Genomic DNA, 227,795 nt, shown 5'->3' on the forward strand with positions numbered 1-227,795 from the left:
CCATCTGTTCCGGAGTAGCGGTGAGCAGGAGCAGGCCGGGAATCACCGCCGAGAGCTGTTCGACGCACCGGTAGCCGGGCCCGCTGCCCTCTTCACTCCAGTCGAGATGGTGCGCTTCGTCGACGATCAGCAGGTCGAACTGGCTGGCCAACGCCTGCTCCTGGCGTTGCGGGTTGGCGAACAGCCAGCCCTGGCTGGCTAGCACAAGCTGCGCGCTCTCAAAGGGGTTGTAGCTGCCGTGGGCTTGGCTTTGGGTTTCATCTAACAGCGTGACATTAAGCGAGAAGCGGCGCAGTAACTCGACCAGCCATTGATGCGTGAGGCTGTCGGGGACCAGAATCAGCGCGCGTTCAACGCGGCCATTGAGCAGCAGGCGGTGCAGAATCAGGCCGGCTTCGATGGTTTTACCCAGGCCCACTTCGTCCGCGAGCAGTACGCGGGGCGCATGGCGGTTGGCGACTTCATTGGCAATGTAGAGCTGGTGAGGTATCAGGTCGATACGCGGCCCGGAAAAGCCCAGCGCGCTGTGCTGCTCGATACGCTGATAGTGGTGCAGGGTACGAAAGCGCAAATCAAACCAGTCGTTGCGATCGACCTGGCCGGTCAGCAGACGGTCGCGGGCCTGGTCGAACTGCATGGTATCGGCGAGTTTAGCCTCGGGCAGCTCGCGCAGATTGCCTTCCTTGTCTTCACCGATATAGGTGATCAGGCCGTCGGACTCTTTGCTGTCATCGACAACGATCTGCCAGCCGTCAGCGGAGAGCACGCGGTCGCCGCTGCCGAACATAACGCGGGTGAGCGGGGCCTGGCGGGTATTGTAGGTACGGGTTTCCTGACTGGCACTGAACAAAATGGTAACGCTACGGGCGTCGCAGTTAAGCACGGTGCCGAGCCCAAGCTCAGCTTCACCGTCGCTAATCCAGCGTTGGCCGGGAGAAAAATCGCTCATGATGCCTCGGAGGAGTCTGCAAAACGGGTCGTCTGCCGCCGGAGGGGAGCACCGGCGGCAACAGGGCGGGGGATTCTAACGCAAAGCAGCGGGGGGATTAAGGTGTATCGGCATCAATCTTTTAACCAGCCATCCAGATGGGCGCGAGTAAGCTCGCCAACGTGGACATCCAGGGTGTTGCCCTGGCCGTCAAACAGCACGGTGGTGGGCAATCCCGGAGCTTGAAAAAGCGCCATCAGCTGCTGGCTGGGGTCACGCAGGGCATAGCGAAATTCAAGCTGCTGCTCATCCAAATAGCGCACCATGGGCAACAGGTCTTCACCTTGATTGGCGACCACCACGTTCACGCCATCGCGCTGGGCGGCCTCCTCAAGCAGCGGCATTTCGCGCAGGCAGGGGGGGCACCAAGTCGCCCACAGGTTGACGATGATCAGGTCAGCATCTTCGGTTAGCGACGGCAGATGCACTTGGTTACCCTCCACATCCTCCAGGGTGACCTCAGGTAGGGCGTCAACCGCAAAGTCATTGCCCAGGGGGGCCAGGGTGACTAGCACCAGCCACAGACTGGAGGCGGCGACTAGCATTGCCATTGCACCGCCCATCGCCAATAACCGCGCCCGCAGCGTCCAGGCCGTCCATACCAAGCCTGTCGCCATGCCCCAAAGGCCGTGGTAGCCGGGTTGCCAGACTTTGAGCGCTTCAAGTGGGGCGGCGCTATAGCTATTCAGGTTAAGCATAAGGTGGCCCACCCGGGCGCCGACTAACCAAACAATGATAAGCCCGGTAAACCAGCGCTGCTGGTCACGCCGGGGAAGGCCTAGCAGTAACCGTGCACAGAGTAGCAACAGCAGCGCGCAGCCGATGGCATAAAGACGCGGTAATGAAATCAGCAGTGGGCCGAGAGCGATGGCATTCATGATTTTCTCGTGAAGCAGGTACACTGGCAGACCATACCATGCGAGCTACAAATTACGGAGACGTTATGCCCCCACCCGCTTTTGATAGGCTGCGCGCGCTAGCGATCGGCTCCCAGGCGATTGGCTTAATGCTGATAATTACGTTGGAAACGGTGATGGATAACGCCGCCCGCCCCTGGCAGGGTTGGGTGTTGGCTGCGATGCTGGTTACCGCGTTAACGATTGCGCTGGTGCGGCTTTATCGCCACAAACGCCTTCAAAAGCAGCTTGCTGAACGCAGGCGATTTCTAGAGGAAGACGACGAGCGTTAGAAAGCGTTGCTTGTGTTTTTGGCGTTCCAGTTCCAGATTAATAGCAGCCTTAGTGATTGATCGCTGAGGCATACTAAAAAAATGCATCATCTCTTACGACACTGGGAGCGACAAATAATATGATCAATAAGCGCGCATTAGCCACAGCTGTGGCGGCCTCCACCCTGGCAATGACGGGATTCGCACAGGCAGAGGTCAAAGTTGGCTTCTTGGGCGGCTTTACCGGGGGAATCGAAAGTTTAACGCCATCGATTTTTGCAGGGGCGCAGCTAGCCGTTGAACAGGTCAATGAGCAGGGCGGTATTCTAGATGGCCAAACGTTGGAGATGCCGTCCGGCGATACCACCTGTTCGGATGCATCGGCCGCTTCAAACGCCGCTGACCGGATGGTGAACTCTGAAAATGTGACGGCGATTGTGGGTGCCCTATGTACGGGTGCAACTATTGCTGCAGCCAACAACGCGGCCATTCCCGGTGGCGTATTGATGGTATCGCCTGCCTCTACGGCGCCTGCCGTATCAGAACTGGACGATAACGATCTGGTGTTCCGCACCGTACCGTCAGACGCTTTCCAGGGGGAAATGCTCGCTAAGCTGCTGCTCGAAAAAGGCATTGATGAAGTCGCCGTTACCTACGTGAATAACGACTACGGACAAGGGCTTTCTGACGCCTTTAGCGCTGCATTTGAGTCGGGTGGTGGTGAGATTACTGAGAACCTTGCCCACGAAGATAACCGCGCGGATTATCGTTCTGAGTTAGGCTCGCTTTCAGTGAGCGGCGTTGAAACACTGGTAGTGTTGGCTTATGCCGATACGTCGGGTCAAACGGTACTGCGTCAAGCCTATGAAAGCGGCATGTTTACCCAGTACGTAGGCGCTGACGGAATGGTCGGCGATAGCCTGATTGAAGCCATCGGTGCGGACGTGCTGGACGGTATGATCGCCACGCGCCCCGGCAGTCCTGACCTGCCCGGCACCGATATTTTTATCGAAGCCGCCGAAGCTGCTGAGCTGGATCCCAGTGCCGTGTTCGCCGCCCAGGCTTACGATGCTGCTTTCCTGATCGCGTTGGCGATTGAGCAAAACGGTAGTGCTGACCGTGAAGGTCTTTCTGAAGCGCTGCGCAGCGTCGCCACTGCCCCCGGTGAGGTCATTCTGCCCGGCGAATGGGAGAAGGCGGTTGAGTTGATCGCCGCGGGTACCGACATCAACTACGAAGGCGCGTCTGGTTCACATGAGTTTGACGATAACGGTGATGTACCGGGCGTGGTGGTAGAAATGGCTGTAGAAGACGGCACCTTTACCAGTAAAGGTCAGGTTGATCTTTAATTTTTAGGCTTAGTATGAAAAGAATGCTCGGCTGGTTTCAGCCGGGCATTCTTATTGTTGGGTTATCGTAGTTGGCAATCTGCACGCCACCGTGCTGAGGGCAGGTTTCCGCGAGGGCGCTGTGAACCCATCCGTGGGCGCTACTTTTGTCATCCATGACAAAAGACCCTCGCTTCAATCTGCCCTCACACTCGGTATCGAGAGTTTTTGAAAGGCCGTCATTAGCCCTGTTTTTATATGGGTCAGCATTTGAGAGGATCAGCTATGGCTTTTGACTTTCTCAGGCAGCAGCCCTTTGGGCGCAAAACGCAGCACCATGGTAATTAGCAAGCCAATCACCAGTACCCGTGCCTGCAAGGCGCGGCTATCCATGTTGCTTGGGGCGTCCCAACCAAGCGTGCCCTCCCCAAACGCCACGGCTAGCTGCATCAAAAATAGCGCCAGCGGCTCAGACATAATCCAGATGATGTACACCGCCACCGCGCCGAAAATAGTGCCCAGGTTGTTGCCCGGCCCGCCAAGAATCACCATCACCAGCACCAAGAAGGTATGGTTGAGCGGCAAATAGCCCTGAGGGTCAAAGAGGCTATTAAAAGTGCCCAGTATGCCACCGCCCAAGCCCATCAGAATGCAGCCCAGTACGAAAATCTCCAGGCGACGCTTGTTGATATCTTTGCCCATGGCGGCAGCGGACACTTCGTTATCACGAATCGCCCGAATCATACGGCCCCATGGGGCGTTGTAAGCGCGATTAAGCAGAAAGAAGATCACCGCAATGATCACCGCTGTAAACGAAAGGTAGATGGCGCGGGAGAGCGTAAACCCCAGTTCAGCAGGCCCAGGCGTTGGCCAGGGTAACGGAGACACCGTGGCGGTGCCGCGGGTCAGCCAGTCGGAGTTCTTTAAAAACGCCTTGATGATCTCAGCAATGCCGAGGGTGGCAATGGCCAGATAATCGCTGCGTAAGCCCAGGCAGATATGGCCAATAAAGTAACCGACGCCACCGGCTAGCGCGCCACCCACAATCCAGCCGGTCCAGGGCGGTAAGCCTAGCCCGCCGACAAAGCCTGCCTGGCTCTCAATCGCATCAGTGACTTCACGTAGCTGGCTAATCACCGCGAGATAAAGCACAAGGCCTAACATGACTACGATAAACGTACGTAGGGGCTTGGGCATGCCCAGGCGATCCAGTTTGCTGACTGCGATAATCAGCAGAATGGCGGCAACACCATACAACAGCACACGGCCTAGTTCGCCGGGTAACGCGGTGCCCCAGAAGGCCTCGTTAACCGGAACGCTGAAGAGCATCGCACAGAAGCCGCCTAGGGCGACAAACCCCATCACCCCGGCATTGAACTGCCCGGCATAGCCCCACTGAATGGTTAATCCCAACGCGAGGATGGCATAACAAGCGGCTTCAACGAGCATTCGCGTGCTATACGCTGCGCCCATGAGGGCATAAACCGACAGAATGGCCGCCAGCAACACGCCAAACAGGATTAACTCACGCAGCGGAAACCGGCGAGCTGGCGTTGCGTCTTGGGGCGTGTAGGCAGGGTTGCGTGTTTTAGCTGAATGGCTCATTAGATCACCTTGCCCTTGAACAATCCGGTGGGGCGCCACACCAGAATGGCTATCAGAATGAAAAACGGCACTACAATCTTATACTCCGTGCCCACAAAGGCGAGATTTGACGGCAGCTCCAACCACGCGGGGAAGCTTTCCTGGAAGGGGCGAAGTAGAACGTTCCAGTTGAACACCGCCAGTGTCTCGGCAAAACCGACCACAAAGCCACCCGCAATGGCGCCGTAAGGGTGGCCAACACCACCGACAATGGCGGCGGCAAAAATAGGCAGCAGCAGGAAGAAGCTCAAGTCGGGCTTGAAGGTGACGTCCAGGGAAAGCAGCGTACCAGCAATGGCGGCTAGCGCTCCTGCAATCATCCAGGTCACCGCCACAATGGTATTGGTGTTAATGCCCGATGCCTGGGCCAGTTCAGGATTATCCGACATGGCGCGCATCGCCTTACCCAACCGCGAACGGTTAAGGAAAAGGTGGAGTGCGACGACAGCAACGATGGTAATCACAAACAGATAAATCTGCGGTTCGGTGATTACAATCGGCGCGCGGGCGCCCTCGAAGGGCAGCGCAAGGCGAAAGATCTCTTTACGGTCGTCCACATAGAGGCTCTGCCCACCGGTACCGGAAAACAGGCGGATCAGTCCCTGCAAAATCAACGTCACACCTAGCGAGCCAATCACCAGCACAATGGGCTTGACCCCATGAGCACGCAATGGCTTATAAAAGGTTTTGTCGATCCCCACGGCCAAGGCGGCGGTGAGCAGCATTGCCAGCGGCAGCATCAACACCGCGGTAGGCACGCCAAGGCTGGCGCCTGCCGCCGGGAACAGCGTGGTGAGCAGTAGCACCATAAAGGCACCAAAGGTCATCATGTCGGCATGGGCAAAGTGGGCAAAGCGCATGATGCTAAAAATTAGCGTTACCCCAATCGCGCCAATGGCGTAAATGGAGCCGCTCACGCTGCCCGAAATCACCACATTATTAATGAAAAAAGCCAGTTCGTTCACACGTTTCTCCCTGGGGCTAACCGCCCAAAAAGCTTTTGGCGACGTCTGGGTCGGCGAGTAACGCAGCCCCAGTATCGGTAAAGCGGTTTTGGCCAGCGGCCAGCACAAAGCCCTTATCGGCGATCGCTAGCGCCTGCTTGGCGTTCTGTTCCACCATCAAAATACCCACGCCAGCGGCGTTGATCTGTTTGACGCGGTCAAAGATTTCATTCATGTAGAGTGGCGATAGCCCCGCGGTGGGCTCATCGAGCAACAGCAGGCTTGGCTCGGCCATTAAGGCGCGCCCCATAGCGACCATCTGACGCTGCCCACCGGAGAGCTCACCGGCAGGCTGGCGGCGTTTTTCATAAAGCGGTGGGAAAAACTCATACACCTGAGCCAGCATGCGCTTAACGTTCTGCGGCTTTAAAAAGGCGCCCATCTCCAGGTTTTCCTGCACCGAAAGGCTCGGGAAAACGTTCTTCTCTTGGGGGACAAAACCCATGCCACGTTGCACCAACTGGTTAGGGGGCAAGTTCTGGATCGGCTGACCATTAAGCAGTATCTCGCCCTGACTGACATGCAGTAGACCAAAGATCGCTTTTAGCATGGTGGACTTGCCAGCGCCGTTGGGGCCAACGATGACACCGACCTCGTCGGCCTCCAGCGTCATGTTAACCCCGTTAAGAATGTTCATACCGCCATAGCCGCCGTGCACATCGCGCGCGTCGATTAATGGCCTGGTTGTTGATGACATAAGCAAAGTTTCTCAGCAAGGTCGCTGACGTAAAGCGACATCATTGTAGTCATTGGTGGGTAGCGAAAAGGTCACCCTTAAGCGGCATCGGTGCCAAAGTAGGCCTCAATCACCTCGGGGTTGTTCTGGATCTCGTTGATATGCCCTTCCACCATTACGCTGCCCTGGGCGAGCACGATCACCGGGTCGCAGAGCCGGGCGATCATCTCCATATCGTGTTCGATCACTAAAAAGGTGTAACCCATCTCGCGGTTGAGCCGCTCAATATTACCTATCAAGTCGCCCAGCAGGGTGCGGTTCACCCCGGCGGCGATCTCGTCAAGCAGCACTACCTTGGCATCCGTCATCATGGTGCGGCCAAGCTCTAAAAGCTTTTTCTGCCCGCCGGATAAATTGCCCGCCAACTCATTACGCACGTGATGTAGCCCGACGAAATCAATTACCTCTAGCGCTCGGCGACGTACCTCGGCTTCTTCCCGGCGTACCTTGCCAGGCTTTAGCCAAGCGCTGAAAAGGTCTTCACCGGCTTGCTTGGGCGGTACCATCATCAGGTTTTCCAGCGCGCTCATCTGGCTGAATTCGTGGGCGATCTGGAAGGTACGCAGTAAGCCTCTATGAAACCGTTGGTCGGCGCTGAGCGCGGTAATGTCTTCTCCATCAAGCAGAACGTGACCGCTGTCGGGGGCCAGGGAGCCGGCAATAAGATTGAACAGGGTTGATTTGCCTGCGCCATTGGGGCCGATCATGCCGGTAATTGACCCCTTTTCCACCTGAATGGAGCAGTCGTTAATCACCTGTAAGCCGCCGAACGCTTTGTTGACTCGCTGTACATCAATAAGAGGGTTCATGGTGTCTCCACGCGATGCAGGCGGCTAATAAGCCGCCTGCGCACTGTTATTAAGTTATTAGTCATGGTTTTTTAAGCCACCGCTGGCTGGCGGCAAATGCACCGACAATTAGCAGCGCGCCTAGGGTGGGGATGAAATAGCCCTTCACCTGAGGAATGGTGCGCAAAAACACAAAGGCCACGGCGGCTGGGGCCACAAAGCGCACCAAAAACCGCCAAAATTTAAACCATGCGACCGTAGAGCCCAGCTCTTTCATGACCTCGCTTTGGGTCAGCGCCCAGCCTGCAAACAGGGCAATCAACAGACCGCCAATCGGCATGAAGATATTGGTGAGTAGCTCAATTACGTCAAAGGCGCTACGCCCAAACAGGCTATGGAATATCGTCCCCTCGGCCCACACGTTAAAGCTGACGACAGTCAATAGACCCATTGCCCAGGCGGCAATCACCATAATCGTAACGGCCTGGGGGCGAGTCATATCAAAGCGCTCTACCAAAAATGCCGCGACAGGCTCGATCAGCGAAATGGAGGAGCTGATGGCGGCGCCCAATACCAGGATAAAGAACACGCCGCCTACCAGCGCGCCAAACGGCATCTCCGCGAAGGCAAGTGGTAGGGTGACAAACATCAGCCCAGGGCCTTGGCCTGTTTCCAACCCGGCACCAAACACCAGGGCAAAAATGGCCAGGCCAGCGACCATCGCCACAGCGGTATCAACAATGGCAACGGCAAAGGCGGTGCGGGTCAGTGATACGTCACTGGGCATGTAAGCACCGTAGGCCATGATCGCCCCCATGCCTAAACTCAGGGTAAAGAACGACTGACCCATGGCCTGCAGCCAGCCTTCAAGGCTCAGGTCGGCGATATTGAAAGTAAACAAAAAGCTGGCGGCGGCGCCCACATCGCCATTAATCACGCCGTAGGCCAGCACTACCAGCAGAATCACGAACAGCGCGGGCATCATAATGCGCAGGCCCGACTCGATGCCTTTATGGATTCCCATGCCGACAATCAGCGCAGAAAAGGCGATAAACAAGGTGTGGTAGAACGTCATCAGGCCGGGGGCTGCCAACAGGGCGTCGAAGCCATCGCTGATGGTTTGTGCGTCTGCACCGACCAGTGAACCGGTTAGCATCAGCCAAGTATAGTGAATCGCCCAGCCGGCGATGACCGAGTAAAAGCTTAAGATCAGGAACGCCGAGGCGGCACCCAGCCAGCCGATGGTTTCCCAGGCGCGTGAGGTGCCGTGAGTTTTGGTCAGGTGGCGCATACCCATGATCGGGCTGCGGCGGCTGGTGCGTCCGAGCATGATCTCGGCAATTAGAATGGGGATGCCAACCGCGAAGATCGTCAGCGCGTAGACCAAAATAAAGGCACCACCGCCATTTTCGCCGGTGAGGTAAGGGAATCGCCACAGATTGCCCAAGCCAACGGCGGAGCCAACCGCTGCGAGTAGAAAAGTACCTTTATGCGTCCAGACGTTTTGACCGCTCATGGGTAAGAGTGTCCGTGTTTGGGTGTCAGGATGGGGATAGATATCCAAACACTTGTATGGATATAGTGATGCCAGCGTGCCTTGGGCGTGCTGAATTTAGCGTTACTGTGCGATAGAACGCGTCGCCTTTCCAGCGCCGTAACGTTTAGGCTGCGTTTAGTGGGCTGCTGGGCAAGCTGCTGACAGTGTTAAACGAGTGTTCGGTGGTTGGCTAATCGACATAAAAAAACCCGCTTGCGCGGGTTTTTTTGGATACTCACTGCTTGAAGCGGGTTACTTCTTGCTGTAACGCTTACGCTCGGTCTCTTTCAGCAGCTTTTTACGCAGGCGGATATGCACTGGCGTGACTTCGACTAGCTCGTCGGAGTCGAGGAACTCGATTGCCTGCTCCAGAGAGAACTTAACCGGCGGCGTTAACACGATGTTCTCATCGTTACCGGTGGAGCGCATGTTATCGAGCTTCTTGCCTTTAGTGGGGTTAACCACCATGTCGTTTGCGCGGTTGTTGATACCGATCAGCATGCCTTCGTAAACTTCCGTGGCGTGATCGATAATCAGCTTGCCGCGCTCTTGCAGTGCATACAGGGCGTAGGCGAGGGCTTTACCGTCAACCATTGAGACCAATACGCCATTACGACGCTCAATAGAGGCTTCAGGCTTCAGCGGGCCGTAGTGATCAAAACGGCTAGTTAGGATGCCGGTACCGGAGGTCAGGGTTAAAAACTGACCACGGAAACCGATCAAACCACGTGCAGGGATAATGAAGTCCAGGCGAACCCGTCCTTTACCATCCGGTAGCATGTTGGTCATCTCACCTTTACGGTAGCCAAGCTCTTCCATGATCGAGCCTTGATGCTGCTCTTCACAGTCGATGATGACTTCTTCGTAAGGCTCCTGCTTCTCACCGTCAATCTCTTTGATGATAACTTCTGGGCGGCCTACCGCCAGCTCAAAGCCTTCACGACGCATGGTTTCGATCAACACCGAAAGGTGCAGTTCGCCACGGCCAGATACTTTGAACTTCTCAGGGGTTTCGCCCTCTTCAACGCGCAGCGCCACGTTGTGAATCAGCTCTTGTTCAAGGCGATCCTTGATATTACGGCTGGTCACAAACTTGCCGTCTTTACCGGCGAACGGTGAATCGTTGACCTGGAAGGTCATCGAGACGGTCGGCTCATCAACGGAGAGCGGTGGCAGTGCCTGAACGTTAGCGGGATCGCACAAGGTGTCAGAAATTGACAGATCATCGATGCCGGTCACACAGACGATATCGCCCGCGGTGGCTTCGTTGGTCTGTACACGATCAAGACCCATATGGGTCATGACCTGGCCGATTTTGCCCTTACGTACATTACCGTCAACGCCGATGATCGAAACCTGTTGGTTCGGTTTCACCGCGCCGCGCTTGATGCGGCCAAGGCCGATAACGCCCACGTAGCTGTTGTAATCCAGTGCGGAAATCTGCATCTGGAAGGGGCCGTCAAGCTCCACCTTGGGCGGCTCAACGATGTCGACGATCGCCTGGAACATGGGGTCCATGTTGTCGGCCAGCGCTTCAGGATCCATACCGGCAATGCCGTTCAAGGCAGAGCAGTAAATGATCGGGAAATCGAGCTGTTCGTCAGTCGCGCCTAGATTGTCGAACAGATCAAAAATCTGGTCGATCACCCAGTCAGGGCGCGCGCCGGGACGGTCAATTTTGTTGACCACCACAATCGGCTTGAGGCCTTGGGCGAATGCTTTCTGGGTCACAAAGCGAGTTTGCGGCATCGGGCCATCAACGGCGTCTACAAGAAGTAGGACCGAATCAACCATCGACATGACGCGCTCAACTTCACCACCGAAATCGGCGTGCCCAGGCGTATCCACAATGTTGATGTGGTAGCCGTTACCGTGGCTGTCTTGCCATTGAATGGCCGTATTCTTGGCCAAAATGGTAATGCCACGTTCTTTTTCCTGATCGTTCGAGTCCATGACGCGCTCTTGACCTTCTGCTTTACGGTCAAGGGTGCCGGACTGGCTCAGGAGTTTGTCGACCAGAGTGGTTTTACCATGGTCAACGTGGGCTATGATCGCGACGTTGCGCAGGTTATTAACCGCGCTGGAATTTTGCTGGTTTTGCATGCTGAGAGAGAACTCTTGTGAACACCCGTTTGTCCACGGGTCGGAAAATGCGGGTCGCAAGGGCTGGCAATTTGCCGACCATCTTGGCTCAGGGCTTGCGTCCAGCGGCTATTCTAGCATGTCGAAGGCTTCGCTGATATTACTGGAGCGCTTATCGACCTTAGTCGCCCTCAGGAAAGTTTTCGCAGCGAACCTCCATCCGCTAGAATAGCGCTTTTCCCATTGGGGCAGGAGCATGACCATCGGCAACCTGATGCGTTTGTTAAGCGATGGCGAGGTTCACTCTGGCGAGCAGCTGGGTGAAACGCTGGGTATTTCTCGTGCTGCGGTGTGGAAGCAGTTAAAAAAGCTAGAAGCGCTGGGCGTCGAATTGGTGGCCGTCAAAGGACGTGGCTATCGATTGGCGCAGCGGCTGGAGCCTTTGGAAGGCGCAAAAATTGTCGAGCGTTTACCTGCTCAGGCACGCCATTACCTTGCACGCCTGTTTGTTGAAGATCAGTTGCCTTCCAGCAATGAGTATTTGCGTCAGCGCTTTGAGCAGGGCGCGGGGCATGGCGAAGTGTGCCTGGTTGAGCTGCAAACGGCAGGGCGTGGGCGGCGCGGTCGTGTCTGGACGACGCCGTGGGGGCAGAGTTTAATGCTCTCGTTAGGCTGGCGCTTTGAATCTGGCATCGCGGTGCTTGAAGGCCTGAGTTTGGCCGTCGGGGTTGTAGTGGCTCAGGTGCTAGAGCAGCATGGCGTGGCGCCCAAGTTAAAATGGCCCAACGATATCTTGCTCTCCGAACAGGGCGATGATGCCTGCGACGAGCTTGGCAAGCTGGCCGGTATTCTGATTGAAATCACCGGGGACGCGGCAGGTCCCTGCGAGGTAGTGATCGGCATGGGCATGAATCTGTGGCTGCCTGCTGCTCAGCGAGCCGCGATCGAACAGCCGGTTGCGGCGCTTTTCGAGCGGTTGCCGGATATCTCGCGTAATCAGTTGGCCTCCGATGTCGTAGCTGGTCTATTGGCGATGCTGGCTGACTTTGAGCGTGTTGGCTTTAGCGCCTGGCAGGATGAGTGGAATCAACGTCATGCTTATGCAGGACTGCCTATTCGGGTGATCCAAGGGCAGCAGACCAGCGATGCCATCGCCGGGGAAGTAGATAAGAGTGGTAACCTTTGGGTTACCGAAAATGGTCACTCGCGACGCCTAGCCGGCGGTGAGATCAGCGTACGCAGGCGTTTATGATTCTGGACCTTGATATCGGCAACACGCTGTCAAAATGGCGGCTCAAGGATGCCGAGAGTAGCGAGATACGATCGCGCGGGGCGGTATGGACCCGTGAAGAGTGGCGACCAGGGGCTGACATCCCGGATCTTGATGTAGTGGAGGCGGTGCGTATTTCAAGCGTGGCCAGGGCGGCCGTGCTGGAAGAGACGGTTGCTTTACTGCGTCGCCGGGTGCGTCATGTGCATGTGGCACACTCAACCCATGAAGCGCTGGGGGTCGTCAACGGCTATGAGGAGCCAGGGCGTTTAGGCGTTGATCGGTGGATGGGGGCGCTGGCGGGCTATCAGTTAGCGGGCGGTTGCTGTGCGGTGGATTGTGGCAGTGCCATTACTATCGACTTTGTGTTGCCGGGCGGTAGCCATCTTGGTGGCTTTATTATCCCAGGGCTGCGCCTGATGAAGGAGAGCTTGAAGCTAGGCACCCGCAATGTGGCCATCGACCCAGAAAGCGAGGCGGATGAATTGCTAGAGCCAGGGCGGCGTACAGTTGATGCCGTCAATCATGGTATCTATATGGCGGCCGTCAGCGCGATTAATCGCATCTATAGTGAAGTCTGTGATCAGCAAGGCGTGGCGCTACCGATGCTATTAACCGGTGGCGATGCTCGGGTTGTCTCGCGGGGGGTGCAAGTGCCTCATGCGGTGTGGCCGGACATGGTTTATGGCGGTTTAGAGGCCTGTTTTCCAATGACCTTTGCTGAGCGTGCAGGCAAAATGTCAGGCGCGCCGCGAGTGCCGGAGCCTGTATCGCTAGAAAAGATTCGTGCGGGACTTGCATTCTCAATGCTGCTTTGACAGAATGCAGCGCGTTCGAAGGCGAGGCATGAGCGTCTCGCGATGTTGAAAGTGCTGATGTTCAGAGTGTTGATAAGCTAAGCTTTTCATAGCTATAACGATTATCAGGCTTGACACGTTTTTGAAGGCTGGCATAATATGCCGCCACGTTGGAGAGATTCCCGAGTGGCCAAAGGGAGCAGACTGTAAATCTGCCGCGAAAGCTTCGAAGGTTCGAATCCTTCTCTCTCCACCAGAATTAAGCCGCAGCGATTTAATCGGTGCAGCTGAATGAAAAGCCGGTAGCGGGCATTGTCTACGATTTATAGCTTGGTAAAAGGTAAGTAGCTATAAGGCGGCGCGTAGCGGATTGTCATTCAAGACAGGTTCTGCGGGCGTAGTTCAACGGTAGAACCTCAGCCTTCCAAGCTGATGGTGCGGGTTCGATTCCCGCCGCCCGCTCCAGTTGATGTGTTTAGCTCATGTAGCTCAGGGGTAGAGCACACCCTTGGTAAGGGTGAGGTCGACGGTTCAATTCCGTCCATGAGCTCCATATTGCAGATAAAGCGAGCGAAGCTCGCTTTTTTTGTCTCTGCGGTCAGGTGGCTTTGATGGCGTCTGAGCGTAAAGAAGGGGTTGTCATAAGTGGCTTTCTTCGCTACCATGGCGCCCGCTGTTGTATAGGCGATTGAAAAAGACGCTTATCGATAGATGTAGATAGTTGTTGTAAAAAATAGTTGTTGTAAAAAATCAGTACGACGATACAGGCCAGTAGCTCAATTGGCAGAGCAGCGGTCTCCAAAACCGCAGGTTGGGGGTTCGATTCCCTCCTGGCCTGCCAACCTTCCCCAGGTTGGTATGTCTTTTTCCAAAATTCTTTTATCGTTCGCCGCACCCTTGAGGAGTCTCGTTTTTATGAAGCCTGGTTCTGTAAAACATGGCGCCGAGGTGCAACAGACGCGCCATGACGGGCTCAAATGGGCGGCGGTCGTAGCGCTGCTTGTCGTTGCTGTCGTTGGTAATACCTATTTCGCCGATATTGGCCTGCTCTACCGTGTGCTAGGTGTAGTGGTGTTATGTGTGATTGCGGGTTTGATCGCGCTGACCACTACCAAAGGTCGTGATTTAGTAGAGCTTGCCAGAAGCGCCAAGAAAGAGATTCAGCGCGTTGTATGGCCGACCCGAGCCGAAACCATCCAAACCACTGCCATTGTGTTAGTGGCTGTTCTGGTGGTGGGGCTAATGCTGTGGTTGATCGACACTCTTCTTGGCTGGGCGATGTCCGGCGTCATTGGTTAGGAGTTTTCATGTCCAAACGTTGGTACGTCGTTCACGCTTATTCTGGGTTTGAAAAGCATGTCATGCGCTCACTTATTGAGCGTGTGAAAATGTATGGTATGGAAGATCGCTTTGGCGAGATTCTGGTGCCGACAGAAGAAGTTGTCGAGATGCGAGACGGCAAGCGTCGTAAGAGCGAGCGCAAATTTTACCCTGGCTATGTGCTGGTTGAGATGGAGATGGCCGACGAAACATGGCATCTCGTCAACGAGACGCCGCGGGTAATGGGCTTTATCGGCGGCACAAAAGAGAAGCCAGCACCGATTACATCACGCGAAGCAGACGCTATTTTGCTGCGTGTTAAAGATGGCACCGACAAGCCGCGGCCCAAAACGATGTTTGAGCCGGGCCAGTCGGTGCGTGTTGTTGACGGGCCGTTTGCTGATTTTAACGGCGTCGTCGAAGAAGTTAATTATGAAAAGAGTCGCCTGCATGTCAGCGTGCTGATCTTTGGGCGCTCTACACCTGTTGAGTTAGAATTCTCTCAGGTTGAGAAAGAATAAGTTCGCAGGTTGAGAAAGACTAAGCGTATTTGATTCGTGCGAAATAACTAAGTAGTTGTTTCGTTGGTACCGGGGAGCCTTCGGGCGTTACTACCCAATTGGAGCATAAACGATGGCCAAGAAAGTACAGGCTTATATCAAACTGCAGGTTGCTGCAGGTAAAGCCAATCCAAGCCCGCCGGTAGGCCCAGCACTGGGTCAGCACGGCGTGAACATCATGGAATTCTGTAAGGCGTTCAACGCCGCGACTCAAGAAATTGAGCCGGGCCTGCCGACGCCAGTCGTGATCACTGTCTACTCAGACCGTAGCTTCACGTTCGTCACCAAGACACCGCCTGCTGCCGTGCTGCTGAAGAAAGCTGCTGGTATCAAGTCCGGTTCTGGTGAGCCGAACAAGAAGAAAGTCGGCACCGTGACGCGTGAACAGCTCGAAGAGATCGCCAAAACGAAAGAGCCTGATTTAACGGCTGCGAATCTTGATGCCGCTGTGCGCACCATTGCTGGCAGTGCTCGCAGCATGGGCCTAAACGTGGAGGGTCTCTGATCATGGCTAAACTATCTAAGCGTGCGAAAATTATTCGCGAAAAAGTAGACGCCACCAAAGCCTACTCTATTGAAGAAGCGGTAGCGCTGCTCTCCGAGCTGTCTACGGTTAAATTCAAAGAGTCAGTTGATGTTGCTATCAACCTTGGCGTTGACCCGCGTAAATCTGACCAGGTTGTGCGTGGCGCTACCGTCATGCCTAACGGTACGGGTAAAGATGTACGCGTTGCGGTCTTTACCCAGGGCGCCAATGCCGATGCCGCTAAAGAAGCCGGTGCCGACATCGTGGGTATGGACGACTTGGCTGAGCAAGTGAAAAAAGGCGTGATGGATTTTGACGTCGTTATCGCTTCGCCAGATGCTATGCGTGTTGTTGGTCAGTTGGGCCAGATCCTAGGTCCGCGTGGCCTGATGCCAAACCCGAAAGTTGGCACCGTAACGCCTGATGTGGCGACAGCGGTTAAAAATGCCAAAGCGGGCCAAGTGCGTTTCCGTACTGACAAAAACGGCATTATCCACACTACCCTGGGTAAAGTGGATTTTGACGTGGCAGCGATTAACGGTAACCTGGAAGCCCTCGTTGCTGACCTTAAGCGCCTCAAGCCGAGCGCGTCTAAAGGCATTTACTTCAAAAAAATGACTCTGTCCACTACCATGGGCCCGGGTTTAACAATCGATCACTCTGCTTTCGCATAAGCGAGTAATCGTTGGTTTTTTTGTAGGAACCGAGCAAGAACTTTGCGGTCCCCCGTTTGGTTATTAACACTGGCCGGGGCATCGTCAAAGACCGCAGGTGCCGCGCTTAGTATGTACACTTAGCATTTTGTATATACAGGGGCGGCTTAATTGCCTCATAAGCGCCTGCGCAGATGGTGTGGCCGCCAGTTGGTTAAGCTTGAAAGCTTTCTGGTGAGCACCATCCCCAAGGCTTTCCGCATTGCAATTTTTTTTGCAATTAAGAGCGGAAAGAGATGGTAACCACCGGAACCTTCTTGGGTTCCGGCACGAAGGAGTGATCACTGTGCCACTAGCACTTGAAGGCAAGAAAGCGATTGTTGCCGAGGTCAGTGAAGCGGCCAAGGGCGCACTCTCCGTCGTAGTTGCTGATTCTCGCGGCGTTACGGTTGGTAAAATGACCGATCTGCGCAAGCAAGCGCGTGAGAATGGTGTAGAGCTGCGTGTTGTTCGTAATACGCTGGCTCGCCGCGCTCTCGAGGGCACTCAGTGGGAGTGCCTGAACGATAGCTTCGTTGGTCCTACGTTGTTGGCCTTCTCTACTGATCATCCGGGCGCTGCTGCTCGTCTGTTCAAAGAGTTTGCTAAAACGGACAAGAACTTCGAAGTAAAAGCGTTGGCCTACGAAGGTGAGCTGATTCCGGCTGCTGACATCGACCGTCTGGCAACCCTACCGACTTACGACGAAGCAATTGCCAAGTTGATGTCGGTAATGAAAGAAGCCTCCGCTGGCAAGCTGGTTCGTACTCTGGCCGCTCTGCGCGACCAGAAGCAAGAAGCCGAAGCTGCTTAAGCAGCGTTTCTTGCAGGCGGCGCAAACGGTATGACGGTATAAGCCATCATCAGCGCGCTGCCTGAACCGAGCAATGAATCCTGAGTCCTCGGCTGACCGAGACTCCCGCAAAGTTAGGAATGAAACAATGGCACTGTCTAAAGACGATATCATCAATGCTGTAGCCGACATGTCCGTAATGGAAGTTGTCGAGCTGATCGAAGCAATGGAAGAGAAATTCGGCGTTTCTGCAGCGGCTGCCGTAATGGCTGGCCCGGCTGCTGGCGGCGAAGTAGCTGAAGAACAGACTGAATTTGACGTCGTTCTGACCGCTGCTGGCGACAAGAAAGTTAACGTGATCAAAGCAGTACGTGAGATCACTGGCCTTGGCTTGAAAGAAGCTAAAGGTGCTGTTGACGGCGCTCCGGCGACCATCAAAGAAGGTCTGTCTAAGGACGACGCTGAAGCAGCTAAAGCTAAGCTGGAAGAAGCGGGCGCAACCGTCGAGCTCAAGTAATTATTGTGCGGACGGCTTTACGCGCTGCGTAAGCTTCCACGGCTGGCGGCGGGATATCCCGCTGCCGGCCTTTTTCTGTTGCAACTGGTGTTTCATTAATCGCAGTCGCAATAGAAACGTAGAAATAGTGTTATCGACTACAGTGTTATCGAACTAGATTTTCGACGGCGAGCTACCGATTTAGGAGCTTGCTGTCTGTGTCTGACGAAGCCCGCCGGGCAGCGATGACCACGCATCGGTCACCCATGGTGAACAAGCTGGGGAATACAGATGGCTTACTCATATACTGAGAAAAAACGCATCCGCAAGGATTTCGGCAAACTGCCCCAAGTGATGGATGTGCCTTACTTGCTGGCGATCCAGCTTGATTCCTATTACGACTTCCTCCAGCAAGATCGTTCGCCCGACGAGCGTCACGAAGTCGGCTTGCACGCGGCTTTTAAGTCCGTGTTTCCGATTGAGAGCTTCTCCGGTAATGCGGCGCTTGAGTATGTCAGCTACCGTTTCGGCACGCCGGCGTTCGATGTTAAGGAGTGCCAGCTGCGCGGCGTCACTTACTCCGCCCCGCTGCGCGTGAAGGTTCGCTTGATCATCTATGATCGCGACTCCTCAAACAAAGCAATCAAAGATATTAAAGAGCAGGAAGTCTACATGGGGGAAATCCCCCTGATGACCGAGAACGGTACCTTTGTTATCAACGGTACTGAGCGGGTTATCGTTTCCCAGCTCCACCGCTCACCCGGTGTGTTCTTCGATCATGACAAAGGTAAGAGTCACTCTTCCGGTAAGCTGCTCTATTCAGCCCGGGTGATTCCTTACCGTGGTTCTTGGTTAGACTTTGAGTTTGACCCCAAAGACAACGTCTTTGTACGTATTGACCGTCGCCGCAAACTGCCGGCGTCGGTGCTGATGCGTGCGTTAGGGATGAACACCGAAGAGATCCTGGCCGAGTTCTTTGAAACCAGCGTCTTTCACATTGAGAAATCCGGTTTCTATGTGGAGCTGGTTCCGTCGCGCCTGCGCGGCGAGACGGCTACTTTCGACATCAAAGATGACGAAGGTAATGTGATCGTTGAAGAGGGGCGTCGGATTACCCAGAAGCATATTCGCCAGCTTGAAAAAGCCGGTCTTGAGCGTCTGGATGTGCCGATGGAATACCTATTCGGTAAAACCCTGGCAAAAGATCAAATCGACTCTAAAACAGGCGAGCTGATCTGCCCGTGTAATACCGAGATCACACCAGAAGTGCTTGAGCGCATGGCCCAGGGCGGCATTACCCTGGTCGAAACGCTCTACACCAATGATCTCGACTGCGGTTCATTCATTTCCGACACCTTGAAGCTGGATGCTACTAATTCCGCGCTTGAAGCGTTAGTCGAAATTTACCGCATGATGCGTCCCGGCGAGCCGCCGACCAAAGAGTCTGCTGAGACGCTGTTTAACAACCTGTTCTTCTCTGAGGACCGCTACGACCTGTCGGGCGTTGGCCGCATGAAGTTCAACCGCCGTCTGCGCCGTGATACCGATACCGGCTCCGGCGTACTGGATCGTAAAGACATCCTTGATGTGCTGCGCGAGCTGATCAGTATTCGTAACGGCTTCGGTGACGTTGACGATATCGATCACCTGGGTAACCGCCGTATTCGCTGTGTGGGCGAAATGGCCGAGAACCAGTTCCGCGTTGGCTTGGTGCGTGTAGAGCGTGCCGTCAAAGAGCGTCTTTCCATGGCGGAAAGCGAAGGCCTGATGCCGCAAGACTTGATCAACGCCAAGCCCGTTGCGGCGGCGGTAAAAGAGTTCTTCGGTTCCAGCCAGCTTTCGCAGTTTATGGATCAGAACAACCCGCTTTCGGAAGTGACCCACAAGCGTCATGTGTCTGCACTCGGCCCCGGTGGTTTGACCCGTGAGCGCGCTGGCTTCGAAGTACGTGACGTTCACGCCACGCACTACGGGCGTCTATGCCCAATCGAAACGCCAGAAGGCCCGAACATCGGTCTGATTAACTCGCTGGCCACCTACAGCCACACTAACAGCTACGGTTTCCTTGAAACGCCGTACCGTAAAGTGGTTGATCGTCAGTTGACCGACGATATCGTTCACCTCTCGGCGATCGAAGAGGGCGACTTTGTTATCGCCCAGGCGTCAGCAGCGGTAGATGAGTCCAACAAACTAAGTGATGACCTGGTTCAGGTTCGTCACCGCGGTGAAACGACCTTTATGCGTCCTGAGCAAGTGACGCTAATGGACGTATCACCACGTCAGGTCGTCTCCGTCGCAGCGGCATTGATTCCGTTCCTGGAGCACGATGACGCCAACCGTGCCTTGATGGGTTCTAACATGCAGCGTCAGGCGGTGCCGACCCTGCGTGCTGATAAGCCGTTGGTAGGTACGGGCATGGAGCGCTTTGTTGCCCGTGACTCCGGCGTCTGTGCGGTGGCCAATCGCGGCGGCGTGATTGATTCCGTGGATGCGCGTCGTGTGGTGGTACGGGTTAATGAAGATGAAATTATCGGCGGTGAAGCCGGTGTTGATATCTACAACCTGACCAAGTACACCCGCTCGAACCAGAACACCTGTATGAACCAGCGCCCCATCGTGCGGCCTGGTGACAACGTGGCGCGTGGCGATATTCTCGCCGACGGCCCGTCTGTCGACATGGGTGACCTGGCCCTTGGCCAGAACATGCGCATCGCGTTTATGCCCTGGAACGGTTACAACTTCGAGGACTCGATCCTGCTTTCCGAGCGGGTCGTTCAAGAAGACCGTTTCACCACGATTCACATTCAGGAGCTGACCTGTGTGTCTCGCGACACCAAGTTGGGTTCTGAAGAAATTACCTCCGATATCCCCAATGTGGGCGAGTCTGCGCTCTCCAAGTTGGATGAAGCGGGCGTTGTCTACATCGGTGCCGAAGTCGGCCCGGGCGATATTCTGGTCGGTAAGGTGACACCGAAGGGTGAAACCCAGTTAACGCCAGAAGAGAAGCTGTTGCGTGCCATCTTTGGTGAGAAAGCGTCTGACGTTAAAGACACCTCACTGCGTGCCCCGACCGGCATGAAAGGTACGGTCATCGACGTTCAGGTGTTTACTCGTGACGGCGTTGATAAAGACTCTCGCGCACTATCCATTGAGCGTACGCAGCTCGATGAAGTGCGTAAGGATCTGCAAGAGACGTACCGGATTGCTGAAGACGCCACCTTTGAGCGCCTACAGCGCACCCTTGATGGCCAAGCTGTCAATGGCGGCCCGAACCTCAAGAAAGGTGACGTGCTAGACGAGGCGTACCTGGATGAGCTGCCGCGTCAGCAGTGGTTCAAACTGCGCATGCAGGATGAGTCCTACAATGAGCTGTTGGCTCAGGCCGACGAGCAGCTTGAAAACCGTCGTAAAGAGATGGATGAGCGCTTTGAAGATAAGAAGCGCAAGCTGACCCAGGGCGATGACCTTGCTCCGGGCGTGCTGAAAATCGTCAAAGTCTATATGGCGGTTAAGCGTCGCATCCAGCCAGGCGACAAGATGGCGGGTCGTCACGGTAATAAAGGTGTTATCTCGGCAATTATGCCGATCGAAGACATGCCGTTTGATGAGAAGGGCGAGCCGGTCGACGTGGTGCTGAACCCGCTGGGTGTACCGTCGCGTATGAACGTCGGTCAGATTCTTGAAACCCACTTGGGTATGGCGGCGCGTGGCTTGGGCGTCAAGATCGAAGCCATGCTGCGCGACGCACGCGGTCAGCAAGTCGCGGAGATTCGTGACTTCCTGGGGCAGATCTACAATACGCAAGGTACGCGTGTTGAAGATCTCGATTCCCTGACCGACGATGAGATTATCGCTCTGGCGAAGAACCTCAAAGGTGGTGTGCCGATGGCCACGCCGGTGTTTGACGGTGCCAAAGAGCACGAAATCAAACACCTGCTGAAGCTGGCGGACATCCCTGAATCGGGTCAGATGGCCCTGTTCGATGGCCGTACCGGTGACGCCTTTGATCGTCCGGTTACCGTCGGCTACATGTACATGTTGAAGCTTAACCACTTGGTAGACGACAAGATGCACGCGCGTTCTACCGGTTCTTACTCGCTGGTTACCCAGCAGCCCTTGGGTGGTAAGGCGCAATTCGGTGGTCAGCGCTTCGGTGAGATGGAAGTGTGGGCGTTGGAAGCTTACGGCGCCGCATACACGCTACAAGAGATGCTCACCGTCAAGTCGGACGACGTCGAAGGCCGCACCAAGATGTATAAAAACATCGTGGATGGCGACCACACCATGCAGGCAGGCATGCCGGAATCCTTCAACGTACTGGTGAAGGAAATCCGCTCGCTGGGCATCGATATCGAGTTAGAGAGCTAGGAGCCGTCCCATGAAAGATTTGGTGAAAGTACTCAAATCGCAGTCTCAGTCCGAAGAGTTTGACGCGATCAAGATTACCCTGGCGTCGCCGGACATGATTCGCTCCTGGTCGTTTGGCGAGGTGAAGAAGCCTGAGACCATCAACTACCGTACCTTTAAGCCGGAGCGGGACGGTCTGTTCTGCGCCAAGATTTTTGGTCCGGTAAAAGACTATGAGTGCTTGTGCGGCAAATATAAGCGCATGAAGCACCGCGGTATTATCTGCGAAAAATGTGGCGTTGAAGTAACCAAGGCCGCCGTGCGTCGTGAGCGCATGGGGCACATTGAGCTGGCTTCTCCGGTTGCTCACATTTGGTTTTTGAAGTCACTGCCGTCGCGTATTGGCATGTTCCTCGATATGACCCTGCGTGATATCGAGCGCGTGCTGTACTTCGAAAGCTTTGTCGTGATCGACCCCGGCATGACCACGCTGGAGCGTGGTCAGCTGCTCAACGATGAGCAGTACTTCGAAGCGCTGGAAGAGTTCGGCGATGATTTCGATGCCCGTATGGGTGCCGAAGCCGTTCAAGAGCTGCTCAAAGATATCGATCTGGAAGAAGAGATTAACCACCTGCGTGAAGAAATTCCGCAGACCAACTCTGAAACTAAGATCAAGAAGCTTTCTAAGCGTCTGAAACTGCTGGAAGCGTTCTATCACTCCGGCAATGCGCCGGCGTGGATGGTCATGGAAGTGCTGCCCGTGCTGCCGCCGGACCTACGTCCGTTGGTACCGCTGGATGGTGGCCGCTTCGCGACCTCTGATCTCAACGACCTTTACCGTCGTGTGATCAACCGTAACAACCGCCTGAAGCGTCTGCTTGACCTTAATGCGCCGGATATTATCGTGCGCAACGAGAAGCGCATGCTGCAGGAAGCGGTCGATGCACTGCTGGATAACGGTCGTCGCGGTCGTGCGATCACGGGCTCTAACAAGCGTCCGCTGAAATCGCTCGCCGATATGATCAAAGGTAAGCAGGGTCGTTTCCGTCAGAACCTGCTGGGTAAGCGTGTTGACTACTCAGGCCGTTCGGTAATCACCGTGGGTCCGACGCTGCGTCTGCACCAGTGTGGTTTGCCGAAGAAAATGGCGCTTGAGCTGTTTAAGCCGTTCATCTACTCCAAGTTGCAGTCGCTGGGCTACGCCTCAACGATCAAAGCCGCCAAGAAGATGGTCGAGCGCGAGCTGCCGGAAGTGTGGGACATCCTCGCCGATGTTATCCGCGAACACCCGGTACTGCTTAACCGCGCCCCCACGCTTCACCGTCTGGGGATCCAGGCGTTTGAACCGCTGTTGATCGAAGGTAAAGCGATCCAGCTGCACCCGCTGGTATGTGCCGCCTACAACGCCGACTTTGACGGTGACCAGATGGCGGTACACGTACCGCTGACCCTGGAAGCCCAGCTTGAAGCCCGTGCGCTGATGATGGCGACTAATAACGTGCTGTCGCCAGCCAACGGCGAGCCGATCATCGTACCGTCGCAAGACGTTGTTCTGGGTCTTTACTACATGACCCGCGAAAAGATCAACGCCAAAGGCGAAGGCATGGTGTTCTCTGACCTCAATGAGGTTGAGCGCGCCTTCGGTACGCAGTCTGTATCGCTGCATGCCCGGGTTAAAGTGCGCCTGGACGAGATCGACATTGAAGAGGAAACCGGCGAGCGAAGCTTCCATCGCCGTATTTATGACACCACGGTCGGCCGTGCGATGCTGTTCCGCATTCTGCCGGAAGGTGTGCCCTTTGCGCTGATCGATCAGCCGATGAAGAAGAAGGCGATCTCCAGCCTGATCAACGAAGTCTATCGTCGTGCCGGCCTTAAGCCGACCGTCATCTTCGCTGACCAGCTGATGTACACCGGCTTTCGCTTGGCGACTTGGTCCGGTGCCTCTATCGGTGTTAACGACTTCGTTATCCCCGAAGCGAAAACCGAAATTGTTGACGCGGCGGAAGCCGAAGTTAAAGAGATCGAAGACCAGTTCTCTTCTGGCCTGGTAACCGCCGGTGAGAAGTACAACAAGGTTATCGATATCTGGTCGAAGGCGAACGATAAAGTCGCTAAGGCGATGATGGTCGGCATCTCGAAAGAGACCGTTATCGATCGTGATGGCAACGAGGTTGAGCAAGATTCGTTCAACAGCGTCTTCATCATGGCCGACTCTGGTGCGCGTGGTTCGGCTGCACAGATTCGTCAGTTGGCCGGTATGCGTGGCCTGATGGCCAAGCCGGATGGCTCGATCATCGAAACGCCGATCGTTGCCAACTTCCGTGAAGGTCTGAACGTACTTCAGTACTTCATCTCGACCCACGGTGCACGTAAAGGTCTGGCGGATACGGCTCTGAAAACGGCCAACTCCGGTTACCTGACGCGTCGTTTGGTCGACGTGGCGCAGGATTTGGTTATCACTGAAGTGGACTGTGGTACTGAAAATGGCCTGACGCTGCATCCGATCATCGAGGGCGGCGACATTATTGTACCGCTTTCCCAGCGCGTACTAGGTCGCGTGGTGGCTCAGGATGTCATTCATCCGGGCAGTGGTGAAGTGCAGCTCGCTAAAGGTACCCTGCTTGACGAGAAGTGGTGTGCCGAGCTCGACACCATGGGCGTCGACGAAATTGTCGTACGCTCCACGATTACTTGTGAGACTGCACATGGCGTGTGTGCCTCCTGTTACGGCCGTGACTTGGCGCGTGGCCATCAGGTCAACATCGGTGAAGCCGTTGGCGTTATCGCCGCACAGTCCATCGGTGAGCCGGGTACCCAGCTGACCATGCGTACCTTCCACATCGGTGGCGCAGCATCGCGTTCGTCTGCTGTGGATAGCGTACAAGTGAAGCACGGCGGTAAGGTTCGTCTGCACAACATCAAGCACGTTGAGCGTGGCGACGGCAAGCTAGTGGTGGTCTCTCGTTCGAGCGCCTTGGCTGTTGCTGATGACCATGGTCGTGAGCGCGAGTACTACAAGCTGCCTTACGGTGCTGAACTTTCTGTACGCGACGGTGATGTTGTAGATGCTGGTTCAATCGTCGCCAAGTGGGATCCGCATACCCACCCGATCGTTGCCGAAGTAGAAGGTAAGGCGCAGTTCATTGATCTTGACGAAGGTGTCACTATGCACCGTAGCGTCGATGAGATGACCGGCTTGTCCTCTATTGAGGTGATCGAGTCTGCAGCGCGCCCCATGGCTGGTCGCGATAAGCGCCCGATGGTTATGCTGCAGGACAACGCTGGCGAGTATGTTTCTGTTTCCGGTTCCAATACCCCGGTGCAGTACTTGCTGCCAGGCAACTCGATTATTTCGGTCGACGATGGTGTCACTATCGGTGTGGGTGAAGTCGTTGCCCGTATCCCGGTAGAAGCCTCGGCGAACAAAGATATCACCGGTGGTCTGCCACGCGTTGCTGACTTGTTCGAGGCGCGTAAGCCGAAAGAGTCGTCGATCCTGGCGGAAATCAGCGGTGTCGTTAGCTTTGGTAAAGAGACCAAAGGCAAGCGTCGCCTGATGATTACACCAGAATCCGGCGATCCGTTTGAAGCCTTGATTCCGAAGTGGCGTCAAATTGCCGTCTTCGAAGGCGAAGCGGTTGAGAAGGGTGAAGTCATTTCTGATGGCCCGAGCAACCCTCATGACATCCTGCGTTTATTGGGTGTTGAAGAGCTCGCCAAGTACATTACGGCAGAAGTGCAAGACGTTTACCGTCTCCAGGGCGTCGGTATCAACGACAAGCACATTGAAGTGATTGTGCGTCAGATGCTGCGTAAGGTAGAGATTGCTGATTCAGGCGACTCTGATTTCATCACTGGCGACCAGGCAGAGCTGGTACGCGTGTTAGAGCAGAATATTCGTCTCGAAAAAGAGAAGAAATTCCCAGCCAAGTACCAACGCATGTTGCTGGGTATTACTAAGGCCAGCTTGGCTACCGAGTCGTTCATTTCTGCGGCCTCCTTCCAGGAGACTACCCGCGTACTGACCGAAGCAGCGGTAACTGGCAAGCGCGATTACCTGCGCGGCCTGAAAGAAAACGTGGTGGTTGGTCGTCTAATACCAGCAGGTACGGGCTTGACTCACCACGCAGAACGTCGTCGCAAGCGCGAAGGCGTTGAGCAACTGTTGAATCCCTCGGCGACCGAGGTAGAGCAGGAGCTAGGTGCCCAGTTAACCGCTCTCGATTCTGACGACGAGCTGTAAATTTGGTGCTTGAAACAAGCAGTAAAATTAGTAAGTAGCATAAGTTGCTGGCCTAAAACGTCACCTTGCTGGTAAAACCGCCAGCAAGGCTTGACGGCACCTAGGGTCAGCCTTTAGAATGCGCAGCCTTTAACAGTGGGGTGGGTGCGCCCGCATCCGCTGCACGTATTTGTTAAAAAGGCTACTTGTTGAAAGACAAGGCAACCATTGGAGTCAGCTAAACACCATGGCAACGATTAATCAGCTAGTGCGCAAGCCGCGCAAGCGCCCCGTCACTAAAAGTGACGTGCCCGCGCTGCAGGCCTGTCCGCAAAAGCGCGGCGTATGTACGCGCGTTTACACCACCACCCCGAAGAAGCCGAACTCGGCCCTGCGTAAGGTTTGCCGTGTGCGCCTTACCAACGGTTTCGAAGTTTCTTCTTACATCGGTGGTGAAGGTCACAACCTTCAAGAACACTCTGTCGTTTTGATTCGCGGCGGTCGTGTAAAGGATTTGCCAGGTGTGCGTTATCACACCGTTCGTGGCGCCCTTGACACCTCTGGCGTTCAAAATCGTCGTCAGGGTCGTTCTAAATACGGTACTAAGCGTCCTAAGTCCTAATAAGACTGGGGTGGCTGTACAGCATGACCGATTTTATTGGGTGTGCTGAGTAGCGATTATCACGAATTTGACGGTCTGATAAGAGTAAGGTCGGGCGGCGCTTTGTCTTGGTACAAGCTCATGAGTTCCGGGTTTACCTGAAAGATCCTTAATTGAGGGCTTATCATGCCTAGAAGAAGAGTAGTAGCTAAACGCGACATCCTTCCGGATCCTAAGTTCGGAAGTGAGCGTCTGGCGAAGTTCATGAACCACCTGATGGTCAGCGGCAAAAAGTCCATAGCTGAGCGTATCGTTTATGGTGCGTTGGACAAGGTTGCCGAGCGTAGTAAAGAAGATCCGCTGGAGATCTTCGACAAAGCGCTGGAAGCCATCCAGCCTATGGTCGAAGTGAAGTCGCGCCGCGTTGGTGGTGCGACCTATCAGGTGCCGGTTGAAGTACGTCCGTCTCGTCGCCAAGCGCTAGCAATGCGCTGGCTGGTAGACGCGGCGCGTCGTCGCGGTGAGAAAACCATGGTGCAGCGTCTAGCGGGCGAAATGCTGGATGCAGCGGAAGGTAAAGGTTCTGCCGTTAAGAAGCGCGAAGACGTGCATCGCATGGCAGAAGCCAACAAGGCCTTCTCGCACTACCGTTTCTAAAATCGGTGTTTCTAGAAACTGCGTTTCTAAGCACGGCGTTTTTAAGTACGGCTTTATGGTTTTTATATGCACGTTGTTCAGCATGGCGAAGTGTTTGCTGAGTCGCGTTGTTGCAATGCATTAGTTGCAATATCCAGCCGCTACCATTCAGTGGTAGCGGCGGACGCATAAGCCTCGCTTGCATACGCCGCTAAATTAACGAGCATCGCCAACAAACGGGAGTTTCACCGTGGCACGCAAGACTCCACTAAATCGCTATCGTAATATCGGTATCGTCGCTCACGTTGACGCGGGTAAGACTACGACGACTGAGCGGGTACTGTTCTATACCGGCCTTTCCCACAAAGTGGGCGAAGTGCACGACGGTGCTGCGACCATGGACTGGATGGAGCAGGAGCAGGAGCGTGGTATCACTATCACCTCAGCTGCAACTACCTGTTTCTGGCAGGGCATGAACAAGCAGTTCCCCGAGCACCGTATTAACATTATCGACACCCCAGGGCACGTTGACTTCACGATCGAAGTTGAGCGTTCTTTGCGCGTACTTGATGGTGCGGTTGTTGTACTGTGTGGTTCTTCCGGCGTTCAGCCGCAGACCGAAACTGTATGGCGCCAAGCCAATAAGTACGAAGTGCCGCGCATGGTCTTCGTCAACAAGATGGACCGTACCGGTGCTGATTTCTTCATGGTTGTCGACCAGTTGAAAGAGCGCCTGGGTGCTAATGCTGTGCCGATCCAGATTAACTGGGGCACGGAAGAAGACTTTAAAGGTGTTATCGACCTTATTCAGATGAAAGCCATCCTGTGGGATGAAGAAAGTCTGGGTATGACCTATGACCTCGTGGATATTCCTGCTGAGTTACAAGAAACAGCAGAAAAGTATCGCGAAGAGATGGTCGAGGCTGCTGCCGAAGGCTCTGATGAGCTGATGGAGAAATACCTTGAAGGCGGCGAGTTAACGATTGAAGAGATCAAGGCTGGTCTGCGTGCGCGCACCCTGGCTAACGATATCGTTCTGGTTACCTGTGGTTCTGCGTTTAAGAACAAGGGTGTTCAGGCTGTGCTGGATGGCGTTATCGAATTCATGCCTTCGCCGACAGAAGTTAAGGCGATCGAAGGTGAGTTGGATGATAAAAACGGCACCGTTGATACCCGTGAAGCGGACGACAGTGCACCGTTTGCGGCGTTGGCGTTTAAAATCGCCACCGACCCCTTCGTTGGTACGCTGACCTTTATTCGCGTCTACTCGGGCGTTCTGAAATCTGGCGACGGTGTTTATAACTCCGTTAAGCAGAAGAAAGAGCGCGTTGGCCGTATCGTTCAGATGCACGCCAACTCCCGTGAAGAGATCAAAGAAGTACTGGCGGGCGATATCGCCGCTTGTATCGGTCTCAAAGACGTCACCACCGGTGATACCCTGTGCGACATCGATAACAAAATTGTTCTCGAGCGTATGGAGTTCCCGGATCCGGTTATCTCGGTTGCTGTAGAGCCTAAGTCTAAGGCAGACCAAGAGAAGATGGGTGTCGCTCTGGGCAAGCTTGCTCAGGAAGATCCCTCCTTCCAGGTTAAAACCGACGAAGAAACCGGCCAGACGATTATTTCTGGTATGGGTGAGCTTCACCTGGATATCCTCGTTGACCGTATGCGTCGCGAGTTTAAGGTTGAAGCCAATATCGGTAAGCCGCAGGTTGCCTATCGCGAAACGATTCGCGGCAGCATTGAGCAAGAAGGCAAGTTCGTGCGTCAGTCTGGCGGTCGTGGTCAGTACGGTCACGTTTGGCTACGTATTGAACCGCTGACTAAAGAAGAGAAGGGTGAAGGCGAAGATGAAATCTTCTTCAAATTCACTTCTGAAATCGTGGGTGGTGCGGTTCCGAAGGAATACGTTCCCGCGGTTGAGAAGGGTGCTTACGAGCAGCTCAAAAACGGTGTCATCGCGGGTTACCCGATGATTGACGTTAAAGTGTCGCTGTTCGACGGCTCCTTCCACGACGTAGACTCCAACGAGACTGCGTTTAAGATTGCTTCTTCTATGGCAGTGAAAGAAGGTGCCAGGAAGGCCAAGGCCGTGCTGCTGGAGCCGGTGATGAAGGTCGAAATCGTGACCCCCGAAGAATTTATGGGTGACGTCATGGGCGACCTGAGCCGTCGTCGCGGCTTGGTGCAGGGCATGGATGACTCTTCTTCTGGTAAAGTCATTCGTGCAACGGTGCCACTGGGCGAGATGTTCGGTTATGCAACCGATCTGCGCTCACAAACCCAGGGCCGTGCGAGCTACTCTATGGAGTTCTCGAAGTACGACGAGGCGCCCTCCAGCGTCGTTGAAGCCGTCATCAATCAAAACGGTTAACCGTTAGCTAACGTAAAGAGGTTATAGCAGTGGCTAAGGAAAAATTTGAACGTTCCAAACCGCACGTCAACGTCGGCACCATTGGTCACGTCGACCACGGTAAAACGACTCTGACAGCGGCCCTAACTCGCGTGTCTGCTGAGGTTTTCGGTGGCGACTGGAGTGAATTCGCCGCTATCGATAATGCGCCGGAAGAGCGCGAGCGTGGTATCACGATCGCGACATCGCACGTGGAATATCAGTCTGAGGCGCGTCACTACGCGCACGTTGACTGCCCAGGTCACGCCGACTACGTCAAGAACATGATTACCGGTGCTGCGCAGATGGACGGCGCGATCCTGGTATGTTCTGCCGCAGACGGCCCGATGCCGCAAACTCGCGAGCACATCCTGCTCTCGCGTCAGGTTGGCGTACCGTACATCGTTGTGTTCCTGAACAAAGCGGACATGGTCGATGACGAAGAGCTGCTCGAGCTGGTAGAAATGGAAGTTCGCGAACTTCTAGACCAGTACGACTTCCCGGGCGACGACACGCCGATCATCACTGGTTCTGCGCTGATGGCGTTGAACGGTGAAGATGAGAATGGCATGGGTACTACTGCGGTAGCTAGCCTGATCAAAGCTCTGGATGAGTACATTCCTGAGCCGGAGCGCGCTATCGACCAGCCGTTCCTGATGCCGATCGAAGACGTGTTCTCTATCTCTGGCCGCGGTACTGTTGTTACTGGTCGTGTAGAGCGCGGCATCGTTAAAGCGGGCGAAGAAGTGGAAATCGTGGGTATCCGCGACACCACCAAAACGATCGTTACCGGTGTTGAAATGTTCCGTAAACTGCTCGACGAAGGTCGTGCTGGTGAGAACGTTGGCGCCCTGCTGCGTGGTACGAAGCGTGATGATGTCGAGCGTGGCCAGGTATTGGCTAAGCCGGGCACCATCAACCCGCACACTACCTTCGAAGCAGAAGTTTACGTACTGTCTAAAGAAGAGGGTGGTCGTCACACACCTTTCTTCAAGGGCTACCGTCCCCAGTTCTACTTCCGTACCACCGATGTAACCGGTACTTGTGAACTGCCGGAAGGCGTTGAAATGGTCATGCCGGGTGACAACGTACAAATGGTTGTTACCTTGATCGCTCCGATCGCAATGGACGAAGGTTTGCGCTTCGCTATTCGTGAAGGCGGCCGTACTGTCGGTGCTGGCGTTGTGGCCAAGATCGTCAAGTAAGCGACATGCTTGAGTGATGAAGGGGGCTCTGATGAGCCCCCTTTTCTGCGCACCAACAGCAAATGTTTGACATGGGCTTTTGGCGTGCCTATAATGCGCATCCTTTGAATGCGTGGGTAGACGGCTCGCGCCGTCGACATCCATTGGAGTTTAAGGCAAATGCAGAACCAAAAGATTCGCATTCGGTTGAAAGCATTCGACCATCGCCTGATCGACCAGTCCACAGCAGAGATTGTTGAAACTGCTAAACGTACTGGTGCTCAGGTTCGTGGTCCGATACCGCTGCCGACCAATCGCGAGCGTTACACCATCCTGATCTCGCCGCACGTCAACAAAGATGCGCGTGACCAGTATGAGATTCGTACGCACAAGCGTGTGCTCGACATTGTTGAGCCGACTGAGAAAACTGTTGATGCATTGATGAAACTCGATCTCGCCGCAGGCGTTGACGTGCAAATCAAGCTCAACTAATTACACTAGTCACTTTGCGGCCCAGCGCTCATCGCTCGTTTATACGAGTCTAGCATGAGCAGCAGCCGCCGCGCCGTGAGGCGCCATACAATGTGCTAGTGGAATGCTCTGGAAAGGGCAGCCATAGCGGGTGATAGCCCCGTACACTATAGGAGACTGAGTATGACTATCGGTTTAGTCGGTAAAAAGGCCGGGATGACCCGTGTCTTTACCGAAGACGGCGCGTCTGTGCCCGTAACCGTTATTGAAGTTGATCCTAATCGTGTTACACGCGTTAAATCTGTCGAGTCTGACGGTTACGCAGCGATTCAGGTCACATCTGGCTCTCGCAAAGCGAAGCACCTCACCAAAGCGCAAGCGGGTCAGTTTGCCAAGGCGGGTGTTGAAGCTGGTCGTGCACTGATGGAATTTCGTCTTGCAGAAGGCGAAACAATTCCTGAAGTGGGCGGCGAAATCACCGTATCCCTCTTCGAAGCTGGTCAAATGGTTGACGTGACTGGCACCTCTAAGGGTAAAGGCTTCCAGGGTGCTGTTAAGCGCTGGAATTTCCGTACCCAAGACATGACTCACGGTAACTCTCTGTCGCATCGCGCGCCGGGTTCTATCGGCATGTGTCAGACTCCGGGTCGCGTTTTCAAAGGCAAAAAGATGGCCGGTCAAATGGGTAACGCCCGTTGCACCGTGCAGAGCCTTGAGATCGTCCGTGTCGACGCCGAGCGTAACCTGCTGCTAATTAAAGGCGCCGTACCGGGTGCTCCCGGTAGTGACGTTATCGTTCGCAGCGCCGTGAAAGCAGGCTGAAGGGGATAATTACCAATGAATCTGAATCTTGCTGCAGGCGCGGGTACCGTTGAAGTAGCCGACGCCACTTTTGGCAAAGAATTCAACGAAGCGCTCGTTCACCAGGTTGTCACTGCCTATTTGGCGGCTGGTCGTCAGGGAACCCGCGCACAAAAGAGTCGTTCCGACGTTCGTGGCGGTGGTAAGAAGCCGTGGCGTCAGAAAGGCACCGGTCGTGCACGTGCCGGTACCATCCGCTCTCCGCTATGGCGTAGTGGTGGCGTAACCTTCGCGGCGCGTCCGCAAGACTATACCCAGAAGGTTAACCGCAAGATGTACCGTGCAGCGATGCGCTCCATCTTGTCTGAGCTGGTACGTCAAGAGCGTTTAGTCGCGATTGAAGAGTTCGTCGTCGATGCGCCTAAGACCAAGCAGGTAGCTGCCAAGCTGAAAGAGCTCAACCTTGAAAAAGTGTTGATCGTCACTGAAGAAATCGACGAGAAGCTCTATTTGGCCGCACGCAACCTTCCCCACGTTGACGTGGTGGATGTCGCGGCAGCTGACCCGGTAAGCCTGGTAGCCTTTGATAAGGTCCTGATTACCGTCTCCGCCCTGCGTAAATTCGAGGAGAAGCTGGCATGAACCAGGAACGCGTATTTAAGGTTCTGCTTGGGCCGCACGTGACCGAAAAGGCCGCAATGGCAGCCGAGCGCAACCAGTACGTTTTCAAGGTAGCATCTGATGCTACCAAGCCCGAGATCAAAAAGGCCGTTGAAGCACTCTTCGGCAAAAAGGTCGGTAGTGTTCAGGTTCTGAACATGAAGGGTAAAACAAAGCGTACTGCGAACGGCGTTGGCCTGCGTAAGGGTTACCGCAAAGCGTATGTGACCCTGGCTGCGGGTGAAACGCTCGAAGACTTCTCTGGCGCCGAATAAGGGCAGGAGTACGGATAATGGCAATCGTCAAGACCAAACCCACTTCCGCCGGTCGTCGCCACGTCGTCAAGATCGTTGGCGAGGAACTGTTTAAAGGCCGTGCTTATGCACCGCTTTTGGAAAAACAGTCCAAGTCCGGCGGCCGGAATAACTACGGTCGTATCACCACCCGCCACGTGGGCGGTGGTCATCGTCACCACTATCGGTTGATCGATTTCAAGCGCACCAAGGATGGCATTCCTGCCACCGTTGAGCGCCTGGAGCACGATCCCAACCGCAGTGCGCACATTGCACTGCTGAAGTATGCCGATGGTGAGCGTCGTTACATCATTGCACCGAAAGGTGTCAGCGCGGGTGACGTGCTGGAATCTGGTGTTAACGCGTCAATCAAAAAAGGCAATGCCTTGCCGCTGCGTAACGTTCCGCTGGGTTCTACGGTGCACTGCATCGAACTCAAGCCGGGCAAAGGTGCGCAGATTGCTCGCAGTGCCGGTACAAGCGCCCAGTTGGTTGCTCGTGAAGGTAACTATGCCACCTTGCGTCTTCGCTCTGGCGAAATGCGTAAAGTGTTGGCCGAGTGCCGCGCGACGTTGGGTGAAGTGAGCAACTCTGAGCACAGCCTGCGTCAACTTGGCAAGGCCGGTGCGAAGCGCTGGAGAGGCGTGCGTCCGACTGTTCGCGGTGTCGCGATGAACCCAGTCGATCACCCACACGGTGGTGGCGAAGGCCGCACCAGTGGTGGTCGTCACCCGGTATCCCCATGGGGTGTGCCGACTAAGGGTCACAAGACGCGTAAGAACAAGCGCACCGACAAGCTGATCATTCGTCGTCGTAATAAGACGCGTTGATCTAAATTGCCAAGACATTAAGAGGTAACGGCTGTGCCACGTTCACTAAAGAAAGGTCCCTTCATTGACCTTCATCTTTTGAAGAAGGTAGAGGCTGCAGTGGAGAAGAGCGATCGCAAACCAATTAAGACTTGGTCGCGTCGTTCTATGATCCTGCCCAATATGGTAGGCCTCACTATCGCGGTCCATAATGGTCGCCAACACGTCCCGGTGCACGTCTCCGAGGAAATGGTTGGCCACAAATTGGGCGAATTCGCTGCTACTCGCACTTATCGCGGGCATGCGGCGGATAAAAAAGCCAAACGGTAAGCCAGAGAGGATTGAGAGATGGAAGTCACAGCTAAGCTGCTTGGCGCTCGTTTATCCGCCCAGAAGGCCCGTTTGGTGGCTGACCAGGTGCGCGGTAAACCTGTCGCCGAGGCACTCGACCTGCTGACCTTCTCACCGAAGAAGGCTGCCAAGCTGGTTAAGAAGGTGCTGCAATCCGCGATTGCAAATGCGGAAGAAAATAACGGCATGGATATTGACGAGCTGCGTGTCTCGACCATCTGCGTCGATGAGGGCATGACGCTCAAGCGTATCAAGCCGCGTGCCAAGGGGCGTGCGGATCGTATCTTGAAGCGCACGTGCCACATCACCGTCAAGGTAGCCGAGAAGTAGGAGTCGACCGATGGGTCAGAAAGTCAATCCAACAGGCATTCGACTGGGCATCGTCAAAGACCATGCTTCTGTCTGGTATGCTGAGCGCGGCGCTTACGCCGATAAGCTCAATAACGATCTCGAAGTGCGTAGCTTCCTGGAAGAGCGTCTTAAAAGCGCCTCTGTTAGCCGCATCCACATCGAGCGTCCGGCGAACAATGCCCGCATCACCATTCACACTGCCCGTCCGGGTATCGTGATCGGTAAGAAAGGTGAAGATGTCGACCGTTTGCGTCGCGATCTCACCCAGATGATGGGTGTTCCCGTGCATGTGAACATCGAAGAAGTTCGCAAGCCGGAGCTGGATGCCAAGCTAGTCGCTGCTAACGTAGCGGGTCAGCTTGAGCGTCGCGTTATGTTCCGTCGTGCTATGAAGCGCGCGGTACAGAACGCAATGCGTCTTGGCGCTGGTGGCATCAAGATTCAGCTGTCAGGTCGTCTTGGTGGCGCTGAAATCGCACGTACCGAATGGTACCGCGAAGGTCGCGTTCCGCTGCACACGTTGCGTGCGGATATCGACTACGCCACTTACGAAGCTCACACCACCTATGGCGTTATCGGCGTCAAAGTGTGGATCTTCAAGGGTGAAATCCTCGGCGGTATCGAGGAAGTACGTGCCAAGGCCAAACAGCCTGCCGGCAACGCGCCCAAGAAGAAAGGTTCCAGGTAAGGGGAGAGCGAGTCGATGTTACAGCCCAAGCGTATGAAATTCCGCAAGATGATGAAAGGCCGCAACCGTGGCCTGGCGCATCGCGGAAGCAAGATCAGCTTCGGGGAATACGGCCTTAAAGCTACTGGTCGCGGCCGCATCACTGCGCGTCAGATCGAAGCAGGCCGTCGTGCGATCACACGTCACGTAAAGCGTGGCGGTAAGATTTGGATCCGCGTCTTCCCTGATAAGCCGATCTCCAAGAAGCCGCTCGAAGTTCGTATGGGTAAAGGTAAAGGTTCTGTTGAGTACTGGGTTGCCCAGATCCAACCGGGTCGGGTCCTGTATGAAATTGAAGGCGTGTCGGAAGAGCTCGCTCGTGAAGCGTTTGAGCTTGCCGCACAGAAAATGCCCTTATCCACCACCTTTGCGAAACGGACGGTGATGTGATGAAAGCCCAGGAAATTCGTGAAAAGTCCGCAGGAGAGCTCCAGGAGCAACTCCTCGAACTCCTCCGCGAGCAGTTTAACCTGCGCATGCAGAAGGCCACTGGCCAACTGAGCCAGACTCATCTGCTCAAGCAGGTCCGCCGGGATATCGCCCGCGTTAAGACTTTGCTCAACGAGAAGGCAGGTGATTGAGATGGCCGAAGAAAACACAAAGCGTACGCTCACCGGTAAAGTGGTGAGCGATAAGATGGACAAGTCCATCGTCGTCATGATCGAGCGGCGCGAGCGTCACCCGATCTACGGAAAATACGTTAAGCGCTCCACCAAGCTGCACGCCCATGATGAGGCGAACCAGGCTAAGGCAGGCGATACGGTCTCTATTCAAGAGTGCCGTCCGCTTTCCAAGAAAAAAGCTTGGACGCTGGTCGAGGTGGTTGAACACGCCAAGGGGTAATCCCAAGGCTTGTCAATCAGTGCAGTCAGATTAGGTTTGGAGAAAACCGATGATTCAGACTCAGACAATGCTGGATGTCGCCGACAACAGCGGAGCGCGCCGGGTGCAGTGCATCAAGGTGTTAGGCGGTTCACACCGTCGTTACGCTCGCGTTGGTGATATCATCAAGGTCACGGTTAAGGAAGCGATTCCGCGTGGCAAGGTCAAAAAAGGCCAGGTGCTAAAAGCGGTCGTGGTCCGGACCCGTAGTGGCGTCCGTCGTCCCGACGGTTCGCTCATCCGTTTCGATGGAAATGCGGCAGTTTTGTTGAATAACACCAACGAACAGCCCATCGGTACCCGTATTTTTGGGCCGGTGACTCGTGAACTTCGTAATGAAAAGTTCATGAAGATCATTTCCTTAGCGCCTGAAGTGCTGTAAGGAGCGAGGCGGATATGCAAAAGATCAAACGTGACGATGAAGTCATCGTCATCGCCGGGAAGGATAAAGGCAAACGTGGCACCGTTAAGCGGGTATTAGAAAACCGTTTCTTGGTGTCCGGTGTGAACATGATTAAACGTCACACCAAGCCAAATCCCATGGCGGGAAATCAGGGCGGTATCGTCGAGCGTGAGGCTCCGATTCACGCGTCCAACGTAGCCATCTTCAATTCGGAGACCGGTAAGGCGGATCGCGTCGGCTTCCAAGTGAAGGAAGACGGTACCAAGGTACGTATCTACAAGTCGACGCAGACGCAGATCGACGCCTAACGCGAGTCGGGTAGCAAAATGGCGAACTTGAAAGAACGTTATCAAAACGAGGTAGCAGCTCAACTCAAAGAAGAGTTCAGCTATGCCAACGTTATGCAGGTACCCCGGATCACGAAAGTGACTCTGAACATGGGTATCGGCGAAGCAGTCAACGATAAAAAGTTGATTGACAATGCCATCGGCGATCTAGAGAAACTCTCTGGTCAAAAACCGTTGGTGACCAAGGCACGTAAGTCCATCGCGGGCTTTAAGGTACGTGAAGGTTGGCCAATCGGTATTAAGGTGACCCTGCGCGCTGAGCGCATGTGGGACTTCTTGGACCGCTTGGTTTACATCGCGATTCCCCGCGTGCGTGACTTCCGTGGTCTTAACCCGAAGTCTTTTGACGGTCGCGGCAATTACTCCATGGGTGTGCGTGAGCAGATCATCTTCCCGGAGATCGAGTATGATAAGATCGATCGTATCCGGGGGTTGGACGTCACTATCACTACTACCGCCAAAACCGACGAGGAAGGTCGTGCGCTGCTAACGGCGCTGAACTTCCCCTTCAAGAAATAAGGGTTGGATCATGGCTAAGAAAAGTATGATAGAGCGTGAGCTTAAGCGTACGCAGCTGGTGGCAAAGTATGCCACCAAGCGCGCTGAGCTTAAGAAAATCATCTCGGATGTGAACACGTCTGAGGAAGACCGCTTCGAGGCGACGCTGAAGCTGCAGCAATTGCCGCGTGACTCAAGCCCGGTACGTCAGCGTAACCGCTGCCGTATCACCGGTCGTCCGCACGGTTTTTACAACAAGTTCGGCCTCGGCCGTAACAAGCTGCGTGAAGCCGCCATGCGTGGCGACGTTCCTGGTCTTAAAAAGTCCAGTTGGTAACGCCACGTAGTATCATCAGGAGCGCACATTAAATGAGCATGCAAGACACTCTGGCGGATATGTTTACCCGTATCCGCAATGCGCAGATGGCCACCAAGGAGACGGCTACCATGCCGTCCTCCAAGCTGAAAGTACAAGTGGCCCGAGTGCTAAAGGAAGAAGGCTACATTGCCGACTTTACGGTTGCCGAAGGTGTTAAGCCTGAGCTAACCATCACTCTCAAGTACTTTGAGGGTAAGCCGGTCATTGAGCATATTCAGCGGGTTTCCAAGCCGTCCCTGCGCCGTTACATGGGTAAGGACAACTTGCCTAAGGTCGCCGATGGTCTCGGTATCGCGATTGTCACCACGTCAACGGGTGTCATGACCGATCGTGCCGCGCGCCAAGCGGGTGTCGGTGGCGAAGTCATCTGCACCGTATTCTAGGAGGCTGGAATGTCCCGCATAGCGAAATATCCGGTTAAAGTGCCTGCCAGTGTTGAGATTAAAATCAATGCTGACCAGCTGACCGCCAAAGGCGGCCAAGGCACACTATCGATGACCATTCACCAAGATGTGGTGATTGGTCAAGAAGATGGTCAGCTGACCTTCGCCCCGAGTGAGTCTGCCAAGAGCTGGGCAATGGCCGGTACTACCCGCGCCTTAGTTCAGAACCTGGTAACGGGCGTATCCGAGGGTTTCACAAAAACTCTCGAAATTGTTGGCGTCGGTTATCGTGCCCAAGCTAAGGGCCAGACGCTCAATCTTTCACTGGGCTTCTCGCACCCGGTCGACTACGAACTGCCTGAAGGTGTCTCAGCGGAAACGCCGAAGAACACCGTGATCGTGCTGAAAAGCGCGAACAAGCAGCAGCTCGGTCAGTGCGCCGCGGAAATCCGCGCTTTCCGTCCGCCCGAGCCGTATAAAGGCAAGGGTGTACGGTACGCCGACGAGCAGGTGCGTCGCAAAGAAGCCAAGAAGAAGTAAGGCAGGGTTATGAACGCGAAGAAAGAATCTCGTCTCCGTCGTGCCCGCCGCGCTCGCGCCAAGATCCGCGAGCTGGGCGTGTATCGCCTGTGCGTCAACCGTACCCCGCGTCACATCTATGCGCAGATTATCTCGCCGGATGGTGGCAAAGTGCTAGCCAGTGCTTCTACGCTGGACAAAGCACTGCGCGAGGGTGCGACCGGTAACTCAGATGCTGCCTCTAAAGTAGGTGCTCTGATTGCCGAACGCGCTAAAGAAGCAGGCATCACCCAGGTGGCCTTCGACCGTGCTGGCTTTAAGTATCACGGCCGCGTCAAGGCGCTGGCCGACGCCGCACGTGAAGGCGGCCTGGAATTCTAAAGGGTTTTACGATGGCGAAGAACGAACAGCAAAGCGGTGATCTGCAAGAGAAGTTAGTGCAGGTCAACCGCGTCGCCAAGGTGGTCAAGGGTGGTCGTATTTTCGGCTTCACCGCACTGACCGTCGTTGGTGATGGTAAAGGTCGTGTCGGTTTCGGACGTGGCAAGGCGCGTGAAGTGCCTGTCGCAATCCAGAAAGCGATGGATCAAGCTCGTCGCAACATGGTCAAGGTGAACCTCGCTGGCCAAACGCTGCAGTACCCGGTAAAAGCCCGTCATGGTGCTTCCAAGGTGTACATGCAGCCGGCTTCCGAAGGTACCGGCATCATCGCCGGTGGCGCCATGCGCTCTGTACTAGAGCTTGCCGGTGTCCACGACGTACTGGCCAAGTGCTACGGTTCCACCAACCCGGTTAACGTGGTTCGAGCGACTGTTAAAGGTCTCTCTTCCATGCAAGCACCGGAAGACATTGCCGCTAAGCGCGGTCTGTCTGTCGAAGCGATCACGGGGTAAGGCACCATGGCAGCAACGATCAAGGTTACCCAGATCCGCAGCACCATCGGCATTATGCCCAAGCACAAGGCTACTATGAAAGGCTTGGGCCTGCGTCGCATCGGTCATACGGTTGAACTGGAAGACACCCCTGCCGTACGCGGCATGATCCACAAGGTAACTTACCTTGTGCGCGTTGAGGGAGAGTAATCCATGAAACTCAATAACCTAAGCCCGGCTCCGGGCTCCAAACACGCTGCAAAGCGTGTGGGTCGTGGCATCGGTTCCGGTCTTGGTAAGACCGGTGGCCGTGGTCACAAAGGTCAGAAATCACGTAGTGGTGGCAGTGTTAAGCCCGGTTTCGAAGGCGGTCAGATGCCTTTGCAGCGTCGTTTGCCGAAATTCGGCTTTACGTCTGCAAAGTCTCTGGTCTCTGAAGAAGTACGCCTGGCTGAGCTTGCTAAAGTTGCCGGTGGCGAAGTCACCATGGCATCTTTGAAAGAAGCCAACGTGCTGAAGGACTCTACGCTACACGCGAAGATCATCCTTTCTGGCGAATTGAAAACGGCGGTTACCGTTCGCGGAATCAAGGTCACCAAAGGTGCCCGTGAAGCGATCGAAGCCGCTGGCGGCAAGGTAGAGGACTAAATGGCCAAGTCAGGAAAAATGCCGGCGATGGGCAGCGGTCTGAGTGAACTGTGGGCGCGTTTGCGCTTCGTGCTCCTCGCCATCGTGGTGTACCGTATTGGTGCCCACATTCCCGTTCCCGGTATCAATCCTGACCAGCTTGCTGCCTTGTTTAGGGAGCAACAGGGTACCATCCTAGGCATGTTTAACATGTTCTCGGGTGGCGCCCTGGAGCGCATGAGTGTTCTCGCCCTGGGCATCATGCCCTATATTTCGGCGTCGATTATCATGCAGCTCATGACTGCGGTCTCCCCTCATCTTGAGCAGCTCAAGAAAGAGGGTGAGGCTGGCCGCCGCAAGATTAGCCAGTACACCCGCTACGGCACGGTGATACTGGCGTTTGTCCAGGCTACCGGTATGTCCGTCGGTCTGGCTAGCCAAGGCATCGCGTACAGTGCTGACTTTAGCTTCTACTTCACCGCCGTGATTACGTTTGTATCAGGCGCGGTGTTTATGATGTGGCTAGGTGAGCAGATTACCGAGAAGGGCATTGGCAACGGTATTTCGTTGCTGATCTTCGCCGGTATTGTCGCTGGACTACCCAGTGCCGTGGGCCAAGCCTTTGAGCTTGCCCGTAATGAAGGGGCCTGGAATGTTCTGCCGCTGTTAGCGCTGTCTGTGTTAGGTATTGCGACTGTCGCCTTCGTGGTTTTCATTGAGCGTGGCCAACGCCGCCTCAAGGTTAACTACCCTCGGCGACAAGTGGGTAATAAGATGTATGCAGGGCAAAGTAGCTACCTGCCTTTGAAGGTCAACATGGCTGGCGTTATTCCGGCGATTTTTGCCTCCAGTATTCTGCTCTTTCCGGCCTCTATTGGTCAGTGGGTAGGTGCCGGTGAAGGTATGGAGTGGTTGCAGCGTGCATCTCAGGCATTAGGCCCAGGTCAACCGCTTTACATCTTGCTTTTCGCGGCGGCAGTGGTATTCTTCTGCTTCTTTTACACAGCGCTGGTCTTCAACCCCAAGGATGTGGCTGACAATCTTAAAAAGTCAGGCGCTTTCCTGCCGGGCATTCGCCCCGGCGAGCAGACCGCTCGCTATATCGACAAGGTCATGACACGTCTGACCCTGTTCGGTGCCTTGTATATCACTGCGGTTTCCTTGATGCCCCAGTTCTTGATTGTGGCGTGGAACGTGCCGTTTTTCTTCGGCGGTACCTCGTTGTTAATCGTAGTCGTGGTCATCATGGACTTCATGGCCCAGGTGCAATCGCATCTCATGTCGCATCAGTATGACTCAGTGATGAAGAAGTCCAACCTGAAAGGCTACGGTAGCGGCGGTATCATGCGCTGAGGCGCCGCCCACCCCTATTAACTTAGTGAAGTGGCGTGCCGCGAGCCGGTTTTTGGAGAAAGATCGATGAAAGTTCGAGCTTCCGTAAAGAAAATGTGCCGTAACTGCAAGATTATTCGTCGCAATGGCGCTGTCCGCGTCATCTGCAGCGAACCACGGCACAAACAACGCCAGGGTTAATCTCCCTGGGTTGTATTAAGCGGTGCCAGCATACCCCTTGCCTTAGGGCGCTAAAAGGGGTATGCTGTCGCGCCTTTTGTAGATGAATAAACGAGCAAGCCGCTCAAATTTCGGAGTAAGCTGATGGCCCGTATTGCAGGCGTCAATATCCCGGACAACAAGCATGCGGCGATCTCGCTGACCTATATCTTCGGGATTGGCCGTACCCGTGCTGAGCACATCTGTGCAGCAGCCGGTATTGCCACTACTGCCAAGATCCAGGACCTGTCTTCTGAAGAAGTCGACACCCTGCGTTCTGAAGTTGGCAAGTACACCGTAGAAGGCGACCTTCGTCGTGATGTTACGCTTAACATTAAGCGTCTCATGGACTTAGGCTGCTACCGTGGTCTGCGTCATCGTCGTAGTCTTCCGCTGCGTGGTCAGCGGACTAAGACTAACGCGCGCACCCGTAAGGGCCCGCGTAAGCCGATCCGCAAATAACACGCACGTTCTGGCGTAAAGACAGGAATAGACATCAACATGGCTAACCCGCGTAGTAACCGTAAAAAGGTTAAAAAGCAGGTAGTGGATGCGATTGCGCATATCCATGCCTCTTTTAACAACACGATCGTGACGATCACAGACCGCCAGGGCAACGCTCTTTCTTGGGCGACTGCCGGTGGTTCGGGTTTTCGTGGTTCTCGCAAGAGCACCCCGTTCGCTGCTCAAGTGGCAAGCGAACGTGCAGCAACTGCTGCAGCCGAGTATGGTGTGAAGAACGTAGACGTACTGGTTAAAGGTCCAGGACCCGGTCGTGAATCCGCCGTGCGCGCACTGAATGCCGCCGGCTTCCGCGTGCAAAGCATCGTAGACGCGACGCCCATTCCCCATAATGGCTGCCGTCCGCCGAAGAAACGCCGCGTTTAAGGAGACAGATTCATGGCTCGTTATATTGGACCGAAGTGCAAACTGTCTCGTCGTGAAGGCACCGACCTCTTTTTGAAGAGCGGTGTTACTCCCTTCGAGAAAAAGTGTAAATCCGAGCAAATCCCGGGTGTACACGGCCAGCGTCGTCAACGTCTTTCAGACTACGGCTTGCAGCTTCGCGAGAAGCAAAAAGTACGTCGCATGTATGGCGTACTCGAAAAACAGTTCCGTAACTACTACAAAGAAGCCGCTCGCCTGAAAGGCGCGACTGGTGAAGTATTGTTGCAGTTGCTCGAATCCCGACTGGATAATGTCGTCTACCGCATGGGCTTCGGCTCGACTCGCTCTGAAGCGCGTCAGCTGGTCAGCCACAAGGCGATTTCCGTGAACGGCCGCACCGTTAACGTAGCTTCCTATCAAGTGAAGCCGGGTGACGTTGTTTCCATTCGCGAAAAGGCGAAAAACCAAGCACGTATTCAAAGCGCGTTGTCCATTGCGGCCAACCGTGGCGATATCGCTTGGATCGAAATCGACGCCAAGAAGATGGAAGGCACTTTCAAGGCTCTGCCTGAACGCGGTGACCTGTCTGCCGACATCAACGAAAACCTGATCGTCGAGCTGTACTCCAAGTAAGCAGTTTTCTGTTTCTTGTCTATCTGGTGCGGGTGTAACGCCCGCGCCAGGTCGTACCGAGTACCAAGTATCCGTTTGGCAGCCTGAAAGGTGTTCATATGCAGCGTTCAGTGACAGAGTTTCTACGTCCTCGCGACATCAAGGTCGAAGAAATCAGCGCACATCACGCCAAAATCGTGCTCGAACCGTTCGAGCGTGGCTTTGGTCACACCCTGGGGAATGCACTGCGTCGCATTCTGCTTTCGTCTATGCCCGGCTGTGCCGTGGTAGAGGCTGAAATTGCTGGCGTCGAGCATGAATACAGTGCGCTCGAAGGGGTGCAGGAAGATGTCATTGAAATCCTCCTGAACTTGAAAGATGTTGCGATCAAGATGCACAGCCGCGATGAGGCGGTGCTCACGCTGAACAAGCAGGGCCCAGCCGTCGTCACCGCTGGCGACATTGCGCTTGATCATAGCGTCGAAATCGTCAACCCGGACCACATCATTGCTCATGTCAATGAAGGTGCCGAGCTGAAAATTCAGCTTAAGGTAGCGCTGGGTCGTGGCTACGAACCGGCTGACGCGCGTGGCTCTGATGAAGAGACGCGTGCCATTGGCCGCCTGCAGCTGGATGCCACCTTCAGCCCTGTCCGCCGTGTTTCCTACTCGGTTGAGGCCGCTCGTGTTGAGCAGCGCACCGATCTCGATAAGCTAATTATCGATCTGGAAACCGACGGTACCCTGGATCCGGAAGAGGCTATCCGTCGCAGTGCGACCATCCTGCAAGAGCAGCTGGCCGCCTTCGTCGACCTGGAAGCTGATAAAGAACAGGAAGTCGAAGAGGAAGAGGATCATGTTGATCCAATTCTATTGCGCCCCGTAGACGATCTTGAGTTGACCGTTCGCAGCGCGAACTGCCTAAAAGCCGAGAATATTTATTACATCGGTGATCTTATCCAGCGCACAGAAGTTGAGCTGTTGAAGACACCGAATCTCGGTAAGAAATCTTTGAATGAAATCAAAGACGTATTGGCGGCTCGCGGCTTGTCCCTTGGCATGCGGTTGGAAAATTGGCCACCGGCAAGCCTGAAGGACGACAAAGCCTCCGCGTGAGCGTCGACTTGAGTCCCAGTTTGGTAAGGAATTACAACCATGCGTCATCGTAAGAGTGGTCGTCATCTGAATCGCACCAGCTCGCATCGTCAGGCCATGTTCAAGAACATGTCTGTCTCGCTGGTCGAGCATGAAGTCATTAAGACAACCCTGCCTAAAGCCAAGGAGCTGCGTCGCGTTATCGAGCCGCTGATCACCTTGTCTAAGCAGGATAGCGTTGCAAACCGTCGTTTGGCATTTGCCCGCACGCGCTCTAAAGAAGCCGTCGGCAAACTGTTCAACGAACTAGGTCCGCGTTATGCCGAGCGTCCGGGCGGTTACGTCCGTATTCTTAAGTGCGGTTTCCGCACCGGCGACAACGCGCCTATGGCGTTCGTTGAGCTAGTTGATCGTCCGGTTGTTGAAGAAGCTGCTGCAGAAGAGTAATCCTCTGCGCTAGGTTTCTTTAGTAGCAATCGAAAACCGACCCCTCAGTGGGTCGGTTTTTTTGTGCGCCCGGCACGGGCGCACTCCTGGAGGTGCAAGTCCTCCCGTAAGCTGGCCACAGCGAACGAAGCGAAGCGCAACTGCGGAAGGGTGACCAACCGTGGGAAGGAAGCGTGGAGCGTAAACCGCGAGCCGATGAACAAGAACCGGATAGGAGGCGCTGCCAAGCAGGGCGAGCGGGCAAGAAGCCGCGAAGCTCTTGTGGCCAAGGCGACGTAGCGTATATCCGGCGGTTGTGCGGTGAAGGAGTGTGTTCTTACCCGGGGAGATCTCGCCTTATGCCTGAAAGGGCAACGTGACCCCACGGAGCGAGAAGTCAGCAGAGGCCGTAGTAGCTCCTCGTTTTTTGGAGCAAAGGGCCGAACGAGAAGGAGCGTCAAACGTCTTGTCGATGAGATCAGTAACGCATCAGATGCCCGCGACTGCGGGGCGGGAGAAGGCATGCCAAGGTGAAGCCTTGTCGTCCTGCTCCAGCGATGAAACTGGCCTCCCGCGACAAGTGCCGGAGGACGCAGGGCAAGGTCTGCTTGAGCGGGCCTTCGCAAGAGAGAACATGCTACGTGCATGGAAGCGCGTGCGTGCCAACAAGGGAGCAGCAGGCATCGATGGTCTGGATATTGCTCAGACCGCCGAGCACCTAAGGTGGGCCTGGCCCGATATTCGACAGCAGCTTCTTGCAAGTCGATATTATCCTCAGCCTGTCCGCCGAGTGGCTATTCCGAAGCCAGATGGAAGCGAACGAGAACTGGGGATACCCACCGTGACTGACCGTCTTATCCAACAGGCACTGCTGCAAGTTCTACAACCGCTGATCGATCCCACTTTTAGCGAGCACAGCTACGGCTTCCGTCCGGGCCGCCGTGCCCATGATGCCGTACTAGCTGCTCAGAGCTTCGCCCAACAGGGTTACCACACCGTTGTCGATGTTGACTTGTCTCGATTCTTTGACCGAGTCAATCATGACATCCTGATAGACCGCCTGAGGAAACGCATCCAGGATAATCGTGTTATCCATCTGGTTCGTGCGTATTTGAATGCGGGAATAATGGAGGGAGGGGTGGTCATTTATCGGCATGAGGGGACACCGCAGGGTGGCCCATTATCGCCGCTACTGGCCAATATCCTGCTGGATGAGGTGGATCGCACACTGGAACGTCGCGGCCACCACTTTGCTCGCTATGCCGACGACTGCAACGTTTACGTGCGTAGTCAGAAAGCAGGGGAGCGAGTCATGGCTTTGCTACGTCGCTGTTACAGTAAGCTGCGCTTGACGATCAATGAGTCCAAAAGTGCGGTCACCAGCGTGTTTGGTCGCAAGTTCCTGGGCTACGCCCTATGGGAAGCTAAGGGTGGAGATGTCCGACGTGGTATATCAGCAAAAGCGTTGGGGGCATTTAAACAGCGGATTAGGCAACTGACACGCCGAAATGGCGGACGCAGTATCTCACAGGTCGTCGCCTATCTACGACGCTACCTTTTAGGCTGGCAAGGCTACTTTAAGCTGTCGCAAACACCTCGTATCTGGCGGTCGCTGGACGGGTGGATACGACGACGGTTAAGAGCTTTGCACCTTAAGCAATGGCGTCGGGGTAAGACGATTTATCGTGAGCTGATGCGTCTTGGCGCTACGCCGAGGGTAGCACAATCGGTGGCGGCGTTGAGTCGTCGCTGGTGGCACAACAGTCTGTCGGGAGTCCATCATGTATTAACGGTGGCCTACTTTGATCGGCTGGGCGTGCCCCGTCTCTCATAACCTCAACTTCTCGAACCGCCCGGTGCGGACCCGCATGCCGGGTGGTGTGGCAGGGGACCGGTCAGCCATGCTGACCGCCCCTATGCCGATATGGCTTATATTTATCTTCTTTTGATACGCATGTAACTTCTCTTTTTCTAAGCCTAACTCCGTATATACTCAACTTATTATTAAAAGTACCTAGCATGGCCGTGCAGAGCAGGGAAAGCCTTGCGTTGCACCTTGAGTATGGCATGGTAGTTAGGCCGTGGATCAGTCACAGTACGTTGATAACAAGCAAGGGGCAGGTATGTATGCGAGGATAAAACAGATCGCCGTTGGCGGCGCATCAACGGTATGGTCACTGAGTATGGTTTTGCTGCTTATGCTGGCAATGGTCTCCAGTGCTCACGCCGACAATCCACGCTATGCAGGCATTGTGGTGGATTTGGATAATGGCGAAGTCCTCTACGCTGAAAATATTGACGATCAGCGTTATCCTGCCTCGCTGACCAAAATGATGACCCTGTATTTGACCTTTGAAGCGCTGGAAGCGGGCACGCTGCGTTTAGACCAGCCCTTGCCGGTTTCCCGTTTTGCAGCAGCAAAGCCAGCCGTAAAGCTCTGGCTTGCTGCAGGTAGTTCTATTCCCGTCGATACGGCCATACGTGCGCTAGCGGTTCGCTCGGCCAATGATGTTGCCGCGGTGGTTGCCGAAGCACTGGGCGGTAGCGAAGCGCGTTTTGCACAGATGATGACCACCAAGGCGCGCGAGCTTGGCATGCACGCGACCACCTTCCGCAATGCCTCTGGCTTGCCTGATGACGGCCAAGTGACCACCGCACGGGATATGTTGACGCTCTCAGTACGCGTAATGCAGGATTTTCCGCAGTACTACCACTATTTCGGTCTTCAGGAATTTACCTATCGCGGTACACGGCATACCAGCCACAACCGTCTGGTGCGTGATTATCCTGGCGCTGATGGGCTGAAAACCGGATTTATTAGAGCGTCTGGTTTTAATGTGGCGACCACCGCAGTGCGCGGTAATCGGCGATTAGTAGCAGTGGTGATGGGCGGTTTTTCATCTCAGTCGCGTGATACCCATATGGCCAATTTGCTAGACCGCAGCTTCTTGCGAGCTTCGCTACGAGATCAACGTAGCTGGGTGGCCGACACCACCTTTTCACAAGAGTTTATGGCTTTTGCCCCTCCCGCCCAGCCGGTTTCTCCACCAACACCAGAGCCGCGTCAGCCGCTGTTGGCCGTCGTGGAAACGACCACGCTTTCGCCCTCCGCGAACACTGCCGCTTCAGCGCCCGTCGTGGATCTTGAAGAACAGTTGGCCGATATAACCAGCGTTCAACGCCCCACGCCTGAAAGCGAGATGCCGCAGGCCGACCCATTGCAGGCCTTTATTGAGCGCGAACGTCAGCTTGCTTCCGTTAATGAAATAGGCGGCGGTTGGGGAGTTCAGGTAGGCGCCTTTAGCCAGGAGGCCCAGGCACGTCAATTGGCGCAGCAGGCGGCACAGCGCATTGCACAAAGTTTAGGTGGTCGTGTGGCTATCGACACCGTAGAGGGTCAGAACCCGGTTTACCGCGCCCGCTTAATGGCGTTGGATGAACAGCGCGCCCGCCAGGCGTGTCGCGAACTGCACTCCCAGGGGATGGACTGTATGGTTGTTAACGCCAGCTTGTAAGCTGGTTAAGCTGGCGTTGGTTCAAGCGCTGGCCCAGGTACGAATCACCCCGCCACTCGTTATTAGGCGGGGTTTTTGCTTTTAAGCCATTGACGATTACCGGCTAACCACAACTAAGGAGATAGCGGTGACAACCTCACTGAAGGGCATACTCTGCATGTGTATGGGGGTTCTTTTTCTCGCCCTGGGAGACGCCGTTTCCAAGTGGTTAGGCGAGACACATTCGCCGCTGCAGATAATTTTTTTCCGTGCTTTAGTCTCGCTACCAATGATTGCGCTGCTTGCCCATTTTGCAGGCGGTTTACGCAAACTACGGACGAAACGCCCAGGCGTTCATTTTCTGCGTGGATTGATCTATACCGCCACCATGGTCTGTTTCGTCTGGGGGTTAACGCTGTTGCCCCTGGCGGAAGCGACGGCAATCGCCTTTGTGGCACCGCTATTTGTCACTCTCCTGTCGGTGCCCTTGCTAGGAGAGCGTATCGACCCACCGGTACTGATCGCCTCGTTAGTCGGGTTTGTGGGTGTGCTGATTGTGGTTCGCCCTAATGGTGATGCCTTCCAGCTAGGCGCGCTGGTGCTGGTCGCCGCGGCGCTCTTTTATGCGTTGATGATGATTACCGCACGTCGCTACGGCGCCCGTGAACACTTATGGGCAATGCTGTTTTATATGACTTTTGTGCCACTCGTGGTGACCGGTTTAACGTTGCCATGGGTATGGCAAACCCCCCAGCCCTGGCACTGGGTCGGTTTTTTCACTTCTGGAATCTTCGGTGTTGCGGCGACCGCCTTTATTACTCTGGCGTTTCGGTATGCGCCAGCCGCCATTGCCGCCCCGTTTGATTACACCGCGATGCTCTGGGCAGTGCTACTGGGATGGTGGTTCTGGGGCGAAATGCCGGATCTCTGGGTGTGGGTAGGCAGCGCCTTGATCATGGGCAGTGGCTTAGCGGTGGCGTATCACGACCGTAGAACGACCCTGAAACGCCGTCCCACCGCTTAAGCGAACTGATAAACATCTTGGCGAATGCGTAGTGCTCCCTTAAGTGACGGGGATTACTTGAAACGCACGTGCCGCCTGGCAAGGATCGGGTTGGCCGCAAATGGCCGAAATCACCGCTAAGCCGTTCGCTCCCGCCTGCTGCACACTGCCGGTATGTGATGCTTTTAGGCCGCCGATGGCCACACAGGGCAGAGGGCATGCCTTGACCAGCGTTGCCAAACCGTCCAAGCCGATAGGCTGGGCGTGATCCTGCTTACTAACTGTCGCAAACACGGGGCCCAGTCCTACATAGTCGAGTAGCTCGATGGGAGCGGCTTGTAGTTGGGCGAGCGTATTGATTGATAGGCCAATAATGGCTTGATCCCCCAGTGCTCTGCGGGCTTCCTGCACCGCCGCGTCGCTCTGGCCCACATGCAGGCCGTCTGCTTGGCTCTCCAGGGCCACCTGTAACCGGTCATTAATGATCAGTGGTACACCGGTTCCGGTTAGTAGCTCTTTTAGTCGTTTGGCCTGGGCCGTCATTTGTGCATCGCTGGCATGTTTATCGCGCAGTTGCACAACAGTGACGCCACCGTTTACCGCTGCCTCAACCGTCTGCTCCAAGCCATAATCGCTACACAGCGCAGCGTCAGTCACCAAATAAAGCGATAGATCAAGCGCCATGGATCGCCTCCCACTGCGTATGCGTCGTAAGGTCGTTGGGGGTAAGTTGGTAAAGCGCATCCAGCAGTGCTACTTGGAAACTGCCTGGCCCCTGCGCAGCGTTACCCGCACGCTCGCCAGCGATGGCAAAGCAGCCCAGCGCGGCGGCGGTCGCTGCCAATGGGGTTTCACGGTGGGTGGCGATAAACGCTGTAACTAGCGCGCTCAGCCCACAGCCTAAGGTGGTGACGCGAGGCATCAATGGATGACCACCGCTAATGCGATAATGCTGTGTGCCGTCTGTCACCCAGTCGGTCTTCCCAGTCATTGCCACAATGCAGCCATGCTGTTGTGCCAATGCTATCGCGGCCTCCTCCGCTTGCTCAGTGGCGGCAGTCGCGTCGACACCGCGGCCTTGGCTGGTTAGGCCATTAAGGGCAAGGATTTCCGACGCATTGCCACGAATCACGCTTGGTTGAGCGGTCAGCAGCTTCGCGCAGAGGGTTTGTCGATAAAGCGTGGCCCCCACCGCAACGGGGTCTAGCACCCAAGGAATGGCATGCTGGCTCGCGGTTACCGTGGCGGTCAGCATGGCATCAGCCCAGTGGGAGGAAATAGTGCCTATATTGATCGACAGCCCCGCGGAAATGGCGGTGAACTCAGCCACTTCTTCAGGGGCATGCAGCATCGCTGGCGACGCGCCGGTGGCTAACAGCACATTCGCGGTGCTGTTCATGGCAACGTAATTAGTCATGCAGTGCACCAACGGCGTCACTGCGCGCATCGTTTCAAGATAATCGCCAAGCGGGGGTAAGGGCATAGCGTCTTCCTGTCGTGGTTGCGTTAAGCGACAACGCATTAACAAAGGGATTATTGATAGCGGTTTATGCCACCATGTTAACGATTATCCAGTCCATGTGCTGACACAAGGTGGTTAAAGATTATAGCCTTATGGATAAGACCAATTTTGCAAAGGAGAGTTAGATGAGTTTTCAAGGTGAGCAGCACCCGGGTGTCGTCGCCACACCATCGCAAACCCAAGGGTTTCGTTTAAACCACACCATGCTGCGGGTGAAAGACCCTGAGCGCGCACTGGCGTTCTACTCAACCGTGTTTGGCATGCAAGTGATGCGGCGGTTGGATTTCGAAGAGATGCAGTTCTCGCTCTACTTTTTAGCCAACCTGGAACCGAGCGATAGCGTGCCTGAAGAGCCTGAGGCGCGTACCGCCTGGACCTTTAGCCAGAAAGGGCTATTAGAGTTGACCCACAACTGGGGCACCGAAAATAAGGACGACTTTGCTTACCACGATGGCAACGCTGAGCCACAAGGCTTTGGGCATATCTGCTTTAACGTACCGGATTTAGCAGCGGCCCAGGCGTGGTTTGACGAGCGCGACGTTACCTTCGTCAAGCGTGCCGATCAGGGCAAGATGAAAGATGTTATCTTCGTTAAAGACCCGGACGGCTACTGGATCGAAGTGATTCAGGCAGACCTGATGGTAGGAAAGAGCGACGCATGAGGCACGCCAATGGCTGAACTCCTGTTCCGGCTGCGTCACGTTACCGACGAAGAAGCTATGGAAGTGCGCGACCTGCTGGCCGCCCATGGCTTTGACACCTATGAAACCCAGGCGGGCTTTTTCCGCCTGGGGGTCGATGCTATTTGGCTGCGTAATCCACACCAACACGAGGCGGCCATCGCGGCGTTAAATGCCTACCAGGCGGAGCGTCTTGAGCGCGCCCAGCGCGAACACCAAGCGGCGGTTGAGCGGGGCGACGCGGAGACACTGTGGCGCCGCTTAGCGGCTCACCCGCTGCAGGTAGTGCTGGTGCTGTTAGCCGTGGGGCTGATTGCGGCCCTCACGCTGCTGCCGTTTCTGGGTTTATCACGAAGCTAAGCAATAAACTATTCACAAAACTATGCGGGCGGCAGATGGCCGCGTTTAAGGTACATCATCACGCCATCATCACCAGCAGTTAATGCCGGTGCCGCGCCGCTGGGGTAGCGGCACCAGGTGCCCGCTGTGTAGCTCTGCTCGCTATCGCTTAGGCCGCCTTCAAGAATCAAAAACTCCAGGCCGCCCAGCAGTGTGGGGTAGGTAATGGAGGTGCCCGCCGACCACCGTTCCAGGCTGGTGCGCTCCTGCTTGTAGGTGTGCAGCATCTTGTAGGCAATGCGCGGGCGACGATCCGGCTGCCAGGGAAGCCGATGCGCAGGCACCGCCAGCTGGAGCGTGTCGTTGGGGTCAAACTGGTGAAGTTTGACAAAAATCAGTGCGCCTTCCTCGCCAATCTGTGGCGTGTGGCCGGTACCGATGGGGTTTCGTAAGTAGCTGCCCGCCGCGTAGCGCCCATGCTCATCGGCGAACACACCTTCCAACACCAGGATCTCTTCGCCGCCGCCGTGGGTATGCCGCTCAAACTGCGTATTAGGCGCGTAGCGGACAAGACTGGTGGCACGGGCGACTTCATCACCAATTCGGTCAAACATCATGCGCTCGACCCCAGCACTCGGGGAATCGACCCACTGATACTCTTCCGGGGTAACACAGGCAAAGTGGCTAAAATCGGCGTTTAGACGCATGGGAAAGGGCTCTTCGCAGTGAAGGTAAAGTAACGGGGAGGGGTGCTAGTCTCCTTATCGACAGCAAAAAATGCAACTTTCGGTGTGTTTTACACGCCATTTAGATATAAAAATGCCGCCCGAAGGCGGCAATGCTTAATGCTGCTTAAGAAAATTGACAAACAGTCTCACCCAGGGGGTTCGGTAAGTGCAGAGATTATCTGGTGGGCAGTCTCTATGCGGGCTTGATTGGGGTAGTTGCGGTTTGCCAGCATGACAATACCGATCTGCTCGCCAGGCACAAAAGCGACATAGCTGCCAAAACCGTTGGTTGAGCCGGTCTTGTTGTAGAGCGCCTTCTGCCTAGGGGCTAGCGGCGGGGCTAAGCGGTTGGCGGGATTGGGCTCCAAGATCATTTCAAGCGAGTTGCCCGCCAACAGCTGGTCAAGGGTCACCGGGTAGGCGTAGCTTTCCCACCCCAGTCCTTGGGTCATATTGCCGACCTCAAAGTACCCCGTGCGCGTAGTGGCCAAGGCTTGTCTTAGTGGCTCATTAAGCTCAGCACCACTCATATTGGCTTCCACAAACGTCAGTACGTCAGCGGCTGTTGATTTCAAACCGTAGGCTTGGGCATCCAGCATGCCGGGGTTCACCCTAATCGGCTCATCCTCTTTTGAGTAACCGTAGGCGTAGTGTGCCTGCTGTGCTTCTGGCACCTGAAAGTAACTGTGCTCAAACCCTAGCGGAGCGAACAGTGCCTCTTCCATCAGCGTCTCATACGATTTGCCAAGGCTTTGAGCGGTTAAGTAACCCAACAAGCCTATGCTTGGATTAGAGTAGAGCCGATGACTGCCAGGCGTGGATTCAGGTTGCCACTGGCGATAGAAGTCGATCATCTGCTCTTCGCTTTGAACCGACTCGGGGAACTGCAGGGGAAGCTCGCCAGCCGTGTAGGTGCCCAGTTCCAGCAGCGTGATCTCATCAAAGGCGCTCCCTTCAAGAGCCGTTAGGTGTTGGCTAGCCGGGTCTGAAAGCGAGAGGGCACCGCTAGCCTGGGCGTAGCCTGTTAACGCCGCAGTGAAGATCTTACTGATGGAGCCCAGCTCGAACAGCGTCTCTTCGGTGACGGAAACCTCAGTTTCTTGATTGGCGAGGCCATAATGAAAGTAGTGCTGCTGGCCGTTGATGCTCAGCGCGACCGCCATCCCCGGGATGCGGTGCTCATCCATCAGTGGGGCGATAGTCTCGTTCACCAGCGCTTCAACTGCGTCGCTATCCGCTCTTTCAAGCGCCCAGGCAGCGCTGCCGAACAGGAGTGAACTCGTCATGAGAAAGGAGGTTGTTATCGCTAATAACTTACGCATACCAAGATCCTGTGGTAATGGGTGCGGCAAGAAAGTTGGGAATATGGCCAGCCGCAAAGAGCGTGACAGAGATGATTGGTGATATGGCTGCTCACATCTAACACGACGTGAGCAGCGTTTATAACCCATCTGCTTAGTGATTATGCTCACTGTGGTCATGGTCATGGTCATGGTCATGGTCATGGTCATCGTGGTCGCGCTGATGATCGTCGTGTCCGGGCTCTGCCAACGCCTCATGCAGTACGCGGGCATTGTGGCGCATCATGCCCAGGTAAGTGCTGGCTTCGCCTTCTGCGGTCAATGCATCGGCATAGAGCGTACCGGCGATCGGCAGGCCGGTCTCTTCGGCGAGCTGGGTGATGATCGACTGATTGGTCATGTTCTCATGGAACAGCGCCTGCACGTTCTCCTGCGCAATCACATCTACTAGCGCGGCCATGCTGGCGCCACTGGGGTCGGCTTCGGTCGAAAGTCCCACCGGAGAGAGAAAGTTCACCCCGTAAGCGCTGGAAAAGTAGCCAAAAGAGTCATGCCCGGTAATCACGCTGGTGGAAGCCGGAATCTCATCAATCAGCGCACGAATCTCAGCGTCCGCCGTCGCCATTTCCTGTAAATACTGCTCTGCATTGGCGCGGTAGGCATCGGCGTTATCGGCATCGGCGGTGATTAAGCCATCGCGGATATTGGCGATATACACTTCGGCTTGTTGCATATCCTGCCAAGCGTGCGGGTCTTCATTACCATGGTCGTGATCGGCGTGATCTTCGTGATCATCATGGCCGTGCTCGTCATGGGCAGCAAATGAGAGCAGTTCAATACCATCGGTTGCGGTAACCAAAGCACCTGAATAGTCGCTGGCGCTAATCAAACGCTCCATCCAGCCCTCAAACAGCAGGCCGTTGAACACCACCAAATCCGCGTTCGCAAGAGAGCGGGCGTCGCCGGGGCTGGGGGAGTAAACGTGGGCGTCGCCATCGGCAGCTACCAGCGAGGTCACCTCGACATGCTCGCCACCTACGTTTTCCACCATATCCGCCAGAATCGAGAAACTGGTGACCACCTGAACGCGTTCATCAGCGATAGCGGCAGGCAGCGCCAGCAGGGCGGAAACACCCACTAACCAGCGCGACGGCCGATAGGATAAATAGGCAAGCGACATGCAACACTCCTTACGATAAGTATAAATAGGGGCGATTAAGCCCCTTGCTCCAAGGCCAATGGCGTTGTTTTACGCCGCAGCTTGGCTGCCAAACTGTGATAGCGACCAAACAGGGCCGAAAACAGATACCCCGCCCCGGCCAGCAGAATAATGCTCGGGCCAGAAGGAATATCCAGATGGAAAGAGAGCAGCAGGCCGCCAGTACTCGACACCATGGCCAGTACAATCGCAATGCCAATCAATCCCTCAAGCCGCTTACTCCAAAAACGCGCGGAGGTAGCGGGCAGCATCATCAAGCCCACCGCCATCAGCGTGCCCAGGGTTTGAAAGCCAGCGGTTAAGTTCAGCACCAGTAGCCCCAAAAACACACTGTGCACCCAGCCGCTACGGCGGCTTTGGCCGCGTAAAAACAGCGGGTCTAAACACTCCACCACTAATGCGCGAAACACGATGGCCAGCGTCACCACAATCAGCGTGCTGATACCCGCAATCAGCAGTAGCGCGGTGGAGTTGATTGCCAGAATCGAGCCAAACAGCACATGAGTAAGATCAACACTGCTGCCGCCAATCGAAATCAGCATGACACCGGCGGCCAGCGAAATGATAAAAAAGCTCGCCATGGCGGCATCTTCGCGCTGGCCGCCCATTTTTGAGACTGCCCCCGCCAGCAGCGCGACCATTAAGCCAAACAGCACTCCACCAATACTCATAATCGGTAGTGAGAATCCCGCCAGCAGAAACCCCAGTGCAACACCCGGCAGAATGGCGTGGGCCATGGCGTCGCCAATCAGGCTCATGCCGCGCAGCACCAAAAACACTCCCAGCGGCGGGGCGGCGAGCGAAAGCGCCAAACCACCTACCACCGCACGGCGCATAAAGCCGTAATCGAAGGGGCTGATCAGCCACGCATTAAGCAGATCCAGCATGACGACCTCCCAGAGTAAACGGCACCACTTGCGCGGGTGTATGGTGATCAGTAAGCGCACTCGGCGCGACCCAACGGCCATGGCCGCCGTTCAGCATCAACACTTCATCGGCCAAGCGTTGCAGGTGATCCATATCGTGGAGCACCACAATAATCGTCGCGCCGTCGTCCGCCATCTGGCGCAGGATGCGGATCAAAATATCCACGGTCTCGCTATCCACGTTGGCAAACGGCTCATCAAGCAGCAGCAGTTCGGCTTCCTGCATCAGTGTGCGACCGATCAGTGCGCGCTGGCGCTGGCCACCGGAAAGCTCACCCAAGGGGCGGTGGGCCAGGTGCGAGATCCCCAGCCGCGCCATGATCTCGCGACCCTTGCGATAGTGCGCTGCACAGTAGCCGGTTAGCGCGCCGTGGCTGGGCCAACTGCCGGTCATCACCAGCTCTTCCACGCTCATTGGGAAGGTCAGGTCTAACGCCAACTGCTGGGGCAGCCACGCCCGGCGCTCTTTTGGCACCGTACAGACCACTTCACCGTTAATCGGTCGAAGTTCACCCATAATTGCCTGAATCAGCGTGCTTTTACCGGCCCCGTTAGCGCCGATCAGCGCCGTAATCGCGCCCGGTTGAAAGTCGCCCTCAAGGTGTTCAAGCACCGTGCGGCGCGCCTGGGCCAAATGCAGATTATGCAACTGACAGCGTGATAAAGAGCGCTGACTCATCCTAGCCACCCACCAGCCCAAACCACCAAACACCAAAGCACCAACAATGGCACGGTGACAAACAACAGCCGTTTAACAGCCGATAACGACATCAAGGAGAAGTGACAAGGACCTTCCTTGTTATGGCGGTGCGTATGCTCACTCATCAAGCGGCCTCGTGTAATTTCAAATAGGTTATAACATAACATTTGGCAAAGCCAAAAAATTGCTGAATATTTTACGCGTTAATGCCGCGCTGACAACGAAAAAGCGCTAGCCGAAAACCGCCGACAGCGCTTTTTAGAGTCATACATAAGTGGGGGAGATTGGCGCAGGCAGTGGCGTCAAAAAACCTAGTAGCGCCAGGTAGCACCAAGCTGTTGCGGCCCCACATTAAGTGCATATTCACCAGGAATAGTCATCGGACCCAGCGATAGAGTAGCGGGCTGAAAGCGATTAATCGCAGAGGTCGCCTGATTCGGCTGTGTCCAAATTTGCAGCTCGTTGACCAGCATGCCCGTTGCGAAGTTGATGGCGCCATCGCTTTCACGACCATCGGCAGCAATCACCGCCCCTGCCACACCATTGACCACCAATGAGCCCACACGAGCGCCCCAGCCGCGCCGCTCGCGTTCCGCCTGGGCAAGCTGTAAGCCCAACGCCTGCACACCGCTTAGCTCGCCGCTGGCTTTCAACCGCTCATATTCGGCCAACGCCGCCGGGTGCGGCTGGCGGTCGGTCAGCATGCCGCCCAACGCCAGTGCTGATTTCACCGCACCCACCCGGGCATCAAAGCGGTCATCCGGATCGCTCGCCTCGCTGGATTGGTAAGCGTTCACCGCCAGACTGGGGGCGTAAATGCCCGTCCAACCCCACTGCCAAATATTGGCGTGGCGTGTGCCGACCTCAAACACATCATCGTACTCACTCCACTGCCCCTCGGTTTGAGCCTGGACTTGTGCGTGGGCCTGTAAAGAGACAGGTAGGGCAATCTCCAGCGTCGTAACCAGTGCGGAGACATGCATAAGGAAGAGCCTATTAACGGGATCAATAGCGCTAAGCGTAGCACGGCGTTCACGACTGGCTAGCGTGGAATAACGCGAAGCGAAGTATGATGAAATTTAATGGTGTTACAAGACGAATAATAATTAGATAAAGCAGTAGCTAGAAGCGCACTATGGATGATTTTTGTCCATGTTAGCAGCCAGCTAGACAGTTTATAAACAATCGAGTGTATCAGTCTCTGATCAGACAAAATGTCTGCTTAGAAATTTTTGCTCGGTCAGTTTCCTACTGAATCGATGTAGTGTCAGATTTCATATGTCCTAATAAAATTGAGCAAAAAAAGCATTGATAAATTTAAGTAAAAGTCATATAAATCATAAATTTATATGGTTTATTCTAAAGTCTGTAAAACTAAAGTTTAGGTTATTTTTTTTGACAGTATCCATAAAAGAGACTCTTATACACTGTGATATATCAGAGGAGATAATCAATGCGACATCTTATTGCTAAAGCAGCTTTAGTTACTGCAATTATTGGTATGGCGCCGCTTAGCGCTATGGCGCAATGGCCGGAAAGGCCCGTCACTATAGTTGTGCCATCTGGTGCTGGTGGGGGAACCGACCAAACAGGACGCATGCTTGCTGAACGGCTTCAGGATCATTTTGGCCAGCCATTCAACGTGGTTAATCAAGGCCAGGGTGGCGGTGTAGTGGGCATTTCGTCTATCAAAAATGCCGATCCTGATGGCTATACATTGGGCGTTATATTCAACTTCGCTCATTATTCTCCGATGGGGCAAGCCGAAGTTAATGTTGAAGATTTTACACCGATCGCTCAGTACAACTTCGATCCGGCAGGGTTCCAGGTGCGTAGTGACAGCGAATGGGAAGATATCAATCAAGCTCTGGATGCTATCAAAGCTGCACCTAGTGACTATGTCATTGCTTGCGGTGGTGGCTGTGGTGGTTCCTGGCCTATGGCTGTGGCCACAATGATGGATGAATACGGAGTTGATGTGTCGCAGGTTCGGTTTATTTCTGGTCAAGGTGCTGCGGCCGCATTGCAGGATCTTGCTGCAGGCGGCGTTGACGTTGTTCCTTCCTCCTTACCGGAAGCTGGGCCGCTTATAGATTCCGGGCGAATCAAAGCGCTTGCTGTAATGGGTAATGAGCGGCTAGAAGCCTTCCCTGACGTTCCGGCGCTGCAGGAATCCACTGATATGAAGCTTGAACTTGGGGCTTGGCGTGGGTTAATCGCACCAGCGGGTCTTCCGGGTGGGATTGTCGCGGAGCTTGAAAGCGCTATGAATGAGATAACTCACGACGAGGACTGGCGCCAGCAAATGCAGGATCGCGGTTTTGGTATTCAGTGGCGAGACTCAGAAGCTTTTAACGAGTTTATGTTGGACCAACAGGACTCTGTTCGCGCCATCATCCAAACCTTAGGATTTGCCAACGGCGACTCCTAAATATATGGGGAGCGCAAGCTCCCCGTTCAGAGTGACTTTTCTGCTAACGGAGTTTTTGTCTTGTGCTTCGATGATCGCCTCAACGGGCTTGTATTCATTCTTCTCGGAGGCGTGGTCGTTTTCCTCGCCCAGCAATTGCCGACGCTTACGTTTATCGACTATGGGCCGGGGTTTTTCCCGACGTTGATCGGTTGCGTGATGATTATCGCCGGTAGCGTTATAGCACTCAAATCCTTGCTGCAGCGTGGCTCTACTATCGCGTGGGCCGCGCTGCCCAGCGCCCAGTCTTGGTCACAGGCTTTGGGATCGATTGGTGTTGTGGTTGGCACTATCGCGTTTTTCATCGCGACGCTTAATTCTCTCGGTTTCTTAATTGCCATGCCTATCTCGCTCTTTGTAATGCTGGCTTTTTTTGATCGGCATATCGTGCGTGACATCGTAATTGCCTTTATCGGTAGCATTCTGATGCATAGTTTTTTCTACCAACTGATGTCCGTGCAACTGCCCTGGGGTCTACTGACACCGTTCGCAGGAGTTCTTACATGGTGATCGATGCTTTCATGATGCTGATGACGCCGACGACTCTCGGCGTTATGGTGGCTTGTGCAATCTATGGCCTTATGGTTGGTGCCATTCCTGGGTTCTCAGCGGCAATGGCGGTGGCATTGATGGTTCCCGTTAGTTATTTTCTGGATCCTGTACCAGCATTGGCTGGTGTAATGACGCTGTGCGCTATGGCTATTTTCTCAGGCGACATCCCCGGCGCTTTGTTACGTATTCCTGGCACGCCCGCATCCGCAGCCTACGTTGATGAGTCATATAAAATGACTCGTAATGGTCACGCCGGGCTAGCTTTAGGCACTGGACTTATTTGTTCTTCTATCGGCGGTATCTTCGGTAGCATCGCGCTAATCCTTGCGGCGCCCTCATTGGGCGATCTAGCTCTGCAGTTCAGTTCGATTGAGTACTTTTGGCTTGCGTGCCTCGGATTAACCGCTGCTATTGGTGTATCCCAAGGCTCTGCAGCCAAGGGAATAATATCTCTATGTATCGGCTTACTTATCGCTTTTGTTGGGCTTGATCCTGTATCGGGGCAGTCGCGCTTTACTTTCGATACCAGCTACCTTTCGGGGGGATTAGGCTTTATCCCGGTTTTGATTGGCCTGTTCGCAATGTCAGAAGTTTTTCGTTTTGCGCTAGCACCAAGCGATAGCGATAGGCCGCCGATCGGTAAGCTTGATGGGCTTTTTCGGGGTGTGTTCGGGGAAATTCGGCGGCTCTGGTTTCAGATTTTGCAGGGCTGCGGTATTGGCACACTGGTTGGTGCAATACCCGGCGCAGGTGCCGATATTGCTTCTTATATCGCCTATGCGGCAACCAAAAAACAATCACGCCACCCCGAACGTTTCGGTACCGGTATCGTTGATGGGGTGGCTTCTGCCAGTGCTGCCAATAATGCTTCTGTCGGTGGCGCTATGGTGCCAGCTACCGTTTTCGGTATTCCTGGGGACAGTCTAACTGCAGTCATCATTGGCGTGCTTTATATGAAAGGCCTTAATCCCGGCCCAACTGTCTTCCTAACCCAGGGAACACTAATCACGGCAGTCTTTCTTGCGTTTTTACTCGCCAATTTATTAATCGTGCCCTTTGGAATTATGGCCATCCGTTTGTTCCGTCATATTCTGGCAGTACCACGTAGTGTATTGATGCCCCTGATTGTGGCGGCCTGCATTATTGGCTCTTTTGCGGTGGAAAACACCGTATATGCGGTAGTTACCATGCTTATTGCTGGGCTACTTGGCTTCTACATGGAAGAAAATGGCTTTCCGTTGGCACCTGCAATTTTAGGAGTGGTGTTGGCTCCCATCATCGAAGAGAATTTTTTGAACACGCTGGTTAAATCTAATGGCGACTTAATGATTTTTTTGAGTCGCCCTCTCGCGATCGGGTTGGCTGTAGTGACGCTGGCGATATGGGTCGTTCCGCCGCTGATACAATTGATACATCATATAAAGGCGAGGAGACATGAAGCATGAGTAAGGTTATGCAGAAGCCGTCTTTGCTCGCTTCACACGCAGAGGTAGCTTACAACGCTATCGAGGAAATGATTGTCACTCTAGAGCTTGCGCCGGGGGAAAGCCTCACCGAGCAAGCTTTATGTGTACGGTTGGAAATGGGGAGGACGCCGGTACGTGAGGCTCTGCTTCGCTTAAAGCATGATTATCTACTGGCTGTACTGCCGCGGCAGGGCATTCTTATCAAGCCTATCGACACGACTACTGCACTAGAGGCCCTAGATGTGCGGCATCATGTCGAGGGGCTACTGATTGAGCGCGCGGCTCGTCTTGCTAGCGAGAGCCAACGGGCCGAGTTTTTGAATATGGCCAGCCAAGCAGAGCACTCTTTAGCAATACGGGACAATATTTTGTTTTCACAGATTGACAAGCGTTTCAATGAACGAGTCTGTGAAGCTGCTAATCATGACGTTGCTGCAAGAGCCGTCATGCCCTTACATGCTGTCTCTCGGCGCATTGGCTTCTTTTTGGCACAAGTTGCTAATTATGAACCAGCCACAACGGTGCAACCGCATATTGAAATTATGCAATCTATTGCGGTTAACGATAGCGAGGGGGCGCTGGCTGCACTTTCAAAACTACACCATCTAACGAGACAGCAAACCCTTGCGATAGAACGTGACGGGTTACTGCATCAATAACACTGTTTAATTTTTCGCTACTTATATCCTTTCTAAGAGAGTCTCCATGTCAGCCTCCCCTGTTATTTTGATTGGTTATTATTCTCCGCGTCAGCGTCAGCAGCTTGAAACTCGTTTTTCAACTCACTCAATTGATAACCTGGCTTTACTACATGATCTTCCAGAAGCGGTTCGCCGCACCTGTCGAAGCGTTGCCTATCATGGTCACTCCCCCTTTGGGCTCGCTGAGATGAACCAGCTTCCCTCACTAGAACTCATTGCCAATTTTGGTGTGGGTTACGACGATATTGACATCAATGCTGCAGTGGAACGTGGTATCAAGGTTACCAACACGCCAAATGTACTCAACGACGATGTGGCCGATCTGTCCGTAGGTATGCTGTTGGCTCTTAAGCGGCAGCTGTTAGCCGGAGATCGCTGGGTTCGAGAAGGTGAGTGGGCCCGCCGTGGCACCTTCCCACTCAATGCCAGCGCCAGTGGGTTACGAGTCGGCGTGCTTGGCATGGGACGTATCGGCCGTGAAATAGCCGATAGAATGGCTGCTTTTAAATCGAAGGTGCACTATCAATCCCGTAGCCCTAAGGATACACCCTCATCTTGGCAATATCATAAGACACCCCTAGAACTGGCGGCCGCTGTAGATGTGTTATTTGTAACTGTTGTTGGTGGAACAAAGACTCATCACTTAGTGTCTGCAGACGTGCTAAACGCCTTACCAGATAATGCTGTCATCATTAACGTTTCCCGAGGCTCTGTTATTGATGAGAAGGCGTTGATCGAACAGCTTGAGTCGGGACGATTGGGAGGCGCTGGACTAGACGTATTCGACAATGAGCCTAATGTGAACCCTAAACTATTAGCGCTCAATAATGTCATCCTTCAGCCTCACCAGGGCTCTGGCACTGTACAAACTCGTGAGGCAATGGGCGATTTACAGTTCGCCAATCTTGAGGCATTTAACGAAAAACGTGATTTGCTCACGCTGGTCAACTAACCATTTTGAGCTGAAAATAAAGTCGTGTCAGGATGCCTCATCACTATTGGTTTGTTTGATTGCTGCTTAGCACCTCAGCATCTAATAAAAAAGCCACCGCGTTTGGGTTAATGCCAGTCAGTTAATGCTGACTGGCATTTTTCTTGGTGGGGTATTTCTGTGGTCGGCGCAGGCAGTTTACGTAAAAACCTAGTAGCGCCAGGTAGCACCAAGCTGCTGTGGCCCCACGTTGAGCGCATATTCACCAGGAATAGTCATCGGACCCAGCGATAGAGTAGCGGGCTGGAAGCGATTAATCGCCGAAGACGCTTGATTGGGCTGCGACCAAATTTGCAGCTCGTTAACCAGCATACCCGTTGCAAAGTTAATAGCGCCGTCGCTTTCCCGGCCATCGGCGGCAATCACCGCACCCGCCACGCCATTGACCACTAACGAGCTCACCCGGGCGCCCCAGCCACGCCGCTCGCGTTCGGCTTGGGCGAGCTGCAAGCCCAGCGCCTGCACACCGCTTAAATCGCCGCTGGCTTTCAAACGCTCATACTCGGCCAATGCCGCCGGGTGTGGCTGGCGATCCGTCAGCATACCGGCCACGGCCAGGGCGGATTTCACCACGCCCACCCGGGCATCAAAGCGGTCATCCGGGTCACTTGCTTCGCTGGATTGGTACGCATTCACCGCCAAGCTTGTGCCGTAAATGCCTGTCCAGCCCCACTGCCAAACGTTGGCGTGGCTGGCGCCGTTCTCAAATACCTCATCGTATTCACTCCACTGCCCATCTGTTTGTGCCTGGGCTTGTAGAGAGGCAGGCATAACGACCACCAGGGTGGTCACCAACGCGGCGAGAAGACGAAAAGCATGCATGAAGAGGTGCCTATATAGGGGAGCAGTAGCGCTAAGCGTAGCACGCAAATCAAATCAAATCAGACGAGGGTGGATTCAGGGTTGGCGAAGTATGACTAAGGTCAATGGCGCTTAAGCATAAAGAATGATTAGATGAGGTATTGGTAAAACGGTGGAGGGGAGGCGGTGATTTACTATCACTACTGGGGTAAAGCGCAAGCTAAAGGGCAGAGTGTAGAGTGTCATCTATTGCCGTATCACAACTTAGATGTTGCTGCGGTGGGCTGGTTGCTGCTTTCGCCGGATAGACCGCTGACACAACGTCTGGCAGTGCAACTGAGTCTTGAACCTGGAGTGCTACGTCAGCTATTGGTTTTTTGGTTGGGATTGCACGATATCGGTAAGTTCTCCCGAACTTTTCAGGGGCTTTTTCAACCCGTCTCAAGCTTGGCATTAGTCCCTCCCGCTGCGCAATATGCCTATACCGAGCGCCATGATCGCTTGGGTGATGTGGTTTGGGAGGCTAAATGGCTAGACTGGTTTGAAGATGGCACGTTGCAGTGGTCAGTAAGCTTGACGCGCGCTGAGCGCAAAGCGCTTCGCGCAGCTTTTTCTGTTCTCTCACCACCCTTTTTTGGCCATCACGGTCAGCCAGTAAGCGCAGGCAATATCGACATAGAGAGGTTTTTCTGTCGTGATGAACACGCTGATGATGTAGAAGCAACGCGGCAGTTTATTGCCGATTGGGCCAACGTCGTTCCGCCAGAGTGGCCAATCGAGCAGCTGTTTTCAGAAGAATGGGTTTATGCCCTGCAGACGCTAAGCTGGTCAATCGCAGGCTGGGCAACTTTAAGTGACTGGCTGGGCTCGAACCAGGATCACTTTCCCTATTGTCAGAAGAGAATACCGCTCGCCGATTATTGGCAAATTGCGTTACACAATGCTGAGAAAGCATTGGAAGAAACAGGGTTTAACAAGTTTTCCGAACCGTTGCCTTACGCAGGTATGGCCGACTGGTTTGACAAGCAATCCATCACGCCAACGCCCTTGCAGCATGCCGCCGAGACAGTAGCTCTCACGGATGGGCCGCAGCTGTTTATCTTGGAAGATGTTACCGGTTCAGGAAAAACCGAAGCCGCCTGTATTCTGACTCAGCGCCTATTAGAAGCAGGACACGGCGATGGGCTCTATTTTGCACTGCCCACGATGGCAACCTCTAACGCCATGTACTCACGGCTGGGCAATTTGCATCGCCGCTTTTATACCGCTGAATCCTCTCCCTCTTTTGTCCTCGCCCACGGTGCACGGGATTTAAACGACGATTTTATCGCCGCCGTTGCCGCGCCTCAGCCTAGGGATCTGGATTACACCGTTAGCGAACTTTCGGCCACTAGCCGCTGTAACCAATGGTTAGCGGATTCACGTAAAAAAGCGCTGCTGGCGGAAGTGGGGGTAGGCACCATTGACCAAGCCTTGATGGCGATTTTGCCGTTTCGCCACCAATCTCTGCGCTTGTACGGACTAGCGCGTAAGGTATTGGTGATTGATGAGGTGCACGCCTACGACAATTACATGCAAACACTGCTCAGCCAACTGCTGGCCTACCATGCTCGCCAGGGCGGTAGCGCGATTCTGCTAACGGCCACGCTCCCCCGCGCCATGCGCAGTGCCTTAATGGCTGCTTGGCAATCAGGGCTTGGGCAGCCAGCAACGAAACCACAAAAAGATGATTTTCCATTACTGACCCATGTGAGCGAAGGGCAACCGTTAGAGCTGCCGCTAGGATCGCGCAAAGAGGTGTCCAGGAGTGTTGAAGTCGCCTGGCTAACCGAAGAGGAGCAGGCGATCGAAGCGGTGATAGAAGCAGTGGAGGCCGGTGAGTGTATCGCTTGGGTGCGCAATACAGTAGATGACGCTATTCGCGCATTCGAAGCCATTGCTGCTCGCCACCCAGAGCCTGAGCGCTGCCTACTGTTTCACAGCCGCTTTGCAATGGTCGATAGGCAGCGCATTGAGTCCCAGGTCATCGAGCGGTTAGGTAAAGACTCAACGCCTGAAGTGCGTAAGGGGCAAGTATTGGTCAGCACGCAGGTATTTCAGGAGTCACTGGATTGCGATGTAGATGTCATGGTCAGTGACATCGCCCCCATCGATCTACTTATCCAGCGGGCAGGACGCTTACAACGCCACCAGCGTGGAGCACGCTGCCTGCCGCGCCTGCTGGTACTAGCGCCGCCCTGGGCGGAAGATCCCGATGAGCATTGGCTCAAGTGCACGCTGCCAGGCACCCAGGCGGTTTATCGCGATACATCGTTAAGCTGGTTAACCCAGCGGGTGCTGCGTCGTTTGAAAGCAATCCGTATGCCCGAAGAGGCGAGAGATCTTATTGAAGGTGTTTACGGCCCTGTATCTGACGATATTCCTGATGCTCTGCAGGCAGCGCGCTACGAGCAAAAAGGAATGCAGAGAACGGCGGGCTCGATGGCAAACTTCAACGCACTCAACCTGGAAGAGGGCTATGTAAAAAGCGATCAGTGGCAGGAAGAGCAAGAGATAGGCACAAGGCTGATGGACGAACCCACGGTCAATGTCGAGCTGCTTTCACTAACCGATGATAACGAGCTGGCGCTATGGGCGGGCGAGAGCCGCCATGCTGATATGCTTAGCCAGGTGAAGCTACGCCAAAGCCAGGCCGCTAAGTTGGCATCGTTGCCAAGCCGCTATGAAGGCCAGTGGCTTACCCTTCAAGAGCGCTATAAAGCACTGAAGTACACTCAGGCTTGGCTGCCCGGTGATGACCTTGAGTGCGATTACGATACTCAGTGGGGCGTAAGGTTAGGCAGTAAGGAGCAAACGCCATGAGGCATTCAATGTTCGCTGGCTTGAAAGTTCATGGCTTCTTCATAGCTGTACAGGCACTGCTCGGGAAACTCCTGGGGTTCCCGGTCAGTTTCAATCGCAGCGGCACGACGAGCATCGTCGTAAGCTTCGCTCATCAGTTCAGGCAGCGATGCCTTCAAGCTGGGGTTGTCCTTCAGCAGGCGACTCACTTTGCTTTGAGCATCCTGAATCGTCAACCGCCAGCTACGCGAACGCCGCTCCGGTTGGTGATCCCATTTCAGCAGGTGCATCAGCAAGCGGGCCAGTTGGCTAATCAAGGCACGTCGCTCGCTTTTCCCCATGCTCTCAATCTCCTCGGCAAGGTGCTCAAGATCCAGCTTGTCCAGTTTTCCAGCCCGCAGCAGCCCCGCCTGTTCAAGCGCCCAGGCATAGGCATCCTGTTCGTAATGAATCGCCATTGTTCTGATCCTCCCCACCTTCTGACTAACCCTAATTTTTTTCAGTGTAAACGAAGCGCCGACACCAGACGACACTATCGAGGTGTACATGAATTTACTTAAAGACTCCTGGCTGCCCTTACTGTTGAAAGATGGAAAGGTAGAGAACCGCCCTCCCTCAGCAGTGGTCGATTCTGATGTAATTAACCTCGCCCTGCCGCGAGCAGACTTTCAAGGAGCTGCCTACCAGTTCCTGATCGGCCTGCTACAAACGGCGTTGCCGCCGAAAACCCATGACGACTGGCTTGATCGATTACTTGAAAGACCCAGCGTTGAAGAGTTGGACAAGGCGTTTGCGCCTTTCAGTAGTGCTTTTGAACTGGACGGCGACGGCCCTCGTTTTATGCAAGACCTTGACCCGCTGGAGGATGTGAAAAACGCCACTGTCAGTGGGTTATTAATTGATGCCCCCGGCGCTAACGGCATCAAAAACAATACTGACTTTTTCGTAAAGCGCGGCCGCGTTGAGGTGATGTGTGATGCCTGTGCGGCCATAGCGCTTTACACCATGCAGATCAATGCGCCTGCGGGCGGTGCCGGTATCCGTGTGGGCCTTCGTGGTGGTGGCCCGCTGACCACACTGGTCATGCCTGAGTTAGCCACAGCCAGCTTGTGGGAACGGCTGTGGCTAAACGTCATTACGCAGAAAGAAGCCATCCAGAAAGGGCAGCAGTGGTCGACGCCGCATCCAGAAGAACCTTCACTATTTTTCTGGATGGCTGATACGCGGGTAAGCGATAAAAAAGGCACCGAGGTGCTACCGGAAGACACCCACCCCCTACACGCTTACTGGTCAATGCCGCGTCGCTTCCGGCTGCTATTTGAAGAAGCAAATGAATGCCCCTGCGATATTTGCGGACGAAAAAACCAGAGGGTAGTGCGCGAATTACGCGCTAAAAAGCAGGGGGCAAACTACGACGGCCCATGGTTACACCCGCTAACACCCTACCGACGTGATCCCAAAAAGCCCAATGAGCTGCCTCTTTCCAGCAAAGGCCAGCCGGGTGGGCTTGGCTATCGGCACTGGTCAGGCTTTGTACTGAATAATGAAGAAAGCAGTGGTGCAATCGCGGCAGCGGTGCTGAAAAGCTACATCCACAAACAAAAGCTAGTGACACAAGAGCGAGCTCGTGGCGAAGACATTCAGGCGTTACTGAGAGAGGCGCGCCTATGGGTGTTTGGCTATGACATGGACAACATGAAGCCGCGGGGATGGTACAGCATCGAAATGCCTCTGGTGGACATTCCACAAGGTCAGCAGGAAAGGCTCCGCGCCTGGGTTCACCAACTGACCGAGCTATCACGCAATATCGCCTGGATGGTTCGCACTCAAGTTAAAAACGCTTGGTTTTCGCGGCCATCGGATGCCAAGGGTGATATGAGTGCCATTGATAACCAATTTTACGATGTAACCCAGCCTGGGTTTTTTAAAGCGTTGTTAGCCCTTCAGCAGGTTCTGCAACAAGACTCGCCACCTCCGCATATTCCTCCTGACATTGCTGAGCGTTGGTACTTCGCCCTTAAGCGTGAAGCCATGCGTGTATTCGAAGACCTAGCCCTAAGCGGTGCCCAGGAAAGTATGGACCTTAAACGCGCTACCGCTGCCCATCGGCAGCTGCAAAGCTTTCTTGGTGGTAAGAGCAAAGGTAGCAAAGTGGTGAGTGACTTTATCCAACAGGGTGATTTTGACCCCTCCGCGAAGGCCAAGCGTAATGCGGCCTCTGCTGCAACAACGACAGGAGACGCCTGATGAGTAATGTGGAGACGCCGGAAACAATCGAAAAAGAAGATATTTTGTCCGAGGCGGAGAAAAAAGCGCTCGTCGCTTTGAAGTTGGATGAAGCCGCCGCCCTGCGCCGCTGGTGGCAGCGTTTGACGTTAACCCCACAGGCTTTGAAAGCATTCACCCCCCAGCCGCCACTGCCCCGAGGTGTCCGAGCAGTACTGCGCCGCTGTGATAGCGCGGAAGCAGCGATGTTAACTCAAGGTTTTCGTGAGCTTTGGGCGATGCTACCGGAGACGACGAAACAAACGGATTATCGCGATGAAAAATTACAAGTTTGGTCATGTATTGCGTTAATCGCTGCGGAGCTGCGCGAAGAAAAGAAGAGCGCATCGTTAGCCGCGCGCCTTGGTCAGCAAAAAGAGCAAACCGGTAAACCGTTAATGAGTGAGCTTCGGTTTCAGCAGCTGCTTTCCTGCCGTACGCCTGAAGAGTTTATCCAGCGCTTACGCCGCGCGCTGGCGCTTGCAGATAAGAGGGATGTCAGTGTTGTACTGCTGGCGAGTGTTATCTCACTCTGGTGGCGTGAACATCGTGGACGTTTATCTGCCAAGCCTACCCAGCGGCTTGGATTTGTACTGGCAAATGACTATTTCGCAGCAACATCTCGCTATAGCCACCGCGGCGACTGATTTTACGACTGACTATCACCCTTTCTAGTTTCATATGGAAATCACTAACGGAGTTATCCATGAGCCACTTTATTCAACTGCACCTGCTGACCTCTTATCCGCCCGCCAACCTGAACCGTGATGACCTGGGCCGCCCCAAAACTGCCTTGATGGGGGGTGCTAAGCGTCTACGTGTCTCGTCACAAAGCCTTAAGCGTACTTGGCGTACCTCTGCGCTCTTTGAAGAAGCGCTGGCTGGGCATGTGGGCACGCGTACTAAGCGTCTGGGCAAAGAAGCTTACGATCAGTTAGTAGAAAAAGGCGTTGATCAAAAAATGGCGGGGACTTGCGCAGAAAAAATAGCGGGCGTGTTTGGCAAGCTGCGTAAAGTAGAAAAAGGCGAAGCTAAAGAGTTTGAGATCGAGCAGCTAGTGCACGTTGGCTTGGAAGAACGCCAAGCGATCAGCGAGCTGGTGGAAACACTGGTGGCAGAGAAGCGCGAGCCAAACGATGACGAATTAAAGCTCTTACGCCACAAACCTGCTGCCGCCGATGTAGCGCTGTTTGGCCGTATGCTGGCCGCCGTTCCTGAATATAACGTCGATGCCGCCTGCCAAGTGGCCCACGCCATCACCGTGCATGCCGCTGAAGTAGAAGATGATTACTTTACCGCTGTCGATGACTTAAACAGCGGTGATAAAGACCGCGGCGCGGCCCATATTGGTGAATCTGGCTTTGGGGCTGGGTTGTTCTACCTCTATATCTGCATTGACCGCCAGCAGTTGGTTGAGAACCTGCAAGGCAACCGTGAACTAGCCGACCAGGCGATTGCTGCGCTAGTGGAAGCTGCGGCTAAAACGTCACCCAAAGGCAAGCAAAACAGTTTTGGCTCCCGCGCCCATGCGAGCTACGTGCTGGCTGAAAAAGGCAACCAGCAGCCGCGCTCACTCTCCACCGCTTATCTGCGTCCTATCGTGGGGCAAGATCAAGCACTCGATGCTATTAAGCGTATTGAAGAGCAAGCTAACGCGTTTGATAGTGCCTATGACGCAGGTGCGGACAGTCGCTTTGTCACCAGTGCTGAGACCGGCTATGAAGAACCGCAGCTAAAGGGCAATGTTAGAAAAGGCAGCCTTAAAGAACTGATCGCTTTCTTAAAAACCGACCAATAAGGAGGCGGCATGACCGACTATCTTATTTTTCGGCTCTATGCGCCGCTTGCCAGTTGGGGGGAAGCTGCCGTTGGTGAAACGCGCCCCACGGCAACTTATCCTGGCAAAGGCGCCGTGCTTGGTTTGCTCGGCGCAGCGCTGGGAATTCGCCGAGACGATGATGCAGGCCAAATGCAACTGCGGGAAAGCATTGCCATGGGCGTAAAACAGTACACACCCGGTATGCTGATGCGCGACTACCACACAGTGCAGATGCCTGCCGCGCAGTCAAAAGTGAGCTATCACACCCGCAAAGAAGAGCTAAGCGCGCCGCGCGATGCGCTGAAAACGATCCTCTCTAGCCGGGACTATCGCTGTGATGGTCTATGGACAGTAGCTGTGTGGCTAACGCCAGCGTCAACCCTCACGCTTTCTGAGCTTGAGCAAGCGCTAAAAACACCCCATTACCCACTTTATCTAGGGCGAAAATCCTGCCCGCCCGCTGCGCCGCTTGCACCCCAGCGCCGGCAGTGCAACACGCTTAAAGAAGCGCTTGATATAGCGTTCCCTAAGCTAGCGGTCAATTGCCAAGAAGACAGAAAGGCTCTGCGTTTTCCCGATGAAGCGCTCTACGCCTGGGAGGGAGAAGCCAGTACGTTAGACGGCAATGATCAGGCAGCAGAGTACAACGATGTGTGGGATTTGCCGTTGAATCGTCGGCGCTGGCAGTTTGGCCCCCGGTTAGAGTTTCGCCGGGCCATAGCAGCAGAGGAGGCGCGCTAATGTATCTCTCACGTGTACGTGTTGACCTGAACGGGCTGTCTCGCGACAAGCTGTTTGATGTGATGAACGCTGAAGCCTATACGGCTCACCAGCTTTTATGGCAGCTATTCCCTGACTACGAAGGGCCACGGCCCTTTGTCTTTAGGCAAGAGCTGGAAGAAGCCGAAGAGAGTAGAGGCCCCAAAGGACTACCGCTATTTTATGTTCTTTCAGATCGTGAACCTGTATCAGTGGCAGGCTTACTGACTGCAGAGAGCAAACCCTACGCGCCAGAACTCAAGGTGGGCGAGAGACTGGCATTTCGCCTACGCGCTAACCCCACAATGGCGATTTCCGTGCCTGGACAACGTGGCCAGCGTGCCGATGTGTTAATGGCAGCTAAAAAGCCATTCCCGCCGGGGCAGCGCACCAGCCAGGCCTGTGTTGATGCGATGAATGGCAAAGCCCGTGAGTGGCTCGAAAACCGCGCTGAAACATGGGGCTTTAGCTTGCCGGTTACGCCAGAGTTGGGTGCCTACCGCCAGCATGTGCTGAATAAAGGGAGCGGCAAGCCGGTTCAGTTCTCAACGGTGGATTACGAAGGCCTGCTGGAAGTTACCAATCCAGGAAAACTAGTCGAAACAATGGCCCACGGCATTGGGCGGGCCAAAGCATTTGGTGGTGGTTTGCTACTACTGCGCCGACCTTAGGAGACCAACATGGGCTTTATTCCGCTAAAGCCCATTCCCGAAAAAGACCGAATGTCGATGATTTTTATCGGGATGGGGCAGATAGATGTACGCGACGGTGCTTTTGTCGTCATAGATGAGGTGAATGGCGAGCGCATGCATATCCCGGTGGGTTCGGTGGCTTGCCTGTTGCTTGAACCGGGTACGCGGGTTTCACATGCCGCAATAAAGCTGGCGGCTACGGTAGGCACATTACTGATTTGGGTAGGGGATGCTGGCGTACGGCTCTATAGCGCTGGCCAACCGGGTGGTGCGCGGTCAGATAAATTGCTCTATCAGGCGCAGCTGGCGTTGGATGAAAAGCTGCGCCTTAAAGTAGTGCGAAAGATGTTTGAACTGCGCTTTGGTGAAGAGCCTCCTTCGCGTTGCAGCATCGAGCAACTGCGTGGTATGGAAGGCGCAAGGGTGCGCAAAACATATCAACTGTTAGCTAAACAGTATGGCGTTAAATGGAACGGACGCCGTTACGATCCCAAACAGTGGGAGGCTTCTGATGTTGCAAATCAGTGCTTGTCTGCTGCCACGGCTTGTCTCTATGGCATAACCGAAGCGGCTATTTTGGCGGCAGGCTACGCCCCCGCGATTGGCTATCTGCACACCGGCAAACCGTTGAGCTTTGTGTACGATATTGCCGACATCGTGAAGTTTGAAACGGTAGTGCCTGCGGCCTTTCGAGTGGCGGCGCGCAATCCGCCCATGCCGGAAAGAGAAGTGCGTATCTCTTGCCGCGATGCGTTCAAGCAATCCCGCATACTCCAGCGCTTAATCCCCATGATCGAAGATGTGCTTGCCGCTGGTGATATTCAGCCGCCGCCACCAGCACCTGATGCAGTACCGCCTGCGATTCCCGAACCCCCTTCGGTTGGCGATGCCGGGCATAGGAGCGGATAAATGGCAATGCTCGTGGTAATTACAGAAGCTGTACCACCGCGCCTACGCGGCAGGTTAGCAGTGTGGCTCTTGGAAATTAGAGCCGGTGTTTACGTTGGCGACGTTAGCAGGCGCATTCGCGAAATGATCTGGGAGCAGGTGGAAGCCCTGGCAGAAGATGGCAACGTGGCCATGGCCTGGGCCAGCAACCATGAATCCGGCTTTGAATTTCAAACCTATGGTGAAAACCGCCGAGAACCCGTCGACCATGACGGGTTACGTTTGGTGCGCTTTTCGCCACCACAAGTTAACTAGCTGATTTTATTTGATCTTTAATAATTTAAAGTGGTTAAAAAGTAAGCAAAATAGCTGGTAGAATTTTTATCTGCTATTTTCTTCTTGTAGATCAAATATCTACAACAAGTCCGATCCCCGCACGAGCGGGGATGAACCGACCAGCTTTTTTACACGCATCACGCCAAGCAGCCGATCCCCGCACGAGCGGGGATGAACCGGCCCTTATCGACGCTAGTTACACACTGCGCGCCCGATCCCCGCACGAGCGGGGATGAACCGTTTTCAGTAGTTTTACACAAATGATCAAGATGCCGATCCCCGCACGAGCGGGGATGAACCGGCATGTTAGGGCTTGGCGCCGGTGGCCAACAACCGATCCCCGCACGAGCGGGGATGAACCGCGTGCTGTTGCCCTACCAGCAGCGTTGGGTAACCGATCCCCGCACGAGCGGGGATGAACCGCCTACCAAGCGGCTGCCAGCCAGATCGAAGAGCCGATCCCCGCACGAGCGGGGATGAACCGTTAATAAGATCCACATAACGCGGATGACCATCCCGATCCCCGCACGAGCGGGGATGAACCGCTTCATCTAATCTTATTAAAAACTGTGATGATCCGATCCCCGCACGAGCGGGGATGAACCGGCGGCGCACTTCACGCCACACCGTGACCGACGCCGATCCCCGCACGAGCGGGGATGAACCGCCCTGCCAAAAGCCAATGAAAAACGCTTTGATCCGATCCCCGCACGAGCGGGGATGAACCGACCATTCATTATATCGCGTGAAATATCTTTTGCCGATCCCCGCACGAGCGGGGATGAACCGCACTGGTGACCCTGATAAGGCTGCTGAGGCGACCGATCCCCGCACGAGCGGGGATGAACCGTCGGGCAATTGTTAGCTTTCCTTATTTGCATTTGCACGCCGATCCCCGCACGAGCGGGGATGAACCGCTGATAGACGCAGCAACACAGCGTACAGGGTCCCGATCCCCGCACGAGCGGGGATGAACCGCAACATGCCTAAAACGGGAGACTATAACGTAACCGATCCCCGCACGAGCGGGGATGAACCGCAATTGGTATGCCTGCGCGTGATGCCATTCGTCCGATCCCCGCACGAGCGGGGATGAACCGTTGAAATGCCTGCTAATCCAGCGGGCCGTAAACCGATCCCCGCACGAGCGGGGATGAACCGCAATTTATGATTGAACAGGGTTTAGCGTTGGCCCGATCCCCGCACGAGCGGGGATGAACCGACATACCGACATCGGAAGAATGGCTGGACAGACCGATCCCCGCACGAGCGGGGATGAACCGCTAATATCGCGATCATTAGCTTTAATCCAACCCCGATCCCCGCACGAGCGGGGATGAACCGCATCCATGCTTGGTCATTACATGAGTCATCACCCGATCCCCGCACGAGCGGGGATGAACCGCCGCGCGTTCCTTCTGCCCCGGCGGGTAGTTCGCCGATCCCCGCACGAGCGGGGATGAACCGACCTCGACAACCTCGGCGCACTCTTCAACGTCCCGATCCCCGCACGAGCGGGGATGAACCGATGTCACGCTCACCATGAGCGAATGGGCCACCCCGATCCCCGCACGAGCGGGGATGAACCGCGCGTCAAGCTGCGGGGAACGATTCAGCGTTACCGATCCCCGCACGAGCGGGGATGAACCGCAACAGAACCTAATGAAGCGCTGCCCTAGCGTCCGATCCCCGCACGAGCGGGGATGAACCGATTTAGCAACGCGGTTACTTTGGATAGCAGCGCCGATCCCCGCACGAGCGGGGATGAACCGGCATCGCTTCAACTGCTCAGGCGGCCGCACTCCCGATCCCCGCACGAGCGGGGATGAACCGCGGCCTTGCTCGGCGGCGGCCACCAGCATGTTCCGATCCCCGCACGAGCGGGGATGAACCGACTGGGAAGCGGCGACCAGCCCGCACCCTTGCCCGATCCCCGCACGAGCGGGGATGAACCGCCTACGATGTCATTGGCCTAAACGCCGAGGAACCGATCCCCGCACGAGCGGGGATGAACCGGTCGAAGAGATCCAGCTACGCAAGCCAAACGCCCGATCCCCGCACGAGCGGGGATGAACCGTCATGCGGTTGGGGATACCTGCCGCCTCAGCGCCGATCCCCGCACGAGCGGGGATGAACCGTCAGTCCGGTAGTGTGTAGCGGTAAACTCCTCCCGATCCCCGCACGAGCGGGGATGAACCGTTACCGTTACAACGGTACGTTCTAGGGTTTCACCGATCCCCGCACGAGCGGGGATGAACCGATGATGGGGTGAAAGAGGCGCTAAAGCGTCTTCCGATCCCCGCACGAGCGGGGATGAACCGTTCTCGCGCATTAGCTCGGCTTGCATTTCGATCCGATCCCCGCACGAGCGGGGATGAACCGGCGCAAGCGTTGACGTAATGGTTGAGGCAGTGCCGATCCCCGCACGAGCGGGGATGAACCGGTGATGAAAGAAGTTATTGATGCAAATAGGCCCCGATCCCCGCACGAGCGGGGATGAACCGCCATGCGCAACATTATTGAAGGCTATCACGACCCGATCCCCGCACGAGCGGGGATGAACCGATGACCCCAGCCGAGCGTGCCGAGTTGGAAAGCCGATCCCCGCACGAGCGGGGATGAACCGTATGCTGGCGAGGACAAATGCGCACCACCACCCCGATCCCCGCACGAGCGGGGATGAACCGTATCAAAAAAGAACGGCGCGCATCGCCAGGACCCGATCCCCGCACGAGCGGGGATGAACCGCTGTGCGTATTGGGTAAATGTATCTTGTGTAACCCGATCCCCGCACGAGCGGGGATGAACCCGAGGTGTAGGCCATTAGGTAACATCCTCGGACCCGATCCCCGCACGAGCGGGGATGAACCGCCAAAGCAGATAAGCTAAGCGAAGATAAGGCCCCGATCCCCGCACGAGCGGGGATGAACCGAACTCGCAGTCGCCCCTATCCCACTCTACGCACCGATCCCCGCACGAGCGGGGATGAACCGTCACCGCGCCAGCCGTGTTCATTCAGCAACGTCCGATCCCCGCACGAGCGGGGATGAACCGGCGAGCAATACGCCATCGTAGACATCGGTATGCCGATCCCCGCACGAGCGGGGATGAACCGCTCAACCACACGGCCGACTATTACACGCCCTTCCGATCCCCGCACGAGCGGGGATGAACCGAGTCGGCCCGCCTACATGCAGAGCGCTTGGCTCCGATCCCCGCACGAGCGGGGATGAACCGCCAACGATGTTGCCGGGCACAGTGCCGTGTTCCCGATCCCCGCACGAGCGGGGATGAACCGATGCGCCCGACGTTTCTATCACAAATTCAGGGCCGATCCCCGCACGAGCGGGGATGAACCGAGGATCGACATGAAAACATTCGATGCAAATCCCCGATCCCCGCACGAGCGGGGATGAACCGTGGAAGCAGCGCCCAGCTGTTTTAAAGTATCGCCGATCCCCGCACGAGCGGGGATGAACCGTCTGCGGCTATATCATCTTGGCGCGCACGCAACCGATCCCCGCACGAGCGGGGATGAACCGCGATACCATTGGCGCTCAATCGGAAATGATCGCCGATCCCCGCACGAGCGGGGATGAACCGATGTATTAAACAGCAAGCTAAAAGAGCAAAAGCCGATCCCCGCACGAGCGGGGATGAACCGTCACCGTCCGCGACATCGTCACCACCATCGCCCCGATCCCCGCACGAGCGGGGATGAACCGGCGTGCTGGGTGACTATGGAATAGATATCAGCCCGATCCCCGCACGAGCGGGGATGAACCGCCATCATGGAAAAGGCACGCATCGAGGTGAAGCCGATCCCCGCACGAGCGGGGATGAACCGGTCGGGGCGGAAGTCGCACCAGTGCTGGTCAGCCGATCCCCGCACGAGCGGGGATGAACCGGGCGGCGTCTAACTGAGACTGAGCCCAAGCTACCGATCCCCGCACGAGCGGGGATGAACCGTACATGGCGTGGACTTCGCGATCTGTGAGCGCCCGATCCCCGCACGAGCGGGGATGAACCGGTGAGGCGTTTACCAGTGGCAGGCATCACGTACCGATCCCCGCACGAGCGGGGATGAACCGACAAGGAGCTGTTTCAAGACTTCTGGGAAGTCCCGATCCCCGCACGAGCGGGGATGAACCAGAATTGGCACTGCCTGTACGACGCGGAAGACCCCGATCCCCGCACGAGCGGGGATGAACCGCAAGGCCAGCAGCAGGCACCACAGCAGAACAACCGATCCCCGCACGAGCGGGGATGAACCGATCAACCAGCAGCTACGAAAAGCGACTGACCACCGATCCCCGCACGAGCGGGGATGAACCGACGCTTTCAACAATGGCGACATTAATGAGCAGCCGATCCCCGCACGAGCGGGGATGAACCGCGCGGGGATAATGCCCAGGTCGTCAATAAACGCCGATCCCCGCACGAGCGGGGATGAACCGTGCTTTCGGCTTCGCCTACAGCCTGAAAACCACAGCTCCCCGCACTCGCGAGGCTTAACATGATAGCTGCCGCCCAGGCAGCCTAAAGAGCCGCGAGCTAAAGCTACCTTCTACCAGTGCATCTATCAAGCTGGTAGAGATACTCCCGCTCTGAAGAATAACGAGGAACCACTAAAAAGCCATCACGTTGGATGGCCTCTGTTACTGAAATCAGGAACGCGCTAACGAGTTAATCTTCTTTCGGCGGTGTTTCCATGGCGCGTTTGTCGTCGGGGACTCTGACGATGTGGCCGACATCGAGTTTACTGTGGCTTTGGTGGCGGCCGCCTTTGGCGTCGATGATCGCGACAACTTCGCCAATGCTTACTGCGTCATCTTCGCGGTATGCTTCTACCTTGATGCGTACCATGGCGCCTTGGTAGCGGGCAGAAATAATGTCGCCTGGGTCGGGGGCGTTATGGTCGGGGTCGTTTTTAAAGTACTCCGCTACGCTGGCGCTACCTGGGTTATCCCATTCTACATGCTGATGCATCGTCGTCTTCCTTGTCACGTTGGATGTCGCTTTAGTGTAGTGCGTTCAGCTGCTTACTTCACCAGGGCTTTCTTCGACAGGCATTGCTTGTTCCGCCGACTTTTCCGCTGCCGCTACGTTATTGGGCTGACCCACATATTGAAACAGGAAGTTAAGCGCTGCCGGTAGGCTGGCGCGCCAAACCTGCCATGTGTGGCCGCCGGGGTAAAGGTCGAGCCGTACCTCGTTGGGTTGAATGCGCTCCATGGCTTGGCGGAGTAAGCGGGCGTGAAACTCTGCGTCGTATACGTCGCTGCGCCCGGCGCTGATATACAGTGGCACGGGGGGAAGGTCGCCTTCTTCATCGGTGCCGCGGGGGATGACGCGCAGGCGGTATTCTTCTAAATGGGCGGTGTAGTTGAGGGTTTCCCAAAGCTCGCGGTCAAATTGCCCTTGGTCATTTATAAAGGCTGGGTGGCGCCAGGCGGAGGAGTTGCGCGGTGGTAGGGGGACGTAGCTTGCGGGGCTTAGCGCCGCTACGGCAGCAAATAAATCAGGCCGTTCTAGGGCGAAGTTAAGCGCGCCGTAGCCACCGGCGGAAAGCCCCGCTACGCCACGTAGGTGGCGTTCTTGCCCAACGTGATAGGTAGCTTCCACGTGGGGCATTAGGTCATTAAAAAAAGCGCTACGGGCGGGTTCGTTGTGGCCATCTACCCACCAGCTGCGGCTACCGGGCATAATGAAAACTGCTGGGGGTATATGCCCTGCGCGAATTAACCTGTCGGCTACCTGTTGTAAATTGCCGCGGGAAACCCAGTCGCGGTCGGTACCAAAGGAGCCGTGTAGCATGTAAATGACGGGATAGGGTGCGGTCGCCTGGGTGTCATAATTATCAGGTAAATACACGCTATAGGGGTAGTCGTAACCGAGGGTGGGTGAGGAAAAATGATGATGCTCAACGTCGCTTGCCAAGCTTTGCCCGCTGAGTGTTAGCCACCCAATAAAAGTGGTGAGTAGGGTGCGACACCGGTAGGAGAGGAAAGGTGGCTTTGGGATGAACACGTTTTCTCCGGAATTAAAATAGTTTAATAAAGTCGGACAGCGCAACGGCACCGGTTGTTCATCGTAGCTATGTAGACTCGTTCTGCAGACTCGTCATGCAGAGCAGGCACGCAGAATAGTTACACAAAGTAGTAATGCAGAATAGCAGGTTAGGCGTATGTAGCGGCGGGAGGCCCAATGCGAAAAGTTGAAGAGATCTATTGGTTGCGCGCTTACGGCTGTATAGCCGTTTTTTTGTTTCATTTATTAGATCACGTCAATCAGCGCCTTGATAATGTCGCCACTGATTTAATGCGCCTGCCGCTGGTGCTGGGTACGCCAATCTTTTTGTTTATATCGGTCTTTGTGTTTGCTGTTCGCTACGATAAATCCGTGCCGGAGGGGTTTCTTACTCAGCGTGTAAAGTATGTGATGGTGCCGTACTTTGTGTATGGCTTTATTTATTCCACCGCTGAGTGGTTAAGCCAACAGGCGTCGGATGAGCCGGTGGGGTTCGTGGCTAATGCTATCGAGTATTACGTTTATGCGGGCTGGCATGGCTATTTTTTGATCATTGCGATGCAGTTTTACGTGGCTTATTGGCTGTTTACCCGCTGGCAGCTGTGGCGCTTGAATCCGGTGCCATGGCTGTGGGGTGCCTGCGTTATCAGCATGGCGTATTGGGGGCTGGCTTATTGGTTTGATGTTGATTTGCCCGGCTACCTGCTGTGGATCGCCCCGTTGGGGTGGATCTATGTGTTTTTCCTGGCGCTGGTGCTAGTGCGCTATTACCCGCTAGCCCCAGAGGGCGTCCTTACTGAGCGGCCCACCTGGATGCAGCAATTGGCGCACCCAGCGTGGTTGGTGCTGTTGGTGGCGCTAATTATAGCGGCGACGTTTGCGGGGTGGCTGGCGTTTTCATCCAAAGAGGTGTGGGTGATTCCGTTCTTCGTGCTGTTTACGCTTTGTGCCATGCGTTATTTGGCTGGGCGCCAGGCGCCGTTGTGGGTACGCCACATCAATGCGTATTCGTTTGGGATTTACTTGGCCCACCCCATGTTCTTTGTGCTTGCCGATCTGGTGATTGAGCCTTTTTCGTTGCCGATTGGCGTGTATGCGCTGGTACTCATCGTCGTGGGGCTCGTCGGGTCGGTGGCCCTTAATAAATTGGCGAATACCACCACGCTGGGAGCGATGCTGTTCGGCAAGCGCTTGAAGGTACGTTAATGGGAAAACGTTAGTGCATAAGTCGAAAGGCACGGCTTACCGCTTCGATGTGTAAGCGAGATCCGGGTCGTTAGGCAGTATGGCGGGCGTGTGTTCATCCGCTTGGCTAAGCAAGCGGCCGCTGTACGTTTTTAGGCGAGTGGGGCAGTCATGCAAGCGCTGTAAAAAATCGTCAATCGCGCTGCCGTCATCCAGCTCGGGATCAAATCCACCCAGGCGCTCAAGCCAGACCCGCCTGACGGCTATGTAGGGCGGTAACAGCAGCGTGCTTGCCAATAAGCGGCGCAGGATGCGTTTGGACAATGACGGCTGAGCAAGGCCAACAATTAAGGCATCAAGGCTGTAGGTGTTTAATTGCGGGTAGAGTGAGCCCCATAGGCTGGCAGGCAGTGGCTGTTTCTGCAGTGCAATAATTAACCACTCAGCTTGGCTGGCAAAGGCTGCTTTATTGAGGCGTGCGCCTAGTGGTAGCTTGGGGGTGATCAAACAATGAGTGTGGTAACGCTGCTCAATCGAGCTGAGACGCGCATGGGCTTGCGTGCTCGTTACCAAAATGGGCAGCAAGTGGTCGGCTACGCCAGAATCACGTATGGATTTTAAGTGGCGTGGCAACATGTTACCCGTCACCATGGCATCAACGATAAAGCAAACCGATCCCATTTGCCGACTCCGATTGTGAGCAAATCTATCAAATTGTAATTTATTGTAGTAGCTGGCTTATTTGCGTAGCAAGTAAAAAAACTTGCGAGCCAAAAAAGAGGGGTCATTATTATTAATGCACTTAATTGGCGCGTAAGACATTATTTTTGCTCTGTATTGGTGCGCCATGGCTTTCTTAAACAGCTTCCGAACCTGTATTTAGCCGCTTTGCGTCATCAAGAGGCATCCTGATCCACTTTTTAACAGTTATAAAACAATTGGTTGCTGTTTTTCTATGCCATATTGGTGCAGAGTTGGCATGCTCTCTGCATTATATTTGCAAGCGGCTAGCGGGCCGTAGGCATAAGTCCTACGACGTGCTAAAACGATAGCCGGTTTGAAATGCTCGCTGAGCGATTTGTTCACTAATGTCAGGCAAACGTTGAGCGAACAAGAATGACAAACGTGCGGTTTAGCGCGTATTTTGTCGAACAACACATTTATCGGTAGCTTACAGTCGTTAGCTTTAAGCCACGCTCATACCGGAGGACTCTATGTCAGCCAAGACTCTCGCGCTAATTGAAGAACATGATGTTAAGTGGGTAGATCTGCGTTTCACCGACACTCGCGGTAAAGAACAGCACGTTACTGTGCCTGCTCGCGATGTGAACGAAGAATTCTTTGAGAATGGCCAGATGTTTGATGGCTCTTCTATCGAAGGCTGGAAGGGCATCAACGAATCCGACATGATTCTGCGCCCGGAAGATGGCACTGGCTATCTCGACCCCTTCACCGAAGATGCGACGCTGGTTCTGCGCTGCGACATCATCGAGCCGGCCACTATGCAGGGCTACGATCGTGATCCGCGCTCCATCGCTAAGCGCGCTGAAGCTTATCTAGAGTCTACTGGCCTGGGCGACACCGCGTTTTTCGGTCCTGAGCCTGAATTCTTTATCTTTGACGAAGTACATTGGAAGTCTGACATTCAGGGCTCCATGTACAAAATCACCTCCGATGAAGGCGCATGGGCGACCAATAGCCAAGTAGAAGGCGGCAACCTGGGCCACCGCCCGCGCGTTAAAGGCGGCTACTTCCCGGTTCCCCCGGTTGATAGCTTCCACGATATTCGTGGCGCGATGTGTAACACCCTGGAAGCGATTGGCCAGACTGTCGAGGTTCACCACCACGAAGTTGCCAACGCGGGTCAGAACGAAATCGGCGTTAAATTCAACACGCTGGTGAAAAAAGCTGACGAAGTTCAGGAAATGAAGTACGTGATCCACAATGTGGCGCACGCGTATGGCAAAACGGCGACCTTTATGCCGAAGCCGCTGGTAGGCGACAACGGTTCTGGTATGCACGTTCACCAGTCGTTCTGGAAGGGTGGTGAGAACCAGTTCGCCGGTGACGAGTACGCTGGCCTGTCTGAAATGGCGCTTTTCTACATCGGCGGCATCATCAAGCATGCCCGTGCCCTAAACGCCTTTACTAACGCTTCTACCAACTCGTACAAGCGTCTGGTACCTGGCTTTGAAGCGCCGGTAATGCTGGCCTACAGTGCTCGTAACCGTTCTGCCTCTATCCGTATTCCTTACACCGCTAGCCCGAAAGGCAAGCGTGTTGAGGCTCGCTTCCCTGATCCGACTGCCAACCCGTACCTGGCATTCTCTGCCATGTTGATGGCGGGTATCGACGGTATCAAGAACAAGATTCATCCTGGCGATGCTATGGATAAAAACCTGTACGACCTGCCGCCAGAAGAAGGCAAGTTAGTACCGACCGTAGCACACAGCCTGGATCAAGCACTGGAAGCTCTCGACGCAGACCGTGCGTTCCTGACCGAAGGTGGCGTGTTCACCGACGAAATGATCGATGCCTACATCGAGCTCAAGATGGAAGAAGTGGAGCGTATCCGTATGACGACGCATCCCATCGAGTTTGATATGTACTACAGCTGCTAATCAGCGCTTTTAGCACCTAGCTGTTACCATCACCCTCGCGGTGGTAACAGTTGATAAAAATAGTATCAAAACCCCGCTTCGGCGGGGTTTTGTCGTTATTGAGGTTGTGACAAGTGTGAGGAGCAGTATGGGTAAGCTAACCACGTGCGCGATTAGCTTCTTGATGGTCGCTGCACTGGGCATCGGGGCGGCCATCATTTCAGGTGCGGCTTTCGGGCAAACGGTTTTCAGGGTCATTGATGAGCACGGCAATGTTACGTTTACCGATAACCCTGGCCGCGGCGGGGAGGCGTTGGAATTGGCACCGTTACCAAGCCTGCCGCCTGGGTTAAGCGCGGCTACGGCCAGGGTGGCCACGCCCGCTACTGGGCGCCCACGTGGCAAGCCAGGGCAGCCTTTTATGCCTTATGACCACTTTTCGATTGCGCTGCCCCAGCAAGGCGCACGGCTGCCGGAGCGAAGCACCGCGGTGGAAGTGGCCATTGCGCCTCCGCTACGCGATGACCACCAAGTGCGGCTGATAGTGAATGGAGAGATTAGCCAGACCGCGCTGCACAGTGATGTTTTCTGGTTAACAGGGCTTCCTGCGGGGCAGCACGAGCTTCAAGCAGAGCTATTGGATAGTAGTCAGCGTTTACAGCACCGTACGCCCGCGGTGACCATTACGGTGCCTTAGGCCGGGTGGTTGAAATCTCGAATGCACTAAATTGGTGCGGTTATGGAGGCATTTGGCGCGGTGATTGCGCTAAAACGATCCATCTTCTTTTATGGCTATGCCCGCAAGCCGTGCAACTAGGCATAAATGCATAATTGGCGCGCTTTTTGCAGTTCCCTCATTGATTATCCACCTGTAGGTCTGCAACGGCGATGGAAGACGTAATTTCTCAGGACACCACCATGCATCAGCGTTTGCTTGAACATCTCACCACGGCGGTACTGCTGCTGGACGGCGAGCTGCGTGTGCGCTGGATGAACCCTGCCGCTGAAGCCTTACTAGCGGTTAGCTTAAGCCGCGTTCACGGCATCAGCCTAGATACGCTTCTGGGCGGTGTTGACAGCATCGATGAGGTATTGGCTAAAGCGCGGGATGCGTTTCATCCTTACACCCAGCGAGAAGCGCGTATTACGCCGCTGAACAGTGAGCCGCTGACGGTCGACTACACCGTGACGCCGCTATCGGACGACGAGTTACTGTTAGAAGTGGAGCCGCGGGATCGGTTAATGCAGATCTCGCGTGAAGAGGCGCTGACCACTCGCCAAGAAACCATCAAGATATTGGCCCGTGGGCTTGCTCACGAAGTGAAAAACCCACTCGGTGGGATTCGTGGTGCTGCACAGCTGTTAGAACGGGATTTAGACGATCCGGCGCTGCGCGAATATACCCATATCATTGTGGAAGAGGTGGATCGGCTGCGCGACTTGGTCGACTCCATGCTGGGCCCTAACCGTGTGCTTAAGCATGAGCCGGTCAATATTCACCGGGTGTTGGAGCGTGTACGCGCGCTGTTAATTGCCGAGCATCCCAGCGTTGTTATTAGCCGCGATTATGACCCCAGTTTGCCCGACCTTTCCGGCGATGAATCGCAGATGATTCAAGCGGTCCTCAACGTTGCACGTAACGCCGTGCAAGCCATGAGCGATGCGCAAACCCCTGAACCTACCTTAATACTGCGCACCCGCGCCCGGCGTCAGTTTACCCTCGGAGCGGAACGCCACCGTTTAGTCAGTGAAGTCTCGGTGATTGATAACGGCCCAGGCATCCCCGATACGCTGCAGGAAACGCTGTTCTATCCGATGGTATCAGGACGCGCTGAAGGCAGCGGCCTTGGGTTATCGATCGCCCAGTCGATTTTGCACCAACATCAAGGATTGATCGAATGCGACTCACGACCCGGACATACCGAATTTCGTTTACTGATTCCATTGGTAATAATTTTACCGGAGAAGCGTCATGACTGAGGCTACACGTACAGATGTTGCGCGGGTGGTGATTGTCGATGACGACCGCGCTATCCGCTGGGTGCTGGAGCGCGCCTTGGCGCAGCCCGATCTCGACGTTGAGTGTATTGAGCGTGCAGATACAGCCCTTGCGCGTTTACTGGAAAGCCCTCCCGACGTGCTGGTCACCGACATTCGTATGCCAGGCATCGACGGCCTGGACTTAATGGCGAGAGTACGCGAGGCGCACCCCGATCTACCGGTGATCGTGATGACCGCGCACTCCGACCTAGACAGCGCCGTCGCCTCCTATCAGGGCGGGGCGTTTGAATACTTGCCCAAACCGTTTGACGTTGATGAAGCCCTGGCACTGGTGCGCCGCGCCGTGGCACATGCCCGTGAACGCCAACGCCCGGTCGCCGTGCCTGAAGGCTTAAACGCTGAGATTATCGGTGAAGCGCCTGCGATGCAGGAGGTGTTTCGCGCCATTGGCCGCCTTTCTCACTCGCATATCACGGTGTTAATCAACGGGGAGTCGGGGACGGGTAAAGAGCGCGTTGCCCAGGCGCTACATCAGCATAGCCCGCGTGCCGGTAAACCCTTTATTGCGTTGAACATGGCGGCTATTCCTCGCGATTTGATCGAATCGGAGCTGTTTGGCCATGAGAAGGGTGCTTTTACGGGCGCGGCGCAGCAGCGCCAAGGGCGGTTTGAGCAGTCCAACGGCGGCACGCTGTTTTTAGATGAAATAGGCGATATGCCATCGGAAACCCAAACACGGCTGTTGCGCGTGCTGGCGGATGGTGAGTTCTATCGCGTCGGGGGGCATACGCCGGTCAAAGTGGACGTGCGAATCATCGCCGCTACGCACCAAAATCTAGAAGTATTGGTCGAAGATGGCCGCTTCCGGGAGGATTTGTTCCACCGCCTGAACGTGATCCGTATTCACCTGCCGAAACTAGCTGAAAGGCGCGAAGATATACCGCGTTTAACCCGGCACTTTCTGGCCGAAGCGGCGAAAGAGCTGACTACCGATATCAAAGTGCTGACCAGTGAAGCGGAAGCCCACCTAACGCGCTTGCCGTGGCCCGGTAACGTGCGGCAGTTGGAAAATATCTGCCGGTGGCTGACGGTTATGGCGTCGGGCCGTGAAATCCTTGTTGAAGATCTACCGCCGGAACTGCGCTCGCCAAGCGCTTCCGAAAGTAGTGCCCATGGAGATTGGCGTACTGCATTTCGCGACTGGGCGGATCATGCCTTGGCCGAAGGCCATACCCATCTTTTGGAAGAAGCGGTACCCGATTTTGAGCGGATTCTGATTGAAACCGCTTTAAAGCATACCGGTGGACGCAAAGGTGAAGCCGCTGAACTGCTTGGCTGGGGGCGTAATACGCTGACCCGAAAATTAAAAACGCTGCTGCCAGCACTGGCTGACGAGTAGAGGCTAAGCACCGGTCAGTAAACGTTCATGACGGCTAATGTAGTGATGTAATGGTGTGTCGTGAGGCGCGCATTGGCGCGTTTGCCAGTGCCCTAGGCTGAGCGGTCGTTACTGCTCAAGGCGTCTGATCTCAGCCAATATCGCCTCAGCTTCTTCAGTAAGGGTGGCATTGGCGCGCATATCGCCGTTACGAGACGCTTCCATCGCGGCTTGCAGTTTACGCTCATAATTTTGCTGAAGTTTCTTTTTGGGGTCGCGCTTAAACATGCCAAACATAAGCAATCTCCTCACTATCTGGTTTTGGTGTACACCATTTGTATAGGTTTTGATTGCTTGTGTCGAATGTTTGTTTTGGTCAGCGGTTATGCGTCGTCCTGAGAGTGCGCGCTGCATTGACATAGAAAGCGCTCAAAATCGACCAAAATGGTGTCGAGGCTGGCGTGTAAGCGGTGATCGTCGTCCACCATTCTCAGCGACAGCCGCTGCAGGCGAGCACGTTCAATCACCGGTTCAGGGGCAACGACATCATCGCGCCAGCCGTGAATAATGTGCGTGTGGCGTGCCTGGATGGTGGGCGACGTTTCAGGGTAGGCGGCTATGCCTAACGCGGGGGCTAACAAAAAACAGCCTAGAACGGGCTGCTGCGTGCTGACGGCCGCACTTAGCCACCCACCCAGGCTTGAACCTGCCAACACACAGTGGGCAGGGTCGTCACCGCGCTCGGCTAACACTTGTAAAAGATGCTGAAGACGTTGCTGGGGCTCTGCCATGCCTCGATAGTCCATCACCACGGGCTCACAATCATCTAGTTTTTCAGCAACGCCTTTTAGTGCCTGGATTTTAAGTGCCCCTGGGCCGCTCTCTAGGCCGTGGGATAAGTAAACAGTCATCATCACGTTTAGCTCGCTGAGCGTTGGATAGCTTCTCCACCCTGTTCGATATCCTCACCAGCACCCCGAATGGTATTGCAACCACTTACCAACAGAAGTGTAGTCATGACAAGTATGGCAAGCGCAATAGTACGTTTCATAGTGGTTTCCTCGCAGGCATGGGCGTGCGTCAAACATTGATAGAGCTGTCAGGACACTTTTTAAAGCAAAGTGGGAAGGTTCGTTAGCAAAAATAATCGCTGTTGAACCGTTTCGCCATCATTTTAATGTGTTTCAGCTAGATAGATGTGCCTCAATGAGGTGTGCTTATGTCGCATGTGCCAGTTCTACACATCAAAAGTGCAGGGAAATTAGCCTGTTTGGAGATTCTGGTTATTTTTAAGCCATTGTTTTTTATTATTATTACTGGTTATTGGTATGGATTGGCGCAGTCCCTGCAGCTACTCAGTAGTTGCTTAGAAGTTCAGTTGTTTAGCTCTAGCCGGTAGATAATTGTTATTAGTAACTGAGTGAGTGGGCTGAGAGGCAAAAGGAAGGCAGGACGCCGAAAGACAAACAGGGAGTTAAGTTAAAGGACAATCCGCCCACTCACTGGTTGCAGCGCAAGGAGGCGCTGTTCATCAGACCAAGGAGTGGAATCGGTGCAAAACGGCCATCTCGTGAAAACGGGGTGGTCTTTTTGCGTGCGAAAAATATTTTAAGTTATTGATTTTTATATATTTTAAAATTTAGCTTTTTGCATCGCTTTTGTACACACAGCTCTCGTACAGATAAAACCTGTGTTTTAGTCTATCCTTTCGATAAAACCAAATGTAGCGGTTAGAAAACGTCAACGTAACGACCGCACACGACCAGGGACAAGATTATGGCGATGGCATTGATGTTATGCATGTTTGTTTTGTTCTTAGGGTTTTCAGGAGTTGGGGTGTATATGATGTTTAAGACATCCTTCATGGCCACTATAGACGAGCGCGATGACATGCCACCCGACATTTAATCAATTGCTCTAACCATAACAATTATCTAAAAATAACTAAAATGCCCGCGTTTAGCGGGCATTTTGCGTTACTGCTTCCAACGGCCTTTGCCTCTTTCAGGCACCATACGGCCAAAGTAGAGCAAGCCAAATGCAAGCCAGCCCACGGTTAATAAGGCGGTAAAAATAAGCACCGCTAGGGCACCAAATTCGGCAATCAATGGTAAGGCGGCGGCAGTGAAAAGCCCGCCACCGACAATTGGTTCAAACATCAGCTGTTTATAACCAAAGCTCTCAAACGCCCCCGATTCATTTTTAGGGTCTGCCATGCGCATGAGCAGTAACCCCGTGACCGTGACCCCCATCGATTGGCCAAAATCACCGACCCCCCGTTCAAACCAGTTGTCAGGTATCACTCGTGGGGCGATAACAATCAACACAAACAAACCCCAGGCAATACCTGCTACTGAGAGCATCAGGAAGGGCAGGAAGTACTCACCTAAGGTGGTAAGCGAGAGGGTCGCAAGTGCGGCCACAATCGTAAAATCGAGTGCGGTGCCAGCAATGCGCGACATGGTACGACTAGATACATGACGCTCTAACCCAAAGCGCATCACCACTAGTTGAACAATGACCCCGCCAATCATGGCGATGGGGAACAGCGGAACATGGGCAAGAATTTCCAAGCCACCATCGCGCGCCCAGGTGACTTGTTCAATCCACTGTAAGCCTGAAAGAATCAACCAGCCAATCACAATGGCGATACCCACTAAACCAATATGTAAGCTGAGAGGGTCCGTCGTGCCCGCTTCTTGTGCCAAATCCTTTTTGAACTCACTGTAGTCTTCAGCGGAAGGGCGGTCGTCTTTGCGCATTAAGTCATCGGGGTCATCGGAATGCTTGTTCTCATCGTTAAGTGAGATGATCCCCCTGCGCACAGCAATATTGATCAACACCGTACCAATCAATACCCCTGCGACAATACCTACCGTTGCCAAGCCCAAGGCAAGGTCGGCCCCTTCAGCAAAACCTAGTTCTTCAAAGGTGCCTGCCATGCCAGCCGCGGTACCATGACCCCCTTCAAACCCGATTTCGATTAACGCCCCTACCATTGGGTTCATATCAAACATCGGCACCAGCACCAGTAGGGCCAAGCTCAAACCAACAACGTATTGGCCCCACGCCATGGTTTGCCCGACCACGACCTGTGGCCCGGCGCGTAGCCAAATAGTGCGTAGCCCAGGGATCACTTTGCCAATAAACAGCGCCGCGAACACTACGTTAATCAATAGCCCTGGCAGTGCCGCCCAGCTCTCCTGAACATAGGCTGGAAACAGCCCTGGGCTGTCCTCAAAAAAAGTTGGAAGAAAACGGCCGATAACATCAGGGCCCAGTAGTAAGAGTATTAAGCCGCCAATGACCGAACTAGGTAGGAAGAGACGTCTTATCCAGGGAAGCCATAGCCGCAAAGCATTACTGGCTAGAAGCACTAACGCAATGGTGACTAGCGCTATAAATAATTCACCAACCGTCATGGTCATCACATCACTCCTTGATGTTAGCGCACCGCTAATAACGCTAAGCGGGAGCGTTCAAAAAAGACAAGATTGAATTAACCATAGCGCTTAGTGACCAATTGCGCGATCACGGGAGGAGTTACCCCATCCAATAAAGGCTGATCAAGGCAAAGGCATAGCCCAACGCAGCGCCTGCCAGTACATCACTCACATAGTGCAACCCCAGCCCGACTCGGGAGATCGCAATCAGCAGGGATAACGGTAGGATAACCGGTAGTAGCCAGGGGGTGTGAGCGGCTACTAATACGCTAAACATCACCGCATGCATGGTGTGGCCGCTGGGAAAGCTATAACGATCACGTGCCGGTTCACAGCACAGGATGCCCTCGCTATAGGTGATAAAGGGCCGCTCACGACAGAGGCGTGTTTTTACCAGGCGATATACGGCCACGGCAAACAGCGCAATAACGCTGTACTGCATCAGCCGCCACGAGCCGTTTGGTTGAAGCCAGGGTTGGGCCAGAATCAGCAGCACCCATACCGGCCAATCACCTAAGCGGCTGGCGGCTTGCAGGGTAATGCGCCAGGGGCGATACAGCGAGAGCCGCGATATGCGCTGGCATAATTGCCACTCTAGTAAGTCAAGACGGTCGAATACGACAAGCGGACGCGGGCGCATGGTGAGCCTCCTGGGCTTGGTGTAAATAACGCAAAAACTGCTCGGCAATCCCTGTCCAGCTCTGTTCAAGTGCACGTAAGCGCGCTACTCGACCTAGGCGCGCGTAGTCAGCGGGGTGCTGGCACAGCTCGACCGCTGCCTGCTGAAAGGCAGTGCTATCACCAGCGGCGACGGTAACACCGTTATAGCCACTATTAATGAGTTCGGCGCTGGCAGCATGGTCATAAGCCACCACGGCTAAGCCGCTGGCCATTGCTTCTGCAACTACATTCCCCCAGGTTTCTGAAAGCGAGGGGAAAATAAACAGATCGGCACTGGCATAGTGGCGAGCCAGCGACTCCTGCCCCACGAAGCCGGTGAAATGTGCGTCCGGTAGAGCTTTCTCCAGCTGTGCCCGCGCAGGGCCATCGCCCACGATGACCTGCGCGATATCAGGACGTACTTCGCGCATGGCTTGAAGGCTTTCATGAAGCAGGGTGAGGTTTTTTTCGGCGGCTAACCGACCAACGTAAAGTGCGACGGGCTGATGTTCGCCCACGCCCCAGCGCTGGCGCAATTGCGTATCACGATGGGCAGGTGAGAAGCGTTCTCCGTCTAGTCCACGTGACAGCACATGGATATCCCGAATCCCTTGCTGTTGAAGCGTATTAGCTTGCTGATGGGTAGGTACTAACGTTAGGTCGCAGCCGTTATGAAAGTAGCGAAGGTAGCGCCGTGTGGTCGATGCCAGCCAGGTGACACCATAATCTTCACAGTAGTGGTCAAAGTTAGTGTGCCAACCCGCCACTAGAGGGATATTGAGCCGCCGCGCTGCTTGGCGAGCAGCCCAGCCGAGCGGGCCCTGGGTTGCTAAGTAGATAACATCGGGGCGATGTTGGTCCCAAAAGCGCCGCAATGTGGCGGGTGTGACTAACCCCACCTGTACATCGGAGTAGCCGGGTAAAGCAAGGCGCTGCACTTGCAGTTCGTTGTTCACCCCCGTCGCAGGACTGGTGGTTCTTGGGCGAGGACGAATAACATCAACTGGCACTCCTTGCCGACGGAGTTCGTAGCTTAACCGGCTCAGCGTATGGGCAACGCCATTGATATCCGGTGACCATGTTTCACTGACGATGCAGAGCCGCATAAGCGATCCATCCCTTTATCACGTTTTTATGCAGTGTGGGCAGAGTGAATGACACTGCAGAGTCAAACAGGTGAACAAGTGATGACATGCAAATTATAATTAGCTTATAAGGAGCGATAGCTATTCACTTGAATAACAGTTAAATATTAAAGTAATATGACAATATTATTTAAAGAGCATAAAAAAATAAGTTCCCGAAAAATTAAAACTTTAAGATTAATGAAATATAACTACTTTAAAGTTCCCTGCGTTGAGGCGTTATTCGTCCTTCATTGTGCCTTCGCAAAGTGCAAGCATTAACTACTTCAATGGGAACAATCATGTTTAAAAAAACGACACTGGCCCTGGCCGTTAGCGGTCTATTGGCAGCCTCTGCAGCACAAGCAGCAACCGTTTATGACCAAGACGGTACCGATCTCGAAATCTACGGCCGTATTGCCATGGGGTTTGAAGGCGGTGGTGTTGATGACGGTGTTGATAACGGTGAAGAGTTCCGCAATTTCGGCTCCCGTCTGCGGATTACCGCCGGCCATCAAATTTCCACTGATCTACGTGCATTTGCGCGTGTCGAGTGGCGTTTTACCGGTGATGAGCGCAACCAGGAGTCTGGTTTCGATGAGGTGCGTAACAGCTACCTAGGCTTGGAAAGCCAGCAGTTTGGTACCTTCATGGCCGGTAACTATGATAGCTTCTACGACAGCTACGTTATGACGCCGTTCGATGTCTACGTTGAGCGCGGCTATGAGTTTGCGGGTGGTGGTACCCAGGCACGCGGCGACTCTATTGGCTATAAAACGCCTAAAATGAGTGGTTTTCAGGCGGTTATTTCTGCCAAGCACTTCTCTGAGCGTGGTTTGACTGAAGCCGAGCAGACTTCCGAAGGATCCGTTATCGCTACTCAGGGCGGTGTTGTCTACGAAACAGGCCCCGCTCGCTTAGCGCTTGGTTATGTGGAAGATACGGTACGCGGTGGCGGTAACGGTGAAGTACGTTACGGCGCTACGGGCGAGTTTGCCGTTACGGATGCTTTCGCTGCTCGTGTTGGTTATGAAACCCGCGGGGATGACGATGTTAACGGTGGTGGTTTCGATAAAATCGGCGTTGGTGCTACTTACGCTATCGATTCCTGGAAGTTCTTCGCCGATTACTACAACATCGACGTAGATGGTGCTAGCGATGAGCGTAACGCTTGGGCGCTAGGGTCAATGTACAAGCTGTCTAGCAATTTCGATATGTTCCTTGAGCTGAACGATCGTAACCTGGATGCTGTAAATGACTTCGAAGAAGATATGTACTACGCATTAGGCGCTCGCTATCACTTCTAATTAATAGAGTGATGTTAGTGTTGCTTTAGTTCTTTAGCTTTTAGTTAGCTCGCATGTTTCGATCTTTACCGGTGTGGATAATTCCACACCGGTTTTTACGTTGTCTTTAATATATTTTTATATGTTTTTGTTATATTAAATGACGCGTTTTCTGATTTGCGAGGAGAGTTGTTCAAAACCAATGACGACGACCAGAATAACCAAAATAATGGTTAACGCACGGTCATAATTAAGTGGTTATGCAAAAGTTATTGAGTAATCAGTGCCGTAACCATTACATACTTTTTTGACCGCTTCACAAAGCTTATCGAACGAACTGTAGGCTGTTAACGGTAGCCACCGGTATTTGATTTCGCGCCAAAGGATTTCGATCAGATTCAGCTCCGGCGAATATGGCGACAAGTAGACCAGGTGAATGCGATGTGCCATCCAATCAATAAGTTTGCGCTGGAACGCCTTGGAACGGTGCATCCTGGCATTATCCAGTATCACGACGGCGAATGCGTCAGGGTCTTTATGTGCCGCAAACTGATCAAAGGCTTCTATAACGGTTTCAGTGGTCACTGAGTCGGTGGTCATATGGTGAAAAAACTCACCTTTTCTGGTGAGAAAGCCCAGTACATTCAGCCGTTTGCTGTGTGGGTAGGCCGTGACTTCCCAGGGCTTGGCTATCGGGCTCCATGCATAAGGAAGTGACGATGATTGCGAGAAACCGGCTTCATCAAAGAAATAGAGATCGCACTCACCATCATCTTCCCACTCCTTCAATACATTGATTATCTCTTGCGTATGGCGGAAATCCGCTTCGTCACGATGTGCCCTCAATGAGCGGCGTATCCGCTTACAGCTATAGCCTTTTTTTAACGCGCGCCGCAACGTGTCCTGGCTGACGACGTTACCTGTCTGCTCCTGAAACTTGGCATGGAGGACAGGCAATTGATGGGGATACTCTTCAACCAGTTGTTCTAACACAGCAAGATCGCTCTCGCTGAGAAGGTGCGGGCGTCCTTCGCGAGGCTTGTCTTGAAGACCTTCAATACCGTCTGCTTCCCATTGGGATAACCAAGTCGATACCGTATCGCGCTTAACCCCAATAATATCGCGAATCTGGTTAATCGTATGGCCCTTGTGGTTGAGCAGAATGGCGTGGGCCCGACGACGTAGTGCTCTCTTTTCGCCGTACTGGTAGGCTTCATTTAAGATACGTTGCTGGTCAGGTGTTAAAGAAACGAAACGTAAGCGCCGAGACATGGTTCTGTATTTTACTCTGATGGATCTTTGTTCTTTATACGCGATAATTTATGCAGAATCACTTAAATAAGCGCATCGCAGCCGCTAGTTCAACCCCAATACCGCCTGCACCTACCAGTCCAAGTGTCACCGCAGAACGCAGCGCTTTTTCGACGCTATAAAGGCTAGTGGCGGTCATCGATGCCAGTGTTTCTGGCAAAATGGCACCGCCGATCACTGACAGCCTGCCAGCGCCAGTCGCGCTTAACGCTTCCGATGGACCCGGGTGAACCTCTTCAATACGCTCTGAAAAGAAACGGGCCGCAAAGCCGATGGTATCCATCACAATGGCAAGCACTCCCGCAATAGGGCCAAGGCCCACCGCGACTACAAAAATAAGCGCCCAAATAAGGTCAGGGATAGTACGCATGGTAGCGATCATCAAACGGGTAATTGATCGAACCCAGGGTGCTGGCGAAGTATTGCGAGCGGCCAGTAGCGCGAAAGGCACGCTCAAAATAACCCCAATGGTGACCCCCACAATGGCAATGTTGAGGGTTTCATACATTGACCACGCCAGCACATCGAGATCGGCGAGGTCGGGTGGAAAGGCGCGCCCTATAAAGTGGGCTAAATTGACGCCGCCGCGCAGCAGGCGTTCCAGCGTTAAGTTGGTGGCCATCACGCCCTGAATAAACAGCGCTAAAAAGATTAACACCACTCCCCAAGTAAACGGGGAAGGCATGGCAAATCTCGGTGGAAGAGAAGAAGAGGTACGACGTTGTATAGGCATAGCGCTCTCGACATTAACGGGTAGAGGGGATGGCGGTGGTGGCAGGTGCTTGACCAGAGGTTTGATCAACCCGAACATCGCCTTGATAAAGCTGCTGCATAGTAGCTAGTGACACTTGCTGGCGCGGCGAATCGAGCACTATTTGCCCCGCTTTCATACCGACGATGCGGTCACCATACTGCTGAGCTAATTCCAACTGATGCAGCGTGCAGAGCACGGTTAGCTGCCGTTCAGCCACTACATCGAGCAACAAGTCCATGATTTCTTTTCCCGCCTTTGGATCAAGGCTGGCCACCGGCTCGTCGGCAATAATGATCTCGGCGTCTTGCATCAGTGTGCGAGCAATGGCCACGCGCTGCTGTTGACCGCCGGAAAGTTCTCGACAGTCAGCGTGGGCTTTGTGCGCTAATCCAACGCGTTCAAGCGATGTCATAGCGCGTTCACGCAGTTCATGGCTTGCAACGCAGGCGAGAGAGGAGAGCAGGCCAAAGCGTTGTTGCCCCATGGCGCCATACAGCACGTTTTGAAACACGCTGACGTTTTGCACTAGGTTAAATTGCTGAAAAACCACGCCCACCTTGCGCCTCAACTGACGTAACTTCGTTTTGGAACGGTGGTTGAGGGGCTCCCCAAAAATGGAGATATTTCCTTGGTCATGAGGCGCTAATCCATTCAAACAGCGCATCAGTGTCGACTTGCCGCAGCCGTTTGCCCCTAAGAGGATGACGCACTCGCCTTTGCTAATCTCCAGCGTTAAGCCACGCAGTACGTGCAGTTCGCCATAGCGTTTATGCACGTCTTGGACGCTGATAGCCTTCATAAAAAAACCTCCTGCGCTAAGGTCAGGAGGTGAGTAAGGTCAATATTCATGGTAAAGCCTACCTAAAAGCAGCACATCCCTGTGCTGAAGTGAAACAAAAGAGAGAGATGCTTACAGGGAGATGCCGGCTGCTTCGTATGCACGGCGAACCACGTCGTAATCTTCGTTGGTACGGTCAAATCCGAGTGAAGAGTCGCGGTTTAAAAACTTATCTTCGTTGCGATCTGTCGCAATCAGCGCACTCCAAAGCGTATCGGCATTGGTTCGGAGTGACTCGCGTAGGGCTGTTTTGCAGGCATCATCCAAAGAGCCGCGCATAACGACTGGGTCACCGGGCAATACATCGCTCTGGGCAATAACGCGATACTCGCCATTGGGGTCCATGGCTTGAATTTCATCGATATCCCGGTTGCCGCCGCCCATGGCATCTACGTCACCGTTGACCAGCGCGGCAATGCGCGCATCACCGGCCATAATAATTTCCAGATCGCGTTGAATGTCTAAGCCCGCGTCGACCAACATCTGGCTCGGGAAAATGTGCCCACTCGTAGAGCCTACGTCTTTCAGCGCCACGCGACGGCCTTCAAGGTCTTCAAGCGTTTCGATATCGCTGTCAGCGGGGACAAAAAAGCTGCTGCCGTAGTGCGGGCGTTCAATGGCAAACAGAATTTCAATATCGCTTTCGCGATCAAACAGAACAAACTCAGAAGGTCCGGCGAAAACAAGCTCAACATCATCGTACTGCAGTGCGGTGCCTGCGGCGGTGCGGTTGCTCAGGCTGAACATCTCCAGTTCAAGGCCAGTAGTGGTTTCAAACGCTTCGGCAAAGGGGCCAAAGGCGTCTTCTAGGGGCCCCATGCCTTCAATACCGGTATCGGCCATGCGAATGGGATTAGGGCAAACATTGCTTAAATCGTCATTGGCCAGCACCGACGGCGCCGTAAAGGCGGCGGCTCCTGTAATAGCTAGGCTCAAAGCTGCGTTTCGAATACTCAATTTACAAATATTGGCTTTATGCATTAGTTGTCATCCTGTCGGCGAAATATGTCTATATTCAAGTGGTAGTTAGAGTGGCAGCCGACAATGAAGGTAAGGTGTAGTTAAGATGACGTTCTCGTCACGGATTTATGACAGCCTCTCTGCTCCACCTTTATTGCTAAGCTGCCAATGCATGAATATGGAGCTAGCCATAAAGAGCGTTTCCAGCGACATGATTCGGCAGAGTAACGAATCGGTATCTACACTCGTAACTCCGATAATTGGTTCAAGGAGGAATCTGATGAAAATGTATTTACGTTTCGGCGCTATGATCGTGACGGCGACCGTGATCATGTTGGGATTGATGTACCTGAACACTTACCAGCTGGATCATGTCACTTTTAGTGAAACCCGTACCTACATGGCTATTGTCATGGGTGCCACGATGGCAGTGGTCATGCTGGGTTTCATGCTTGATATGTACTCTAAAAAGGGCGTGAACCTGGCTATTTTGGTGGGCAGCATCGTGGTCTTTGCCGGGGCGCTTTGGTTGGTGCGTAGCCAGCAGACGGTGGATGATGTTTCCTATATGAAGGCGATGATTCCGCATCACTCTATTGCCATTCTGACCAGTGAGCGTGCTCAGATAACCGATCCCCGCGTACGCGAACTCGCCGATTCGATTATCGAGACCCAGCGGGAAGAGATCGCAGAAATGAAAGCATTAATAGCGGATATTGAAGATGAGTAATAACGTTTAGTGAAACCGCTACTGGTGGGTAGGTTGGAACAAGATTATCGAAATTCAGTTGGCGGGTAGTCGGTCGGACATTGGCTTGGAAGGCGCTATGCCTCGGTTCACGCATAGCGCTTCCAACTTTTATGTCGGCCGGTGCCCTGTCACTCCTCATCAATGATACTTTTAAAACCACCGAAAATGAGTCGCTTGCCATCAAACGGCATTGGATTAACATCCATCTGCAAGCGCGGGTCTTGCATGACCTTGGCCATTCCTTCATCACGCACGGCCCGCGATGGCCACTCTATCCAGGAAAAGATGATGCTTTCGTCATCCTTGCGTTTGACCGCCATGGAAAAGGAGGTCACTTCCCCTTCGGGGACATCGTCTCCCCAGCACTCCACGATCCGCAGTGCGCCGTGCTCCTTGAAAACAACGGCCGCGGCACGGGCATGCTCAATAAACGCATCTTTATTAGCGCTGGGCACGGCAGCGACGAAACCATCTACATAAGGGTGTGTAAGCTTGCTCATGGCTGTTCTCCTATTACTGTTTTATTGTGCTTTAGGGGGGAGTTCTCGAACGGGGCGTACCTCAATGCTGCCCAGCCGGGCTGGTGGGATGCGGCTAGCCAGCTGCAGCGCCTCATTCAAGTCGTGGGCTTCGAGCAGGTAGAAGCCGGCCAACTGCTCCTTGGTTTCCGCAAAGGGGCCATCGGAGATTAATGTCTCGCCATCGCGTACACGCACGGTGGTAGCGGTTTCTACTGGCTGTAACGCTTGTCCGGCTAGGTAGTGGCCGTTGGTGCTCAAGCGCTCTACCCCGGCGATACACTCCTGATTGAGGTCTTGCCATGCCTGTTCGCTCATGGCGTTGATAATCTGCTCTTGGTAATACACCAGCGCAACGTACTTCATGGGGAGTCTCCTGGTTGGTCAGGGTAGTGACTCTCTTTAGTCGTTTGGCATTGTCTTGAATCGACATAGCCTAAGCATTTTTTTATGGGGAATTTTCGAGCTCTGCCAATCGCCTGTTCAAAAACCGTTTTTCTGGATCCAGGGTGACCAATAGCAGCGCCTGTTGATAGGCGCTGCGCGCGGCCTCATGCTGGCCTTGGCGACGCAGTAAATCCGCTTTAGCGGCATAAAAGAGATAATAGCGGCTTATTTGCGGATGATGAGCGATGTCGTCGAGTAACTTCAGGCCGGTATCGGGCGCACCATTCATGGCAATGGCGACCGCACGATTCAGCGCCAGGATGGGGGATGGAAAACGTCGGCAGAGGGCATCGTAGAGCCTGACGATACGCCCCCAATCGGTCTGCTCTGCGCGGCTAGCCTGGGCATGTACGGCGGCAATCGACGCCTGGAGGGTGTAGTACCCAGTGGGGGTGAGCGCCAGCGCCTGTTCCAGCCACGCTATGCCGACGTGGATATCCTCCTGGCGCCATAGACGTCTGTCCTGAGCATCCAGTGTCACCAGTTCTCCGTCGTTATCCTGGCGCGCATCCCGGCGTGCATCATTAAGCAGCATCAAGGCCATCAGCCCAAATACCTCACCCTTGGGCAGTAGCCGTGTCAGCTCATTGCCCAGTCGCATGGCTTCTTGGGTAAGACTGATATCGACCACGCTGGCTCCCGTGCTGCGTGAGTAGCCTTCATTGAAGACCAGATAGATGACTTGGAGCACATCGGGTAGGCGCTCGGGCAGCTCTTCCTGGGTAGGTACGGCATAAGGAATATGCGCATCGCGAATTTTGCGTTTGGCTCGTACGATACGCTGTGCCAGCGTCGTAGGCTTCATCAGTAGCGCGCTGGCTACTTGCTCAGTGGTCAAGCCGCACATCTCGCGCAGCGTCAGGGCAATCCGTGCTTCCATGCTCAAACTTGGGTGGCAGCAGGTGAATAGCAGCCGCAAGGCGTCGTCTTCGATAGCCGTTAGCTCAAGATCCAGCGTCTCTTCTGTAGGTAACAGCTCTATGGGTAATAGCAAGTGAGCCCGACGGCGAGCAGTACTGCGTTGGCGGATTTGGTCTATTCCGCGGTGGTAGCCGGTGCGAATTAGCCATGCCGTGGGGTTGTCAGGTTTGCCGTTAACCGGCCATTGTTGAATAGCCGCCATAAAGGCATCCTGCATGGCTTCTTCGGCCAGCTCAAAATCCCCCAGCAGACGTATCAGCGTCGCCTGCACGCGCCGGGAGTGCTCACGATACAGGTCATCAATGGATGCAGGTTCAGTACTCATCAAGGTAGATTCGGAAGCTTTATCTCAAACGTAGCGCATGGTTTCTCCATTGACTTGTTTTTTTGGGGGAGGCGTTCAATCCCCTGTGCGTTTTCCCGTGGTGCTGTTGAAAGGATGCAGCGCGTCGCGGGTCACAAAAAATCGCAGGGTTTCGCCTTCGGCGACTGGCGGCTGGCCCGACACGCGGATGACCGTGGGCTGGTCGCTATCGGCGAGGGTCACGTACAGGTGGCTTTCGGCGCCGGCGGCTTCAAACAGCGCAAGCGTTGAGTCGACAATCAGATGCGGCGCTTCGGGGGGAGCCAAGTGCATATCATCCGGTCGAATGCCGACGATATCGGTGCCTTCTGGCAGGTTATCCAGCAGGCCGTTGGCGCCTTGTTCGTTCAAGTAATCCACCGGCAGCATGTTCATGGCGGGGGAGCCGATAAACCCGGCGACGAACATGGTGGCGGGGTGGGCGTAGATCTCCATGGGCGTGCCCACTTGCTCAATCTGACCGGCGTTTAGTACCACTAAGCGATCGCCCAGGGTCATGGCTTCCAGCTGGTCGTGGGTCACGTACAGGCTGGTGGTTTTCAGGCGCCGCTGTAGCTGCTTGATCTCCACGCGCATCTGCACACGCAGCTTGGCATCCAGGTTCGAGAGTGGCTCGTCGAACAGAAACGCCGCTGGGTCGCGCACCAGGGCGCGGCCCATGGCCACCCGCTGGCGCTGACCGCCGGAGAGCTTGCGCGGTTTGCGATCCAGAAACTCTTCGATCTCAAGCATTTTGGCGGCAACGCGCACGCGCTTCTCAATCTCATCTTTTTTAAAGCCGCGGTTTTTCAGGCCATAGGCGAGATTGTTGTACACCGTCATATGTGGATAGAGCGCATAGTTCTGGAACACCATGGCGATATCGCGCTCGGCGGGTTCGAGTTTATTCACCACCCGATCGCCGATTTTTAGCGTGCCTTCCGTGATGGTTTCCAACCCCGCTACCATGCGTAGCAGGGTGGATTTTCCGCAGCCCGAAGGCCCGACCAGTACTACGAATTCACCGTCTTCAATGTGTAGGTCGATACCTTTCACCGCGTTTACATTGCCGGTATAGGTTTTCTTTAGCCCTTCCAAGGTAATACTGGCCATTCTTATTTCTCCGTCTCGGTCAGGCCTTTCACAAACAGGCGTTGCATAAACAGAATCACTAATACCGGCGGCAGCGCTGCCATTACCACTGCGGCCATCACCAGGTGCCATTGTGGGTTCTCTTCCGAGGTCATGCGCTGGATGCCCATCACAATGGTGGTGTAGTTGGGGTCGGTGGTGATCAGCAGCGGCCAGAGGTATTGGTTCCAGCCATAAATAAACATGATCACAAACAGCGCTGCGATGTTGGTCACGGAGAGCGGCATCAAGATGTCTTTAAAGAATTTGAACGGCCCGGCGCCGTCGACTCGGGCGGCTTCGAGCATCTCTTCGGGGATGGTCATAAAGAACTGTCGGAACAGAAAGGTCGCGGTGGCTGAGGCAATTAACGGTATCGACAGCCCGGCAAAGCTATTGAGCATATTAAGATCCGCAACCACCTGAAAGGTGGGGATAATGCGCACCTCAACCGGCAGCATCAGGGTGACGAAGATCAGCCAGAAGAAGAACATCCGAAAACGGAAGCGGAAGTAGACAATCGCAAAGGCGGAAAGCAGGGAGATGGACAGCTTTCCCACGGTGATGGCCATGGCCATCACAAAGCTGTTCCAAAGCATCAGCGCGGCAGGCGGTGAGTTAGCTGTCGATATGCCCGACTGCCACATCTGGGTATAGTTTTCGATCCCATGGCTGCCAGGTAGCAGCGGCATGGTGCCACGCATTAACTCACCCGGCGCCTGGGTCGAGGCCACAACGGCGATATAAACCGGAAAGACCACCAGCGCGACACCAATGATTAATATGGTATGGGCAAAAAAATTGGCCCATGGGCGATTTTCAACCATGACAACACTCCAACGAGGCCGATTTAATAGTACGTTCGTTAATAGTTAACGCGCCGCTCAATAAAGCGGAACTGAATCACTGTGAGCACCACCACAATCACCATGAGAATCACCGACTGAGCCGCGGATGAACCCAAATTGAGGCCTACAAAACCATCGGCGTAGACCTTGTAAACCAAGATATTGGTCGACTGAGCCGGTCCGCCTTGGGTAGTGGCGTGGATAATGCCGAAGGTGTCGAACATGGCGTACACCACGTTAACCACCATCAAGAAGAAGGTCGTGGGCGAAAGCAGTGGGAAAATGATCGTCCAGAATCGCTTGATAGGGCTGGCGCCATCAATTGAGGCTGCCTCAATGAGCGATTGCGGAATAGACTGTAGACCCGCCAAAAAGAACAGAAAGTTGTAAGAGATCTGCTTCCAGGCCGCGGCAAGAATGACCAGCAGCATGGCGTCGCTCCCCGAGTTTCGGTGGTTCCATTGGTAACCGACCATTTCCAGCATATAGGGCACGATGCCGATGGAAGGATTGAAGATAAACCACCACAAAACACCTGCAATGGCAGGCGCAATGGCGTAGGGCCAAACGAGGAGCGTGGTATAGGTGCTGCGTGAACGAATCATTCGGTTCACAGTGCTAGCCAGCAGTAGCGCCACCGACATCGATACCAGCGTGGTGCCAACAGCGAATATGGCGGTCACCGACATCGAATTGAGGTAGCTACCGTCGCGAAATAGGCGGGCAAAGTTTTCCAGGCCCACAAACGTAGAGCGCAGCCCAAAAGCGTCTTCACGCAGTAGCGATTGGTACAGCGCCTGGCCCGCAGGCCAGATAAAAAAGATCAGCGTCACAATCACCTGGGGCGCCAGCAGCGCGAAAGGCAACCATCGCCCCGGAAACGTCATGCGTTTAGTTTGCATGGGCAGCTCTTCAACCTATCAAAATAACTTCGCCGCCGACCCAAGAGGGTCGGCGGCGAAGTAAGTGCTTATTTACTGGTTGGCGGATTCAAAGTCACGCAGCAGCGCATTGCCGCGCTCTACCGCGTCGTCTGCGGCTTCCAGACCCGATTTGCCACCGGTCATCACGGCTTCCATCTCTTCGGAGATGATGTCGCGGATTTGGACGAAGTTACCAAAACGAAGGCCTTTCGAGTTCTCGGTCGGCTCGTTGAGCGTCATTTGCTGCAGAGAAATATCCGCACCGGGGTTCTCTTCGTAGTAGCCCTGCTCTTCACTCAAATCCCAAGCGGCTTGGGTAATTGGCAGATAGCCTGTTTGCTGATGCCACTCTGCCTGTACTTCAGGCTGAGAGAGGTACTCAAAGAAAGCGGCAACCGCTTCATACTCTTCATCACTGTGGCCTTGAAGTGCCCAGAGCGTAGCGCCACCGATAATCGAGTTCTGCGGTGCGCCTTCTACGTCATCGTAGTAGGGTTGCATGCCAAAGCCGACTTCAAATTCTGAGTTGGCGGCGACATCGGCGCGGGAAGCAGAAGAGCCAAAGAAAATCGCACAGTCCTGGGAATAGAACATCGGCTCTGAATCCGGGCCGGTGCCGGGGCCAGCCCAGCGGTAAATGTTCTCTTCCTGCCAGTCGTGTAGGTTATCCCAATGACGGGCGACCAGCTCATTGTTGAAATTTAGCTCGGTTTCCATGCCGCCAAAACCGTTTTCCAATGTGCCGAGCGGCGAGTTATGCATGGCGGAGAAGTTTTCCAGCATTACCCAGCTAGGCCAAGACGAAGTGAAACCGCAGCTAGCCGCCCCGGATTCGACGATTTGACGAGAGGCTTCTGCCAGCGCTTCCCACGTTTCGGGCGGCTGTTCAGGATCGAGGCCCGCTTCCTCAAATACGTCGCGGTTGTAGTACATAATCGGCGTAGAAGAGTTGAACGGGAAAGAGAGCATGTTGCCATTGGTATCGGTGTAATAACCGACCACGGCGGGCAGGAAGGCCTCATTATTGAAAGCGCGACCGTGCTCTTCCATCAGTTCATATACCGGGTAGATGGCGCCTTTGGCGTTCATCATGGTGCCGGTGCCGACTTCAAACACCTGCAGGATATGTGGCTGTTCGTTGGCACGGAAAGCGGCAATGGCACCGGTCATGGTTTCGGCATAGGTGCCGCGGTAGCTGGGCGTGACCTGATATTCGTCTTGTGACTGGTTAAAATCCTCGGTGATGCCCTCAAGAATTTCACCGAGCTGACCGCCCATGGCGTGCCACCAGCTAATTTCCGTGGCGGCCTGGGCGGATAGGCTTAGGCTGGCAGTTGCCACACCAACGGCAATCGTGTGCAGTGTAAAACGTGACATAACAGCTCCTTGTGGGCCCGAACTCAGTCAGGCATGCAGTGCGGTTGTTAAGATTTTTGGATGCACTGAACAGTAGAAAGTGACGGTGACGTTTTGATGAAGGCAAGGTGAATACAAGATGACAGCTGGCGTGCCGGGCAGAGTAGGCGAAGAGTCTGAGGGGTGTTAGGGTTAGCGGTAAGCTACTTTTAAAAAGCTGTTGCTGAAAAGCTATTTTGGAAAGAGAACATAATGCCTCACGCTATCGCTCTACTCGAAAAACTGGTTGCCTTTGACACCACCTCCAGCGAATCCAATTTGGCGCTGATTGAGTATGTTGAAGGCTATTTGGCCGAGGTGGGCGTTAGCGCCGAGCGGGTGATGAGCCCCTGCGGCACCAAGGCCAATTTGATCGCAAGAATCGGCCCCGATGCCCCAGGTGGAGTAATGCTTTCCGGGCATACCGATGTGGTGCCGGTGGCAGGGCAGCCTTGGTCGAGCGATCCCTTTACCCTGCGCGACGGTAATGATGGGCGGCTCTACGGGCGGGGTACCTGCGATATGAAAGGTTTTATCGCCTGTGTCTTGTCGATGGTGCCTAATTGGGCGAAAGCGCCTCTGCAGCAGCCCATTTATCTTGGCTTCTCTTACGATGAAGAGATCGGCTGCGTGGGTGCGCCCAGCCTGATTAAACGCTTTTACGAGCACTACTCCACCACCGCTCATGTGATTGTTGGCGAGCCCACCAGCATGCAACCTGTGGTCGCGCAGAAAGGCGCTACCAACCTGCGCACTACGGTGACTGGCCAGGAAGCTCATAGCAGCCAAGTGAATCAAGGCACCTCAGCCATTCACGTGGCGGCAAGACTCGTCACCTTTATTGAAGACACCATGGCGGCGTTGGTCGAAGAGGGGCGAGTTGATGAAGCCTTTAACGTGCCTCACACCAGCCTACATGTAGGCAAAATCAAAGGCGGAACGGCCATCAATATTATGGCGCGGGAGTGTCAGTTCGAGTGGGAAATCCGTCACCTGCCGACCGATACCTTCGATGAGATATACGCGCGCTTTGAGGCGTTTTGTGAACAGCTAACCGGTGAGCTTAAGGCCAAAGGCAAGCACGTTGATATCACCACTGAGCCGCTAAACGTGACAGTGCCGGGCTTGGCCGACCGCGATAACGGCCATGTGCTTCGCTTAGCCAAAGACCATTTGCCAGCAGGGTGCTGCAACCATGCGGTGGCTTACGCTACAGAAGCGGGGCAGTTTCAAGGGCAGGGCTTACAGACCATTATTCTTGGCCCTGGCAGCATCGCCCAGGCGCATCAGCCCGATGAATATGTCGACATTGAGCAGCTTGAAGCGTGCGAGGACTTTCTAACCAAAATGGGTAAGGCGCTCGAAAGGCCTGCTGAAGGAAGTTAATGGTCACCCAATAAAAATCCCACCCGGTTAAAGGGGTGGGATTTTTGGCGTTACCATTTCAGTGCTGAGGATGTTGTTCAAACAGCTCAGCTTTTGCATGGCGCATCACATCTTCGCACGCCTGCTGTTGGGCTAACTGCGTCAACAGGCGCTGAGTTACTTCGAAGCCCTTGCCTAAGCAAGTATCCACTTCCTGTGGGCTAACGGCTGGCGTCACGCGATAATCGATTTTTACCGTGCGCCCGCCGCCTTCCAGCCGATCCGCAACTCCCCTGAGCCGCCACGCGATTTTCTCTTTCCAAGTTGCTGATTCTTCCGCGCCTTCGTTTACGCTAAACGTGCACTGCCATTCCGGTTTAAAGACCTTCATAGGAGAACCTCCAAAAATTTTGGAAAGAATGATCTATCGTGATTCGTACTCCGTCGTCTGAATGTATTGCCACACTACTATATACCTAACCCAGCGTGAATATCGAAACAATACTGATACACGCTGGGCGACGCGCATAGGACGTATCGGTTAGGCTATAGAAGAGATGGCTAAAGAGCTTAGGTTATGACCCGCACGACTGATGTAAGTTGCCCCTGTGGTAGCGATTTAATGCTGAGTAGCTGCTGTGGCCGGTACCATCAAGGCGCCGCCGCACTGGATCCTGGAACATTGATGCGATCTCGCTATTCGGCTTTTGCATTGGGCCTCAGGGACTACTTACTAGCCACGTGGCACCCTACTACAAGGCCAGCAGAACTTGGGTCGGATCCCGACACTGCGTGGAAGTCGCTAACCATTGTCTCAGCAGAGCCGCCGCTTGAAGATAGCGGCTATGTCCATTTTAAGGCCTATTTTTATGAACGAAGACGAGAGCAAAAAGGCTGGCATGTATTAGAGGAAGTTTCCCGCTTTGTTAAAGAGCAGCAGCGCTGGTGGTATATCGACGGCACCCCGATGCTTACCCGTTTAAAGCCGCGCCGTAATGCCCCGTGCTTATGTGGTAGCGGGCGTAAATTAAAGGGTTGTTGCGGTGAATAGTGGCATCGTTCAGCCTCGGAAAGCCGAGCCGCAATGGTATCTCTACTTACTGGAGTGCCAGCGCGGAACTTACGCGGGCATTACCAATAATCTTGCGAAGCGCTATCAGGCGCACTGCACGGGCAAAGGGGCGCGCTATACCCGCGCTAATCCGCCCGTTGCGCTGCTCGGCGCCAAACCGTTTGAAGACCGCGCCGCCGCCAGCCGAGCCGAATATCAGTTAAAGCAGCAAACGCCGAGCCAAAAACGCCGCTGGGCCAAGCAGTGGCCTGTGCAGTTAGATGCCGATTAAGGAGCCGAAATGCTGACGTTTTATTCAGAGGATAGCCGCTTGCGCCAAGCGCGCACCGAACTACATGACGGCGCGTTGGTGACGCCATTCGAGTGCCCTGAGCGCCTCGATTTAGTGCTCAAGCATCTTCGTCAGTCTGGGCTTGGCGATATTCAAGCGCCCGCCGCCTATGGGCTAGCGCCGGTGCTAGCGGTGCACGATAAAGAGTACGTATCGTTTTTAGCCAACTGCTGGAAAGAGTGGCAAGCGGCGGGGCATGAAGGTGAGGCGATTCCCAATATTTGGCCCGCTCGAACCATGCGAGGTGATCGCATTCCGCAATCGGTTAGTGGTCGGCTGGGTTACTACGCGCTGGCGGCGGAAACGTCCATTTCAGAAGGTACTTTTGAAGCCGCCATGGCGAGTAAAGATGTGGCGTTAGGCGCGGTAGAGCATACGTTACAAACCGGCGAACCCAGTTTTGGCTTGTGTCGCCCGCCAGGTCATCACGCCGCGTTTGATCAGTTTGGCGGCTACTGCTTTTTTAATAATGCCGCCGTTGCCGCCCAACGGGCGCTGGATGCAGGTAAGCGCCGAGTCGCGATTCTTGACGTCGATTTTCACCACGGCAATGGCACCCAGCAGATTTTCTACAAGCGTGACGATGTGCTGTTTATCTCGCTGCACGGCGATCCCGAAGTTACCTTTCCTTACTATTTGGGCTACGCTGATGAAAACGGCGAAGGTAAGGGCGAGGGGTTTAACGTCAATTACCCGTTACCGCCGGGCACCAGTGTGACTACATGGATGGCGACACTGGAGAAGGCGTTGGCGCAGATTAAAGCCGCTGAATGTGAGTGTTTAATCGTATCGTTAGGGGTCGATATATTTGAGGGCGACCCGATAAGTGCCTTCACCTTTGCCAGCGCTGATTTTACCCTATTAGGCGAACGCTTAGCTCAAACTGGCTTACCCAGTGTGTTTCTGATGGAAGGGGGCTATGCGGTAGATGAAATCGGTGTCAATGTAGTCAACGTGTTACAAGGTTTTGAGCAGGCGCTATAAAACGGCCTGGAACTGCATCTAAACAAGGGTAAAGGTTAACCGTGACAGCGGCCCCTAAATCGGGCAGGCTATTGCCCTTTTAACGGGGCAGGGAGCTCAAGCGTGGCAGTGTATGGTGGAATTCAGGCCCATGAATTGGAGCGTTGGCTTAATGCGTTAACCAACGCCGCCTATGACCGACGCTGCCCGTTGGTAAAAGTACACGGTGGCAATGCCCGTGCGCGCACTGCCCGCCAAGATCTCCTCCATCTGGCGAACGACTATCGCTGCGGTGAAACTAGCCGCGAAGAGAGCGCCGCCGAACTCGGCCGCTGGTGCCAAACCTACCTTTCAGAGGCAGAGTGGTATGTGCTAGTCGGCACCCGCCAAGCGCCTGTGCAAACCCAAGGCACAGAAGCATTAAGCGAAGAAGAGCGAAGCCTCACCGTGCTCAAGCAGCACCGAGTGGGGTAACAGCGCTCATCAGCACTAACTGCGATCAAAAGCTCCTGCGATGGGGCTTTTTTTGTGCGCGAGATGTATGTCTTAACAGGTAGCCGAATCTTTTAATGGCAGTAAAATTAGTAGGCGCTTAACAACGATGTGTTGACAAAAGTTTAACAAGATGAGTAGTTTGAAAGGATATGTCTACTCGACTAACGTTTTACAAAAACGCTATCTAAGAGCAGGGGGCAATACATCTTGTGACCATTACTCCAGCGCTATCGGTTCGCTCCTTGGGCGTGAATTTTGGCTCCAACCAGGTTGTTAAAAATCTGAGTTTTGATGTTTATCCCGGTAAAACGACGGCAATCGTTGGCGAATCTGGCTCGGGTAAATCGGTGACTTCACTGGCTATTATGCGCTTGGTGGAGTACATGAATGCTGAAATTACCAGCGGCACAATACTGTTCCACCGTGACGCCAGTGGCTCTCAACCGCAAGATCTTACCCAGCTTTCGGATAAGGCGATGCGCAAGATACGTGGCAAAGAGATTGCCATGATTTTTCAGGAGCCCATGACGTCGCTGAATCCGGTTTACACCATTGGCGATCAGATTACCGAAGTGCTGGTATTGCATGAGAAGCTAACCCAAGACGCGGCGCGGGTCGAAGCAGTAAAACTGTTAAAACTGGTGCGCCTGGCCGATGCTGAAGCGCTGTTAAAACGTTACCCCCACCAGCTATCCGGCGGCATGCGCCAACGAGTGATGATAGCGATGGCGCTGGCCTGCCGACCAAAAGTGCTGGTTGCCGATGAGCCCACCACCGCATTGGATGTCACCATTCAGGCGCAGATCCTTACCATTATGCGTGACCTGCAGCAGGAGCTAGGGATGGCTGTCATCTTCATTACCCACGATATGGGGGTGGTGGCGGAGATGGCCGACCAGGTAGTGGTCATGCGCCATGGCGAAAAGGTCGAGGAAGGGGCGGTGGAGGAGATTTTCGCCCGCCCCCAACACCCCTATACCCAAGCACTGTTAGCGGCGGTGCCTAAACTTGGCAGTATGCAGGGCGAAGCTCTTCCACGCATGGATCCATTAGTGGTGCTGGATGGAAATGTTGCGCGCACTCTGGGTGAAAGTCGTCAGCAGGATACCGCTAGAATCGATGAAGCCCCGGTGGTGGAGATAGAAAATTTAGTCACCCGTTTCGATATCCGAAAAGGGTTCTTTGGGGGGGTTAGCCATCGCGTCCATGCGGTGGAAAATGTCAGTTTCAGCATTTTTGCTGGAGAGACGCTGGCGCTGGTAGGCGAGTCGGGATCTGGCAAGTCGACCATCGGGCGCACCATTCAGCAGTTGCAGGAATGCACCAGTGGCACGATACGCTTTGGTGGCAAGGCCGTGGCCGACATGTCCCGGGCAGAAAAAATGCGCCTGCGCCAAGAAGTGCAGTACATTTTTCAAGACCCGTTTGCCTCCTTGGATCCCCGCAAAACCGTGGGCTTTTCGATAGCCGAACCTATTCGTACGCACGGCTTGTTGCACGGTGCTAAAGCAATCCGTCAGCGCGTTAATCAGTTACTTGAGCGCGTTGGTTTGAGTGCTGATCAGGCTGAGCGCTATCCCCATGAGTTTTCTGGCGGCCAGCGCCAACGGGTATGTATTGCCCGCGCTCTGGCTTCCAAGCCTAAGTTGATCATTGCTGATGAAGCGCTATCCGCCCTTGATGTTTCTATCCAGGCGCAGATCATTCACTTGCTCATGGAATTGCAGCAAGACGAAGGCTTGGCCTATCTGTTCATTAGTCATGACATGGCTGTAGTGGAAAAAATGAGCCACCGCGTGGCGGTACTGCATCTTGGCCAAGTCGTTGAGTTAGGCGAGCGTCGAGCGGTGTTTGATTCGCCTCAGCACTCCTATACCCGCAAGCTGTTGAGCGCTGTGCCGGTGGCCGACCCCGCACAGAGGCGGGAGCGTACATTGCTGCAGGGCGATATTCTTAGCCCTATCCGTAAGGTCGGTGATGAGCCAGAACATTTGCCATTAGTGCAGGTGGCTAGCGGTCATTTCGTTGCCCAGGAAGTAGGCAGCGCCGAGCGTTTGGCATCATAGTTAGTTTCCTGATGGTATAAAAACTGTGAGACAACAACAGGAGTAATCCCATGAAGAAAAACAAACGCGTGCTCAATGGTGCCATCGCCGGTATGGCACTGAGCGTTGCCTTCTCTGCCTCTGCGCAGGCTGGTTCATTAACGATTGCTTCACCGCAAGATCCGGGTAGTTGGGATCCCATCGATACTTTTTTGGTGAATTGGGCATCGGTCGCCACCAATATTTTCGATGGTTTGACCTATCGTGGACCTGATTTAGAACTGGTGCCTGGCCTAGCCACCGAATGGGAAGAACTAGATGATGGTACCCGTATCCGTTTCACTCTGCGTGAAGGCGTTACCTTCCATAATGGCGAACCCTTCAATGCTGAAGCGGTAAAGTTCACCTTTGATCGCTTATTAGGCGAGGAGGGCGGTCAGGGACCCCAGCGCTCCAACTATACGGCGATTGAAAGCGTGGAAGTCATCGATGACTACACTGTCGACTTCCACCTGAATGAACCTGATCCCGTACTGCTCACCAAGCTAGCAGGCTACGGGGCGATGATTGTGCCACCGGAGTACCTGACCGAGCATGGGGATGAACACTTCAATACCCATCCGGTAGGCACTGGGCCTTTTAAAGTAGTGGAATATAACCCCCGTGAAGACGTTCAGCTTGAGGCCTTTGCTGACCACTGGGACGGCGCGCCGAAGCTGGATGAAGTGACTTACCGCTTTATCTCCGAGCCTTCCACCGCCGTGGCTGAGCTGCAGGCTGGACGGGTCGATATCGTTATTCCGCCGACGATTCCTATTGGCATGATCGACACGATCAATAACCATGACGGGGCCAGCATCGTCAGCGTGGCTTCGCCGACGGTGGAAGCGATTCGCTTCAACACCCAATCAGGTATTACCGCCGACGAACGCGTGCGTAAAGCCATGATCATGGCCGTGGATCGCCAGGCGATTATCGACTCCATCCTGGCTGGCGAGGGTGAAATGATCGCCAGCTTCCAGGGTGCCCAGTCCTTCGGTAACGACCCTGATATGGAGCCCCTGCCGTATGATCCGCAGCAGGCTCGCGCACTGCTGGATGAAGCGGGCGTCGAACAAGGCGCAACGGTACAGATAGATGTGCGTGGCAACGATGCCACCTTTGGTGAGGTGGCCCAGGTAGTGGCGTCTTACCTACAAGGGGTGGGTATAACCGCTTCGATCCAGCCTTATGAAACCAATGTGCTACTGAACGACATTATTCCGGCAGGCCGCACGGGTGAGATGTTCCAGCAGAAGTGGGGCGGCTGGACCTTTGACTTCGATAATACTGCTTACCTGATGTACCACACTGGTGAACGCTGGAATCCTTATGACAGTGACGCTGAGTTAGATGAAATGCTCGAAGCCCAGCGCAGCATTACTGATCAGGAAGAGCGTGAAACGCTGCTCCAGGCGATTGCGCAGTACACCCAGGATCGCGCTTTGGAAATGCCGCTCTATAGCATCAATGCCCTCTATGGCGTCAGTGACCGGGTAGAGAATTTTGAGCCTGCCCCGGATAATCGTATGCGGTTAAGCAACGTCGACGTTAGTGAATAAACGTACGCCATCCGGCCGCTTGAAAGGGTGGCCGGTTCTTCACACTGACACTTCACAAAAGCTTCATGTAAGCGTTACGGGCTTGGGGTCATAGTGGCAAAATTTCTTCTTTATCGAATACTGCAGGCCGTCTTTGTGGTAATCGCCGTGACGTTGATCGTCTCTTTTGCGATCAGGTTAACCGGTGATCCGGCGGTCATGCTGGCACAAGGGGCGGGGAGTATTACCGAGGCGGATCTGGAAAAGATTCGTGAAGCCTTGGGGTTGAATCAATCCTTCCTGGCCCAGTACATCGGTTTCCTGAAGGGGCTGGTGGTGGGCGATTTCGGGCGCAGCTTTATGGGCGGGACCCCAGTGAGTGACCTGATCGGTCGCGCTCTGCCCGCCACCTTGGCGCTGGCTTTCGCCTCGCTGTTTGTGTCTATCGTGGTATCGATACCGCTGGGAATCAAGGCAGCGGTATCGCGAGGAAGGTGGCCCGACCAGATGATCAGGATTTTTTCCCTGATCGGGCTCTCTTTTCCTAACTTCTGGCTGGCCATCATGCTGGTGCTGTTGCTCTCCATCACTTTTAATCTGCTGCCGCCCAGTGGCATGGAGGGCTTCTCCAGCTTCATTATGCCCGCGGCGACGATGGGGATCATTTTAACCGCCACCAATGTGCGCCTAGTACGAACCACTATGTTGGATACCCTCCGCTCTCAATACATCATGGTGGCGAGGGCAAAAGGTCTTTCCAACACGGTCGTACTTTACAAACATGCGCTGCGTAACTGCTCCATTCCGCTGATCACCTATTTTGGCTTGCAGTTCGGTGGTCTGTTGGGCGGTATCGTGGTTGTCGAGCGTGTCTTTAACTGGCCGGGATTAGGCACCTTGGCTTTCGAAGCCGTATCGGCCCGGGACTACCCTGTCCTACAAGGCGTTATCACCGTGCTCTCGTTAATGATCATCTCCATCAACCTTCTCGTTGATATCGCCTATGGCCTGGTCGACCCCAGGGTGCGCAAGGAATAACCATGACCGCAGCTATTAAAATCGACAAATTGAAACGCTTTAAGAACCTTGAGTTTATCCTTGGCGTGCTGCTCGTTGGCGGTATCGGTTTAGCGGTGATCTTCTCCGGCTGGCTGTTTCCCGGAGGAGGTTCAGAGCTTAACTTAGCCTACCGTTTAACGCCGCCGCTGGTAGAGCCTGGCTTTCCACTAGGTACAGACCCATTAGGCCGGGACGTGCTCGCGCGGGTGATTGTCGGAGGTGAAATCTCGCTAAAAGTCGGGGTCTACTCAGCCCTTGGGGCGGTGGTGATCGGCATCATTATGGGGTTGGTATCCGGCTACTACGGTGGATTCCTGGATATGATCGTGATGCGCTTTGCCGACGTGCAACTCGCGCTGCCCTTTATCCTGCTAGCGATTACCTTTATCGCTGTGATTGGTGGCGGGTTAACCAATATGATTATTCTGTTGATTATCTCCCAGTGGGTGCAGTACGCGCGCTTGGTACGCGGCTCTGTGCTATCGCTGCGCGACCGCGAATTTATTCTGGCGGCCAAAGCGATTGGGGTAAAAGATATTCGTATTCTGTTCCAGCATCTGCTGCCGAATCTGATTGGCCCCGTCATTGTGCTGATGACCCTCAATGTGGCCAATAATATTCTGCTGGAGAGCAGCCTGACCTTTTTAGGCTTGGGCGTGGATCCGGTGATTCCGAGTTGGGGCGGCATGCTGGCTGAAGGGCGGACCTACCTGCAAACGGCGTGGTGGGTAAGCGTGTTCCCCGGCTTGGCTATTCTGTTAACCGTATTGGGGCTGAACCTGCTGGGCGACTGGCTACGTGATGCCCTGGATCCCACTGGACGCACTTCCTTATGACCAACGAACCTGCTATCGAGATATTGTTAGAGCGCTCGTTTCCACGTACCACTCGCGCTTTGCTTGATGAGTATGCCACACCTGCTTATCAATGCTTCCAACTGGAGGCGTGGGTGTTTGATGATGAAGCCGAACGACAAGCGACGGAAGCTGCATTCAATGCCGCTGGCATTAGCGCACGCTTGCGCAGTGCCTATAAACCACTGGTACATTTCTTTTTAGAAGAGTTTTCTTGGGCGTCGCTGCAAGCGTTGGTGATTGAGTACCCCGTGCTGGCGAACGCACCGCGACGTTTTTTGCTTGAGGCTTATCCGCTAGCGGCGCTGCTTCCGCAAGGCGTATCACTACGCTGGGAGGGCATTGAAACCACGGCTATCGCCAAACCTATCCATTATCGCGTTCAAGTGGAGCGCAGCTCGGGTAGCCAGGAAACATATCTCGTTGAAACGCTCAATCGTCATCATCAGGACCATGTGGGCGAGGCGCAATTTTCGCCCTGTGGCTGGCTGCGGCTGACCTCGCCTCAGGGCGACGTCAGTGAAACAATCGTCGAGACCGACTATGAAGCGCTGTTTCAAGCCGCGATGGCAACGCTCTCTTCAACCCCGTGGCAGCCAGCATCGCCTTACTTTGAAGAACTCAATTTTACGGTACATTTGCCGAGCAGTGACCGCCGCTTAGCCTGGGATGACGAACATATCAGCCTTGCTGAGGCGCTCCATGAAGAACTCTATTTTTCTACCCTGGAGTATTTCCAGCACCGCGCGGGCTTAGCGCTAGGTGACCGTTCGATTCAGCCAGGGCAGATTGTGCCGGAGATATCCTCCCAGGGTGAAAGCGCCTATTTGAAAGTCAGCCTTCGCTCTTTAGATACTTTGCAGGCACAGCGTGACGAGATGACCGAGCTGGGCTCTGCCCAGCAGGCCATCGGCACTGATCAGATTAAGCAATTATTGGCGGCGCTTGGTGGCCAGTCGCTGTATGCCACCACCCGAGCGGGCAGAGTGCTGGAAGCTCGCTATGTGGAGGGTAGCGATCGCGCCGTCATCATCAGTGCGGGGCAGCACGCCAACGAAACATCCGGCGTCGTTGGAGCACTGCGCGCGGCGCAAGCGCTAAGTGAGCAGCCTCAGGCACACTATGTTATTTCTCCTTTAGAGAACCCCGACGGCTACGCGCTGCAGAGCCGACTTGTCGCCACTCAACCGCGCCACATGCACCACGCTGCGCGCTATACGGCTTTTGGTAATGACCTGCAGAGTCAGCCGCTAGGCCAACCGTTTGAGCACGCCATCCGTGAACAGGCATTCGCGACCAGCGGCGCCGGGCTGCATGTCAATCTTCACGGTTACCCCGCCCACGAGTGGACACGACCGCTGAACGGCTACGTACCCCGTGGCTTTGAGATGTGGACGATTCCAAAGGGTTTCTTTTTGATTCTCCGCCATCAGCCGGGTTGGGAAACGGCGGCTGAGCAATTGGTGGAAGCCGTTACCCACCAGCTTGCGCAAGTGCCTGGGCTAGTCGAGTTTAATGCTGCGCAAATTGCGTTATTTGAGACCCATGCGGGAGCGTTAACCTTCCCGATGTTGAATGGCTTCCCCTACCTAATCTCGGAAGACGCCGATCAATTAACGTCGCTAATGTTGATTACCGAATACCCCGACGAGACCTTAACTGGTGAAGCGTTTGTGCAGGCTCATGCGGCGCAAATGGCAACGGTGGTGGCAGCCTATAACGCCTTTCAAACGCTCTCATTGGATAGTTAATCTCAATGACGGCAAAACGTTCGCACTGTTACAATGGATAAATGAACAGTGCTTTCGATACGCCTACCGCCTCGCTCGATGATCCCTACTATTACCTGACGAACTTTCGCTTCGTTTTGGCTTGGGTCGGGGAACGCCATGCTGATCTGCTTACTGCAGACGAGCTTACTTTTCTTGAGCAGTTCGAACGGTTACCCCAGGCCTCTCAAGCACTGCTGGTGCGCATGGTCATGCGTAAAGGTGAGCTGTTTAGACTCAGCAAATTAAGCTATGCCGAGGTGGGTGACAGCGCTGAGGCAATAGCGCCATTGATCGCGCTGGACTGGGTCGATAACGATCCGGCGCTTAGCGTCGATGAGCTATTTAACCAGCTGCGCCTCGCCGAACTTCGCCACATGTTAGCCGATGAGATACGTGCCGCTGGGCTTAGCATGTCTAGCGCTAAAGCGGTGCTCTACGACACCTTAACGAGCCAACTGACACACACCGCACCCTTACAAGCATGGTGGCCTGATGCCAGCGATCAAATCGTGCGTCTCAAGGTAATGGAGACCTGCGACCGGCTGCGGCTGATGTTCTTTGGCAACCTGCGACAGGACTGGGCGGAGTTCGTGTTGACCGAGCTGGGGCTGCAACGCTTTGAGACGGTGTCTTTTACGCCGCACTCTCGCGCCTTCCAATCGCGTCAGGAAGTGGATACCTACTTAGCGCTCCATCAACTGCGTCAACGTCTTGATGCAGGAGAATTGCCCCCTGATCTACATATTGAGGTGCCGCCGCGCGCGGATAACCGTTGGCTCGCTACGCGGCGTGCACGGTTGCTGCTGCAGTTGGGCCGAGAGGCAGAGCGTAGCGGAGATGCAGCGCTGGCGCTGACGCTTTATCGCGACTCTAACAGCAGCGAAGCGCGGATACGCCAGCTTCGGGTGTTGGAAAGGCAGGGCGAGCATCGGGTTGCCTTTGAATTGGCGAGCAAGGCACTTAATAGCAGCCCCAATGAGACAGAGCACCAAGCGCTGGCGCGGCTGCTGCCACGCTTGCAGCGGCGGCTTAAACTGCCTGCTTCGCCGAGTGACCCGGAGCCCGCCCATGAGCGTTGGGACTTGCAATTACCGGGGCCGCAAAGCGTTGAGCGCGCCGTAGCTCAAACCCTTAGCGAGCCCCAGGCACCCGTCTGCTATGTGGAGAACAGCCTGATCACGGGGCTGTTTGGTTTGCTCTGTTGGCCGGCGATTTTTGCTCCACTGCCGGGCGCTTTCTTCCACCCTTTTCATAATGGCCCAGCGGATTTGTATCGCGACGATTTTGTGGCGCGTCGGCGTGATCTTTTCGATGCATGCCTAGGGAGCTTGGAAGACGGCAGCTACCGCGAAGTCATTCAGACGACTTGGCGCGAGAAAGCGGGCCTTTCATCGCCGTTTGTTCACTGGGCAATCGTTGATGAAGCGCTCATTGAGCTCGCACTGGCATGTATCCCACCTGAGCACCTTCGACACTGTTTTGAGCGGCTGCTGGGCGATTTGAAAGCCAACCGGGCAGGGCTGCCGGATTTGATTCAGTTTATGCCTGACGCGCCAGCTGGCGAACCGCGCTACCGGATGATCGAAGTCAAAGGCCCCGGTGATAGGTTGCAGGATAACCAGCGCCGCTGGCTGACATTTTTTCACCGTCATGAGATGCCCGTCGCAGTGTGTTACGTGCGCTGGACCGCCAGCGACGAGTTTGAGGTATGAGTGCGACCTATCGCGTGGCGGTGCGGGCACTGTGTGATTTCACTGCCCGTGAAGGGGATCTCGATCACCGTTTTACCCCTGCGCCCAGCGCGCGGGATGGCATCGAAGGGCACTCTCTTGTCGCTAGCCGACGCGGGGCAGACTATATTGCCGAACTGCCGCTGTCGGGTGCCTTTGAGGGATTGGTCGTCACGGGCCGAGCGGATGGTTTTGACCCCGTGGCCAATCGCCTGGAAGAGATTAAAACCTATCGCGGCAGCTTGGAGCGCATGGCGGATAATCAGCGTGCGCTGCACTGGGCGCAGGTAAAAGTCTACGGCGCGCTGCTATGTGCAGAGCGAAGCCTTGAGCAGATCACCTTGACGCTGGTTTACCTGGATATTGCCAGCGGTAAAGAGACGCTACTGAGTCAAGACGCCAGCGCCGCCGAGCTGCAGGCGTTCTTTGCCTCCCAGTGCCGCCGCTTTCTTAGCTGGGCGAAACAGGAGGCAGACCATCGCCAGCGCCGAAACGCTGGCCTACAAACCCTGCGCTTTCCCCACGCTGCATTCCGCCCCGGCCAGCGTGAACTTGCCGAAGACGTTTATAAAGCCGCCAGCACCGGGCGCTGCCTACTCGCCCAGGCGCCCACCGGCATTGGTAAAACGCTGGGCACGCTGTTCCCCATGCTTTTGGCGATGCCGCGACAGCAGCTGGATCGCATCGCCTTTCTGACCATGAAAACCCCCGGCCGCCGTTTGGCGTTGGATGCTCTCGCCACGCTGCGCGCCAGCCAGAGCGATGAAGCCCAGCCCTTGCGTGTGCTTGAGCTGGTGGCGCGTGATAAGGCCTGCGAATACCCCGATCGCGCCTGCCATGGCGAGTCTTGCCCGCTCGCTGCCGGTTTTTACGATCGTTTACCTGCTGCCCGTCAAGCGGCGGTGGAGAAGGGGTGGCTGGATCGCGAAGCGCTGCGCGAAGTGGCGTTGGCGCATGATGTTTGCCCCTATTATCTCGGCCAGGAACTAGCGCGCTGGGCGGATATGATCGTCGGTGACGTTAACCACTGGTTCGATAGCCACGCCCTGCTGCACGGTTTGGCCCAGGCCAACGAATGGCGAACGGGCGTGCTGGTCGATGAAGCGCATAACCTGGTGGAGCGCGCCCGCGGCATGTATAGCGCCGAGCTCGATCAGCAGCGCTTTAATCGCATACGCCGTACATCTCCCAAAGCGCTGGCGGGGCCTTTGGGGCGCTTAGCCCGCCAGTGGCAAAATGTGGTTAAAGACGCGGAGCTGGAAAATGAGGGTGGTCAGGGTAAACCAGCCTACCGACTGCTAACGGCGCTACCCGATAAGCTGGTGGCTGCCGCTCAGCAAGTAGGGTCTGCCATCACTGATTATCTTGGCGAGCACCCCGAGCAAACCAGTTTTGAACTTCAAGAACTGCTGTTTGAGGCGCTGGCGTTTTGTCGGCTGGCGGAGCGCTTTGGTGAGCATTCGCTGTGTGATATTACTCGCCATGGCCGCGGGCGGGCCGTGCTCGGGTTACGCAACCTGATACCCGCCGACTTTCTGTCTGCACGGTTTAACGCCGCGCACTCAGTGGTGCTGTTTTCAGCCACGTTAAATCCCGCTCACTACTATCGGGATCTATTGGGTTTGCCGGAGAATACGCCCTGGCGCGAGGTCGTTTCCCCTTTCAGCGCGCACCAGCTTGAAGTGCGTATTCGCAGCGATATTTCGACCCGTTTTCGTGATCGAGAGGCATCGATTGAGCCGATGGTGGCAACCATGTCGCAGCAGTATCAGCGCAAACCGGGCCACTACTTGGCGTTCTTCAGCAGCTTTGCCTATCTGGAAGCCGCGCTGAACCACTTTCGCGAGGCGCACCCAGGCGTGCCCGTTTTCAGCCAAACCCGTGGCATGCCCGAGGCAGCGCGGGAGGCGTTTCTAGCGCGCTTTACGCCCAGCGGAAAAGGCATCGGCTTTGCGGTGTTGGGCGGCGCCTTTGCGGAAGGTATCGACCTGCCCGGCGACCGGTTGATTGGCGCTTTTATTGCCACGCTGGGGCTGCCGCCGTTTAACGATTTTAACGAAGCGCTTAAAGCACGGCTAAACGCGCGCTTTGGTAAAGGTGACGATTACACTTATCGCATTCCCGGCATGATCAAGGTGGTGCAGGCAGCAGGGCGAGTGATTCGCAGTCCTGAAGATGAGGGCGTTGTGGTATTAATGGATGATCGTTTTGCCCAGGCCAGCGTGCGCTCGCTATTGCCAAGCTGGTGGTCGCTGGGAAATCCCAACCCATAATTTAGGACCCTAACGCGAGCTATGACAGATTTACTCTGGTACCAGTATGCGCTGATCGGACTGATATTTGCCTGGAGCGGTTTTGTGCGCACCAGCCTAGGGTTTGGAGGCGCTGTACTGGCGCTGCCGTTCCTACTGCTAGTGACAAACGAACCTCTGGTGTTCTTACCGATTATTGCTATTCATCTACTGATTTTCTCTAGTTGGATTGCCTGGAACGGACATCGCCAACTGCAGAAAGAGGGCGTGGGATCCGATTCCCCAGAGAGCAATATCGATTGGAGGTACCTATTCAAAGCCCTGAAAATCATGATCATCCCCAAGCTGATTGGGGTGGTGGGGCTGTTAACGCTGCCCGCTCAAGTCATGACCAGCATTATTTTCGGCATTGTGTTCATTTATGCCATTGGCTACGTCCTCAACAGACCGTTCAAGAGTAAAAACAAATATGTCGACTACGTGCTGCTGGCACTCGGGGGGTATGTCAGCGGTACTTCGCTGATTGGCGCGCCGCTCATTGTGGCGGTATTCGCTGCACATGTGGCCAAGGAGCAGTTGCGGGATACCATGTTTGTGCTGTGGTTTATTCTGGTGGTCATTAAGATGGTCTCGTTCCTGATCGCAGGCGTAGACCTCCAACTTATCCACCAGCTGTGGCTGCTGCCCTGTGCATTCATTGGTCACTTGGCGGGCGAGAAAGCCCACCGCTATATGCTGAAAGCGGACACCGGGCTATTTTTTCGCGTGCTGGGCGCAGTGCTGATTCTGGTCAGTGTCGTTGGGTTGATTCACCCGCCCGCATGACTCCAGGCGGCGTACTCGCCGCCTGTTAAAGTTGGCTGTCTGCCTTAAGCGTCGTCTTGCCCAGGATGATCAGGACGACGGCCAGCAGTCCGCACACCACTGCCATGCCGGTAAACACATTGCGCAGCGACTCCAGCCAGGTGACCGCCGGGGCGACCACCACCGGGGAGACAAACTGGCCGAAAAAGAAGGTCGAGGTAAAACCGCCAAACACCCGGCCGCGCACCCGCTGCGGGGTGATTCGCATCAGCCACGTGGTGGTATTCGGCATAAAGGCGCCAAGGCCAAAACCGGAAATGGCCGCACCGACAATGGCCATGGCGTAGCTTTGGGTGAAGCCGACGATTAAAAAGCCGGTCGCCGCCAGCAAGAACCCTAAGACATAGATCGTCATCACCGACAGAAACGGTTTGTAGTAGCCGTAGCCAAAGGCAACGATGCTAGCCGTTAGCGCTGACATAGAGAGTGCGATGCCTATCGCTACACCGCTGATTTGCCCCTGTTGTGAGAGCAGAAAGGGCAGTTGCGCTGGGAACATATAAAACATCGCCATACTGATCATGGCGATCAGATAGGCAAGGCCGGTCCGGCCAATATCTACCTTGATGGGCTCATCGCTGGTGTCACTGCTGTTGCCATCGCTGGATTTGGGTTCCTGAAGAATCGCCCAGGCGTAGGGCAATAGCAGCACGCCGGTCATATAGAGTAAAAAAGGGCCGCGCCAACTCCAGTCGGAAAGTAGCCCGCCCAGGTTAATAAAGATTACCCCGCCCAGCGCCATGCAGCTGCTTTGCAGCCCCAAAAAACGGGCGCGTTCGGCGCTGTCAAAGTAATCCCCTACCAACGTAGTGCTAATGCTGAGAATACCGGCCACCGCGATTCCCATGAGCGCCCGGGAGCTCAACAGCAGATCTACACGATCAATGAAGAAACCCGCGACCCCCGCAAAACCGTAGATGCCCAGCATCATGAGCAGCAATTTCTTACGCCCAAACCGGTCAGCCAGATAGCCCATCAGCGGGCTGAACAGGGTAATCATCAGCGCTGGAATGGTCAGGATCAGTTGAATGATCACTTGGGGCTGATCAGGGAAGTGGCGGCTAATACCCGGCAGCGCAGGCGCAATAATCGCCCCCGACATCACGGTCATGGTGCTGGTAAAAAGGAGTACGGCCTTAATATGCGTTAACTGGCTAATGGTCTTTTTCCATATCAAAAGAAGGGAGAGTATTTAAAGCACAAACGCCAATCGTAGCATAGTTGTTAGCAGGCTATTTTGTTATTGAGTAGCGTGTTTAATAGGCAGTAGTAGCGAGTACTACCTATATGTCACCTAGCAAGAGGCGCAACAAAAAACGGCCACTTGCTGTGTTAGCTAAGTGGCCGTTTTTAATAGTGTTCTTGGTCGGAATAGCAGGATTCGAACCTACGACCTCTGCCTCCCGAAGGCAGCGCTCTACCAAGCTGAGCTATATTCCGAAGGTTGTCGAGCTGTGCTCAACAACGGAGGTGGATCATACTTAGCCAGACGTATTTTTTCAAGTCTTCGGCGGTGTGATCTAGCAATTTTTATGCTTGGCGATCAACCGCTAAGCGAGCCAACTGGGCCATGCTGTCGCGGTAGGCGCTGGGTGGCAAGGCTTCTAACTGCTGCAAGGCTTTATCGGCCATCTCTTCGGCACGCTGGCGGGTGTAGTCGAGTGCGCCGGTGGCGTGAATAATTTCTAGCACGGCGTCGAGTTGCTCAAGCCCGCCATCGCGAATCACCTGGCGAATCAGCTTGGCCTGTTCCGGCGTGCCTTGCTCCATGGCGTGGATCAGCGGCAACGTCGGCTTGCCTTCGGCTAGATCGTCGCCAACGTTTTTGCCCATGGCATCGGCGTCGCCCTGGTAGTCCAGCAGGTCGTCAATCAGTTGGAAGGCGAGACCCAGGTAGCGGCCATAATACTGGAGTGCTTGCTCTTGCTCCGGCGTTGCTTCTGCCAGCACCGCACCGCTGTGGGAAGCCGCTTCAAACAGCATGGCGGTTTTACCCAAAATGGTCTCGAAGTAATCCTCTTCTGAGATGCTGGGGTTGCCGATATTGGTCAACTGCAGCACTTCGCCTTCGGCGATGATGCAGGTGGCGCCGGAAAGAATTGCCATGATGCGCATCGAGCCGACATCAACCATCATTTGAAACGAGCGGGCATAGAGAAAGTCACCAACCAATACCGATGGTGCATTGCCCCAGGCATCGTTGGCGGTTTTCTTGCCGCGGCGCATATGTGATTCGTCCACCACGTCATCGTGCAGCAGCGTGGAGGTGTGCATAAACTCGATCAGCGTGGCCAGCGGTATATGCTTGTCGCCGGTGTAGTCGAGCGAGCGGGCGGCCAGTAGCGCCAATAAAGGGCGCAACCGCTTGCCACCGCTTTCGGTAATGTACTGGCCGATGGTTTCAACCAGCGGTACCTTGGAATTGAGCTGCTCGACAATTGTGCGGTTGACGGCGGCGAAGTCATCGGCCACCACGGCGTGCAGCGGTGAAGGCGTTGGGCTGACGGGCTGGGCTGAGGAGACGTTGGCGGTCATGGAATCCGTTCATCGCGGCAGATGGAGGCGGTAAGTGCCGCCCGTAGTTGTGGTGTAGATGTGGTCATGTGTTGGGGTCATGCTATGGGGCTGCCTGTTGGGCGTCAAGATACGAGCGACGGTTACACTTTAGTTGTTAACGGGCTTGGCAATTGACAACGGCCTGTGGTCTTGTGGTAAGCATAGATAGTCGTTATAATCCGCGACCCACTCATCATGCTCCCTGTCAGATGGCTCCAAAAGGGGCGCCACTCGCAGCAGGTCGATAAGAGCGTAAGGCGATGAGCGCTGCCGAAAGCGGCATTAACGACAAGTCCGGAGAGCGACATGTACGCAATTATTAAAAGCGGTGGCAAACAGTACCGCGTTCAAGAAGGTCAAACGCTCAAACTCGAGAAAATCGAAGTCGCCACCGGCGAAACGATCGAGTTTGACGAAGTGCTGATGGTTGCAGACGGCGATGACTTCAACATCGGTGCGCCGATGCTTAGTGGTGCTAAAGTCTCTGCCGAAGTGGTTTCCCACGGCCGTGGCGATAAAGTGACCATCATCAAGTTCCGTCGTCGTAAGCACAGCATGAAGCGTCAGGGCCACCGCCAGTGGTTCACTGAAGTCAAAATTACCGGAATTTCTGCGTAAGCGGTCAATTCCCTTAGGAGGATTTTGCAATGGCACATAAAAAGGCAGCCGGCTCCACGCGTAACGGTCGCGATTCCGAGTCCAAACGGTTAGGTGTAAAACTCTTCGGTGGCCAAGCGGCAACTGCGGGTAACATCATCGTGCGTCAGCGCGGCACGCGTTTCCACGCGGGCACAGGCGTCGGCCTAGGTCGTGACCACACACTGTTCGCGCTGAGCGACGGTTTTGTGAAGTTTGAGACCAAAGGCCCGAAAAACCGTAAGTTCGTTAGCATCGTTTCTGCCTAAACGGCTAGTGCTATGCTCGCGCTTGCGAGAAAAAAAGGCCCCGCTATGGCGGGGCTTTTTTGTCGGTTAAATCTCTTTTCCAATACGCTTTACCACGGTTCTTTATCAGCATACTGATGGGAACAAAGGGTTGGAAAAAAAGTAGTGCATATTAGGGCGGCGGAAGCGGCCGGGAGAATCCAATGCAGTTCGTCGATGAAGCCTCGATTATTGTTGAGGCGGGCAAAGGCGGCAATGGCTGTCTGAGCTTTCGCCGCGAAAAATATGTGCCCAGGGGCGGCCCCGATGGGGGGGATGGTGGTCATGGCGGCAGCGTTTACCTAATTGGTGACGATGCGCTTAACACCCTGATCGATTTTAAATTCCAGCGCTTCTATAAAGCGCAAAACGGTCAGGGCGGCATGGGCCGTCAAATGAGCGGCAAGGCTGGTGAAGACCTGCACGTCAAAGTGCCGGTGGGTACCACGGTGATCGATGAAGATACTTTGGAAGTCATTGCTGATGTGACTGAAATCGGTCAAGTGGTATTGGTGGGCGAAGGTGGTCGGCGTGGATTGGGTAACATCCACTTTAAGTCCTCGACCAACCGCGCGCCCCGCCGTACCACCACTGGCACCGATGGCGATCGCCGCAACCTGCGCTTAGAAATGAAAGTGATGGCCGATGTTGGCTTGCTGGGTATGCCCAACGCGGGCAAATCAACGCTGATTCGCTCAGTGTCGGCTGCCAAGCCTAAAGTCGCCAACTACCCGTTCACTACCTTGGTGCCCAACTTGGGCGTGGTGAAACTGGGCATGCACGAGCACTTCGTGATGGCCGATGTACCCGGCTTGATTGAAGGCGCCTCGGAGGGGGCAGGGCTAGGGCTACGCTTCTTGAAGCACCTGACGCGCACGCGGCTGCTGTTTCACGTGGTCGATGTCGCGCCGTTTGACGAGTCTGATCCGGTCGAGGCTGCCAAGGCCATTGTTCACGAGCTGGGTCAGTTCTCGCCGGCGCTTTCCGAGCGCCCACGCTGGCTGGTGCTGAACAAGTTTGACCTGCTGCCGGAAGAGGAGCGTGAAGAGCGCGCTCAGAAGATTATCCAGGCGCTCAACTGGGAAGGCCCGGTGTTCCGCATTTCGGCGATCAGCAGCGACGGCACCGATAAGCTGGTTCAGGCAGCCTACCGCTGGTTGACCGAGCAGCGTCGTCTTGAGAATGAAGATGAAGAAGCGCTGGCCCGCGAGCAGGAAATGCGCCGCCGCATGGAAGAAGAGTCGGTTGCGCGTACCGAAGATCGTTTGGGGCGTCGCCGTAAGCGTGACGATGAAGATGATGAAGACTTCGACGACGATGATTACGATGTTGAAGTTGAGTACGCGCCTTAGTGTCAGTGCCTGGTGAAGGTGGGGTGGCATGGAAAGTAACGAGCAAATCCTAGGGCGCAGTGCGCTGAGCCTTGCGCGGCGGGTCGTGGTGAAGATTGGCAGTGCGCTACTCACTAACGATGGCCGTGGCCTGGACGAAGCCGCTATTGGCGGCTGGGTTGATCAAATTGCCGCCCTGCATCAGCAGGGGATAGAGGTAGTGCTGGTCTCTTCTGGCGCGGTGGCGGCGGGCATGGTGCGGCTGGGCTGGCAAGTGCGCCCCAGCGCTGTGCATGAGCTTCAGGCGGCCGCTGCCGTAGGCCAGAATGGTCTGACCCAGTGTTATGAACAACACTTTGCCCGCCACAGCATGCTCACCGCGCAAATCCTGCTTACCCACGACGATCTTTCTAACCGCAAGCGCTACCTGAATGCGCTCTCTGCGCTACGCACGTTAGTAGAGATGCGCGTGGTGCCGGTAATCAATGAAAACGACACCGTCGTAACCGACGAGATCCGCTTCGGCGATAACGATACGCTAGGGGCGCTGGTCGCCAATCTGCTGGAAGCGGACGCGCTGCTGCTATTGACCGACCAGGAAGGCCTGTTTGACGCCGATCCGCGCCACAACCCCAACGCCCAGATGATTGCCGAAGAGCGTGCGGACGACCCACGCCTAGCCGCTATGGCAGGCAGCGGGGGGGCGCTGGGGCGGGGTGGTATGACTACCAAAGTGCGCGCGGCACAGTTAGCGGCGCGCTCTGGGGCGGTCACGGTGATTGCTAGCGGTCGTCAGCCTGATGTGATCAATCGGATTATGGCGGGCGAGTCGTTAGGCACGCTGTTGCGCCCGGATCAAGTGCCCATGGCGGCACGCAAGCGTTGGTTGGCGGGGCAATTGCAGGTGCGCGGCACGCTGGTGCTGGATGCCGGTGCGGTGAAAGTGCTGCGTGATAAAGGCTCTAGCCTATTAGCGGTCGGCGTGCGCAGTGTGCAGGGCAGCTTTAAGCGCGGTGATATGGTGGTGTGTGTGGATGAGCAGGGCGCCTCCGTGGCCAAGGGTCTGGTTAACTACGGCGTCGATGAGGCGCGCCAATTGGCAGGCCAGCCCAGCCACCAGATTGAAGCGATCCTTGGCTACGTGGAAGCCCACGAGCTGATTCACCGCGATAACCTTGTGGTGATATAAACGTATCGTCGCTAGCGTACTACGGGCGGGAGAGGTACCTGGCGCGGCCAGTTGTCGGGTACCAAAAATAGCCGCTCATAGCGTTGCTGCTGCGGGTAATACAGCATGACTTGCTGGGGTGAGCGCCAAGCATGCACCTTTTCGAAAATGGCGGGCAACTGTTCTGCCATCGGGCGAAAGGCGCTGTGAAGGGGCGGCGCTAGCCAGTGGGGTTTTTCCAGCCATGCCATTTCAGGCCTTTCGGTTACACTCGCCGCCAGCGCAGGCCAATCGCGTAAGTAACACCACGTCCCACGGCGGTGATCGGCTGTCGCGCCTTCGGGCGCTGGCATTGCCGCGTGCCAGGGATAATACAGCACGCCCGGCATTGCCAGTCGCTGGGTTAGCTGCTCGCCTAACTCCTTACTAGAAACCCCAATGTCTCTTGGCGTCAGCCAATGAGTGAGTGTTTCCAACGCGGGTACCGTTGTGGAAAGCGGTAATTGATGGCGACGCAAATGGCCACATTTAAGCGCTAGGCTGTCTAACCCGCCGGGGCCAATCCAGCGGCTTTGGCTGGTGGCCGCGCCTGGCCCCTCGGGCAGCCCCAGGTAGAACTTGATCGCCACTTCCAAATGCACCGGTGCCGGGTTAGCACGCGTTCGGTAGAGCATATCCAGCTCGCCGAGCGTATTGCGCTTTCGGCTGATACGCACGTTGCGGGCCAGCAGCCGCGTATTCGGTGCGTGGTCTAACAGCGTGTGCCACAGCCGTTCGTGATAATGCCCCATGCGCATCGCCCGGCTGCCGTTCAATGCGCTCAACGGCGGTCGGCCAAGCTGGCGTAGCCAGGGAAGCAGTGCGCGCTCAAGCCCCAGCTCTTCCATAGTGGGGCGCCCTGCGCAGGGAATGGGCGGCGGCAGCTCCACAATGTCCGGTGTGGCGATTAGCCAAGCTATATCGCGTAGTACGGGGTCACTTAGCCCTGAATAAAAGGGTCCTGAATCCAACCGCACCGCTGTGCCAGGTTTCTTCTCATTCACCGCGCCATCACCGCCTTCATTCAGCACGAATTTCTCCTCAACTCATTGATTAGCTCGGCGCTATGGTTTGGCCGCCAGCTGCTACGCTGTAAACACGTTATAACGTTAATCTCTTGAAGTCCTACCCTGGCCAAGGAAAGGAGCGTATTGCATGGGTAATGCTAAGACGAAAAAGGCTAAGTCGAAAAATCAAACGGCCAAAACGACGAATAGCCAAGTGCCCCAAAAGCAGGCTGAAAAAACGACTCCCCGAACACTAACACCAGAAATAGGCGCGGCGCTGTTTGAGGATGCCCGTTCACGCTTGGAAGATGTGTTCAAGGCGCTCGATATTCACGCGGATGCCCAGGCGCGCCTTATGCAGCCCAGTCTTTCACTGCAGGTGAGTATTCCCGTGCGGATGGACGACGGCAGCTTAAAAGCTTTTCCCGCCTGGCGAGTCCACTATGACACCAGTTTAGGGCCCGCCAAAGGCGGTGTGCGTTTTCATCCCGATGTTAACCAGCATGAAGTCACTACGCTAAGTTTCTGGATGGCGGTTAAATGCGCGGTGGTTGGCTTACCTTATGGCGGCGGGAAAGGGGGCATCCAGGTGGATGCCAAGGCGCTCTCTTCACTAGAGCGTGAGCGGCTAGCGCGTGGTTATATTCGTGCCATTGCCGACATTATGGGCCCTGACCGGGATATTCCTGCCCCCGATGTGAATACCGATGCCACGGTCATGGGGTGGATGATTGATGAGTATGAGCAAATCGTGCGGGCTAAAGTGCCCGCGGCCATTACTGGAAAACCATTACCGTTAGGCGGTTCGCCAGGGCGAGTGGCCGCCACGGGGCGAGGCGCGCTAAAAGTGCTCGATTTGTGGGCCGAGCGTGAAAAGCGACAACCGGAAGAGACCACTGTGGCGGTGCAGGGGTTTGGTAACGCGGCTTACCACTTTGCTCGTTTAGCCAGTGAACGTGGCTATCGTATCGTCGCGGTATCCGATACCAGTGGTGCTTGCTACCACGCGGATGGACTCGATATTGAGGCTGTTAAACAGGCTAAGTCGAATAGCGGTAAGGTGACCGACAGCCAAGCAGGGAAAGCGATGACGGGGGATGAGCTGCTGGCGTTGGACGTGAATGTATTAGCGCTGGCGGCGCTTGAAAACCAAATTCACTGCGACAATGTGAACGAGGTGAAAGCAGGCGCTATCTTAGAGATCGCCAATGGCCCGCTGACCAGCGATGCCGACCACTCCCTTGCCAAGCGTAATGTGCCGGTGCTACCGGATGTGCTCGCCAATACAGGCGGCGTGATCGTCAGTTATTTTGAGTGGCTGCAAAACCGGGCGGGAGAAAAGTGGAGTGAAGCCCAGGTGAATGAACGCTTGGACGCACTGCTGAGTGAAGAGGCTGGCAAGGTGTTAACGCGCGCAGGTACGGAGGATATCACCTACCGACAAGCTGCCTATCGACAGGGCATCGAACGCATTGCGGCTGCTATTATGGCCCGGGGAAACTGTCAGGACTGTCGCTGATTAAAAATGCTTAAAGCGCAGCGGGCTCCCCGTAGGGAGCCCGCAAGGCGATTAGCTAAGACTATTAATCGCGGTCAATTTGGGTAACTTCAGAAGAGCCCTGACGCACACTGATTTCCAGCTCACGGCCATTTTCACCGCGGCCTTCGATATCGATGATGCCGCTCTTATCAATATCAAGGTCTTCAAACTCAACCATACCTTCCTGGCGGGCAACGTCTAAGGCCTGGCGGATATCGTCTTCGCTCATGCCCCAGGCACCGGTAATTAGGCGCTCGCGTTTCTCTTCTAGCGTATCACCGTTATCAAGGGAGAAATCCACATCGGCGTACCACTCATCGTCCAGCCAGCCTTCTACTTCTACGCGGCCGCGACCTTTAACGCTAATTTCTTCGTAGTGGCTGAACCCGTAATCATTGGAATGGGTCAATACGTCATCAATGCGATCCATCGGCAGCGAATCAGCCTGGGCACTGCCTGCCGCTGCGGCAAGTAGCAGAGCAGAGGTCGGGATCAGCAGCATTTTTTTCATGGTATTCATAGCAAATTCCTTCTTTACGTATTTAAACGTGAATGAGTGACTGACACTCAGCGAATGCGACAGGGAATTTATACCACCACTATACTTTCCTTAAGCTGACAAAACTGTTCATCTAGCGTTCATGTTGTCTTTGGCATGCTGGCACTATGAGTAAACTCCTACGTCACTTTATAAAGCCGCTACGCAGCATACCGCGAAGCGCTCGGCGCAATGTCACTGGCTTGGCCCTGGTGCTATTGCTGGCGGGTAGTGCGGTGGGTGACCAGCCATGGGAATCGTTGCATGGCGAAGTAGGCCGCGGAGAGATTGTTCCCCTCGAAACCATCTTAGATTGGCTGGAAGCTCACTACATAGGCGACGTGCTGGAGGTTGAAATGGAACGTGAAGGGGGCTACGTGGAGTACGAAATCAAATTGCTCGGCCCGCAGGGCCAAGTCGTCGAATTTGAATTCGATGGCCACAATGGCCAGCTGATGTCTATCGAGGGCGTGCGTATTAATGATATGCGTCGCTAGTGCCGTTACGACACGTCTCATTGCCATAGCGTTATTTGTATTCCCAAGCCGTTATCGAAAAGGGTAGTTAGCCAATGAAGTGTTTGCTGGTAGAGGACGATCAAGCGCTAGCGCGTGAGTTGGGCCAAGCGTTGCGTGATGGTGACTGGCTGGTAGAGCATGCGGCTAACGGCCAGGATGCCGATTTTCTAGTACGTACTGAAGCTTACGACACACTGATTTTAGATGTAGGGCTACCCGATGGGGATGGGACTCGCTGGCTGGCGGCGTGGCGCGAAGACGGTATTGATCTGCCTGTGCTGATTCTAACCGCTCGTGAGCGGTGGGCGGATAAAGCCGCGGGATTTACCGCTGGGGCAGATGACTACGTCACGAAGCCGTTCGAGCCAGCGGAAGTGCTGTTTCGCTTGCGTGCGCTTGTACGCCGCAGCCACGGTCACGCTCACCCAGTATTAAAAGTGGGCGAACTGAGTTTAGACACCCACACTCAGCACGTGACGTTGATAGGGCGCCCGGTCGGCTTAACCGCACAGGAGACGCGCCTGCTGGGCTATTTAATGCACGCGGCACCGCGAGTGGTGAGTCGTACCGAGCTTTCAGAGCATGTTTACGACCGCGACCATGAACCTGACTCTAACGTGATTGACGTTCAGGTCAGCCGCCTGCGCCGTAAGTTGGGCAGTTGGCGAATTGCCACTCAGCGGGGCCAGGGTTATCGGCTGTTAGCAGAAGAGCCTGGCAGCGAATGAGTCAAGCCAAAACGGCTTGGCGGGGTCGTTGGGCGCGGCGTTCCATCAGCCTGCGGCTATTGCTGGCCGTATTAGTGATGGTGGGGCTGGCCCTGCCTATCGCTGGCACGCTACTTTCTCACCATTACCATACCTCGGCCACTCAGGCCTTTGATGATCGTCTTGGTGCGACGCTTAATGTCATCATGGCGGGCGTGACTTATGACCGTTTAGCGCAGCAGCTTGTCCACGACCGGGCGCTGGGCGACCCGCGTTTTGAGAATGTCTACTCCGGCTGGTACTGGCAAATCACCGATGGCGGGCAACATACCCTGGCCTCTCGCTCACTATGGGATCAACGCCTGCCAGTGGTGGAGAATGAAAACCTCAGTGCGCGCTCATTAATCGGCCCGCGGGGGCAATCGCTGCGCGTGGTGGAGCGCGATATCTACCTGGCCCCGTTAGAGGAACCGCTACATATTAGCGTGGCCGCCCGAGACGATGTGCTCACCAACGATATCCGTGAATTCCAATATCTGTTGTGGGGCGGGTTAATCGGCTTGGGCGTGTTGCTACTCGGCGTGTTAGCACTGCAAGTTCGCTGGGGGTTAGCGCCGCTGCGCCGCATGCACGCCAATCTTCATGATGTGGAACAGGGCCGCAGCGAACAGTTAGATACCCGCTTGCCGGAAGAGTTAGCGACACTGGCGGCCTCAATGAACGCGGTGTTGGCACGCGATCAGCGCTTAATCGAGCGCGGACGCCATACCGCGGGCAATCTTGCCCATGCGTTGAAAACACCACTGAGTGTGATGCGCCTGCAGCTTCGCCAGCTTCCAGAAGCGAACCGTGCCGCCTGGGCGGTAGAGTTGGAACGCTTGGATAGCGCGGTACGTCATCACTTGGCCCGAGCCTCCGCGGCGGGTGAAGGCGTGCGCTTTGCACCTATTGATCTACACCCTACGCTAACACCGCTACTTAATGGACTCTCCAGGCTTGCCCAGCGGCGCGGCATTGTGCTGCGCCAAACCTGGGGCCAGAAAATCAGAGTGCACATGGATGAGCAAGATATCCAAGAGCTGGTGGGTAACTTGATGGATAATGCGCTGCGCTGGGCGCATAGCGAGGTGCAGCTTAACGTGAAAATTGACGGTCAGAAGTTGATTTTAACCGTTAGCGATAACGGCCCTGGCATGTCGGAGGCAGAGTGCCAGCAGGCGGTTCAGCGTGGTCAACGGTTAGATGAGCACCGCTCTGGCAGTGGCCTGGGGCTGGCCATTGTGACCGATCTTGTCGCCCTGTATAGCGGCCAAATGCATCTTACTCGCGCCAGCACCGGCGGGTTAGAGGTAGTCGTCGAGCTGCCTGTGGTGGCGCATGGATAACGGAGACTTCATTGGATGAATGGCACTGATACGCTGCCCGATATATTAGCCGGCCCCTTATTAAGACGCATCAGCACGACTCGGCTGGTACTTTGGATGGTCGCCACTCGGCGATTAAATATGACGCTAATACTGCGGCCTGGGCAGAGTAATGCCGCGTCGATTGGTTTGGCGCATCACCAGCAGTGCATTCCTATCGGCCAGCGCGCCTTTATCTATCTAATTGATATTGAGCTGGAGTCACCGCTGTCCTGCGATGAGCGCATCGAGTATGACCTGCAAGTTGAAACGGCAACGGGTAATTGGCGCTCATTGCCCGAGTGGGCGCCATGGCTATGTTATGACGGCGCCGCTTATCCCGCCTTTGTGATTGCCTCGCGGCATCACCGGCTTATGCATGGTTCCTGCCGCAAACCCCATCACGACAGTGACGATGGTTTGGTGCGCGCCGATAACTGGCTCGCCGAGCAGCAAGGCGCCCCAGCCGAGTGGCCCGCTTGGCTGCTGATGACCGGTGATCAAATTTATGCTGACGATGTTGCCGGCCCGATGCTGCGCGCCGTGCATGCGCTCATAGAGCGGCTGGGGCTGGTGGATGAGTGGCTGGAAGGCGCCACGGTGGACGATAGCCAAGCCCTCTACGACTCGCCCGATAGTTACTATCAGCGCGCTGAGTTGCTGCCGGATGTGACCAAGAATGTGGCGCTACGCAAGCGCTTTTTTAGCGGCGTCAAGAAGCCGGTCTTTACGTCGGCGAATGCGCAGAACCATTTAATGACACTGGCTGAAATGCTCGCCATGTACTGCCTGGTATGGTCCCCCGAGCCCTGGCGAGTGATGACGTTCGACGCGCCTGCTTTAGATCAAAAAAATGCCGAGCTATATCGTCAGGAGCAAGCGGTGATAGACAGCTTCGTGGCTGGTCTGCCGCAGTGCGCGCGGTTAATGGCGCACTTACCCAGCCTGATGATCTTCGATGACCACGATGTGACCGATGACTGGAACCTTTCCGCTGACTGGGAGCTCGCCGCTTACGGCCATCCGTTCTCGAAGCGCATTATCGGTAACGCCCTGGTGGCTTATTTGCTCTGTCAGGCCTGGGGGAATGACCCTGATAAGCTCAATCCACTAACCCATCACGCCTCGACGCTGCTGGGTGATGGCAGCCAGCCGCTGGTATGCGCCGAGCAAGATGGTTTCATTGAGCGGCTACTGCGTTTTCAGGGCTGGGAGTTTCAGGTGCCGGGTACACCTACCTTAATCGTGCTGGATACCCGAACCCGCCGTTGGCGCAGCGAGCGCAATCTTAATCACCCTTCTGGCTTGATGGATTGGGAAGCGCTGATGGAGATGCAACAAGCGCTAATGGGGGCCAAAAGCGCGGTGATCATTTCGCCCGCGCCCATGTTTGGCGTCAAATTGATTGAGAGTATTCAAAGAATCTTTACCGCGGTGGGTAAGCCGTTGGTGGTCGATGCTGAGAACTGGATGGCCCATCGCGGGGCGGCCAATACGCTGCTGCAAATATGGCAACACTCCAAAACCCCCGGCAACTACGTGATCTTGTCGGGCGATGTGCACTACTCGTTTGTCTACGACATCGTGGTCCGTCATCAGCGGCGCTCCCCCCATCTCTGGCAAATCACGTCGAGTGGGATTAAAAACACTTTTCCGACCACTCTGCTCAATACCTTTGATCGCTTGAACCGCTGGTTATATGCGCCGTTGTCGCCACTCAACTGGTTTACCAAGCGTCGCAAACTGAGTGTTCACCCCCGAGACCCGGACCGCGCCAGCGCGGGCGAGCGGCTCTGGAACGCCAGCGGCATTGGCTTGGTAACGCTGGACGAAAAAGGGCACCCGATTGATATTCGCCAGCTGGATGCTGATGGCTGCGATGTGGTCTTTCCGCCGCCTGAAAAGCCTCTTAAATAAATAACATCTGTCGTTAAAAGTGGTTGGGTGTTCACTGCCTGAGTCGCCATTTGTCATGAGAGCGTCACGAAAAAGACGCATGCTTACAGCCTACCAATCACCGCTAAGGAAGGCTGCACATCAGTGCCCGGCTGCCTTGTGAAGGTAAACGGGGGCTGATGAATAGGACAGTAGGCAAATGACCGCACAAGAAGCGCAGTGGCTTAACCAAATTATTGCGACCGAAGAGCTGCAGGTGCTCTTTCAGCCCATTGTGGATGCCAACCAGCAGGCGATTTATGGCTACGAAGCACTGATTCGTGGCCCCAAAACGTCACCGCTGCACTCGCCGTTACGGCTGTTTGATGTGGCCACCCAGGCAGGGCAGCTAGTGGAGTTAGATTTACTCTGCCGACGCTTGGCGATTCAACGCTTTGCCGAACTTGAACTGCCCGGCCTGCTCTTTCTTAACGTCATGCCGTTAACCATCGTTGAGCGTGATTTTCGCGAAGGCTTAACGTTGGGCTTCATTCGCGAGAGCGGCCTGCCTCCAGAGCGAGTAGTGATTGAGCTCACCGAACATGTGCCGATTCATGACTATGAGTTAATGCGCCAAGCGGTGGATCATTACCGTGACATGGGCTTTCAGGTGGCGCTGGATGACTTGGGGGCAGGGCACTCAAGCCTGCGCCACTGGTCAGAGCTGCGGCCTGATTTCGTCAAGCTTGATCGGCACTTTATCTCAGGGATTGATCAGGAGCCTGCGAAGCGCGAATTTCTTCGCTCGATTCTTGATGTGGCGCGCAGCTTGGATTGCCAGCTAATAGCCGAAGGCGTGGAGACTGCGGCGGAGCATCTCTGCTTGTGGGAACTCGACCGTGGTCTTGCGCTACTGCAAGGCTTCTATTTTGCGCGGCCAAGCCCGCAGCCGCCTTTACAGCTCAACATGCTGCTGCCCGCGACAACTCAGTTAAAAAGCCCTGCTGGCCGCACTGCGCGCTCTATTTTGCGCACGATTGAGGCCATCACCACTGACTGTGCAGTGCCAATCATCTCCGAGCGGTTTCGCCGCCAACCCAGCTTGCGCTGTGTGGCCGTATTGGAGGACGGTAAGCCCGTGGCAGTGGTGCGTCGCAATGCTTTTTTAACCCTGTTCACCAACCCTTATAGCCATGCGCTGTATGCCAAGCGCTGCGTATTGGACGTGGCCGATGTACGCATGCTGGTGGCTGAAGCAGATACCCCGCTTGAGGTGTTGAGCCAGCAACTGACCGATAGCCATGATATTGAGCAGGAAGACTTTGTGATCACCAATGATGAAGGTGATTACGTGGGCATGGGTAATATCGTTGACCTTTTGCGTGAAATCACCGCGATTCAGGTGCGCCAAGCACGCCATGCCAATCCGCTGACCGGCTTGCCGGGCAATATCCTGATTAACGAAACGCTGGTCGCTTATTTAGCCGCCGAGCAGGGCTTTGCGGCCGCTTATGTCGATTTGGATAATTTTAAGGCGTTTAACGATGCTTACGGCTATGCCCGGGGCGACCAGGTGATTATTTCGCTATCGCGGCTGCTGCAGGCCCAGGTGGAAAGCGCGGGTGGTTTTATCGGCCATATTGGCGGTGATGATTTTATGATGTTGCTACCGCCCAGCCATTGGGAAAGTGTTTGCGGCCAAATCCTGCGCTCATTTGAAGTGATGGCCCCCGGTTTCTATGAAGAAGCGGACCGGCTGAAAGGCGGGATTCAGATTGAAAACCGACAAAATAGCGTGACGTTTTTCCCCTTTGTCAGCGTGTCGATTGCAGTAAAACCTGTTACCGATACAGCTACTTGCAGAGCGCTGGATATTGCCGCTGAGCTGTCTGAACTGAAGCATCAAGCCAAAAAAATTCCTGGTAACAGCCTGTTTGTTGAGCGTCGCGGTAGCTGCGTTAGCCAGTAAAGCGTCAATGTCATGTTACGTTAGCAAAATCGTCACCAAGCGGTCATATAAATGCCCCGCCGTTGTCATCTGAAGTGGTCAGGATTGTGGCTATCTTTTAACAACACTTTAGGTGCCCCATGCAGATCTCCTCACTTGCCCATGCGCTTCCCCGCACATTGATCAGCGCCGCCGTTGCCAGCGCTTTCGCGTTGGTCGCGGTGAATGCCTCAGCGGATCTTTCATCGCGTTATGTCGATAACGATGGCGATATGATCGCTGATGCGCCTAGCGATGAGTCACAGTGGGCCGATCCCGATACGCTCGTGTTTGCCTACACGCCAGTGGAAGACCCAGCGGTTTACGCCGACGTATGGTCTGACTTCCTGGAGCACCTAAGCGAAGCAACCGGCAAAGAAGTTCAGTTCTTCCCCGTGCAGTCCAACGCCGCCCAGCAGGAAGCGCTGCGCGCTGGCCGCTTGCACGTCGCCGGTTTTAACACCGGTGGTGTACCGGTCGCGGTCAACTGCGGTGGTTTCCGTCCGTTTGCCATGATGGCGGCAGACGATGGCAGCTTTGGCTATGAAATGGAGATCATCACCTATCCTGGCAGCGGCATTGAGTCCGTTGAGGATCTAGAGGGTCGCCAACTGGCCTTTACGTCTGAGACCTCTAACTCCGGTTTCCGCGCGCCCTCTGCACTGCTGCGCTCCGAGTACGGTATGGAAGCGGGCGAAGATTTTGAAACTGCCTTTTCTGGCTCCCACGACAACTCTATCTTAGGTGTGGTGAACGAAGACTACGACGCCGCTGCCATCGCCAACTCAGTGGCACGCCGCATGCTGGCACGTGATGTTGTGACAGAGGGCGATTACGAAGTGATCTACACCTCCGATACCTTCCCCACCACCGCTTACGGGCTGGCGAATAACCTGAACCCGGAACTTGCCGAGAAAATTCAGGATGCGTTCTTCAGCTACGACTGGGAAGGCACTGCCCTTGAATCCGAATTCGCCAACTCCGGTGAAGCGCAGTTTATTCCGATTACCTATCAGGAAAACTGGTCGGTTATTCGCACCATTGCTGATGCTAACGGTGTGACTTACGACTGCGACTGATCGATTGGGTAGACGGTACTGCTCGGCCAGGAAGGCTAACCTTTCTGGCCGTTTCGCTATATATACGAGGTGGGAAAAATGTTAACACTTAGCGGCGTAGGCAAGCGCTACCCCACCGGGGATCGGGCGCTAACGGACATTGAGCTCACGCTACCCAACGGCCAGGTGATGGCGCTGATTGGGCCGTCAGGCGCGGGCAAAAGCACCCTGATTCGCTGTGTAAACCGGTTAGTTGAACCTACTCAGGGCAGCATTCGCCTGGAAGACACCGAGCTGACCAAGCTCTCAGGTCATAAGCTTCGCCAAGCACGACGCTCAATGGGAATGATTTTCCAGGAGTATGCCCTGGTAGACCGGCTCACCGTGATGGAGAACGTGCTCTCCGGCCAGCTCGGCTATGTTGGTTTTTGGCGCAGTTTTTTGCGTCGCTATCCCCAGGAGGCGGTGGTCGAAGCCTTTCGACTACTTGAACGGGTCGGGCTTACTCACGCTATCGATAAGCGCGCCGATGCGCTTTCCGGCGGCCAGCGTCAGCGTGTCGGTATCGCCCGGGCGCTGCTGCAGAGCCCCAAGCTCCTGCTAGTTGACGAACCTACCGCCAGCCTCGACCCGAAAACCTCGCGCCAAATCATGCGCCTGATTCGCGAGCTGTGTGCTGAGCGTGATTTGGCGGCGATCATCAATATTCACGATGTCGCGTTGGCTCAGCAGTTTGCTGACCGAATTGTCGGCCTGCGGGCTGGTAAAATTGTCTTTGACGGCCTGCCTAGTGAGCTCACCAGTGAGATGCTCACGACCATTTATGGCGAAGAGGATTGGGATACAACTCCTGAACCGATGGACGGCGACACGTCTGACGATACTTCAGAAGCGGCTTCTTATCAGCGCGGCCTGCCGCCGATGGCAGCAGGGAGTGCTCAATGAACGAACGGGCAGAGACGCAGCTAACACAAGAGCAGGCGCGCCAACAGGCGGCCCAGCGGGGGCAGTGGCGGCGCCTGCCAATGGTTGAGAACCCGCGCTTGCGTTGGGGGCTGGTGATTGGCGCGATGATCTATTTGGTGTTGGCGCTCGCCTCGGTAGAAGTCAACTGGGCGCGGGTAGCGGAAGGCGCGGGGCGGGCGGTTAACTTCTTGGGCGCCTTTATGCAGCCCGATTTTGTTAGCCGTCAGAGCGATATTGTGGCGGGCCTGATGGAAAGTTTGACCATGACGCTCACCTCGACGGTTTTGGGCGTTTTGCTGGCGATTCCCGTGGGCTTAGGGGCCGCGCGCAATATTTCACCGCTACCGATCTACTTTGTGTGTCGCGCGATTATTGCCGTTTCGCGCACCTTTCAAGAGATCATCATCGCGATTCTGTTTGTGGTCATGTTCGGCTTTGGGCCGCTGGCGGGAATGATCACGCTGGCCTTTGCGACGATTGGCTTTATGGCCAAGCTGTTGGCGGAAGATATTGAAGACCTGGATTGGCGTCAGGTGGAAGCCGTGCGGGCAACCGGCGCAAGCTGGTGGCAAACCATGAACCATGCGGTTCAGCCGCAGGTTATGCCGCGTTTGATCGGGCTTTCGGTTTATCGACTGGATATCAATTTCCGCGAGTCGGCGGTGATCGGCATTGTCGGGGCGGGCGGTATCGGCGCGACGCTGAATACTTCGCTGAGCCGCTATGAGTACGATACGTCTGCCGCCATTCTATTGATTATCATCGCTATTGTGCTGCTGTGCGAGTACAGCTCAAGCCATGTCCGCCGCTGGACCCAGTAAACGCTTCTTAGCCACCCATGGCCTGTCATTTTTGGAGAACCGCGATGCCCGTATCTACTAACTCCCAGGGTCTGCCGGTTTGGCGGCGGCGCACCACCCGAGCCCAATGGCTGCAGTATCTGGCGTGGCTGGCGGGTGTCAGCCTGTTTCTACTCTGCTGGAAGATGATTTCCGACAATACCATGTGGGTGTTTGTCGAAGACGCTGGCCGTCAGGGGACTGACCTGATTAGCCGCATGACGCCGCCGGAGTGGGGCTACGCCAATGTGCTCTGGAAGCCCATGTGGGACACGATTAACATCGCCACTCTTGGCACTGTGATTGGCGTCATGATGGCATTTCCAGTGGCGTTTTTGGCCGCGCGTAATACGACGCCGCACCCACTGGTGCGCAGTGCGGCGCTGATGGTGATTGTGTCATCCCGCTCAATCAACTCACTGATCTGGGCGATGCTGTTAGTGACGATTCTTGGCCCTGGCGTGTTGGCGGGCATTATCGCCATCGCGCTTCGCTCGATCGGCTTTGTCGGCAAGCTGCTTTATGAAGCGATTGAAGAGATCCACCCTACGCCGGTAGAGGCGATTAGCGCGACCGGCGCAAGCCGCCTGCAGGTGATGAACTATGGCGTGTTGCCGCAAATCATGCCTGCCTTCGCGGGGATTAGCGTTTACCGCTGGGATATTAATATCCGCGAATCGACGGTCTTGGGTTTGGTTGGGGCGGGCGGTATTGGTTTGCAGCTAAATGCCTCGATCAACAGCCTTGCCTGGGATCAGGTCAGCGTTATTTTCATTATGATTTTCGCTACCGTGCTGGTGTCCGAGTGGGTTTCCGCGCGTGTGCGTCACGCGATTATTTAATCGACAGTGGCATCAATAAACGAGGGCTGAGTATGCGTTTTCCCGATGCGGAGATCACCACCATTGATTTATTGCGCCACGGTGAACCGGTGGGAGGACGTATGCTACGCGGCTCCACCGATCACCCACTGAGTGAGACGGGTTGGCAGCAGGTGACCGATGCCGTTATGCGCCATACGGTCGAAGGCCATCTGCCTTATGATGCGATTGTCACCTCGCCATTAACACGCTGTCGTGAGTTTGCGCTGTGGCTGGGCGAAGAGTTTGATCTACCCGTTCAGGTAGAGGATGACCTAGCCGAGCTGCATTTGGGGCAGTGGGAGGGTAAAACCCACGCCCAGGTGTTTGCGGAAGAGGGCACCGAAAGAATGAGTGCGTTTTGGTATGACCCAACAACGGTGTCACCGCCAGACGGCGAAACGATACAGGCCTTTGATGCGCGCCTCGCTGAGGTATGGCAGCAGCTGTTAATCAGTCCGCCCGGTAAGCATGTGCTGGTCGTGGCGCATCTATTTGTCTGCAATGGACTACTGCGCCAAGTTATTGAGCAGCCGCTTTCGCGGGTGCTGGCGATGGATTTGCCCTACGCGGCGCTAAGCCGTGCGCGCCATGAGCGCCACTTGCTTGGTGAGACGACCTTTATTGAGTGGATTGGTCGTTAATCATTACCGTTAACCATGGGCGGCTAGGCATGCTTTTTGGGCGCCGCCCGTCACTCCCGTACTCCTTAAGTTATTGCGCCTGCTATCGATAATGTATTGTGCAGTTCAACGAGCTTGGGCAGTAATACGTTGTTCATATGCGTTAGTATCGATACTTATTCGAAGGAGATGCAGCGAAGTATGTTTAAGTTTTCCTGTCGCAACACTACCTATAACAAATGATGGGCGAAGAGAGCAGAGGCTTATGTATCAATCCTTGAATCTGCTAAAGGAACAGTCTTAATCTCAACAGCCCACCCAGCCCATACCTGCAACTCCCCGTGTGGTTAGCCGCGATGGTGTGCGCGGTATTTATCGATTAAGTTTTTCTGAACAGGGCCGATTTATTAGTATTGATCCTTTAACCGGACGTTGAGCTTGCCTATGCACCGCGATGAAACATCGATCATCCTGAATGACCTCATTTATTACGTCATTCCCAATTTAAACAGTGCTGAAAAGTTAGTGCTCTCTACGCTAGAAAGCTTAAGTGAAGCGGCTACCAATCCTCTGGACATACTTAAACGCACGGATCAGCGCCAAGCGTTTGGGCTGGAGACCCACCGCATAAGAATCAATTTAGAACACTTGCTGAATCGCTACCGGACTGAGGTCGATGCCATTCTTCGCTCTGAAGGCGAGTATCAAGGGCCGGTCGTAGAGCCTGATCCTCAAGAGGCGGATGCGATACGCAGTGCTAAAGAGATCTACCAGCATGTATGTGCTTTCCAGCGAGGAGAACGCCCCCACCCGATTCCTGGGCGGTAAATCACCCGGTGCACCTTGTTCTAGCGCCTAGCACTAACTGCCAGTACGTAACATTCACAGCATGGCATCAACATTGCTTGTACAATGTGGCATTGGACTTTCAGGCTTACCCGCCTGAAAGCAAGCAGCCTGCCTACCCGGCGCTGGCTGTCCACATATTAGGAGATATACCATGTCTGCCTCACCGGTCACATTGATGGTGGCTCGTCGCGTTGAGCACGGCCGCTACTTCGACTTTAATCGTTGGCTAAACGAAGGGCGCGAGCTGGCGGCTGATTTTGCTGGCTACCTCGGCTCTGGCGTACTAGCACCCCCCGCTGATGACGATGAATATCAGATCATATTTCGCTTTAGCAGCAGCGAAACCTTAGCCGCCTGGGAACACTCCGCCTCACGCCATGCGTGGTTGGCGCGCGGAAAAGGGCTGTATGAAGCGCCTCAAGAGCACCGTGCCACTGGGCTGGACACGTGGTTTCAAAACAACGGAAACAGCGCTCCGCCGCGTTGGAAGCAAGCCGTGGCTGTTTGGTTGGCTTTCTTCCCCATCTCGTTGCTTTTCCAATGGGTATTTGGCGGCGTATTGGCCGATTGGGCGCTGGTGCCGCGGGTGATGGTGAGTACCTTGATGTTGACGCCAGTGATGGTGTTTGTGTTTATTCCGCTCTCGACGCGCTTATTAGCACCTTGGCTGCAAGGAAAGTGGTCACCGCTGGATTTACTGGCGCGCTGGCGTCATGCACATCGTTAATTTTCATTAATTTTTACTAGTTTAATGCTTTCATGGGGTTCAACGCTGTAATGGTGCTAACTTTAGTATATTGATCCTATTAAGATGATCTTTATGCTACTAAGCTGAAGGTGCTTGCAGTAATGGATAACTGTCGCCAGTGCAATGCTGGTGTATAACCCAGCCCCATGGAGTGTTTATGATTCACGTTCACCATTTGGAAAAGTCTCGTTCTCATCGGATTTTGTGGCTATTAGAAGCCTTAGAACTGGACTATGAGCTGGTAATTTACCAACGCGATGACAAAACACAGCAAGCGCCCGACTCGCTAAAAAAAATCCACCCGCTTGGTAAATCCCCGGTCATTACCGATGGTGATCTCACCGTGGCTGAGTCAGGCGCGATCATTGACTACCTGTTACAGCGCTATGGGCAAGGGCGGTGTCAGCCTTCTCCCGATGACTTGCGGGCTTGGGTAGATTACCGCTACTGGCTACATTATGCCGAAGGCTCACTGATGCCACTGCTGGTGATGCAGCTTGTGTTTAGCCAAGTTCCCAAGCAGTCGCCCTGGCTGATTAAACCGCTGGCGAAAGGCATTAGCGATACGGTGAGTAAGCGTTTTTTAGCACCGCAGATGAAACAGCACCTCACTTTTATAAACCAGCACTTATCAGCCAACGGTAATTTTGCCGGCCCCTGGCCTAGTGGCGCGGATATTCAAATGAGCTTTCCGCTACAGGCTGTGGCGGCCGTCCAGTCGTTAGAGCAGTATTCTGCCATTGCCGCTTTTGTATCGCGTATCGAACAAGACTCCGCGTGGCAGCGAGTGGTAGAGCGAGCTGGCCCGTTAACCATGCCTGGCCAGTAATAACTACCATGTACCATTTCGCCACTTCAGCAGCTCTGCCAGCAGAGCTGCTGCGCAGCATTGACACTTATTTGGGGCGCTGGGGAATCGCCTTGCTGCTCGTTTTTCTGCTTTTAGCACTGCTGGGCAATCTGTTACTCAAGCGCCGCATGCAGCATAACAGGGCGTTGCTGCAAACCAATAAAGAGATGCTGGCGACTATTTTGGATAGTGTCGATGCCTTTATTTATATCAAGTCACCGACCTTAGAGTATCAATACGTGAATCGCCGTATCAGCGATTTATTTGGTCTGCCAGCCGACAAAGTTATTGGTAAGTGCGACGCTGAGTTTTTTGATGCCGGCAGCGCTGCTGAAATGGAGCAGGTTGATCGCAGCGTATTGGCATCGGGCAAGAAAGTAACGGTCGAGGAGAGTAACGTCTTACAAGGTGAAAGCCAGGTAAGAACGTTCTTATCGATCAAAATGCCGCTGTCGATGTCCCCCGGTGCTCCCCCTTCTCTATGCGGTATTTCGACGGAACTCACTGACTACCTCGAAATGCAGTCGCGCACCTACTATCTGGCCTTCTATGACTCACTGACAGGTCTGCCCAACCGTCGGATGCTGATGGACTCGTTAACGTCCGCGATCGATCATGATGAGTGGTCAGCGTCTTATAGCGCTGTGTTGGTGATCGATCTGGATAACTTTCGCTTAGTGAACGACATCCAGGGTCATGAGAGTGGTGATCAACTGTTGATTAACGTTGCTGAACAGCTACGACAGCGGCTAGAGCCAGAGGCCACGCTGGCACGCTTTAGTAGTGATGAATTTGTGGTACTGCTGAATAACCTGGGCGAGCCGCAGACCGAGGCCGTCCGAAAAGCTGAACGTGTGTCCCGCCAGCTATTGGAAACCATCGCTCAAGTGAGAAGCGGTCATTCGTTACCTATTAGCGCCAGTATTGGCATTGCACTGTTTGCCGGGCGCGAACACAGCATGGATAGTGTGCTGCAACAGGCGGATATGGCCTTGCAGCAGGCGAAGAGAGCTGGCGGCAACACGCTGTGCTTTTTTAACGCCGATATGCAGACCAGCGTACTGGAAAGGGCCAGCCTGGAAGCTGACCTGCATAAGGCCCTTGAGCGCAATGAGTTGGCTCTGCACTATCAGGTGCAGGTCGACCATCAGGGCGTGACCACGGGGGTCGAAGCGTTATTACGCTGGTATCACCCCCAGCGTGGCTGGGTTTCCCCCGCGACGTTTATTCCCCTGGCTGAGGAGAATAGGCTGATTGTGCCCATCGGCTATTGGGTGCTTAGGTCGGCCTGCGAGCAATTGGCGAAGTGGTCGCATCAAGCGACCTACGCCCCCTTAAGTATTTCCGTTAATGTGAGCTCTGTTCAGTTTCAGCAACCCGACTTCGTGCATGACGTAGAGGCGTTATTAGCAGAGACGCTGGCACCGCCAAGCCGGTTGGTGCTGGAAGTAACGGAAAGCCTGCTGATGTGCGAGCCAGTTCGGGTGCGCAATACGATGTTGAAACTCCGCGCTAGAGGGATTCGCTTTGCACTGGATGACTTTGGCACTGGTTACTCATCGCTGAGCTACTTAAAGCGCTTACCGCTAGATGAGCTAAAGATTGATCAATCGTTTATTCGCGAACTGCTCACTGACAAGACAGATGCAGCGATCGTGGATACGACGATACTGCTTGCCGTGAGTTTAGGCTTAACCGTGGTCGCAGAAGGGGTAGAGAAAAAAGAGCAGCTTGACTGGCTAAGAGGCCATGGCTGTTACCGCTATCAAGGCTACCTGTTTGGTCGCCCGACACCGATTGAGTATCTTTTTGAAAGCTATTAGGCGGCTATATAAAAACCCCTTTCCAGCACGCTGAAAAGGGGTTAAACATTCTTAATGATACATGCCTGCTTTAGCTAAACAGCGCAAAGCTCTCAGCGTTAAGCAACATGTGAACCAAAATGCTGGCGATATAGCCGAGCAAAATGACCGGCGACCAACGCAAGTGGCCCATAAACGTATAGGAACCTCTTGCCTGGCCCATTACCGCTACCCCTGCCGCTGAACCGATCGACAGCAAGCTGCCCCCGACGCCTGCGGTTAAGGTAATTAGCAGCCATTGACCGTGGGACATATCGGGCTCCATCGTGAGCACCGCAAACATCACGGGAATGTTGTCGATGACCGCTGATACAACACCCAGCGTAATGTTGGCTGCCGTCGCGTTCCAACCAGTGTAGAGCGCCTCTGAAAGCAGGCCGAGATAGCCCATAAAGCCCAGCCCGCCAACGCACATCACTACCCCGTAGAAGAACAGCAATGTATCCCACTCGGCACGTGCCACACGGTTGAAGACATCAAACGGTACCACGCTGCCCAACTGCTCAAGCTTCTTGTTGTCACCGCGGCGGCTATAGCGTTCGCGTTTACGCTCCAACGAGCGGGGTAGGCTGCGGCGTAGGTAGTAGCCGAAGAACTGCAAGTAGCCCAGGCCGGTCATCATACCCAGCACCGGCGGTAGGTGGAGTACTACGTGGCACAGCACGGCAGTAATAATGGTCAATAAAAACAGCCCTACAATGCGCCGGGCACCCCGCTTCATCCACACATCTTCATAAACGCTAGCGGGTTTCTCGTCCTTAATGAACAGACTCATGATGGAGGCAGGTATTAGGAAATTGACCAGGGCAGGGAAGAACAGGATGAAGAACTCCTGGAACTCAACCATGCCAGCTTGCCACACCATGAGAGTGGTAATGTCGCCGAAGGGGCTAAATGCACCCCCCGCATTGGCGGCCACCACAATATTGATACAAGCGACGTTAATAAACCGCTGGTCGCCCTCTGCCACTTTAGTTACCACGGCACACATCAATAGTGCGGTGGTGAGGTTGTCGGCAATGGGTGAAAGCACAAAGGCGAGACCGCCGGTCAACCAAAACAGTGTCCGGTAGTTGAAGCCTTTGCGTAACATCCAGGAGCGCAAAGCATCAAACACCCGGCGCTCTTCCATCGCGTTGATATACGTCATGGCCACCAGCAAGAACAGCATCAGCTCGGTGAACTCCAAAAGCGTCACGCGAAACGCGTACTCGGACGCGTCAGACATACCGTTTTGGACATACACCCAGCCGATGAGGCTCCAGATGATACCGGCTGCCACCAACACCGGCTTCGACTTGCGCATATGAATCTTTTCTTCCGCCATGACGAGGGCATACGCCAGGACGAAAATAGCCACCGCAAAAAAGCCGACAGCCGAGGTGGTTAAATTTAGTTCACCAGTAACGGCAAACGCATTGGGACTTACGCCTAATAGTAAGGCCGCTAACAAAAAAAGCCAGCGACGATATAATCGTGGCTGGCAAGAGGGTTGGCACAACGTAGGCATGTGACGTTTTTCCTCATGGTTAAGTTGTCAGGAGTGGTGTAAAAGCGTCACTAGTTTACCAGCCTATATTGCGCCGCAACACTTTATAAAAACGAACGAAAGTAGTTCTTCTTAAGGGAATAGCATCTTTTTTTAGGAAATTAATCTTTTAGGTAATGGTAACTTTATCAACATTAGTTTTGGCTAAGTGCTGGTTTAAAGGTGGTGGTTATACTATTGCCGAATAGTATTATTAAATAATATCCATTTCTTTATACCTCTTTTCACTAATGCACGCTTTCATTATCGCCGTCGACCCCCAGGCGAGGCTGCCCGTTTAGGCATAGTCATGGTATGTTGACGCCCCCTAGGCCCATTGCTGGGTAACATAAAAACGAGGCCTGTTAGAAAACGGCCGCTGGATACGCTAAGGAAGATTAAGATGCGCAACTCATTTCGCTCCCTTCGCCGCACGCTTGGCGTGACGGCTGCTACGCTAGCGCTGGTAAGTACCGCTTTCTCCGTCCACGCTGAAACGCGGGTGACCTATAAATCGGCTTCTGCCGGTACCGCCTACTATCAGATGGGCGTAGAACTCTCAGAAGCAATCCGCCAGGGGACGGATGACGCGATTATTCTGACCCTTGAAGAGAGCCAGGGCTCGGTTCAGAACGTCATGGAGGTCATGGCGCGCCAGGGTAACTACGTGTTTACCACGCCGCCTGCATTAGTGGAGCAGGCCATGGCAGGAGAGGGCGCCTTTGCCGAGCGTCAGAACCCTCGCTTTCAAGAAATTCGTGGCCTGTTCCCCATCCCCTCTATCACCATGCATTTTGTACTGGCGGGTGACGAAGGGGTGACTGATGTGTCTGCCCTGGAAGGCAAGCACTTATTAATTGGTCGGGGTACGTTTGGCGCCCGGGAAGCGGCTCGTTACCTGGAGTTGTTTGGTCTGGAAGAGAATGTCCAAATCGCCGATGCGGCGATTGGCAGCGGCCCCGATGCACTTAAAAACGGTCAGATTGATGGCTTTGTAACGGCCAGCTCTTTCCCGTCGCCCAATGTGATAGAGACCGCCGCCAGCATGCCTATATCGTTGGTTAGTCTGACCGATGAGCAAATCGAACAAACCGGCGCGGCGCGCCAAACGATCCCCGGCAGTACCTACCCCGGCGTTGATAAAGATGTCGAAACCACATCGCTACCGGTGATTGCCTACACCACCACCTATATGGATGACGATACCGCCTACACGCTGACCAAAACATTTTGGGAGCGTCGTGATGCCATGGCCGAAGAGGCCGCCTGGTGGGGCAGTATTACCCCTGAAATGCTGGAAAACATGACCGGCTCGCTACACCCAGGGGCACTGCGCTATTACGAAGAAGCGGGCTTCGAGGTGCCTGACTCTCTACGTTAGTCACTATCCCCCTTCTTCCTACTGCCACGGCGATCGCGCTGTGGCAGTTCTGTATTGATGCAGAGTTGATGCAGAGTTGATGCGGTATTGATGCAGTATTGATAATAGGCAACTTGGCATGCGTGTTATTACTTCTTCGCCAGCGGCGACCCCTGCAGATGATGACGCCATAGCCCCAGGCTGGATGGCGCTGGGGGCGGTCAGTGTGGTGTTTCATCTGGGATTGATTTTTTATGGCTTAACGCCTGCGCTCGTCAGTCGGCCGCTACACATGGCGCTGCTGTTGCCTTGGGTGCTGGTCTACATGGCCAACACACCGACGCAGCGAATCAGCGGCTGGGTGCTAACGCTGCTGGGCGTGGCCGCATGCGGCTATATCGCCCTCAATGAGGCTGCACTAGCCAACCAGTATGGCTTTATTGATACCCACCTGCAGATGGGTATCGGGCTATTTTTAATTGCGCTTGCGCTTGAGGCCGCCCGCCGGGCGATTGGCTGGCCGCTGCCGCTGGTCGCGTTGTTGGCCTTGATGTATGGCGCTTTCGGCCAACACATCCCTGGTGCTTTTGGCCACCCTGGGCTCCCGCTGCCTAGCATGGTGGGCACATTGACCATTGCCGAAGGCGGGCTGTGGGGATCGCTGACCGGCGTGAGTGTCAGTGTGGTGGCAATTTTTGTGATTTTCGGTGCGGTACTCAATGCCGGCGAAGCGGGGCAGGGCTTCATGAATCTCGCTGGCGCGGTGGCCGGGCGGCTGACCGGGGGCGCGGCCAAAGTGGCGGTGATTTCCTCGGCACTGATGGGCTCTATCTCCGGTTCGGCGTCAGCTAACGTGGCCTCCACCGGGGCAATCACCATTCCCTCCATGGTGCGCCTGCGCTACCCGCGCTCGCTCGCCGGTGCGGTGGAAGCGGTTGCCTCCTCTGGCGGGCAAATCATGCCGCCGCTGATGGGGGCGGGCGCGTTTGTCATGGTGGAGCTGACGGGGACTCCCTATACACAAATTATGGGCGCGGCAATGTTACCGGCAGTCCTCTATTTCTTGACCGTCTGGGTGGGCATCAATGCCTACGCGACTAGGCATGACTTGCAGCCCGTGGCGGAAAGCGAACGCCCCCACGCGAAAGAGGTCGCCATTACCTCACTATTTTTCGCGATCCCGTTCGTGTTGCTGCTCGAGCGTATTTTCAACGGTGGTTATACCCCACAGTACGCTGCCAGCATTGCGATTTTCGCGGGCATCGCGCTGCTGTTCTTTGATGTGACGCTGCGCTTCTCGCTTCCTGGCTTTAGCCGTCGGTTAGCCGCCGCTGTGGTCACTGCCGGGCGCCAGATTGCCGTGATCGGCGCGATTATCCTGTGCGCCTCGCTGGTGGTCGGCGTGCTGTCGCTAACGGGGCTGGGCGTCAAGATTACCTCAGGTATCCTGTCGCTCTCCAACGACATGCTATGGCCAGCACTGCTGCTAACGGCGCTCGCCTGTTTGATTTTAGGCATGGAGGTGCCAACCACCGCCGCCTACGTGATCTGTGTCTCTGTCGCCGGGCCGGCGTTGACATCGCTGGGTCTGGAGCCGCTTCTAGCGCATCTGTTCGTTTTCTGGTACGCGCTGCTCTCGACTATCACGCCGCCGGTGTGTGGCGGTGTGTTTATCGCTGCTGGCATGGTGGGGGAGAATTGGCTAAAGGTGGCGTTCAAGGCCATGGCGCTGGGGATTGGGCTGTATATCATTCCCTTGGCCATGGTGGCCAACCCGGAAATAATCCAACTAGTCTTTAATCCGTCAGGCGCCCTGCTGAATGCCCTGAAAGTGGCGCTGGGGCTGGGGGCGATCTCTTACGGAGTGATCGCGCGCAAAGCATGGTGGCAGCGTGCGGCGCTAGTCGCGGCGGGGGCTATCCTGATCTTCGTGGTTTAGCCTTTAGCCCTGGGACGAACCGTCAGCATCCAGCCGTAGCGGCGAAGAGGCTGGCAGCGGGGTAGTGGCAAACATCACCCAGATATCCAGCGCAGGCCCCAGTGACTGCACCAACCGCAGTTGCTCGGGTGCCTGGGCGAGCACCTCTTCAGCACAAATGCCTGCCTCAAAACGCCCGGCGAGCAGGCCCTCTGCTACTGCCACCGTGGTGGGGGCATCAATGAGCTCTGTATAGGCCGTTAAATCAGTGTAATAGCGGGTGGCTGGCTGCAATGCCACCTGGGTGGGCTGCGCAATGGTACGTTGTGCGATCAGCGCCAGCGGCTTGCTACCCGCAATAAAGGTGTCGACCGGGTAGGCTCGATGCATATAGCGGCCGACACAGTCGCTATGGGTGGCGTGGGCGGTGCACTGCAACACGTGGCTAACCTGCCCAGCAATAAGCGCCTGAAAGGCATCTTCAAAGTGGTTGAAGAGAGTCACGCTGCCTTCGCCTGAACAGCGTTGTTTTAAATAACGCATGGCAATCAATTCGTGGTTATTGCCGCTAGGACCCAGGGTAGCAATGTGCACGGTTACGTTTCTCCACGATAAACAATCAAGTCATTGAGCCAAAAACGGTGGGTTTTTGGCTCAGCGCAATCAACGATTAGGCCATCTCAAAAAATCGTAAAGCTTAACGCTATATAAGCCGCATAACCGGTGAGTAATGCGGCCCCTTCCCAGCGCGATAGACGCATACCGGTGTACAAAAATAGCACCAATAGGGCAGCGGCACCGAGCATCACCCACTGGTCGAACAGGGCCACGCGTGGTGCAAGGGGCAGTGGTTGTAAAAATGCTGAGATACCGAGGATGCCCAGCAGGTTAAATATGTTACTGCCCAGAATATTCCCCACCGCGACATCAGCATGACGGCGCAGCGCCGCAATCACTGACACGGCCATTTCAGGTAGTGAGGTGCCCACTGCAACGATGGTGAGGCCGATGACGGCTTCGGAAATACCCAACGCCTGGGCTAACCCAATGGCGCCAAAGAGTAGTAGCTGCGACCCTCCTATTAGCATGCCTAAACCAATCACCAGCGCTAAGGTGATCATCCAGCCCGTGGTGGGGAGTTTGGTCATCTCTTCGGCTTCTGAGGCATGCATATCTGCCGCAGGAATATGATGCCGACTTTCACTTAAGTAAGCCCACACAAGGTAGCCCACAAGACAGGCTATAAAGATTGCCGCATCAACGCGCCCTAATGCCCCGCCAAAGGAGAGTCCAATAAATAGCAGGCTCGCCAGTATCACCACCAAGCCATCTCGGCGCAGCGCTTGGGGATGGACCACCATAGGGCAAATCACGGCACACATGCCCAAAATCAATAGGATATTACCGATATTGCTACCCACGATGTTGCCAATAGCAATGTCAGGCTGTTGGTTTATAGCGGCATCAATAGAAACAACCAGCTCGGGTGCCGATGTGCCGAAACCGACAACTACCAGCCCGGTCAGTAGGGGCGAAACGCCGACCCTTCTTGCGCCAGCAACAGCCCCCCGGATCAGTGACTCACCGCCCAGGGTGAGCAGCGCAATACCCGCCAACAAACTAAGTCCATATAGCATGTTAAAACCTCTTCCATAGTACTGGTCAGGCTGCGATTAATGCAGGGTTTGCCTGGCCAATAGAGCGCGCTAGGCGGTCGGATTAGTAGTGCCCAGCTCATTGGCAAGATTACTGCTAATTTTTGTAATTTGCGCGGTATTCCAGTGGTTATAAGCGGTAGAGTAAAAATTAAAAACGCATAAAGGCTTTGACCTACTGCTGACTACATGGCAGGATGTGCGCAGTTAGTAAGTTAGCAAGCAAGCATGGTTCCAGAAACATTCGAATTCTTTCGGTAGTCTGTAATTGTATTCCTTGTTCTACTCACTATTTATCTGGGTAATACCAGGAATTTTACAATTCGCGATTAGCGAAAAGGATTTATATCATGGCAACTGGCACAGTTAAGTGGTTCAACGATTCTAAAGGTTTTGGCTTCATCGCACCGTCTGACGGCAGCGACGACGTTTTTGCTCATTTTTCTGAAATTCAGTCTGATGGCTTCAAAACTCTGCCTGAAGGCGCTAACGTCTCTTTTGACGTTACCCAAGGTCAGAAAGGCCTTCAAGCTTCAAACATCAAGCTGCTTTCTTAATCCTAGCGATTATTTAAGTTCTCGAATCGTTTAGATTCGATGATCGGGCCCCGCTTAGGCGGGGCCCGATGCGTTTGTGTCTTTGAAAAAAACTGTCCCTGTGGTCATTGATCTTCCTGCTGTTAGCGATGGGCCTTCATATTATTTGAACTGATCGTTGTTCCTCCCATTACTTCCTATTTTCTGCTATATAAGATCGCCTTGCTTTAATGTTATGTTATATTGTATCTTTTAGTGATGCTGTTATTTCAACAGTAGAGAAAGGAATAGGGGAGACCGAAGCATGGTAGAGCATAAAATGAAGGTATTGCCGTTCAAAAATGTCAGTGTGTTCGCATTCAGTGCTTTGCTACTGGCAGGCGCTCACTATGCCAGCGCTGATGACCACGACCACAGTCATGCTCATAATAACCATGACCACAATAGCGATATTTATGCAGGCTACTTTGAGGACGATCAGATTAAGGATCGCCCGCTTGCTGACTGGGAAGGTGATTGGCAATCCGTCTATCCGTACCTACAAGATGGCACGCTAGATGAAGTGTTCAAGGACAAGGCAGAGCATGGCGATAAAACCGCTGAAGAGTACAAAGCGTATTACGATACGGGTTATCAAACCGATGTAGAGCGTATCGTTATCGACGGCAGCAACGTCACTTTCTTTGCGAACGGCGAGGAGATGTCGGGTGACTATCAGTACGATGGCTACGAGATTTTAAATTACGAGGCCGGCAACCGAGGTGTGCGCTTTATTTTCGAGCTTGAAGGCGAGGGGGCTGACGATCTCCCCCAGTATATTCAGTTCAGCGATCACAGTATTTACCCAACTGACGCAGACCATTACCACCTTTACTGGGGGAATGATCGTGAAGCGCTGCTGGATGAAGTGGCTAATTGGCCGACCTATTATCCTTCAGAGCTAAGTGGTGAAGAAGTTGTCGATGAGATGCTTGCCCACTAAACGATAATAGCCACTTTTAACTGATCTAAAAAGCGCTGGCTCTCATGCCAGCGCTTTGGTTTTATTGGCACTGTTAAGTTAGGATTCAGAGTAGAGTTACCGCGTTTCTTCCATATCGCTTGATCAAACGACAACAACATAGGGCCACTCATTATGCGTTTAGGGTCACTTTTCCTAGGGATCTGGTTTTTAGTCGCCAGCAGTGTTGTCTATGCGGGCGATGCCTGTGATAGCGCTACTACTCAGATTGAGCTCAACGAATGCACAGCGCAGGCGTATCAAGCGGCCGATAAAGAGCTAAATGATGCTTATCAGGTGCTTGTAGGACAACTAAGCAACAACGCCGCCTCGTTAGAAAAACTTAGAGCCGCTCAGCGGGCGTGGATAGGTTTTCGCGATGCTGAATGTGCATTCGAAAGTAGCGCCGTTGAGGGTGGTAGCGCCCAGCCTATGGTACGTAACGGATGCCTTGAAACGCTTACAGTGGCCCGCACGAAAAGGCTGCGTGAGCATGCTCACTGTGAAGAGGGTGATCTAAGCTGCTCGCGTTGAAAGCTGTTCTTTGCCTCGGCGATGAGCGGCTCTAAATTATTAATTGTTAGCTCTTAAAAGCCTGATAAGACGATGCGTCATCTGTGCTCGGCCAGCCGAGCAAACAGCGGCATCAGTAGCGCGAAGAGTTCCGCCTGAGACGAAATGCAGCACTTGGCATAGAGCTGGCGACGGAAGACCTTAACCGTCTGGAGGCTCACGTTCAGGTGGAGGCTGATGGATAGGGAGGAGTGACCCCTTAGAATAAACAGGGCTACTTCCGCTTGGCGTGGGCTTAGGCGAATGCTGTGTTGCTGATTCAATGCTTCTCTAAGGCGTTCCTCTAGAGGCGCTGGCGCCGCTTTAATCACACCTTCAAAACGGTAATCTTGCCAGTGCTTTTTCAGAAGCGAGCTGAGGGTGGTTTCGCACTGATGCAGATTCTTAAGTTCACGTTTATTGAAAGGCTTGCCACTTGAGCGATCCCTACCAAAACAGGCGGTTATGGTGTCACTCTCGGTGACGTTGGCAAAAATCGCTACCTCGTCTAGTAATGTAGTCTGCTGGTAGTAATTCTTATAATAATGCGTGTGTCGAAAGTGGTCGGGTGCGACGTCCTTCAATCGACGTATACCCTGCACCTCGCCCCTGAGGTGCTCGTGGTAAAACGGATCCAGCAGGTAATCTCCCCCTAGATATTGGCTATCCATCGGTAAGTAGACGACAGGATCGGTGTATTCCCGATAGAGCACCGCTGGCCGGTTTTCGCCGTGATAAGCGATGATTATTAGATTATCGAAGGCTGCGAGTCGTTTCACCAATCTAGAGAAGTGTTGAGGTAACGCAGGCGTTCCCATGGCCATGATAGTATCGGCCAGAACCTCGTCATTTTCGCTTTGAGTCACTGCTTCCACATCCGCAAGTCCATACCACGCTAGGGTTATATACGATCCGATGAGCTGCCAATACCGTTCTAAAGGGTTGGCGACTAAGCATCTCAGTCTAGCTGGACAGCTGTAACGCCAGCAACTGAGGGTTATTAGCCGATCCTTAACGGTAGCAAGCTGGTCTAGCCTTGGCGGCTGGCTTGATCAACCACCTCTTCGTTTTGTGCCGACTCAGCGATTGCCCGCTGTCGGTTCCAACGTTTCCTGGAGATGGATCATGACGGATAACAATATCAAACTGGAAAGAACGCTATCCCTAAAAGCCGTGGTGTTGTTTGGCCTAGCCTATATGACGCCATTGATCGTGCTGGGCACCTTCGGGGTAATTGCCAGCACGAGCAATGGCGCCGTGCCCACTGCTTATCTCATCACCACCGTTGCCATGCTATTCACGGCCTACAGCTACGGCATTATGGCGCGCACTTATCCGGTAGCCGGGTCTGCCTACACATACGCACGCAGAGCTATCGATTCGCGCGTTGGCTTTATGGTGGGATGGAGCGTGCTGCTGGATTATTTCTTCCTGCCGATGGTGATTTGGCTGATCGGCGCGGCTTATTTGAACGCGCGCTTTCCCGAAGTGCCGAGCTGGATATTCCTGCTGGGCTTCATTGGCATCACCACTTTCTTGAATATCTACGGCATCAAGCTCGCGTCCAAAGTGAACTCGTTGCTGATGGTCTTCCAAATACTGGTGATCGCCTTCTTCGTACTGCTTTCAATTCGTCACGTATTTGCGACCGGTGGCACTGATGCGCTTTTTAGCCTGGGGCCGTTTTTGGGTGAAGAGGCCGGTTTCACCGCGATTGCTGCGGGCGCAGCGGTGGCCGCTTACTCTTTTCTTGGCTTTGATGCCGTTACCACACTGACCGAAGAAACCATCGACCCAAAACGTAATATTCCCAAAGCCATCATGCTCACCGCACTGATCGGCGGCGGTATCTACGTGCTGGTAGGTTACACCACCCAACTGGTTCACCCAGGTGGCAGCTTCGTAAACGCCGATTCCGCTGCCTTCGAAATTGCCACCACCATCGGTGCGGATCTCTTCGGAGCTATCTTTCTGGCCGGTATGGTGCTCGCCCAATTCACCTCTGGCCTGGCCGCTCAAGCGAGCGCCTCTCGGCTGCTGTTTGCCATGGGGCGAGACGCGGTACTGCCGCCCAAGCTGTTCGGTGCGCTGCACTCGCGTTTCCATACGCCGGTGTTCAACATCGTGTTAACGGGTGCTATAGGCGTTATCGCCTTGTTCCTCGATGTGCTATCTGCTGCCTCGTTTATCAACTTCGGTGCCTTCATCGCCTTCACGATGGTGAACCTGTCAGTGATCTTTCTGGTGAGCAAAGACGCCGACGCAAAGCGCCAGTATGGTGTAATTAGAGGGATGGTGGTGCCGCTTATCGGTGCTCTGGTTAACCTTTGGCTGATGAGTAAACTGGATATCAACGCCTTCATTCTTGGGATGATCTGGCTGTCCATCGGTTTCGCCCAGTTGGCCTACCTCACCCGATTCTTCCGTCGCGAGCCGCCGGAAGTGGCCTTTGATGACTCAGAGCCCGAGTCAGCAACCGCCTCAGTAAAAGCGACCCATTAACGGAGATCTACCATGTCCAGAAATTTGCCTGTCCTTGTGGTGCAGGAAGCCTCGTGGCCACACGGCATTGACTCCGAACTGCTGGACTTCGAGGCCGAGCTGGCGGTACACCTGAGCGATTTCGGTGCTGATTTTGAACAGCCAAGGATGGTGGTTTATCCGGAGCTTCATCTATGTGCTGCCGCGGGTACGCCAGAGCAGCGCAGGGAACAACTGGAAGCTGCTGCTGAGCCGATCGATGGCCCTCGTCACCAGCACTTATCACGTATCGCCCGCAACCTGGGGGTATGGCTGCTGCCCGGCACGGTATGTGAACGGGGAGAGGATGGGCATCTATACAATACTGCGCCGGTGTATTCGCCCGAAGGTGAGCGAGTGGCTGCCTACCGCAAGTGTTTCCCCTGGCGGCCTTATGAGCCGTATCAGCCAGGAGATCGCTTTGAAGTATTCGAGGTGCCGGGTATAGGCCGGGTCGGTCTAGCCATCTGCTACGACATCTGGTTTCCCGAGATGGTACGTCAGCTAGCATGGCTGGGTGCGGAGGTGATCATCAACCAAGTGGCCACCACCACCTGCGACCGCGCCCAGGAGCAAATCCTTGTGCAGGCCAATGCGATTTTCAACCAAGTGTATATGGTGAGCGCCAACTCGGCCGCGCCTTCGGGGGAGGGGCAGAGCCTGATCGTCGACCCCGAAGGCCGCATCCGCGCGAGGATGCCTGGCGCGACTTCGGGCATGCTCACCGATGTACTCAACCTGGAGGAGGTCGAGCGGGTGCGTAAGTTTGGCACGGCGGGATTGAACCGCATGTGGTCACAGTTCCGAGACGGTGACCCGGTGCTGGAGTTGCCTATGTATGAAGGGCGCATTGATCCACGTAAGTGGAAGGAAAGGCGTTAACAGATCTTTGTGAGCTAGGGCCGCTCGGTTGGTTATTCACTGAAGGAACTAGTGTTTATCTCTTTTTGTCCATACAATTAAAGGCATGATAATCGACTTTGACGCAAACAAAAGCGCTAAGAACGAAGAGGAGCGCAGTCTACCGTTTACGGCGGTAGAGCGTTTTGACTGGGAAGGAGCGCTATTCCATGAGGATAAGCGCGCTGACTATCCAGAGCAGCGCTTTATAGGTTTGGGGAAAATTGGAGAGAGGGTGCATGTGGTGTGCTTTACACCCATTGAAGGCGGCATCCGGGTTATCAGTCTTAGAAAAGCCAACGCACGAGAGGTAAGGCGCTATGAAAACGCGGCTCACGAATAAAGACGGTGAAGTAAGAGAGCTCACAGATCGAGACGTTGAGCAAATGAGGCCTATGTCTGGGGTATTGCCTGCTAATCTGCAGCGCACTATTGGGCAGCGCGGACGCCAGCAGATGCCCACTAAAGTTAAGACCTCCATTCGTCTATCACCGGAAGTGATTGAGCATTTTAAGGCTCAAGGTGATGGTTGGCAGCGTCGCATCGACCAAGCACTAAAAGCATATATCCAAGAGCATGGTCGCTCTTAGGGCGCGAAGAAATTGCTAACTCAAATGTTGACATAGCAATGCCTAAACAGCCCTTTTTCAGCCCACAGGCACAAATAAAGCACCCATAGGTGCTTTATTTGTAGGGGGATCTGGTGGAGGCGGCGGGAATTGAACCCGCGTTGGCATTTTATAAATCAATAAGTTGCAACCAAAAATGACTATTTGCTGACCCAGTCATGATTAACCTTCCGCTCATAGTGCCTTCAGTAGCTTTTCTCAATTGGTTTTTTTTGTCAATCTATGCCAGTATGAGATAATGATAGTTTATTATTATTTTAAGTTATTGTTATAGTTGGTTTTTTGAATACGGTTTGAATTGATAATGAGAAAATTATGAAAGAGCGTTTCTCGAACCCTCCGTTAAGGGAAATTATAGCGGAAATAACTTGGGATCAGCCCGATATGGGCCAAGATCATGATCTCACTGAATCCGTATACCAGCAGGCTTTTGAGGAGACTTTCAATGACTTTTTAGACAAAGTTGGCGAAAGAGGGTACACGCGTTCAGAGAGACTTGTACCTGTGAATTTCCTCTGCCCGCCCGAACAGGTTGTTTTTAGAGCAAAGCATTCTAACTTTCGCAAAGGTAAGGATGTTGAATCAAAAGCTATATACCAAATGGGGTATGGAGTTTTTACGGTAAATGTTGTGCCGCCTTATACGACGTGGGATGAATTTTCTCCATTAGTGAAAAGCGGGCTTGAAGATTTTTTGTCGCTATCATTGCCAGGAGGGAGTCCGGAAGAGTATAAGCTAAAATTAAGGTATGTTAATGCCTTTGATGAGGAGCTAACTAAAGGGAAAAGCCATAAAGATTTTCTATCTGAGGCTCTAAACGTATCTCTTAATGTCCCAGATGTTTTTATAAAAGAGTCAGCTGGTTCAGTAGAACTTCCACTGCTCGATATAGTAATCCCTTTGGAGTTTGGTAAGCTCAAACTAAGGCTTGCTGAAGGTATGGTTAATTCTACAAAGGCATTTATTCTTGATATGGCTGTAGTCTTTAATATCACTTACAGTGGTGATGTTGAAGAGATAATGGATGCATTTTCTCGTGGTCGGGAGAGTGTACATAAGATTTTTGTTAGTATGACAAAAATTCTGCACGAAGAAATGGGACTGAGTGAGGGAGAGTCATGAGTCTAGCTTTAGCTACAAATGAAGCAGTATTAGACTCATTGTCATTTAATGCTAATGATTTAGCATCTATGCCAGATGCGTTTGAATTTTTTAATGCACAAGGTGGAATTCCTTTTCTGAAGCCCTGTTTAGATGCTCAGGAATTAGTGTCTGACTTTTCGCTATTTAAAATTTCTTTATCAGATGTCTCTTATGCTGTAAGTGGCAGTCTTGCCAAGCATGTAACAAAAAATAATTTTACTGCATATGATGAAACAGTTAATTTTTTCGGTCTGAAAAAAGCCAAGCGCTATAACGTACTCGATGTCGCTGTAGATGAAGCATCATCAATTTATATGAGGCGATTTGGTAAGCACTGTTCTGAAAGGTTGGTCATGTTAATTAGCTGCTCATTTGGTTGGGATGGAGGGGATGCAGAGTCTATATCTTATAGCTCTCTTTACAAAAGTTTGCAGCTTTTAAAGTTGTTAGATCTATCTCAAGTTGGGTCTAAAGCAAGTGTGTTTATGGATCATAAAGGCCATGTCTCATTTAGTTGGCCAACTGATAAAGAAAATAATCTGATTGAGATTTTCTTTCGTCCGGATTCAGTGAATGTTTATACAGATGTTGATGATGAAGATCTTATTTTTGACTCAGTAGATATGGACTTAATTAGCCATATATCAAGATATATGTAATGGATGTGCTGTGTATGATTTTGCAAGATATTTTGCGTCGACCATTGTTAAATCAATCAGAAATTCTTCTGTTAGCTTTGTATCCACCTTCTTATGATCCGGAAACAGGCATAGTAAGTAAAAGTGCTTTCAAAAAAAACAATACTTCTGCTAGTAGAAAGGCTGTTTTGAAAGTTGATGATATACTTGAGATATTGAAAGCTGAGTTAAGTAAGCCTGATCGTCCAATAAATGCGTATGGATGTATTGATGTAGAAGAAGTTAAAAGCTCGGTCATTGATCCGGAGGTGGTTTTTCTAGAAGTAACAGAAGATCCTACTCCCGCGAATTGTTCGCATGCAGAGATAATCGCGTTTGGTAACAGTTCTAAAGCATCCTTTAGAAAAGATGTTCCAAATGGAGTAGCTAAAAATTTATGCCGTAAGCTTCGTGTTCATAGTTAGCTGGATAAGACTTTCCTATTCAAAAAACCTGCTCTTTAGACGTAAAATACAAGTCAGCCAACATTCCCACCTGACTATTATTCGTAGGTAACCACCCCGCATAAATCCTCGCAGTTGTCACCACGCTGGTATGCCCCATCTGCTTTGACACCAAAGCCAGCGGCTCGCCTGCGCTGACCATCATGCTCGCGTAGGTGTGGCGGGTTTGGTAGGGGCGGCGGTACCGGACGCCCGAGCGTTTCAGTGCGTGGGTCCACAGCGTTTTGCGTATAGCCTGTTCGCCTGTCCATGGTTCACCGGTGCGCGGGTTAATGAACACGCGGCCGCTGGGGTGCAGGTAGCTCATGGCTTTTTGTGCTTTGAGGGCTTCCAGCGCCCTGGGTAGTAGGTCGATCGTGCGCGTGCCCGCGGTGGTCTTCGTGGTTTCCGCTTCTCCCTTTGACGCCTGGGTGATTGCCCGGGTGATCCTGCAGCGGTTTTGCCGCCAATCTATATCTCCCCACTCTAGGCCCACCAGTTCGGACGAGCGTAGACCTGACCACAGCGCGAATTGAATGTAAGCGAGCCACTAACCACATCTAGGCAGATTTCGCTTAGACCGGTAATGTCTCTTTCCACTGCCAGGGCAGCAGCGTGTGGAGCTCATCATCGTTGAGGGTGGGCAGTGTCGCGAAGACATACTGCAAGTAATCGTAAGGCGAGAGACCATTGGCTTTGGCGGTTTCGATCAGGCTGTAGATCGCCGCGCTGGCATGAGCGCCGCTCGGCGTATGGCTGAACAGCCAGTTTTTACGGCCGATGACGAACGGACGGATGGCGTTCTCCGCCGGATTGTTGTCCAACGGGATCAGGCCATCGTCCAGGAACCGGGTCAGCCGGGGCCACTGGTTATCCAGGTAGTGTAAGGCTTTACCCAGTGCACTTTTGGGCAATACCTGGGCCAGTGACTTGTCGAGCCAGGTGCGCAGTTGGTCGATTAACGGACGGCTCTTCTGGTCACGCAGCGCGTAACGCGCATCGGGCTCACGTGCCTTCGCCTGTTTTTCCACGCCGTACAGCTTCCGGATCTGGTTCAGCGCCCAGTCCGCTTTGCCGGTTTTGTTTTTGGGCTGCACTTTCTGGGCCTCAACGAACTTACGCCGGGCATGTGCCCAGCAGCCCGCATGGGTGAGCCCATTGCGACGCACGACCTCGGCGTAGCCTTCATAGCCATCGGTGATTAAGCGCCCCGCATAGTCGCCTAGCAGATCAACGGGCACCCGTCCGGCGCGGCTGGCCGCGTAGTCGAACAAGACCACCTGCTGGCCCGGCGGGCCACCGCGCTGCACCCACATATACGACGTCGCACGGGCGGCACGATCCGCTTCTTGATTCACCTGGAGCGTCGTCTCATCCATGTGGATCAGCGGGGCGTTTAAGAGGTGTTGGCGCAACGCGTCGATCAGCGGGATGATCCGTTCTCCCGCCTGCACCATCCAGCGTGCCAGGGTATTGCGGGGGATCTCGGCGCCATGGCGGGCAAAGATCTGGCTTTGCCGATAAAGCGGTAGCGCGTCCTGGTATTTAGCCGTCGCGATATAGGCGAGCAGCGTGGCGCTGGCATTGCTCTTGGGCAACAGCTTGGCAGGTGCCGAGGCGATCTTAACGCCCTCTTCGCACGTCGGGCAGGCATATTGGTGTCGCACATGACGGATCACCTCGATCCGGGCGGGCACCACATGCAACTCCTCGCTAACCTCTTCACCGATCACCTTCAGCGCGGTGCCGTCATCGTGGCAGTGGCGCGCATCGTCGGGCAGTTCATGGATGACCTCGACGCGCGGGAGTTCTGGCGGTAGCGCAACACGCCCGCCGCGCGTGCGACGCTTAGCAGGCGTAGCGGTGTCGATCGTCGCGTCATCAGCGGTGGTGGTGCTCTCCGATGCGTCTTCCTCGTCAACCACCACTTCCGCTTCATTGATCAGCAGGTCCCGCTGGTCGACACGGTACTTCTCGGTGGAGGGGCCGAACTGACGCTCCAGGGCAAGCCGGAACTGTTCAAACAGCGACTGTTTGGTGGCTTCCCACTGCGCTTCCTTTTTCTCCATCAACGCCAACAGCCGCGCATTTTCAGCGTCAGCAGCGGCCAGCTTGCGCTCAAGCTGGGTAACCGTAGGTGAAGAAGAAGCGGCGTTTTTCATACCGCTCAGTGTACCAAAAACGTCGCTAACATAGGAGCGCTACGGCTATCCAACCCGCTGAAAATCCAACGCTTTGTGAGGCTGCATAGCCTTCAGGTTATAGCCATCCAGCAACCAGTTAAGTTCTTGACCCGTTAGCGTCACTGTGTCGTCCTTCAGGTGCGTTGGCCATTTAAACCGCTCACGCTCCAAGCGCTTGTACCACACCACAAAGCCGTTACGTTCCCAGAACAGTAGCTTCACTTTATCGCGCTGGCGATTACCGAACACGAACAGCGCTTGATCAAACGGGTTCAAGGCCATGGCTTCCTGAACCAGCAGTGCTAATCCATCAATTTGCTTGCGCATATCGACGGGTTCTCGGCACAGGTACACCCTCAGATCAGTGCTTGGGCGTATCATGCGACGACCTCCACGGCGACAAACCGCGCGGGACGACAACGCGGTGGCACGGGAAACCCCTGCACGATTAACCGATTTTCCCATGCCATCAGGTCGGCTAACGTCACGGTTTGTGCATTGGCATACGCACTTAACGGCATCTGTAACGCGGCAGCATAATACAGATGGCCTAGCCAAAATGCTTGAGTGGAATTGAGTTCGCGGCTCATGATGATCTCCAAAATTAAAGAGACCATCAGTGTGATCAGCCAACGTTAATGTGGGTAGATGGGTTTTATGGCCTTGCAATTACCCACAAGTCGATGATGCATCTGGATTGGCAGCTTGGAATCCAGCAACGAGATCTGCTAAGCGGATGAAGCCTCGCCATAGAACGGTGGATCCTGGGAGAGGATCACTTGAGCGATCCAGATAACCACCCAGGCGAGCGACAGCGGTCATATAAAAAGCTGTATCGCGTCGTGTGCCTTGTCTGTTTGACGGCATTGATCGGTCGAGAAGAGCTCTTTCAATATCAGTAAAAACAGCTGCAGGAGAGGTCGTTGAGGATTGGCGCCGCAGTATAGTCAACCATGATATTCGCCAGGACACGACACAGCAGAGCGCAATGCAGTTGGCAAGTCGATCTGCGGTAGCGAGACGTATATCCTCAATGCGGCAACCCGTTTTCAGCGTCTTGAAGAATGTCTCGATATTCCAACGCCGTGAATACCAAATAAGCTTTTGCACTGCGTCGGCGTGAGTGGCAACGGGAAGGTTAGTGGCCAACTTCCAGATTATAGGGGAACGCCCTTCGGGCGGGTTTTTCTCTTCTGCAAAAATAATACCAAGCTTCTGTTTTGGGTATTTTTTCTGTTTTCCAATCGGTGGACAAACTGTCATCTTTGCATGCTTGACCGATAGGGTCGCCTGCTGTTGATTGCCTCGCTTGTCACGAAAGTGAATATCGTGTGTTCCACTGACCTGAGTCTCGGCCATCACTTGAGAAATCGTAGTGCCTCCCTCCTCGGCGAGACGATCAACGCAACTGCGGATCAAAAAGTAAGTGCCAAGATCTTGAGCCAGACAAAAGAGTTCAAAAATGTCACTCTCGCGATCACCGATATGCACGCACCGTTCAGGTGAACCTGCAAGCTCAGTAGAACGCTGCAGGTTGTCGAGCCAACGCATGCTTTCTTTCTGCTCGATGGGTACGCGGGTCGGATTAACTTTGCGCTTGAGAGCTTCTGTGCCTTTGAATTTATTCCGCGTCCAGAATTTGGCAGCTGTCAGGCCCAAGGGCAGCCCTTCCGTTGTGATAGCCAGACTAGCGTGCATTAAAAGCCCGCAGACGGTATGTTTAAGGTGCCGTCCTTCTTTCATCTTGCGCCCGGTTGATTCATTGATGAAACCAATCTTCTCAGGTGACGAGCGCTTGAAGGAAAATTCGGTTGTATCCTGCAGGATCAATATGGGGCCATCGGTGGCTTGGATGCGCAAAGCAGAGGCGGCAAAATGTCCCTCCAAAATCTTGTCCTCGCTGACATTCTCATTCGCGAAGAAGCGATAGGCGGCCTTGGTATTGGCCCAGTCCTGGAATGCGGTGGGTAGTGATTTGTCTGGCCGATCACCGAGTGCTTCCAGCATGACAGCCAACCTTTGATTCAGTCGCGCGTCCCCCAAGTCGCAGCCAGTCATTTCCTCGTTCACCCAGTGTTGTCCCATATTGATACCTCTTATCATATCGAACGAACTGAGAAGCCAAAAAAACACATCGGGCTTTACTTTATCAACGGTATGCTTATGTAGCTGATGACTTGTGGGTAATTGCAAGTTTTATGGCGCGCTTACAATTGAATTAGGGGCGCACCATCGTTTGGCAGCGCTGCCAGGATCGCGGCTTGCTCTTCAGCCGTGAACGGGTCAATGTCATCGACTTCTTTGGGTGGCTCAATCTTTCGGTAGTGCCAGCCTGCCAATGGGTTGTGAGTGATTAGCTCATCGTGCATGGCATCATCCAGCGCGGCGCGTAGCGGGCTGATGATGTTAGAAATGCGCTTGTTGCTGCAGGTGAGAGCGGCCGCACAATCACGCACGTGGCCACGTTTGATTTCTTGAAGCATCAGATGGTCAAATTGGGGTATCAACTGGCCTTCAATCGTTTTTCGGTAATCCTTGTAGGTGCTGGCTTTTATGGTTGGCTTTAAGCCAATTGCGCAGGTTGTTATCCAGCCGATCCTTACGGAGAAACTTTCTGGCGTTCTTGCTGCGCGGGAAGGTCACTTGATAATCGAAAGTACCGGCGTCGATCGCTGACATGATAGCGGCGCGATGCTGCGCCGCTTTTTTTAAGTTAGCGGGGGTGGGCTTGAGCTTGAGCCGTTTGTGGCAACGGACGTGTATATAAATAAGTCGATGTGCGGTTGCTGCTCAGTCATTTGGAGGCATCGTGGGGACGGTTAATTACTCAGAAAGCGCAAGGCGGTTTCCCACACTTCTGAACCTCTGCTAAGCCCTGCTTTGACCATCTCATTAACAAGGGTTTTGGCACCTTCATCAGTCAGACCGCGAAGCCTGTCCAGCAGTCGAGATTTCTCTTTTTGAGGTAGGGTTTTGCTGGCAAGGATTTTACCTTCCAATTCCGAAAGCGTTTCATTATGAAGCTTGATGGTAACGACCCTGAGAATTGCTGTCAGTCCGCCATCAGCTTGGAGAAAATCGAGTCCTTTTTCTGTGATTTTTGCGCTTCCATCAAGATCAAGACCTACACCCAATGCACGCATTTTAATATTTCTACCACTTTCCGCTGCTTCTTGACGTGGCCTGCCCAGCTTTACCAAGCCGTGTCCATCTAGATAGTGCAGGTTAACGCTTGTAGGGCTTTCTATATTCTGAACATCGAACAGGCCTGTCGCCGAGTTGGGATATTGCTCTGCAAGATGCCACAGCAACTCTTTTTGCTCTTGTCTGTTAAGAAGCTTCATAAGCTTTCTTCCGGTCGATTTAGTGAAGTAGCAATTTCCTATGCAGGATTAACTATGAAGCCATTGCCCAAGTTGCTGCGCGGTGATAGCTCCTTGGTCAAGGCCGTAGCTGATCAGGCGAGTAGTCAATTGCTTCAGGCCTTCTTCTTTCATCCCTTTGAGCGCTTCTCGTAGAGCGGGTTTTTCCTGTGCTGGGATGGCTTCGCTCTCGACGATTTTGCTATCAATGAGGTCGCGTATGGTGTCGGCGTGAAGCTTGACTGTAACGGTGCCGAGAATGGCGGAAAGGCCGCCGTCGTCTTCCAGGAAGTCTATACCTTTCGCAGTGAGCCTACCGCTTACCAGGATGTCGCTTGGTGGGATGTTGGGTCCTGCGCTTTCAGTAACCCAGGTATTGAGCGTGTTCTCAGCATTCCCATTTTGGACAAGGCCATGCTCTGTAAGATATCGAATGTTGAATCTTGCAACATCAAGAGTTGAGGTATTGCTTATTTGCGACAAATAAAAATTCGTTTCTTGAAGGAGTCCCTTTTTCAAGGCGTTAAGCATCTTAAGCTGCAATTCTCTGCTTATCACGTGAACCCTCTCTACATGGGAGCGCAGGATGTTTAACTAATTTACCATAGATGAATTGCGCTTTGCGTTGACTCACATTTATGCCGATGACCGTGAAGTTTTGGTGAAGATAGGGAATGCCGTTAAGACAAAGTATGGAGATGAAGGCTGTTTTGCATGGGATGAGTGGGGCCAGGGCGGGGGGATCGCGCGCAGGAGGCAGAAAGCGTGTGGTGTTGCCTGCAAATGATATGCAACCGCTTGCTTACCATCATTCACCTAGTCCAGCAGCGCAGGTTGGGCGCACAAAAGTGGAGATGAGCGTTGCAAGCCAAAAGGCAAGGATGCTTGTCGGAGCGACAGTCCGACCCAGGTACGGAGTTTTAATTATGTCTAAACCAGCGCTTTTTCAGACCATAGACACAAAAAAAGCACCCGTAGGTGCTTAATTTGTAGGGGTGTCTGGTGGAGGCGGCGGGAATTGAACCCGCGTCCGCCAGCACGCGCCTATTGGCTCTACATGCTTAGATTTCGTCATTTGATTTAACACGACTGACTCCGACGATCAGGATTCAGCCACGCGAGCCTTCTAAAGTTTAACGCTTGGCGAGAAGACACCACCAAACGCGGTCCTATCAGCTTTAGCTCGTATCCCCTCAGTGATGAATAGGCACATCACCTTGGGGCCAGACAAGAAGCTAACAGTTTAAGCTGCTAGCGCGCCTTGAGCGTAGTTTTCGTCATTTGCGACTATTTTTCGTGATGTGGGATTTACGAGATACATCACGCTCTCGGCATGCACCGCAAGGGTTGTCACCGGCGTCGAAACCATGTCGCCCCCTTATTACAAGTGAGCATTCTAACGTGCTCACACTTGATTGACCAGTTATGCCTTATTATGTTCCCGCATAATTCGACCTTTTTGACGGCTCCAATCTCGATCTTTTTCAGTGGCGCGCTTGTCGTGCAGCTGTTTACCGGTCACCAGTGCCAATTCGCACTTCACTTTATTGCGTTTCCAGTAAAGCTTCAGGGGCACACAGGTGTGACCTTTGTCCTGGGTGATCGAAAAGATTTTGGCGATCTCTTTGCGATGCAGCAGCAGTTTGCGAGTGCGCGTTGGGTCGGCAATTTCATGGGTGCTAGCCGTATTTAACGGCATGATGTGGCTGCCCAGCAGAAACGCTTCACCATTACGAACTAATATATAGGTGTCAGTGAGCTGGGCTTTGCCAGCACGCAGGCTTTTAACTTCCCAGCCAGCGAGTGATAGCCCAGCTTCGAAGGTTTCATCGATATGATATTCAAACCGTGCCTTCTTATTTTGGGCGATAACGCTGCTACCGGGACCCTTACTGTTACCTTTCTTAGTGGCCATGGAACCTCATAATTAATCTGTCAGTGGCATCCCCTTCGTTATTTGGGGAGGCGTGATACCATTTAAGGTCTGAAATAATGTTTCCCATGATACGCTTTGGGCACTGTGAAGTCAGCGGAGAGGTCAATGCCAACCGTCAATCGTTCCGCCTTGGTGCGGCACACCCCCCAGAAAATGTTCGATTTGGTCAACGACTTCGAACGCTACCCGGAATTTTTGCCAGGTTGCCGTCATGCGCGTTTGGTCGAGCATGATGATGAGCATCTAATCGGCGAAATGACTCTTGGGCGCGCCGGCGTCGAGCAAACCATCACCACACGCAACGACCTATTTGCACCAGAGCGTATTGAACTGTCGCTGGTAAAAGGGCCCTTCAAACGCCTAAAAGGTCGCTGGCTGTTTATCCCCATGGGGGAGGGCGCCTGCAAGGTCAGTTTAGAAATGGAGTTTGAATTCGCAAATCGGCTGCTCGGCATGGCTTTCGGCAAGATTTTTCAGCAAATAGCTGGGCAGCTAGTCGACGCCTTCACCAAGCGCGCAAACGAGCTGTATGGCCGCTGAGACGTTAGCGGTTGAGGTAGCCTTCGCGCTGCCGTCTAAGCAGCGCATAGTGGCGCTACGGGTGCCTGAGGGCACCACCGCACGCCAGGCCGTTGCCTTGGCTGATTTACCGACGCTATTCCCTGACCTACCTGATGACACATTTTCTCAGGCTCCGCTCGGGATCTTCGGCAAAGCACTACGCGATCCCGACACCCAGTTGTTGCGTGAAGGAGATCGAGTAGAAGTTTACCGGCCACTGGCTATCGATCCAAAAGTCGCTCGCTTGGAGCGTGCAAAGCGCCAAGCGAGCGAACCAGGAAGGTAACTTGCTTTAAGGCTGTGAAACGGGCTGTGTGCGTGACGGTGCCTGTAGCTGCATGTTTTCGTCTGTTAACGAATCCATTGGGTTGGTGCCCTCTGTCGCAGGCCCCATACCGTCACCGCTTTCGAACGGCAGGTCAGAAGATAGATCACCCTCCTGATCGATATTCACCAAGCGACCCTGGGGGTCGAAAGTGAGCGTAACGCGGCGCTGTTCTACATCGCCGTATGCCTTGTCTAAACGAAACACATAGTCCCACTGGCTGGCATCAAAGGGCGCCTCTAGCAGCGGCCTGCCCATCACATAAGTGACTTGCTCTTGAGTCATGCCGGGCTGAAGTTGGCTCACCATCTCCTGAGTGACCAGGTTGCCTTGGGGGATATCGCGCTTGTACACGCCAACGTAGCTGCAGCCACTAACAACGGTCAGGGCAACGGAAAGCGTGATGATTCGAGTCAATTTTTGCATTTGGGCCTATTCTTCACTATCGTGGTTTCGGTTGATCATACCCGACCTAACCTGTTACTGCGAAGAGCGACCATGGCCGATCAGAACCATGAATTGCGCAAAGCCGGTCTGAAAGTGACCCTGCCGCGCGTCAAGATACTTCAGATTCTCGAAAATGTTTCGGGTCAGCACCACCTTAGCGCGGAAGAAGTGTATAAAACACTGATTGATGCGGGCGAAGATGTTGGCTTGGCAACTGTATACCGTGTACTGACTCAGTTTGAGTCGGCGGGGTTGGTTATTCGTCATAATTTTGACGGTGGCCACGCAGTATTTGAGATGACCCAAGAGGATCACCATGATCATATGGTGTGCCTGGAAAGCGGTGAGATCATTGAGTTTGTTGATGAAATCATTGAGCGTCGTCAGCAAGAGATCGCTGAAGAGCATGGCTACGAGTTAGTGGATCATGCGCTAGTGCTTTATGTTCGTCCGCGTGGCTCCGATGTCACCCGCCAAGACAGCGGGCCAACGAACAAGAAATAATGTTCGTGGATAGACACTGCACGCGGCTCGAAAATATGAACGCCCCTGCATTACCTGTTTAAATTCGCCATCAATGGAATTTGTCAGGTAATGAGGGGCGTTTTATTTTGCCGCGTATAAAGTACTGGTAGATGCTCTTCTAGTCAGTGCGGCGGGCGCTGGCTAGCGTGTAGCATTTCACGGGCATGGGCGAGGGTTTGGTCAGAAAGCGTCACGCCGCCCAGCATGCGTGCCAGCTCGCTGATACGCCCTTGTTCATCGAGCAGCGCCATCTGGGTCAGCGTGGTGTCGCGTTTTGCCTGTTTCTCGATATGCAGGTGCTGGTGCGCCTGGGCCGCCACTTGGGGTAGGTGAGTCACGGTCATTACTTGGCCGTTTTCACCTAGCTTGCGCAGTAATTGACCAACGATTTCTGCGGTCGCGCCCGAAATGCCCACATCCACTTCGTCAAATACTAAGCTAGGCACCGTTGAGTGCGTCGCCGCGACCACTTGAATCGCCAGGCTAATCCGCGACAATTCGCCGCCGGAGGCGACTTTCGTTAGTGGCCGCGCAGGCTGACCGGGGTTAGCGCTGATCAAAAATTGCACACGATCAAGGCCTTCAGGAGAGGGCGCCTCTTTCGCGGTGACCTCTACTTCAAAGCGGGCCTTACCCATGGCTAAAAAGCCCAGCTGTTGCTGCACTTCTTTGCCCAAACGAAGCGCGGCTTTTTGACGGCTCTCGCTGAGTTTTTTCGCTTCCTGGTGATAGCTTTCGCGTAGCTCCACTACTTGTGCACTCAGTGCCTCAAGATCATTCCCTCCCTCTTCTAACTGCGCGACTTCTCGCTGTAGGTCAGCATGCAGGGCGCATAGCTCGTCGGGGGCAACGTGGTGCTTGCGAGCAATTCGATGTACGTCGGTCATGCGCTCTTCCACCCAAGCCAGCCGCTCAGGGTCGAGCTCGGTGGTGCTGGCGAGACGATTGAGCTCGCTGGAAGCCTCTTCCACTTGAATACGGGCATCGCTCAGCATGGCGAGCGTATTGGCCAGCGTGCCTTTGTCGCTACCCGGCAGCGCGCTTAAATGGGCGGAAGCCTGGTTGAGTAGCGAAAGCGCGCCCCCTTCATCGCTGGCGCAACAGTCAGCGGCAAACTGTGTCTCACGCAGCGTCTCCTCAGCATGCGCGAGCGTGTGCTGCTCTTCTTCCAGGGTGGCCAGCTCACCTTCTGCTAAACCGAGCTGATCCAGCTCTTCTACCTGATAACGCAGTAGCTGCCGTTTGGCTTCTACTTCGCTGCCTTCTTCGCTTAGCTTTTTCAGCTGCCGACGCGCATTGCGCCACTCGCGAAACGTAATGGCCAGTTGAGCGGTTGCGTCGTTTAGGCTCGCGTAGTCATCGAGTAAGGCAAGGTGGGTCTCCTCACGCATTAATGCATGATGGGCGTGCTGACCATGAATCTGGATCAACTGCTCGCCGAGGGATTTGAGGTCCGAGATAGTTGCTGGTTGGCCGTTAATCCACGCTTTGGAGCGTCCGTTGGCAGTCACGACACGGCGCAGCAAGCACTCATCAGCAGGGAGCTCACGGGCTGACAGCCACTCAACGGCAGCGGGCAGGTGCTGGATATCGAAACGGGCGGAAAGGTCGGTACGCTCGCGACCATGGCGAACGCTCCCGGCATCAGCGCGTTCGCCAAGGCATAGCCCTAAAGCGCCCAAAAGAATCGATTTGCCCGCCCCGGTTTCCCCGGTAATGGCCGTCATGCCACCGGTTAGGTCGAGTTCTAAATGATCAACGATAGCGAAATCTTGAATAGCTAGCTGAGTAAGCATGACGCCTCCCGAGACGGTACAGCATTGAAGCTGGATACTTATCCAATAGTTGTTGATTTATACAGTAGTTAATAACTCACTTCAATGCACCTCTTGAGATGGAATTTATGGCCCCCATATAGCGTGCATGATCAGTTAAGGCTAGTAACTAACGGCTTACTTCTTTGCGCGCAGCCCGCGTGGCAGCGCCCTACTTAATAGGAGCACAACATGGCGAAAGAACCGCAAACACCGATGGATGACGAGCTGGCCCGCCACGAGCAAGAAGCGGATGGCGTCGAACAAGCGGAAGAGCAGGCCGCCGAAGAGCGCTTGATGGAAGGCGAGCTGGAAGGATTGATCAATGACGAAGAGTCGTTTGAAGGCAGTGTCGATAATCCTGAAGCAGAAATGCTGGCCGCTCAGGTAGGCGAGCTCGAGCAGAGCTTGGCCGAGGCCAAGGATCAAGCCCTGCGCGCCGCTGCGGAAGCGCAAAACGTGCGTCGCCGTGCTGAGCAAGAAGCCGAGAAAGCGCGCAAGTTTGCCCTAGAGAAGTTCGTTAAAGAACTGCTGCCGGTCGTTGATAGCTTGGAGAAAGCGCTTGAGACCATGGAAGAGGGAGCCTCGGAGATCCACCGCGAAGGCGTTTCCATGACCTTGAAAATGCAATTGGATGTACTCAACAAGTTCGGCGTGGAAAGCATTGAGCCCCACGGCGAGCCTTTCGACCCTCAAGTGCATGAAGCCATGACCATGGTGCCTAACCCGGATCTTGATCCCAACACCGTGATGGACGTTATGCAAAAAGGCTATTTACTCAATGGACGCTTGGTGCGCCCGGCCATGGTCGTAGTGAGCCAAAAAGCCAATTAAGCAAATGGCTGCGTAGGGTAAGAAAGCAGGGTGTGAAAAAAAACCCTTGAAAAGTCAGCGGCGGCCCCCAAATAAAGGGCAACCCCGCGGGGAAACCCGCAGACAAGCTTTAAAAGCTAAATTTCAGTTTTGTAACAACCGAATTCGAGGTTATTGCTATGGGACGTATAATTGGTATCGACCTGGGCACCACTAACTCTTGTGTGGCCGTGCTCGATGGTGACAGCGCTAAAGTTATTGAAAACGCCGAAGGCGGCCGTACAACGCCTTCTATCATCGCTTATACAGACGATGGCGAAACGCTGGTCGGTCAGGCGGCTAAACGCCAAGCGGTGACTAACCCAGAAAACACGCTGTACGCCATCAAGCGCCTTATTGGCCGTCGCTTTAAAGACGACGTTGTCCAAAAAGATATCAAAATGGTGCCGTACAAGATCACCGAAGCAGATAACGGTGATGCCTGGGTTGAAGTAAAAGGCAAAAAAATGGCACCGCCGCAGGTTAGCGCGGAAGTGTTGAAGAAAATGAAGAAGACCGCCGAAGACTACTTGGGCGAAACGGTCACTGAAGCGGTTATTACCGTGCCGGCCTACTTCAACGACAGCCAGCGTCAGGCGACCAAAGATGCCGGCCGCATTGCCGGTCTAGACGTTAAGCGCATTATTAACGAGCCGACCGCTGCCGCACTGGCCTACGGTATGGACAAATCCCGCGGCGACAAAACCATCGCGGTCTACGACCTGGGTGGCGGTACTTTCGATATCTCGATCATCGAAATTGCCGATGTTGACGGCGAAACCCAGTTTGAAGTGTTGGCCACCAACGGTGACACCTTCCTGGGCGGCGAAGATTTCGACTTGGCGCTGATCAACTATCTGGTTGACCAGTTCAAGGCTGACAGCGGTATTGACCTGTCTGGCGACAATCTGGCCATGCAGCGTCTGAAAGAAGCCGCTGAGAAAGCCAAAATTGAGCTTTCCAGCGCTCAGCAGACTGACGTGAACCTGCCTTACATCACCGCCGACAACACTGGCCCGAAACACCTTAACGTTAAGGTGACACGCGCCAAGCTGGAGTCGCTGGTAGAAGATCTGGTTCAGCGTTCACTCGAGCCGTGCAAAATGGCACTGAAAGATGCTGGCTTGTCTGCGTCTGAAATCGACGAAGTGATCCTGGTCGGTGGCCAGACACGTATGCCGATGGTGCAGAAGAAAGCCGCTGACTTCTTCGGTAAAGAAGCACGCAAAGACGTTAACCCGGACGAAGCGGTTGCCGTTGGTGCCGCGATTCAGGGCGGCGTACTCGGTGGCGACGTTAAAGACGTGCTGCTGCTCGACGTTACTCCGCTAACTCTGGGTATCGAAACCCTGGGTGGCGTGATGACGCCGCTGATCGAAAAGAACACCACCATCCCGACCAAGAAGACACAAACCTTCTCAACGGCGGATGACAACCAGACGGCCGTAACCATTCACGCCGTACAGGGTGAGCGTAAGCAAGTGTCGCAGAATAAGTCGCTGGGTCGTTTTGATCTTGCTGACATTCCGCCTGCACCGCGCGGCGTACCGCAGATCGAAGTCGCCTTCGACTTGGATGCCAACGGCATTCTGAACGTATCGGCGAAAGACAAGGCCACTGGTAAAGAGCAGTCGATTGTCATCAAGGCGTCTAGCGGCCTGTCCGAGGAAGAAGTCGAGCAGATGGTGCGCGATGCCGAAGCTCACGCCGAAGAAGATAAGAAGTTCGAAGAGCTGGTGCAGCTGCGTAACCAAGCTGACGGCATGATTCACGCCACACGCAAAACGTTGGAAGAAGCAGGCGACAAAGCGACTGACGACGAGAAGCAGGCGATTGAAACGGCCATCAGCGAGCTGGAAGAAGCGGTTAAAAGCGACGATGTCGATAACATTCAGAAGAAACTGGATGCATTGACTGAAGCCTCTGGCCAGCTAGCCCAAAAGATGTACGCCGAGCAGGCAGAAGCGGCTCAGCAAGAGGGCGGTGAAGGTGCCGAAAACACAGGTTCCAAGCCGGAAGATGACGTGGTTGACGCCGAGTACGAAGAAGTCAACGACGATCAGAAAAAGCAGTAACAACCTCTTTCTGCCAAGGAAAGCGGTGACGCGGGAGCTTACTCCCGCGTTGCTGTTTCCGCGGCCAAAACGCACGTAGCTAACGGAATAGATCATTACCTAGCTAAAAGTGCAGTTGAGTGCGTAGCTAACCAGGAGGCGTAGGGCCTATGTCCAAACGCGATTATTACGAAGTCCTGGGTGTCGAAAAAGGGGCCGATCAGAAAGAGATCAAGAAGGCCTATCGCCGTCTGGCGCAAAAATTCCACCCTGATCGAAACCCGGACGATAACACCTCAGCGGAAAAATTCCGTGAAGTGTCCGAAGCGTATGAAGTGCTTAGCGACGGCGAGAAACGCGCAGCTTATGACCAGTTCGGCCATGCAGGCGTTGATGGCCAAGGCGGCGGCGGTGGTTTCGGCGGCGCAGGCGCTGGTGATTTCAGCGACATTTTCGGCGATGTGTTTGGCGATATTTTTGGCGGTGGCGGTGGCCGTCGTCGTGGCCCCAACGCCCCGGCGCGCGGTTCCGACCTGCGCTATAACCTAGAGCTGGATCTGGAAAACGCCGTTTCAGGCACCACAGTCGATATCCGCGTACCGCGGCATATCGAGTGTGACCGTTGCGATGGCGGTGGTGCGGAGCCGGGCTCTTCTAAAGAAACGTGCCCTACCTGTCATGGCCACGGTCAAGTGCGTATGCAGCAGGGCTTTTTCGCCGTGCAGCAAACGTGTCCCACCTGTCATGGTTCTGGTCAGCACATTAAAGTGCCGTGCCACAAGTGTAATGGCGAAGGGCGCGTACGTGAGACACGCACGCTTTCCGTGAAGATTCCGCCTGGTGTAGATACTGGTGATCGTATTCGTTTGAACGGTGAAGGCGAAAGCGGTATTAACGGTGGCCCGCCCGGTGATCTTTACGTGCAGGTAGCCATCAAACCGCACCATATCTTCCAGCGTGACGGTAAACACCTGCAGTGTGACGTGCCGATCAACTTCGTCGACGCGGCGCTAGGTGGCGAGCTTGAAGTGCCCACACTTGATGGTCGCGTGAAGCTGAAGATTCCGCCGGAAACCCAAACCGGCAAGCTGTTCCGCCTGCGTGGTAAAGGCGTGAAGCCCGTACGCGGTGGCATGCCAGGCGACTTGCTATGCAAGGTAGTGGTCGAGACACCAGTCAAGCTCAATGACGAGCAGCGCGACCTACTGCGCAAGCTGCAAGAGAGCTTCGACGGCAGCAACAGCCACAGCCACTCGCCGAAGAAGACTGGTTTCTTCGATAGCGTGAAGAGCTTCTTTGAAGATATGAAGCCGTAAAGCTGAGATGATGGTAGTAAGTTAGATGTTTGATTCAAAGACCCTCGGTTCGCCCGGGGGTTTTTGCTGTTTAGGAAATGCTGCGCACAATGGATCACCTTGAAGAAAAGCCCACCATGGGCATTTTGCTGCGGGTACTGTCTGGCCTGCTTTTTACCGGCATGCTGGTGTGTATTAAGGCAGTCAGTGACGAAGTGCCGGTGGGGCAGTCGGTGTTTTACCGTTCGCTGTTTGCGCTGCTGCCTATCGTCGTGTTTCTTCTGGTGCGTCGGGAGTTTCCTCGGGGGTTGGCGACGCGCCGCCCGTTGGGTCATGCGCTCCGTTCCGGGCTGGGGGCGGCAGCCATGTTTGCCTCTTTTGCGGCGGTGGCACTATTACCAGTGGCCGAAGCGACGCTGCTTGCACAGCTAACGCCGGTCTTTATGGCGATAGGAGGTGTGCTGCTCTTAAGGGAGCGTTGCTCACTTTATCGTGCGGGCGGCATAGTATTGGCGCTTGCTGGTGTCGCTGTGCTGATTTTGCCTGGGCTGGGCGCTAGTTCAAGCAATGGCCACATAACCGGGTACGCGCTTGGGGCGCTGGGTGCGCTCTTAACTGCTGGGGCGCTACTGACCGTCAGACGTATTTCGCGAACTGAAACGGCAGCATCAATTGCATTCTACTTTATTGTGGTAGCAGCGCTGGCTGGGCTGGCAACGATGCCATTGGGCTGGGCAGCGCTTAACCGGGTGGAGTTTTCGCTGCTGGTGTTATCGGGCCTATTTGGCGGCGCAGCGCACATTGCGATGACATTAGCGTTGCGCTATGCCGAGGCGTCGCGCTTGGCGCCTTTTGAATATATTGCCCTGGTGTGGCCCGTGCTCGCCGATTGGGTGCTGTTTGGAATACCGGTCTCCAGCGGCTTCCTGCTAGCGCTACCGCTCATGTTATCCGGGGTGGCGTTAGCGGCAATGGAAGGGCGGCGGCTTAAATGGCTGCTTCGACGATAAGTTGCGGTTGGCCTTTCGAGCAGGACTCGATACGCGCAGATACCCGATAAACCTGACGTAGCAGCGCAGGGGTAATCACTTCGGCGGTGGGGCCGCAGGCAATCAAGCGACCATTTTCGAGCATCATGGCGGCATCGGCGAAACGTAGCGCATGCCCCAGGTCATGGAGCGCCACCAGAATCAGCATCTGGCGTTCATCGGCTAGCCGGCGCAGCACCGTCAAAAGGCTGATCTGGCGGTTCAAATCGAGTGCCGAAGTGGGCTCGTCCAGCATCAAAATCTCGGGCTCTTGAACCAGGGCCTGGGCAGCGCTAACCAACTGGCGCTGCCCGCCACTGAGGTCGCCAATATCCCGCTCGCCAAGGGTCGCAATAGAAAGCTCCTCCAGCGCACGATCAACCTGCGCTAAATCCTCAGGCTGCACTTTTAATCCACGTCCCTGCATACGCGCCAAAAGCACTGATTCATAGACCGTCAGCACGGCCTTGGCGCCGGTGTCCTGAGGCATATAGCCCACGGGGCGCTCGGCGCTGGTGCCGCTGATAATTACTTCGCCGTCGCCTTTCAATAACCCTAATACGCGGCGAAAAAGCGTCGATTTACCCGCTGCATTGGGCCCTAGCAAGGCAACGACTTGCCCGCCTTGAAAGCAAGGTGTGGTGATCTCTTCCAGAATGGGGCGACGCCCGTAGCGGGCGGATACACGGTTAAGTTGTAGGGTTACCATGAGGCCTTCTTGTGGTTAAGCACCAAAAATAGGAAGAAGGGAATGCCCACCAGCGAAGTAATAATGCCAATGGGAATAATGGTGCCAGGAATAATGATCTTGGAGATAACCGAGCCAACGGAGAGGATAAGCGCGCCGCACAGGGCCGAGCCGGGCAAAAAGAAGCGCTGATCCTCGCCCAGTAAAATGCGCGCGATGTGCGGCCCCACCAAGCCAATAAACCCAATGGTGCCCACGAACGCCACCGCTATGGCAGCGAGCAGCGATACCAGTACCAGCACTTCCAAACGCAGCGCGCGGGGATTGACACCCATACTCTCGGCTTTGGCGTCGCCCAGGCGCATGGCGGTTAGCGCCCAGCCATGTCGGGCAAGCAGCGGCATGGATAAAGCAAGAATGCTAAGGGCGATCCAGAACTTGGGCCAGGTGGCTTTGGTTAAGCTGCCCATTGTCCAAAAGACCACTGCAGAGACCGCCTCCTGGCTGGCAAAGAATTGAATCAGCGCCATCAGTGAGTTGAAGATAAACACCATGGCGATGCCGAGCAGCACAATGGTCTCTACCGTCACGCCGCGCTTAAGGCTTAGAGCATGAATTAAGAACGCGGTGAACATGGCCATCACGAAGGCATTGATGGGCACGACAAATTCAATGGCGGCAGGCACCAGCGCCACGCCGAAGGCGAGACCCAGAGCAGCACCAAAACTAGCCCCGGCGGAAATCCCTAGGGTAAACGGACTGGCTAGTGGGTTGCTCAGTATGGTTTGCATCTGTGCTCCGGCCACCGACAAGCTGGCGCCTACCACTAGGGCCATCAGCGCGACCGGCATGCGGATTTCCCAGAGAATCACTCGCGCTTGCTGGCTAACGCTGTCCGGGGTAAACAGCGCCGCGATCACTTCGCCCAGGCTATAGCGGGCAGGCCCCAGTGCCAGATCAACACAGAGACTAAAAAACAGCGCTAACACCAGTGCCGCTAGTATCATTTGGCGGCGGAAAACCTGGCTATGGTAGAAGGCGCGACCCTGTGAAAGGCGCTCTGTGACCTCCGTTTCCGTTATCCTCGTATCAGTCGTCATGGAGCGATATCCAGTAGCCGGGCTCATAGTCGATGGGCAGGAAGCGTTCGTGCAGTTCTTCCATTGTGGCGTTGGGGTCTAGGTCGGCAAAGAGCTCAGGGTGTAGCCACTTGGCTAACTGCTGCACGGCCACGAAGTAGTAGGGGCTGTTGTAAAACTGGTGCCAAATGGCGTGGAAATTGCCAGATTCAACGGCCTTAATGCCGGTCATCGCGGTGCGCTCGGTCAGCGCTTCCAGCTTGGCGTGAGCCTGTTGCATATCTGAACCAGGCCCTACGCCCACCCAATCGCCGCCAGGTACGTAGGCATCCCAGTTGCCACCGGTAACAACCACATGGTCGGGGTTGGCGGCAATAATCTGCTCAGGGTTCAGGTTGCCGAAGCTGTTAGGAATAATCCCCTCGGCAATATTGTGGCCGCCAGCTAGGGTGACATAATCGCCAAAGTTGGCAGGGCCAAAGCTCATGCAGCACTCGTCGGAGTAGCCGCCGGCCCGGTCAATAAACACGCTGGGGCGCTCTGGGTTGGCCTCGGCGATGACATCGGTTACCCGTGCCAACTGTGTCTCGGCAAACTCGATGAATGCTTCGGCCGCTTCTTCATCGTCCATGATCTGGCCGATGATGCGCATGGAGGGGATGGTGTGCTCAAGCGGGTCTTCGCGAAAATCCACATAGATGATGGGAATGCCGAGTTGTGCCAGCTTGTCGTCGTAGGCAGCATCTTCTGTGGCGGCTTTCGCCTCGATGTTCATCAGCACCACGTCAGGATTAAGCGAGGCGGCCTGCTCGACGTCAAAAGTACCGTCTTTAAAACCGCCAAAGGTGGGGATTTCCTCAATCTCGGGAAAACGCTCCAGATAGCGAGCATAGTTATCGGGATCCGCCTGGGAAAAATCTTCGCGCCAACCGACTACATGGGCAAAAGGAGCTTCAGGTTCGAGTAAACCGAGCAAATAAATTTGCCGCCCTTCGCCTAAAATAACCCGCTCGGCAGGGGCATCCAAAGTGATTTCGCGGCCAGCGACATCAGTGACGGTGATAGCGTCAGCCATAGCAGTGGCGCCGCAAGCAAACGTGATAAGCGTACCAAGCAGGATTTTTAAGCGCGGAGAACTGAGCATTTTTTTACTCGTTGGTCGATATTGGTTAACAGGGCTGGCATCGCTGATGCGCTTTAACGGTGATAGCACATAGATGCAATTGCTATTGTAACTGATTAGCGTTTAGGAGGCATTATTGGGGTGCCGCGCTTAATGGTCAACATGCTACGCTTTGCCCTTAGCATTTATCCTACGGCGATGGCTTCACATGTTTGGCTCTAAAGGCAATGCGTTGTTGAAGGATGACTTGGTTTGTAAGTACTTACATTTTTGGAGGGGCCGCTATGCCTTTATCTCGTGTTGAAATTGCCACGCCTTCCGCCGAGCGTTTAATTAATCGGCTCTGTAAACACTGGGCGCATAAGCTAGAGGTTGAGCAAAGCGATCAGCAGGCCACCATTACATTTGCCACCGGCACCTGCTTAATGCTCGCTGAGCCCGATAAATTGGTGGTCGCCATCGAAACCCTGGAAGAGGAGCATTTGGATGAGCTGGAAGGCGTGGTCGAGCGTCACTTAATGCGTATGGCAGGGGATGAAGAGCTGGCGATTGTTTGGGAGAACTAAACTGAGTCTTCATGGCAGCAATCTTCATGGCAGTAAAGGAGAGCGTCTAATGCGCTGGTGCGTCTGCTATAATTGCGACACTTTTTATATACCGGAACGCAGAGCGCAGGAGTTCGCATGACCCGAATTGCCATTGTAGGCGTGGCTGGCCGCATGGGCCGTACGTTGGTAAATGCTATTGAGCAAGATGCTGAGGCAACGCTGGCTGGCGGTATTCTGGAACCGGGCAGCTCCTTAGCGGGCGCTGATATTGGCGAGCTCGCTGGGTTAGGGAAGCGCGGTGTCGTCGCGGTAGATTCACTTGCGTCTATAGTTGATGATTTCGATGTGTTGATCGACTTCACGGCCCCTCAGGTCACGCTTGGTAACCTAGCATTCTGCGCCGAACACGGTAAGCGCATTGTGATTGGCACCACCGGCATGAGCGATGATGAGCTGGCTCAGTTAGATAGCTACCGCGATAAAGTGGCCATGGTGTTTGCGCCCAATATGAGCGTTGGGGTTAATCTGACTCTGAAGCTACTCGAAACGGCTGCCAAAGCGCTCGGCGATGAAGGCTACGATATTGAAATAATCGAGTCTCACCATCGCCATAAGGTCGATGCGCCATCCGGTACTGCGATTAAAATGGGTGAGGTGATCGCTGACAGCCTGGGGCGGAACCTGAAAGAGCATGGCGTGTTCGAGCGGGTAGGGCAGTGCGGCCCACGCTCGGATAAAGAGATTGGTTTTGCCACCGTGCGCGCGGGCGATATCGTTGGCGAGCACACGGTGATGTTTGCCAACGAAGGCGAGCGCATCGAAATCACCCATAAAGCCTCCAGCCGGATGACCTTTGCCAAAGGTGCCGTTCGTGCGGCACGTTGGATCGCTGGCAAAGAGGTCGGCCGTTACGATATGCAGGATGTGCTGGGGCTGGAGTAAGGGGTCTACTTGGCAAAATCTATCTTCAGCCAATGTTGAGTAGTCGTTGGGGGTAGTCTTAGGCCAAGAATTCCTGTAACATTTCAAAAATTTTGGCCGGGTGGCTTAGAAGCTCTGACTTACAGACCTTAGACGGCGCGCTTGTTGCGTTGGCCAGCCCAAAGCCTGCCACCGAGTTTGCTGATGTAACGTTATCAGTTAAGCAACTCTGAAAGGCATCGAACAACAAGCGGGATGAAACCGATTCTTTTTATCGGCTTCGTCCCGCTTTTTTACGGCCCTTGTTTTGATAATGAATGACTTTAATCGCGAGCGTCGTGGATTAACGAAGAAATTGCTGAGCCTGCGCCCTACAGGCTCCCACCAGCATGGGAGGATCTTGTTTTGAATAACCCCGCATTGAGCAAACCCGCAATATTGGCCCTGGAAGATGGCAGTGTGTTCCACGGTATCGCCATTGGCGCGGATGGAGTAACCAGCGGTGAGGTGGTGTTCAATACGGCCATGACCGGCTATCAAGAGATCCTTACCGACCCCTCCTACACTCGCCAAATCGTCACCCTCACCTATCCCCACATCGGCAATACTGGCATTAACGCAGAAGACATTGAGTCCGCCTCTATTGCCGCGGCAGGGTTGGTGATACGTGATCTACCATTAATGGCTAGCAGCTTTCGCTCAGAGCAGTCGCTGTCGGACTACCTGAAAAGCCAGAACGTGCTGGGCATTGCCGATATCGATACCCGCCGCCTAACGCGCATTTTGCGCGATAAAGGCGCCCAGAACGGGGCGATTTTGGCCGGTGCGGATGCTGAGGGCGAAGAGGCTGTGGCGCGGGCGCTGGAAGCTGCCAAGGCGTTTCCAGGGCTAAAGGGCATGGATTTGGCTAAAGAAGTCTCCTGCAAAGAGGCTTACGAATGGTCGGAAGGCGAGTGGACGCTGGGGGAAGGCTACGCCGACGCTTCGCAAAGTGAGCGCCCTTACCATGTGGTGGCATATGATTACGGCGTGAAATTCAACATCCTGCGCATGCTGGCCGCCCGTGGCTGCCGCCTGACGGTGGTGCCTGCGCAAACGCCTGCCGCTGACGTGCTGGCGATGAAGCCTGATGGCGTTTTTCTGGCTAACGGCCCAGGCGACCCAGAACCCTGTGACTACGCTATTAAAGCGATTCAGGATGTGCTGGAAACCGATATTCCGGTATTTGGTATTTGCCTGGGTCACCAGCTACTGGCGCTCGCGGCCGGTGCGAAAACCGTCAAAATGAGCCTCGGCCACCACGGTGCCAACCATCCAGTGCAGGATTTGGATGCCGGCACGGTGATGATTACCAGCCAAAACCACGGCTTTGCGGCGGATGAAGCGACCCTGCCTGCCAATGTGCGTGCCACGCATCGTTCGCTGTTCGATGGCACCTTGCAGGGAATTGAGCTTACCGACCGACCGGCGTTTAGCTTTCAAGGCCACCCGGAAGCGAGCCCCGGCCCGCGGGATGTGGCGCCGCTGTTTGATCGCTTCGTGGCGATGATGCAGGCACGCCGTTAACGCGTCCTTCACATCACCGTATCGCCGTCTTTTGTCGCTCATCGTCACCATTTTTTGCGGGAACCGTTATGCCTAAGCGTACCGACATCAACACTATTTTGATCATTGGCGCTGGCCCGATTGTGATCGGCCAGGCCTGCGAATTCGACTACTCTGGCGCCCAGGCGTGTAAAGCGCTGCGCGAAGAGGGTTACCGGGTTGTTTTGGTCAACTCCAACCCCGCCACTATCATGACCGATCCGGCCATGGCCGATGCTACTTACATCGAGCCGATTACCTGGCAGACGGTTGAGAAAATCATCGAGGCGGAGCGCCCCGACGCGATTCTACCGACCATGGGCGGCCAGACGGCGCTGAACTGCGCCCTCGAGCTTGAAAAGCATGGCGTGCTGGAGAAATTCGGCGTCGAGATGATCGGTGCTAACGCCGATGCGATTAACATGGCCGAAGACCGCGATCTGTTTGATCAAGCCATGAAGCGCATTGGCTTGGAATGCCCGAAAGCGAAAGTCGCGCACAGCATGGATGAGGCGTGGGAGATTCAGGCGGAGCTTGGTTTTCCAACGATCATTCGCCCTTCCTACACCATGGGCGGCTCCGGCGGCGGCGTGGCGTATAACAAGGAAGAGTTCGAAGAGATCTGTACGCGCGGTTTTGAACTCTCCAACAACCACGAGCTGCTGATTGATGAGTCGCTGCTGGGTTGGAAAGAGTACGAGATGGAAGTTGTGCGTGATAAAAACGACAACTGCATCATCGTCTGCGCGATTGAGAACTTCGACCCCATGGGTGTACACACTGGTGATTCGATCACCGTGGCCCCGGCGCAAACGCTGACGGATAAAGAGTATCAGATCATGCGTGACGCCAGCCTCGCGGTGCTGCGCGAGATTGGTGTCGAGACTGGTGGTTCCAACGTCCAATTCGGTATGGATCCCAAGACCGGCCGTTTGGTAGTCATTGAGATGAACCCGCGGGTGTCGCGCTCCTCGGCGCTGGCCTCCAAGGCAACCGGTTTCCCGATTGCTAAAATCGCCGCCAAGCTGGCGGTCGGCTACACCCTGGATGAGCTACAGAACGATATTACCGGCGGTCGTACACCGGCATCGTTTGAGCCGTCTATCGACTACGTGGTTACCAAGATCCCACGCTTCACCTTCGAGAAATTCCCCCAGGCTAACGATCGCCTAACGACGCAGATGAAGTCGGTGGGTGAGGTGATGGCGATTGGTCGTACCTTCCAAGAGTCGCTGCAGAAAGCCCTGCGCGGCCTGGAAACCGGTAATGATGGCCTCGATCCGATCATTACCGATTTTACGCCGGACAACATGGCGATTATCCAGGGCGAGCTTCAGGCCGCCGGTGCCGAGCGTATTTTTTATATCGCGGACGCCATGCGCTCAGGTATGAGCGTTGATGAGGTGTTTGCGCTGACCAATATCGACCCTTGGTTTCTAGTCCAGCTTGAAGATCTAGTGCTGACTGAAAACGCCGTCGCCAAGCGCTCACTGACCGACTTCTCTGCCCGTGAGATCTATCAGCTCAAACGCAAAGGCTTTGGCGATGCGCGCCTGGCCAAGCTGCTCAGCGTTAGTGAAAAAGCGTTTCGTCAAACCCGTCAGGCTGCTGGTATTCGCCCGGTTTATAAGCGCGTGGATACCTGTGCCGCGGAGTTTGTGTCAGATACCGCCTATATGTACTCCACTTATGAAGAAGAGTGCGAAGCGGATGTGTCTGATCGTCAGAAAATTATGGTGTTGGGCGGTGGTCCGAACCGTATCGGCCAGGGTATCGAGTTTGACTACTGCTGTGTTCACGCCGCCTTTGCCATGCGCGACGACGGCTATGAAACCATCATGGTCAACTGCAACCCGGAAACCGTCTCTACCGATTACGACACCTCTGATCGCCTCTACTTTGAGCCGGTAACGTTGGAAGACGTGCTCGAAATCGCCGACAAAGAGAAGCCGGTGGGCGTGATCGTCCAGTTCGGTGGTCAGACGCCGCTGAAACTGGCCCGCGAGCTAGAGGCTGCCGGTGTTCCGATCATTGGTACCACGCCGGACGCCATCGACCGCGCCGAAGACCGTGAACGCTTCCAGGTGATGATCGACAAGCTGGGCCTGAAGCAGCCGCCCAATGCCACGGCGCGCAGCTTTGCCGAAGCCTTCGATAAAGCCGAAGCAATTGGCTACCCGCTGGTAGTACGCCCCAGTTACGTGCTAGGCGGCCGGGCTATGGAGATCGTTTACGACGCCTCCGAGCTTGAAAACTACATGACCCACGCGGTGAAGGTCTCCAACGACTCACCGGTGCTGCTGGATCATTTCCTGAGTGCCGCAATCGAGATCGATATCGATGCCGTGTCGGATGGTCAGCAGGTGGTGATTGGCGGCATCATGCAGCACGTAGAGCAAGCGGGCGTTCACTCCGGTGACTCCGCCTGCGCGCTACCGCCTTACTCGCTGCCTGCCGATGTGCAGGACGAAATGCGCCATCAGGTGAAGCAGATGGCGGTTGAACTGGGCGTTAAAGGCTTAATGAACGTGCAGCTGGCCTGGCAGGATGGCGAGATCTACGTGATTGAGGTTAACCCCCGCGCTTCGCGTACCGTGCCCTTTGTGTCCAAGTGCATCGGCACATCGCTTGCTCAGATTGCAGCGCGCTGTATGGCCGGTAAAACGTTGGCTGAGCAGGGCTTTGAGAAGGAGATCGTACCGCACTTCTATAGTGTGAAAGAGGCGGTTTTCCCGTTCAATAAATTCCCCGGTGTCGATCCAATTCTGTCGCCGGAAATGAAGTCCACCGGCGAAGTGATGGGCTCTGGGGATACCTTTGCAGAGGCCTTCTTCAAGGCGCAGTTGGGGGCAGGCGAGGCCATACCGGCGCTGACCGGCGAGCGTAAAGCGTTCCTTTCCGTTCGTGAGCCGGACAAGGCAGGGATTATCGAAGTGGGCCGTTCTCTGTTAGCATTAGGCTTTACGCTATGTGCAACACGGGGAACAGCGGCTGCTTTGGAAGCTGCCGGGCTTGCCGTGGAACACGTCAATAAAGTTTACGAAGGCCGTCCCCATATCGTCGATCTGCTTAAGAACGACGAAATCGCCTACATTGTGAACACTACTGAAGGTCGTCAGGCTATTAACGACTCTTCGGTCATTCGCCGTACTGCTCTCTCGCGCAAGGTGCCCTATGCGACCACCTTGGCGGGCGCTAATGCTGTTTGCATGGCGCTTGAGTACGGTAGTGAGATTACGGTGCGACGCCTTCAGGATCTGCATGCAGGAGCAAGTCAATGAACAAGGTCCCGATGACAGTGGCGGGAGAAAGAAGCCTTCGTGAAGAGCTCGACCACCTTAAAAGCGAAGCGCGTCCGCAAGTGATCGCGGCCATCGCTGAAGCGCGTGAACACGGTGATCTGAAAGAGAACGCCGAGTATCACGCCGCTCGTGAGCAGCAGGGGTTTATCGAAGGGCGTATTCAGGAGATCGAAAGTAAGCTCTCCGTCTGCCAGGTAATTGATGTCACAAAACTGCCGAAAACCGGCAAAGTGATTTTTGGTGTTACCGTGTCGCTAATGAATCTGGATACCGATGCGGAAGTCACTTATCGTATCGTCGGCGAAGATGAGGCGGATATTAAGTCTGGCCGTATCTCGGTCACTTCTCCCATCGCCCGTGCTTTAATCGGCAAGGAAGAGGGGGATGTTGTGGTGGTGAAAACCCCCGGCGGCGATGTTGAGTACGAAATAGGTAGCGTCGAATACGTTTGATAAAAAAACGCCCCTTCAATTGACCTCGGTTAGGTCGGTTGAAGGGGCGTTTTAGTGCAGCGGCATTCGTTTTAGAACGAGTGCAATCTAACGGTTAATGCCTACCGTGGTGGTTCTCAAAGCGGGTAACATTAGAAAGCTTTGGATTCACCTGTGGGTTTCTGCGGTAGAGCAGCGCCATTTTGCCAATGGTTTGCACAAGGTCGGCACGGCTGTTGGCGATCAGTTCGGCTATCATAGCAGCCCGATCATCACGCTCAGGAATGGCGAGTTTCACTTTGATCAGTTCGTGATCGGTGAGTGCGCGGTTAAGTTCTGCGAGCAAATTTTCGGAGACGCCGTTCTCAGAAACGGTGACCACTGGGTTAAGATGGTGGCCAATGCTACGAAATGCTTTCTTTTGTGCCTGTGACAAGCTCATGGTATCTTGCGGTATCCCGGTTAGCGCTTAACGCTCCATCTTACGGTGAAACGTCACCGAGTGAAAGCGATCGCGTGAATGCGCCCATCTCTTATTCCAGTGTTAGATTCCCACATGCAGCAAAAGCCCCCAAGCCGTAAACATTCCGTTAGCAAAACCAGCAATAACTGGAAGAAGGAGCATTTTGACGACCAGTACGTGAAGCAGAGTTGGCAAGATGGCTATCGCTCTCGTGCCAGCTATAAGCTGATTGAGCTGGATGAAAAGGATAAACTGCTGCGACCCGGTATGACGGTCATTGATTTAGGGGCAGCGCCCGGCGGATGGAGTCAGATTGCTGCTGAGCGGGTAGGGCCTGAAGGTGTGGTCATCGCTTCTGATATTTTGGAGATGGATGCGCTCGCAGGCGTGGACTTTATCCAGGGGGATTTTACGGAAGAGGCGGTGTTGGAGGCGATATTAAAACGTCTAGATAATCGTCGCGTAGACCTTGTGATGTCGGATATGGCCCCCAATATGAGTGGTATGGCGGCAATTGATCAGCCTCAGGCGATGTACTTAGTGGAGTTAGCGTTAGAACTCGCTCGCGAAACTCTGTCACCCGGTGGTCGGTTTTTAGCTAAAGTATTCCAGGGGGAAGGGTTTGACGCTTACCTGAAAGAGTTACGCAGCAGCTTTAGCAAGGTAGTGACTCGCAAGCCGGATGCATCGCGGGCACGCTCCCGTGAAGTCTATTTTCTGGCCGAAGGGTTTCGCGGTTAACGCATCATATGGTTCGATAATTTTACCTATGATGGGATAACGGTGTATGTGGTTCATAGCCAAGATTTATCAGCGCGATTGCCAGACAGGCAAGCGCAACGTGTGTCACATTAGCCGCAATACGCGCGTGACACAGATGGCCCGAGGCATAAGACGCTTTGGCAATGGTTAAACGCTTGATGCTGATGTAATGTCGTAGTACTAAGATTATTAGTAGCAGGCTTTATTAAGCATCAGGTTTTAACTGACGGATTCTTGTAATGAGGGTAGCCCCTTGAATGATATGGCGAAGAACCTGATTCTGTGGTTGGTCATCGCGGCCGTCCTACTGACAGTGTTCAATAATTTCAGCACCGAAAGTGCACCGCAAAACACCAACTATTCTCAGTTTGTGCAGCAGGTGCAAAATCAGCAGGTACGTAGCGTCACGATTGATGGTTACACCATCAGTGGTGAGCGTACGGATGGCTCTCAGTTTCAGACGATCCGCCCATCGGCAGAAGATCCGAAGCTGATGGACGACCTGTTGAGCAATAATGTGACGGTCGTGGGTAAAGAGCCAGAGCAGCAAAGTATCTGGACACGGCTGCTTATTGCCAGCTTCCCGATTCTGCTGATTTTGGGCATCTTTATGTTCTTTATGCGCCAAATGCAGGGTGGCGCCGGCGGCGGTAAAGGCGGCCCGATGAGCTTTGGTAAATCGAAGGCCAAGCTGCTCTCTCAAGATCAGATCAAAACGACCTTTGCTGACGTGGCTGGCTGTGATGAAGCCAAAGAAGAAGTCGAAGAGTTGGTCGACTTCCTACGTGACCCCACCAAATTCCAGCGTTTGGGCGGTACGATTCCCCGCGGCGTGTTAATGGTAGGGCCCCCAGGTACCGGTAAAACGCTGCTGGCAAAATCCATTGCTGGCGAAGCGAAAGTGCCGTTCTTCTCTATCTCGGGCTCTGACTTCGTTGAAATGTTTGTCGGTGTCGGCGCATCACGTGTGCGCGACATGTTCGAACAGGCTAAGAAGCAGGCGCCCTGCATCATCTTTATCGATGAAATTGATGCTGTGGGTCGCTCTCGCGGTGCTGGCATGGGTGGCGGTAACGACGAGCGCGAGCAGACGTTGAATCAGCTGCTGGTCGAGATGGATGGTTTTGAGGCCAACGAAGGCGTCATCGTTATCGCTGCAACTAACCGCCCGGACGTGCTTGATCCTGCGCTAATGCGCCCAGGCCGCTTTGACCGTCAGGTTACCGTTGGCTTGCCGGATATTCGTGGTCGTGAGCACATTCTTGGCGTTCACCTGCGTAAAGTGCCGTTGGGTGATGACGTAAAACCGCAGCTGATTGCCCGCGGCACGCCTGGCTTCTCTGGCGCGGATTTGGCCAACCTGGTCAACGAAGCCGCACTTTTTGCTGCGCGCCGCAATAAGCGCCTAGTCAGCATGGAAGAGTTGGAGCTGGCTAAAGACAAGATCATGATGGGCGCTGAGCGCAAGTCGATGGTCATGACCGATAAAGAGAAGCTCAACACCGCTTATCATGAATCAGGTCACGCCATTATCGGTTTGGTTGTGCCTTCGCATGATCCGGTCTACAAGGTAACCATTATCCCCCGTGGGCGTGCCCTCGGCGTGACGATGTTCTTGCCGGAAGAGGATCGCTACAGCCTGTCGCGTCAGCAAATTCTGGGGCAGATCTGCTCGCTGTTTGGTGGTCGTATTGCTGAAGAGATGACGTTGGGTCCGAACGGTGTCACCACCGGCGCCTCTAACGATATCAAACGCGCCACTGAGCTTGCCCACAACATGGTGGCGAAGTGGGGCTTGTCGGACGAGATGGGTCCGATCATGTACGACGAGGACGAGTCGCATCAGTTCCTCGGTGGCCCGGGTCAGGGCGGCAGTAAGATGAAGTCGGGTGATACCACGACGCGCCTTGATAAAGAAGTGCGTAAAATCATCGACGATTGTTATGAGCAGGCGCGCCAAATCCTGACTGATAATCGCGACAAGCTTGATGCCATGGCCGAAGCGTTGATGAAGTATGAGACTATTGATGCTACGCAGTTGAAAGACATCATGGAAGGTCGCGCCCCGCGCCCACCGGAAGGCTGGGACGACGGTGATTCATCCGGCGGCGGTACACCAGTTGGCGGTGGTGATAAGCCAAAAGCGCAAGAAGCCGATGATGATACGTCTACCAATGCTTCTGGCGGCGACGGTGAAGAGGATGATGACGAGCCGCGCCGTCGGCCTTCAGATCCTCTTGGCGGCCCGGCGGGTCCCTAGGTGATTAGATAGTTAACCCTGCGTATAAGCCGAAGGCGCCCCGTCAAGGGGCGCCTTTTTTGTTATGCTGTACCTATAACACTGCAAAGTTTCTTTTATTGACCAGGCTGCAGCATGAAATCACTTATGGATACGTCCTCTACGCAAACAGCTGAAAATGCTTTCCAGCTGCGTTGTGGACGCCACCTGCTGGATCTCTCCTTTCCCCGCGTTATGGGCATCCTTAATGTAACACCCGACTCTTTTTCTGATGGCGGTCAGCACGTGGCGTTAGATGATGCGTTGCGCCATGCCGAGCGAATGTTGGCGGAAGGGGCGGCAATCATTGATGTGGGCGGCGAGTCGACTCGTCCTGGCGCTACGCCTGTCAGCCCCCAGGAAGAGCTTGACCGGGTTGCCCCCGTGGTAGAAATCCTGGTGAGCGAACTGGATGCGCTGGTATCGGTGGATACCAGTTGTCCTGCCGTTATCCGCGAGGCGAGTGAGCTGGGCGCCGGTATGCTTAACGACGTGCGCGCGTTAGAGCGCGAAGGGGCACTGTTGGCTGCGGTGGGCAGTGGCCTGCCCGTTTGCTTAATGCATCGCCAGGGCGAGCCGCAAGATATGCAGCAAGCACCTGCTTATCCGCGCCCAATTGAGGAAGAGGTAGCAGACTATTTGGCCCGTCGAGTGGCCGAGTGTGAGGCGGCCGGGCTGCGCCGTAATCGGCTTTTAATTGATCCTGGTTTTGGCTTCGGCAAAACCGTCGAACACAATCTACGCTTACTCAAATATATGGAGACTCTGCAATCGTTGGAGCTTCCATTGCTGGTAGGTATGTCGCGCAAGAGTATGATTGGCAAAGTGTTAGGCCGCCCGGTAGAGGAGCGTCTTTCCGGTGGTTTGGCACTGGCGGCCATGGCGGTAGAGCGTGGGGCGAATATTCTGCGTGTACATGATGTCGCTGCAACGGTAGATGCAGTCAATATGGCGTGGGCGGTACTACAAGAGGGCTGCGAGCCGCCGCTTAACAAGGAGTCTAACGCATGACAAGGCGCTATTTTGGTACCGATGGTATTCGCGGCACAGTGGGTAAATCGCCCATTACGGCTGATTTTATGCTCAAGCTAGGCTGGGCGGCAGGGCAGGTCTTGCGTCGTGATAAAGGCCGAACGCGGGTGTTAATTGGCAAAGATACGCGTATCTCTGGCTACATGTTTGAATCCGCATTAGAGGCGGGGCTTTCTGCCGCCGGTGTGGATGTGTCGCTGCTGGGGCCAATGCCGACGCCGGGCATCGCCTACTTAACGCGTACGTTCCGTGCCGACGCGGGGATTGTCATTTCGGCATCGCATAACCCCTTCGATGACAATGGCATCAAATTCTTCTCCGCAGAGGGCAAGAAGCTTCCTGATGAAACGGAAGATCGTATTGAGGCCATGCTTGAAGCGCCACTGACCACGGCAGAAGCCGCTCAGTTGGGTAAAGCTACCCGTATCGACGACGCCGCAGGCCGTTACATCGAATTTTGCAAATCAACCCTGCCTGATCGGCTTAGTTTGCATGGCCTTAAGGTGGTATTAGATTGCGCCCACGGCGCCACTTACCATATCGCGCCTAATGTGTTTCGCGAGCTGGGGGCTTACGTCACCACGATCGGCGCTGCGCCCGACGGGTTGAATATTAACCAGCAGGTGGGCTCAACGCATCCCGCCGCACTGCGTGCTGCCGTCATTCAGCAAAATGCAGACTTGGGGATTGCCTTTGACGGTGATGGCGATCGCGTAATGTTGGTTGACGGCGATGGTCGCGAAGTCGATGGCGACGATATTCTCTATTTAATTGCCCGTGATCGTCATGAGCGTGGTTTGCTGCAGGGCGGCGTGGTGGGCACTTTGATGTCTAATTTTGGCCTATCCATGGCGCTGGATAAGCTGGGTATTCCTTTTGAGCGTGCAAAAGTGGGCGACCGTTTTGTCATGGAGCGAATGGCCGCCAACGGTTGGGAGTTGGGCGGTGAGTCGTCGGGTCATATTGTGTGCGGTCATGTGCAGACTACCGGTGATGGTATCGTCTCGGCGCTGCAGGTGTTGGCGCTGATGATGCGCGAGCAGAAGAGCCTGCCGACGCTGCTAAAAGAGCTGGAAAAAGTGCCGCAGGCGCTGATTAATGTGCGATTACCCGCCCATACAAGTGCTAAAGAGGTGATGGCATCGGCGCCGCTACAGCAGGCGGTTGCTGCGTTAGAGCATGAACTGGGCGATGAAGGGCGCGTATTGTTGCGCCCGTCAGGCACTGAACCACTGATTCGTGTGATGGTGGAGGGGCGTGCCCATTTGGATGTCGAGCAATTGGCGCACAGCTTGGCTGATCAAGTTCAGGCATTGCTTAAATAAACGTGCCCCACTATTCGATATAGCTAGCTGGTCGATATAGCTAGCTGGCCCAGGAAAGCAAACCTGTGCTTGCAACAGCGGTTGTCTTGACAAGGCCGCTCCTATACCATTTCGCTCCACCTTGAGTGAGGAGAGTCGATGCGTACGCCTTTAATTGCCGGCAACTGGAAAATGAACGGTTCCGTGGCGTTGATCAACGAATTCGGCCAGGCCTTCTCTGCCGCCGTATCGCCAAAGGGCGTGGATGTCGTTATCATTCCGCCGTTCCCTTATTTGGATTCGGCGCGCCTTGCGTTTGAGGGCACGGGACTATCATTGGGCGCACAAACGTTGAATCCCATTCACTCTGGTGCCCATACTGGTGAAGTGAGTGGTCGTATGCTCAAAGAGTTTGCGGTCTCTTACGTCTTGGTAGGGCACTCAGAGCGGCGTCAGCTTTATAAAGAGAGCGACGAACAGATATTTGCGCGCCTGCTAGCGGCATTGAGCGTGGATATCACGCCGATTCTCTGTGTGGGGGAATCCTTGGATGAGCGCGACGCGGGCCGCACGATGGACGTGGTGCTGCGTCAAGTAGGGCATGTAATGTCTCGCCTGGAGCCAGACCAGCGCAAGCAAGTGGTTATTGCCTACGAGCCTGTTTGGGCAATTGGCACGGGACGCACGGCATCTCCTGAGCAAGCCCAGGAAGTCATGGCAGGCATTCGTGCTTACCAGGCGGGCTTTGATAAGGGGTTAGCTGAACAGCTGCGTTTGCTATACGGCGGCAGTATGAACGCAAGTAATGCGGCTGAGCTGCTTGCTCAGCCAGATATCGACGGCGGTCTAGTGGGCGGAGCCTCACTCAAGACCGATGATTTTTATGCCATTTGTCAGTCAGCAGGATAACGCCATGCAAGTTGCAATTCTTATGATCCATGTGGTGATTGCGGTCGCCCTGGTGGTACTCATTCTGCTTCAGCAGGGGAAAGGTGCCGAAGCCGGTGCGGCTTTCGGGGGCGGTGCTTCACAAACCGTGTTTGGTTCGCGGGGCAGCGGTAACTTTTTATCGCGCACGACAGCTATTTTGGCAGCGGGTTTCTTCGTTACCTCTATGGCGCTGGCTTACTTCGCCACCCAGGCTGGTCAGGCACCAGAAGCAGGTATTCCAGACTCGCGTTTGATCGAGCAGCAGCAAAGCGTTCCGACGCTTGACGACAGGCCTGCAGGCGTGGATAATGCCGCGCCAGTGCTAGAGGAAAGCAGCGACTAAGTAGTGGGTGAATTGACTGCGTAGTTGAAGATTTAACCGCTGTGATTTTGTAGTCTCTCCTGATGCCGAAGTGGTGGAATTGGTAGACACGCTATCTTGAGGGGGTAGTGACCGTATGGTCGTGCGGGTTCAAGTCCCGCCTTCGGCACCATCTGTTTTGCTGGCTCGCCAGCTTCCCAGAATGTCTTTTTGGGTTGTTAAAATGAGAACATCACATTTAGCAGCTAAAATGAAAGACAGCTTCAAGTAAAGTGTTCTTGAAGCAAGTAGTTGTTGACGTAAGTAGCTTTAGTGTCTATTATCGTCGACCTAGATTGATGCGGGGTGGAGCAGTCTGGTAGCTCGTCGGGCTCATAACCCGAAGGTCATCGGTTCAAATCCGGTCCCCGCTACCATTTTCTAGTAGCATGTTTGAAAAGTTGTTTTCTCTATTACTATAGATTGAAAATAGCTTCTATCAGGTAAATCCTGGGGCGTGTTGCTGAAACGGTACTTGAAGATAGTACTGAAGAATTAGTACTTAAGGTTTCTTTTAAAAAGCCCCTTCCAGTGAAGGGGCTTTTTGTTAGCAGCTTTTGGTTAGCAAGAGCATTGGGCTAGCGCCCGCTTGTCGCTAATATGAGTAATCTTAATAGCGGATGCGTCCGGATAACCGGGAGCACATTTCCGAGTAACGCCAATCAGCCACCTAGCTTTTCTAATAACTCCTGGCCAGGTGCCTGATGCAACGGCTATAGGAGCTTTGTCTGTGGCCACTAAACACGCTGCGCTTCACGCGCTGATCGAACCTGTTGTTGCTGCCATGGGCTTTGAGCTATGGGGCATCGACCATCTTTCCCAGGGCAAAAATTCGCGGCTTGTGATCTATATCGAGCGCGAGAGTGGCGTTAGCGTGGAAGACTGCGCAGATATTAGCCGCCAAGTCAGTGCTGTTATGGATGTGGAAGACCCCATTGCCGGTGAGTATCGGTTGGAAGTCTCCTCGCCAGGCATGGCACGTCCCTTGTATTCCCTGGATCAGTTTACCCGCTTTCAAGGTCATCACGTCGCGCTCAAGCTGCGCACTGCCTTTGACGGGCGGCGCAAGTATCAAGGGCTTCTGGTCGGTGTTGAGGGGGATGAAGTACTCATTCAACTGGATGGCGAAGAGTATTGCTTTCCTATTGAGAGTATTGATTCTGCTCACATTGTACCGCAGTTCGACGATTAACCGAGTGGCGGCGCTGCCGGCAGGCTGCCGGGGTGATGCACATAAGGATAGGTTTTCTGGCGAGGCATACGCATGAGTAAAGAAATTTTAATGGTCGTTGACGCGATCTCCAATGAGAAGGGCGTCCCACGTGATGTCATCTTCGAAGCGGTAGAAGCCGCTCTTGCGAGCGCGTCACGTAAGCGGTTTGATAAAGAAGAAGCCAATGTGCGCGTGCATATTGATCGTCGCACCGGTGAATACGAAACCTTCCGCTTCTGGACTGTCGTAGAAGACGACGAGTTTGAAACGCCAGATTATGAAATTAAAGAGACCATCGCCGAGCAGCGTGATCCGCCGCTAAAGTTGGGCGATGTGGTTGAAAAAACCATCGAAAACGCATCGTTTGGCCGTATTGCTGCGCAAACCGCTAAGCAGGTTATCGTACAGAAAGTGCGTGAAGCTGAGCGGGCTGAAGTCGTGCGCCAATATGCAGATCGTGAAGGCGAACTGGTTGCCGGCATTGTTAAGAAAACCACCCGCGACGGTCTGATCATTGATTTGGGCGAAAACGCTGAGGCGTTTTTACCCCGCAATGAAATGATCCACGGTGAGCGTTACCGCATGAATGAGCGGGTGCGTGCCCTGTTGGTCAAAGTAGACCCGGACGCTCGTGGCGCCCAGCTCCAGCTATCGCGGACATGTCCCGAGCTGATCATCGAGCTGTTCAAAATTGAAGTGCCTGAAATCGCTGAGCAGCTGATTGAGATTAAAGGGGCTGCGCGGGATCCCGGTTCGCGCGCCAAAATTGCGGTTAAAACCAATGATCGCCGTATCGACCCCGTGGGTGCCTGTGTGGGTATGCGCGGTTCGCGAGTTCAAGCAGTCTCGTCCGAGCTGCAAAACGAGCGTGTCGATATTGTGTTGTGGGACGACAATCCCGCCCAGTTGGTAATTAATGCCATGGCGCCCGCCGATGTTGGGTCTATCCTTGTTGACGAAGATGCCCACGCGATGGACGTGGCCGTAGCGCAAGATAATCTGGCTCAGGCCATTGGCCGTAGCGGCCAGAACGTGCGTTTGGCCTCTGAGCTTACCGGCTGGCGGATTAACGTCATGACCGAAGAAGAAGCAGAGTCTAAGCGCGACCAAGAGATTGATAGCCTGGTGGACTCTTTCATCCAGCACCTTGAAGTGGATGAAGATGTCGCTCGCCTGTTGGTGGAAGAGGGGTTCACTACCCTGGAAGAAGTCGCCTACGTGCCGATGGAAGAGATGCTCGAAATCGAAGAGTTCGATGAAGAATTAGTAGAGCAGCTACGCGCACGTGCGAAAGACGAGCTGCTGACGATGGCAATTGCCTCGGAAGAAGCGCTAGACGGTGCCCAACCAGCAGCTGATCTGCTGGAGATGGATGGCATGGAGCGCCACCTGGCCTTCATTTTGGCCAGTCGCGGCATTGTCACTATGGAAGATCTCGCCGAGCAGTCTGTCGACGATCTGGTCGATATCGAGGAGTTGGACGAAGCGCGCGCAGCGGCACTGATCATGACTGCCCGTGCGCCCTGGTTTGAAGTCGATGACGCATCGGATTCGAACACACAGTAAACAGGTCACGGGCTGAGGAGGGTCAATATGTCAGATATGACAGTTAAAGATTTCGCAGGAAAGGTGGGCCGTGATGTGCCCCGCCTACTAGAGCAAATGAAAGAAGCAGGTTTAGAGCACGCTTCTGAAAGCGATGCTGTGTCTGAAGAAGATAAGCAAAAGCTGCTGAGTTTCTTGAAGAAAAGCCACGGTGGCAGCGACACGGCTGAAGCGGGCAAAAACCGCATCACGCTGACGCGCAAAACCCGTAGCCGTATTAATACTGGCGAGCGTGGCAAAACTATCGAAGTGCAGGTACGTAAGAAAAAGACTTACGTCAAAAGCGCTGAAGATGAGAAGCCGAAAGCGCCAGAGCCTAGCTACACCGGCCCACGCCAGTTAGTGGGCGATATGGCGGAAGCGGAAGCTGAGCGCAAAGTAAACGATGCGCGTGTCGCTGAAGAAAAAGCAGCTGCGCAGAAGGCCCAGGCAGCTAAAGCGGCTGAAGAAGCAGCGAGCAAGAAAGATGCCGTCGCTAAAAAGCCAGCTGACGCCAAGCCGAGAGCTGAAAAAGCGCCTGTAACGCCTGATCTCGACGTGCCTAATCTGCAAATCGACGATACCCCGTCTGGTGACGATATGCCGCCGGCGCCGCCGAAAGAGGGCCGCTCTGACCGTCGTACCGCGCCGCCGAAGAAAACGGCAGCGAAGGCCAAAGGTCGTCGTGACGATGAAGATCGTGGTGATCGCGAAGAGCGTAAACGCGGTGGCGGCGGTAAGAAGGTAAAACGTGCCGAACAACGTCGTGGTGGTCGCCGTGGTGGCAACCAAACCGGCAATGGCAAGCACGCTTTCCAGAAACCGACTCAGCCGATGGTGCGTGAAGTATCGATCCCAGAATCGATCAGCGTGGCGGAATTGGCCGACAAAATGTCGATCAAGGCTAACGAAGTGATCAAGGCCATGTTTAACATGGGCGCAGCGGTCACCATCAACCAAACTATCGATCAGGATACGGCGGCGATCGTGGTGGAAGAGATGGGCCATACCGCGAAGCTGGTTAAAGATGACGCGCTGGAAACGGAAATGCTCGAAGGCATCTCCTACGAAGGCGAAGAGATTACTCGCTCACCCGTTGTTACGGTGATGGGTCACGTTGACCACGGTAAAACCTCGCTGCTGGATTATATCCGTAAGGCGAAGGTTGCCACTGGTGAAGCGGGCGGTATTACCCAGCACATCGGTGCGTATCACGTGGAAGATAACCACGGTGGCGTTACCTTCCTGGATACCCCAGGCCACGCGGCGTTTACCGCCATGCGTGCCCGTGGTGCCAAGGCAACGGACGTCGTGATTCTGGTCGTTGCAGCGGATGACGGCGTGATGCCGCAGACCATTGAAGCGATTGAGCACTCCAAAGCCGCTGAAGTACCGATGGTGGTGGCGGTGAATAAGATCGATAAGCAGGGTATCGACCTGGATCGCATCAAGAACGAGCTTTCCCAGCACGGCGTGATTTCGGAAGAGTGGGGCGGTGACACCCAGTTTGTTCACGTGTCTGCTAAGACAGGTGAAGGTATGGAAGAGCTGCTGGAAGCTATCCAGCTGGCCTCCGAAGTGCTTGAGCTAAAAGCCGTGCCTTCCGCGCCAGGTAAAGGTGTGGTGGTTGAGTCACGCCTTGATAAAGGCCGTGGCCCGGTCGCTACCGTACTGGTTCAGAACGGTACACTGAAAAAGGGCGATATCGTCCTGGCGGGTCTACATTATGGTCGTGTGCGTGCGCTGACCAACGAACTTGCCCAGCAGGTTGATTCGGTTGGTCCGGCCATGCCGGTAGAGATCCAAGGCTTAGGCGGTACACCGGATGCCGGTGATGACTTTATGGTCGTCGCCGACGAGAAAAAAGCCCGCGAAGTGGCTAATTTCCGTCAAGGCAAATACCGCGAAGTACGCCTGGCGCGTCAGCAGAAGGCCAAACTGGAGAACATGTTCAGCCAGATGGGCCAAGACGAAGTGGCCAAGGTCAATGTCGTCCTCAAAGCCGACGTTCAAGGCTCCCTGGAAGCGATCAAAGGCGCCCTGGAAGAGCTCTCCACCGATGAAGTGGAAGTGGCCGTGGTTTCTTCGGGTGTGGGTGGTATCACCGGTACCGATGCCAACTTGGCACTTGCTTCTGAAGCTATCGTGGTCGGCTTCAACGTCCGTGCTGATGCCGCTGCCCGTGAGATCATCGAGCGTGAAGGCCTGGATCTGCGCTATTACAGCGTCATCTACCAGTTGATCGACGAGGTCAAACAGGCGATGAGCGGTATGCTCGCACCTGAATGGAAAGAAGAGATCGTCGGTATTGCCGAAGTACGCGACGTCTTCCGTGCACCGAAAATTGGTGCAATCGCTGGCTGTATGGTGATTGAAGGCAACGTGCATCGTAATAAGAAGATCCGCGTGCTGCGTGACGACGTGGTGATCTACGAAGGTGAGCTCGAATCGCTGCGCCGCTTCAAAGACGATGTGCAGGAAGTGCGCAACGGCATGGAGTGTGGTATCGGCGTGAAGAACTACAACGATGTCCAAGTCGGCGATAAGATCGAAGTCTTCGACCAAGTGAAGGTCGAGCGCAGCCTGTAAGGTTGCGAGGAGCTAAACATGCGCGAATTTAAGCGTACCGACCGGGTAGCCGACCAGCTCCAAAAGGAGCTGGCGGTGTTGATCCAACGTGAAGTGAAAGACCCACGTTTAGGTATGGTCACCGTTAGCGGCGTTACCGTTAGCCGTGACCTTGGCTACTCCGATGTCTACGTCACTTTGTTGGGTGAGCAAGAACCCGAGCGTATTAAAGAAAACCTGCAAGTGCTTAAGCGTGCCGCCGGTTTTCTAAGAAGCCAGATTGCTAAGCGCATCAAGCTACGTCACGTACCGGAGCTGCGTTTTCATTTCGATGAAAGCGTGGTGCGTGGTCAGCAACTCTCTTCATTGATTGATGAAGCGGTGACCACGGATCGTGCACGCTATCAAGATGACGAGGATGACGCCGACGCCGAGCAAAGTGAGGAAACTCGCTAGTGGCGCGCCAACGTCGCGGTTTGCCGGTCAATGGCGTACTGCTGCTGGATAAGCCCAAGGGCGTTTCCAGCAACCATGCGCTGCAGCGTGTTCGTCGGTTATTCCAGGCTCAAAAAGCCGGACACACCGGCACGCTAGACCCGATGGCAACCGGCTTATTGCCGATCTGCCTTGGAGAAGCGACCAAGTTCTCGTCGCACTTGCTTGAAGCCGACAAGGTGTATCGCACCCGGGTAGAACTGGGGGTAATCACCGATACCGGCGATGCGGAAGGCTCGGTGATGGAGCAGCATGAGGTTCCCAGCCTAAGCGTCGATGACGTAAAAGCTGTGCTCACCCGCTTTCGCGGTGAGATTGACCAAGTGCCGCCCATGTATTCGGCTTTAAAGCATCAGGGCAAAAAACTCTACGAGTTGGCCCGTGAAGGCAAACACGTAGAGCGTGCAGCACGCCGGATAAGCGTGTATGATGCGCGCCTGCTTTCATTTGATGGCACGGCTTTCGAGCTGGAAGTAAGTTGCAGTAAAGGCACTTATATCCGCACGTTAGCCGAAGATATTGGTCAGGCGCTTGGCTGTGGCGCGCACATTAGTCAACTAAGAAGGCTCACAACAGGGCCCTTTTTAGCCGACGCGATGTGGACGCTAGAGGCCTTGGAAGCGTTAGCCGACCAAGCCGCCTTGGAAGCTGAGCTAATGCCCGTGGATGTGCTCGTTGATCATTTACCGTTACTGACAGTCGATGACACCGCTCACGCCCGTTTGGCCCATGGCCAGCCCGCTACTCTTGAAACCGGCGCATTAGCCGCGGACGACGTAGCCAGACTTTATTACGCCGAGACGTTTATCGGCCTTGGTGTAGTGAAAGGTGCCCAGGAAGTGGCGCCTAAGCGGCTGTTAAGTACCGTCGCTATCTCGTAAGACCTGTTGCAAGGACGCCGCAGACTACGTGAAAATAGTAAGATGCAAGACGCACATAGTAGCTTGAGACTGCAAATATGCGTGGTCTCACCCATTCATTTTTAGGCATATTGCTTACTGGAGATACAGATGGCTTTAACCGCTGAGAAGAAGGCCGAGATCGTCACTGAATACGGCCGCGGCGATAACGATACCGGATCCCCTGAAGTGCAGGTTGCACTGCTGAGCGCCAACATCAATGGCCTGCAGGACCACTTCAAGACCAACAAGCAGGATCACCACTCTCGTCGTGGTCTGATCCGCATGGTTAACCAGCGTCGTAAGCTGCTGGACTACCTAAAGCGTAAAGATTTCGAACGCTATCAATCTCTGATTCAGCGTTTAGGTCTGCGTCGTTAAGCGTTAACGGCAACGATTAGAAACGGGCAGCTCCCAAGGAGCTGCCCGTTTTTTTATGTTTCGAGTTGACGACGAGAGGGAACAGGTAGCCCTAACGCGCTCCAGCGCCTAGAATGGTAACGAGTCAAAACGACCTAAACGAATAGACAAGTAGATATTGATAATGCTGAAGGAAGTCGCTGTGAATCCGGTAAAGAAAACGTTCCAGTACGGTCGTAGCACCGTCACGCTCGAAACCGGGCGTATTGCTCGCCAAGCTACCGGCGCTGTCATGGTAACAATGGATGACACCGTCGTGCTGTGTACCGTTGTTGCTCGCAAAGAGGCAAACCCGAGCCAACCCTTTTTCCCCCTCTCGGTACACTACCAAGAGAAAACCTACGCGGTGGGCAAAATTCCTGGCGGCTTCTTCAAGCGCGAAGGGCGCCCCACTGAAAAAGAGACGCTAACATCGCGACTGATTGATCGCCCTATCCGCCCGCTATTCCCCAAAGGCTTTATGAACGAAGTGCAGGTTGTCTGTACCGTTCTCTCCACCGATCGTAACCACGATCCGGATATCGCCGCTTTGCTTGGCACCTCCGCGGCGCTGAGCATCTCTGGCGTACCGTTTAGTGGCCCGATTGGCGCGGCTCGCGTTGGCTTTAACGAAGAGAAAGGCTACTTCCTCAACCCGACGGTTGAAGAACTGGCCACTTCTGAGCTCGACATGGTCGTCGCCGGTACTGAAAAAGCCGTGCTGATGGTTGAGTCCGAAGCCAAAGAGCTGCTTGAAGACGAGATGCTGGGTGCCGTACTGTTCGGTCACCAGGAGATGCAGGTCGCCATCAGTGCGATCAACGAGCTGGTCGCTGAAGCGGGCAAGCCGCGCTGGGAATGGCAGGCAGCTGAAGAAAACGTGGCGCTTAAAGCCGCCATGGCCGATGCCTTTGAAGCGAAAGTGGGCGATGCCTATCGCATCACTGACAAGATGCAGCGCCAAGATGCGCTAGCTGAGCTGAAAGCTCAAGCCATTGAGCAGCTGGCAGCCGATGAAGGCGAACCGGTTAATGACAAGTTCAGTAAAGATGACGTGAAAGGTGCCTTTGCTGGATTGGAAAAACGCGTTGTCCGTTCACGCGTGGTAAAAGGCGAGCCGCGCATTGACGGTCGTGATAACCAAACCGTGCGCCCCTTGGCCATCGAAGTCGGTGTGCTGCCCAAAGCGCACGGCTCTGCTGTTTTCACTCGCGGTGAGACCCAGGCGATTGCCGTGGCAACGTTGGGCACGCTGCGTGATTCTCAGCTCATCGAATCGTTGGAAGGTGAGCGTAAAGACCGCTTTATGCTGCACTACAACTTCCCTCCCTACTCAGTGGGCGAAGCTGGCTTTATGGGTGGCCCGAAACGTCGTGAAATCGGTCACGGCCGCTTGGCGCGTCGTGGCGTGCAGGCCATGCTGCCCGCCGAAGATGCTTTCCCGTATACCATTCGTGTAGTGTCCGAAATCACCGAGTCTAACGGTTCAAGCTCTATGGCCTCTGTGTGTGGCTCTTCGCTGGCCTTGATGGACGCGGGTGTGCCGCTAAAGGCTCCGGTTGCTGGTATTGCCATGGGCTTGGTGAAAGACGCTGATGGCTTTGCGGTATTGACCGATATCCTGGGTGACGAAGATCACCTTGGCGATATGGACTTTAAAGTGGCCGGTTCTGAAGAGGGCATTACCGCCCTGCAGATGGACATCAAGATCGAAGGCATCAACGAAGAGATTATGGAGCTCGCGCTGCAGCAAGCACTGACCGCGCGTTTGAGTATTCTCGAGCAGATGAATGTCGTGATCAGCCAGAGCCGTAGCGATGTCTCCGACAACGCGCCGTCCATGGCAACCATTAAAATTGATCCTGATAAGATTCGTGACGTTATCGGTAAAGGCGGCGCGACGATTCGCAAAATTTGCGAAGACACCGGTGCATCTATTGATCTCGACGACGATGGCACCGTACGTATCTACGCGGAAGATAAAGCCGCTGCGAAACGCGCCATCGATACCGTACTGGCGATTACCGCAGAAGCGGAAATTGGCAAGCTGTACAACGGAAAGGTAGTCCGTATTGCCGACTTTGGTGCGTTTGTTAACATCATGCCGGGAACCGATGGCCTGGTGCACATCTCGCAGATCGTTGCTGAGCGCGTTAATAACGTGCGTGACTTCTTGAACGAAGGCGACGACGTGATTGTTAAGGTGCTGGATATCGACAACCGCAACCGCGTGAAGCTGTCGATGAAAGAGATCACCGAAGAAGAGAAAGCTGCTTTTGTCGCAGAAGCAACGGAAGCCGAAGCCACGATTTAATCAGTTCGATTTAAATCGCTAGTTAGGTTTTTGTTATCGCCCTCGTAGCCCCTGGCTGCGGGGGCGATGTTGTTTATGAGGCATTGGTCTGTCAGATGTACATTTGCCAAGTGCAGGTTGGTTGGCTAGGGAGAAGTAAATGGAGCAGGAACAAGCGCCACGCTGGTGGGCGGTGGTGGCCGTAATGATCGGCATTTTTTTATTGGTGACCGCTGAACAGCTGCCGATTGGGCTGCTCTCTCAAGTGGCCGCTTCAATGGGTGTTACGCCAGGTATGGCGGGCTTGATGGTCACCGTACCTGGCGTCGTCGCTGCCTTTTCAGCCCCGCTGTTACCGGTCGCGGTGGGGCGCTTGGATAGGCGCATCATGCTCACGGTATTGATGATCGTCATGGTAGCCGGGAGTGTGTTGTCGGCCCTGGCGAGCAGTTTCATACTGCTGCTTGCCGCTCGGGTGTTGGTGGGGCTTAGTATTGGTGGGTTTTGGGCCGTTGCCGGCAGTATTGCCCCGCGCCTAGTGCCTGAAGCGCAGGTGCCAAAAGCAATGACGATGATCTTTGGTGGCGTCGCGGCGGCCTCCGTGTTGGGTGTGCCGCTAGGCACGCTGTTGGGGGATCTAAGTAACTGGCGGGTCGCCTTTGGCGCACTGGGCGTTTTTAGCCTGTTAACAGCGATTGCGCTGTGGTGCTGGCTGCCGCCATTACCTCCAAGGGAGCCGGTGCGCCTGCGCGTACTGGCGCAGCAATTCAGCAATCGGGGAGTGCGGGTGGCGGTGTTAACCACAGGCTTTGTGGTGGTTGGCCACTTTGCCGCCTACACCTTTATTAGCCCCATTTTGCAAGAGATCAGCGGTATTTCCCAACGTCATGTGGGCAGCTTGCTACTACTCTATGGGGCGGCGGGTATTCTGGGCAATATCGCGGCCGGGATGTTTGCCGGACGCCACCCCTACCGCGCCGTGCTGGCGATTCCCAGTCTGTTGCTACTCGTTGTAGCTGTGTTCCCCGTGCTGGGTGTGCAGCCGAGCAGCGGCGTTATGTTGTTAATGGCGTGGGGCGCGGTGTTTGGCAGCGTCTCGGTCAGCATCCAGACCTGGATTTTACGCACCGCGCCCAATACCGAAGCCGCCACGGCTTTGATGGCCTTCACTTTCAACATGTCCATTGGCCTTGGGGCCATGCTGGGTGGGCGTACTGTCGATGGTACTAGCTTACCCATTGCCATGTGGGCGGCATCGGGGCTATTCCTGCTGGGGGCACTATTGGTGATTAGTACGCCAGCCAGGGTGGTCGGAGTGAAATCGCGTTGACCCCATAAGCGCCAAAAAATGCCCCCAGCAGTTGGGGGCATTACATTCATGATTAGCGATTACCAGCGAGTTATTTAAGGGCGCTCAATGGCCAGCGCCACACCCTGGCCACCGCCGATACACAGTGTCGCAAGACCTTTCTTAGCATCACGAGCGATCATTTCGTGCAGCAGTGATACCAGTACGCGACAGCCTGAGGCACCAATCGGGTGGCCCAAGGCGATGGCGCCGCCATTAACGTTCACCTTGCTGACATCCCAGCCAAGCTCTTTGTTGACGGATAGCGCTTGTGCTGCGAACGCCTCGTTGGCTTCTGCTAGGTCTAGTTCATCCAAGCTCCAGCCCGCTTTCTCTAGACAGCGGCGGGTAGCGGGCGCAGGACCAATCCCCATAATAGCCGGGTCAACAGCGGCGTTGGCGTAAGCGGCAATACGCGCTAGCGGCTCCAGGCCAAGCTCTTTGGCTTTTTCAGCGGAGCAAATCATCACCACGGCCGCACCATCGTTTAATGAAGAGGCGTTACCCGCCGTAACGGTACCATCTTTTTTAAACGCCGGTTTCATACCCGCCAGTTTTTCGGCGCTGACTTCGCGCGGGTTCTCGTCGGTATCAAAGACGACCGGGTCGCCTTTACGCTGAGGAATTTCTACCGGCACTATTTGGCTTTTGAATTTACCCTCTTTGATGGCATTTGCGGCGTTCTGCTGAGATTGGGCAGCAAATTTATCCATCTCTTCGCGAGTGATGCCGTACTTCTCGGCTAAGTTCTCAGCGGTAATGCCCATGTGATAGTCGTTGAACGCGTCCCACAGGCCGTCATGCACCATGGTATCGATGGCTTTCCAATCGCCCATGCGCTGACCGTTACGCGAGTTAGGCAATACGTGGGGCGAGGCAGACATATTCTCCTGGCCGCCAGCCAGAATCAGGTCGGCATCGCCGCAGCGAATTGCCTGCGTGGCGAGGTGAATCGCTTTAAGACCCGAGCCACATACTTTGTTGATGGTCATGGCGGGTACCGAGGCCGGTAAGCCGCCTTTGATCGATGCTTGGCGAGCTGGGTTTTGGCCGACGCCTGCGGTCAACACCTGGCCTAGCAGTACTTCATCAACTTGGTCGGGGGCTACGCCGGTTGATGAGAGGATATCTTTAATGACTAAAGCGCCAAGGTCACTTGCCGGGATGCCAGCCAGTGAACCACCAAAGGCACCAACAGCGGTGCGGCGCGCCGCAACAATGACTACTTCTTTCATAAGATGACTCCTGGAGTTAAAAGCAGGCAGTCTGATTCCAGATGCCCGGTTGGCGTACTCTGTCAGCCGTACTCTTTTAGACGTGCTCTGTCAGCCGTCTCTTCAGCATAGGGGAAGGGTGCGCATTGCGGCAATACGCTTTTATAAGCAAATTAAAACGGGCCACAAAATGGCCCGTTTGAGAAAAGCTTGAAGTGTCCTTCGTCTACGCTAACTGCACCGGTATAATATTGCTGGTGTGGCTGACGTGGTTGCCTTCCTGGAGATACACCAGCGCGGGCTGATGTTTTTCCAATTCGGCTTCAGTGTAGTGGGCGTAGCTGCAGATAATAATGCGATGTCCAGGTGCGGCAAGGTGGGCCGCCGCGCCGTTGATCGAGATTAGCTTGGAGCCTTCCTCACCGCGAATAGCGTACGTAGTGAAGCGCTCGCCGTTCTCTACGTTATAAATCTGTATTTGCTCATTTTCGCGAATGCCCGCCATATCCAGCAGGTCGCCATCAATGGCACAGGAACCTTCGTAGTTGAGCACCGCGTGAGTGACGCGTGCCATGTGCAGCTTGGCTTTGAGCATAATGGTATGCATGTAAGTTCCTTTATGACCCGTTGTTTATTTATTCTCTGGCAGTATTCGTGGTACTGCCTGGGAGTTGAACCGTAAGGTTATCGATTAATCGCGCAGAACCTAGCTTGGCCGCGGCCAGCAGTATCGCTTGGCGAGTGGTGGGGCTAACTGGCGCGAGCGTGGCCTCACGTAGTTCCAGGTAGTCCGGCGTAAAGCCCGCTTCATAGAGCGCGGTTTTGCCTTGATTAAGGGCTGTTTCGATAGCAGTGCCGCGTTCAAGGCTATCGCGTAGCGTACACAGCGTGCGGTATAGCGCGGGCGCCTTCGCACGCTCCTCGCTACTTAAATACCCATTTCGCGATGACAGCGCCAAACCATCCTCGGCTCGCACGATCGGCACACCGATAATCTCGATCGGCATATGCAGGTCGCGCACCAGCTTGCGAATCACCGCCAGCTGCTGGTAATCCTTCTCACCAAAGCAGGCGACGTCTGGCTGTACAAGGTTAAACAGCATGCTCACGACGGTGGAAACGCCGTCGAAATGGCCAGGTCTAGAGCCGCCACACAAACCTTCGCCCACCACGGGTACATGAACACGGGTTTGAGCATCCAAACCGTTTGGATAAAGTGAGCTCACCGCTGGTGCAAACAGCACGTCACAGCCAGCCTCAACCAACTGCGCCTGGTCGGCGTCAAAGGTACGCGGATAGCCGTCTAAATCTTCGCCTGGGCCGAACTGCATCGGGTTGACAAACAGGCTGGAAACCACAATGTCAGCGTGCTGGCGCGCGCAGGCCACTAGCGCTAGATGCCCAGCATGCAGATTGCCCATGGTGGGCACCAGGGCGATGCGCTGGCCGCGCTGACGGTATTCCTGCAGCGTACTGCGTAGCTGATCAATGTCTCGCAAAGTGCGCATAATCGAGGTGTCTTCTTCTAAAGGCGGTCTTTAAAAATGGTCTTTAAAAACAGTGCTCTTGGGCCGGGAACGTACGCGATTTGACCGCTTCGTGGTAGTGCTGAAAGGCTGTTTGTATGCTGTCAGCATCAACCATAAAGTTTTTCACAAAGCGAGGGGTGCGGCCATGGGTAACGCCGAGCACGTCGTGCATCACCAAAATCTGACCGTCGGTGTCGGGACCTGCGCCAATGCCGATCACCGGCACATCCAGCGCTTCGGTGACCGCTTTGCCCAGTCTGGCGGGAACGCACTCGAGCAGAATTACCGAAGCGCCCGCCTCGACAAGCACTTTAGCATCGTTAATGATTCGCTCGGCGTGAGCAGCATCGCGGCCCTGCACTTTATAACCACCTAGCTGGTGCACGGTTTGTGGGGTTAAGCCAAGGTGGGCGCAGACCGGTACGCCGCGGCGAGTCAATTCACGAATGCCATCGGCCATCCAGGCTTCGCCTTCCAGTTTGACTAATTCCGCACCCGCACGCATGACAGCACCGGCATCTTCCAGCAGACGCTCAGTAGTGGCGTTGCTCATAAACGGCAGATCCACCATCAATAAGCTGTGGCCTTTACCCCGCGCTGCACAACGGGTGTGGTAAACGATGTCATCAATAGTGACCGGTAAAGTGCTGTTATGGCCTTGTAATACCATGCCCAGCGAATCACCGACCAACAGTACATCAATACCTGCTTGGCTTGCCGCGTGGGCAAAGGAGGCATCGTAAGCAGTCAGGCAACTGAACGTCTCGCCAGCCTGCTTGTAGGCCTGCAGCGTGCTTAGAGTGACGGTTTTCATGGCGTGCTCTCTTTATACAAGGCCACTGCGACATAGGCAGCGGCCATTATTGACGCGGCATCCCTGCATGCGCGAAGTGGCGTAACCGGCAATTGTTACCTGAATGGGGTGTCGGTGTCGAGATATGTGTCAGATGGTAGCATTGAGCGCACGCTAGGCGTCGGAGAGTCGTTCCAATCCTTGGTCTTCAACGCGTTTAAGCCATACTGATAGCGGCTGTTGGAGGAGGTTGAGTGAGGGCGCAATCTCTGCGAGCGGTAGCAGTACAAAGGCGCGGGCGGTCATTTGCGGGTGGGGAACTTGTAGGCGTGGCACGTCGATAGCGGTGTTGGCGTAGAGCAGCAGGTCAAGGTCAAGCGTGCGGGGACCCCAATTCCGCTGGCGACGGCGGCGATGCTGTTGTTCCAGCGCCTGCAGCTGGTCGAGCAAGGCCAGTGGCGAAAGGCGTGTTTCCAGCGCTGCCACGGCATTGATAAAGTCCGGCTGATCTTGCGGTCCCACGGGGCGGCTGGCATACAGTGATGACGCCGCCAACAAACGGCTCAGCGGCAGCGTAGCAAGCTCTTTAAGCGCCTCGCGAAGCTGCTCTACGGGCGACTCAAGATTGCTACCCAAGCCGATATAGGCGAGCTGGGTAGGAGCGCCCACTACTCTGTTGTACGCGGCTTACGCCGCCGTTTGCGCCGACCATCACCTTGACTCGCCGGGTCGCCACCGACTTTTTGCAGCAAGCGGCGCTGTTCGTGTTCATCACCACGCTGAAACGCGGTCCACCAGTCGCCTAAGCCGCGCGGAATTTCACCCGCCTGTTCGCGCAACAGGAGCAGGTCGTAGCCCGCTCGGAATCGTGAGTGCTCACGGGTTTGAAAGGCTTTTTTACCGCGTCGCTGGGGCAAGCGCTGCTGCAATTCCCAGATTTCACGCATGGGAATACCAAAGCGCTTGGGAATCGATGTGAACTCTAACTGGCGAGAGACCACCTGCTGAGCGGCTGCCTGAAGGGCAGGAATGGGCGGCATGCCCTCTTGTTCCAGCGCTTCCTGACGCTGTTTGACCGGCGCCCATAGAAACGCTGCTAATAGAAAGGCCGGAGTGACAGGGCGCTCTTCAGCAATGCGTTTATCGGTGTTTGTCAGCGCTTGTTCAATCAGTTCCTCGGCCCAGGCGGCATCCGCCATGGCCTCTTCAGCCTCAGGGAAGAGCATGCCGAACAAGCCGTAGTGGCTAAGCAGTCGGAAGGTCACCAGGCCGTGGCCCGACATAAACAGCTTGAGCACTTCATCAAATAGCCGCGCAGGGGGAATCTGCAGCAACAGCGGCGCCTGATCGTACATTGGCTCTTCGGTGGCGGGGTCTAGCGTAAAGTCGAGCTTAGCCGCAAAGCGAACTGCCCGAAGCATCCGAACCGGATCTTCACGGTAACGGGTCGCGGGGTCGCCAATCAGTCGCAGCGTGCGGGTCTTGATGTCCTCGGCGCCATTGGCAAAATCAGTGATGCTAAAATCGGCGATATTGTAGTAGAGGGCATTAACGGTGAAGTCGCGGCGCAGCGCATCCTCTTCGATATTGCCCCATACATTGTCACGCAGCAGTAAACCTTCATCGGACTGATGGGCGATATGATCGCCATGCTCGTCTTGGGGTTTGCCACGGAAGGTGGTGACCTCGATGACCTCTCGGCCAAAGCGCACGTGGACAATCCGAAAACGGCGGCCAATCAGGCGTGAGTTACGAAACAGATCACGAACCTGTTCGGGGGTGGCATTCGTCGCAACGTCGAAATCCTTGGGCATTTTGCCCAGCAGTGCGTCACGGATGCAGCCGCCCACCAAATAGGCATCGAACCCTGCGCCGCTAAGGCGGTAGAGCACTTTTAACGCGGCATCACTAATATGCTGGCGAGAAACAGGATGCTCGGACCGTGGGATATTACGTGGAGAGAGGGCGGTGGTGGTGCTCTCTTGGGGATCGAGCAAGGTTTTCAAATGCTCCCCCGGGCTGTGTAGGAAACGGGTAAATCCTTTAAACATGCGATAATTTCAACTCGCAGGGTACGAAAAGATAGTCATTAGTAAGTACTTCAAACGAGCACTGAACATAAACAATTAGTGGCTGAGTGTAGCCGACCCTTGATGGCTTGCAAAGAGTGGCTTGAAACTTGAAAAGAGCGGCTTGCGAAGCACTTGACGCTCACATGTGTAAACTCAAGCGCCAGACACGGAAAGGGGAGGCTAAGAGAGCCTCCCCTATTAAGCTATTAATCAGCATCCCTGCTGCTGTTTTTCTTCATGATGGCACATCGCCCTGAATACGCACCGCAGTCGGTAGGCGTAAGGATCACGATGGTTCCGACCGCCTCGTATTCAAAACAATAATCCAACCGCGAACTATTCTCCCCCCGGGTAATTATTATTGGCGCCGGGGTGTACACACTGACTGCTTTTGTTGTTGTTAGGATGCAAATTGTTGTGTACGTCGCGTCCTTTTGGGCTACTTGCTAATTTTATTTTTGTTTGCGGCGCCTGTGTTGCCTGCGCCAGCAAGTAATGAGACTCAAGCCTGTTGTTATTATTAGTACCTTTATCTCTACCTGGCCCTGTTGTTTTTGTTATGGCTCAGGTTGGGGCGAGGTCATGTTGTTTTTGTTAGCGACCTACCGCTATGCCCAGTTTGTTTTTCTTACCCAGTAATACTGCAGGCGGTGTGCCACCTGTTGGATAAATTATAAATTTCAAAAGGTTGGCGTTTTTTAAAATAAAGAGGAACTTTGCAGCCCGAGAAGTGTTACCCCTTTTGCGGCCGTTTGTGCATGTTGTTGTGTGGGAAGGTAACAGTGCCGACGTCGCCACGAATGGATAATTTCTTATTTAAATCAGTGTATTAGACGATAGTCTTAGAGAGAGCTTAAAGCCGTTACCTAAGCCTTTAACCTGGGCGGCGAGCGGTCTTTTTACGCGGTATGCCAAGCCGTTGGCGCCGTTCCCAAAGATTTTTCCGGCTGATACCAAGTTTTTGCGCCAGCTCGGTTTCACTCATTTGATCCTGATGTTCGAGCACAAAATGCTGAAAATAATCTTCTAAGGAGAGGTCATCTTCATTCTCTTCAGTGATTTTTTCTGGGCTGCCACCGGTAGCCGAGGTGCTATTGGATGGCGCATGAGGACGAGCGGCGATGGGCGCCAGGCCCAAGTCATCCGGATGTATCAAGTGTCCTTCAGCAAGAATCACCCCGCGTTCCAGGGCATTCTCCAGCTCACGTACATTGCCCGGCCAGGGGTAATCACGCAGGTCTTGGCGGGCTGCACGGGATAGGCGCAGCCCCGTGCGTTCGTGACGCTTACACGCCTTATCGAGCAGAATGTCGGCGATCTCCAGCACGTCATCTTCACGCTCGCGCAGCGGCGGAAGCTCGATCTGCATCACGTTCAGGCGGTAATAAAGATCGAGGCGGAACTCGCCGGTTTTTGACAGCGCACGCAGGTCCCGGTGGGTAGCGGCAATCAAGCGGACGTTAACGTGGCGGGTTTCGACCGAGCCAATTTTACGGATTTCACCCTCTTGCAGTACGCGTAACAGACGCGCCTGGGCATCTAGCGGTAGCTCGCCAATCTCATCCAAAAATAGCGTGCCGCCATCGGCAGCTTCCACCAGGCCGGTGCGCGCCGCGCTGGCGCCGGTAAAAGCGCCTTTTTCGTGCCCAAACAGCTCGGATTCAATCAGCGTTTCGGGAATCGCTGCACAGTTCACGCTGATGAGCGGCGCTTTGGCCCGTTTGCTTTGTTGGTGAATAGCACGTGCCACGAGCTCTTTGCCGGTGCCCGACTCGCCGAGGATCAAGACGGTGACATCCGCTGGTGCGGTTTTACGAATGCGGGTGTAAACCTGCTGCATGGCAACGCAGTTGCCGATCATGGTTTGTCGTCCACCACCTGCATCAGTGATATCCGGCGGCGGACTCTGCTGGTTTGACTGCTTGTGCAGGATACGCTCAACGGTTTCCAGCAGCTCGGCGTGGTCAAACGGCTTAGCCACATAGTCCACGGCCCCCAGTTTGAGCGCCTCCACTGCAGAGCGCATGCTGGCGTAGCTGGTCATGATCAGCACTGGTACGGGGGCTGATGTGGCAATTAAGGAAGTGCCTGGCTCGCCCGGTAAGCGCAAGTCGCTGATGATGAGATCAAACCCTGTGAGTTCAAGCTGGCAGGCCTCCTCAGCACTGCCTGCTTCGCTGACTGTATAGTCGTTGCGTTCCAGTAGTCGCTTTAACGCGCTGCGAATAATCGCTTCATCTTCAACAATCAGAATCCTTGGCATGAGCTGGCTGATTATCCTGTTGGTAAAGCGGCAGCCATAACGTAATGGCAGTGCCGCGAGGCTGTCCGGGCGGTGGCGAGGCCACGTCTATTTTACCCTGATGCTCATTGATAATTTGATAAGCCAATGAAAGACCCAGGCCGGTACCCTCACCTGCTGGCTTGGTAGTGGTAAATGGCTCAAATAAGTGGTCGCGCACCCGGGGATCAATTCCCTGGCCGTTGTCGGTTATTCGCCACCAGGCGAGCTGGTCATCGCACCCGGCGTCAATATGCACTAGCCCGCCTTGGCCGCAGGCATCTCGGGCATTGCTAAGTAAATTGACCATGACCTGGGTTAACCGCTGAGCATCGCCGCGAACCACCAAGTCGTCGGGCGTTTCATTGGTTAAAGTAACATCCTCTCCCGAGCGGGCGAGGTGGATCAAGTGCAACGCATCTTCACTAATCGATGAAAGCGCGACCGGCGAGGTAGGGAGCGGCACCGATTGACGCCCGCCGTGGGCAAAGCCGACCAGCGAGTTGACGATTTTAGTCACCCGCTGGGTCAACTGCTGAATCTGATCGGCTGTTTCCAGCAGAGCGGGGTCATCGGTGTCGTAGCGTAGGTTCTGGGCCAAGGACGAGATGCCGGTAATGGGGTTACCGATTTCATGGGCGACCCCGGCGGCCAATTGGCCGATTGAGGCGAGCCGCGCCGCATGCACCAGCTCATCTTCCAGCCACTTCATCTCGGTATGGTCTTCAATCAGAATCACACTACCGCCACGGCTGTCGTGGCCGCTGAGAATGGCTTTGTGCAGCGTAAGGAAGTAATCCTTGCCGTGTAGCGTGACAGCCTGTTTGTAGAGTGGCGTTGATGTTGTCTCAAGCACGCTGCCCAGCAAACTTGGCCACGGTGCGGGTAGGCTGTCGCGGCGTGAGCCGATCACGCTTTCACCGCTAATACCTGAAAGTTGCGAGAGCGCCTGGTTCCACATCAACAGCTCATCATCATCGCCCAATACGCAAAGCCCCACCGGTAAATAGGCCAACGTCTGGCGGTGATGGCGGCGCAAGCCGTCGAGTTCACGGGCTAACCCTGTTAGCCGTGAGCGGTAGGCTTCCAGGCGGCTTTCGACAAAGTGAATGTCGTCGGTTTCCGGAGTGTCGTCGTGACGGTAGGGCAGATAACGGTCGACGATGTCTCGCGCTACCGAGGGCCCCATTAGGCCCGAGAGGTTGGCCTGAATGCGGTCGCGTAAACGACGCAGCGCGTAGGGGCGGCGCTCTTGAGGGGTTAAGTTGAGCGCTTTCAAGGCGCGGGCGACTTCACGGCTGGCGGCTTCATCGCCAAGTGCTTGGGCTAAGTGGGTGGAAAAGTCGCTAGCGGTGGCGGCTTCTAATGGGAAGCGTTTGGAGCGGATCACCGCGTCAACCGAGCATGCCTCCGCGGCGGATTGTTCTCCTTCGGAGATACGCGTAAATAGCGAGATCACAATCAGCAGCAAAATATTGACGGCGAGCGATACCAGCGTGACGTTGTACCACAGTGGCGCATCGGCAGCCGTGAACGGCGTGAAGAGCAGCACTGGCGGAGGCAGTGAAAGTATAAGCGGCAGCCATAACCCCCACAGCCAGATACTGACGCCTGCGACCAAGCCAACAATCATGCCTTTACGGTTAGCGCCAGGCCAATAAAGTAGCGCTAGCATGCCGGGCAGACACTGGGCCATGCCTACAAAGGCCGCCAGTCCCAGGCCAATTAAGCCGTGGTAGCGGCCTACCCACTGATAAAACAGCCAGCCACCGATAATCACCGCAACGACTAAGCCACGTCGCAGCCATAGTAGCCAACCATAGAGGTCACTACGTGCTTCAGGCGGTCTTGCCACCAGCACAATGTGATTCAACACCATGCCGGAGAGCGCCAGCGCAATCATAATCATGGTACCACTGGCAGCGGCTAGTCCGCCGATAAATGCCAGCGCGCCGACCCACCAGTGCTCCGTCATCAAGTAGGCGGCATAGGCAGCGATGGGTATGTCAGGATTAACTGACTGAGCGGCCCACCAGATCAGCGGCACGGGCAGCGCCATTAGCAGAAGAAACAGCGGTAGCGTCCAGCTGGCTTGTAGCAGGGTGTGCCGCGATAGGCTTTCCGCGAAGCTGATATGAAATAGGTGCGGCATCATAAACGCAGCAGCGAAGAACAGAAGCAGTAGGGTGCGCCACTGGGCAGGGTCAAGTTTGGGCGTCTGCTGTTGAAGAACGGCCCCAGGGCCCTCCAACCACAGCTGAAGATCACCGGGGCCGTCAAATACCATCCACAGGGCCACCGCACCGAGCCCGAGCATGGCCAGTAGTTTAACGATGGATTCAAAGGCGATAGCGCTGAGCAGCGTGTCGTGCCGACCATGGGATTGGCTATGGCGGGCGCCAAATATCACGGCGAAAGCGGCAATGATGATGCAAAAAAGGAGCGCAATGCTGCCGCCTGCTTGGCTAGCCGTCATGATGTCGATGGCATCACTCAAGGTTTGTACTTGAATACCCAGCAGTGGCAGTACTGCTAACAGGCTGACTAACGTCACCAGTGTGCCCGCCCACCGCGAGCGAAAGCGAAAGGCAAATAGGTCTGCCAGCGACGTTAATTGGTAGGTACGAGTGATGCGCTGGATCGGTACCAGCAGTACGGGCGCCAGCAAAAAAGCACCCGCCGCGCCGAGGTAGTAGGCAAGGTAGCCAAACCCCGCGTTGGCAGCCATCTCCACGCTGCCATAGATTGCCCAGGCGCTGGCATAAACGCCCAGAGCAAGTGTGTAAACAATCGGGTGGCGAGTAATATGCACTGGCACCCAGCCACGCTCTACCGCAAAACCGCAGCCAAACAGCAGCGCCAGGTAACCCAGCCCAAGCAGTAGGACGCCGACTATCTCAACGTTCATCTCAACGTTCATCAAGCTTCCTCTTCTGCTCCAGCCAGAGGGTTAACGCAATCAAGCCGCCCCATATCGCGAATGGCCGGTACCAGGCAGACCCAGGGTCGCTCCAGCCATTCATCAGCAGTGGCGAGAGCAGGTAGCCGCCAAACACCAAAAACAGCATGATGCGATAGACGTACATATCAATCTCCTGCTGAACGTAAAGAGGGAGTTAAGCGGTGTGCCGTAGGCCGTAGCCGTGCCAATGACCAGTTTGCTACCGCCCAGTGTAACTGAGTCGCCGGGGGCTCGGAGGCAAGTTCCTGGGGTGGCGTTTGATCAAGTGCTTCCAACGCTTGAAAGAGCTGCTGGCGCACTTCCTGCTCGTCTTCTGCCAGGGCCGGAGCCAGGTTTTGCTTTGAGAGCTTTTGCCCTTCAGCGGTAACGACGAGCGGCAAGTGCAGGTAGCGCGGCTGCGGCAGTTGAAGCGCGTTCTGTAGTTGGCGCTGCCAAGGGGTGTTGTCGAGCAAATCGAGCCCGCGTACCACATCGGTAATCTGCTGCTCGGCGTCATCCACTACGACGGCGAGCTGATACGCCCATAGGCCATCTTTACGCTTTAATACCACATCGCCGAGTTCAGCGGGGTCAAACTGCTGTTCGCCGAACAGCCGGTCTTGCCAAAGGATAGGGCGCTCGCCAAGGTCGCTGCGCAGCCGCCAGGCTATCGGTTTATCCGCATCGCAAACGCCATTGCGGCACCAGCCAGGGTAAATATCAAACGCCTGCCACTGCTTACGCGAACAGCTGCAAGGGTAGGCAAGATCTAGCTGTATCAGCCGATCTAAAGCGTGTTGATAAGCATCGCCACGGGTGTGCTGCCACATGACTTCCTCGTCCCACTCAAGACCAAAGGTTTCCAGCTGGCGCAAAATGGTGCTCGCCGCACCTTCAGGGCAGCGGGGTGGGTCAATATCTTCAATACGCACCAGCCACTGCCCATTGGCCGCACGGGCATCTAGATAGCTGCCTAGGGCGGCGACCAGTGAGCCAAAGTGCAGCGGGCCAGAGGGCGTAGGCGCAAAGCGGCCACGATAGCGAGCAGAATTCTTCATAGTAGCGTCGTTGTAGGAAGCTTTCGTCATGCAAAAAGGTCATTAACAAAAACGGGCACCCTAAGGTGCCCGCGTTCGCATAGAACGTTCTTTTAGCGCTCAGCCGCCAAGCTGTTTTTCTTTTAGTTCTGCTAAGGTCTTGCAATCCACGCAGAGCGTAGCGGTGGGGCGAGCTTCTAAACGACGGATGCCGATTTCAACGCCGCAGGCTTCGCAGAAACCGTAATCGTCATCATCGATATTATCCAACGTCTCGTTAATTTTCTTAAGCAGCTTACGCTCGCGATCCCGGGTGCGCAGTTCCAGGCTAAAGCCCTCTTCCTGGGTAGCGCGGTCGGCGGGGTCGGCGTAGTTATTCGCATCTTCCTGCAGGTGGCGTACGGTACGATCCACCTCTTCCATGAGATCCTGTTTCCAATCCAGCAGCAGCTGACGGAAGTGCGCTAGCTGCTGCTCGTTCATATACTCTTCACCCGGCGCTGGCTCATACGGGGTGAAGGACTTGGACGCTTCCGTTTTCTTTTCTGCTACTGGCATGGGACTGCCCCTTACATATGTGACTACTGATCGACCATGAGCGTATGTCACGATCTCACGCCAAAGGGATGCTTGTTTAGCTGAAAAATGGCTGGGTTGCAAGCATAATGGTGCGATTTCGACCATTGTGTTGAGCGCTAAAAAAGTAGTGCCATGTTTTATTTAGATTTTAATAATACCCTCGATTTTAAAATGATGAGATGAAGGAGCCGTTATGGCCTGGAATTCACGTGTCGATCACGTTGCCCCTTTTCGGGTCATGCATTTACTGGAAATGGCCCAGGCGCGGGAAGCCGCCGGCCACGATGTGATTCATTTAGAAGTCGGTGAGCCGGATTTTGCTACCCCAGAGCCGATTATAGCCGCCGGACAGCAGGCGCTGACCAGTGGTCATACTCGTTATACCCCCGCGGCAGGGTTACCCGCACTGCGTGAAGCAATTGCCGGGCACTATGCTGAGCACTTTAATGCCACGGTAGATCCAGCGCGTATTTTGGTCACGCCCGGTGCGTCAGGCGCATTGCTGCTGGCGAGCCAGCTATTGGTTGAAACGGGCTCGTGGGTGCTGATGGCCGACCCTAACTACCCCTGCAACCGTCACTTTATGGCGTTAGCTGGCGCTGAAATCGATGCGGTATCCGTGGGGCGTGATAGTGGCTGGCAATTGGATGCCGCCTTAGTGGCGCAGCATTGGCACGAGAAGACGAGCCTGGCGATGCTGGCATCGCCCTCCAACCCCACCGGTCATACGTTGAGTGCGCCACAGCTTTCGGCAGTTCTTGCGGCCGTCGCCGAGCGTGAAGGCGAGGTCATCGTCGATGAGATCTATCAGGGCCTTAACTACGACGATGTGCCGCTTTCGGCGACGTCGCTCTCCGACAGTGCTTTTGTGGTGAATAGCTTCTCAAAGTATTTCGGCATGACCGGCTGGCGCCTGGGCTGGCTGGTGGCGCCCGAGCATGCGGTAGAGCCATTAACTCGACTAGCGCAGAATATGTTCCTTGCCGCGCCAACGCCTTCACAGCATGCCGCGCTGGCAGCCTTTACGCCGGAATGCCGTGGGATTCTCGAACAGCGCCGTGAAACGCTTAAAGAGCGCCGTCAGGTGCTATTGAGAGGCTTGGCAAGCTTAGGGCTGGCGCCGGATCTGCCGCCACAAGGGGCGTTCTATTTATGGCTGGATATCTCCCGCTACAGCCGCGATAGCCAATCCTTTTGTGAGCGCCTGCTGCTGGAAGAGAACGTGGCGATTACCCCCGGTATTGATTTTGCCGTGCGTGGCGGCGAACACCATGTGCGCATTGCCTTCACCAATGATGTGGCCCGCCTGGAAGAGGCAGTGGCGCGGATTGCCCGCTTTGTGGGCAGGTTGTGATGCTGGGCTATCCAGCGCTTGTACCGGGCATACTGCTCAAGCGCTATAAACGATTTCTTGCCGATGTTTTATTAGATGATGGTCGTGAGGTGGTCGCGCACTGCCCCAATACCGGCTCGATGAAGGCAGTGAACGTGCCAGGATGTCGTGTGTGGCTGTCACCCAGCGATAACCCTAAGCGCAAGCTGGCCTGGACCTGGGAGTTTATCGAGCTGCCGCAAGCTGATGGGCAGGTGGCGCTCGCCTCGGTGCATACTGGCCGGGCCAATCGCATTGTTGAAGCGGCGCTGGAGGCGGGGGCTTTGGCACCGTTGGCAGGCTATGCCACCTTGCGCCGGGAAGTGAAAGTAGCCGATGCCCGCCTCGATTTTAGGCTGGATGATCCAGAGCGGGGGCGGGCGTATATCGAGGTGAAGCAGGTCACCCTGAAAGAGGAGGATGGCCACGGCTACTTTCCGGACTCGGTAAGCGTGCGTGGCACCAAGCATCTGCATTCGCTGCGGGTACTGGCGGAGCAGGGCGAACGGGCAGTGCTCCTGTTTTGTGTTGCCCACGAAGGCATTGCTGACGTAGCCGCCGCTGCGCATATTGATGCGACGTACGCAGCGGCTCTGGCGGAGGCTGCGGCCAGCGGCGTGGAAGTGCTTGCCTATGGCATTGACGTGGAGCGGGAGCAACAGCGTCCCATTGGCGTGCGGTTAACCACCAGCCTGCCTGTACGACTTTAAAGTGGCATGAGCTTGCCGAGGGCAGGTGACGCAAGGGCGCTGTGAACCCTTCCCTGGGCGCTACTTTCGCCATCCATGGCGAAAGACCCTTGCTTACACCAACCCTCGGCGCTTTGGATGCTAATTTATATGTTTCTAGTTACGACTTAGCGATCAATATAAAAACGCTGAATAAAGTTCACCGGCTCGGGGGCGGCGTTACGGTCATAGCGCACGCTTAGCTCGAAGCGCATGCCTTCATCTTCACGCATTGTGAAAGGTGCAATATGGTAAGTGGCATCACCGTCATGAACGGTGCGAAAACTGAGGGATTCCTGAACCCCGGTTAAGCCGCTCACATGGCCCTGCACGCTGGCATTGACGGCGCGAGTACTGCCATCCTCCTGGCGCTCACGCACGCTAACATTGACCAAGCCGCGGTTGGCGCTGCGCTGGAGGTTGTTCGCTTGGGCCACCTCTGGGGTCAAAAAGCTGCTGTTCACCGCGCTGTAGTGAATCTCGTAGTCGCCTACAAGGGCGAACTGTTCGGCGTAGGCCGCCGCAGTGGCGAAGAGCGTGCCGACAAGAGCGGCACTGATCATTAATCTGCGGAACATGTCGTGGCTCCTTGGGTTACGTTTAAACGCAATGAAAATCTAACGTCGGCGAACGCGGAAAATGGCAATTTCACCAAACAGATTGGGCCATAGACGTGATTTCCAGTGGCCTTGATGGTCCCCGACGCCCACCGCGCGATCAACAATCATTAGACCCTTCTCACGGCATAGATGCTCAAAGTCATTGAATGTCGACAGGTGGATATTAGGCGTGTCGTACCAGGCGTGTGGCAGCGACTTGGAGACCGGCATATAGCCGCGCAAACCTAAATGAACACGGTGACGCCAGTAGGCGAAGTTGGGGAAGGTGATAATGCCCTCTTCGGCGACCCGCAGCATTTCATCCAGCATCTTATCGGGGCGGCGCAGCGCCTGCAGCGCCTGGGTCATGATGACTTGGTCATAGCTGTTATCGCAAAAGCTGCTCAAGCCGTCGTCCAGGTTATGCTCAATCACGCTGACGCCGCGTGCCACGCAGGCATTAATACCGTCATGGTCGATCTCCAGGCCATAGCCCGTCACGCCTTTATTGCGTGCCAGGGTCTCCAGCAGTTCACCATCGCCGCAGGCAAGATCGAGCACGTGCGCCCCTTTAGGCACCCAGTCGTAAATCAGTTCAAGATCGGCGCGCATCATGGCGTCTCCTCCGCGCCCGTTGGGATGAGATTGAGCTCGCGGGCTGCGCGGTTCATAAAGGCGCTGACGATAGCATCGTAGCGTGGCTCTGAGAGTAGGAAAGCATCGTGCCCGTGGGGCGACTCAATGTTGGCGTAGCTCACCGACTTGCCTGCACGGGTGAGGGCGTCGACCAGCTCTCGCGAGCGCGAGGGCGGGAAGCGCCAGTCGGTGGTAAAGCTGACAATCAGAAACGGACACTGTGCTGGCGCCAGCGCCTGGGCAAAGTCGCCGCCCTGAGTGGCCGCCGGGTCAAAGTAGTCCAGCGCCTTGGTCATCAGCAGGTAGGTGTTGGCATCAAAAGCGGTGGAAAAGGTATCGCCCTGATAACGCAGATAGGATTCCACCTGAAACTCGACGTCGAAACCAAAGTTAAGGTCGTCGCTGCGCAGGTCGCGGCCAAACTTGCTGCCCATGGCGTCTTCCGACAGATAGGTGATATGCCCCACCATGCGCGCGAGCTTTAGCCCCCGTTTAGGTACGGTGTCGTGCTCAGCGTACCAGCCGTCAAAAAACTCTGGATCTGAGCGAATCGCTTGGCGAGCCACTTCGTTAAAGGCGATATTCTGTGCCGAGAGCCTGGGCGTTGCGGCAATCACCACCGCGTTGGCGACCCGCTCCGGATAGGTCATGGTCCACTGCATGACTTGCATGCCGCCAAGGCTGCCACCGACGGCTGCAGCCCAGCGCTCAATGCCCAGTTGGTCGGCAAGCCGTGCTTGGCTGGCTACCCAATCGCTCACTGTCACCATGGGGAATTCCGGCCCCCACTGGCGACCGGTCTCGGGGTTGTGGCTGACCGGCCCGGTGCTGCCGTGGCAGCCACCGAGGTTATTCAGCGAGACCACAAAAAAGCGGTTGGTATCGATCGCTTTGCCGGGGCCAATATGGGCATCCCACCAGCCGGGCTTGCGATCGTCCTCGCTATGGTAGCCCGCCGCGTGGTGGTGGCCTGAAAGTGCGTGGCAAATCAGCACGGCGTTGCTACGCTCAGCGTTCAGCGTGCCGTAAGTTTCGTAAATCAGCTCATAGGCAGGCAGCACTTTGCCACACGCAAGTGCGAGGGGCGTGTCGAAGCGTGCTACGTGCGGAGTGACGAGGCCGACGGATGTCGTCGGCCGGTCTGCAAAGGCAAGAGTGTCTGAATCAGGCATTGAAGGCGCTAGTCCTGCTGAAGGTTTGCGACTGAGTGAATCTTGCTAAATAGGCACTGGCCGTCGCCATCACAACCCAACCAGCGCGCCGGAAATGCCCGCCGCACGAATCATTGAGCCGACCACCAAACCATCAATCAGGTTAATGGCAATAAACACCACGATAGGCGAAAGATCGATCATGCCCAGCGATGGAACCACTTTGCGCACCGGTGCCATAATCGGCTCTACCAGTTGCATTACCAGCAGCGCACCTGGATGGCTGGCGTTAGGCGCTACCCAGCTCAAGATGATCATGACAATCATGGCGAAGAAGTAGATTTTTAAAATTGCATTCGCCAAGGCCGCCACGCCCGCGATCAGCAGGCCAGCAATGGGTGGCATGCCAACGCCGATAACCATGAAAATGGCGACAATGCTGACGACTTTCAAGACAAAGCCTGCCGCCAACGTGGCGAGATCAAAACGACCAGCAACGGGACCTAAAAAGCCCTGAAACAGACCTACTACCGGCTGGGTGATTTTGACTACCGACTGGCTTAACGGGTTGTAGTAATCCGCCCGCGACGCTTGCAGCAGAAAGCGCAGCATCAGTAAAAAAAGGTAAATATTGATGAGGGTATTTACCAGCATTAACCCTGCACTGCCCAATTCATTGCCCATTATTATGTCTCCTTGATGATTCGTTGCGAGGCGGTGGCGTTACTGAACCGTTATTTCAGTACTGTTATGTCACTTTCCGCTCAGTTCCTTAGCCATTGCCTGGGCGCGATCGGCACATGCCTGCATGGCGTCGGCAATCGTGGTGCGCAATTGTGCCTCTTCCATGTGTTGAATGGCACGTTCAGTGGTGCCGCCCGGCGACATTACATTCTGTTTCAGCGTGGCCGGGTCTTTATCACTCTGTTGCGCCATCGTAGCGGCACCCAGTGCGGTTTGAATAGCGAGGCGACGCGCGGTGGCGGCAGGCAGGCCGAGTTTAACGGCGGCTTCTTCCATGGCTTCGAACATCAGAAAGAAATAGGCCGGGGCACTGCCGGAAACGGCGGTCACCGCATCTAACAGGGCTTCCTCTTCCACCCATTCGACAATGCCGACCGCTTCCATTAGCTGGGTGGCCACATCGCGCTGCTCATCGCTTACTTTCGCATTGGCGTAGAGGCCGCTGGCGCCGTAGCCAACCAGCGAAGGCGTATTGGGCATGCAGCGCACCATAGCGTTGTTACCACCTAGCCACTGGTCGATAGTGTCGGCATCCAGGCCTGCGGCAATCGAGATAACCAACGGCTGCTGGCGCTGAACGCTGTCGCGCAGCGCTTCACAGACGGTGCGCATGATTTGCGGCTTCACTGCGAGCACCACCACATCGGCTTCAGCCACCGCCGCATTGTTGTCGGTATTAGTATTAATACCCAGACGCGCTTTAACCGGTGCCAGTTCGCTATCACTCGGTGCGGTGGCGGTAATAGTAGAAGGCGCGACGCCGCTGTCGATGAGGCCGCCGATAATGGCGCTGGCCATATTGCCAGCCCCAATGAAGGTAATGTTATTCGCCATACCAGGTGTCCTTAAGTAAAAGTATGTTCAGTGTGTAGGTAGGCTACTGCCCGCCTAGGCCGATTGGCGGGCGCCGAAAATCGCGGTGCCTAACCTTACCAGCGTGGCACCTTCCAGTACCGCCGCTTCTAAATCGTCGCTCATGCCCATTGAAAGTGTATCAAGAGGGGCATTCGGCAAGCTGCTCTGTAGGGAGGTTAACGCCTCGCGCAGCGCTGCCAATGGCTGGCGCTGAGCATCTACGCCTTCCGCCGGGGCGGGAATCGCCATTAAGCCGCGCAAGTGCAGGTTGGGCAGTGTGGCGACTGCTTTGGCCAGCTCTTCCAGCTCTTCTGGCAGCACACCGGCCTTGCTCTCTTCGCGGCTGATATTAACCTGCAGGCAGATATTCAGCGGCGCTAGGTGGGTCGGGCGCTGTTCGCTGAGGCGCTTAGCAATTTTTAGACGATCAACGCTGTGCACCCAATCAAAGTGCTCGGCGACCGCGCGGGTCTTGTTGGACTGCAGCGGCCCAATGAAATGCCAGACAATGTCGTCAAGATCAGCAAGCTCAGTCTGCTTCTCTAGCGCTTCTTGCAAATAGTTTTCACCAAATTCACGCTGGCCTAACTGCCAAACTTGGCGAATCATTGCCGCAGGCTTGGTCTTGCTGACCGCCAGCAACTTGGCTGCATTCTGGGCGCGTCCCGCGGCTTCTAATGCGTTACGCAGGCGTTCACGCGCCTGAGCGTATGAAGAGCCGAGTGACTCGTTAAGCGCGATGTCTGTCATACTCAAGCACCTTACCGCAGCTGGGAAGAGAGATGGATATTACCGAACTGCTAGCATTCTCGGCAAAGCAGAATGCCTCTGACTTGCACCTTTCGGCCGGTTTGCCGCCCATGATACGTGTTGATGGCGACATTCGTCGGCTCAATGTGCCCGCTATCGATAATAACGATGTGCGCAAATTGATCTACGACATCATGAATGATCGACAGCGGCGCGACTACGAAGAGCACTTGGAAATTGATTTTTCCTTTGAAGTGCCGGGCGTTGCGCGCTTTCGCGTGAATGCTTTCACTCAAGCGCGCGGTGCAGGGGCGGTGTTTCGCACCATCCCCAATCAAGTGCTCTCTATGCAGACCTTGGGGCTTGGTGAGGTATTTGAGCGCTTAGCGATGTTGCCGCGTGGCTTGGTGCTGGTAACAGGCCCCACGGGGTCGGGCAAGAGCACCACGCTGGCCGCGATGATCGATTACATTAACGATCATCGTTACGAGCACATTCTCACCATTGAAGATCCCGTTGAGTTTGTCCACGCCAGCAAGCGCTGTTTGATTAATCAACGCGAAGTGCACCGCGATACCCATAGCTTTGCCGATGCGCTGCGTAGCGCGCTGCGTGAAGACCCGGATGTGATTCTAGTCGGTGAGCTGCGTGATCTTGAAACTATCCGCTTGGCGCTTACTGCGGCAGAGACGGGGCACCTGGTGCTTGGGACGCTACACACTACTTCGGCAGCTAAAACCGTTGACCGCATCATTGATGTCTTTCCCGGCGAAGAGAAAGCCATGGTGCGTTCGATGCTGTCCGAATCGCTCCAGGCGGTGGTGTCGCAATCACTGCTTAAACGCCAGGGAGGCGGACGTGTGGCGGCGCATGAAATCCTCATCGCCACTTCGGCAGTACGCAACTTGATTCGCGAAGACAAAGTGGCGCAGATGTATTCGTCCATTCAAACCGGCGGCAGCCTGGGCATGCAAACCCTGGATGCCGCGCTGTCACGGTTAGTGAAAGACGGTACGGTTAGTTTGGAAGAGGCGCAGCTGAGTGCGAAGGGAACGCTGTCGATGAAGGATGAATAAGGAACATAGCGTGCCAGATGCCCAACTTTCGCCCACCCAGTGGCTGCATCAACTACTCGATATTATGGTTGAGCAGAACGCTTCTGATTTGCTCATCTCCGTGGGTGCGCCGCCAAGCCTGAAAATGCCCGATGGGCTGGTGCCGTTGGGTCAGCAGCGTTTAACTGCCCATCAGGTCAACGAACTGGTCACCCACACGCTGCCGGAAGGGTTGCGCGAACGGTTTGCCAGTGAGCATGAAGCGAACTTCGCGCTGAGTCGCGAGGGCAAAGGGCGTTTTCGGGTCAGCGCGTTTCAGCAGCGCAACCAGATGGCGATGGTGGTACGCAGCATCGCGATTGAAATTCCTCGCCTGGAGGCGCTAGGCGTGCCGGAGCAGTTGGCTGAATTAGCTCAGGCCAAACGCGGGCTGGTACTGGTGGTAGGCGGTACGGGAACCGGCAAATCAACGACTCTGGCGGCGATGATTCAGCAGCGCAACGAAACCGTCGGCGGTCATATCATCAGCATCGAAGACCCCATTGAGTACCTGCACCCGCACAAGCGTGCGATTGTGAATCAGCGGGAAGTGGGGATTGATACCGAGTCGTTTGAGGTGGCGCTTAAAAATACCCTGCGTCAGGCGCCGGATGTGATTCTGATTGGTGAAATCCGCACCCGGGAAACCATGGAGCACGCGCTCACCTTCGCCGAAACCGGCCACCTCTGTTTAGCCACCCTACATGCCAATAACGCCAATCAGGCGCTAGAGCGCATCATTCACTTCTTCCCTCATGAACGCCATGAGCAGATATGGATGGATCTTTCGTTGAATCTGCGTGCGGTCGTTGCTCAGCAACTGCTGCCCACGCTTGCGGGTGGGCGCCGTGCAGCCATTGAGATCATGCTGCAGTCGCCGCGCATTGCCGACTTGATCCGTAAAGGGGAAGTCGCCGAGATTAAAGCAGCGATGGCCAAGTCCCGCGATGCTGGCATGCAGACCTTTGATCAGGCCCTGCATGACCTGCATCAGGCGGGGCATATCAGTAGAGAGGTGGCCATGGCCCACGCCGACTCGGCTAACGACCTGCGCATGCTGCTCAACGTCAGTGACGCCAGAGCGCGTAACCTCTCGCTGGACGAACAGGTGCCGAGTCATTTAAGCCTGCGCGATGGCGATGATTACTAAGCGTTAGCAACGCAGCAAAAAGCTATGCAGCATAAATACCGCCCAGCACCCGCAGGCCCTGCGCACCGGTGACCGAAGGCAAGTTGCCAGGCAGGTGATTCAATCGCTGATGAGCCAGCCAGGCAAAGGCGCCGGCTTCTATCCAGTCTTCAGGCCAGCCATACGCCGATGGCGAAGTTAGCGTGGCGCGAGGCAAGTGATGGGCAAGGCGCTGCATTAAGTAGCCGTTGTGAGCGCCGCCGCCAGCGGTGATCAGCGTGAGCGGGCCCTCATCGGCCCGCAGTTGTTCAATCCCTTGGGCGACACTCACTGCCGTAAGTTCAGCCAACGTCGCCTGCACATCGGCGGCGGCTTCCTGACCGCTAAGATATTTTTGTAGCCAACCCATATGAAATAGCTCTCGTCCCGTGCTTCTCGGCGGCGGCTGCTGGAAGAACGGTTCGGATAGCAATCGAGCTAACAGCGCCTGATCTACTTCGCCGCTCGCGGCCCAATCGCCGTTCTGATCAAAGCGGCCCCCCTGGTGCAAGGCAAACCAGCCATCCAGCAATACATTTGCGGGCCCGGTATCAAAACCGATCACTGGATCGGTCGGTTGGCTAGAAAGCCAAGTGAGGTTGGCAAAGCCGCCCAGGTTAAGCACTAACTGATGCGCGTCTGATCGCCCAAACAGCGCCTGATGAAAGGCCGGTGCCAATGGGGCAGCCTGGCCCCCTGCAGCAAGGTCTCGACGTCGGAAGTCGGCTACTACCGTGCAGCTTGTGAGTTCCGCCAACAGGCTGGGGTTGTCCAGCTGTAAGGTATAGCTCGGGCCACCGTCGTGGCCTGCGGGAGCGTGTTCAATGGTTTGGCCGTGGCTACCGATGGCGCTGATTTGTTCTACGCTCACTGAAAGGGGGGCTAATAGGCGTTGTACGGCGCGGGCTTGGCATTGGCAAAACGCGTGCTCCGCTGCTGCGAGCTGGGCAAAGCTCACCTGTTCTGCATGGCACAGCGTGAGCAGCTGGCGATGCAGGTCATCTGGCATGGGTTCGGCATGGGTGGCCAATAGGCGCGGCGGCGATTCATTTTCAATAGCGATAAGTGCCGCATCAATACCGTCCAGACTAGTGCCGGACATCAGGCCAATATAGTAAAGCGGCGAAGCGTTAGGCGTTTTCATAAGCAAACTCGTACAAAGCGGGGCTGAGGCTAAACCAGGGTCAGCGCTAAACCAAGGCTCAACCAAGGCGAGCGAGCATGGTAACATCGTCGGTTATTTATCACCTGAGCCCGGTATGGGCGGTTCGTTATAGTGGAGAGAGGCAATGAGTGAGGTGGATCAGGCTTTAGCGCTGTTATCGCGCGGTACGCATGAAATCCTGGTAGAGGATGAGTTAAAAAAGAAGCTGGCCTCCGGCCGCAAACTGCGTATTAAAGCGGGTTTTGATCCCACGGCCCCTGACCTGCACCTGGGACACAGCGTGTTATTAACCAAAATGCGCCAGTTTCAAGACTTAGGCCACACGGTTATCTTTTTGATCGGCGATTTCACCGGTCGTATTGGTGACCCCACCGGTAAGAACGTGACGCGCAAACCGCTCACCGAAGAGGACGTGAAAGCCAACGCCGAAACTTACAAAGAGCAGGTGTTTAAAATCCTCGATCCTGAAAAGACCGAGGTACGTTTTAACGCCGAGTGGTTTAGCGAGCTCACCGCCGCCAAAATGATCGAGTTAGCCGCCCAAAGCACCGTTGCCCGTATGCTGGAACGGGACGACTTTGAAAAGCGCTATAAAGCCAATCAGTCCATTGCTATTCACGAATTTCTCTACCCGCTGGTACAAGGCTACGACTCGGTAGCACTTGAGGCGGACGTGGAGCTGGGCGGCACCGACCAGAAGTTCAACCTGCTAATGGGGCGCGAAATTCAAAAGCACTTCGGCCAGGAACCCCAGGTGGTCATTACCATGCCGCTGCTGGAAGGGTTAGACGGCGTACAGAAGATGTCGAAGTCCTTGGGCAACTACATTGGTGTCGATGAAGCGCCGGGTTCGATGTTCAACAAACTGGTCTCCATGCCGGATAGCTTAATGTGGCGCTACTTTGAGTTGCTCTCTTTGAAATCGAACGAAGAGATCGACGCGCTTAAGCAGAGCGTTGAGCAGGGCGCGAACCCGAGGGATATCAAAATGGAGCTGGCGCGAGAGCTGATTGCCCGTTACCACGGCGATGAAGCAGCAGCCAATGCGCACAAGTCTGCGGGTAATCAGCTGGCTGATGGCGAACTCCCAGAAGATCTGCCGGAAGTCACGGTCGATTTCGAAGGCAGTGAGCAAGCGCCCATTGCGGCAGTGCTTAATAGAGCAGAGCTTGCGAACAACAGCGCCCAAGCCAAAGATATGCTGGGTAATGG

226 protein-coding genes, 7 tRNA genes, 1 other RNA gene, 1 pseudogene and 1 CRISPR repeat array (2 of these 236 cut by a window edge) are annotated in these 227,795 nt (G+C 54.7%); of the genes and pseudogenes, 151 read left to right on the forward strand and 84 right to left on the reverse strand.

The annotated features are described in order from the left end of the window. Together rapA and Q3Y66_RS00495 are read right to left on the reverse strand one after the other, a co-directional pair. Positions 1-949, reverse strand: the start of a protein-coding gene (gene rapA, locus Q3Y66_RS00490; protein WP_008959192.1) for an RNA polymerase-associated protein RapA. It extends 1,997 nt beyond the left edge of the window; only the first 949 of its 2,946 coding nucleotides appear in the window; the start codon lies at positions 947-949; the stop codon falls past the left edge of the window. Positions 950-1,062: 113 nt separating this feature from the next. Beyond that, on the reverse strand, positions 1,063-1,866 hold the full coding sequence (locus Q3Y66_RS00495; RefSeq protein WP_008959191.1) for a TlpA disulfide reductase family protein: 804 nt from the start codon (positions 1,864-1,866) through the stop codon (positions 1,063-1,065). Positions 1,867-1,931: 65 nt separating this feature from the next. Here Q3Y66_RS00495 and Q3Y66_RS00500 point away from each other — a divergent pair, with 65 nt between their 5' ends. After that, a complete protein-coding gene (locus Q3Y66_RS00500) occupies positions 1,932-2,177 on the forward strand; it encodes a hypothetical protein (protein ID WP_008959190.1) in 246 nt (81 codons plus the stop codon). A 119-nt stretch (positions 2,178-2,296) separates the two neighbouring features. After that, complete coding sequence (locus Q3Y66_RS00505) at positions 2,297-3,505, forward strand: ABC transporter substrate-binding protein (RefSeq protein ID WP_008959189.1); 1,209 nt, start codon at positions 2,297-2,299, stop codon at positions 3,503-3,505. 258 nt (positions 3,506-3,763) lie between these two features. Here Q3Y66_RS00505 and Q3Y66_RS00510 read toward each other — a convergent pair whose 3' ends face one another. The 6 genes from Q3Y66_RS00510 to typA all read right to left on the reverse strand — a co-directional run bounded on the left by Q3Y66_RS00510 (position 3,764) and on the right by typA (position 11,296). Continuing rightward, positions 3,764-5,089 carry a branched-chain amino acid ABC transporter permease gene (locus Q3Y66_RS00510; RefSeq protein WP_008959188.1) on the reverse strand — a complete coding sequence of 442 codons (1,326 nt, stop codon included), beginning with the start codon at positions 5,087-5,089 and terminating at the stop codon, positions 3,764-3,766. Beyond that, positions 5,089-6,093, reverse strand: coding sequence for a branched-chain amino acid ABC transporter permease (locus tag Q3Y66_RS00515; protein WP_008959187.1), 1,005 nt, complete (start codon positions 6,091-6,093; stop codon positions 5,089-5,091). Before Q3Y66_RS00515 ends, Q3Y66_RS00510 begins: the two co-directional genes overlap by 1 nt. Before the next feature lie 16 nt (positions 6,094-6,109). Further along, positions 6,110-6,829 (reverse strand): ABC transporter ATP-binding protein, encoded by a 720-nt coding sequence (locus tag Q3Y66_RS00520; RefSeq protein WP_008959186.1) that lies wholly within the window; start codon positions 6,827-6,829, stop codon positions 6,110-6,112. 77 nt (positions 6,830-6,906) lie between these two features. Then, the gene (locus tag Q3Y66_RS00525; protein ID WP_008959185.1) at positions 6,907-7,677 is read right to left on the reverse strand and encodes an ABC transporter ATP-binding protein; all 771 of its coding nucleotides are present in this window, start codon (positions 7,675-7,677) and stop codon (positions 6,907-6,909) included. Positions 7,678-7,738: 61 nt separating this feature from the next. Then, on the reverse strand, positions 7,739-9,172 hold the full coding sequence (locus tag Q3Y66_RS00530; protein ID WP_008959184.1) for a sodium-dependent transporter: 1,434 nt from the start codon (positions 9,170-9,172) through the stop codon (positions 7,739-7,741). A gap of 273 nt (positions 9,173-9,445) precedes the next feature. Next, a complete protein-coding gene (gene typA / locus Q3Y66_RS00535) occupies positions 9,446-11,296 on the reverse strand; it encodes a translational GTPase TypA (RefSeq protein ID WP_008959183.1) in 1,851 nt (616 codons plus the stop codon). 235 nt (positions 11,297-11,531) lie between these two features. On the opposite strand from typA, the gene Q3Y66_RS00540 reads away from it, so the two are divergent. The 49 genes from Q3Y66_RS00540 to Q3Y66_RS00780 all read left to right on the forward strand — a co-directional run bounded on the left by Q3Y66_RS00540 (position 11,532) and on the right by Q3Y66_RS00780 (position 49,576). After that, positions 11,532-12,527 carry a biotin--[acetyl-CoA-carboxylase] ligase gene (locus Q3Y66_RS00540; protein ID WP_008959181.1) on the forward strand — a complete coding sequence of 332 codons (996 nt, stop codon included), beginning with the start codon at positions 11,532-11,534 and terminating at the stop codon, positions 12,525-12,527. Next, a complete protein-coding gene (locus Q3Y66_RS00545) occupies positions 12,524-13,363 on the forward strand; it encodes a type III pantothenate kinase (RefSeq protein WP_008959180.1) in 840 nt (279 codons plus the stop codon). Before Q3Y66_RS00540 ends, Q3Y66_RS00545 begins: the two co-directional genes overlap by 4 nt. A 151-nt stretch (positions 13,364-13,514) precedes the next feature. Continuing rightward, a tRNA-Tyr gene (locus tag Q3Y66_RS00550) sits at positions 13,515-13,598 on the forward strand. Positions 13,599-13,733: 135 nt separating this feature from the next. After that, positions 13,734-13,807 (forward strand) — tRNA-Gly (locus Q3Y66_RS00555). Between the two features lie 13 nt (positions 13,808-13,820). After that, a tRNA-Thr gene (locus Q3Y66_RS00560) sits at positions 13,821-13,895 on the forward strand. A 212-nt stretch (positions 13,896-14,107) separates the two neighbouring features. Continuing rightward, positions 14,108-14,183, forward strand: a tRNA-Trp gene (locus Q3Y66_RS00565). A gap of 74 nt (positions 14,184-14,257) precedes the next feature. Then, the gene (secE, locus tag Q3Y66_RS00570) at positions 14,258-14,641 is read left to right on the forward strand and encodes a preprotein translocase subunit SecE (RefSeq protein WP_008959179.1); all 384 of its coding nucleotides are present in this window, start codon (positions 14,258-14,260) and stop codon (positions 14,639-14,641) included. Between the two features lie 8 nt (positions 14,642-14,649). After that, positions 14,650-15,183 (forward strand): transcription termination/antitermination protein NusG, encoded by a 534-nt coding sequence (gene nusG / locus Q3Y66_RS00575; protein ID WP_008959178.1) that lies wholly within the window; start codon positions 14,650-14,652, stop codon positions 15,181-15,183. 112 nt (positions 15,184-15,295) lie between these two features. Further along, positions 15,296-15,727 (forward strand): 50S ribosomal protein L11, encoded by a 432-nt coding sequence (gene rplK, locus Q3Y66_RS00580; RefSeq protein ID WP_007112017.1) that lies wholly within the window; start codon positions 15,296-15,298, stop codon positions 15,725-15,727. Positions 15,728-15,729: 2 nt separating this feature from the next. Beyond that, entirely contained in the window at positions 15,730-16,422 is a 693-nt protein-coding gene (gene rplA / locus Q3Y66_RS00585) for a 50S ribosomal protein L1 (RefSeq protein ID WP_007112016.1), read from the forward strand. Positions 16,423-16,747: 325 nt separating this feature from the next. Continuing rightward, positions 16,748-17,254 (forward strand): 50S ribosomal protein L10, encoded by a 507-nt coding sequence (gene rplJ / locus Q3Y66_RS00590; RefSeq protein ID WP_008959177.1) that lies wholly within the window; start codon positions 16,748-16,750, stop codon positions 17,252-17,254. 127 nt (positions 17,255-17,381) lie between these two features. Beyond that, positions 17,382-17,750: a 50S ribosomal protein L7/L12 gene (gene rplL, locus Q3Y66_RS00595; protein WP_008959176.1), complete on the forward strand. Its 369-nt coding sequence runs from the start codon at positions 17,382-17,384 to the stop codon at positions 17,748-17,750. Positions 17,751-18,020: 270 nt separating this feature from the next. After that, positions 18,021-22,097: a DNA-directed RNA polymerase subunit beta gene (gene rpoB / locus Q3Y66_RS00600; RefSeq protein WP_008959175.1), complete on the forward strand. Its 4,077-nt coding sequence runs from the start codon at positions 18,021-18,023 to the stop codon at positions 22,095-22,097. A gap of 10 nt (positions 22,098-22,107) precedes the next feature. Next, a complete protein-coding gene (gene rpoC / locus Q3Y66_RS00605; RefSeq protein ID WP_008959174.1) occupies positions 22,108-26,322 on the forward strand; it encodes a DNA-directed RNA polymerase subunit beta' in 4,215 nt (1,404 codons plus the stop codon). 226 nt (positions 26,323-26,548) lie between these two features. Continuing rightward, positions 26,549-26,923: a 30S ribosomal protein S12 gene (rpsL, locus tag Q3Y66_RS00610; protein WP_008959173.1), complete on the forward strand. Its 375-nt coding sequence runs from the start codon at positions 26,549-26,551 to the stop codon at positions 26,921-26,923. A gap of 165 nt (positions 26,924-27,088) precedes the next feature. Continuing rightward, a complete protein-coding gene (rpsG, locus tag Q3Y66_RS00615) occupies positions 27,089-27,559 on the forward strand; it encodes a 30S ribosomal protein S7 (protein ID WP_008959172.1) in 471 nt (156 codons plus the stop codon). A 229-nt stretch (positions 27,560-27,788) separates the two neighbouring features. Then, positions 27,789-29,912 carry an elongation factor G gene (fusA, locus tag Q3Y66_RS00620; RefSeq protein ID WP_008959171.1) on the forward strand — a complete coding sequence of 708 codons (2,124 nt, stop codon included), beginning with the start codon at positions 27,789-27,791 and terminating at the stop codon, positions 29,910-29,912. Positions 29,913-29,941: 29 nt separating this feature from the next. Then, on the forward strand, positions 29,942-31,135 hold the full coding sequence (gene tuf, locus Q3Y66_RS00625) for an elongation factor Tu (protein ID WP_008959170.1): 1,194 nt from the start codon (positions 29,942-29,944) through the stop codon (positions 31,133-31,135). A 159-nt stretch (positions 31,136-31,294) separates the two neighbouring features. Next, positions 31,295-31,606 (forward strand): 30S ribosomal protein S10, encoded by a 312-nt coding sequence (rpsJ, locus tag Q3Y66_RS00630; protein ID WP_007112007.1) that lies wholly within the window; start codon positions 31,295-31,297, stop codon positions 31,604-31,606. A gap of 162 nt (positions 31,607-31,768) precedes the next feature. Next, on the forward strand, positions 31,769-32,407 hold the full coding sequence (gene rplC, locus Q3Y66_RS00635; protein WP_008959169.1) for a 50S ribosomal protein L3: 639 nt from the start codon (positions 31,769-31,771) through the stop codon (positions 32,405-32,407). A gap of 15 nt (positions 32,408-32,422) precedes the next feature. Further along, on the forward strand, positions 32,423-33,028 hold the full coding sequence (gene rplD / locus Q3Y66_RS00640; RefSeq protein WP_008959168.1) for a 50S ribosomal protein L4: 606 nt from the start codon (positions 32,423-32,425) through the stop codon (positions 33,026-33,028). Next, positions 33,025-33,321, forward strand: a complete 297-nt coding sequence (gene rplW, locus Q3Y66_RS00645; RefSeq protein ID WP_008959167.1) for a 50S ribosomal protein L23 — start codon at positions 33,025-33,027, stop codon at positions 33,319-33,321. Before rplD ends, rplW begins: the two co-directional genes overlap by 4 nt. Positions 33,322-33,338: 17 nt before the next feature. Then, entirely contained in the window at positions 33,339-34,169 is an 831-nt protein-coding gene (gene rplB / locus Q3Y66_RS00650; protein ID WP_008959166.1) for a 50S ribosomal protein L2, read from the forward strand. A gap of 33 nt (positions 34,170-34,202) precedes the next feature. Continuing rightward, a complete protein-coding gene (gene rpsS, locus Q3Y66_RS00655; protein WP_008959165.1) occupies positions 34,203-34,478 on the forward strand; it encodes a 30S ribosomal protein S19 in 276 nt (91 codons plus the stop codon). A gap of 18 nt (positions 34,479-34,496) precedes the next feature. Then, on the forward strand, positions 34,497-34,829 hold the full coding sequence (gene rplV, locus Q3Y66_RS00660) for a 50S ribosomal protein L22 (protein ID WP_007112002.1): 333 nt from the start codon (positions 34,497-34,499) through the stop codon (positions 34,827-34,829). Positions 34,830-34,839: 10 nt separating this feature from the next. Beyond that, positions 34,840-35,538: a 30S ribosomal protein S3 gene (gene rpsC / locus Q3Y66_RS00665; RefSeq protein ID WP_008959164.1), complete on the forward strand. Its 699-nt coding sequence runs from the start codon at positions 34,840-34,842 to the stop codon at positions 35,536-35,538. A gap of 15 nt (positions 35,539-35,553) precedes the next feature. Next, entirely contained in the window at positions 35,554-35,967 is a 414-nt protein-coding gene (gene rplP, locus Q3Y66_RS00670; protein WP_007112000.1) for a 50S ribosomal protein L16, read from the forward strand. Then, entirely contained in the window at positions 35,967-36,158 is a 192-nt protein-coding gene (rpmC, locus tag Q3Y66_RS00675; RefSeq protein WP_007111999.1) for a 50S ribosomal protein L29, read from the forward strand. The genes rplP and rpmC overlap by 1 nt, the downstream gene beginning before the upstream one ends. Before the next feature lies 1 nt (position 36,159). Next, positions 36,160-36,420 (forward strand): 30S ribosomal protein S17, encoded by a 261-nt coding sequence (gene rpsQ, locus Q3Y66_RS00680; protein ID WP_007111998.1) that lies wholly within the window; start codon positions 36,160-36,162, stop codon positions 36,418-36,420. A gap of 49 nt (positions 36,421-36,469) precedes the next feature. Then, positions 36,470-36,841, forward strand: coding sequence for a 50S ribosomal protein L14 (gene rplN, locus Q3Y66_RS00685; protein ID WP_008959163.1), 372 nt, complete (start codon positions 36,470-36,472; stop codon positions 36,839-36,841). A gap of 14 nt (positions 36,842-36,855) precedes the next feature. Beyond that, a complete protein-coding gene (rplX, locus tag Q3Y66_RS00690) occupies positions 36,856-37,170 on the forward strand; it encodes a 50S ribosomal protein L24 (protein WP_007111996.1) in 315 nt (104 codons plus the stop codon). A gap of 18 nt (positions 37,171-37,188) precedes the next feature. Continuing rightward, positions 37,189-37,728 carry a 50S ribosomal protein L5 gene (gene rplE / locus Q3Y66_RS00695; protein WP_007111995.1) on the forward strand — a complete coding sequence of 180 codons (540 nt, stop codon included), beginning with the start codon at positions 37,189-37,191 and terminating at the stop codon, positions 37,726-37,728. 10 nt (positions 37,729-37,738) lie between these two features. After that, positions 37,739-38,044, forward strand: a complete 306-nt coding sequence (rpsN, locus tag Q3Y66_RS00700) for a 30S ribosomal protein S14 (RefSeq protein ID WP_008959162.1) — start codon at positions 37,739-37,741, stop codon at positions 38,042-38,044. Between the two features lie 32 nt (positions 38,045-38,076). Then, the gene (rpsH, locus tag Q3Y66_RS00705) at positions 38,077-38,469 is read left to right on the forward strand and encodes a 30S ribosomal protein S8 (RefSeq protein ID WP_008959161.1); all 393 of its coding nucleotides are present in this window, start codon (positions 38,077-38,079) and stop codon (positions 38,467-38,469) included. A gap of 9 nt (positions 38,470-38,478) precedes the next feature. Continuing rightward, positions 38,479-39,009: a 50S ribosomal protein L6 gene (gene rplF / locus Q3Y66_RS00710; RefSeq protein WP_008959160.1), complete on the forward strand. Its 531-nt coding sequence runs from the start codon at positions 38,479-38,481 to the stop codon at positions 39,007-39,009. A gap of 9 nt (positions 39,010-39,018) precedes the next feature. After that, on the forward strand, positions 39,019-39,369 hold the full coding sequence (rplR, locus tag Q3Y66_RS00715; protein WP_008959159.1) for a 50S ribosomal protein L18: 351 nt from the start codon (positions 39,019-39,021) through the stop codon (positions 39,367-39,369). A gap of 11 nt (positions 39,370-39,380) precedes the next feature. Further along, positions 39,381-39,881 (forward strand): 30S ribosomal protein S5, encoded by a 501-nt coding sequence (gene rpsE, locus Q3Y66_RS00720; protein ID WP_008959158.1) that lies wholly within the window; start codon positions 39,381-39,383, stop codon positions 39,879-39,881. A gap of 6 nt (positions 39,882-39,887) precedes the next feature. Beyond that, positions 39,888-40,070, forward strand: coding sequence for a 50S ribosomal protein L30 (gene rpmD, locus Q3Y66_RS00725; protein ID WP_008959157.1), 183 nt, complete (start codon positions 39,888-39,890; stop codon positions 40,068-40,070). A 3-nt stretch (positions 40,071-40,073) separates the two neighbouring features. Next, positions 40,074-40,508, forward strand: a complete 435-nt coding sequence (gene rplO, locus Q3Y66_RS00730; RefSeq protein ID WP_008959156.1) for a 50S ribosomal protein L15 — start codon at positions 40,074-40,076, stop codon at positions 40,506-40,508. Further along, positions 40,509-41,840, forward strand: coding sequence for a preprotein translocase subunit SecY (gene secY / locus Q3Y66_RS00735; protein WP_008959155.1), 1,332 nt, complete (start codon positions 40,509-40,511; stop codon positions 41,838-41,840). A 66-nt stretch (positions 41,841-41,906) separates the two neighbouring features. After that, on the forward strand, positions 41,907-42,020 hold the full coding sequence (rpmJ, locus tag Q3Y66_RS00740; RefSeq protein WP_008959154.1) for a 50S ribosomal protein L36: 114 nt from the start codon (positions 41,907-41,909) through the stop codon (positions 42,018-42,020). Positions 42,021-42,143: 123 nt separating this feature from the next. Then, positions 42,144-42,500 (forward strand): 30S ribosomal protein S13, encoded by a 357-nt coding sequence (gene rpsM, locus Q3Y66_RS00745; protein ID WP_008959153.1) that lies wholly within the window; start codon positions 42,144-42,146, stop codon positions 42,498-42,500. A 39-nt stretch (positions 42,501-42,539) separates the two neighbouring features. After that, positions 42,540-42,926, forward strand: a complete 387-nt coding sequence (gene rpsK, locus Q3Y66_RS00750) for a 30S ribosomal protein S11 (RefSeq protein ID WP_007111985.1) — start codon at positions 42,540-42,542, stop codon at positions 42,924-42,926. A 12-nt stretch (positions 42,927-42,938) separates the two neighbouring features. Next, a complete protein-coding gene (rpsD, locus tag Q3Y66_RS00755) occupies positions 42,939-43,559 on the forward strand; it encodes a 30S ribosomal protein S4 (RefSeq protein WP_008959152.1) in 621 nt (206 codons plus the stop codon). A 98-nt stretch (positions 43,560-43,657) separates the two neighbouring features. Next, positions 43,658-44,653 (forward strand): DNA-directed RNA polymerase subunit alpha, encoded by a 996-nt coding sequence (gene rpoA / locus Q3Y66_RS00760; RefSeq protein WP_008959151.1) that lies wholly within the window; start codon positions 43,658-43,660, stop codon positions 44,651-44,653. A gap of 39 nt (positions 44,654-44,692) precedes the next feature. Beyond that, the gene (gene rplQ / locus Q3Y66_RS00765) at positions 44,693-45,079 is read left to right on the forward strand and encodes a 50S ribosomal protein L17 (protein ID WP_008959150.1); all 387 of its coding nucleotides are present in this window, start codon (positions 44,693-44,695) and stop codon (positions 45,077-45,079) included. A 451-nt stretch (positions 45,080-45,530) separates the two neighbouring features. Further along, positions 45,531-46,892, forward strand: a complete 1,362-nt coding sequence (gene ltrA / locus Q3Y66_RS00770) for a group II intron reverse transcriptase/maturase (RefSeq protein ID WP_085942804.1) — start codon at positions 45,531-45,533, stop codon at positions 46,890-46,892. A gap of 247 nt (positions 46,893-47,139) precedes the next feature. Further along, the gene (locus Q3Y66_RS00775; protein WP_337998526.1) at positions 47,140-48,573 is read left to right on the forward strand and encodes a D-alanyl-D-alanine carboxypeptidase; all 1,434 of its coding nucleotides are present in this window, start codon (positions 47,140-47,142) and stop codon (positions 48,571-48,573) included. Between the two features lie 127 nt (positions 48,574-48,700). Then, complete coding sequence (locus tag Q3Y66_RS00780) at positions 48,701-49,576, forward strand: DMT family transporter (protein WP_008958382.1); 876 nt, start codon at positions 48,701-48,703, stop codon at positions 49,574-49,576. 39 nt (positions 49,577-49,615) lie between these two features. On the opposite strand, the gene thiE is transcribed toward Q3Y66_RS00780, so the two are convergent. Further along, positions 49,616-50,239 (reverse strand): thiamine phosphate synthase, encoded by a 624-nt coding sequence (gene thiE / locus Q3Y66_RS00785; protein WP_008958383.1) that lies wholly within the window; start codon positions 50,237-50,239, stop codon positions 49,616-49,618. After that, positions 50,229-51,038, reverse strand: coding sequence for a hydroxyethylthiazole kinase (gene thiM / locus Q3Y66_RS00790; protein ID WP_008958384.1), 810 nt, complete (start codon positions 51,036-51,038; stop codon positions 50,229-50,231). Before thiM ends, thiE begins: the two co-directional genes overlap by 11 nt. Before the next feature lie 164 nt (positions 51,039-51,202). Here thiM and gloA point away from each other — a divergent pair, with 164 nt between their 5' ends. Both gloA and Q3Y66_RS00800 read left to right on the forward strand, forming a co-directional pair. Further along, complete coding sequence (gene gloA, locus Q3Y66_RS00795) at positions 51,203-51,739, forward strand: lactoylglutathione lyase (protein WP_008958385.1); 537 nt, start codon at positions 51,203-51,205, stop codon at positions 51,737-51,739. A 9-nt stretch (positions 51,740-51,748) separates the two neighbouring features. Then, complete coding sequence (locus Q3Y66_RS00800; protein ID WP_008958386.1) at positions 51,749-52,117, forward strand: DUF6164 family protein; 369 nt, start codon at positions 51,749-51,751, stop codon at positions 52,115-52,117. Between the two features lie 20 nt (positions 52,118-52,137). Here Q3Y66_RS00800 and Q3Y66_RS00805 read toward each other — a convergent pair whose 3' ends face one another. The 6 genes from Q3Y66_RS00805 to Q3Y66_RS00830 all read right to left on the reverse strand — a co-directional run bounded on the left by Q3Y66_RS00805 (position 52,138) and on the right by Q3Y66_RS00830 (position 57,953). Further along, positions 52,138-52,803 (reverse strand): cupin domain-containing protein, encoded by a 666-nt coding sequence (locus tag Q3Y66_RS00805; protein WP_008958387.1) that lies wholly within the window; start codon positions 52,801-52,803, stop codon positions 52,138-52,140. Positions 52,804-52,970: 167 nt separating this feature from the next. Further along, the gene (gene ampC, locus Q3Y66_RS00810) at positions 52,971-54,146 is read right to left on the reverse strand and encodes a class C beta-lactamase (RefSeq protein WP_008958388.1); all 1,176 of its coding nucleotides are present in this window, start codon (positions 54,144-54,146) and stop codon (positions 52,971-52,973) included. 133 nt (positions 54,147-54,279) lie between these two features. Continuing rightward, a complete protein-coding gene (locus Q3Y66_RS00815; RefSeq protein WP_008958389.1) occupies positions 54,280-55,305 on the reverse strand; it encodes a metal ABC transporter solute-binding protein, Zn/Mn family in 1,026 nt (341 codons plus the stop codon). A 35-nt stretch (positions 55,306-55,340) separates the two neighbouring features. Next, entirely contained in the window at positions 55,341-56,231 is an 891-nt protein-coding gene (locus tag Q3Y66_RS00820) for a metal ABC transporter permease (RefSeq protein ID WP_008958390.1), read from the reverse strand. Beyond that, complete coding sequence (locus tag Q3Y66_RS00825; protein ID WP_008958391.1) at positions 56,215-56,949, reverse strand: metal ABC transporter ATP-binding protein; 735 nt, start codon at positions 56,947-56,949, stop codon at positions 56,215-56,217. Before Q3Y66_RS00825 ends, Q3Y66_RS00820 begins: the two co-directional genes overlap by 17 nt. Before the next feature lie 332 nt (positions 56,950-57,281). Further along, complete coding sequence (locus Q3Y66_RS00830; protein ID WP_008958392.1) at positions 57,282-57,953, reverse strand: hypothetical protein; 672 nt, start codon at positions 57,951-57,953, stop codon at positions 57,282-57,284. 470 nt (positions 57,954-58,423) lie between these two features. On the opposite strand from Q3Y66_RS00830, the gene Q3Y66_RS00835 reads away from it, so the two are divergent. The 5 genes from Q3Y66_RS00835 to Q3Y66_RS00855 are packed head-to-tail and all read left to right on the forward strand — an operon-like array spanning position 58,424 to position 63,111. Next, complete coding sequence (locus tag Q3Y66_RS00835; RefSeq protein WP_008958393.1) at positions 58,424-59,401, forward strand: tripartite tricarboxylate transporter substrate binding protein; 978 nt, start codon at positions 58,424-58,426, stop codon at positions 59,399-59,401. 60 nt (positions 59,402-59,461) lie between these two features. Continuing rightward, positions 59,462-59,950 carry a tripartite tricarboxylate transporter TctB family protein gene (locus tag Q3Y66_RS00840; RefSeq protein WP_008958394.1) on the forward strand — a complete coding sequence of 163 codons (489 nt, stop codon included), beginning with the start codon at positions 59,462-59,464 and terminating at the stop codon, positions 59,948-59,950. After that, positions 59,944-61,437 (forward strand): tripartite tricarboxylate transporter permease, encoded by a 1,494-nt coding sequence (locus Q3Y66_RS00845; RefSeq protein ID WP_008958395.1) that lies wholly within the window; start codon positions 59,944-59,946, stop codon positions 61,435-61,437. Before Q3Y66_RS00840 ends, Q3Y66_RS00845 begins: the two co-directional genes overlap by 7 nt. Then, the gene (locus Q3Y66_RS00850; RefSeq protein WP_008958396.1) at positions 61,434-62,117 is read left to right on the forward strand and encodes a GntR family transcriptional regulator; all 684 of its coding nucleotides are present in this window, start codon (positions 61,434-61,436) and stop codon (positions 62,115-62,117) included. Before Q3Y66_RS00845 ends, Q3Y66_RS00850 begins: the two co-directional genes overlap by 4 nt. Positions 62,118-62,163: 46 nt before the next feature. Beyond that, positions 62,164-63,111 carry a 2-hydroxyacid dehydrogenase gene (locus Q3Y66_RS00855; protein ID WP_008958397.1) on the forward strand — a complete coding sequence of 316 codons (948 nt, stop codon included), beginning with the start codon at positions 62,164-62,166 and terminating at the stop codon, positions 63,109-63,111. Positions 63,112-63,300: 189 nt separating this feature from the next. On the opposite strand, the gene Q3Y66_RS00860 is transcribed toward Q3Y66_RS00855, so the two are convergent. Beyond that, positions 63,301-63,972 carry a hypothetical protein gene (locus tag Q3Y66_RS00860; protein WP_008958398.1) on the reverse strand — a complete coding sequence of 224 codons (672 nt, stop codon included), beginning with the start codon at positions 63,970-63,972 and terminating at the stop codon, positions 63,301-63,303. A gap of 165 nt (positions 63,973-64,137) precedes the next feature. Between Q3Y66_RS00860 and Q3Y66_RS00865 the strand changes: the two genes are divergently transcribed. Next, positions 64,138-66,813, forward strand: coding sequence for a CRISPR-associated helicase/endonuclease Cas3 (locus Q3Y66_RS00865; protein ID WP_008958399.1), 2,676 nt, complete (start codon positions 64,138-64,140; stop codon positions 66,811-66,813). A 5-nt stretch (positions 66,814-66,818) separates the two neighbouring features. Here Q3Y66_RS00865 and Q3Y66_RS00870 read toward each other — a convergent pair whose 3' ends face one another. Then, on the reverse strand, positions 66,819-67,250 hold the full coding sequence (locus tag Q3Y66_RS00870) for a DUF29 domain-containing protein (protein ID WP_008958400.1): 432 nt from the start codon (positions 67,248-67,250) through the stop codon (positions 66,819-66,821). A gap of 88 nt (positions 67,251-67,338) precedes the next feature. On the opposite strand from Q3Y66_RS00870, the gene casA reads away from it, so the two are divergent. From casA to cas2e, 7 genes are read left to right on the forward strand one after another with little or no spacing between them, the layout of a single operon-like run. Further along, complete coding sequence (casA, locus tag Q3Y66_RS00875) at positions 67,339-69,039, forward strand: type I-E CRISPR-associated protein Cse1/CasA (protein WP_008958401.1); 1,701 nt, start codon at positions 67,339-67,341, stop codon at positions 69,037-69,039. Continuing rightward, positions 69,039-69,704 carry a type I-E CRISPR-associated protein Cse2/CasB gene (casB, locus tag Q3Y66_RS00880; RefSeq protein ID WP_008958402.1) on the forward strand — a complete coding sequence of 222 codons (666 nt, stop codon included), beginning with the start codon at positions 69,039-69,041 and terminating at the stop codon, positions 69,702-69,704. Before casA ends, casB begins: the two co-directional genes overlap by 1 nt. 59 nt (positions 69,705-69,763) lie before the next feature. Next, on the forward strand, positions 69,764-70,855 hold the full coding sequence (gene cas7e, locus Q3Y66_RS00885; RefSeq protein ID WP_008958403.1) for a type I-E CRISPR-associated protein Cas7/Cse4/CasC: 1,092 nt from the start codon (positions 69,764-69,766) through the stop codon (positions 70,853-70,855). A 9-nt stretch (positions 70,856-70,864) separates the two neighbouring features. Further along, the gene (cas5e, locus tag Q3Y66_RS00890; protein ID WP_008958404.1) at positions 70,865-71,617 is read left to right on the forward strand and encodes a type I-E CRISPR-associated protein Cas5/CasD; all 753 of its coding nucleotides are present in this window, start codon (positions 70,865-70,867) and stop codon (positions 71,615-71,617) included. Continuing rightward, positions 71,617-72,306 (forward strand): type I-E CRISPR-associated protein Cas6/Cse3/CasE, encoded by a 690-nt coding sequence (cas6e, locus tag Q3Y66_RS00895; protein WP_008958405.1) that lies wholly within the window; start codon positions 71,617-71,619, stop codon positions 72,304-72,306. The genes cas5e and cas6e overlap by 1 nt, the downstream gene beginning before the upstream one ends. Positions 72,307-72,315: 9 nt before the next feature. After that, a complete protein-coding gene (gene cas1e, locus Q3Y66_RS00900; RefSeq protein WP_008958406.1) occupies positions 72,316-73,236 on the forward strand; it encodes a type I-E CRISPR-associated endonuclease Cas1e in 921 nt (306 codons plus the stop codon). Continuing rightward, the gene (gene cas2e / locus Q3Y66_RS00905) at positions 73,237-73,530 is read left to right on the forward strand and encodes a type I-E CRISPR-associated endoribonuclease Cas2e (protein WP_008958407.1); all 294 of its coding nucleotides are present in this window, start codon (positions 73,237-73,239) and stop codon (positions 73,528-73,530) included. A gap of 110 nt (positions 73,531-73,640) precedes the next feature. Beyond that, a CRISPR array of direct repeats spans positions 73,641-78,008; the repeat unit is 29 nt; unit sequence CCGATCCCCGCACGAGCGGGGATGAACCG. 229 nt (positions 78,009-78,237) lie between these two features. Here cas2e and Q3Y66_RS00910 read toward each other — a convergent pair. Continuing rightward, the gene (locus Q3Y66_RS00910; RefSeq protein WP_008956930.1) at positions 78,238-78,540 is read right to left on the reverse strand and encodes a hypothetical protein; all 303 of its coding nucleotides are present in this window, start codon (positions 78,538-78,540) and stop codon (positions 78,238-78,240) included. Between the two features lie 45 nt (positions 78,541-78,585). Beyond that, entirely contained in the window at positions 78,586-79,581 is a 996-nt protein-coding gene (locus tag Q3Y66_RS00915; RefSeq protein WP_008956931.1) for an esterase family protein, read from the reverse strand. 177 nt (positions 79,582-79,758) lie between these two features. Here Q3Y66_RS00915 and Q3Y66_RS00920 point away from each other — a divergent pair, with 177 nt between their 5' ends. Beyond that, positions 79,759-80,787 (forward strand): acyltransferase family protein, encoded by a 1,029-nt coding sequence (locus Q3Y66_RS00920; RefSeq protein WP_008956932.1) that lies wholly within the window; start codon positions 79,759-79,761, stop codon positions 80,785-80,787. A gap of 36 nt (positions 80,788-80,823) precedes the next feature. On the opposite strand, the gene Q3Y66_RS00925 is transcribed toward Q3Y66_RS00920, so the two are convergent. Next, positions 80,824-81,447, reverse strand: coding sequence for a hypothetical protein (locus Q3Y66_RS00925; protein WP_008956933.1), 624 nt, complete (start codon positions 81,445-81,447; stop codon positions 80,824-80,826). Between the two features lie 533 nt (positions 81,448-81,980). Between Q3Y66_RS00925 and glnA the strand changes: the two genes are divergently transcribed. From glnA to ntrC, 4 genes are all read left to right on the forward strand, one after another. After that, positions 81,981-83,387: a glutamate--ammonia ligase gene (glnA, locus tag Q3Y66_RS00930; RefSeq protein ID WP_008956934.1), complete on the forward strand. Its 1,407-nt coding sequence runs from the start codon at positions 81,981-81,983 to the stop codon at positions 83,385-83,387. Between the two features lie 127 nt (positions 83,388-83,514). Further along, on the forward strand, positions 83,515-84,063 hold the full coding sequence (locus Q3Y66_RS00935; RefSeq protein WP_008956935.1) for a DUF4124 domain-containing protein: 549 nt from the start codon (positions 83,515-83,517) through the stop codon (positions 84,061-84,063). Positions 84,064-84,284: 221 nt separating this feature from the next. Further along, positions 84,285-85,346 (forward strand): nitrogen regulation protein NR(II), encoded by a 1,062-nt coding sequence (glnL, locus tag Q3Y66_RS00940; protein ID WP_035586359.1) that lies wholly within the window; start codon positions 84,285-84,287, stop codon positions 85,344-85,346. Next, entirely contained in the window at positions 85,339-86,766 is a 1,428-nt protein-coding gene (gene ntrC / locus Q3Y66_RS00945) for a nitrogen regulation protein NR(I) (protein WP_008956937.1), read from the forward strand. Before glnL ends, ntrC begins: the two co-directional genes overlap by 8 nt. Before the next feature lie 108 nt (positions 86,767-86,874). Here ntrC and Q3Y66_RS00950 read toward each other — a convergent pair whose 3' ends face one another. The 6 genes from Q3Y66_RS00950 to Q3Y66_RS00975 all read right to left on the reverse strand — a co-directional run bounded on the left by Q3Y66_RS00950 (position 86,875) and on the right by Q3Y66_RS00975 (position 91,954). Then, the gene (locus Q3Y66_RS00950) at positions 86,875-87,042 is read right to left on the reverse strand and encodes a DUF6435 family protein (RefSeq protein ID WP_008956938.1); all 168 of its coding nucleotides are present in this window, start codon (positions 87,040-87,042) and stop codon (positions 86,875-86,877) included. 86 nt (positions 87,043-87,128) lie between these two features. Continuing rightward, entirely contained in the window at positions 87,129-87,659 is a 531-nt protein-coding gene (locus Q3Y66_RS00955; RefSeq protein WP_008956939.1) for a YqiA/YcfP family alpha/beta fold hydrolase, read from the reverse strand. A 5-nt stretch (positions 87,660-87,664) separates the two neighbouring features. Next, positions 87,665-87,796, reverse strand: coding sequence for an entericidin A/B family lipoprotein (locus Q3Y66_RS00960; RefSeq protein ID WP_008956940.1), 132 nt, complete (start codon positions 87,794-87,796; stop codon positions 87,665-87,667). A 925-nt stretch (positions 87,797-88,721) separates the two neighbouring features. Continuing rightward, positions 88,722-90,173 (reverse strand): sodium/glutamate symporter, encoded by a 1,452-nt coding sequence (locus Q3Y66_RS00965; protein ID WP_008956943.1) that lies wholly within the window; start codon positions 90,171-90,173, stop codon positions 88,722-88,724. Positions 90,174-90,288: 115 nt separating this feature from the next. Beyond that, positions 90,289-90,828: a phosphatase PAP2 family protein gene (locus Q3Y66_RS00970; protein WP_008956944.1), complete on the reverse strand. Its 540-nt coding sequence runs from the start codon at positions 90,826-90,828 to the stop codon at positions 90,289-90,291. Next, entirely contained in the window at positions 90,791-91,954 is a 1,164-nt protein-coding gene (locus Q3Y66_RS00975) for a glycosyltransferase family 1 protein (protein WP_008956945.1), read from the reverse strand. The genes Q3Y66_RS00970 and Q3Y66_RS00975 overlap by 38 nt, the downstream gene beginning before the upstream one ends. A gap of 320 nt (positions 91,955-92,274) precedes the next feature. Between Q3Y66_RS00975 and Q3Y66_RS00980 the strand changes: the two genes are divergently transcribed. Next, entirely contained in the window at positions 92,275-93,279 is a 1,005-nt protein-coding gene (locus tag Q3Y66_RS00980) for a porin (RefSeq protein WP_008956946.1), read from the forward strand. Between the two features lie 237 nt (positions 93,280-93,516). On the opposite strand, the gene Q3Y66_RS00985 is transcribed toward Q3Y66_RS00980, so the two are convergent. From Q3Y66_RS00985 to phnD (Q3Y66_RS01000), 4 genes are all read right to left on the reverse strand, one after another. Continuing rightward, positions 93,517-94,530, reverse strand: coding sequence for an IS630 family transposase (locus Q3Y66_RS00985; RefSeq protein WP_303319479.1), 1,014 nt, complete (start codon positions 94,528-94,530; stop codon positions 93,517-93,519). 58 nt (positions 94,531-94,588) lie between these two features. Beyond that, positions 94,589-95,254 carry a phosphonate ABC transporter, permease protein PhnE gene (gene phnE / locus Q3Y66_RS00990; protein WP_303319519.1) on the reverse strand — a complete coding sequence of 222 codons (666 nt, stop codon included), beginning with the start codon at positions 95,252-95,254 and terminating at the stop codon, positions 94,589-94,591. A 61-nt stretch (positions 95,255-95,315) separates the two neighbouring features. Next, the gene (gene phnC, locus Q3Y66_RS00995) at positions 95,316-96,122 is read right to left on the reverse strand and encodes a phosphonate ABC transporter ATP-binding protein (protein ID WP_008957042.1); all 807 of its coding nucleotides are present in this window, start codon (positions 96,120-96,122) and stop codon (positions 95,316-95,318) included. A gap of 111 nt (positions 96,123-96,233) precedes the next feature. Beyond that, positions 96,234-97,142 (reverse strand): phosphate/phosphite/phosphonate ABC transporter substrate-binding protein, encoded by a 909-nt coding sequence (phnD, locus tag Q3Y66_RS01000; RefSeq protein WP_008957043.1) that lies wholly within the window; start codon positions 97,140-97,142, stop codon positions 96,234-96,236. A 259-nt stretch (positions 97,143-97,401) separates the two neighbouring features. Between phnD (Q3Y66_RS01000) and Q3Y66_RS01005 the strand changes: the two genes are divergently transcribed. Beyond that, a complete protein-coding gene (locus Q3Y66_RS01005) occupies positions 97,402-97,851 on the forward strand; it encodes a DUF305 domain-containing protein (protein ID WP_008957044.1) in 450 nt (149 codons plus the stop codon). 149 nt (positions 97,852-98,000) lie between these two features. Here Q3Y66_RS01005 and Q3Y66_RS01010 read toward each other — a convergent pair whose 3' ends face one another. From Q3Y66_RS01010 to ugpB, 7 genes are all read right to left on the reverse strand, one after another. Next, the gene (locus Q3Y66_RS01010) at positions 98,001-98,372 is read right to left on the reverse strand and encodes a DUF1428 domain-containing protein (RefSeq protein ID WP_008957045.1); all 372 of its coding nucleotides are present in this window, start codon (positions 98,370-98,372) and stop codon (positions 98,001-98,003) included. 21 nt (positions 98,373-98,393) lie between these two features. After that, complete coding sequence (locus tag Q3Y66_RS01015; RefSeq protein WP_008957046.1) at positions 98,394-98,756, reverse strand: YciI family protein; 363 nt, start codon at positions 98,754-98,756, stop codon at positions 98,394-98,396. Positions 98,757-98,838: 82 nt separating this feature from the next. Further along, a complete protein-coding gene (locus tag Q3Y66_RS01020; RefSeq protein WP_008957047.1) occupies positions 98,839-100,083 on the reverse strand; it encodes an RNA polymerase sigma factor in 1,245 nt (414 codons plus the stop codon). A 75-nt stretch (positions 100,084-100,158) separates the two neighbouring features. After that, positions 100,159-101,214, reverse strand: a complete 1,056-nt coding sequence (locus Q3Y66_RS01025; protein WP_008957048.1) for a sn-glycerol-3-phosphate import ATP-binding protein UgpC — start codon at positions 101,212-101,214, stop codon at positions 100,159-100,161. A gap of 2 nt (positions 101,215-101,216) precedes the next feature. Next, positions 101,217-102,059 (reverse strand): sn-glycerol-3-phosphate ABC transporter permease UgpE, encoded by an 843-nt coding sequence (gene ugpE, locus Q3Y66_RS01030; RefSeq protein ID WP_008957049.1) that lies wholly within the window; start codon positions 102,057-102,059, stop codon positions 101,217-101,219. A gap of 38 nt (positions 102,060-102,097) precedes the next feature. Continuing rightward, complete coding sequence (ugpA, locus tag Q3Y66_RS01035; RefSeq protein WP_008957050.1) at positions 102,098-102,982, reverse strand: sn-glycerol-3-phosphate ABC transporter permease UgpA; 885 nt, start codon at positions 102,980-102,982, stop codon at positions 102,098-102,100. Positions 102,983-103,054: 72 nt separating this feature from the next. Next, a complete protein-coding gene (ugpB, locus tag Q3Y66_RS01040) occupies positions 103,055-104,380 on the reverse strand; it encodes a sn-glycerol-3-phosphate ABC transporter substrate-binding protein UgpB (protein WP_008957051.1) in 1,326 nt (441 codons plus the stop codon). Positions 104,381-104,611: 231 nt separating this feature from the next. Between ugpB and argE the strand changes: the two genes are divergently transcribed. After that, positions 104,612-105,784 carry an acetylornithine deacetylase gene (argE, locus tag Q3Y66_RS01045; protein WP_008957052.1) on the forward strand — a complete coding sequence of 391 codons (1,173 nt, stop codon included), beginning with the start codon at positions 104,612-104,614 and terminating at the stop codon, positions 105,782-105,784. Between the two features lie 58 nt (positions 105,785-105,842). On the opposite strand, the gene Q3Y66_RS01050 is transcribed toward argE, so the two are convergent. Then, positions 105,843-106,154: a hypothetical protein gene (locus Q3Y66_RS01050; RefSeq protein WP_008957053.1), complete on the reverse strand. Its 312-nt coding sequence runs from the start codon at positions 106,152-106,154 to the stop codon at positions 105,843-105,845. 186 nt (positions 106,155-106,340) lie between these two features. Between Q3Y66_RS01050 and Q3Y66_RS01055 the strand changes: the two genes are divergently transcribed. From Q3Y66_RS01055 to Q3Y66_RS01110, 12 genes are all read left to right on the forward strand, one after another. After that, entirely contained in the window at positions 106,341-106,814 is a 474-nt protein-coding gene (locus Q3Y66_RS01055; RefSeq protein ID WP_008957054.1) for a YchJ family protein, read from the forward strand. Beyond that, positions 106,807-107,106, forward strand: coding sequence for a GIY-YIG nuclease family protein (locus Q3Y66_RS01060; protein ID WP_008957055.1), 300 nt, complete (start codon positions 106,807-106,809; stop codon positions 107,104-107,106). Before Q3Y66_RS01055 ends, Q3Y66_RS01060 begins: the two co-directional genes overlap by 8 nt. A gap of 9 nt (positions 107,107-107,115) precedes the next feature. Beyond that, complete coding sequence (locus Q3Y66_RS01065) at positions 107,116-108,150, forward strand: histone deacetylase family protein (RefSeq protein ID WP_008957056.1); 1,035 nt, start codon at positions 107,116-107,118, stop codon at positions 108,148-108,150. Between the two features lie 102 nt (positions 108,151-108,252). Further along, entirely contained in the window at positions 108,253-108,603 is a 351-nt protein-coding gene (locus Q3Y66_RS01070) for a hypothetical protein (RefSeq protein ID WP_008957057.1), read from the forward strand. A 230-nt stretch (positions 108,604-108,833) separates the two neighbouring features. Further along, positions 108,834-110,690, forward strand: coding sequence for an ABC transporter ATP-binding protein (locus Q3Y66_RS01075; protein ID WP_008957058.1), 1,857 nt, complete (start codon positions 108,834-108,836; stop codon positions 110,688-110,690). A 50-nt stretch (positions 110,691-110,740) separates the two neighbouring features. Further along, complete coding sequence (locus Q3Y66_RS01080) at positions 110,741-112,270, forward strand: ABC transporter substrate-binding protein (RefSeq protein ID WP_008957059.1); 1,530 nt, start codon at positions 110,741-110,743, stop codon at positions 112,268-112,270. A gap of 93 nt (positions 112,271-112,363) precedes the next feature. After that, positions 112,364-113,287: an ABC transporter permease gene (locus Q3Y66_RS01085; protein ID WP_035586415.1), complete on the forward strand. Its 924-nt coding sequence runs from the start codon at positions 112,364-112,366 to the stop codon at positions 113,285-113,287. A 2-nt stretch (positions 113,288-113,289) separates the two neighbouring features. Continuing rightward, positions 113,290-114,144: an ABC transporter permease gene (locus tag Q3Y66_RS01090; RefSeq protein WP_008957061.1), complete on the forward strand. Its 855-nt coding sequence runs from the start codon at positions 113,290-113,292 to the stop codon at positions 114,142-114,144. After that, complete coding sequence (locus Q3Y66_RS01095; protein WP_008957062.1) at positions 114,141-115,913, forward strand: hypothetical protein; 1,773 nt, start codon at positions 114,141-114,143, stop codon at positions 115,911-115,913. Before Q3Y66_RS01090 ends, Q3Y66_RS01095 begins: the two co-directional genes overlap by 4 nt. A gap of 41 nt (positions 115,914-115,954) precedes the next feature. Continuing rightward, positions 115,955-117,646 (forward strand): VRR-NUC domain-containing protein, encoded by a 1,692-nt coding sequence (locus Q3Y66_RS01100; RefSeq protein ID WP_008957063.1) that lies wholly within the window; start codon positions 115,955-115,957, stop codon positions 117,644-117,646. Continuing rightward, positions 117,643-119,937, forward strand: coding sequence for an ATP-dependent DNA helicase (locus Q3Y66_RS01105; RefSeq protein ID WP_008957064.1), 2,295 nt, complete (start codon positions 117,643-117,645; stop codon positions 119,935-119,937). The genes Q3Y66_RS01100 and Q3Y66_RS01105 overlap by 4 nt, the downstream gene beginning before the upstream one ends. A 21-nt stretch (positions 119,938-119,958) precedes the next feature. Beyond that, entirely contained in the window at positions 119,959-120,741 is a 783-nt protein-coding gene (locus tag Q3Y66_RS01110) for a sulfite exporter TauE/SafE family protein (protein WP_008957065.1), read from the forward strand. A 25-nt stretch (positions 120,742-120,766) separates the two neighbouring features. Here the strand turns inward: Q3Y66_RS01110 and Q3Y66_RS01115 are convergent, their stop codons facing one another. From Q3Y66_RS01115 to ispB, 3 genes are all read right to left on the reverse strand, one after another. Continuing rightward, complete coding sequence (locus tag Q3Y66_RS01115) at positions 120,767-121,957, reverse strand: MFS transporter (protein ID WP_274377704.1); 1,191 nt, start codon at positions 121,955-121,957, stop codon at positions 120,767-120,769. Between the two features lie 186 nt (positions 121,958-122,143). Next, positions 122,144-122,220 (reverse strand) — tRNA-Pro (locus Q3Y66_RS01120). 90 nt (positions 122,221-122,310) lie between these two features. Further along, positions 122,311-123,315 carry an octaprenyl diphosphate synthase gene (ispB, locus tag Q3Y66_RS01125; RefSeq protein ID WP_008957067.1) on the reverse strand — a complete coding sequence of 335 codons (1,005 nt, stop codon included), beginning with the start codon at positions 123,313-123,315 and terminating at the stop codon, positions 122,311-122,313. Positions 123,316-123,642: 327 nt separating this feature from the next. Here ispB and rplU point away from each other — a divergent pair, with 327 nt between their 5' ends. The 4 genes from rplU to proB all read left to right on the forward strand — a co-directional run bounded on the left by rplU (position 123,643) and on the right by proB (position 126,779). Beyond that, positions 123,643-123,954: a 50S ribosomal protein L21 gene (rplU, locus tag Q3Y66_RS01130; protein WP_008957068.1), complete on the forward strand. Its 312-nt coding sequence runs from the start codon at positions 123,643-123,645 to the stop codon at positions 123,952-123,954. 29 nt (positions 123,955-123,983) lie between these two features. Further along, positions 123,984-124,241 carry a 50S ribosomal protein L27 gene (rpmA, locus tag Q3Y66_RS01135; protein WP_008957069.1) on the forward strand — a complete coding sequence of 86 codons (258 nt, stop codon included), beginning with the start codon at positions 123,984-123,986 and terminating at the stop codon, positions 124,239-124,241. 182 nt (positions 124,242-124,423) lie between these two features. Then, the gene (cgtA, locus tag Q3Y66_RS01140) at positions 124,424-125,611 is read left to right on the forward strand and encodes an Obg family GTPase CgtA (protein ID WP_008957070.1); all 1,188 of its coding nucleotides are present in this window, start codon (positions 124,424-124,426) and stop codon (positions 125,609-125,611) included. A 28-nt stretch (positions 125,612-125,639) separates the two neighbouring features. After that, on the forward strand, positions 125,640-126,779 hold the full coding sequence (proB, locus tag Q3Y66_RS01145; protein ID WP_008957071.1) for a glutamate 5-kinase: 1,140 nt from the start codon (positions 125,640-125,642) through the stop codon (positions 126,777-126,779). A gap of 11 nt (positions 126,780-126,790) precedes the next feature. On the opposite strand, the gene Q3Y66_RS01150 is transcribed toward proB, so the two are convergent. Beyond that, entirely contained in the window at positions 126,791-127,774 is a 984-nt protein-coding gene (locus tag Q3Y66_RS01150; protein ID WP_050805287.1) for a DUF1853 family protein, read from the reverse strand. A 178-nt stretch (positions 127,775-127,952) separates the two neighbouring features. Between Q3Y66_RS01150 and Q3Y66_RS01155 the strand changes: the two genes are divergently transcribed. Continuing rightward, positions 127,953-129,323, forward strand: coding sequence for a Glu/Leu/Phe/Val dehydrogenase (locus tag Q3Y66_RS01155; RefSeq protein WP_008957073.1), 1,371 nt, complete (start codon positions 127,953-127,955; stop codon positions 129,321-129,323). Positions 129,324-129,387: 64 nt separating this feature from the next. Here the strand turns inward: Q3Y66_RS01155 and Q3Y66_RS01160 are convergent, their stop codons facing one another. Then, complete coding sequence (locus tag Q3Y66_RS01160) at positions 129,388-129,864, reverse strand: hypothetical protein (RefSeq protein ID WP_008957074.1); 477 nt, start codon at positions 129,862-129,864, stop codon at positions 129,388-129,390. Between the two features lie 146 nt (positions 129,865-130,010). Between Q3Y66_RS01160 and Q3Y66_RS01165 the strand changes: the two genes are divergently transcribed. From Q3Y66_RS01165 to Q3Y66_RS01235, 15 genes are all read left to right on the forward strand, one after another. After that, a complete protein-coding gene (locus tag Q3Y66_RS01165; RefSeq protein ID WP_008957075.1) occupies positions 130,011-130,379 on the forward strand; it encodes a PepSY domain-containing protein in 369 nt (122 codons plus the stop codon). A 74-nt stretch (positions 130,380-130,453) separates the two neighbouring features. Beyond that, a complete protein-coding gene (locus tag Q3Y66_RS01170; protein ID WP_008957076.1) occupies positions 130,454-131,128 on the forward strand; it encodes a response regulator transcription factor in 675 nt (224 codons plus the stop codon). Continuing rightward, on the forward strand, positions 131,125-132,492 hold the full coding sequence (locus Q3Y66_RS01175; protein WP_008957077.1) for a sensor histidine kinase: 1,368 nt from the start codon (positions 131,125-131,127) through the stop codon (positions 132,490-132,492). Before Q3Y66_RS01170 ends, Q3Y66_RS01175 begins: the two co-directional genes overlap by 4 nt. A gap of 15 nt (positions 132,493-132,507) precedes the next feature. Next, entirely contained in the window at positions 132,508-134,427 is a 1,920-nt protein-coding gene (locus Q3Y66_RS01180) for an alkaline phosphatase D family protein (protein ID WP_008957078.1), read from the forward strand. A gap of 178 nt (positions 134,428-134,605) precedes the next feature. Next, entirely contained in the window at positions 134,606-136,354 is a 1,749-nt protein-coding gene (locus tag Q3Y66_RS01185) for a bifunctional diguanylate cyclase/phosphodiesterase (RefSeq protein ID WP_008957079.1), read from the forward strand. Between the two features lie 119 nt (positions 136,355-136,473). Further along, positions 136,474-137,451 carry a phosphate/phosphite/phosphonate ABC transporter substrate-binding protein gene (gene phnD, locus Q3Y66_RS01190; protein WP_008957080.1) on the forward strand — a complete coding sequence of 326 codons (978 nt, stop codon included), beginning with the start codon at positions 136,474-136,476 and terminating at the stop codon, positions 137,449-137,451. A gap of 78 nt (positions 137,452-137,529) precedes the next feature. Further along, positions 137,530-138,375 carry a phosphonate ABC transporter ATP-binding protein gene (phnC, locus tag Q3Y66_RS01195; protein WP_008957081.1) on the forward strand — a complete coding sequence of 282 codons (846 nt, stop codon included), beginning with the start codon at positions 137,530-137,532 and terminating at the stop codon, positions 138,373-138,375. Continuing rightward, positions 138,372-139,217 (forward strand): phosphonate ABC transporter, permease protein PhnE, encoded by an 846-nt coding sequence (gene phnE / locus Q3Y66_RS01200; RefSeq protein WP_008957082.1) that lies wholly within the window; start codon positions 138,372-138,374, stop codon positions 139,215-139,217. Before phnC (Q3Y66_RS01195) ends, phnE (Q3Y66_RS01200) begins: the two co-directional genes overlap by 4 nt. A 44-nt stretch (positions 139,218-139,261) precedes the next feature. After that, entirely contained in the window at positions 139,262-140,077 is an 816-nt protein-coding gene (gene phnE, locus Q3Y66_RS01205; protein WP_008957083.1) for a phosphonate ABC transporter, permease protein PhnE, read from the forward strand. A gap of 32 nt (positions 140,078-140,109) precedes the next feature. Beyond that, positions 140,110-140,739, forward strand: a complete 630-nt coding sequence (locus tag Q3Y66_RS01210; RefSeq protein ID WP_008957084.1) for a histidine phosphatase family protein — start codon at positions 140,110-140,112, stop codon at positions 140,737-140,739. A gap of 322 nt (positions 140,740-141,061) precedes the next feature. After that, positions 141,062-141,154 (forward strand): hypothetical protein, encoded by a 93-nt coding sequence (locus Q3Y66_RS01215; protein WP_274377705.1) that lies wholly within the window; start codon positions 141,062-141,064, stop codon positions 141,152-141,154. A gap of 8 nt (positions 141,155-141,162) precedes the next feature. Beyond that, positions 141,163-141,546 (forward strand): hypothetical protein, encoded by a 384-nt coding sequence (locus tag Q3Y66_RS01220; protein WP_008957085.1) that lies wholly within the window; start codon positions 141,163-141,165, stop codon positions 141,544-141,546. 172 nt (positions 141,547-141,718) lie between these two features. Further along, positions 141,719-142,294 (forward strand): antibiotic biosynthesis monooxygenase, encoded by a 576-nt coding sequence (locus Q3Y66_RS01225; RefSeq protein ID WP_008957086.1) that lies wholly within the window; start codon positions 141,719-141,721, stop codon positions 142,292-142,294. Between the two features lie 178 nt (positions 142,295-142,472). Beyond that, positions 142,473-143,144, forward strand: coding sequence for a glutathione S-transferase (locus Q3Y66_RS01230; RefSeq protein ID WP_008957087.1), 672 nt, complete (start codon positions 142,473-142,475; stop codon positions 143,142-143,144). A gap of 8 nt (positions 143,145-143,152) precedes the next feature. Continuing rightward, complete coding sequence (locus Q3Y66_RS01235; RefSeq protein WP_008957088.1) at positions 143,153-144,988, forward strand: bifunctional diguanylate cyclase/phosphodiesterase; 1,836 nt, start codon at positions 143,153-143,155, stop codon at positions 144,986-144,988. Positions 144,989-145,058: 70 nt separating this feature from the next. Here the strand turns inward: Q3Y66_RS01235 and nhaD are convergent, their stop codons facing one another. Next, complete coding sequence (nhaD, locus tag Q3Y66_RS01240) at positions 145,059-146,537, reverse strand: sodium:proton antiporter NhaD (RefSeq protein ID WP_008957089.1); 1,479 nt, start codon at positions 146,535-146,537, stop codon at positions 145,059-145,061. A 421-nt stretch (positions 146,538-146,958) separates the two neighbouring features. Here nhaD and Q3Y66_RS01245 point away from each other — a divergent pair, with 421 nt between their 5' ends. Both Q3Y66_RS01245 and Q3Y66_RS01250 read left to right on the forward strand, forming a co-directional pair. Beyond that, the gene (locus Q3Y66_RS01245) at positions 146,959-147,936 is read left to right on the forward strand and encodes a TAXI family TRAP transporter solute-binding subunit (RefSeq protein ID WP_008957090.1); all 978 of its coding nucleotides are present in this window, start codon (positions 146,959-146,961) and stop codon (positions 147,934-147,936) included. A 118-nt stretch (positions 147,937-148,054) separates the two neighbouring features. Continuing rightward, complete coding sequence (locus tag Q3Y66_RS01250) at positions 148,055-149,854, forward strand: TRAP transporter fused permease subunit (RefSeq protein WP_008957091.1); 1,800 nt, start codon at positions 148,055-148,057, stop codon at positions 149,852-149,854. Between the two features lie 3 nt (positions 149,855-149,857). On the opposite strand, the gene Q3Y66_RS01255 is transcribed toward Q3Y66_RS01250, so the two are convergent. Both Q3Y66_RS01255 and Q3Y66_RS01260 read right to left on the reverse strand, forming a co-directional pair. Then, entirely contained in the window at positions 149,858-150,427 is a 570-nt protein-coding gene (locus tag Q3Y66_RS01255) for a hypothetical protein (RefSeq protein ID WP_008957092.1), read from the reverse strand. A gap of 86 nt (positions 150,428-150,513) precedes the next feature. Next, a complete protein-coding gene (locus Q3Y66_RS01260) occupies positions 150,514-151,470 on the reverse strand; it encodes a calcium/sodium antiporter (protein WP_008957093.1) in 957 nt (318 codons plus the stop codon). A 368-nt stretch (positions 151,471-151,838) separates the two neighbouring features. On the opposite strand from Q3Y66_RS01260, the gene Q3Y66_RS01265 reads away from it, so the two are divergent. The 3 genes from Q3Y66_RS01265 (at position 151,839) to Q3Y66_RS01275 (ending at position 153,558) form a co-directional block, all read left to right on the forward strand. Next, positions 151,839-152,045, forward strand: coding sequence for a cold-shock protein (locus tag Q3Y66_RS01265; RefSeq protein WP_007111857.1), 207 nt, complete (start codon positions 151,839-151,841; stop codon positions 152,043-152,045). A 283-nt stretch (positions 152,046-152,328) separates the two neighbouring features. Then, positions 152,329-153,006 (forward strand): metal-binding protein ZinT, encoded by a 678-nt coding sequence (locus Q3Y66_RS01270; protein WP_008957094.1) that lies wholly within the window; start codon positions 152,329-152,331, stop codon positions 153,004-153,006. A 153-nt stretch (positions 153,007-153,159) separates the two neighbouring features. Further along, positions 153,160-153,558, forward strand: a complete 399-nt coding sequence (locus Q3Y66_RS01275) for a lysozyme inhibitor LprI family protein (protein ID WP_008957096.1) — start codon at positions 153,160-153,162, stop codon at positions 153,556-153,558. A gap of 77 nt (positions 153,559-153,635) precedes the next feature. Here Q3Y66_RS01275 and Q3Y66_RS01280 read toward each other — a convergent pair whose 3' ends face one another. Next, on the reverse strand, positions 153,636-154,451 hold the full coding sequence (locus Q3Y66_RS01280) for a helix-turn-helix transcriptional regulator (RefSeq protein WP_008957097.1): 816 nt from the start codon (positions 154,449-154,451) through the stop codon (positions 153,636-153,638). Between the two features lie 250 nt (positions 154,452-154,701). Between Q3Y66_RS01280 and Q3Y66_RS01285 the strand changes: the two genes are divergently transcribed. From Q3Y66_RS01285 to Q3Y66_RS01315, 7 genes are all read left to right on the forward strand, one after another. After that, positions 154,702-156,078, forward strand: a complete 1,377-nt coding sequence (locus tag Q3Y66_RS01285) for an APC family permease (protein ID WP_008957098.1) — start codon at positions 154,702-154,704, stop codon at positions 156,076-156,078. Positions 156,079-156,090: 12 nt separating this feature from the next. Beyond that, positions 156,091-156,978, forward strand: coding sequence for a carbon-nitrogen hydrolase family protein (locus tag Q3Y66_RS01290; protein ID WP_008957099.1), 888 nt, complete (start codon positions 156,091-156,093; stop codon positions 156,976-156,978). A gap of 85 nt (positions 156,979-157,063) precedes the next feature. After that, entirely contained in the window at positions 157,064-157,339 is a 276-nt protein-coding gene (locus tag Q3Y66_RS01295) for a BrnT family toxin (protein ID WP_008957100.1), read from the forward strand. Further along, a complete protein-coding gene (locus tag Q3Y66_RS01300; protein WP_035586420.1) occupies positions 157,317-157,586 on the forward strand; it encodes a BrnA antitoxin family protein in 270 nt (89 codons plus the stop codon). The genes Q3Y66_RS01295 and Q3Y66_RS01300 overlap by 23 nt, the downstream gene beginning before the upstream one ends. 354 nt (positions 157,587-157,940) lie before the next feature. Further along, positions 157,941-158,747 (forward strand): TIGR04255 family protein, encoded by an 807-nt coding sequence (locus Q3Y66_RS01305; RefSeq protein WP_008957102.1) that lies wholly within the window; start codon positions 157,941-157,943, stop codon positions 158,745-158,747. Beyond that, the gene (locus tag Q3Y66_RS01310; protein WP_008957103.1) at positions 158,744-159,427 is read left to right on the forward strand and encodes a hypothetical protein; all 684 of its coding nucleotides are present in this window, start codon (positions 158,744-158,746) and stop codon (positions 159,425-159,427) included. Before Q3Y66_RS01305 ends, Q3Y66_RS01310 begins: the two co-directional genes overlap by 4 nt. A 14-nt stretch (positions 159,428-159,441) precedes the next feature. Next, the gene (locus tag Q3Y66_RS01315; RefSeq protein WP_139041522.1) at positions 159,442-159,870 is read left to right on the forward strand and encodes a hypothetical protein; all 429 of its coding nucleotides are present in this window, start codon (positions 159,442-159,444) and stop codon (positions 159,868-159,870) included. A gap of 19 nt (positions 159,871-159,889) precedes the next feature. Here Q3Y66_RS01315 and Q3Y66_RS01320 read toward each other — a convergent pair whose 3' ends face one another. The 12 genes and pseudogenes from Q3Y66_RS01320 to smpB form a co-directional block, all read right to left on the reverse strand. Then, entirely contained in the window at positions 159,890-160,426 is a 537-nt protein-coding gene (locus Q3Y66_RS01320) for a site-specific integrase (protein WP_008957104.1), read from the reverse strand. 37 nt (positions 160,427-160,463) lie between these two features. After that, positions 160,464-162,050: an IS66 family transposase gene (locus Q3Y66_RS01325; protein ID WP_008958064.1), complete on the reverse strand. Its 1,587-nt coding sequence runs from the start codon at positions 162,048-162,050 to the stop codon at positions 160,464-160,466. 45 nt (positions 162,051-162,095) lie between these two features. Then, complete coding sequence (gene tnpB, locus Q3Y66_RS01330) at positions 162,096-162,452, reverse strand: IS66 family insertion sequence element accessory protein TnpB (RefSeq protein WP_008958063.1); 357 nt, start codon at positions 162,450-162,452, stop codon at positions 162,096-162,098. Continuing rightward, positions 162,449-162,661, reverse strand: a complete 213-nt coding sequence (locus tag Q3Y66_RS01335; protein WP_008958062.1) for a hypothetical protein — start codon at positions 162,659-162,661, stop codon at positions 162,449-162,451. The genes tnpB and Q3Y66_RS01335 overlap by 4 nt, the downstream gene beginning before the upstream one ends. Before the next feature lie 79 nt (positions 162,662-162,740). Further along, a complete protein-coding gene (locus tag Q3Y66_RS01340) occupies positions 162,741-164,174 on the reverse strand; it encodes an IS4 family transposase (protein WP_368411715.1) in 1,434 nt (477 codons plus the stop codon). A gap of 104 nt (positions 164,175-164,278) precedes the next feature. Beyond that, positions 164,279-164,554, reverse strand: a complete 276-nt coding sequence (locus tag Q3Y66_RS01345) for a hypothetical protein (protein ID WP_238528560.1) — start codon at positions 164,552-164,554, stop codon at positions 164,279-164,281. A gap of 31 nt (positions 164,555-164,585) precedes the next feature. Next, the gene (locus tag Q3Y66_RS01350; RefSeq protein ID WP_008958768.1) at positions 164,586-164,750 is read right to left on the reverse strand and encodes a hypothetical protein; all 165 of its coding nucleotides are present in this window, start codon (positions 164,748-164,750) and stop codon (positions 164,586-164,588) included. Positions 164,751-164,753: 3 nt separating this feature from the next. Continuing rightward, a pseudogene (locus Q3Y66_RS20905) lies at positions 164,754-164,840 on the reverse strand (DUF3596 domain-containing protein); the annotation flags it as partial. A gap of 50 nt (positions 164,841-164,890) precedes the next feature. Next, a complete protein-coding gene (locus Q3Y66_RS01355) occupies positions 164,891-165,415 on the reverse strand; it encodes a hypothetical protein (protein ID WP_008958769.1) in 525 nt (174 codons plus the stop codon). 48 nt (positions 165,416-165,463) lie between these two features. Beyond that, the gene (locus Q3Y66_RS01360; protein ID WP_008958770.1) at positions 165,464-165,991 is read right to left on the reverse strand and encodes a hypothetical protein; all 528 of its coding nucleotides are present in this window, start codon (positions 165,989-165,991) and stop codon (positions 165,464-165,466) included. Positions 165,992-166,433: 442 nt separating this feature from the next. Next, positions 166,434-166,811: a transfer-messenger RNA gene (ssrA, locus tag Q3Y66_RS01365) on the reverse strand. Between the two features lie 45 nt (positions 166,812-166,856). Beyond that, positions 166,857-167,348, reverse strand: a complete 492-nt coding sequence (smpB, locus tag Q3Y66_RS01370; protein WP_008958772.1) for an SsrA-binding protein SmpB — start codon at positions 167,346-167,348, stop codon at positions 166,857-166,859. Positions 167,349-167,474: 126 nt separating this feature from the next. On the opposite strand from smpB, the gene Q3Y66_RS01375 reads away from it, so the two are divergent. Both Q3Y66_RS01375 and Q3Y66_RS01380 read left to right on the forward strand, forming a co-directional pair. After that, entirely contained in the window at positions 167,475-167,909 is a 435-nt protein-coding gene (locus Q3Y66_RS01375) for a type II toxin-antitoxin system RatA family toxin (protein ID WP_008958773.1), read from the forward strand. Continuing rightward, a complete protein-coding gene (locus Q3Y66_RS01380) occupies positions 167,899-168,216 on the forward strand; it encodes an RnfH family protein (RefSeq protein ID WP_008958774.1) in 318 nt (105 codons plus the stop codon). Before Q3Y66_RS01375 ends, Q3Y66_RS01380 begins: the two co-directional genes overlap by 11 nt. A gap of 6 nt (positions 168,217-168,222) precedes the next feature. Here Q3Y66_RS01380 and bamE read toward each other — a convergent pair whose 3' ends face one another. Then, on the reverse strand, positions 168,223-168,681 hold the full coding sequence (gene bamE / locus Q3Y66_RS01385) for an outer membrane protein assembly factor BamE (protein ID WP_008958775.1): 459 nt from the start codon (positions 168,679-168,681) through the stop codon (positions 168,223-168,225). Between the two features lie 72 nt (positions 168,682-168,753). Between bamE and fur the strand changes: the two genes are divergently transcribed. Further along, positions 168,754-169,206 (forward strand): ferric iron uptake transcriptional regulator, encoded by a 453-nt coding sequence (fur, locus tag Q3Y66_RS01390; protein ID WP_007111850.1) that lies wholly within the window; start codon positions 168,754-168,756, stop codon positions 169,204-169,206. A gap of 143 nt (positions 169,207-169,349) precedes the next feature. Here the strand turns inward: fur and recN are convergent, their stop codons facing one another. Continuing rightward, on the reverse strand, positions 169,350-171,023 hold the full coding sequence (recN, locus tag Q3Y66_RS01395; protein ID WP_008958776.1) for a DNA repair protein RecN: 1,674 nt from the start codon (positions 171,021-171,023) through the stop codon (positions 169,350-169,352). Positions 171,024-171,233: 210 nt separating this feature from the next. On the opposite strand from recN, the gene grpE reads away from it, so the two are divergent. The 4 genes from grpE to Q3Y66_RS01415 all read left to right on the forward strand — a co-directional run bounded on the left by grpE (position 171,234) and on the right by Q3Y66_RS01415 (position 176,252). Continuing rightward, entirely contained in the window at positions 171,234-171,875 is a 642-nt protein-coding gene (grpE, locus tag Q3Y66_RS01400) for a nucleotide exchange factor GrpE (RefSeq protein WP_008958777.1), read from the forward strand. Between the two features lie 158 nt (positions 171,876-172,033). Further along, on the forward strand, positions 172,034-173,968 hold the full coding sequence (dnaK, locus tag Q3Y66_RS01405; RefSeq protein ID WP_008958778.1) for a molecular chaperone DnaK: 1,935 nt from the start codon (positions 172,034-172,036) through the stop codon (positions 173,966-173,968). Between the two features lie 149 nt (positions 173,969-174,117). Continuing rightward, entirely contained in the window at positions 174,118-175,263 is a 1,146-nt protein-coding gene (gene dnaJ / locus Q3Y66_RS01410; protein ID WP_008958779.1) for a molecular chaperone DnaJ, read from the forward strand. An 89-nt stretch (positions 175,264-175,352) separates the two neighbouring features. Beyond that, positions 175,353-176,252, forward strand: a complete 900-nt coding sequence (locus Q3Y66_RS01415) for a DMT family transporter (protein ID WP_008958780.1) — start codon at positions 175,353-175,355, stop codon at positions 176,250-176,252. Here Q3Y66_RS01415 and Q3Y66_RS01420 read toward each other — a convergent pair. Genes Q3Y66_RS01420 through Q3Y66_RS01430 form a run of 3 tightly spaced genes read right to left on the reverse strand, consistent with a single transcriptional unit; the run spans position 176,230 to position 179,181 of the window. Further along, the gene (locus Q3Y66_RS01420; protein WP_008958781.1) at positions 176,230-176,979 is read right to left on the reverse strand and encodes an ABC transporter ATP-binding protein; all 750 of its coding nucleotides are present in this window, start codon (positions 176,977-176,979) and stop codon (positions 176,230-176,232) included. The genes Q3Y66_RS01415 and Q3Y66_RS01420 overlap by 23 nt on opposite strands. After that, positions 176,973-178,058 carry an iron ABC transporter permease gene (locus Q3Y66_RS01425; RefSeq protein ID WP_008958782.1) on the reverse strand — a complete coding sequence of 362 codons (1,086 nt, stop codon included), beginning with the start codon at positions 178,056-178,058 and terminating at the stop codon, positions 176,973-176,975. The genes Q3Y66_RS01420 and Q3Y66_RS01425 overlap by 7 nt, the downstream gene beginning before the upstream one ends. After that, positions 178,048-179,181 carry an ABC transporter substrate-binding protein gene (locus tag Q3Y66_RS01430; RefSeq protein WP_008958783.1) on the reverse strand — a complete coding sequence of 378 codons (1,134 nt, stop codon included), beginning with the start codon at positions 179,179-179,181 and terminating at the stop codon, positions 178,048-178,050. Before Q3Y66_RS01430 ends, Q3Y66_RS01425 begins: the two co-directional genes overlap by 11 nt. A 263-nt stretch (positions 179,182-179,444) precedes the next feature. Here Q3Y66_RS01430 and Q3Y66_RS01435 point away from each other — a divergent pair, with 263 nt between their 5' ends. The 5 genes from Q3Y66_RS01435 (at position 179,445) to greA (ending at position 185,967) form a co-directional block, all read left to right on the forward strand. Further along, positions 179,445-179,726, forward strand: coding sequence for a DUF2218 domain-containing protein (locus Q3Y66_RS01435; RefSeq protein ID WP_008958784.1), 282 nt, complete (start codon positions 179,445-179,447; stop codon positions 179,724-179,726). Positions 179,727-179,843: 117 nt separating this feature from the next. After that, on the forward strand, positions 179,844-180,650 hold the full coding sequence (gene dapB, locus Q3Y66_RS01440; RefSeq protein WP_008958785.1) for a 4-hydroxy-tetrahydrodipicolinate reductase: 807 nt from the start codon (positions 179,844-179,846) through the stop codon (positions 180,648-180,650). A 399-nt stretch (positions 180,651-181,049) separates the two neighbouring features. Next, positions 181,050-182,195 (forward strand): glutamine-hydrolyzing carbamoyl-phosphate synthase small subunit, encoded by a 1,146-nt coding sequence (gene carA / locus Q3Y66_RS01445; protein WP_008958786.1) that lies wholly within the window; start codon positions 181,050-181,052, stop codon positions 182,193-182,195. A gap of 68 nt (positions 182,196-182,263) precedes the next feature. Beyond that, entirely contained in the window at positions 182,264-185,494 is a 3,231-nt protein-coding gene (gene carB, locus Q3Y66_RS01450; protein ID WP_008958787.1) for a carbamoyl-phosphate synthase large subunit, read from the forward strand. Beyond that, a complete protein-coding gene (gene greA, locus Q3Y66_RS01455) occupies positions 185,491-185,967 on the forward strand; it encodes a transcription elongation factor GreA (protein ID WP_008958788.1) in 477 nt (158 codons plus the stop codon). Before carB ends, greA begins: the two co-directional genes overlap by 4 nt. A 94-nt stretch (positions 185,968-186,061) precedes the next feature. Here the strand turns inward: greA and yhbY are convergent, their stop codons facing one another. Next, a complete protein-coding gene (gene yhbY / locus Q3Y66_RS01460; RefSeq protein ID WP_008958789.1) occupies positions 186,062-186,388 on the reverse strand; it encodes a ribosome assembly RNA-binding protein YhbY in 327 nt (108 codons plus the stop codon). Between the two features lie 114 nt (positions 186,389-186,502). Between yhbY and rlmE the strand changes: the two genes are divergently transcribed. The 16 genes from rlmE to Q3Y66_RS01540 all read left to right on the forward strand — a co-directional run bounded on the left by rlmE (position 186,503) and on the right by Q3Y66_RS01540 (position 203,857). Further along, positions 186,503-187,150, forward strand: coding sequence for a 23S rRNA (uridine(2552)-2'-O)-methyltransferase RlmE (gene rlmE, locus Q3Y66_RS01465; RefSeq protein WP_035587113.1), 648 nt, complete (start codon positions 186,503-186,505; stop codon positions 187,148-187,150). Between the two features lie 274 nt (positions 187,151-187,424). After that, on the forward strand, positions 187,425-189,431 hold the full coding sequence (gene ftsH / locus Q3Y66_RS01470) for an ATP-dependent zinc metalloprotease FtsH (protein WP_008958791.1): 2,007 nt from the start codon (positions 187,425-187,427) through the stop codon (positions 189,429-189,431). 114 nt (positions 189,432-189,545) lie between these two features. Then, the gene (folP, locus tag Q3Y66_RS01475) at positions 189,546-190,460 is read left to right on the forward strand and encodes a dihydropteroate synthase (RefSeq protein WP_035587114.1); all 915 of its coding nucleotides are present in this window, start codon (positions 189,546-189,548) and stop codon (positions 190,458-190,460) included. Next, a complete protein-coding gene (gene glmM / locus Q3Y66_RS01480) occupies positions 190,457-191,806 on the forward strand; it encodes a phosphoglucosamine mutase (RefSeq protein WP_008958793.1) in 1,350 nt (449 codons plus the stop codon). Before folP ends, glmM begins: the two co-directional genes overlap by 4 nt. Positions 191,807-191,944: 138 nt before the next feature. Next, positions 191,945-192,694 (forward strand): triose-phosphate isomerase, encoded by a 750-nt coding sequence (tpiA, locus tag Q3Y66_RS01485; RefSeq protein WP_008958794.1) that lies wholly within the window; start codon positions 191,945-191,947, stop codon positions 192,692-192,694. Positions 192,695-192,698: 4 nt separating this feature from the next. Continuing rightward, positions 192,699-193,058 carry a preprotein translocase subunit SecG gene (gene secG / locus Q3Y66_RS01490; protein ID WP_008958795.1) on the forward strand — a complete coding sequence of 120 codons (360 nt, stop codon included), beginning with the start codon at positions 192,699-192,701 and terminating at the stop codon, positions 193,056-193,058. Between the two features lie 64 nt (positions 193,059-193,122). Next, positions 193,123-193,209, forward strand: a tRNA-Leu gene (locus tag Q3Y66_RS01495). Positions 193,210-193,376: 167 nt separating this feature from the next. Then, a tRNA-Met gene (locus tag Q3Y66_RS01500) sits at positions 193,377-193,453 on the forward strand. Between the two features lie 353 nt (positions 193,454-193,806). Further along, entirely contained in the window at positions 193,807-194,268 is a 462-nt protein-coding gene (gene rimP, locus Q3Y66_RS01505) for a ribosome maturation factor RimP (RefSeq protein ID WP_008958796.1), read from the forward strand. Between the two features lie 72 nt (positions 194,269-194,340). Continuing rightward, positions 194,341-195,855 carry a transcription termination factor NusA gene (nusA, locus tag Q3Y66_RS01510; RefSeq protein WP_008958797.1) on the forward strand — a complete coding sequence of 505 codons (1,515 nt, stop codon included), beginning with the start codon at positions 194,341-194,343 and terminating at the stop codon, positions 195,853-195,855. Between the two features lie 27 nt (positions 195,856-195,882). After that, positions 195,883-198,462 (forward strand): translation initiation factor IF-2, encoded by a 2,580-nt coding sequence (infB, locus tag Q3Y66_RS01515; protein WP_008958798.1) that lies wholly within the window; start codon positions 195,883-195,885, stop codon positions 198,460-198,462. 18 nt (positions 198,463-198,480) lie between these two features. Further along, entirely contained in the window at positions 198,481-198,897 is a 417-nt protein-coding gene (rbfA, locus tag Q3Y66_RS01520) for a 30S ribosome-binding factor RbfA (protein WP_008958799.1), read from the forward strand. After that, positions 198,897-199,817: a tRNA pseudouridine(55) synthase TruB gene (gene truB, locus Q3Y66_RS01525; RefSeq protein WP_008958800.1), complete on the forward strand. Its 921-nt coding sequence runs from the start codon at positions 198,897-198,899 to the stop codon at positions 199,815-199,817. The genes rbfA and truB overlap by 1 nt, the downstream gene beginning before the upstream one ends. Positions 199,818-199,946: 129 nt before the next feature. Further along, positions 199,947-200,216 (forward strand): 30S ribosomal protein S15, encoded by a 270-nt coding sequence (rpsO, locus tag Q3Y66_RS01530; RefSeq protein WP_007111823.1) that lies wholly within the window; start codon positions 199,947-199,949, stop codon positions 200,214-200,216. A gap of 163 nt (positions 200,217-200,379) precedes the next feature. Next, positions 200,380-202,548: a polyribonucleotide nucleotidyltransferase gene (pnp, locus tag Q3Y66_RS01535; RefSeq protein WP_008958801.1), complete on the forward strand. Its 2,169-nt coding sequence runs from the start codon at positions 200,380-200,382 to the stop codon at positions 202,546-202,548. A 139-nt stretch (positions 202,549-202,687) separates the two neighbouring features. Continuing rightward, entirely contained in the window at positions 202,688-203,857 is a 1,170-nt protein-coding gene (locus Q3Y66_RS01540) for an MFS transporter (protein ID WP_008958802.1), read from the forward strand. Between the two features lie 74 nt (positions 203,858-203,931). On the opposite strand, the gene Q3Y66_RS01545 is transcribed toward Q3Y66_RS01540, so the two are convergent. The 11 genes from Q3Y66_RS01545 to dksA all read right to left on the reverse strand — a co-directional run bounded on the left by Q3Y66_RS01545 (position 203,932) and on the right by dksA (position 216,300). After that, positions 203,932-205,110, reverse strand: a complete 1,179-nt coding sequence (locus tag Q3Y66_RS01545; protein WP_008958803.1) for an acetyl-CoA C-acetyltransferase — start codon at positions 205,108-205,110, stop codon at positions 203,932-203,934. A 205-nt stretch (positions 205,111-205,315) separates the two neighbouring features. After that, positions 205,316-205,696, reverse strand: a complete 381-nt coding sequence (gene panD, locus Q3Y66_RS01550) for an aspartate 1-decarboxylase (RefSeq protein ID WP_008958804.1) — start codon at positions 205,694-205,696, stop codon at positions 205,316-205,318. Between the two features lie 28 nt (positions 205,697-205,724). Beyond that, positions 205,725-206,597: a pantoate--beta-alanine ligase gene (panC, locus tag Q3Y66_RS01555; RefSeq protein WP_008958805.1), complete on the reverse strand. Its 873-nt coding sequence runs from the start codon at positions 206,595-206,597 to the stop codon at positions 205,725-205,727. Between the two features lie 43 nt (positions 206,598-206,640). Further along, positions 206,641-207,432: a 3-methyl-2-oxobutanoate hydroxymethyltransferase gene (gene panB / locus Q3Y66_RS01560; RefSeq protein ID WP_008958806.1), complete on the reverse strand. Its 792-nt coding sequence runs from the start codon at positions 207,430-207,432 to the stop codon at positions 206,641-206,643. 153 nt (positions 207,433-207,585) lie between these two features. Then, positions 207,586-208,080, reverse strand: coding sequence for a 2-amino-4-hydroxy-6-hydroxymethyldihydropteridine diphosphokinase (gene folK, locus Q3Y66_RS01565; RefSeq protein WP_008958807.1), 495 nt, complete (start codon positions 208,078-208,080; stop codon positions 207,586-207,588). After that, on the reverse strand, positions 208,080-209,462 hold the full coding sequence (gene pcnB, locus Q3Y66_RS01570) for a polynucleotide adenylyltransferase PcnB (RefSeq protein ID WP_008958808.1): 1,383 nt from the start codon (positions 209,460-209,462) through the stop codon (positions 208,080-208,082). Before pcnB ends, folK begins: the two co-directional genes overlap by 1 nt. A gap of 895 nt (positions 209,463-210,357) precedes the next feature. Next, positions 210,358-211,746, reverse strand: coding sequence for a sigma-54 dependent transcriptional regulator (locus tag Q3Y66_RS01575; protein WP_008958809.1), 1,389 nt, complete (start codon positions 211,744-211,746; stop codon positions 210,358-210,360). Further along, positions 211,724-214,672 (reverse strand): ATP-binding protein, encoded by a 2,949-nt coding sequence (locus Q3Y66_RS01580; protein ID WP_035587118.1) that lies wholly within the window; start codon positions 214,670-214,672, stop codon positions 211,724-211,726. Before Q3Y66_RS01580 ends, Q3Y66_RS01575 begins: the two co-directional genes overlap by 23 nt. Position 214,673: 1 nt before the next feature. Then, a complete protein-coding gene (locus Q3Y66_RS01585) occupies positions 214,674-214,850 on the reverse strand; it encodes a hypothetical protein (protein WP_008958811.1) in 177 nt (58 codons plus the stop codon). 1 nt (position 214,851) lies between these two features. Further along, complete coding sequence (gene gluQRS, locus Q3Y66_RS01590; protein ID WP_035587119.1) at positions 214,852-215,763, reverse strand: tRNA glutamyl-Q(34) synthetase GluQRS; 912 nt, start codon at positions 215,761-215,763, stop codon at positions 214,852-214,854. A gap of 99 nt (positions 215,764-215,862) precedes the next feature. Then, positions 215,863-216,300 (reverse strand): RNA polymerase-binding protein DksA, encoded by a 438-nt coding sequence (gene dksA / locus Q3Y66_RS01595; RefSeq protein ID WP_008958813.1) that lies wholly within the window; start codon positions 216,298-216,300, stop codon positions 215,863-215,865. Between the two features lie 214 nt (positions 216,301-216,514). Between dksA and Q3Y66_RS01600 the strand changes: the two genes are divergently transcribed. Next, the gene (locus tag Q3Y66_RS01600) at positions 216,515-217,675 is read left to right on the forward strand and encodes an aminotransferase class I/II-fold pyridoxal phosphate-dependent enzyme (RefSeq protein WP_008958814.1); all 1,161 of its coding nucleotides are present in this window, start codon (positions 216,515-216,517) and stop codon (positions 217,673-217,675) included. Further along, positions 217,675-218,403 carry a DNA/RNA nuclease SfsA gene (gene sfsA, locus Q3Y66_RS01605; RefSeq protein WP_008958815.1) on the forward strand — a complete coding sequence of 243 codons (729 nt, stop codon included), beginning with the start codon at positions 217,675-217,677 and terminating at the stop codon, positions 218,401-218,403. The genes Q3Y66_RS01600 and sfsA overlap by 1 nt, the downstream gene beginning before the upstream one ends. Before the next feature lie 146 nt (positions 218,404-218,549). On the opposite strand, the gene Q3Y66_RS01610 is transcribed toward sfsA, so the two are convergent. The 6 genes from Q3Y66_RS01610 to Q3Y66_RS01635 all read right to left on the reverse strand — a co-directional run bounded on the left by Q3Y66_RS01610 (position 218,550) and on the right by Q3Y66_RS01635 (position 223,156). Continuing rightward, a complete protein-coding gene (locus tag Q3Y66_RS01610; protein WP_008958816.1) occupies positions 218,550-218,999 on the reverse strand; it encodes a DUF4426 domain-containing protein in 450 nt (149 codons plus the stop codon). 39 nt (positions 219,000-219,038) lie between these two features. Further along, positions 219,039-219,632: a methionine biosynthesis protein MetW gene (gene metW / locus Q3Y66_RS01615; protein ID WP_008958817.1), complete on the reverse strand. Its 594-nt coding sequence runs from the start codon at positions 219,630-219,632 to the stop codon at positions 219,039-219,041. After that, positions 219,632-220,828, reverse strand: coding sequence for a homoserine O-acetyltransferase (locus Q3Y66_RS01620; protein ID WP_008958818.1), 1,197 nt, complete (start codon positions 220,826-220,828; stop codon positions 219,632-219,634). The genes metW and Q3Y66_RS01620 overlap by 1 nt, the downstream gene beginning before the upstream one ends. Before the next feature lie 69 nt (positions 220,829-220,897). After that, positions 220,898-221,491: a YggT family protein gene (locus tag Q3Y66_RS01625; protein WP_008958819.1), complete on the reverse strand. Its 594-nt coding sequence runs from the start codon at positions 221,489-221,491 to the stop codon at positions 220,898-220,900. Between the two features lie 69 nt (positions 221,492-221,560). Then, positions 221,561-222,385, reverse strand: a complete 825-nt coding sequence (gene proC, locus Q3Y66_RS01630; RefSeq protein ID WP_008958820.1) for a pyrroline-5-carboxylate reductase — start codon at positions 222,383-222,385, stop codon at positions 221,561-221,563. Positions 222,386-222,439: 54 nt separating this feature from the next. Continuing rightward, entirely contained in the window at positions 222,440-223,156 is a 717-nt protein-coding gene (locus Q3Y66_RS01635) for a YggS family pyridoxal phosphate-dependent enzyme (RefSeq protein WP_008958821.1), read from the reverse strand. A 32-nt stretch (positions 223,157-223,188) separates the two neighbouring features. On the opposite strand from Q3Y66_RS01635, the gene Q3Y66_RS01640 reads away from it, so the two are divergent. Further along, positions 223,189-224,232: a type IV pilus twitching motility protein PilT gene (locus Q3Y66_RS01640; protein ID WP_008958822.1), complete on the forward strand. Its 1,044-nt coding sequence runs from the start codon at positions 223,189-223,191 to the stop codon at positions 224,230-224,232. Continuing rightward, positions 224,225-225,400: a PilT/PilU family type 4a pilus ATPase gene (locus Q3Y66_RS01645; RefSeq protein WP_008958823.1), complete on the forward strand. Its 1,176-nt coding sequence runs from the start codon at positions 224,225-224,227 to the stop codon at positions 225,398-225,400. Before Q3Y66_RS01640 ends, Q3Y66_RS01645 begins: the two co-directional genes overlap by 8 nt. A gap of 22 nt (positions 225,401-225,422) precedes the next feature. On the opposite strand, the gene Q3Y66_RS01650 is transcribed toward Q3Y66_RS01645, so the two are convergent. Continuing rightward, a complete protein-coding gene (locus Q3Y66_RS01650) occupies positions 225,423-226,562 on the reverse strand; it encodes an anhydro-N-acetylmuramic acid kinase (RefSeq protein WP_008958824.1) in 1,140 nt (379 codons plus the stop codon). A gap of 145 nt (positions 226,563-226,707) precedes the next feature. On the opposite strand from Q3Y66_RS01650, the gene tyrS reads away from it, so the two are divergent. Next, on the forward strand, positions 226,708-227,795 hold the 5' portion of the coding sequence (gene tyrS, locus Q3Y66_RS01655; protein ID WP_008958825.1) for a tyrosine--tRNA ligase. The gene runs 112 nt beyond the window's last position; the window shows 1,088 of its 1,200 coding nt (coding positions 1-1,088); the start codon lies at positions 226,708-226,710; its stop codon lies beyond the right edge, outside the window.

The organism is Halomonas sp. HAL1 (assembly GCF_030544485.1).
Lineage (GTDB): Bacteria > Pseudomonadota > Gammaproteobacteria > Pseudomonadales > Halomonadaceae > Vreelandella > Vreelandella arctica.

Bases quoted from the DNA above. Each gene is read 5' to 3' on its own strand.
- Q3Y66_RS01340 (WP_368411715.1), bottom strand. From the start codon at position 164,174: ATGATAAGAGGTATCAATATGGGACAACACTGGGTGAACGAGGAAATG.
- Q3Y66_RS00965 (WP_008956943.1), bottom strand. From the start codon at position 90,173: ATGACCATGACGGTTGGTGAATTATTTATAGCGCTAGTCACCATTGCG.
- nusG (WP_008959178.1), top strand. From the start codon at position 14,650: ATGTCCAAACGTTGGTACGTCGTTCACGCTTATTCTGGGTTTGAAAAG.
- dksA (WP_008958813.1), bottom strand. From the start codon at position 216,300: ATGCCAGTAGCAGAAAAGAAAACGGAAGCGTCCAAGTCCTTCACCCCG.
- Q3Y66_RS01250 (WP_008957091.1), top strand. From the start codon at position 148,055: ATGCGTGTTATTACTTCTTCGCCAGCGGCGACCCCTGCAGATGATGAC.
- Q3Y66_RS01100 (WP_008957063.1), top strand. From the start codon at position 115,955: ATGAACAGTGCTTTCGATACGCCTACCGCCTCGCTCGATGATCCCTAC.
- Q3Y66_RS01575 (WP_008958809.1), bottom strand. From the start codon at position 211,746: ATGCCAAGGATTCTGATTGTTGAAGATGAAGCGATTATTCGCAGCGCG.
- Q3Y66_RS01620 (WP_008958818.1), bottom strand. From the start codon at position 220,828: ATGCCTGATTCAGACACTCTTGCCTTTGCAGACCGGCCGACGACATCC.
- rpsQ (WP_007111998.1), top strand. From the start codon at position 36,160: ATGGCCGAAGAAAACACAAAGCGTACGCTCACCGGTAAAGTGGTGAGC.
- rpsH (WP_008959161.1), top strand. From the start codon at position 38,077: ATGAGCATGCAAGACACTCTGGCGGATATGTTTACCCGTATCCGCAAT.
- rpsC (WP_008959164.1), top strand. From the start codon at position 34,840: ATGGGTCAGAAAGTCAATCCAACAGGCATTCGACTGGGCATCGTCAAA.
- Q3Y66_RS00505 (WP_008959189.1), top strand. From the start codon at position 2,297: ATGATCAATAAGCGCGCATTAGCCACAGCTGTGGCGGCCTCCACCCTG.
- rplL (WP_008959176.1), top strand. From the start codon at position 17,382: ATGGCACTGTCTAAAGACGATATCATCAATGCTGTAGCCGACATGTCC.
- Q3Y66_RS00540 (WP_008959181.1), top strand. From the start codon at position 11,532: ATGACCATCGGCAACCTGATGCGTTTGTTAAGCGATGGCGAGGTTCAC.
- Q3Y66_RS01230 (WP_008957087.1), top strand. From the start codon at position 142,473: ATGATTCACGTTCACCATTTGGAAAAGTCTCGTTCTCATCGGATTTTG.
- Q3Y66_RS01435 (WP_008958784.1), top strand. From the start codon at position 179,445: ATGCCTTTATCTCGTGTTGAAATTGCCACGCCTTCCGCCGAGCGTTTA.
- Q3Y66_RS01430 (WP_008958783.1), bottom strand. From the start codon at position 179,181: ATGCTCAGTTCTCCGCGCTTAAAAATCCTGCTTGGTACGCTTATCACG.
- phnD (WP_008957080.1), top strand. From the start codon at position 136,474: ATGCAGATCTCCTCACTTGCCCATGCGCTTCCCCGCACATTGATCAGC.
- proB (WP_008957071.1), top strand. From the start codon at position 125,640: ATGGAAAGTAACGAGCAAATCCTAGGGCGCAGTGCGCTGAGCCTTGCG.
- rpsG (WP_008959172.1), top strand. From the start codon at position 27,089: ATGCCTAGAAGAAGAGTAGTAGCTAAACGCGACATCCTTCCGGATCCT.
- rplN (WP_008959163.1), top strand. From the start codon at position 36,470: ATGATTCAGACTCAGACAATGCTGGATGTCGCCGACAACAGCGGAGCG.
- Q3Y66_RS01295 (WP_008957100.1), top strand. From the start codon at position 157,064: ATGATAATCGACTTTGACGCAAACAAAAGCGCTAAGAACGAAGAGGAG.
- cas2e (WP_008958407.1), top strand. From the start codon at position 73,237: ATGGCAATGCTCGTGGTAATTACAGAAGCTGTACCACCGCGCCTACGC.
- Q3Y66_RS01235 (WP_008957088.1), top strand. From the start codon at position 143,153: ATGTACCATTTCGCCACTTCAGCAGCTCTGCCAGCAGAGCTGCTGCGC.
- rpoC (WP_008959174.1), top strand. From the start codon at position 22,108: ATGAAAGATTTGGTGAAAGTACTCAAATCGCAGTCTCAGTCCGAAGAG.
- Q3Y66_RS00855 (WP_008958397.1), top strand. From the start codon at position 62,164: ATGTCAGCCTCCCCTGTTATTTTGATTGGTTATTATTCTCCGCGTCAG.
- Q3Y66_RS01260 (WP_008957093.1), bottom strand. From the start codon at position 151,470: ATGCTATATGGACTTAGTTTGTTGGCGGGTATTGCGCTGCTCACCCTG.
- cas1e (WP_008958406.1), top strand. From the start codon at position 72,316: ATGGGCTTTATTCCGCTAAAGCCCATTCCCGAAAAAGACCGAATGTCG.
- Q3Y66_RS01625 (WP_008958819.1), bottom strand. From the start codon at position 221,491: ATGGGCAATGAATTGGGCAGTGCAGGGTTAATGCTGGTAAATACCCTC.
- Q3Y66_RS01415 (WP_008958780.1), top strand. From the start codon at position 175,353: ATGGATCACCTTGAAGAAAAGCCCACCATGGGCATTTTGCTGCGGGTA.
- Q3Y66_RS00950 (WP_008956938.1), bottom strand. From the start codon at position 87,042: ATGTTTGGCATGTTTAAGCGCGACCCCAAAAAGAAACTTCAGCAAAAT.
- Q3Y66_RS01425 (WP_008958782.1), bottom strand. From the start codon at position 178,058: ATGACGACTGATACGAGGATAACGGAAACGGAGGTCACAGAGCGCCTT.
- Q3Y66_RS01160 (WP_008957074.1), bottom strand. From the start codon at position 129,864: ATGAATACCATGAAAAAAATGCTGCTGATCCCGACCTCTGCTCTGCTA.
- rplR (WP_008959159.1), top strand. From the start codon at position 39,019: ATGAACGCGAAGAAAGAATCTCGTCTCCGTCGTGCCCGCCGCGCTCGC.
- Q3Y66_RS01650 (WP_008958824.1), bottom strand. From the start codon at position 226,562: ATGAAAACGCCTAACGCTTCGCCGCTTTACTATATTGGCCTGATGTCC.
- Q3Y66_RS01350 (WP_008958768.1), bottom strand. From the start codon at position 164,750: ATGTCAGCGATCGACGCCGGTACTTTCGATTATCAAGTGACCTTCCCG.
- Q3Y66_RS01050 (WP_008957053.1), bottom strand. From the start codon at position 106,154: ATGAAGGTCTTTAAACCGGAATGGCAGTGCACGTTTAGCGTAAACGAA.
- Q3Y66_RS01210 (WP_008957084.1), top strand. From the start codon at position 140,110: ATGCGTTTTCCCGATGCGGAGATCACCACCATTGATTTATTGCGCCAC.
- Q3Y66_RS01090 (WP_008957061.1), top strand. From the start codon at position 113,290: ATGACCGCAGCTATTAAAATCGACAAATTGAAACGCTTTAAGAACCTT.
- ugpE (WP_008957049.1), bottom strand. From the start codon at position 102,059: ATGGTTGAAAATCGCCCATGGGCCAATTTTTTTGCCCATACCATATTA.
- Q3Y66_RS00825 (WP_008958391.1), bottom strand. From the start codon at position 56,949: ATGAGTCAGCGCTCTTTATCACGCTGTCAGTTGCATAATCTGCATTTG.
- Q3Y66_RS01305 (WP_008957102.1), top strand. From the start codon at position 157,941: ATGAAAGAGCGTTTCTCGAACCCTCCGTTAAGGGAAATTATAGCGGAA.
- Q3Y66_RS00510 (WP_008959188.1), bottom strand. From the start codon at position 5,089: ATGAGCCATTCAGCTAAAACACGCAACCCTGCCTACACGCCCCAAGAC.
- tpiA (WP_008958794.1), top strand. From the start codon at position 191,945: ATGCGTACGCCTTTAATTGCCGGCAACTGGAAAATGAACGGTTCCGTG.
- Q3Y66_RS00530 (WP_008959184.1), bottom strand. From the start codon at position 9,172: ATGAGCGGTCAAAACGTCTGGACGCATAAAGGTACTTTTCTACTCGCA.
- fur (WP_007111850.1), top strand. From the start codon at position 168,754: ATGGCCGATCAGAACCATGAATTGCGCAAAGCCGGTCTGAAAGTGACC.
- rplK (WP_007112017.1), top strand. From the start codon at position 15,296: ATGGCCAAGAAAGTACAGGCTTATATCAAACTGCAGGTTGCTGCAGGT.
- rplD (WP_008959168.1), top strand. From the start codon at position 32,423: ATGAATCTGAATCTTGCTGCAGGCGCGGGTACCGTTGAAGTAGCCGAC.
- rpsL (WP_008959173.1), top strand. From the start codon at position 26,549: ATGGCAACGATTAATCAGCTAGTGCGCAAGCCGCGCAAGCGCCCCGTC.
- Q3Y66_RS01315 (WP_139041522.1), top strand. From the start codon at position 159,442: ATGATTTTGCAAGATATTTTGCGTCGACCATTGTTAAATCAATCAGAA.
- rpsJ (WP_007112007.1), top strand. From the start codon at position 31,295: ATGCAGAACCAAAAGATTCGCATTCGGTTGAAAGCATTCGACCATCGC.
- glnA (WP_008956934.1), top strand. From the start codon at position 81,981: ATGTCAGCCAAGACTCTCGCGCTAATTGAAGAACATGATGTTAAGTGG.
- Q3Y66_RS00830 (WP_008958392.1), bottom strand. From the start codon at position 57,953: ATGCATGTCTCCGCACTGGTTACGACGCTGGAGATTGCCCTACCTGTC.
- Q3Y66_RS01355 (WP_008958769.1), bottom strand. From the start codon at position 165,415: ATGAAGCTTCTTAACAGACAAGAGCAAAAAGAGTTGCTGTGGCATCTT.
- Q3Y66_RS00815 (WP_008958389.1), bottom strand. From the start codon at position 55,305: ATGTCGCTTGCCTATTTATCCTATCGGCCGTCGCGCTGGTTAGTGGGT.
- Q3Y66_RS00860 (WP_008958398.1), bottom strand. From the start codon at position 63,972: ATGCATGCTTTTCGTCTTCTCGCCGCGTTGGTGACCACCCTGGTGGTC.
- infB (WP_008958798.1), top strand. From the start codon at position 195,883: ATGTCAGATATGACAGTTAAAGATTTCGCAGGAAAGGTGGGCCGTGAT.
- Q3Y66_RS01185 (WP_008957079.1), top strand. From the start codon at position 134,606: ATGACCGCACAAGAAGCGCAGTGGCTTAACCAAATTATTGCGACCGAA.
- Q3Y66_RS00500 (WP_008959190.1), top strand. From the start codon at position 1,932: ATGCCCCCACCCGCTTTTGATAGGCTGCGCGCGCTAGCGATCGGCTCC.
- Q3Y66_RS00805 (WP_008958387.1), bottom strand. From the start codon at position 52,803: ATGCGTCTAAACGCCGATTTTAGCCACTTTGCCTGTGTTACCCCGGAA.
- Q3Y66_RS01540 (WP_008958802.1), top strand. From the start codon at position 202,688: ATGGAGCAGGAACAAGCGCCACGCTGGTGGGCGGTGGTGGCCGTAATG.
- Q3Y66_RS00495 (WP_008959191.1), bottom strand. From the start codon at position 1,866: ATGAATGCCATCGCTCTCGGCCCACTGCTGATTTCATTACCGCGTCTT.
- Q3Y66_RS00545 (WP_008959180.1), top strand. From the start codon at position 12,524: ATGATTCTGGACCTTGATATCGGCAACACGCTGTCAAAATGGCGGCTC.
- sfsA (WP_008958815.1), top strand. From the start codon at position 217,675: ATGCTGGGCTATCCAGCGCTTGTACCGGGCATACTGCTCAAGCGCTAT.
- rpsD (WP_008959152.1), top strand. From the start codon at position 42,939: ATGGCTCGTTATATTGGACCGAAGTGCAAACTGTCTCGTCGTGAAGGC.
- cas7e (WP_008958403.1), top strand. From the start codon at position 69,764: ATGAGCCACTTTATTCAACTGCACCTGCTGACCTCTTATCCGCCCGCC.
- Q3Y66_RS00845 (WP_008958395.1), top strand. From the start codon at position 59,944: ATGGTGATCGATGCTTTCATGATGCTGATGACGCCGACGACTCTCGGC.
- phnD (WP_008957043.1), bottom strand. From the start codon at position 97,142: ATGCATAAAGCCAATATTTGTAAATTGAGTATTCGAAACGCAGCTTTG.
- dnaJ (WP_008958779.1), top strand. From the start codon at position 174,118: ATGTCCAAACGCGATTATTACGAAGTCCTGGGTGTCGAAAAAGGGGCC.
- Q3Y66_RS00910 (WP_008956930.1), bottom strand. From the start codon at position 78,540: ATGCATCAGCATGTAGAATGGGATAACCCAGGTAGCGCCAGCGTAGCG.
- Q3Y66_RS01380 (WP_008958774.1), top strand. From the start codon at position 167,899: ATGGCCGCTGAGACGTTAGCGGTTGAGGTAGCCTTCGCGCTGCCGTCT.
- casB (WP_008958402.1), top strand. From the start codon at position 69,039: ATGAGTAATGTGGAGACGCCGGAAACAATCGAAAAAGAAGATATTTTG.
- Q3Y66_RS01310 (WP_008957103.1), top strand. From the start codon at position 158,744: ATGAGTCTAGCTTTAGCTACAAATGAAGCAGTATTAGACTCATTGTCA.
- thiM (WP_008958384.1), bottom strand. From the start codon at position 51,038: ATGCCCTTACCCCCGCTTGGCGATTATCTTGAAACGATGCGCGCAGTG.
- Q3Y66_RS01645 (WP_008958823.1), top strand. From the start codon at position 224,225: ATGAATAAGGAACATAGCGTGCCAGATGCCCAACTTTCGCCCACCCAG.
- cas5e (WP_008958404.1), top strand. From the start codon at position 70,865: ATGACCGACTATCTTATTTTTCGGCTCTATGCGCCGCTTGCCAGTTGG.
- phnC (WP_008957042.1), bottom strand. From the start codon at position 96,122: ATGAAGGCTATCAGCGTCCAAGACGTGCATAAACGCTATGGCGAACTG.
- rplA (WP_007112016.1), top strand. From the start codon at position 15,730: ATGGCTAAACTATCTAAGCGTGCGAAAATTATTCGCGAAAAAGTAGAC.
- ltrA (WP_085942804.1), top strand. From the start codon at position 45,531: ATGAGATCAGTAACGCATCAGATGCCCGCGACTGCGGGGCGGGAGAAG.
- ampC (WP_008958388.1), bottom strand. From the start codon at position 54,146: ATGCGTAAGTTATTAGCGATAACAACCTCCTTTCTCATGACGAGTTCA.
- nhaD (WP_008957089.1), bottom strand. From the start codon at position 146,537: ATGCCTACGTTGTGCCAACCCTCTTGCCAGCCACGATTATATCGTCGC.
- Q3Y66_RS01270 (WP_008957094.1), top strand. From the start codon at position 152,329: ATGGTAGAGCATAAAATGAAGGTATTGCCGTTCAAAAATGTCAGTGTG.
- rpsO (WP_007111823.1), top strand. From the start codon at position 199,947: ATGGCTTTAACCGCTGAGAAGAAGGCCGAGATCGTCACTGAATACGGC.
- yhbY (WP_008958789.1), bottom strand. From the start codon at position 186,388: ATGAGCTTGTCACAGGCACAAAAGAAAGCATTTCGTAGCATTGGCCAC.
- ugpB (WP_008957051.1), bottom strand. From the start codon at position 104,380: ATGTCACGTTTTACACTGCACACGATTGCCGTTGGTGTGGCAACTGCC.
- rplW (WP_008959167.1), top strand. From the start codon at position 33,025: ATGAACCAGGAACGCGTATTTAAGGTTCTGCTTGGGCCGCACGTGACC.
- Q3Y66_RS00870 (WP_008958400.1), bottom strand. From the start codon at position 67,250: ATGGCGATTCATTACGAACAGGATGCCTATGCCTGGGCGCTTGAACAG.
- glmM (WP_008958793.1), top strand. From the start codon at position 190,457: ATGACAAGGCGCTATTTTGGTACCGATGGTATTCGCGGCACAGTGGGT.
- rpmA (WP_008957069.1), top strand. From the start codon at position 123,984: ATGGCACATAAAAAGGCAGCCGGCTCCACGCGTAACGGTCGCGATTCC.
- secY (WP_008959155.1), top strand. From the start codon at position 40,509: ATGGCCAAGTCAGGAAAAATGCCGGCGATGGGCAGCGGTCTGAGTGAA.
- pcnB (WP_008958808.1), bottom strand. From the start codon at position 209,462: ATGTTTAAAGGATTTACCCGTTTCCTACACAGCCCGGGGGAGCATTTG.
- panB (WP_008958806.1), bottom strand. From the start codon at position 207,432: ATGAAAACCGTCACTCTAAGCACGCTGCAGGCCTACAAGCAGGCTGGC.
- secG (WP_008958795.1), top strand. From the start codon at position 192,699: ATGCAAGTTGCAATTCTTATGATCCATGTGGTGATTGCGGTCGCCCTG.
- gluQRS (WP_035587119.1), bottom strand. From the start codon at position 215,763: ATGAAGAATTCTGCTCGCTATCGTGGCCGCTTTGCGCCTACGCCCTCT.
- phnE (WP_303319519.1), bottom strand. From the start codon at position 95,254: ATGCCTTCCCCGTTTACTTGGGGAGTGGTGTTAATCTTTTTAGCGCTG.
- Q3Y66_RS01420 (WP_008958781.1), bottom strand. From the start codon at position 176,979: ATGGTAACCCTACAACTTAACCGTGTATCCGCCCGCTACGGGCGTCGC.
- panD (WP_008958804.1), bottom strand. From the start codon at position 205,696: ATGCATACCATTATGCTCAAAGCCAAGCTGCACATGGCACGCGTCACT.
- Q3Y66_RS01095 (WP_008957062.1), top strand. From the start codon at position 114,141: ATGACCAACGAACCTGCTATCGAGATATTGTTAGAGCGCTCGTTTCCA.
- Q3Y66_RS01155 (WP_008957073.1), top strand. From the start codon at position 127,953: ATGGGTAATGCTAAGACGAAAAAGGCTAAGTCGAAAAATCAAACGGCC.
- Q3Y66_RS01245 (WP_008957090.1), top strand. From the start codon at position 146,959: ATGCGCAACTCATTTCGCTCCCTTCGCCGCACGCTTGGCGTGACGGCT.
- phnC (WP_008957081.1), top strand. From the start codon at position 137,530: ATGTTAACACTTAGCGGCGTAGGCAAGCGCTACCCCACCGGGGATCGG.
- ispB (WP_008957067.1), bottom strand. From the start codon at position 123,315: ATGACCGCCAACGTCTCCTCAGCCCAGCCCGTCAGCCCAACGCCTTCA.
- tnpB (WP_008958063.1), bottom strand. From the start codon at position 162,452: ATGATACGCCCAAGCACTGATCTGAGGGTGTACCTGTGCCGAGAACCC.
- glnL (WP_035586359.1), top strand. From the start codon at position 84,285: ATGCATCAGCGTTTGCTTGAACATCTCACCACGGCGGTACTGCTGCTG.
- recN (WP_008958776.1), bottom strand. From the start codon at position 171,023: ATGCTTACTCAGCTAGCTATTCAAGATTTCGCTATCGTTGATCATTTA.
- Q3Y66_RS01165 (WP_008957075.1), top strand. From the start codon at position 130,011: ATGAGTAAACTCCTACGTCACTTTATAAAGCCGCTACGCAGCATACCG.
- dnaK (WP_008958778.1), top strand. From the start codon at position 172,034: ATGGGACGTATAATTGGTATCGACCTGGGCACCACTAACTCTTGTGTG.
- rplX (WP_007111996.1), top strand. From the start codon at position 36,856: ATGCAAAAGATCAAACGTGACGATGAAGTCATCGTCATCGCCGGGAAG.
- Q3Y66_RS01020 (WP_008957047.1), bottom strand. From the start codon at position 100,083: ATGAGTACTGAACCTGCATCCATTGATGACCTGTATCGTGAGCACTCC.
- Q3Y66_RS01265 (WP_007111857.1), top strand. From the start codon at position 151,839: ATGGCAACTGGCACAGTTAAGTGGTTCAACGATTCTAAAGGTTTTGGC.
- phnE (WP_008957082.1), top strand. From the start codon at position 138,372: ATGAACGAACGGGCAGAGACGCAGCTAACACAAGAGCAGGCGCGCCAA.
- Q3Y66_RS01175 (WP_008957077.1), top strand. From the start codon at position 131,125: ATGAGTCAAGCCAAAACGGCTTGGCGGGGTCGTTGGGCGCGGCGTTCC.
- rpsE (WP_008959158.1), top strand. From the start codon at position 39,381: ATGGCGAAGAACGAACAGCAAAGCGGTGATCTGCAAGAGAAGTTAGTG.
- rpmC (WP_007111999.1), top strand. From the start codon at position 35,967: ATGAAAGCCCAGGAAATTCGTGAAAAGTCCGCAGGAGAGCTCCAGGAG.
- phnE (WP_008957083.1), top strand. From the start codon at position 139,262: ATGCCCGTATCTACTAACTCCCAGGGTCTGCCGGTTTGGCGGCGGCGC.
- rpmJ (WP_008959154.1), top strand. From the start codon at position 41,907: ATGAAAGTTCGAGCTTCCGTAAAGAAAATGTGCCGTAACTGCAAGATT.
- rplU (WP_008957068.1), top strand. From the start codon at position 123,643: ATGTACGCAATTATTAAAAGCGGTGGCAAACAGTACCGCGTTCAAGAA.
- casA (WP_008958401.1), top strand. From the start codon at position 67,339: ATGAATTTACTTAAAGACTCCTGGCTGCCCTTACTGTTGAAAGATGGA.
- Q3Y66_RS01220 (WP_008957085.1), top strand. From the start codon at position 141,163: ATGCACCGCGATGAAACATCGATCATCCTGAATGACCTCATTTATTAC.
- grpE (WP_008958777.1), top strand. From the start codon at position 171,234: ATGGCGAAAGAACCGCAAACACCGATGGATGACGAGCTGGCCCGCCAC.
- Q3Y66_RS01375 (WP_008958773.1), top strand. From the start codon at position 167,475: ATGCCAACCGTCAATCGTTCCGCCTTGGTGCGGCACACCCCCCAGAAA.
- Q3Y66_RS01345 (WP_238528560.1), bottom strand. From the start codon at position 164,554: ATGCTTCAAGAAATCAAACGTGGCCACGTGCGTGATTGTGCGGCCGCT.
- Q3Y66_RS01290 (WP_008957099.1), top strand. From the start codon at position 156,091: ATGTCCAGAAATTTGCCTGTCCTTGTGGTGCAGGAAGCCTCGTGGCCA.
- rplC (WP_008959169.1), top strand. From the start codon at position 31,769: ATGACTATCGGTTTAGTCGGTAAAAAGGCCGGGATGACCCGTGTCTTT.
- Q3Y66_RS01635 (WP_008958821.1), bottom strand. From the start codon at position 223,156: ATGACAGACATCGCGCTTAACGAGTCACTCGGCTCTTCATACGCTCAG.
- Q3Y66_RS01180 (WP_008957078.1), top strand. From the start codon at position 132,508: ATGAATGGCACTGATACGCTGCCCGATATATTAGCCGGCCCCTTATTA.
- Q3Y66_RS01065 (WP_008957056.1), top strand. From the start codon at position 107,116: ATGCTGACGTTTTATTCAGAGGATAGCCGCTTGCGCCAAGCGCGCACC.
- Q3Y66_RS00980 (WP_008956946.1), top strand. From the start codon at position 92,275: ATGTTTAAAAAAACGACACTGGCCCTGGCCGTTAGCGGTCTATTGGCA.
- smpB (WP_008958772.1), bottom strand. From the start codon at position 167,348: ATGGCCACTAAGAAAGGTAACAGTAAGGGTCCCGGTAGCAGCGTTATC.
- Q3Y66_RS01580 (WP_035587118.1), bottom strand. From the start codon at position 214,672: ATGAACGTTGAGATAGTCGGCGTCCTACTGCTTGGGCTGGGTTACCTG.
- rpsM (WP_008959153.1), top strand. From the start codon at position 42,144: ATGGCCCGTATTGCAGGCGTCAATATCCCGGACAACAAGCATGCGGCG.
- pnp (WP_008958801.1), top strand. From the start codon at position 200,380: ATGCTGAAGGAAGTCGCTGTGAATCCGGTAAAGAAAACGTTCCAGTAC.
- Q3Y66_RS01110 (WP_008957065.1), top strand. From the start codon at position 119,959: ATGACAGATTTACTCTGGTACCAGTATGCGCTGATCGGACTGATATTT.
- argE (WP_008957052.1), top strand. From the start codon at position 104,612: ATGCCTCACGCTATCGCTCTACTCGAAAAACTGGTTGCCTTTGACACC.
- Q3Y66_RS01585 (WP_008958811.1), bottom strand. From the start codon at position 214,850: ATGTACGTCTATCGCATCATGCTGTTTTTGGTGTTTGGCGGCTACCTG.
- gloA (WP_008958385.1), top strand. From the start codon at position 51,203: ATGAGTTTTCAAGGTGAGCAGCACCCGGGTGTCGTCGCCACACCATCG.
- rpsK (WP_007111985.1), top strand. From the start codon at position 42,540: ATGGCTAACCCGCGTAGTAACCGTAAAAAGGTTAAAAAGCAGGTAGTG.
- rpsN (WP_008959162.1), top strand. From the start codon at position 37,739: ATGGCTAAGAAAAGTATGATAGAGCGTGAGCTTAAGCGTACGCAGCTG.
- dapB (WP_008958785.1), top strand. From the start codon at position 179,844: ATGACCCGAATTGCCATTGTAGGCGTGGCTGGCCGCATGGGCCGTACG.
- carB (WP_008958787.1), top strand. From the start codon at position 182,264: ATGCCTAAGCGTACCGACATCAACACTATTTTGATCATTGGCGCTGGC.
- metW (WP_008958817.1), bottom strand. From the start codon at position 219,632: ATGCGCGCCGATCTTGAACTGATTTACGACTGGGTGCCTAAAGGGGCG.
- Q3Y66_RS00960 (WP_008956940.1), bottom strand. From the start codon at position 87,796: ATGAAACGTACTATTGCGCTTGCCATACTTGTCATGACTACACTTCTG.
- Q3Y66_RS01080 (WP_008957059.1), top strand. From the start codon at position 110,741: ATGAAGAAAAACAAACGCGTGCTCAATGGTGCCATCGCCGGTATGGCA.
- Q3Y66_RS00955 (WP_008956939.1), bottom strand. From the start codon at position 87,659: ATGATGACTGTTTACTTATCCCACGGCCTAGAGAGCGGCCCAGGGGCA.
- ugpA (WP_008957050.1), bottom strand. From the start codon at position 102,982: ATGCAAACTAAACGCATGACGTTTCCGGGGCGATGGTTGCCTTTCGCG.
- Q3Y66_RS00985 (WP_303319479.1), bottom strand. From the start codon at position 94,530: ATGTCTCGGCGCTTACGTTTCGTTTCTTTAACACCTGACCAGCAACGT.
- Q3Y66_RS01015 (WP_008957046.1), bottom strand. From the start codon at position 98,756: ATGAAGTACGTTGCGCTGGTGTATTACCAAGAGCAGATTATCAACGCC.
- cgtA (WP_008957070.1), top strand. From the start codon at position 124,424: ATGCAGTTCGTCGATGAAGCCTCGATTATTGTTGAGGCGGGCAAAGGC.
- folP (WP_035587114.1), top strand. From the start codon at position 189,546: ATGAAATCACTTATGGATACGTCCTCTACGCAAACAGCTGAAAATGCT.
- Q3Y66_RS00935 (WP_008956935.1), top strand. From the start codon at position 83,515: ATGGGTAAGCTAACCACGTGCGCGATTAGCTTCTTGATGGTCGCTGCA.
- Q3Y66_RS00800 (WP_008958386.1), top strand. From the start codon at position 51,749: ATGGCTGAACTCCTGTTCCGGCTGCGTCACGTTACCGACGAAGAAGCT.
- thiE (WP_008958383.1), bottom strand. From the start codon at position 50,239: ATGGCGCTTGATCTATCGCTTTATTTGGTGACTGACGCTGCGCTGTGT.
- rplB (WP_008959166.1), top strand. From the start codon at position 33,339: ATGGCAATCGTCAAGACCAAACCCACTTCCGCCGGTCGTCGCCACGTC.
- Q3Y66_RS01545 (WP_008958803.1), bottom strand. From the start codon at position 205,110: ATGAAAGAAGTAGTCATTGTTGCGGCGCGCCGCACCGCTGTTGGTGCC.
- Q3Y66_RS01275 (WP_008957096.1), top strand. From the start codon at position 153,160: ATGCGTTTAGGGTCACTTTTCCTAGGGATCTGGTTTTTAGTCGCCAGC.
- Q3Y66_RS00970 (WP_008956944.1), bottom strand. From the start codon at position 90,828: ATGCGCCCGCGTCCGCTTGTCGTATTCGACCGTCTTGACTTACTAGAG.
- Q3Y66_RS01010 (WP_008957045.1), bottom strand. From the start codon at position 98,372: ATGAGCAAGCTTACACACCCTTATGTAGATGGTTTCGTCGCTGCCGTG.
- Q3Y66_RS01335 (WP_008958062.1), bottom strand. From the start codon at position 162,661: ATGAGCCGCGAACTCAATTCCACTCAAGCATTTTGGCTAGGCCATCTG.
- rplE (WP_007111995.1), top strand. From the start codon at position 37,189: ATGGCGAACTTGAAAGAACGTTATCAAAACGAGGTAGCAGCTCAACTC.
- proC (WP_008958820.1), bottom strand. From the start codon at position 222,385: ATGGCGAATAACATTACCTTCATTGGGGCTGGCAATATGGCCAGCGCC.
- rlmE (WP_035587113.1), top strand. From the start codon at position 186,503: ATGCAGCAAAAGCCCCCAAGCCGTAAACATTCCGTTAGCAAAACCAGC.
- rplQ (WP_008959150.1), top strand. From the start codon at position 44,693: ATGCGTCATCGTAAGAGTGGTCGTCATCTGAATCGCACCAGCTCGCAT.
- Q3Y66_RS01025 (WP_008957048.1), bottom strand. From the start codon at position 101,214: ATGGCCAGTATTACCTTGGAAGGGCTAAAGAAAACCTATACCGGCAAT.
- Q3Y66_RS01055 (WP_008957054.1), top strand. From the start codon at position 106,341: ATGACCCGCACGACTGATGTAAGTTGCCCCTGTGGTAGCGATTTAATG.
- rplF (WP_008959160.1), top strand. From the start codon at position 38,479: ATGTCCCGCATAGCGAAATATCCGGTTAAAGTGCCTGCCAGTGTTGAG.
- greA (WP_008958788.1), top strand. From the start codon at position 185,491: ATGAACAAGGTCCCGATGACAGTGGCGGGAGAAAGAAGCCTTCGTGAA.
- ntrC (WP_008956937.1), top strand. From the start codon at position 85,339: ATGACTGAGGCTACACGTACAGATGTTGCGCGGGTGGTGATTGTCGAT.
- Q3Y66_RS00850 (WP_008958396.1), top strand. From the start codon at position 61,434: ATGAGTAAGGTTATGCAGAAGCCGTCTTTGCTCGCTTCACACGCAGAG.
- Q3Y66_RS01225 (WP_008957086.1), top strand. From the start codon at position 141,719: ATGTCTGCCTCACCGGTCACATTGATGGTGGCTCGTCGCGTTGAGCAC.
- Q3Y66_RS01170 (WP_008957076.1), top strand. From the start codon at position 130,454: ATGAAGTGTTTGCTGGTAGAGGACGATCAAGCGCTAGCGCGTGAGTTG.
- rpoA (WP_008959151.1), top strand. From the start codon at position 43,658: ATGCAGCGTTCAGTGACAGAGTTTCTACGTCCTCGCGACATCAAGGTC.
- bamE (WP_008958775.1), bottom strand. From the start codon at position 168,681: ATGCAAAAATTGACTCGAATCATCACGCTTTCCGTTGCCCTGACCGTT.
- Q3Y66_RS01005 (WP_008957044.1), top strand. From the start codon at position 97,402: ATGAAAATGTATTTACGTTTCGGCGCTATGATCGTGACGGCGACCGTG.
- Q3Y66_RS01325 (WP_008958064.1), bottom strand. From the start codon at position 162,050: ATGAAAAACGCCGCTTCTTCTTCACCTACGGTTACCCAGCTTGAGCGC.
- Q3Y66_RS00520 (WP_008959186.1), bottom strand. From the start codon at position 6,829: ATGTCATCAACAACCAGGCCATTAATCGACGCGCGCGATGTGCACGGC.
- nusA (WP_008958797.1), top strand. From the start codon at position 194,341: ATGAGTAAAGAAATTTTAATGGTCGTTGACGCGATCTCCAATGAGAAG.
- secE (WP_008959179.1), top strand. From the start codon at position 14,258: ATGAAGCCTGGTTCTGTAAAACATGGCGCCGAGGTGCAACAGACGCGC.
- Q3Y66_RS00925 (WP_008956933.1), bottom strand. From the start codon at position 81,447: ATGGGATCGGTTTGCTTTATCGTTGATGCCATGGTGACGGGTAACATG.
- typA (WP_008959183.1), bottom strand. From the start codon at position 11,296: ATGCAAAACCAGCAAAATTCCAGCGCGGTTAATAACCTGCGCAACGTC.
- Q3Y66_RS01610 (WP_008958816.1), bottom strand. From the start codon at position 218,999: ATGTTCCGCAGATTAATGATCAGTGCCGCTCTTGTCGGCACGCTCTTC.
- Q3Y66_RS00920 (WP_008956932.1), top strand. From the start codon at position 79,759: ATGCGAAAAGTTGAAGAGATCTATTGGTTGCGCGCTTACGGCTGTATA.
- Q3Y66_RS00835 (WP_008958393.1), top strand. From the start codon at position 58,424: ATGCGACATCTTATTGCTAAAGCAGCTTTAGTTACTGCAATTATTGGT.
- rplV (WP_007112002.1), top strand. From the start codon at position 34,497: ATGGAAGTCACAGCTAAGCTGCTTGGCGCTCGTTTATCCGCCCAGAAG.
- Q3Y66_RS01600 (WP_008958814.1), top strand. From the start codon at position 216,515: ATGGCCTGGAATTCACGTGTCGATCACGTTGCCCCTTTTCGGGTCATG.
- Q3Y66_RS01300 (WP_035586420.1), top strand. From the start codon at position 157,317: ATGAAAACGCGGCTCACGAATAAAGACGGTGAAGTAAGAGAGCTCACA.
- rbfA (WP_008958799.1), top strand. From the start codon at position 198,481: ATGCGCGAATTTAAGCGTACCGACCGGGTAGCCGACCAGCTCCAAAAG.
- cas6e (WP_008958405.1), top strand. From the start codon at position 71,617: ATGTATCTCTCACGTGTACGTGTTGACCTGAACGGGCTGTCTCGCGAC.
- Q3Y66_RS00820 (WP_008958390.1), bottom strand. From the start codon at position 56,231: ATGCTGGATCTGCTTAATGCGTGGCTGATCAGCCCCTTCGATTACGGC.
- rplO (WP_008959156.1), top strand. From the start codon at position 40,074: ATGAAACTCAATAACCTAAGCCCGGCTCCGGGCTCCAAACACGCTGCA.
- rpmD (WP_008959157.1), top strand. From the start codon at position 39,888: ATGGCAGCAACGATCAAGGTTACCCAGATCCGCAGCACCATCGGCATT.
- Q3Y66_RS01105 (WP_008957064.1), top strand. From the start codon at position 117,643: ATGAGTGCGACCTATCGCGTGGCGGTGCGGGCACTGTGTGATTTCACT.
- rpoB (WP_008959175.1), top strand. From the start codon at position 18,021: ATGGCTTACTCATATACTGAGAAAAAACGCATCCGCAAGGATTTCGGC.
- Q3Y66_RS00975 (WP_008956945.1), bottom strand. From the start codon at position 91,954: ATGCGGCTCTGCATCGTCAGTGAAACATGGTCACCGGATATCAATGGC.
- panC (WP_008958805.1), bottom strand. From the start codon at position 206,597: ATGCGCACTTTGCGAGACATTGATCAGCTACGCAGTACGCTGCAGGAA.
- Q3Y66_RS00525 (WP_008959185.1), bottom strand. From the start codon at position 7,677: ATGAACCCTCTTATTGATGTACAGCGAGTCAACAAAGCGTTCGGCGGC.
- Q3Y66_RS01285 (WP_008957098.1), top strand. From the start codon at position 154,702: ATGACGGATAACAATATCAAACTGGAAAGAACGCTATCCCTAAAAGCC.
- rplP (WP_007112000.1), top strand. From the start codon at position 35,554: ATGTTACAGCCCAAGCGTATGAAATTCCGCAAGATGATGAAAGGCCGC.
- Q3Y66_RS01640 (WP_008958822.1), top strand. From the start codon at position 223,189: ATGGATATTACCGAACTGCTAGCATTCTCGGCAAAGCAGAATGCCTCT.